Genomic DNA, 227,349 nt, shown 5'->3' with positions numbered 1-227,349 from the left:
TCGGTCACGACCGCGTCAGAGCGGTAGCGGAACCCGAGCGTGAGCTCGGCCGCGCGCTGCTGCTCGGTGGTGGTGTCGTCGGTGTCGGCCCCGGGTCCGCGGCTGGCCGCCAGCCGCAACGCCTCGGCCACCACCCGCTCGGCGATCGGCCGCCGCTCGGCGTCGTAGGTGTCCAGCAGTCCCGGCCCGGCCGTGTCGTCGAGCACCGCAGCCAGTTTCCACGCCAGGTCGTAGGCGTCGCCGATCGCCGTGTTGCCGCCGAAGCCGCCGCTGGGCGGCGTGACCTTGGCCGCGTCGCCGGCCAGCAGCACGCGCCCCTCCCGGAACCGGTCCGCCACCAGAGCCGCCATCTCCCACGGCCGCACGGCCCGGATGTCGGGCTGGAGGTCCGGCCGCTCGGTGACCAGCCGGATCAGCTCCGTGCAGCGCTCCGGCGTGAAGTCATCCACCGACTGCCCGGCCGCCGGGTCGTAGCCGACGCTGAGCAGGTGCCGGTGGTAGGCGCCGTCGACAGTGATGAACACGCCGTTCACGTGCTCGTTGTGCAGCACGTGCAGCGTCGGCTGCTGGTCGGCCAGGTCCCCGAGGTCGGCGTCGAAGATGATGCTGGCGTTGTGCCCGAGGCTGCCCGGGCCGTGCCGGCCAATGCCCAGCGCCGCACGCACCGCGCTGCGATTGCCGTCCGCGGCGACGAGATAGTCGGCCCGCACCTGGCTGGTCCAGCCGTCGTGGTCGCGGACCTCGGCCGTCACCCCGTCCTCGTCCTGGGTGAACGACACCAGCTCCGTGTCGAAGCGGAGCTGCGCGCCCAGCTTCTCGGCGTGCTGGCGCAGCAGCGGCTCCAGCTTGTCCTGGCCGGCCGTGCCCATGCTGGCCGGCGACAACGTGCCCGCGTCCGTGGTGTCGGTCTCGGAGATCTCCTCGTGGAAGGTCGGCCCTGGCAGCGTGCCCGCGATCCTGACCCGGAACACACTCGTGCCCGGCTCCGGCGTCGGCACGTCGCGGGCCACCCCGCCGAAGCCCAGCAGCTCCATGGTGCGCTGGTTCTGGCCCACCGCCCTCGGGAAGATCGACGTCTCCGAACGCCGCTCCACCAGCAGCACGTCCACGCCCCGCCGGGCCAGGAACACCGCGCTGGACAGCCCGGCCAGCCCCGCGCCGACCACCAGCACCGACACCCGCTCACCCATGACCGCTCCCCCCGAAAAGCAACTCAACGGGGAGACAACTTAGATGCCGAGATATTCAGCGGTCAAGGGATTTAGGCGGAGGCGGTTGGGCGACGGCCAGTTCCCTACTTGAGTGGCTCACTTGACTTGAGGACCAAGCGAGCCACTCATGTGGTCCCCCAGAGTCATATGAGCCACTCAGGTGGGACAGCAGGTGATCAGCGCCGGGGCAGCACCCGGGCGGCCAGGGCGCCGACGGGATCGGGCAGATCACGGGCCGCCGAGGCCTTGGTGGGATCGGGCAGGGCGTGGCCGGGGCAGGTCACGTCGGCCGCGGGCACCGCGCCGGTGAGCAGGTAGGCGGTGACGTTGGTGTCCACGCAGGCGTTGTGCACCCACGGCTCGTTGTAGACGCCGTGCGAGCCGCCGCCCTGCTCAATGATCATCCGGGAGCTGGGCAGCAGCTGGTGGGTGCGCAGCGCGCCCTGGTACGGGGTGGCGGCGTCGAGGGTGCCCTGGACCATCATGATCGGCGGCAGGCCGGCGCCGGTGATGCGCGGCGCGGACGGCTGGGGCAGCGGCCAGAACGCGCACGGCAGGTTCATCCAGGCGTTGGCCCAGGTCTCGATGGGCGCCTGCTTGGCGACGGCGATGTTGTCGTTGTTCCAGACCGACCAGCTCCGCGGCCACCGGGCGTCGTTGCACTCGACGGCGGTGTAGACGGCGTTGCTGTTCTCGCCGTCGGCGGTGGCCGGGTTGTTGTCCTTTGTGTACGTGACGAGCGCGGTGGCGTCGCCCTTGACCACGTAGTCGCTCAGCGCCCGGGCGTTGCTGACCCAGTTGATGTCGTAGTACCCGGAGTTGACGACCACGGAGTCGAGCTCGGCCGGCCCGACCGGACCGGCCGGTTTCGCGGCCAGCGACGAACGGGCCTTGAGGTAGTTGGCGTACACGGCGTCGTGACCGGCGCCGAGGTGGAACACGCTGTCGTAGCGGCCGATCCAGTCGAACCAGATGTCGGACCGCTTCTGGAAGGCGATGTCCTGGTCGAGGTTGGCCTGGTACCACACGCTGGACGGGTCGGCGTTGATGTTGCTGTCCAGCACCATCCGCCGCACCCGCTGCGGGAACAGCTGCCCGTACACGGCGCCGAGGTAGGTCCCGTACGACACACCGAAGTAGTTGATCTGGGACTCGCCCAGCGCCACACGGATGGAGTCCATGTCCCGCGCGGTGTTCAGGGTGTTGACGTACGGCAGCTCGGCCCCGGACCGGGTGGCGCAACCGTTCGCATAGGACCTGGCCCGCTTGATGAACGGGACCTTGTCGGCCTCCGTGGCGGGATTGGGGTCGGCCGCCGGGGTGGCGAAGAAGGACGGGTCGACGCAGCTGATCGGGCTGCTCTTGCCGACGCCACGGGGATCGAAGCCGATGAAGTCGTAGGCGGCGCGCACGCTGGCCGGCACGGCGCCGGCGGCGAACAGGCCGCTGCCGCCGGGACCGCCGGGGTTGAACAGGATCACGCCCTGTCGCGTGCCGGTGGCCTTGAACCGGGAGACAGCGATGGTGATCTTGGCGCCGGCCGGCCGCGAATAGTCCAGGGGCACGCTGATGGTGCCGCACTCGTACCGCGGCTGCCCCTCGCAGACGTGGGTGAACACCTTGTCGGACGCGGCGGGCCGCGGCTCGGAGGTCGGTGTCCCGGCTGCCGCCGGCGCCGCGCCGGCCACCAGGGCAACAACAGCACAGACGCCCGCCAGGGTCGATTTCACGGTGAGGTCCCCTCGCTTTCCCACGACCGACGGAGCAGTTCACCGCGAACCGGGTCCACCACCCCAGCCCGACCGGCCATGCGTTACGAAAGCGTTATCCCCGATCGGGTCATTTTCGTGTTGGGGTGCACCCATGCTGGTGCTCCGCTGCTCGCCGACCAATCCGCGAGTGCTGTCCGTGATCGTCCTGATGGGACTGTTGTCCCTCGCCACCCTGGTCGCCGGATTCACGTCGATCGGCTCGCTCGGCCCCCTGCAGATCGTGGTGTGGCTGCTGATCGTGGCCGTGTTCGCCCTGATCCCGCCGGCCTACCTCCGGCGCACCCGGCTTGAGCTGGACGACCGCCAGCTGCGGGTGCACGTGCTGATCGGCCCGTCCAGCAAGGTGGACCGGGACCGGATCAGGGCGGTCACCATGGCCCGCCGGGGCACGCACTTCGTGCTCGACGCCGACGGCCGCCGGCTCACCGCGTTCCGGGACCTGTGGTCCTACCAGCAGTTGGAAGGGTTGCGTGAAAAGCTTCACGCCGATCTGGTGGAGTAGTTGAGATAATCGACCGGTGACCGACGACGGACTCGGCTGGTACGGGGTGCGCTGCGTGTTCCGGTGGACCAACCACGCGAACCAGCCGTATGAAGAGCGGATCACCTTGTGGCGCGCGGCCTCCGCCGCGCAGGCGGTCGAGCTCGCCGGCCGGGAGGCCCGCGACTACGCCCGCGACAACGGCGTCGAGCACCTCCGCTTCGCCCAGGCCTACGCGCTGTCGGAGGACCGGATCACCCAGGGCACCGAGGTCTTCTCCCTGTTACGGGACAGCGACCTCAAGCCGGAGCCCTACCTGGACACCCACTTCGACACCGGCAAGGAACACTGAGTTTTTGGCGCCGCCTTCGGCGTCGCGGCCCGGCCCCCGGGTAGCCGACGCCTCGCACTCTCCTGCGTTGACGGCGCCAAAGACTTAATTCACGCAGGTGATGCCGTCGGCGGTGATCGTGTCACTGCTGGCGGGGGCCGAGGTGGTGGCCGCACCGGTGGGGGCGAGGGCGTAGGCGGCGGGGCCGGTGAAGCCTTCGGAGCCGGGGCCGTTGTAGCGGGTGGACAGGAAGACCCGCACGTGGCCGGCGGGGACGGTGTTGTCCTCCTCGGTGTCGTAGCCGCCGCCGAGCGCGGTGGACACCTTCTGCGCGTTGGCAGCGCCGCCGCTGGGGTAGCGGATGACCGACTGGGAGCGCGGGGTCGCGACGTCGGTGTCACCCTCGGTGAAGCCCTTGGCCACCAGCGCGTTCATCACGCTGCTGGCCAGGCCGGACTTGCCGTTGGCGTTGCGCACCTCGACGGTGATGCCGTTGCCGGTGGCGGAGCTGCCGCTGGTCGGCGCGGTGCTGCTGGGGGTGATCCCGGTCAGCTGCTGCACGAACGCCTTGACCTGCGAGGGAATCACCTCGACGGCCTGGCCGTCGCTGGGCGTCGGCAGGTCGGGGCGGCCGGTGGGAATGGTCTGGAAGTGCAGCCCGCCGCCGGTCATGCCCTTGAGCTGGCTGGCGAAGCCGAGCAGATCCCAGCCCTGGTCGAGCACGACGGCGTTCTTGATGGCGCCGATCAGGCTGCTCAGCTTGGCCGGGTTGGTCATGGTGCCGCCGGACAGCACGGTGCTGGCCAAGCCGGCCATGAACACCTGCTGCCGCTTGATCCGGTCCAGGTCGCCGTTGGGCAGTTCGTGCCGCTGCCGCACGAACTTCAGCGCGTCCACGCCCGAGATGGTCTGTTCGCCGGCCTGGAAGTTGGCCCCGGAGAAGCTGTCCTTGGTCGCCTGCTTCAGACACACCTTGACGCCGCCGATGGCCTGGGTGATCTCGCTGAAGCCGAACAGGTTGATCTCGGCGTAGTGGTCGATACTGGCCCCGGTGAGCTGCTCGATGGTGGCGATCAGCTCCTTGCGCCCGGCCGACTGGGACTGCTGGGTGATCTGCTTCTGGTCGGTGACGCCCTTGTTGCGCAGGTCCGAGGCGGTGTCGTTCATGGCCCGGGCGTACGCCGAATTGATCTTGTGGGTGCCGTAGCCGCCGGGGATGTCGACGTAGGAGTCGCGCGGGATGGACAGCAGCGCGGCCGGCTTGCTGGTGTCGTTGGGGATGTGCACCAGGATCAGCGTGTCGGTGTTCAGCTCGCCGTCGTCGCCGCCGGCGTTGAGCTGGGCCAGCAGCTTCGGGTCAAGCGGATTGCCGTGCGCGTCGGTCCGGCTGTCCAGGCCGACCAGCAGCACGTCGATCGCGCCGTCGGCCGGCTTCTCGGCCTGGATCACGTTGTCGGTGGCCAGGCCGGTGTTCAGGCTGTCCAGCGTCGTCCAGGCGTAGCCGGTGAGCACCAGCACGATGGTGGACGTCAGCGCGAGCGCGGTCATGCCGGCCCGCTTGGCGACGGTGTTGCGGTTGAACATGCCGCCGGCGGACGGGCGGGCAGGCGGCTTCTCGGCCGCGGACTTGGCCGGCGCCGACTTCGCCTGTCCCGGCTTGGCCTGTCCCGGCTTCGACTGGACCGATTTCGACTGGGCCGATGTGGACGGTGCTGTCTTCGACTGAGCAGGCTTCGGCTGAGCCGAACCAGGCTGGGCTGAACCAGGCTGGGCCGAACCGGATTGGCCCACACCAGGCTGAGCCGGCCGCTGCTGAGCAGGCCTCGGCCCCGGCTGCTGACCGCCCGGCCTCGGGGCCGGACGCGGCGGGGGCTGCTGCCCGGACGGACGCGGCGGTGGCTGCAGGCGGGGCGGACCGGGCTGGCGGGGCGGCTGCGGACGCCCGCCCGAGGGTCCGGGGCGTCGGGGCGGCTCGTTCTCGAAACTACCGTCCACGGGCGTCCACCTCCCGGCGATCGTCAGGGCTCACCCCTGGCCGCACAACTTAAGGATTTTTTCGATGCCGGCGCTCCATCGCCCAGCGATGTCCGGCCGTACGGTAGCCCAGTTCGCCCACGTGCCCGGACACCAGGGGGCACGAACGGCGGTTGATGACCTAGCGTGTCGGTTCTAGCATCCTGCGTGACAACGGCTGGTCCCACCCGGGAACGCGCACCCAGCACCCGCGTCTAAGGAGTGCCGATGCGCAGATTCGCAAGTGTGTTCGTGGTCGCGCTGGCCGCTTTGTCGGTCTTCACCCTGCCGGCCGCCGCCGCGCCGGACACCGGTTGGCACCGCAAGGCCCCGCCGCTGGCCACGCCGTGGACCGACCAGGTCGGCCCGGACAACGCGCTGCCCGAGTACCCGCGTCCGCAGCTGGTCCGGCGGGACTGGCTCAGCCTCAACGGGGTCTGGCAGTTCGGCACCACGGCGCCGGACGGACATTCGCTGCCGGAACGGATTCTCGTGCCGTATCCGGTGGAATCCGCCCTGTCCGGGATCATGCGACACGAAAGCTCCATGTGGTACCGACGCACCTTCACCGTGCCGCAGTCCTGGCACGGGCAGCGTGTGGTGCTCAACTTCGGCGCGGTCGACTACCAGGCCACGGTCTGGGTCAACGGCCGCCAGCTGGCCACCCACCAGGGCGGCTACGACGCGTTCAGCGTGGACGTGACCGACGCGCTGACCCGGCAGGGTGATCAGGAGCTGGTGGTCGGCGTGCAGGACCCGACCGAGGACGGCGGCCAGCCGATCGGCAAGCAGCGCGCCCACCCGGTCAACAACATCGTGTACACGCCGTCGTCGGGCATCTGGCAGTCGGTGTGGCTGGAGCCGGTCCCCACGACCCACGTGACCGCGCTGGACTCGGTTCCCGATCTGACCACGAACTCGCTCAAGCTGACCGTGCACACCACCGGCGTGCAGGGCCAGCAGGTCGAGATCGTGACCAGTGATCACGGCCGGACCGTCGCGCGCACCACCGGCAAGGCCGACACGCAGCTGACCGTGCCGATCCCGCATCCGCACCTGTGGAGCCCGGACGACCCGTTCCTCTACGACCTGTCCGTGCGGGTGGCCGGCGGCGACAAGGTCACCAGCTACTTCGGCATGCGCTCGGTCTCGATCGGCAAGGGGCCGGACGGCAAGCTGCGCACACTGCTCAACGGCCAGTTCGTGTTCAGCCTGGGCACCCTGGACCAGGGCTTCTGGCCGGACGGGATCTACACCGCCCCAACGGATTCCGCACTGCGCTTCGACCTGGCCCAGCAGAAGTCGTTGGGGTTCAACACGGTTCGCAAGCACATCAAGGTGGAGCCGGACCGCTGGTACTACTGGGCCGACCGGCTGGGCCTGATGGTGTGGCAGGACATGCCGTCGATGAACGCGGACTTCAGCTCGAACGTGCCGAGCACGCCGCGCCCGACCCCGGCGGCCGAGCAGGAGTTCACGACCGAGCTGCACAGCATGGTCACCCAGCACGTCAGCCACCCGTCGATCGTGGAGTGGGTGCCGTTCAACGAGGGCTGGGGCGAGTTCGACCCGGCCGGGATCACCGACCAGGTCAAGGCCTGGGATCCCAGCCGGCTGGTGAACAACAACAGCGGTCTGAACTGCTGCTACTCCTTCGACGGCGGCAACGGCGACGTCTACGACAACCACGCCTACGTCGGCCCCGGCAACCCGGTGCCGACCGACACCCGGGCCGCGGTGGACGGCGAGTTCGGCGGGCTCGGGCTGAAGGTCACGGGCCACGAGTGGCAGCCGGGCAAGGGCACCAGCTACGAGATGGAGCCGGACGCCGCCACCCTGACCAGCCGCTACGTGCAGATCCTCAACCAGGTCAAGGACTGCGAGGTGAAGTGCGGGCTGTCGGCGGCGATCTACACCCAGGCCACCGACGTGGAGAACGAGGTCAACGGCCTGTTCACCTACGACCGCAAGGTGCTCAAGCCGGACGCGGCCCAGATCCGGGCGGTGAACGAGGCGGTGATCGCCGCCTCCGGCCAGGCCACGCACCCGACTCCCCCGCCGCCGGGCACACCCGGGCTGACCGGCGTCGGCGCCTGGCAGCTGGACGGCGTCTCCGACGACTCCTCGGGCCACGGCCACTCGGTGGCGCTGCAGAACGGTCCTATTTGGATTCCCGGTCACTCCGGGCAGGCGCTGGAGTTCAACGGCACCAACCAGTGGGCCGACACCGGAGCGTCCATTCTGGACACCAGCACCAACTACTCGGTGGCCGCCTGGGTGCGACTGGACAAGACCGGGCGATTCGCCACGGCGGTCAGCCAGGACCGGTCCGACGGCGTGAGCGAGTTCTTCCTCCAGTACTCGGCCCAGGACAACAAGTTCGCGTTCAGCACGCCGACGATCCGCGCGCTGGGGCCGACCCCGCAGGCGGGCGTCTGGTACCACCTGGTCGGCGTCTACGACTCGGTGTCCTCGCAGATCAGCCTGTACGTGAACGGGCAGCTCGCCGGCTCCGCGCCGTACTGCCCGGGGCACCCGGCGACCGGCCATACGGTCATCGGACGGGCCCTCTACAACAACGCGCAGGTGGATTTCTGGGCTGGTGCGCTGGACCAGGTGCATGTCTATGATCGCGCTCTCACGGCAGCCGAGATCGATCAGCTGTACCGGTCGGACACCTGATCGGACAAACCTTGCGTGACCGCTTGACAGCGAAACGAAGCTTTCCGTTAGTTTGATCCGAAGCGGGGTAGGAGGGTGATGACGATGAAGTCTTCCCTTGGGGCGGCCGCAGCGGTGGTCGCGCTGCTGGTGGTCACCGGGTGCGCGAACCCGGAGAGCAGTGGCGGCGGCGGGTCCACACCGACCAGCGGCGGCGGCCAGCAGACCGCGTCCAACGCGGCCGGCCCCACCTGCACGATCGACGCCTACGGCGCCAACAAGGTGGACTTCAGCAAGGCGGTCATCGGCTTCTCCCAGTCCGAGGCCGAGGCCAACCCGTTCCGGATCACCGAGACCCAGTCGATCACCGACGAGGCCCAGAAGCAGGGCGTGCAGCTGCTCAAGCGCAACGCCAACTCCAACCTGAGCCAGCAGATCTCCGACATCCAGGGTCTGCTGGCCCAGGGCGCGAACCTGCTCATCGTGGCCCCGCTCAACTCCGAGGGCCTGGAGCCGGCGCTGCAGGCGGCCAGAGACAAGAAGGTCCCGGTGGTGACCATCGACCGCAAGCTGTCCTCGGCCACCGCCTGCAAGGACTACCTCACGTTCATCGGCTCGGACTTCGTGACCCAGGGCAAGCGGGCCGCGACCCAGCTGGTGAAGGCCACCAACGGCAGCGCCAAGGTGGCCATCCTGCTCGGCGCCACCGGCAACAACGTGACCACCGACCGCACCAGCGGCTTCACCGACTATCTCAAGGCCAACGCCCCGAACGTGCAGGTCGTCGCCCAGCAGACCGGCGACTTCACCCGGGAGAAGGGCCAGTCGGTCACCGAGCAGCTGCTGCAGGCCCACCCGGAGATCACCGCGATCTACGCCGAGAACGACGAGATGGCCCTGGGCGCGGTCACCGCGATCAGCGGCGCCGGCAAGAAGCCCGGCACCGACATCAAGGTGTTCTCCGTGGACGGCACCCGCAACGTGGTCCAGGGCATCGTCGCCGGCCAGGTCAACGGGGACGTCGAGTCCAACCCGCGGTTCGGCCCGCTGGCCCTGTCCACGCTGAAGGACTTCCTGGCCGGCAAGCCGATCCCGCAGACGATCACCATCCAGGACAAGGAGTACGACAGCTCCAACGCCGCCGCTCAGGTCGGCAACGCCTACTGAGCTTGTGCCGCGCGTTCCGCGCGGGGCGAGGCCGCTCGTGACCGGTGCCTTCCCTGGCCGGATTTAACCCGCCGCGTCGGCTTGAGTGGGTGGTTGAGTTGGGTGGCGGCGGGTGAAATCCGGCGACGGTCCAGGCACCGGCGCGGCCTCGCGAAGGTTGGCGACGGACCAGGCCCCCGGCGCGGCCTCGCGGGCGTGCTGGTGATGACGCAGTTGAATAGTGCCCGGCCGCCCGATCGGCAGTGCGCGCCGATCGGGCGGTCGCCTTCTCAAAGGAGGTCGCCAGTTGCTGCAAGCGGTCGGCGTGAACAAGCACTTCGCCGGCGTGCAGGCGCTGCGGGAGGTGGACTTCGAGCTGCGCCCCGGCCAGGTGCACACGCTGGTCGGCGAGAACGGCGCGGGCAAGTCCACCCTGATCAAGGTGCTCACCGGCGTGTACCAGCCGGACGGCGGCCAGCTGCTGCTGGACGGCGAGCCGGTGTCCTTCGGCCGGCCGCTGGACGCGCAGGCGGCCGGCATCAGCACGGTGTACCAGGAGGTCAACCTGGTGCCCTCGATGTCGGTGGCGCAGAACCTGTTCCTGGGTCACGAGCCCCGCAACCGACTGCGGCTCATCGACTTCGCGGCGATGCAGGCCCAGGCCCGGGAGCTGCTCTCGGAACTGGGCATCAACGTGGACCCGCGGCGGCAGCTGCGCACGCTCGGCCTGGGCGTGCAGCAGATGATCGCGGTGGCCCGGTCGGTGCGGGCCCGGGCCAAGGTCGTGATCATGGACGAGCCAAGCTCGTCGCTGGAACCCCGTGAGGTGGAAACGCTTTTCGAGGTAATCCGCCGGCTGCACGAGCGCGACGTGGCCATTCTCTACGTCAGCCATCGGCTGGAGGAGCTGTACCAGATCTGCGACACGGTCACGGTGCTGCGTGACGGCCAGGTCGTCCATAGTGGACCGCTGGCCGAGATCGGCCGGCTGGAGCTGGTGGCGACCATGTTGGGCCGCACCCTGTCCAGCGAGAGCGACCGCACGGCGTTCGTCGGCGAGCACGACAGCGCCGAACGGACCGTGTTGCGCGGCAAGGGTTTGCGTCGCCGGACGGTGCTGGAGGGTGTCGACCTGACGGTGCATCCGGGCGAGGTCGTCGGGCTCGGCGGGCTGTTGGGCTCGGGCCGCACCGAGACGATGAAGGCCCTGGTCGGCCTGCAACCGCTGGACGAGGGCGAGATCGAAGTGGCCGGCAAGCGGATCCGCGCCGGCTCCACGCCGGCGGCCATCCGGGCCGGCCTGGTGCTGGTGCCGGAGGACCGCAAGGCCGAGGGCATCATCCCCAACCTCTCCGTGCGGGAGAACATCGTGCTGGCCGCGCTGCCCCGGCTGTCGGTCGCCGGCATTGTCTCCAAACGAAAACAGCGCGAGATCGTGGACACGTTCATGCGCCGCCTGCGGATCAAGGCGGCCAGCCCCGAGCAGCGGGTGAGCGAGCTGTCCGGCGGCAACCAGCAGAAGGTGATGCTGGCCCGGTGGCTGGCCATGAGCCCGAAGGTGCTGCTGCTGGACGAGCCCACCCGTGGCATCGACGTCGGCGCCAAGGCCGAGGTGCAGGCGCTGGTGGACGAGTTGGCCTCGCAGGGGCTGGGCATCGTGATGGTGTCCAGCGACCTGGAGGAGTTGGTCGAGGGCGCGGACCGGGTGGTCGTGCTGCGGGAGGGGGCGTCGGTGGCCGAGCTGACCGGCGACCAGGTGAGCGTGGACGGCGTGATGGCGGTGATCGCCGATGAGCACTAGCACCCTGTTGCGGCGCACCGCGATCCGCGACTACGGCGTGTACCTGGCGCTGCTGGTGCTGATCGTGGTCAACGTCGTGATCACGCCGAACTTCCTGACCGGCGACAACCTGCGCACCCAACTGGTGCAGGTGGTGCCGACGCTGGTGGTAGCCCTGGGCATGGCCCTGGTGATCGGCACCGAGGGCATCGACCTGTCGGTCGGCTCGGTGATGGCGATCGCCGCCGCGCTGCTGCCGCTCTATCTCGGCTACGGCGTGGTGGCGTCGATCCTGGTCTGCCTGTTGGCCGGCGCGCTGGCCGGCCTGTTGAGCGGATCACTGGTCACATTCGCCGGCGTGCAGCCGATTGTCGCGACACTGGCGCTGTTGGTGGGTGGTCGAGGACTGGCGCTGGTGATCGCCGACGGGCAGCTGAAGCAGCTGTACAACCCGGATCTGCTGGCGCTGGGATCGTCCTCGGTGATTGGCATTCCGCTGACCGTGCTGGTCGCGCTGGCGTTGGTGATCGTGGTGGCGCTGCTGGTGGAGCGCACGACCTTCGGCCGGCAACTGGTGGCGGTCGGCGGCAACCGCCGGGCCGCGGAGTTCGCCGGCCTGCCGGTGAAGCGCACGCTGCTCACGGTCTACGTGCTGTCCGGGGTGTTCGCGGCGATCGCCGGCGTGCTGGCCAGCGCCCGGCTCACCGCCAGCGACCCGTCCAGCCTGGGCCTGCTGATCGAGCTGTCGGCGATCACCGCGGTGGTGGTCGGCGGCACGCCGCTGACCGGCGGCCGGGTCCGGGTGGTCGGCACCGTGGCCGGCGCGCTGCTGATGCAGCTGATCGCGGCCACGCTGATCAAGCACGACGTGCCCGCCTCGGTGACCCAGATGTTGGAGGCCGCGTTGATCGCCGCCGCCGTTCTCCTGCAACGCGAGAGGAGGAACGGGAAGTGATCGCGAGGATCCAACGGCAGGGCGCGCTGGTCGTCCTGGTCATCCTGCTGGCCGCCGGCGGCCTGATGTTCCGCACCTTCCTCACCGCGTACACGCTGGGCAATCTGGCCGTGCAGGCCAGCTTCCTGGCGATGATCGCCCTCGGCATGACGCTGGTGATCATCAGCGGTGGCATCGACCTGTCGGTCGGCTCGGTGTACGCGCTGGCCGGTGTGCTGGCGGCGTACGGGTCGACGAAGTGGGGCGTGGCCGGCGCGCTGATCCTGCCGCTGGTGGCCAGCGGCCTGATCGGACTGGTGCAGGGCACGCTGATCGCCCGCTGGCGGATGGCGCCGTTCATCGTGACGCTGTGCGGGCAGCTGTTCGCCCGCGGCCTGTTGCAGCTGATCACCAGCGAGGGCTCGACCACCTACCTGGTGCCGGCCGGCTCGGCATTCCGCTGGCTCGGCGACGGCACCGTGCTGGTGGTCATCGCGGTGCTGGCCTACCTGGTCGGAGGCGTTGTGCTGCAACGCTCACCGTTCGGCATGCGGCTGTTCGCGGTGGGCGGCAACGAGGACGCGGCCTCGCTGATGGGGTTGCCGGTGGCCCGCACCAAGATCAGTGTCTACGTGCTGTCCGGGCTGCTGGCCGGTTTCGCCGGGGTGATGTCGGCCGCCCAGCTGGGATCCGGGGTCACGGTGATCGGCATCGGGCTGGAGCTGAACGCGATCGCCGCGGTGGTGATCGGCGGCACCATGCTCACCGGCGGCAGCGGCGCGGTCAGCGGCACGCTGGCCGGCGTGGCGCTGCTGTTCGTGATCCAGGAGCTGATCAACCAGCTCGGCCGGTTCAACTCGAACATGCAGGCCGTGGTCAGCGGCGCGGTGCTGGTGGTGGTCGTGGTGATCCAGACCCTGCTCTCCCGGGCCCGGAAGTAACCGAAATTGTTTCGAGATCGGCCGGAATCAGCCGCGCAGCAGCATCAGTTCGATCGGGTCCACCCGATCGAAATTGGCGCTCGCGGAACGGCCGAGCTCGTCGGCCAGCGTCTGCTCGCCACGGCCGGCGGCCCGCAGCGCCTCGGCCGCCAGGGCCAGGCCGTTGAGCAGCTCGATGCGGCTCTCGGCGGTGCCCTGGTCTTCGGGCACGACTTCGTCGAGCAGCAGGTCAACCACGAGATCGGCGGCGTCGGCAGCCTCGTGGAAGGTGGTCGCCATCACAGGACTCCCTCAGAAATGACCGGAGCCCCGCACGGGGGTGAGCGGGGCTCCGGCACGAGGCCCGCCGTTCAGGGGGGAGGGAACGGCGGGGGTCTTGGTACGCATTCCACGATACGACCGTTCGGCTGTCCTGAGGCCAAACCATGGAGTAAATCACTGTGACCCCGCTCGCGCCTCAGTTGGCCGTCCACATTGAGAGATCGGCTGACGGGGTCCAGGCTTGCGTGATGGGGTAGTCACGCACAGTGCGCCAAAGGAAAGGGGTAGGCGTGAACCACGCGTACAACCGGCGGGGATTCCTGGGAATGGCGGGCGGCGTCACCGCGGCCGGGCTGCTCGCGGCCTGCGGCACCAACACCGGTCGCGGCAGCAGCGGCGGCGACACAATTGAGCAGTGGTACCACGCCTACGGCGAGGCCGGCGTGCAGCAGGCGGTCGAGCGCTACGCCAAGGCGTACGACAAGGCGACCGTGCACGTCCAGTGGAACCCGGGCGACTACGACTCCAAGATCGCCAGCGCGCTGGCCGCCAGCAACGGTCCCGACGTGTTCGAGTCCACGCTGCGGGTGGACATGGTGCGCAGCAAGCAAATCGTGTCGGTGGACGATCTGCTCGGCGACGCCCGCAGCGACTTCACCGAGTCGGTGCTGGCCAGCCACACCGTGGACGGGCAGGTCTACGGCATTCCGCAGGCGGTGGACATGCAGATGCTGTTCTACCGCAAGAGTTTGCTGGCCAGGGCCGGCGTGCAGCCGCCGAGCAGCGTGGACGAGCTGATCGACGCCGCCCACAAGCTCACCACCAACAAGGTGAAGGGCCTGTTCCTGGGCAACGACGGCGGTGTCGGCGTGCTCGCCGGGCCGCTGCTGTGGTCGGCCGGCCTGGACTACCTCACGCCCGACCACAAGGTCGGCTTCGACGACCCGCTGGCCGTCGAGTCGGTGGGCAAGCTGCGGCAACTGTTCACCAGCAACAGCCTGCTGCTCGGCGCGCCGGCCGACTGGTCCGACCCGTCGGCGTTCGTGCAGGGCCTGACCGCCATGCAGTGGACGGGACTGTGGACGGTGCCGGCCGTGCAGAAGGCCCTGGGCGACGACTTCGGCGTGCTGCCGTGGCCGGCGCTGAACGGGGCCGGCAAGGCCTCCGTGCCGTTCGGCGCGTACGGATCGATGGTCAACGCCAAGAGCAAGAAGATCGACGCGGCCAAGGCCTACGTGCAGTGGCTGTGGATCCAGCGCGGCGACTACCAGCAGGACTTCGACCTCAGCTACGGCTTCCACATCCCGGCCCGCAAGAGCATCGCGGCCAAGGCCGACAAGCTGAAGTCCGGCCCGGCCGCCGACGCCGTGCGCTTCGTGCAGGACCTCGGCAAGCCGCAGAACCCGCCGCCGTGGACGGCCAAGATGCAGCTGGCGATGAGCGACGCCCTGAACAAGATCGTGCGCAGCGGCGGCGACGCGACATCCGAGCTCAAGACCGCGTCGGCTTCCGTGCAGACCGAGCTGAAGCGGCTCTACGGATGAGGAAGCAGCGCCTTCTCCGCGCGTTCCGCGCGGGTGCGGATCGCTCCAAGCCGATGCCTTCGCCTGGTCTGGAAAAATCGCTGAACAGACGCGATTTTTCCAGCCTGCGGCTCCAGGCATCGGCGCGATCCGCGGCGTTCTGGCTGTTCGTGGGCCCGTTTCTCATCGGGTTGCTGATCTTCAGCTACATCCCGATCGGCTGGAGCGCCTACCTCAGCTTCTTCGACGCGCAGGGCACGGTCACCCCGGACACCTTCGTCGGCTTCCAGAACTACGCCGACATGCTGTCCGGGCCGTTCGCCCAGAGCCTGCTGACCTTCAGCGTGTTCGCGGTGTTCATCGTGCCGCTGACCTTCGCGCTGGCGCTGGGCCTGGCGGTCGCGGTGAACCGGATCCGGTTCGCCCGCGCCTTCTTCCGCTCGGTGTTCTTCCTGCCCACCGCCTGCTCGTACGTGGTGGCGGCGATGGTGTGGAAGCTGTCGCTGTTCAGCGGCGTCCGGTTCGGGCTGGCCAACACCGTGCTGGACTGGTTCGGCCAGGACCCGGTGGCCTGGCTGTCCAATCCGGACCCGCCCTGGTACTGGGTGGTGCTGGTGACCGCCCGGCTGTGGCTGCAGGTCGGCTTCTACATGATCCTGTTCATCGCCGGCCTGCAGCGCATCCCGGACTCGCTGTACGAGGCGGCCTACGTGGACGGGGCCAAGCCGGGCTGGCAGGTGTTCCGGCACATCACCTTCCCGCAGCTGCGGCCCACCTCCATCGCGGTGCTGCTGCTCAGCCTGATCGCGGCGTACCAGGCGTTCGACGAGTTCTACAACCTGCTCGGCACCGCCCGCGGCTATCCCGACTTCGGCCGGCCGCCGCTGGTCTACCTGTACTACCTGGCCCTCGGGCAGACCCAGGACTACGGGCACGGCAGCGCCGGCGCGCTGATCCTGGCCCTGCTGATCGCCCTGGTGACGCTGTTGCAGGGCCGGCTGCTCGGCCTCGGACGACAGGAGGCGTGAGGATGGACAACCGACCGGTCGGCCTGCGCCCCGGCGTCGTCGGCACGACCCTGCGCTACGCCGCGTTGACCGTGGCGGCGCTGGTGTTCCTGCTGCCGTTCTACCTGATCGTCCGCAATGGACTGTCCACAGAGGCCGACATCACCTCGCCGGAGTGGTCTCTGTTCCCCAGTTCCCTGCACTGGGAGAACATCACCGAGCTGTTCACCGACCCGAGCGTGCCGATGGCCCACGCGCTGTGGAACTCGCTGGTGATCGCCGTGCTGCAAACCGCCGGCCAGCTGCTGCTGGGCTCGCTGTGCGGCTACGGTCTGGCCCGCATCCCGTACCGGCACGCGAACAAGGTCTTCTACCTGATCGTGGCCACGCTGATGGTGCCCGCCGCCGTCACCTTCGTGCCCAGCTTCGTGCTGGTGTCCTCGCTGGGCTGGGTCAGCTCGCTGCGGGGCCTGGTCATCCCGGGCCTGTTCGCCGGCTTCACCGCGTTCATGTTCCGGCAGTACTTCCTGTCGTTCCCGCGTGAGCTGGAGGAGGCGGCGCGGATCGACGGCCTCGGCTACTGGGGCACGTTCTGGCGGATCGTCGTGCCCAACTCCGGCGGCTTCTTCGCCGCCGTCGCGGTGATTCAGTTCATCGGCAGCTGGAACTCCTTCCTTTGGCCGCTGGTGATCGGCCAGGACGAGGACGCGTGGACCGTCCAGGTGGCCATGTCCACGTTCCTCACCGCACAGAACGTGAACATCCATGAACTTTTTGTGGCCGCCGCCATCGCGATCCTGCCGCTGGTGCTGGTTTTCGTGATCTTGCAGCGGTTCCTGGTCCGTGGCGTGGCCGAGACCGGCATCAAGGGCTGACCGTGGCAGAGTAGGAACCAGCGCGCATCAACCAGCAGCGGGCCACGAGGGCCGGTGGACACGATGACGATGGGGATCGACTCTCCTGAGACGGTGGCGGCCGCCTTCGACCGGGTCCGCCGTGAGCGGCCGGACCAGCCGATCGTCACCTACGTCAAGGACGACGGCACGGACGACGCGACGTTGACGGCCGGGCAGCTCGGCGACCAGGCCGACCGCGTGCTGGCCGAGTTGGCCGCCCGGGGTCTGCAAGCCGGCGACCGCGCCCTGCTGGTCTACCTGCCGTCACCGGACTTCGCCATCGCCCTGCTCGGCTGCCTGGCCGCCGGCGTGGTGCCGGTGCCGGTGGCGCCGCCCAACCCGTTCACCATGCGGCACGATCTGGAGGCTTTCGGCGCGGTCGCGGCCAGCTCCGGGGCGCGGGCGGTGCTCACCCACGGCGCGTACGACCGGATCCGCACCACGGTCGGCGCCGGGCAGGCTTGGCCGTCGGTGCCGTGGTACCGCACCGACCGGGACCGGCCGGAGGCCGAGCGCGAGACCTCGTGGCACCAACCGTCCACACTGGACGAACCGGCGCTGCTCACCTACACCTCGGGCTCCACCGGCTCCCCGCGCGGAGTCCTGCTCTCGCACCGGAACCTGCACGCCGAGCTGGCTCAGAACCGGGTCGACACCGACCTGCGCGGGCCGGACACCCGCGCGGTGTCGTGGCTGCCACACTTCCACGACCAGGGCCTGATCTCCATGACGCTGGGCGCGCTGGTCGGCAGCGGGCACGTGTACATGATGTCCCCCTTGGCTTTCCTGCACCGGCCGACGGTGTGGTTCGACGTGCTGTCCCGGGTCGGCGCCACCCACACCGCCGCGCCGAACTTCGCCTACGACCTGATCGTGCGCAAGACCACCGAACAGCAGCGCGCAGCCTGGGACCTGTCCGCGCTGCGGGTGGCCATGTGCGCGGCCGAGCCGATCCGAGCCTCCACAGTGGACGCTTTCGTGAAGGCGTTCGCGGTGTCCGGGTTGGCGCCGCACGCGTTCTACCCCGCGTACGGACTGGCCGAGCACACCGGCAGCATCAGCATGGGCGGGCGGCAGGTGCTCCGCGTCGACCGGGACGCCCTCGACGGCAACTGGGTGGTGCCGGTCGCCGAGGGGTCAGTGGCCCGCAGCGCCCGGTACGTCGGCTGCGGCGCGGTGACCAAGCCCGGCGCCACCGTGCTGATCGTCAACCCGGAAACCCGGCTGCCATGCGCGCCCAGCCGGGTCGGCGAGATCTGGGTGGACGGGCCGAGCAAGGCGCTGGGCTACTACGGGCTGCAGGCGGAGACGCAGGCCACGTTCCGGGCCGCGCTGGCCGACGACGAGTCGGCCGAGTACCTGCGTACCGGCGACCTGGGATTTCTGCGCGAAGGGGAACTCTTCGTCACCGGGCGGCTCAAGGACCTGATCATCGTGCACGGCCTGAACCACTATCCCCAGGACATCGAGGACAGCGTGCGCGGCTGTCACGCGGCGGTCCGGGCCGGCGGCGTCGCCGCGTTCGCGGTCACCACCGGGGAGGACGAGCCCACCGGCGAACGCCTGGTGCTGTTCGTTGAGCTGCGACAACGCCGTCCCAGCGAGGCCCTGGCCGACGAGGTGGTGCGGGCCGTACGGCGGGCCGTCTACGGCGATCACCGGCTGGCGGTGCCCACGGTGGTGCTGGGGCTCAGCGGTCTGGTACGCAAGACCACCAGTGGCAAGGTGCGCCGGCAGGCGTGCCGCGAGGCGTACGAATCGGGGCTCGTGCACGGCGAGCTGACCACCATCGGCGTCTCCATGCTGCACTAGTGTCACTCGGTCAGGTAAGCATCGGGAGGCGGGCAGATGGAGCGGCCGACGTGGGCGCCCGGCGAGGTCGATCTGGAACGGCCCAGCGCCGCCCGGGTCTACGACTACTACCTCGGCGGTTACCACAACCTCGCCGTCGACCGCGAGTTCGCCGAGCAGGCCATGCTGGCCATGCCCGAGCTGCCGCTGATCATGCGCACCAACCGGGCCTTCCTGCGGCGCTCCGTGCGCCACCTGGTGGCCCGGGGCATCCGGCAGTTCCTCGACCTCGGCTCCGGCATTCCCACCGTCGGCAACGTGCACGAGATCGCCCAGGCCGCCGCCCCCGGGTGCCGGGTCGTGTACGTGGACAAGGACCCCGTCGCCGTCGCCCACAGCCAGGTCATGCTGGAGGGCAACCAGAACGCCGCCGTGCTGCTGGCCGACATGCGTGACTACGAGTCCGTGCTGGCCTCCGACGCCGTCGCCGGGCTGCTTGACTTCACCGAGCCCGTCGCCGTGCTGATGTTCGCCGTGCTGCACTTCGTCGACAGCGACGAGCACGCCCGTCAGAGCGTGCGCGGCTACCTCGACGCCGCGGCGTCCGGCAGCTACCTCGTCGTGTCCCACGGCACCCACGAGTACGTCGGGGAGCGGGGCAAGCAGGTGGAGCGGCTCTACACCCGCACCGACAACCCGTTCTACCCGCGCAACCAGGCCCAGGTCAGCTCCCTGGCCGACGGCCTGGAGCTGGTCGAGCCCGGGGTGGTGTACCTGCCGTCCTGGCACCCGGACTCGCCCGAAGAGGTGGAGGACCACCCGGAGCGGTCCAGCACATACGCCATGGTCGCCCGCAAGCCCTGACCCCACCGCCCGCCCCACCCCCCGCTTTTCTGCCACATGTGGTCCACATGTGGCGCTGGGAGTCGAATGTGCGCCACATGTGGCGAGAGCGGGCGGCTGGAAACCGACATTCGGTGTGTCGCTGGGCGGGACTCGCGGGGATGTCCGAAACCTGCATTTGGTGTGTCTGAGAGCGGGACTCGCGAGGGTCAGGCTGACTGGCGGTAGTGGGCCGGGCGGTACTCGGCCATCAGGCGCTCCAGCTTGTCCAGGGCTCGGCTGGCCGTGGACTTCACCGCGCCCTGCGAGATGCTGGTGGCGCGGGCGATCTCGGCCTCGGTCATGCCGCCGTAGTAGCGGAGCACCAGCACCTCGCGCTGCCGCGGCGCCAACTGGGCCAACGCGTCCATCACGGCCTGCTGGTCGGTGGTCAGCATGGCCAGCGACTCGGCCGAGCGGGCCGGCACCTCGTGCGGCGGCACGTAGTCGCGGGCGCGCTTGCGGCGGCGGAGCATCGACCGGCTGCCGTTGACCACGGCCGCCGACAGGTAGGCCGCGGCCGCGGACTCGTCACGCAGGCCGCCCCAGTTGCGGTGCAGGGCCGCGAACGCGTCCTGGACGACGTCCTCGGCGCTGGCCATGTCATCGACCAGCTTGCGAGCCAGCCCGAGCAGTCGCACGCGGTGCTGCCGGTAGAGGTCTTCCAGCGTCAGCGGCTTGGAGGCGGTGGGCACGGACCTGAGCTGCGTTTGCTGCATGGCCCAAACGATGTCCGACGGTTGTCCGCGTCCCATGGTGGCTGTGTCACAGGACTGTCACAGAGACCGACGACAAGATCACAGCCCGGCGGCTGAACCAGCGGGCTCGATCGGCGTTACCGCAGGTGAGCCGAACTCAGTGACCTGGGGTGGGACGCCGCGGCGGTTGACGGCCGGTGCCACGGAAGTCCGGCCAGTACTCGAAGTGCCACCATTCGTTGTCATATGTGCGGTAGAGGCCGAAGCGGTCGCCGTGGTGCTCCAGCCAGCGGGCGCCCTCGGTGGGCCGGATGTCCAGGGCCCGACCGCTCACATGTGAGGACTCCTCGGGAGGCAGCACCCAGTGCCGGGCGGCCGACACCGAGCCGTGTCTGCGCAGCGCCTCATCGAACATTTCCCGCTGCTCGGCGTACATTCGGTGGCCGGAGGTGAGGCCGATGAGCTGCGCGTCGTGCCACAGCGCGGAGTAGCGCGCGGCGATGAACGCCGCCCGGGTGCCGGGGGTGAGCCCGCTGAGGTCCTCGAACGGGTACCGCACCCGGAACGCCCACTCGCAGGCCCGTTCACGCACCCGCCCGCCTCTGGTGACCAGCGCGGCCAGCGGCAGGAGCAGGGTCGCGACCACGACCGTCAGGTGGCGGTAGGCGTGGTCCCGGCGACGGTCCGGCACCTGCTCGGCCAACAACTGCTTGCCCACGCGTGGCACGAACGTCACTCCTTGGTCCTGGACACGTCATGGTTTCGCTACAAGAGCCCGTCGCGGGGGCTGACGACCAGCGTCCCCGCGACCATAACCGAATAATCTTCGATCGTGTCCAGGGTGCTGTTGATAGAGGATGACCGCGCGGTGCGCGAGGGCTTGCAACTGGCCCTGCGCCGGCAGGGTCACACGATCCACGCCGCCGAGTCCGGTGAGGAAGGTCTCACCCGGCTGCGGGCCGACGCGCCCGACATCGTGGTGCTCGACCTGATGCTGCCGGGCATCGACGGCTTCGAGGTGTGCCGGCGGATCCGGGCCACCGGCGACATCCCGATCATCATGCTGACCGCGCGCAGCGACGACTTCGACATCGTCGGCGGCCTGGAGGCCGGCGCCGACGACTACGTGGTCAAGCCGGTGCAGCCGCGGGTGCTGGACGCCCGCATCCGCGCGGTGCTGCGGCGCACTGGCGCCGAACGCTCCGAGCAGGAGAAGCACGGAAAACTGGTCATCGACCGAGCGGCGCTGGTGATCAGCAAGGACGGCGGGCCGATCAGCCTCACGCCGACCGAGCTGCGGCTGCTGCTGGAGCTGTCCGGCACGCCGGGCCGGGTGCTGACCCGCCAGCAGCTGCTGGAGGCGGTCTGGGAGCACGACTACCTGGGCGACTCCCGCCTGGTCGACGCGTGCGTGCAGCGGCTGCGGTCCAAGATCGAGGACAACCCGGCCGACCCGATCTACGTGCAGACCGTGCGCGGCTTCGGCTACCGGTTCGGACCGGTATGAGTCGCCTGCGCCGGTTCATGGGAGTGGCGTGGGGCCTGAGGCCACGCCTGGTCGTGGCTTTCGTGCTGATCGCGGCGATCAGCGCGGCCGCGGCCGCCGGCGCCAGCTATGTCACGGCCCGTCGCACGATCGAGAGCGACGCCACCAACGCGATCGTGCTGCCGATGATCGACCGGGTGAACTCCTACGCCCACTACCGGATGCCGCCCAGCCAGGAGGTGCTGGACTCCGTCGCGGCCGCCGCCGGCGGCGCCTCGCTGGCCGTCTACCAGGACATGCACTCCCGCAACAGCAGCCTGACCCTGGCCGACATCACGCCCGACATCCGCGACGCGATGCGCACCGGCAATTCGGTTGTCTGGCAGCGTGTCGACCACAACGGCACCCCCGAGATGATCATCGGCATCCCGATGCTGGCCTGGCAGACCGACGCCACCTGGAAGGCCTCCGGCCTCGAGGTCTACGCCATGGTCAACCTGACCGATCAGCAGAACGCGGTGCGGGACCTGGCCAACAGCGCCTGGCTCTACGGCTCGCTGGCGGCGCTGTTCGCGCTGATCGTCGCCCTGCTGGCGGCTCGGGGCGTGCTGCGCCCGGTGCGCCAGCTCGGGCTGACCGCCCGCCGGCTGGGCGAGGGCGACCTGTCGGCCCGGCTCACCGTCCGCGGCAACGACGAGATGGCCGAACTGTCCCGTACGTTCAACAACACCGCCGCCGCGCTGGAGCACTACGTGGGCGAGCTGCGTCGGATGGAGGCCGACGCGCGGCGCTTCGTCGCCGACGTCTCGCACGAGCTACGCACGCCGCTGGCCGCGATGACCGCCGTCACCGACGTGCTCGACGAGGAGGCCCCGCAGCTCGGCGACGACGCCGGCCAGGCGGCCCGGCTGGTCAGCCAGGAGACCCGCAAGCTGACCCGGCTGGTCGAGGACCTGATGGAGGTGTCCCGGTTCGACGCCGGCGCGGCCAAGCTGGCGCTGGACGACATCGACGTGGCCGCCGCGATCGCGGCGACGCTGCGGGCCCGGGGCTGGCTGGGCAAGGTCGAGGCCGAGCTGCCGGCCGGTGTGATCGCCCGGCTGGATCCGCGCCGGCTGGACGTGATCGTGGCCAACCTGGTCGGCAACGCCCTCAAGCACGGCGCGCCGCCGGTGGGTCTGCGGCTGTGGGCCGACCACAACTGGGTCGAGGTGCGGGTCGCGGACAACGGCCCCGGTCTCGCCCCCGAGGTGCTGCCGCACGTGTTCGACCGGTTCTACAAGGCCGAGTTCGCCCGGACCCGGTCCGAGGGCAGCGGCCTCGGCCTGGCCATCGCCTGGGAGAACGCGCGCCTGCACAGCGCCGGCCAGCTGCATGGCAGTCTGGAGGCGGCCAACCGTCCGGAAGGAGGCGCGGTGTTCACCCTCCGCCTGCCCCGAGTCGCCGGCGAGGAGCCGGCATGACCAGGCGCAACGGGCTGGTCAGCACGCTGGCGCTGCTGGTGGCCGGCGCGATCGTGGGGACCATGGTGGTGTCCTGCGGCATCCGGCCGAGCACGGTGATCCGCGGCCAGGAGGCGCCGCACGGCACCGTGACCAGCCTGATCGTGTACCTGTTGCAGCACGGCTCGCTGCGTGCGGTGAGCCGCCCGCTGCCGCCGACGCCGTCGAAGGACTCGACGTACTACAACATCCCGTACCCGGGCGTGCAGGATGCGCTGAACGCGCTGATGGCCGGCCCCACCGCGGCCGAGACCGCCGGCGGTCTGACCAGCGAACTGCCGTCCACCGGCGCTGGCGCCTACATGCTGTCGGGCGAGTCCAACGTCTACCAGGTCTACATCAAGACGCCCGACGGCGGGCCCATCAGCCAGCACGCCGTGGACCAGGTGGTCTGCACGGTGGCCGCCGCGTTCACGAGCACCGGCTACCGGTCGGAGGAAAACACCGTCCAGGTGCAGGTGCTCGACTCGAAGGGCGCGAGGCGGTCGCCGCAGACCTGCCCGATGACCCCGTAACCTGGAGGTCGTGCCGAAGATCACCGGCAGGTCGTTGGGCGAACACCGGGAGAGAACCCGGGAGCGGATCTTCACGGCGCTGTCGACACTGATGTACCAACGCGGCTTCGACGCCATCTCGCTGGCCGACATCGCCGCGGCCGCCGAGGTGGGCCGCACCGCGATGTACAACTACTTCCCCGACAAGGAAACCCTGCTGCTGGCCTACGCCGAGCACGTCACCGAGCAGTACATGGCCGAGCTGGTGGCGGCGCTGGCCGGGGTGCGGGATCCGGTGGACGGGCTGGCCACCTACGTGCGCAGCCAGCTGCGCCACGTGGCCCGCAACCACCTGCCGCCCGGCACCGCGCTGCGGTCGCTGATGTCCGAGCAGAGCTACCGGCACATGGTCGAGCACGTCAGCGCGCTGGAGCTGATCCTGCGCGGCATCCTGGTGTCCGGGATGCGGGAGGGGCTGCTGCCCGAGGACGACGTGGAGACCCTGGTCGGGCTGGTCACCGCCTGCATCAGCGGCCGGACCGTGGCCGAGCTGTCCGGGGCCGAGCTGGACCACGCCGTGGAGTCGACCGTCCGGTTCGTGCTGCGCGGCGTAGGGGCCGTTTATGACGACTTGTCGTCACAATCTTGACGACACGGCGTCGGCATCACCAGACTCGAGGACGTGACCTTCTCCGCGGCTCTCCGTGCCGGCACGATGGCCGACCACCAGGTCGCCAACGGCGCCGAATTCGTGCGTGTCCTGTTCGACCAGCGGCTCAGCCTCGCCGGCTTCGCCGCGCTCGTGGCTCAGCACTACTTCATCTACCAGGTGCTCGAAGAGGCCGCCGACGCCATGGCCGGTGACCCGGTCGCCGGCCCGTTCGCGAGCCCCGAGCTGCGCCGGCTGCCGGCGCTGGAACAGGACCTGGCTCACCTGTACGGCCCCGAGTGGGCCTCGATCGTGGAGCCGGGCCCGGCCACCGTGGCCTACACCGACCGCCTGCGCGAGGTCGCGTTCGACTGGCCCGGCGGCTTCGTCGCGCACCACTACACCCGCTACCTCGGCGACATCTCCGGCGGCCAGGCCGTGGGCGCGGTGACCGAGCGCCAGCACGGCATCGTGGACCACGCCGGCACCCGGTTCTACGTCTTCGACCAGATCCCCGACCGCAAGGCCTTCAAGGCCCGCTACCACGAACTGCTCAACACCGCGCCGTGGGACGAGGCGGAGCGGGAGCGGGTCATCGAGGAGTCGCGGATCGCCTACCGGCACAACTCCGCCGTCTTCACCGACCTGGAGCGCCACCTCCCCCAGTACCTGCTCGCCTCCTGACCGTCAACCCCCAGACGTCAGGAAAGGACCATTCCTCTCATCCAACGAGAGGAATGGTCCTTTCCCAGCATCTAGGTAATGCGGGTGATTACCTCAGGCTGCTTTTGGGTGCGGGCGGTAGCTGTCCACGTATTCCTGGCCGGTCAGCTCCAGGATGGCGTACATGATCTCGTCGGTGACCGCGCGGTGGATCATGGTCGACTCGCCCATGCCCTCGTAGCGGGAGAAGTCCAGCGGCTTGCCGAAGCGCACGGTCATCGGGCGGATGCGCGGCATGCCCTTGCCGTTCTTCTGCACCTTGTCGGTGCCGATCAGGCCGACCGGCACCACCGGGGCGCCGGTGGCCAGCGCGATCCGGGCCACGCCGGCGTGCCCGCGGTAGAGGCGGCCGTCCAGGGAGCGGGTGCCCTCCGGGTAGATGGCGAACGCGCCCCCGTTGTTGAGCACCTCCTCCGCGGTGTCCAGGGCCGCCCGCGCGGCGCGGCCGCTGCCGCGCTGCACCGGGATGTGCCCCAGGCCGCCGAAGAAGCCGCGCATCAGCGCGCCCTTCACGCCCTTGCCCTCGAAGTACTCGGCCTTGGCCAGGAAGTTCACCCGACGGGGCACGACCATGGGGATGACGATGCTGTCCACGAACGCCAGGTGGTTGCTCGCAAGCATCACCGGACCGGTGGCCGGGATGTTCTCCAGGCCCTCGACGTTGGGGCGGTAGACCGCCTGTCCTAGCCGTCCCGCCACCCGTTTCATGAACCAGTACAGCAAAACCCGACCTCCGCGCCGCCCAAGATGCCTCGTGGATTTTGTCACGTACAACGCTTGAGTCGGCATCCCCGTGCCAGTGCTGTCCGTCACGGGGTACCCCAGTACCGGTGCCCGAACCCCCAGAGACCGAGCAAACCGGCAACCGGTCCGCCCCGTTCGGCGTAGCCTCCGGTCACAACCACTTGGCGAAGGGTGGTCGGGCGACATGGGCCACTGGGATCCCGGGCACGAGCGGCTGCTCTACTTCTTCCTCGGCCTGGTCATCGCGTTCGTGCTGATCAGGATCAGCGTGCGGCTGATCAGGGCCAAGGTGCGCTGGTGGCCGGGCAACGTGACCCCCGGCGGCATGCACATCCACCACGTGGTGTTCGGCGTCGTGGCCATGATGCTCGGCGGCGTGATCGGCCTGGCCCTGCCCGACGACGCCGGCGACTGGCGGCTGTGGTCGGCGGCCCTGTTCGGCGTCGGCACGGCGCTGGTGCTCGACGAGTTCGCGCTCATCCTGCACCTGCGGGACGTGTACTGGACACACGCCGGCCGGCTGTCGGTGGACGCGGTGTTCCTGGCCGTCGGGGTGACCGGGCTGTTGCTGCTCGGGGCCAAGCCACTGGACTACGGCCTGCTGCCCGACTTCGGCCTGCCGCCGCACGTGGCCGGCGTGCTGATCGCGCTGATCGACCTGGGGTTCGCGGTGGTCGCCCTGCTCAAGGGCAAGATCTGGACCGGGCTGCTTGGCCTGCTGCTGCCGCCGCTGGCCGAGATCGGCGCGATGCGGCTGGCCCGCCCGAACTCGCCGTGGGCCCGCTGGCGCTACCGGCCCGGCTCGTGGGAGCAGACAACCGCGATCCGGCGGGAGGCCCGCTACCGGCAGCCGCTGATCCTGGCCAAGATCCGGTTCCAGGAGTTCATCTCGGGCCGGCACGACCTGCCCGAGGCCGAGACCACCGCCGGCAACAATCATGAAAATGCTTCAGAAAAGGCCGTGACCGGGCAATAACGGCCGCGGATTGGCCAGCTGGCTACTCGCGGAATGTCCGATGGACGGATGCGGCTGGCCGGCTGAACAGTGGCGTGACCGGCCCGGAAAAGGCCGACGCCCCCGCACGGGGGTGAGCGGGGGCGTCGGGGTAACCCGCCATGTCGAGGGGGGAGGAACACGGCGGGAGTTCGGTTGTGACCTCACTGTAGTACCCGGCTTCGGTCGCCCGAAACCCTTAGGGTGTTGCCAATTGTAGTCGATCGACTACAGGCCCAGTTCGCGGGCGATCAGCATGCGCTGGACCTCGCTGGTGCCCTCGCCGATCTCCAGGATCTTGGCGTCCCGGTAGAACCGCCCGACCGGGTACTCGTTCATGAAGCCGTAGCCGCCGAAGATCTGGGTCGCGTCCCGGGAGTTGTCCATGGCCGCGTTGGACGAGGCCAGCTTGGCGATGGAGGCCTCGCGCTTGAAGGGCTCGCCGCGCAGCATCTTGTCGGCGGCGTGGTAGTAGGCCAGCCGGGCGGTGTGCACCCGGGCCTCCATGTCGGCGATCTTGAACTGGATGGCCTGGTAGGTGCCGATCTTGTGGCCGAAGGCCTCGCGCTCGCGCACGTAGCGCAGGCACTCGTCGACGCAGCCCTGGGCCAGGCCGACGCCGAGGGCGGCGATGGCGATCCGGCCCTCGTCGAGGATGCGCAGGAACTGGGCGTAACCGCGGCCGCGCTCGCCGAGCAGGTTCTCGGCCGGCACCCGGACGTCGCTGAAGGACAGCTCCCGGGTGTCGGAGCAGTTCCAGCCGACCTTGGAGTACTTCTTGGACACCGTGAAGCCGGGCGTCCCGGACGGCACGATGATCGAGGAGATCTCCTTGCCGCCGTCGGCCTTCTGCCCGGTCACGGCGGTGACCGTGACGGCGGCGGTGATGTCGGTGCCCGAGTTGGTGATGAAGCACTTGGACCCGTTGATCACCCAGCTGTCGCCGTCCAGCTTGGCGGTGGTGCGGGTGGCGCCGGCGTCGGAGCCGCCGCCGGCCTCGGTCAGGCCGAAACCGGCCAGCGCCTCGCCGGAGGTCAGCTTCGGCAGCCACTGCCGCTTCTGCTCCTCGGTGCCGAACCGGTAGATCGGCATCGCGCCGAGCGAGATGCCGGCCTCCAGCGTGACCGCGACCGAGGAGTCGACCCGGGCCAGCTCCTCCAGGGTCAGGCAGAGGGCGAAGTAGTCGCCGCCCATGCCGCCGTGCTCCTCGGGGAACGGCAGGCCGAACAGGCCCATGCGGCCCATCTTGGCCACGATCTCGTACGGGAACTCCTCGCGCTCGTAGAGGTCGCCGATGACCGGCGCGACCTCCTGGCGGGCGAAATCCTCGACGGTCTTGCGCAACGCCTCGTGCTCGGGGCTGATCCTGGTGTCCATGTCCGTCACTCCTGTAGGGGTGCAACCACCGCGAGTTGCTGGCCCAGCCGAACCTGTTGGCCCGCGTGCACGGCAAGCTCCGCGACCGCGCCGTCGATGGGCGCGACGACCGTGTGTTCCATCTTCATGGCCTCGACGACCAGCAGCGGCTGGCCGGCGGTGACCCGTTCGCCGGCGGCGACCTTGAGCAGCAGCACCGTGCCGGGCATCGGGCTGCTGACCGCACCGCCGGCCGCGCCGGCCCCACCCTTGCGGGACAGCTGTTCCGGCTCCCGCAACGGCCAGTTGCCGATCCAGGTGATCTCGCCGTCCCGGGCGTGCCGGTACGACCTGGTCACGCCCCCGCTGCGCACGTAGAGGCGGTTGCCCTCGTGCCAGGCGCTGGCCGCGATCGGCTCGCCGTCGCCGACGACAACTTCCGCGCTGGCGGCCCGGCCGCGCAGCCGGACTCGCACCGGCTCGTCGCCGGGCGCGCCGACCAGCCAGGACGTCCACGCCGGCTGGCCGACCCGCCACCCGCCGGGAATGTCCCACGGGTCAACGGTCTCGCCGCGCGGCTCCAGCGCCAGGGCCCGCTCCAGGGCCGCCGCGACGAGCACGTCCTCGGGCATCGGGTTGGCCACCAGGGCGTCGAGCTTGCGCTCCACCAGGCCGGTGTCGAGCCGGCCGGCGACCACGTCCTCGTCGGCCAGCAGCGCCCGCAGGAACGGGATGTTCGTGGTGACACCGAGAACCGTCACGTCGCCGAGGGCCGACCGGAGCTTGCGCAGCGCATCGTCGCGGGTGGACGCATACGCGATGTGCTTGGCCAGCATGGGGTCGTAGTCGCTACCGACGACCGAGCCCTCGAAAACGCCGGAGTCGATACGAATCCGGTCCGACGGTTCCTCCAACGCCAGCAAAGTGCCGCCGGTGGGCAGGAAGCCGTGGGCCGGGTCCTCGGCGTAGATGCGCGCCTCGACGGCGTGCCCGGTCAACCGGATGTCTTCCTGGGTAAGGGAAAGCTTCTCCCCCGCCGCGACCCGCAGCTGCTGCTCGACCAGGTCTACGCCGGTCACCAGCTCGGTCACCGGGTGCTCGACCTGCAGCCGCGTGTTCATCTCCATGAAGAAGAACTCGTCGGGCCGGTCGGCGGAGACAATGAACTCGACGGTGCCGGCGCCGGTGTAGCCGACCGAGGCGGCGGCGTCGGCGGCGGACTTCCCCATGCGCGCACGGGTTTCGTCATCCAGCAGTGGAGACGGGGCCTCTTCGATGATCTTCTGGTGCCGGCGTTGCAGGCTGCATTCCCGCTCGCCCAGGTGCAGCACCGTGCCGTGGGCGTCGGCCAGCACCTGGATCTCGATGTGCCGGGGGTTCAGCACGAAGCGCTCGGCCAGCAGCGTGTCGTCGCCGAAGGAGTTGCGCGCCTCGCGCTGGGCCGACTCGATGGCCGCCGGGAGTTCGTCGAGCGAGTGCACCAGCCGCATGCCCTTGCCGCCACCGCCGGCGGACGGCTTGAGCAGCACCGGAAAGCCGATCTCGGCCACCGCGTGCTCGATGTCCGCGCCGAACGCGCCCGGCACCACCGGAACGCCGGCCGCGGTCACGGTCTGCTTGGCCCGGATCTTGTCGCCCATGGCGTCGATCGCCGCCGGCGGCGGGCCTACGAACACCAGCCCGGCCTCGGCGCAGGCCCGCGCGAACGCGGCGTTCTCAGCCAGGAAGCCATATCCGGGGTGCACGGCCTGCGCCCCGGTCTTCAGCGCCGCGTCGATGATCCGCTCGATCGACAGGTAGCTCTCCCGGGCAGCGGCCGGCCCGATGCGCACGGCCACATCGGCCTCGTGCACGTGCCGGGCGCCCTCGTCGGCGTCGCTGTGCACGGCGACGCTGCGAATTCCCATGCGCCGCAACGTCTGCGTGACGCGGACGGCGATCTCGCCGCGGTTGGCCACCAGGACTGTGTCGAACATCGAAGACCTGCTTGCAGGGTCGAGCATCATCACAGTCACATCCTGAAGACGCCGTAGCGGACGGGAGGCAGCGGCTCGTTGGCCGCGGCGGACAGGGCCAGACCGAGCACGGTCCGGGTGTCCTTGGGGTCGATCACGCCGTCGTCCCACAGCCGGGCGGTCGAGTAGTACGGGTTGCCCTGGCTCTCGTACTGGTCCCGGATCGGCTGCTTGAACGCCTCTTCGTCCTGCACGGACCAGTCATCGCCCAGCTGGTCGCGGCGCACGGTGGCCAGCACCGACGCGGCCTGCTCGCCGCCCATCACCGAGATCCGCGCGTTGGGCCACATCCACAGGAACCGCGGCGAGTAGGCCCGGCCGCACATCGAGTAGTTGCCGGCCCCGAACGAGCCGCCGATGACCACGGTGAACTTGGGCACCCGGGCGCAGGCCACCGCGGTGACCATCTTGGCCCCGTGCTTGGCGATGCCGGCCGCCTCGTACTCGCGGCCGACCATGAAGCCGGAGATGTTCTGCAGGAACACCAGCGGGACGCCGCGCTGGTCGCACAGCTCGATGAAGTGCGCGCCCTTGACCGCGGACTCGCCGAACAGGATGCCGTTGTTGGCCACGATGCCGACCGGGTGGCCGTGGATCCGGGCGAAGCCGGTGACCAGGGTCGTGCCGTACTCGGCCTTGAACTCGGCGAACCGGCTGCCGTCGACGATCCGGGCGATGACCTCGCGCACGTCGTACGGGGTGCGGGTGTCGATCGGGACCACGCCGTAGAGCTGGTCGGGGTCGACCGCCGGCGCCTCGGTCGGCTCGACCTCCCATGGCCGCTGGACCCGGGGCCCGAAGGTGCTGACGATCTGGCGCATGATGCGCAGCGCGTGCGCGTCGTCATCGGCCAGGTGGTCGGTGACGCCCGAGGTGCGCGAGTGCAGCTCACCGCCGCCCAGCTCCTCGGCCGTGACGATCTCGCCGGTGGCCGCCTTCACCAGCGGCGGGCCGCCCAGGAAGATCGTGCCCTGGCCGCGCACGATGATCGCCTCGTCGCTCATCGCCGGCACGTAGGCGCCGCCCGCGGTGCACGAGCCCAGCACGGCGGCGATCTGCGGGATGCCGCGAGCCGACATGGTGGCCTGGTTGTAGAAGATCCGGCCGAAGTGCTCGCGGTCCGGGAACACGTCGTCCTGCCGGGGCAGGAACGCGCCGCCCGAGTCCACCAGGTACAGGCACGGAAGATTGTTGTGCAGCGCCACTTCCTGGGCGCGCAGGTGCTTCTTGACGGTGACCGGGTAGTAGGTGCCGCCCTTGACCGTCGCGTCGTTGGCCACGATCACGCACTCGCGGCCCTCGACCCGGCCGACGCCGGTGATGATGCCGGCGGCCGGGGCCTGGTCGTCGTACATGCCGCCGGCGGCCAGCGGGGACAGCTCCAGGAACGGCGAGCCCGGGTCGAGCAGGTGGTCCACCCGGTCCCGGGGCAGCAGCTTGCCGCGTTCCACATGCCGGATCCGCGACTTCTCGGGGCCGCCCAGCGCGGTCTCAGCCAGCGTGGCCCGCAGCTGCGCGACCAGCTCGGCATGCTCCTTGGCGTTACGCTGATAGCCCGGATCGGTCGGATCCGCGGCGCTGGCCAGTGCCGGCGCGACCATGACGCTCCTCAGCTGTTAGCGACCGTTAACCCCGACCTCCAGGTTAACGGTCGCTAACAGCTTCGTCCAGTCAGGTCACTCAGCCGGTCGCGGCGGTCAGCGCCGGCAGGTAGCCGCCGCTGTAGCCGCTCGCGTTCGGGTGGTAGGAGTTGACCACCGGCCAGGTCACGCTGTTCAGCCACCAGGTGGACGAGCAGATGCCGTGGCCGTCGAAGCGCGAGCGGACGTCGACGAACTGGAAGCCGTGCCGGCCGGCCGCGGCCGAGATGGCCGAGTCCAGGGTGTCCGCGCCGCTGTTGATGTAGCCGCGGGCGGTGTCGCTCAGGCCCACGCTGCACGAGCCGCCGAGCTGGTAGAAGTGCGGGTAGCCGACCACATAGACCGTCGCGTTCGGAGCATGGCTGCTGATGGCGTTGTAGGCGTTGTCCAGCAGGCCGGGCAGGGTCGTGTTGACGTAGTTCTTGGCGTTGTTGACCGCGGTGTTGCAGCCCGAGTCGCCGCCGACGATGCAGGACTCCATGACGCTGCTGAAGCCGGCGTCGTTGCCGCCGATGGTCACCGTGACCATGGTGTTGGCCGAGCTCAGCGAGCCGACCTGACTGTTGATCACATCCCCGGTCTTCGCCCCGGAGCAGGCGACGTTGGTGAATGCGGACACCGAGTGCGCGGCCGCCCACAGGCTCGGATAGCCCTTGCTGCTGCGGTCGCAGCTGTTGTCGTACGAGCTCTGCGTGCCGACACCGGACGCGTAGGAGTCGCCGACGGCGGCATAGTTGACTGCGGCCGGCGCCGCGTGGGCGACGGCCGTTGTGGACAGTGCGGCCGCGACGGCGACCGCGAGGCAGGGGAGGGCACGAGACAGGCGCATGGCAGGGGAGCCTCTCCGTTGAGGTGTGCCGAGACCGGATAATCGTTGCAGCAACAAGGTTTCGGCCGGAAGAGTTTCGTCAATAGTTGATGACATATTCGCCTTTTGAGCACGAAATCCGCCCGGTCACTCGCCCGTTCGATACCGCGGTTAGCGTTCGTTAACTCGCTCGACTACCATCGGTCGGGTGCCGTTCGCCGAGCCGACCGCGCCGCCGACCCGGCGCCAGCAGATCCTCGCCGCCGCCGCGGAGCTGTTCGCCCGGCACGGCTTCCACGGCGTCGGCATCAACGACATCGGCGCCGCCGTCGGCATCTCCGGCCCGGCCCTGTACCGGCACTTCCGCAGCAAGGACTCCGTGCTCGGCGAGATGCTGACCTCGATCAGCGAGGTGCTGCTGGCCGGGGCCCAGAGCCGGGTCCGCGAGGCCGCCGACCCGGCCGAATCGATCCGGGTGCTGATCCGCTGGCAGGTCGACTTCGCCCTGGACAATCCGGCGCTGATCACCGTGCAGGAGCGGGACCTCGGCAACCTCGCCGACGCCGACCGCCAGCGCGTGCGCACCCTGCAGCGCCGCTACGTCGAGGTCTGGGTCAGCACCATCCGCCGGGCCCGTCCCGAGGTCGGCGAGCCGGCGGCCCGGGCCGGCGCGCACGCCCTCTTCGGGTTGATCAACTCCACCCCGCACTCCGCCCACCTGGACCGGGACCAGATGGCCGACCTGCTGGCCGCCATGGCCTACGCCGCGGTGCACGCCATCAGCTAGCCGGCGGGCCATCGCCTGAGCGGTCATCACTTGGTCGGGTTCAGCATGCGGTCGTTGAACAGCTGCCGCATGTCGTTGAGGTTGTGCGACTCCGCGTCCTCCATGAGCACGGCGATCTCGGCGTCGGCCTCGCCGGCCGCCTTCGCGCGCGGCAGCATGACGCTCTCGTAGGCGCGGACACCCTCGTCGAGGTTGTCGTGGGCGGCGATGGCGGCGGCCAGGTCGCTGCCGTCGACCAGGGCCAGGTTGGCGCCGATGCCGTGCGGCGGCAGCAGATGCGCGGCGTCGCCGAGCAACGTGACCCCGGGGACGTGGTCCCAGGAGTGGCCGACCGGCAGCACGTAGAGCGGGCGGTTGACGAAGCCGCCGTCGTTGTGGCGGATGAGGTTGAGCACGCTGTCGTGCCAGCCCTCGAAGCGAGCCAGCAGGTACTGGCGCACCGCCTCGGTGTCGGCCATGTCGATGCCGGCCTCGCCGGCCCAGTCGAGGGCGATGTCCTCCAGCTCGGCGTACACGCGGACGTGACCGCCGCTGTTGCGCTGGGCGGCCAGCATCCCGGAACTGCCGGCTCCGACGACCAGGTTGCCGGGACCGATCAGCGCGGCCAGCTCGGGGTGGCGGTTGTCGACGTCGTCCAGGTACGTCTCGACCAGGGCGACGCCGGTGTAGATCGGGGTGGCGTCCGAGACGGCCGGGCGGGTCCGCGACCACGCGCCGTCCGCGCCGACCACGAGGTCGAACTGCTCGGACGTGCCATCTGTGAACCTCACCGTGGCGATGCCGTCCTCGGCGGTGACGCCCTCGATCGGACTGCCCCAGCGGACGGTGTCGGGCTTGAGGGAGTTCAGCAGCAGCTCGCGGAGCTGGCCGCGGTCGATCTCCGGGGCGTAGTACTCGTCGTCGCCGGGCTGCTCGTGGTTGACCAGCTCGGCGGTGCGCGCGTTGACCATGCGCACTTCCTGCGCGTCGGCGCGGGCCACCGCGCGGAACTGCTCGTAGAGGCCGATGGCGCGCATCGCCTCCTGGCCGGTGGGGGCGTGCAGGTCGAGCATGCCGCCCTGCCAGCGGGCGAACGCGGACGCCTCGCGCTCGAAGACGGTGACCTCGAAACCGTTGTTCTGGAGGCCGCGGGCGGCGGCCAGGCCGCCGGGGCCGGCGCCGATGACGGCGATACGGGGAGAGCTCATGGTTGCTGTCCTTCCTGGTTGGGGCTTGCTCCACCAGAAAAACACAGCCACTCAAAAAGTGCAACGACTCAATCTTTTGAGTCGTTGCACCCTTGGCGTACGATGGGCGCATGGAACAGCTCGGGCGCCGCGAGCGCAAGAAGGCCCAGACCCGCCAGGCCCTGGCCGACGCCGCCCTGGAGCTGTTCGCCGCGCGCGGCTACGACCAGGTCAGCGTCAAGGAGGTGGCCGACGCGGCCGACGTGTCGGTGACCACCCTGTTCAAGTACTTCCCCACCAAGGAGGCCCTGGTCTTCGACCTGGACGAGGACGTCGAGGCGGCGCTGGTGGCCTCGGTTCGCGACCGCGCCGGCAAGTCCGTCCCGCAGGCCCTGCGGGAGCACCTGTGGCAGCGGATGTGCGAGCGCCCGACCGACCCGGAGATCAGCGCGTTCGCGCAAGTGGTCGCGCAGACCCCGGTGCTGGGCGAGTACGCCGACCGCATGTGGCGGCGGCACGAGACCGCCCTGGCCCACGCCATCGCCGCCGAGGTGGGCGCGCCCGAGGACGACATCCGCTGCGCCGCCCTGGCCCGGTTCGCCCTGGAAGCCGGCCAGCTGGCGCACCGGCACGGTGACAATCCGGATCTGCTCGTGCCGATCTTCGACCTGCTCGAGAACGGCTGGCCCTACTAGAGTCCACGTGCGTTCTTCCACCGGGAACTGGAGGAACAGCGTCGCCGACATCGTGTCCGTGACCGGCTCGACCCTGCGGATCTGGCTCACCGTCATTCTCGCCACGAGAGGGTCAAGGCCCGCCTAGACTCGGCCGGGTGGCGGATTTCGAGCGGCACCGGCCGCGCCTGTTCGCGGTGGCCTACCGCCTGCTCGGCTCGGCCGCCGAGGCCGAAGACGCCGTGCAGGACACCTATCTGCGCTGGCACGCGGCCGATCACGACGAGATCCACGAGCCGGCGGCCTGGCTGACCAAGGTCCTCACCAACCTGTGCCTGAACCGGCTGACCTCGGCGCGGGCCCGCCGCGAGAGCTACATCGGCCCCTGGCTGCCGGAACCGGTGCTGACCGCGCACACCCCGCTGGACACGGCCGAGTTGCGTGAGTCCGTGACGATGGCCTTCCTGCTGCTGCTCGAACGCCTCACCCCGGCCGAGCGGGCGGTTTTCGTGCTGCGCGAGGCCTTCGAGTACAGCCACCACGAGATCGCCGACGTGCTCGACCTGACCGAGGCCAACTGCCAGCAGCTCTACCACCGGGCCAAGCAGCGGGTGGCCCAGGACCGGCAGCGGTTCGACGCCGACGGCGCGGAGAAGCTGCGCATCACCAACAACTTCCTGGTCGCCGCGCGCAGCGGCAACATGGCGGCGCTGGAGGGCATGCTGGCCGAGGACGTGGTGGCCTGGTCGGACGGCGGCGGCAAGGTGACCGCGGCCCGCAAGCCGATCCGCGGCCGCGACCGGGTGGCGCCCTTCCTGCGCTGGCTGTCCGACAGTGTGGACGGCCTGGACGTGCGGGTGCTCGAAGTCAACGGCGAACCCGGCATCGTGGCGCTGGTCCACGGCGAGCCGGTGGCGGCCATCGGCCTCCAGATCACGAACGGCCTGGTCACGGAGTTCCGCGCGGTCGCCAACCCGGACAAGCTGGCCCACCTCGGGCGGCAGGTGACGCAGCACACATAGCCGACCTGTCAGGGATCGCGCGGCTGTCCGGTTCAAGTCCCGTCACCACAAGTGAAGGGACTACGGACATGACGAACATCGTGGTCATCGGCGCCGGCTACGCGGGCCTCACCACGGCGACCAGGCTGGCCAAGCGGACCGCCGCGAAGGTCACGCTGGTCAACGCCGCGCCGGACTTCGTCGAGCGGGTCCGGCTGCACCAGCTGTCGGCCGGCGAGCAGCTGCGGCCCACCCCGTTGGCGGAGTCGGTGCGGGGCAAGGGAATCGACCTGGTCATCGGCCGGGTGCGGGCGATCGACCCGGCCGGCAAACAGATCGACGTGGACGGCCGCACCATCGGCTACGACACGCTGGTCTACGCGCTCGGCAGCGTCGCCGACGACCACGGCGTGCCGGGCGTGGCCGAGAACGCGGTCCCGGTCGGCGGCCTCGCCGACGCCGTCAAGCTGCTGAAACTGCTGCCGGCCAAGGGAACCGTGACGATCGTCGGCGCCGGCCTGACCGCGATCGAGACGGCGACCGAGCTGGCCGAGACGCATCCGGGCCTGCACATCAGGATGGTCGCCGGGCACGCGCCGGGCAGCCGGCTGTCGGACAACGCCCGCACGCATCTGGGCAGGGTGTTCCGCCGGCTGGGCATCGAGGTTCGGGCCGGGGCCCGGGTGGCCAAGGTGTTGGCCGACAGCGTGGTGCTGACCGACGGCGACGAGCTGCCGACCGATCTCACCGTGTGGGCGACGGGATTCGGCGTGCCGCGGCTGGCGGCCGAGGCCGGCATCCGGACCGACCACAGTGGACGGATCGTGGTCGACGAGACGCAGCGCTCGGTCTCGCACCCCGACATCTACGCGGTCGGCGACAGCGCGCTCGTCCGGGTCAACGGCGAGGAGCTGCGGATGGCCTGCGCCACCGGAATCCCGATGGGGACTTATGCCGTCAAGGCGATCGCCGCCCGGCTGGGCGGTCACGAGCCCCGGCCGTTCACCTACCGCTACTACACGCAGTGCATCAGCCTCGGCCGCAAGGACGGCCTGATCCAGGTGGTCGACGCCATGGACCGTCCACAGCGGACGGTCGTGACCGGGCGGCTGGCCGCGCTGGTGAAGGAGGGCATCGTGCGCGGCGCCCGCTGGTACGCCAACCGCTGACACAGATACCCTGCCGGGACTTCCTCGCCGTCAAGAAGCGCACGTTCCCGGGAGAGGTGTCGATCGGTGCCAGCCCTAAACCAGCCGGAGGAGCGCCATCTGGGCTCGCTCGTCGACCTGCGCGACGCCGAGTCCATCGCGCTGCTCGATTCGCGACACGGCGACATCGGCCCGGCCTTCGTGGACATCGAACCGCTCGCCTTGTTCGACGCGGAGTGGGACGACCTGCGCCTCGACGCGGACATGCTCGGTGACTCGCTCAGGTTCGAGGTGGCTGCCCACTGGGAGTCCGGTCCGGCGGATCCCCCGTTCGCCGGCGAGTACCGGGTGCCTTCTCCCATGGAGATCCTGAGCCAGGGGCGGATGCCGTCGTCCGACATGCTCGAAACGGAGTTCCAGCGGTCGTTCGCCGCCCAGCTGCGTCACATCGACAACGCCTACGAATCGAGCAGAGGCTTCATGACGTTCCTGCGGATGGTTCCCGGGGCATCGCCGCTGGAGGTCTGGTTCTCGGACCTCGCCGGGACGGGCGCGGCCCCTTACCCGCCGGGTTACGTGAAACTCGACCTGACGTTCACGAAGTACGTCGAGACGCTGCTGCTGACCAAGGGCCTACACGGCTGGCAGTACCTCTTCGCGGACGTGTCCCTCACCGACCCTGCCCTGCAACACGTCACCGAAGGGCTGCGCAACGGGTTGAACGCCTTGCCGGACATCTTCCCCGGCCTGGACTACGCGCCTCTGGCGCGTCGCCTGGCGGCGCGCCTGTGAGCGCCCGCGCAGTCCTGGCCATCGCACAAGATCGGCCCCTCACCGGCGGAAGCTGGTGAGGGGCCGACTGTTTGCGGTCATGCGGTGGCGACGGCCGCCTTGCGGGCCCGCACCGCGGCGTTGCTGCCCGGCAGCCACACGACGACCAGGGCGGCGAGCAGACTGATGGCGGTGATGGCGTCGAACACCTTGAGCAGGGTGGGATCCAGGTCAGCCAGGTCGCGCGCGGCCAGCAGGGCGCCGATCACGGCGAACACGGTCAGCAGGATCCGGGCCCAGTTGCGGGCGGCGAGCACCAGGCCGGCGGACACCAGCGCGATGACGCCGATGCCCAGCCAGAGAACCGCCCGGCTGTTGAACGAGTCAACGGCGAGCGGCACCAGGTCGTCGGCGGTGACGAGGCCGCCCGCGGCCGCGTCGCCGCCGTCCGACTGCAGGTAGTCCTGCGCCGCGGACCGAATCAGGTCCTGGCCGTTGACCAGGACCAGAACGCCCCACAGCAGCGCGCTGAGCGCACCGACCAGTCCGAGCACACCGGCGACCGTCAGCATGCGGGAGCGGGGCGCGCCGGTGGAACCGTACGAACTCACTTCTGTCGAACTCCTCAGATCAGCAATAGATTCGAGCGCAACGCAGCCTTCCGCCAGTCACCTGGCCTCGTCCACCGGTTTGGCGTGACCATCTGGAGATTTCTTCAACTGGATCCGAGATCACTTTCAACCGCGCTAGGCTGCCCGGCATCCGTCACGAACCCAGAAAGCGAGTACCGCGAGATGCCCGCGCCCGGTCCGCTCCGACCACCGTCGGTCAACGTGCTCAGCCGGCTCCAGTACAGTTCGCCCGCCTTCCTGGACACCACGTTCGACCAGCTCCGCACGCTGATCACGGTGGCCGAGACCGGCACCGCACTGGCCGCGGCCCGGGCGCTGGGCCGCGACCAGTCGAGCGTGCAGAAACAACTCGACACCCTGAACCGCAATTTCGGCGATTTATGCGGCGAACCCCTCGTACTCAAACAGGGACGGGGCCGCGACATGCTGTTCACCGATACCGGAAAAGCCCTGGTCGAACGGGCCCGAACGACATTGGGCGATTGGCTGGACGCAATTCACGAATGCCGCCGCCAACTGGGCGGCACGCTCACCGTCGGCGCGACCAGGTACACCCTGGGCTATCTGGCGCGGGCCGGCGAGGTCGTGGCCGAGGAGTTCGGCGCCCGCGGCATCGAGCTGAACGTGGTCCACGTGCGCACCAAGGACCTGCTCGGCCGGCTGCTGGCCAAGGACGTCGACCTGGTCTGCGGCAGCGTCGTCACCAACAACTCCCTCGACGCCTTCGACATCATGGAGTGGCGCCGCAGCGGGCTCGCGCTGCTGACCAATCTGGACTTCTGCCAGATCGGCGACACCGCCACCACGAGCGAACTGCCCACCCTGCCGCTCGTCGTGCCGGTCAGCGGCGCGATCACCGACTTCGTACGCGGCTGGTTCGGCGCCGACTACCGCAGCCGGCTGGACATCGTCGCCGAGATCGACTCCGCTCAGTACGGGTTCGAGCTGCTGCGCTCCGGCCTGGTGCGGGCGTGCATGCTGGTGACCCGGGGTCTGGGCGAGGCCGTCGACGAGGGGCGGCTCGAAGGCACGTCCGGGCTGCGCCGCGTCGAGCTGGTCGACGACCTCGAGCCCCGGCTGGAGCTGCTGGTCGGCGTGTTCGCCCGCCGCGACGAGCGATCATCCTATTCGGACAGTCATCCGCTCAACCTGTTGTGGGAGGCCCTGAAGCCCGCTGACTAGGACACCTCGACCGACCAGCGTTCCTCGATGCGGCCGAACCGCCACACCGCCAGCGCCACCAGCCAGGTGACCACGAACAGGCCGACGATCACGTAGCCGACCACGTTCAGGTCGAGGGTGCTGATCCAGCCCAGGATCCCGGTGCTGACGTCGAGCTTCTCGGCCAGCAGCTGGAGCAGCTCGATCAGGCCGATCACCAGGGCGACCACGACGGACAGGCCGGTGACGGTGATGTTGTAGAAGACCTTGCGCACCGGCTTGGCGAAGGCCCAGCCGTAGGCGAAGTTCATGAAGCAGCCGTCGATCGAGTCGAACAGGCTCATGCCGGCGGCGAACAGCACCGGCAGCGTCAGAATCGCGTACCAGGGCAAGGAGAACGCGGCGGCGCCGCCGGCCAGGACGAGCAGCGACACCTCGGTCGCGGTGTCGAAGCCGAGGCCGAACAGCAGGCCGGTCGGGTACATCTGCCACGGCCGGCTGATCGCCTTGGTCAGGCCACGCAGGATGCGGTTCATGAAACCGCGCTCGTCCAGCCGGCGCTCCAGCTCGGCCTCGTCGAACTCGCCGCCGCGCATCTTGCGGAACACCTTGATGATGTGGGCCATCACCACCAGGTTGATGATCCCGATGAGCACCAGGAAGGTCCCGGAGACGAGCGTGCCGACCAGGCCAGTCCAGTTGTGCAGACCCGAGCGGTCGTCGGAGACCTCGCCGGCCAGCGCCCGCACGCCCAGCGCCAGCAACACGCACAGGCCGAACACGACGCTGGAATGGCCCAGGGAGAACCAGAATCCGACCGACAGCGGTCGCCGGCCCTCGGACATCAGCTTCCGCGTGGTGTTGTCGATGGCCGCGATGTGGTCGGCGTCGAAGGCGTGCCGCAGGCCGAGCGTGTAGGCGGTCAGGCCGAGCCCGACGCCGAAGACCTGGCCGTTGCCGATCTGGTAGTTGGCCGGGGAGATGAGGAAGATCAGGGAACCCCAGCCGATCACGTGCAGGGCCAGCACGAAGGCGGACATGCCGCCGATGCTGGCCCACTCCGCGCGGCTGAGCGCGCGGGTGCGATCGGGACGCAGGGTGTCCACCATGTCGCCGCCTCTTCCGGGCTAGGGGATGCAACAGGCAGATTGTGGTACTTGCAACCCACTGGCGACAGCGCTGATCAGCGGAGAATTCTCACATCGGGTGGCCCGGCGCGGCGTTACCGGACCACAGCGTCACCGCGACATCACGGCGAGTAGCACTTATGGGTGCTGGTGTTGAAGATCGGCGTCGTGTCCACGGTCAGGTTGGACGCCGGGTTGACGATCACCGAGCCGCTGCGCGTCAGCTTGTCCTCACACGACAGGATGGCCGAGTTGGTCGAGTTGCCGGCCCACAGGTCGATGTGCCGCTTTCCGCTGTTCCAGTCGGAAATGCAGGCGGCGCAGCTGTCCTCCATGATGAAGTACTTCTTCAGGTAGGAGTAGTAGACCCGGGTGCCGGGAGCCAGCTCCGACGAGCTGGTCGCGAACGTGACCGGGTTGCTGTACGTGCCGACGCCACCGGCCTGCGAGTGGATCTGCGGGTAGGCGATGTCGGCGCTGCCGGGCGGGTCGTTGTCCAGCGCCCCGTAGAGCGTCACGTACATGGTGTACGTGGTGCTGTGTGGTGTCGCAGCGGCCTGAGCAGGGGCGGCTCCCGCGACGATGAGCAAGCCGATGCCGAGCAGGGCGACCAGCAGCTTGCTTTTCATGCACACCTCCTCGATTCACATATATGTTAGGAAAGTTCCCTAACCCTTCCGAGGGTAGGAGCGCTCTCCCACAGCGAGAAGACCCGGATCGTTCACAGTTATCCGGCCCGTCACGCCCTCGATCGCGAAAATTCTTCAGATTCAGGCCCGGGACTGGTACGTCTGTGCGCGGCCGTCCACCGACGAAGGGTTGCGCACATGGGTAGGAAGACGCTGGCCGCCGCGCTGGCCGTGGCGCTCGCCGTGATCGTGCCGGGGATCGCGCACGCCGACACCGGGGCCTGGGTGATCCAGGGCTCCGACCACGCCCGGGCGCTGGACGAGAGCCAGGGCCTGGCCACGGTCGTGCGGCCGAACACCAGCTTCATCCAGTACACCGGCCTGTCCACGATCCCGATCGCCGACTCGGTCAAGGGCTGGAACCATGTCGGCGACCCGGGTTCGCGGCTGGGCTACTACATCGAGCCGTACCAGAGCGACAACAACGGGGCCAAGATGTTCCGCGTGCAGGCCCCCGACGGCAGCTGGTCGGAGTACACGCACAAGCTGGAGTCCTGGGAGGCGTTGAACAACTCGTTCGCCGCCGTCTCGCCGGACGGGCAATGGCTGGTGTCCGGCGAGTGGGGCACGATGGACCGCCTGCTGGTGTACCCGATGCCCGGCGTCCGGTTCACCACGCCGAGCCAGAACCTGCCGTACGGCTTCGCGATCCGCCCGGACCACCCGATCAACAACATCCAGGGTTGCGACTTCACCTCGCCGACGCAGCTGCTGTGCTCCTCGGACGACTCGGACGGCACGCTCTACGGCATGACGAAGCCGTTGCTGCAACTGGATCTGAGCGGTCCCCTCGGCGGTTCCGACGTGACGGCCCACGTGAGCGCTCTCGGCCAGCTGCCGCTGCAGAGCTCGTGCACCGGCAACTTCGAGGTCGAGGGCATGGACTACGACATGCGCGACGGCACCCTGCGCGTGGTCGTGATGTCGCCCGGATTCTGCGTGCTCACCGACTCGAAGACCTGGCGTTTCAAGCACTCCTGAACCCGGACGGCCGATTGGATCACCGCCGGTCCCGGTTGTGTTGCAAGATGGGCCGGTGGACCCACAGGATCCGGAACGACGACAGCGCATGGTCAGCACGGCCGGCGAGGCGCTCGCCGCCGCCCAGGCGGGCGACGACGGCGCCGCGATCAGCCTGCTGACCACCTTCGTCGACACATCGCCGGCCGGCGACGTGGACGGCAAGGAACTCGTGCTGATGCTGTTCCGCGAGTGCAGCGAGATGGTCGCCGCGCTCGGCTCCGGCGGCGCCACCCCGGTCAAGATGCAGGTCTACGACGCCGACGGCCAAGAGGTCTCCATCGACGACGCCGACCCGCCGGTGCGCACCGCGGTCCGCACCCTGCTCGCCGAGGTGCACGGCGACCAGGACGCGGCCCGCGCCCAGATCGACATCGCGCTGAGCACCGCCGCCCCCAGCGAGGTGGCGGCGGTGGTCATGCAGGCCCTGCGCTGGACCATCCGGCTGGCCACCGAGTGCGCCAACCGGGACCTCCCGGTGGCCGGCTGGATCGCCGAATCCCTCGACTGAGTTTTTGGCGCCGCCTCCAGCAGCGCGGCTCGGCCGCTCGTGACCGCTGCCTTCCCTAGCCGGATTTAACCCGCCGCATCGGCTTGGGTGGTGGGTTGCGTCGGGTGGCGGCGGGTGAAATCCGGCGACGGTCCAGGCAGCGGCGCGGCCGAGCACTCTCCTGCGTCGATGGCATTCAGACCATGTCGCGGGTCATCATGTGTTCCCGATCAAGGGTTGGATCTGCATGGCGTCGTGCAGGTCGGCGGCCAGGTCCAGCAGCACCTTGCGGGTCTCGGCGACCTCGGACCGTAGGTCCTCGATCTGGGACCAGGCGCGCTCGTGCACGACGACGCTGGCGCCGGGCTGGCGGGTGGCCTCCCACTCAGCCAGCGCGGGGTGCCACTTGGTGAGCAGCGGCCGCAGCACGGTGTTGACCATCTCGACCGCGATGCCGGCGAAGGTGACGCCGCCGGCGCGGCCGCGCGGGGCCAGCTCGGGACCGTACTTGCGCAGGATGTCGCGAGTGCACGCGAACAGCGAATAAATGCTGTTCAGCTCCTCGCGCACGATTCCGGCCCCCGGTTTTTGTTCCACGGTCGTAATCCTGGTCGCGAGCTCGACATACAGCTCCCAGGCGGCCTCGCGTTCTATCGGTGACGGTGTCCACACACCGCTCACCCGGGTTCGGTGACTCACGGAGAAGCTCCTCCACTCAATGGCCCCGGTGCGGCCGATCGATAACCGTCCGATTCCCGTTGCTCGGGAATGGGCGTGACCGGGCCGATGCGGGGTGGAGAGGACGGACTGGGCAGATTGTTGATCTCGTCATTGCGGGCGCGCTCCCGGATCCGCTCGATCTCCGCGAGGTAGCGGCGACGGCGCTCGGCGTCGGTGGCGCCGAGCTGTTCGGGGTCGTCGACGAGCTTGCGGACCAGGGTGTAGACGCTGGACTCGTGCAGGCGGTACTTGCCGTAGTTCTCCTCGGCCTTGAACGTCCTGTGCAGGCCGAACACCACCGCGCCGAACACCGACAGGGCCTGCACCAGCAGCCGCGAGCCGTCCCCGTCGGTGACGTAGGGGATCAGGAACGGCAGCGACAGCGAGATCAGCACGGTCCAGCCGACCGCGTAGTAGTGGGCCGCCCCGTACAGCCAGGCCCGGTGCTGCCAGACCCGCAGCACCGGCACCGTGCGCCGGTAGTGCGCCGCGGCCCAGTCGCGCAGTTCGGGCCCGATCAGGTCGGCGTCCGCGAACGGTCCGTCCACGCCGCCGCCGGCGTTGGGGACCGAGAATTTCGGTTTCATGTAGGCCGCAATCGCGACCGCGCTGGATATAGCCAGAACGGTCACGCCACAAAGCCCGACAACCCACGGGTCGACCACCACGCACCCATCCCATAACGGTGTCAAGTGCGGGAGCGTAGCCCAGCACAACTGTCGTGCCCAGCGGCACGGAACGCAGCCGAATCCCGTTTTCACGCCGACGTGGACAATCAGTGATCCGGCCCCGGCGAACGGTGGAGGACTGCCGACAGCAGGTCGACGACCGAACGTGACAACGCTTCATGATCCATCACTGGCGGTAGCGCCACCCCGTGAATTATGGCAACCAGGTGGCTTGCGATTCACCCGTCCGTCAGGCTCGACACTGTCCCCCATCGGAGTTAACCGGAGGAGGTCGGGACGAGATGGCCTGGGATGTGTTCCTCAGCTACTGCCGGTCGGACACCACGCCGGCCGAGGCGCTGGCGGCCGAGCTGCGGGCGCGGGGGCTGCGGGTGTTCCAGGACGAGGTCGGCGTGCACCGCTTCGACTCGGTGTCCCGGACGATCATGGCCGAGCTGGGCCGGTCCCGGCTGCTGCTGGCCTACTACTCGCACGCCTACCCCACCCGCCGCGCCTGCCAGCAGGAGCTCATCACGGCTTTCCTTGCCGGGCAACGGGAAGGCGACCCGCTGCGGCGAGTGCTGGTGGTCAACCCGGAGCGCGGCACCGGACACATCGAGCCGATCGAGCTGCGGGACGCCCGGTTCTGGAGCCCGTCGGCCGAGCTGCGACACCTCACCGAGGCCGTCACCCGCAAGATCGACGAGCTGCCGACGCCGATCGGCCGCGTGGACCACGGCCGCGCCCCGCTGTGGCTGCCGGCCCCGGGCCACCGGCCGCCGCCCCGGTTCGTCGGCCGCACCGCCGAACTGTGGCGGCTGCACTCGGCGCTGCATCCCCAGTCGGCGACGCTGACTGAGGGCGGCGGCGAGCCGGTCGCCGTCGTGCACGGCGTCGGCGGCATCGGCACGTCTTCGTTGGTCGCCGAGTACGCACGGCAGTTCGGCGCGACCTTCCCCGGCGGCGTCTTCTGGCTGTCGGCCGCCGATCCGTGGCCGGAGCAGCTGGCCGCGATCGCCGATGCCCTCGGCCCCGACGGCGTCGGTCACGCGGCCGATCGGGTGGCGTTGGCGCTGGACGCCCGCCGGCAACCCAGCCTCTGGGTGGTCGACGGCGTGCCGGCCGGGCTCGACCTGGACGAGGTCCGCCGGCTGCTGTCCCCGCACCCCTCGGCGGCCAGCGTCCTCACCACCACCGACGGCAGCTACGCCGAGCTCGGCACCGGGGTATCGATCCAGGAACTCCCGGCGGCACAAGCGGTTCGGCTCATCCTCAACCAGGTCGACGCGCTGGCCCCGGGCGACCGCGAGTCGGCCCACAAGCTGGTGGACGTGGTCGGCGGGCATCCCGGCGCGCTGCTGGACCTGGCCGGCTCGGCCCGCTCGGCCGGTCTGGACTCGGTGCGGCGGCGGCTGTTCTCCCGGGACTGGCCGGTGCTGGACAGCACCGCGAAGCGGCTGCTGGCCGAGGTCGACGCGGCCGGCGACGCCGGGTTGGACGTGCTGCGCGCGGTGGCGGCGTTCGCGCCGGAGCCGATGCCGTTACCCGTTCTGGATGGACTTGGCCCGGTCGGGCTGGCGGTGGACCGGCTGGCCCGGCAGTCTGTGGTGCGGCTGGTCGATGGAGGCGCGCTGGAGGTGCCGGCGGTGGTCGCACACGTGATCCGGCACAACGATCCCGATCCGGCGCGGCACAACGAGATCAGCGCCGCCGCGCTGACGGCTCGCCGCGTGCGCGACGACTTCGCCGTGGACGACCGCGAGCGGGCGGCGGCCTTCCGGGTCCAGGTCGAGCTGGCGCACCGGGTTCCGGTGCGGCCGCTGGGCGGCGGCGGTCTGCGGGAGGCGATCTCCTCGCTGCACAGCATCTTCTCGTTCACCCGGGAGCAGCTGCGGGAGTGCGGCCCGGATTCCTCGCAGCGGTTCGGCGAGGTGGCGGAGCGGCTGATGGAGGAGGTGCTGCGGCCCTTCCTGTCCGAGTGGCACCCGGCGCTGCGGCGCTTCGAGGACCGGACGCAGTTCGACGACACGGCCTGGGATCCGACCGCCGAACTGCGCAACGCCCTCGACGGGCTGCGGGAACCGCTGCTGGCCGTGATCCGTGATCTCAGCCGGATCAGCGGCAACCCCCACGGCACCCGCTACCTGTGAGGTTTGAGTGTCTCCAAGACATCCAAACCCTCACCGGTGGCACCGCTAACCGCCCCAAACCTCGCCAGTGTTTGAGGCGGTTACAGACCACGTCCGGGCGGGTTTGTAGGTCTTGGAGACACCCAAATCTTGGGGGAGGAGGTCCTGGACCATGGCGGCGATCTGCTCGGTCTCGATCAGGAACGCGTCGTGCCCGTACGGGGAGTCGATCACCCGCACGGCGTCCGCGCCGGGGATGCCGTCGGCCAGTTCTCGCTGCTGTGCCAACGGATAGAGCCGGTCAGTGGTCACGCCGCCGACGACCGTCCGGGCTGTCACCCGGCGCAGCGCCGCCTGGACGCCACCCCGGTCGCGGCCGACGTCGTGCGAGTTCATCGCCTCGGCCAGCACCACGTAGCTGCCGGCGTCGAAGCGCCGCACCAGCTTCTCGGCGTGATGGTCCAAATAGGACTCGACCGTGAACCGGCCGTCGCCCTGCGGATCACGGCCGAACCGGGACGACAGCTCCTCCTCGCTCCGGTACGTGATGTGCGCGATCCGGCGGGCGATGCCGAGCCCCCGATGCGGCCCGTCCCCCGGCTTCGCGTCGTGGTAGTCCCCGCCGCGCCAGCCCGGATCGGACCGGATCGCATGCAGCTGCGGATACGTCCACGCGATCTGATCCGCTGACGACTGCGCCGGGGAAGCCAGCAGCAGCAACGACTCCACCCGATCCGGCGCGGTCACGGCCCATTCCACCGCGCGCATCCCGCCCATCGAGCCGCCGACCACGGCGGCCCAGCGGTCGATGCCCAGCGCGTCGGCCAGCGCCACCTCAGCTGCGACCTGGTCCCGTACGGTCAACGCGGGAAACCGGCTGCCCCAGGGCTTTCCGTCGGGGGCGGGCGACGATGGCCCGGTGCTCCCCTGGCAGCCGCCCAACACGTTGGGGGCCACCACGAAGTACCGGGCCGGGTCGATGACTCCGGGCTGCACCAGGGAATCCCACCAGCCCGCGGTCGGATGACCCGGCCCGGCCGGACCGGCGACATGGCTGTCGCCGGTCAGCGCGTGCAACACGAGGACGGCGTTGGACCGGTCCGGGGCAGGAGTTCCCCACGTCTCGTAGGCGAGTTGGACGGCGGGCAGCTCGCCACCGCGCTCCAGCGGCAGCGGGCGGTCCAGCCGCACCCACTGCCGCCGGCCGGGCGGATCGGCCTCCCGCCACGCACCGGTGGCGGGAGGCGTGGCATCCATCAGAGCGCTGCCTTCGCGGCCCGGAACCCGGCTTCGAGATCCGCCTTCAGGTCCTCGATGCCCTCCAGGCCGACCGACAGCCGCACCAGGCCCGGCGTCACGCCGGTGACCGCCTGCTCCTCGGGCGTCAGCTGCGAGTGGGTGGTGCTGGCTGGGTGCACGATCAGGCTTCGCACGTCACCGATGTTAGCCAGCTGGCTGAACAGTTCGGTGCCGTCCACGAAGGCCCGCCCCGCCTCCGCTCCGCCGCGCAGCTCAAGGGACACGATCGCGCCCGCGCCACCGGGGAGGTACTTCTGCGCCGCGTTGTACCAAGGGCTGGAGGGCAGGCCCGCGTAGTGCACGGTCTCCACCTCGTCGCGCTGTTCCAGCCACTCGGCCAGCGCCTTGGCGTTGGCCACGTGCCGCTCGATGCGCAACGACAGCGTCTCGATGCCCTGCAGGATGAGGAAGCTGTTCTGCGGCGCGATCGCCGCACCGGTGTCCCGCAGCAGCTGCACCCGCAGCTTCGCCGCGTACGCCCCGTGCCCGAGGACCGGCCAGTACTGAAGGCCGTGATAACTCGGGTCCGGCTCGTTGTAGTCCGCGAACCGGTCCGCGTGCGCGCCGAAGTCGAACTTGCCGCCGTCGACCACCACACCGGCGATGGCGGTGCCGTGGCCGCCGAGGAACTTGGTCGCCGAGTGCACCACGATGTCCGCGCCGTGCTCCAGCGGCCGCACCAGGTACGGCGTGGGCACCGTGTTGTCCACGACCAGCGGCACGCCGACCTCGTGCGCGACCCCGGCCACCGCCTCGATGTCCAGCACGTTGCTGCGTGGGTTGCCCAGCGTCTCGGCGAAGAACAGCTTGGTGTTGGGCCGGACCGCGGCCCGCCACTCGTCGAGGTTGTCCGGGTCGGCCACGAAGCTGACCTCGATGCCCAGCTTCGGCAGCGTGTAGTGGAACAGGTTGTAGGTGCCGCCGTAGAGCGAGGCGCTGGACACGAAGTGGTCGCCGGCGCTGGCCAGGTTGAGGATCGCCGCCGTCTCGGCCGCCTGGCCGGAGGCGAAGGCCACCGCCGCGACGCCGCCCTCCAGCGCGGCGATCCGCTGCTCCAGCACGTCCTGGGTGGGGTTGTTGATGCGGGTGTAGATGTTGCCGGCCTCGGCCAGGCTGAACAGGGCGGCCGCGTGGGCCGTATCCCTGAAGACGTAGGAGGTGGTCTGGTAGATGGGTGTCGCGCGGGCGCCGGTGGCCGGGTCGGGGGCCGCGCCGGCGTGGATCTGTCGGGTCTCGAAGGACCAGGCGGAGGCGTCAGAGGGCATGGCTGTGCTCCAAACAGAGGTGTGAAGGGTGCGTGAGAAACCGAATTCAGACCGACACGCGACACGCCATGCTGGTGACGCGCACGTAGTCCACGTGCCGGCGGGACACCAGGAGGGCCATGCGCCCGACCGTAGACCGGCCATGTTCACCCGAGAAGGCCCGTTCACTCAGTGGGACGAAAGGGGAGTAGGTTTACGTCATGGCGCCGGCCGAGAACCGAGACATCACCCAGTCGATTCCCAGCTTCACGGTCGCCATGCGTGGCTATGACCGTATGGAGGTCGAGACACACCTCAAGCGGATCACCTCGGAGGTGCGGCTGTTCGCCGCCGACCGGGACGCCGCGCTGCGGCAGGCCGACGAGCTGGCCAAGCAGCTCGACCAGGCCCGGGCCCGGATCGAGGAGCTCAAGGGCCACTTGGACCAGGCCCGGCAGGCCCCGCAGCCGGCCGCCCCCGAGCCCGTCGCGCAGGACACGCCCGACCAGGCCAAGCGCAAGCTCCAGCTGGCCGAGGCCGCCGCCGCCGAGACGCACGCGCGGGCCGAGGCCGCCGCCGAGACCACGTGGGCGCACGCCGAGTCGGCCGCCACCAAGCTGCGTGAGCGGTACCAGACCCTGCTGTCCGACCTGGACAAGCAGCAGGCCGAGATCATCGGCGAGCACCAGAACCTGATGGAGAAGGCCCGCAACGAGGCCGCCGAGCTGACCACCGTCGCCGTGCAGCGGCGCAAGGAGCTCGACGAGCAGGCCGAGAACCGGCGCCGCCAGATCGAGGCCGACTTCACCCAGGAGATGGCCGACAAGCGCAAGGCCGCGCTGGACGCCCTGGCTCAGGAAGAGGCCGCCCGCAAGGCCGAAGTCGACCAGCGGCTCACCGCCGCGGTCGCCGACGCCGACGCCCGGATCAACCGCAGCAACCAGGAAGCGGCCCGGATGCGGGACTACCGCGAGCGCATCGCCGACCAGCTCCGCTCGGCCACCGGCCTGCTCAACGACGCCGGCTCCCTCCTGGAGCCGCTCCCCGAGGAGCGCCCCCAGTCCTGACTTCTGTCATGAAGGGCCCCATCCTCACGTTCAACGTCAGGATGGGGCCCTTCATGACGTTGAAGGTCAGGGTCTGGCGGGGTCAGGAACGTTGCAGGCGTAGTGGCGCGGAGCCTTCGTCCAGCACCAGCAGGAAGTCGTCGAGGTCCTCGTGCGCGCCGGCCGGCACGCTCGGCTGGGCCAGCGCGAGCAGCTGCACGGCCAGCCCGGTCAGTCCGGCGGCGTCGCCGACGACCCTGACCTGTCCGTCCGCGCTGACCGAGACTGTCAGCCGGTAGTTCTCCGGCCAGGATGCGACCAGGCCGATGCCGTGGTCGTAGGACGGGATCTCCAGCTGCACCTTAGCCACATCGACCTCCGGTCGGTGAACCTGGCACACCCGCCGCCCGCTGTCCATAAACAAGGCCGCCCCTAGATCGTCTCGTGACACCCTTGTCACCAAAGTCTCTCTTGAACTAAGATACTTATAGTTCGAGATTGGAGGGGGGATCATGAACACGACACGCGTGCGGGTGTTGGTGGTGGGGGCCGGACTTGCCGGTGGGTCAACCGCGATGTTCCTGGCCGACCGGGGGATCGATGTGCTCGTGGTCGAGCGGCACCCGGGAACCGCCCTGCATCCCAAGGCCGCCGGCCAGCATCCCCGCACCATGGAACTGCTGCGCACCACCGGCGTCGCCGAGCGGGTGCTGGCTGCCGACAACAAACCGTTGCAGATCAAGGTCGCCACCACCGCCCGCGGCGAGGTGCTCAAGACCATCCTCGGCGACGCCCCGCGCCCCCGGGGCGAGGTCTCGCCGATGAAGCCGGGCATGGCCACGCAGATCCAGCTGGAGCCGATGCTGCTGGACGTGGCTCGCGAGAACGGCGCACGGATCCAGTTCGACACCGAGCTCGTGTCCTTCGAACAGGACATGCTCGGCGTCACCGCGCAACTGGTGCACCGGCCGACCGGCACGCTCAGCCAGGTCCGCGCCGACTACCTGGTCGCCGCCGATGGTCACCGCAGTCCGATCCGCGAACGGCTCGGCATCGGCCGGCACGGCTGGGGCAGCCTCAGCCACCAGGCCGGCATCGTCTTCGACGCGGACCCGCGGCGGCTCGCCGACATCGCCGACTCGCTGTACTTCCTGTGGCATCCGGAGTTCACCGGCTTCTTCGGCACCGCGCACGTCCCGGGCCGGTTCATCTTCGGCGTCGAGTACGACCCGGCGCGCGGCCAGTCGTTCGAGGACTTCACGCCGCAGCGCTGCGTCGAGCTGATCCGGCTGGGGCTCGACGACCCGGAGCTGGAACCGCGGATCCGCACCGTGCAGGCCTGGGAGATGGCTGCCCGGGTCGCCGACACGTTCCGCCGCGGACGGGTTTTCCTGGCCGGCGACGCGGCCAAGGTGACGCCACCGACCGGCGGCCTCGGCGGCAACACGGCTATCGGCGACGGTTTCGACCTGGCCTGGAAGCTGGCCGCGGTGCTCACCGGGCAGGCCGGCCCGGGACTGCTGGACAGCTACGACCCCGAGCGGCGCACGGTGGCCGAACTTGTGGTCGCCGACTCACTGGCCAACTACCTGGAACGCACGCCGGCCCGAACGGACGAGCGCTCGTGGCCGAAACCGTTGGGCCATCTGGAGGTCGTGTTCGGTGTTCGGCAGCGGTCCGACGCCGTGCTGATCGACGACGAGGACCCGGCGGCGGTCGAGGACCCGCGCAAGCCCAGTGGCCGCCCCGGCTTCCGGGCCCCGCACGTGCCACTGGTCCGCAACGGCACGACAGTGTCCACAGTGGACTTCTTCGGTCGGGACTGGGTGCTGCTCACCGGAACCGAGGGCGGCGTCTGGCACCAGGCGGCCAAGCACGTCGCTGACCGGCTCGGCATCGTGGTTCGCACGGTCGGTCTCGGGCCCGACCTCACCGACCCGGACGACCGCCTGGTCGACGTGTACGGCATCGGACACGGCGGGGCGAGCCTGGTGCGGCCGGACGGCGTCGTGGCCTGGCGTACGGACTTCGAGGTGGCCGACGCCGCCGGCACGCTTCAGACCGTGCTCACGAGGCTGCTGGCCCGGGTGCCGAGCGACGCAATCCCAGCAGGCACAGGGCGCTGATCAGCCCGCCCAGCATGAGATAGAGCGCGATCGGCCACGACTTCGCGTGGTCGACGGTGAGCAGGGCGGTGGCCACCAGCGGGGACAGGCCACCGCCCAGCGTCGCGCCGAGCTGGTAGCTGAACGCCGCGCCGGAGTAGCGCAGCCGCGGCTCGAACAGCACCGCGTAGTAGGCGGCCATCGGGCCGAACAGGATGCCGGATCCCGCGTAGGCCAGGGCCAGCGCCAGGATCAGCAGCCCGGCCGAGCCGGTGTCGATCAGCCAGAACAGCGGCAACGCGAACAGCACGATGAACACCGCGCCGGTCAGCATCACCGGCGTGCGGCCGACCCGGTCGGCGATCCGGCAGGCCACCAGGATCGACACCACCTGCGCCGCGCCGCCGACCAGGCTCGCGGTCAGCACCTGCTGCTGCGGCAGGTGGTGCACGGCGGTCCAGTAGTTCAGCACGAACGTGACCAGCACGAAGATGAAGGCGTTGAAACCCAAGTTCACGCCGACGCCCAGCAACACCTTGCGCCACGAGGTGTGCAGCACCTCGGCCAGCGGCACCCGGGTGATCTGCTGCGCCGCGCGCAACTCCTTGAACGCCGGGCTCTCCTCGATGCCGACCCGCATGTAGACGCCCACCGCCACCAGCAGCAGGCTGGCCAGGAACGGGATCCGCCAGCCCCAGTTCAGGAACGCGTCCCCGGACACCGCCGTGGACAGCGAGAACATGGCCGTGCCGATGAAAAGTCCCAGCGGTGAGCCGAGGAACGTCCAACCGCCGTACCAGGTCCGGTGCCGCTCGGGCGCGTGCTCGACGACCATCAGCGCCGCCCCGCTCTGCTCGCCACCAAGGAAGAACCCTTGCAGCAGACGGAGAACCAGCAGCAGCACCGGCGCGGCCAGACCGGCTGTGGCGTAGCTGGGAAGCAGGCCGATCAGCGCCGTGCACAGGCCGGTCATGGTCAGCGTGAGCACCAGCATCGGGCGCCGGCCCAGCCGGTCGCCGAAGTGCCCGATGACCGCCGCGCCCAGGGGTCTGACCAGGAAGCCGACCCCGAAGGTGGCGAAGGCCAGCAGCGTGCTGACCGTCTGGTTGCCGGCTGGGAAGAACAGCTTCGGCAGCACCACCGCGGACGCGGTGCCGTAGATGAGAAAGTCGTAGAGTTCGATGGTGGTGCCGGTCGCGCTGGCCAGCGCGACCTTGCGGACCGACGAGCCCTGCACCTGGTCAATCGATCGAGTCACGGCAGCCTCCCTGAGTCACGACATAGGACCACAAATGGGTGAAGCCGGCCACACGTTCTGGTGGAGCACTCGGTTTTACCTCGTTCGTCTGCACGAACAGCGCAAAAGTAGGCAACCATGCCCCTTCCCCGAGTCCTCGCCGGTGCGGCCGCCCTCTGTGCGGCGGCCGTCTGCGTGACCGCCGTCCCCGCCGCGGCCGCCCTGCCCTCCGCATTGACCCTGACCGCCACCACCAACGGCTTCGCGCCGCACGTCGTCGAACTGACCTGCGACCCCGACGGCGGCACCCACCCCGACGCCCAGACCGCGTGCATGCAGCTCAGCCAGGTCGACGGCGACCTGGCCAACATGCCCGCCACCCAGACCCACATCTTCTGCCCGATGATCTTCCAGCCGATCACGGTGACCGCGACCGGCCTGTGGCGCGGGCGGACAGTGCGGTTCCAGGACCAGTACACCAACGGCTGCGAACGGGACAACCGAACCGGGATGCTGTTCCGGTTCTGACAGTGGTCGGGGCTCCCGATTTCCATCGGGAGCCCCGCGACACAGATCACATCAGCCGTTCCTGAGGAACGGTTACGACCTTCCTTACAGAATGCTGTGAAACTCAGTCAGTCAGGCCCCACGGCGCGGACGGCCCGTTCGACTTGACCGGCGCGACCGTGAAGTCCGGTCGGTCGCCAGCCCGGCAGAGCACCGCCTCGCCGCCCGCCGGCAGGTCGATCTGGATCGTGGTGGCGTCGAGTTCCCTGAACCGCAGCGGCCGGCCGTGCTGGTCGCGAACCGCCACCTGGCCCGGGATCCCATGTCGGACCACACACGGAGCGCCAACTTCGCTGCGCAGCCGCACCCATCGCGTCACGCCCTGCTGACGCGAGGCGCTGAGCAGGAACGCGCCCTGGGTGCGGAAGTTGTCGATCGTGACGTCGGCCCAGGAGTCCGGGATCGCCGGGAACACCCGGATGATCCCGTGCCAGCTCTGGCAGATCATGTCGTGCATCGACTGGGACGCCGACAGCGGCGTCTCGATCACCGGACCGGACTCCTTGTACATGGTGTTGGCCTGCACGTAGAGGCGCAGCAGGTCGGCCAGGTACTGGGCGGAGTCGTTGCCGCGCCCCATCTGCGCCGCGAACGAGGCCGCGCCGGTGTAGCTGTAGCCCTGCAACGCGCCCTTGAAGCTGATCCAGTGGTTGACCGAGGTCTGGATCAGGTTCCGGCTCTCCGGCTGCTCCCAGTTCACCAGGTACAGCGGATAGACCGACAGCATGTGCGAGTAGTGCCGGTGGGACATGGCGAACGGCTGGCCCGCCCCGATCATGAAGCCGTTGTCGTCCACCGGATACGGCGTCAGGTTGGCCAGGACGTCCCGCCACTTGGCGGCCAGCGGATCGTTGACGTGCAGGATCTGCGCGCTGTCCAGCAGGGTCTGGCAGCCCCAGCGCAGCAGGGCCAGGTCGTAGTTGGTGTCCGGGGTGTCGACGCCGTACTCCGGGGAGAACGTCTTCGGCAGGTGCAGCTTGCCGTCGCTGCCCGGCGTGAGGAAGTGCAGGTAGTAGTTGACCGCCTTGCGCAGCAACGGGAACACCGTGTTCCGCAACAGGCCGGTGTCCATGGTGTGCCGGTAGGTCAGCCACACGTTGTGCAGCGCCCAGGTCAGGTTGCCGATCTCCGGCGTGGGCGGGTCCTGGCCGGGGATGCCGGCGGTGGCCCCGTTGACCAGGGTGATGTCCGTGGTGCGGCAGATGGCCGCCGAATCCTGGTCGTACGGCGCGGCGACCTGCTTGGTCAGGTTGTCGCGGAACTGGCCCAGGGCCCGGGTCAGGGAGTCCAGTTCGAGGTGGTTGGAGCCGTGGATCAGCCAGTACTCCAACTGCACGTTGAGGTTCCACCAGGTCGCCGGCCACGGCGTCGACTCCAGCCAGGGGCCGGTCGTGGCCATCACCGGGGCCGCTCTCCTGGTGGCCGAGGCGACCTTGTAGAGCTGGATCCAGTAGAAGCTCTGCAGCCGGCCGTCCGGCACGGACAGGAAACTCTGCCGGTAGAAGGCATTCCACCAGGCTCGGTGGTCCCAGGCCAGCGTGTCGAGGGAGTTGCCCGCCGCTGAGCGCACGGCGTGCAGCGCTCGGCCGCCGGCCGTCTTGTCGGGGTTCGACCAGGCCACCGTGGCGTACAGGGTTCTGGTCGTGCCCCTGGCCGTCTCCTGGTACGCCGTGACATGCTCGCCGCCGGACAGCAGCGGCTGGGTCACCAGGGTGGCCGGGCCGCTGGTCTGCGTGGTGGGCTGGGGGTTGGGCAGGTAGCCGTCCGGGGCCGGCTTGTTGAACTTCGGGTCGGTGCGGGGGCTGACCGCGTCGGCCGGGTGGAACACCCAGCGGAACTTGGCCTCGCCGTCGCTCGGCTTGGCCTGGACCACAAGCGTCGATCGTCCATTGTGGATGATCGCGCGGATGGCGATGCTGCCGGCCGTGGTGGTGATGGTGCCGGCCAGCTCGGCGTCGTAGAGGCTCAGCCGCCAGTCGACCGCGGTGATCGTGCCCTGCGGCTCCAGGGTGAACCAGCCGATCGGGAGGCGGGCCAGGCCGTAGAGGGAGCCGAACTCGGGGCGATGGTCCTGGACCTCGCTGTGCTGCACGTTGAACCGGATGGCGTTGGCGCCCGGCTCCGCGTAAATGCCCGAGCCGAGGAAGCCGTTGCCCAGAAAGGGGCCGTCGTACCAGTTCTTCGGCAGGCGCTGCCAGACCAGGTCGCTGCCGGCGAGGAAGGACCGCCAGTTCAGGCCGGTGCTCGCGTCGACATCGGCCGCGTTCGCGTCGGCCGCGTTCGCCACCCCCGCCAACGTCGGCGCCGCCAGCAGCGCGCCGCCCGCAGCCAGCAGGGTTCTCCGGGACAGCTCGCTCATGTCGGCCCCTTCACTTCCTCGTGAAAACCTATACATCGGAGCTCTGCCGCCGACCGTAGGCAGCCGTTGGCGGGCCGTCAAGACTTCTGTCCAGGTCACGGGCCACTGTCATCGGAGGAGTCGATCGTGGCAACAATGATCTTCATGCGCATCATCGGCCTGGTCACCGGCCTGCTTGTCCTGCTTGTCCTGCTGGCAGCCCCCGCTTCCGCCTCGGATATCAAGCCCGGCGTCGGCGACTCGTTCAACGGATCCAGCGGCGTGCTCACGGGCAACAACACCATGCTGCTCACCGACCTGCCGGTGCAGCTGCCCGGCAACGGCATCAGCCTGCTCGGCTCCGGCCGCGGCGGCGACGCCGACTGACGACACCCCGTTGACGCCACCCCTACTATGTAAACGTTTCCAGCCCCCGCCGCCGCGCCGACACCCCTGGAGGTTGTGGTGGCATCACGTTCCCGGTGGTCGCTCGCGATCGCCTGTTCCCTCGTCGCCGGGGCCCTGCTCCCGACGGCGGCCTCGGCGGCGCCCGCCGCCTGCGCGGAGGAAGCCCCCATCCGGGCCGCCGCCGACCACTGGATCGCCGGCAACGCCAAGCCCGCGGACTCCACCTGGTTCAACTCGCTGTACATCAAGGGCGACATCGAGGCGTACAAGCTGACCGGCGACGCCAAGTACCTCAACTACGCCACCGCGTGGGCCGCCCACAACAAGTGGAAGCTGCCCACCGGCACGCCCAACCTGGACGGTCCCGAGGCCTCCCAGGAGTACATCGACCTCTACCAGCTCGACCCCAAGCACCCGGCTTCCGACATCGCCGACGCCAAGGCCTATGTCGACAAGGAGGCCAAGAAGGTCGAGGGCGGCCAGTCCTCCGACATGTCCTATGTGGACGCCGTGCGGCTCGGCGCCCTGTCCGCGTTCGCCTACTTCGGCGGCAACACGAACATCGACGCCATGGCCAAGCTGTTCGCCTATCCCGAGAGCCACATCTACGACAGCAAGAACGCCCTGTGGTGGCGGGACTCCCGCTGGGTCGGCACCACCCAGCACTGGTCCCGCGGCAACGGTTGGATCGTCGCCGCCCTCACCGACACCATCGCCTACCTGCCCGCCGGCGACGCCCACCGAGCCCACTACATCTCCTTGCTGCAGGCCATGTTCGCCAAGCTCAAGGCCACCCAGCAGGCCGGCGGCTACTGGACCGCCGACGTCGACCACCCGGCCGCCTACCCCGCGCCGGAGTCCAGCGGCACCTCGCTGTTCACCTACGGTCTGGCCAAGGCCATCCAGGCCGGCTACCTCGACGCGGCCACGTACACCCCGGTCGTGCAGAAGGCCTGGGGCTGGCTGAAGGGCACCGCCCTGCGGTCCAACGGTGTTGTCGGCTACGTGCAGGGTCCGTCCTCGCACCCGTCCCAGTACCAGCCCATCAGCCCCACCGCCACCAGCAACTACGGCGTCGGCGTGTTTCTCATGGCCGGCGTCGAGGCGGCCAAGCTGACCCCCGGCTGCTCGGCCAAGTTCTGACCCTCGTCCGCCCGTTCGGCCTCGGCCGAACGGGCGGATTCCCTTCTACTGAGCCAGTTCCTCGCAGAGCCGGGGCACCGCCGTCCCGATCGGCTCCGTGATCTTCTCCGCCGCCATGTCGTCGTACGGCGTCGGATCGCGGTTCACGATCACCAGCCGGGCCCCCGCCCGCACCGCCACCGCGCACAACGCCGCCGCCGGCTCCACCTGCAACGAACTCCCAACCGCCAGGAACACCTCACTCGCCGCCGCGATGTTCCTGGCGTGGCCGATGACCTCCGGGTCCAGGTGCTCGCCTAACAGCGTCACCCCCAGCTTGAGAATCCCCTTGCAGCTGGGGCACTTCTTGTCGCCGTCGAGGATTTCCTCGGTGCTGTGTCGGCTCTCGCACTGGACACACACCGTCCGGTGCATGCTTCCGTGCAGCTCCAACACCTTCCGCTCCGGCGTCCCGGCTTTCTGGTGTAGGCCGTCCACGTTCTGCGTCAACACCCGCACGTTCGCCAGCTTCGCGATCGCCCGGTGCGCCTCGTTCGGCTCCGCCCGCCAGGCCGGGTGTCCCTCATACCGCCGCCAGAACTCCCCGCGCGTCCGCTCGTCCCCCATGAAGTTCTGGTACGTGAAGAGCTCCTGCGCCCTCGGGTCCTTCGTCCACTCCCCCTGCGGGCCGCGGTAGTCCGGAATCCCCGAGTCCGTCGAGATCCCCGCCCCCGTCAACACCGCGATCCTGGTCATGCCCCCAGCCTAGGTTCCGCTCGCAAGCGTATTTGCCCACTTCCTCAACGGTGTGTCCGCCGCGCGCTCGCAGTACCTCCGGAACTGCTCCCGCACTTCCTCCGCCCTGATCCCCCCGTGCATCTCCGGCGCCCGGTACCACCCCATGCCCGCCCCCGGCTCCCAGCTCGCGGCAATCCTCGCCGCCCCATCCCCCGGCGAGCTCAGGCCGTAACAGATCTCCCTGACCCCCAACGACATCGCCGCCCCCAGACACATCAGGCACGGCTCCAGATTCACCGCCAGCCTCAGCGACCCCTTCACCTGCTGGCCGTCCGCCTCGATCATCGCCAACAGATCCGCGTGCTTCAGCCGGCCGACGCTGTCCCTGGTGAACGCCCTGCCCACCACCTCATCGCCCGCGAACACCACCGCCCCGATCGGCAGTTCCCCCTGCCTAATCCCCTCTTCCGCCACTTCCATCGCCGCCCACACCATCTCGTCCGATGTCATGCGCCGACCGCCGTCAGCACTCGATGACGTTGACGGCGAGGCCGCCGCGAGCCGTCTCCTTGTACTTGTCCTTCATGTCACGGCCGGTTTCGCGCATGGTTTTGATGACCTTGTCGAGGGAGACGAAGTGGGCTCCGTCGCCGCGCAGGGCCATCCGGGCGGCGGTGATGGCCTTGATGGAGGCGAGGGCGTTGCGTTCGATGCAGGGGATCTGGACGAGGCCGCCGATGGGGTCGCAGGTGAGGCCGAGGTTGTGCTCCATGGCGATCTCCGCCGCGTTCTCGACCTGCTCGGGGGTGCCGCCGAGGACTTCGGCGAGGCCGGCGGCGGCCATGGAGCAGGCGGAGCCGACCTCGCCCTGGCAGCCGACCTCGGCGCCGGAGATGGAGGCGTTCTCCTTGAACAGGACGCCGATGGCGCCGGCGGTGAGCAGGAAGCGGACGACGCCGTCGTCGGAGGCGCCGGGGACGAAGCGGGAGTAGTAGTGCAGGACGGCGGGCACGATGCCGGCGGCGCCGTTGGTGGGGGCGGTGACGACGCGGCCGCCGGCGGCGTTCTCCTCGTTGACGGCCAGGGCGAAGAGCGTCACCCAGTCCATGACCCGCAGCGGATCGGTGGCGAAGTGCTCGGCGGCCAGGGTTCGGCGGAGGTCGGCGGCCCGGCGGCGGACCTTGAGACCGCCGGGGAGGGTGCCCTCGACGGTGCAGCCCCGCTCCACGCACTCCTGCATGACGTGCCAGATGTGCAGCAGACCCGAGCGAACCTCGGACTCGGGACGCCACGACAACTCGTTGGCCAGCATGACGTCGCTGATGGACACGCCGGATTCCCGAGTCCGGGCAAGGAGTTCGTCACCCGAGAGGAACGGATGGGCCAGCGGGGTGGAGTCCTGCTTGATGCGGTCGGTGCCGCTGGCGGTCTCGTCGACGATGAAGCCGCCGCCGACCGAGTAGTAGACGGCGGAGTCCAGCTCGGCGCCGTCGGCGGTGTACGCGGCGAAGCTCATGCCGTTGGGGTGCAAGGGAAGCGCCTTGCGGCGGTGCATGATCAGGTCGGTGTCCTCGACGAAGTCGATCTCACGGGAGCCGCCGAGCAGCAGCCGGGAGACGGCTCGGATCCGGGCGACGCGGTCGTCGGCGTCGGTGGGATCGCACAGCTCGGGCTGCGAACCCTCCAGGCCGAGCATCACGGCCTTGGGGCTGCCGTGCCCGTGCCCGGTGGCGCCGAGGGAGCCGAAGAGCTCGACGTGCACGCGGGCGACGGCGTCGAACCGGCCGCCGGCGCGCAGGCGCGAGACGAACATGCAGGCGGCCCGCATCGGGCCCACGGTGTGCGAGCTGGACGGGCCGATCCCCACCGAGAACAGATCGAAAACGCTGATGGCCATGGCGGACTCCACGGTTGTGCCGAAGTTGAGGCTCCCCCTCTGTCATGGGACCTGAGAGCTTCGCCGTCACGACCGCGACAGCTTGCACCGTGGGTGGCATGCACGACCGCGCACGCTGCTTTCCAGAGTCGCCTCGCCCGGCCGGTCTGGTTGCCTGAGAGTGTGCGGGGAGGCTTGCTCCTTCGGCGCCCCGGTGAAATCCGAGGGCTCTCCCGACCGGGCTGTGTGCCGTCGGCACGCGGCCTGTGTGGAATTGTTGCCCTCACTGTAAACGACGCAGGGAGCGGCTGATGCGGTTCGGCGCCAACTACACGCCCAGCAAGCACTGGTGGCACACCTGGCTGGACTTCGAGCCGGACTCGATCCGCCGGGACCTGGACCAGCTGGCCGGTCTCGGCCTGGACCACGTGCGGGTGTTCCCGATCTGGTCGGTGTTCCAGCCCAACCGCGGCGTGGTCCGGGAGAAGGCGGTGCAGCAGCTGCTGGAGCTGGTCCGCATGGGCGCGCGGGCCGGCCTCGACGTGACGGTGGACGGCATCCAGGGCCACCTGTCCAGCTTCGACTTCTACCCCTCCTGGACGCAGACCTGGCACCACCGCAACGTGTTCACCGATCCGGACGTGTTGGAGGGCCAGATCCTGTTGCTACGCACGCTGGCCACGGCGCTGCGCGGGGAGCCGAACTTCCTGGGAATGACGCTCGGCAACGAGATGAACAATCTGGTGGCGCACAACCCGTGCACGCCGGCCGAGGTGGACGTGTGGCTGGACCGGCTGCTGGAAGCGGTCTACGCGGCCGACCCGGACCACCCGCACTGTCATTCGGCCTTCGACGACGCCTGGTACGTCGACGACCACCCGTTCACGCCGCTGGCCAGCGCGACCAAGGGCGCCATGACCACGGTCCACCCCTGGGTCTTCAGCCTGAACGCGGCCCGTCGTTACGGTCCGCAGTCGACGGAGATCCACCACCTGGCCGAGTACGGCACCGAGCTGGCCCGCTCCTACGGCACGCCGGACCGGGTGATCTGGGTGCAGGAGGTGGGCGCGCCGGCCCCGCACATCCCGGTGGAGCACGCCGTGGAGTACGCGGAGCAAACGATTGGCAACGTCGCGACCTGCAAGAACATCTGGGGTCTCACCTGGTGGTGCTCGCACGACGTGAACCGGAAGTTCGTCGACTACCCGGAGCTGGAGTACGGACTGGGCCTGTTCGACTCCGACGGCAACGCGAAGCCGCTGGCCAAGGCCATCCAGCGGGCCATTCACTCAGAGTTGCCGAAGCCGGTGGACCGCACGACGGCGCTGCTCTTCGACGGCAAGCGCAGCGACTCCGGCCCGGGCGGCGCGTTCTTCGAGGCCTGGATGCGACTGGCGAAAACCGGCCAGCGTCCGGCGATCGTCCAGGAGACGAGCCCCGAGTACCTGGCGGCCCGGGGCGTGACCGAGGTCTTGACAGTGTGAGCCCGACCACCCCAGGATCACAGTCATCCGATGACTAACCGCGTCAGGCCCCGGTCCGCCGCATAAACCACCCGACACATCGGATCTGTTCCGTCGCCGGGCGGCCCGACGCAGGAGGGCTCGATGACGACCTTCCCCCGACGGACCGCCCTGGGCCTGGCCCTGGGCGCGACCGTGCTCGCGACGATCAACGGCACGGGGACCGCCTTCGCGGCGTCCGACGCACCGAATCCGGTCCCCGTCCCGCTGGACGGCCTGTTCGACAACGACGGCATCGACACCGCCACCACCCACGACGGCAACTTCGACGGCTCCGGCTACACCTTCCCGGCCGAGGGCTTACCCAGCGGCCAGGTCACCGTGGACGGCGTCCCGTTCACGTTCCCGTCCGCCACCGGCAAGAACAACATCGTCGCGATGGGCCAGCAGATCCCGCTGCCCCAGGGCCGCTACGTCACGGCGCTGTTCCTCACCGCCTGCTCGTACGGCGCGACCGGCGGCACCGCGACCATCCACTACGCCGACGGCAGCACCAGCGAGGCCCAGCTCGGCGGCGCCGACTGGTACTCCGGCAGCGGCCAGCTCGTCGCCCCGTTCCGCTACACGCCGGGCGGCCGCACCGACCAGAGCCCGGTGTCGATCAGCACCTCCCAGGTCTGGATCGACCCGAACCGGGACGCGGTGGCGATCACCCTGCCGACCACCAGCCCGGCCGTCGAGGGCAAGTCCAGCCTGCACATCTTCGCCCTCAGCCTCCAACCGGTCGTCACCGGCAAGGCGGTCACGCTGCGCGGCACGAAGTCGACCACCAGCCTGCTCACCGACGCCGGTCCGCAGGTCGTCGAGGCGACGCTGGTCAACCTCGGCACCGAGTGGATCACCCCGCAGGACCGGCTCACGATCTCCGTCGACGTCCAGGGCGGCCGGACGGTCATGCCGGCCACCGTGGACTGGCTCGCGCCGGGCGACGAGGCCAAGGTCCGCATCGGCATCCGCAAGAACCAGAACACCGACGACGGCACCACCGTCACCGGCAGCGTCACCGCGAAGTCCACAAAGGACATACTGGCCAGCGCCAGCGCACCGATCCTGTTGGGCGTGCCCGACTATCAGCCGGCCGACACGTCGCTGAACACGCACCAGGCCCCGTACTGGTTCCAGGACGCCAAGTTCGGCATCTTCATCCACTGGGGCGTCTACTCCGTGCCGGCCTGGTCGCCGCCGGGCAAGCAGTACGCGGAGTGGTACTGGAACTGGATGCAGGACCCGAGCAACGCCGTCTACGACTACCACCGCCAGACCTACGGCCAGAACGTCAACTACGACGACTTCATCCCGCAGTTCAAGGCCGAGAAGTGGAATCCGCTGGACTGGCTGAACCTGTTCGTCGAGGCCGGAGCCCGCTACTACGTGCTGACCTCCAAGCACCACGAGGGTTTCGCGCTCTGGGACTCCAAGGTCTCCGGCCGCACGGCGGCCAAGCTGGGCCCCAAGCGGGATCTGATCAAGGCCCTGTTCGACGCGTCGCGGAAGCACACTCCCCAGCTGCGCAACGGTTTGTACTTCTCGATGCCCGAGTGGTTCAACCCGGACAACCCGTGGATGGGCCACCCGCCACGCAATCCGTACACGGGCGCGGCGGTGCCCTACACCGGCTACGCCAGTGGCCGTGACTTCGTGCAGGACTACCAGCTGCCGCAGATGTTGGAGCTGGTGCACGGCTACGACCCGGACGTGATCTGGTGCGACATCGGCGGCGTGAACGACAGCCGGCGGCTGATGGCCGAGTACTTCAACAACGCCAAGGACCGGCCACGGCCCAAGGACGTGACGATCAACGACCGGTCGGGCATCGCGGTGCACGACTTCACCACGCCGGAGTACACCACCTATCCGAACACCGTGGTGGCCAAGTGGGAGGCCAGCCGGGGCCTGGACCCGCGCAGTTACGGCTACAACCGCGCCACCCCGGACGACATGTACATGACGGCCGAGGAGGTGGTGCACACGCTGGTCGACATCGTCAGCAAGAACGGCAACTTCCTGCTGGACATCGGCCCGCGGGCGGACGGCACCATCCCGGAGATCATGCAGACCCGGCTGCGGCAGACCGGCGCGTGGCTGAAGGTCAACGGCGAGTCGATCTACGACACGTCCTACTGGTCGCGGCAGGCGCAGCTGGGCGACCTGCGGTTCACGACCAAGCGTGACGCCTTCTACATCACCTCGCTGACCGCGCCGGGCAGCAAGCTGACGGTCAGTGCCCCGGTGCCGATCCGGCCGGGCGACAAGGTGACGATGCTGGGCTACCCGCAACCGTTGACCTGGACCACAACCGGCGGCTCGCTGGTGGTCGACGTGCCGCCGGCGGCGAAGGCCGCGGGTCAGTACGCCTGGGTGTTCAAGATCAGTAGGCGCTGACCCGGTTTCGTCCCCCTGGCGCTCGCGTCAGGGGGACGAACCACAGGCGGGAGTCCAAGTCAGAGGAGGTTCACCGAGAAGTTGAGGGTGGTGCCCGTCACCCGGTAGGCGGCCGTGGCCCCACCCTCACAGAACTGCACGCGCGGGCCGCTGTTCGTGGTGCCGAGGATGGCGTGCACCTCGGGCCAGATCTCGACACCGTCCCTGATTCCGTAGATATTGAAGTCGATGGTCCGCTCCTGACCGACAGGATAGTTGTCGGTGGACGGCGTGGACAGACCGGTGGAAATCTTCCCGGTCCAGTTCATGACGAACGCGGCGCTGTTGACGACCGAAATCTTCTCATAACAGGGAGTCTTGGCGGCTCCCGTACCCGGATTGTCGAGCACGCCGGCCATCGCCGCGCCCTGTGGGGCGACGAACAGGATTCCCAGCAGAACGATGAACAGGGCGGACAGGGCGCGCGTACCCCGGAGGAAGGCCTTCACAATCTTTCTCCTTTCACAATGGTCAAGCGATATACCCGTGCAAGGCCGGCCCGTGTCGACACCCCGTGATCCACAGGAAGCCTCGTCCAAGGATTGCCGCCCCGTCGGCCCTGATAAAAGAGGCCACATGATTGGCCGCCCAGCAAATGTGAATGATCTTCTGCCGTTTCCGCTCGTCGGACATGAACAGTGGCGGCGGGGGTGGCACGATGGCGCGGTGGTGACCGTGCAGGGTGTTGTCGACCGGGTGGGGCCGACGATGTTGCGCGCCGTGCACGCGGCGTCGGCCCCGCAGAGCGTCACCGACGTGGTGATCGCCGAGCCGGGCCGGCGCAGCGTGATCGCGGCCGGCGACCTGGTGCTGGGCGTGGCGGTCGGCGGCCGGAAGGACGCGGTCGACCTGGTCAGGCACTCCCGGGGAGCGGCGGGTGTGCTGCTGAAGCAGCCGCAGGCCGGCGACGGGGAGGTGCTCAGCGCCGCCCGGGAAGCGGAGATCGCCGTCGTCGAGGTGCGACAGGAGGCGGCCTGGGCCCAGCTGGTGTGGCTGCTGCGCGCGGTGCTCGACGCGGCCGCCGACGACGAGTCGGACGGCGACGTGGAGCAGTTCGGCGACCTGTTCCGGCTGGCCGACGCGGTGGCGGCGGTGATCGACGCGCCGGTGACGATCGAGGACGCCAACTCCCGGGTGCTGGCCTACTCCTCCCGCCAGGACCGCACCGACCCGGCCCGGGTGTCCACGATCATGGGCCGCCGGGTGCCGGACGACGTGCTGGCCCGGTTCCGCAGCCGGGGCGTGTTCCGGCAGCTCAGCAAGGGCCGGTCGGTGATCTTCGTGCCGGCCCAGCGGGACGGCACGCTGCCGCGGCTGATCGTGCCGATCCGGATGGGCGGCGAGCTGCTGGGCTCGATGTGGGCGGTGGTCGACGGCGAGGTCAGCGACGAGCGCTCGGCGGCCTTCGCCGACACCGGACCGGTGGTGGCGCTGCACCTGCTCCGCCGCCGGGCCCGGGTGGACGCCGAGCGAATGCGCTCGGCCGAGCTGGTACAGGCTGTGCTGGCCGGCGCCGCCGACAGCCGGGCCGCGGCGGCCGAGCTGGGCCTGGACGAGCAGCCGCACCGGGTGATCGCGATCGACGCGGCCAGCGAGGACGCCGCCGACGCCGAGGGCGTTCGCCTCGCGCTGTGGGAGCGGATGACCCGCGGCGTCGGCCGCCGGCCAGCGGTCGCGGACCTGCACGGCGTGCTCTACGCCGTCGTCCCGGACAAGGGCTGGGGTCCGCTGCGGGAAGTGCTGGCCGCCGGCGAACCCCTGGTCGCCGCCGGTGGGCCGGTCGACATCTCGGAACTGCCGCTGTCCCGGTCCCAGGCCGACGAGACGTTGCGGCTGCTGCGCACCGGCCTGGCGGCACGCAAGCTGGCCAACTACGAGGAGGTGTGGCCGGCGCTGGCGCTGCACCGGGTCGCCGCCGCCTCGAACGCCTCCGGGGTGGCCGAGCTGGGGCCGCTCGCCGAGCTCAAGGACCTGGACCTGGACACGCTGTACCAGTGGCTGCGCCATCCCGGCGATCCCCGCGAGGCGAGCCGGGCGCTGCGGATCCACCCCAACACGTTCCGGTACCGGATGAAGAAGATCGGCGAGCTGGTGGACCTGGACGACCCGGATGTGCGGCTCGCTCTACTGGCCCAGCTGATCACGCTGAAGTGGGTGTGAAGGCAGCTCGGTAGGCCTGCGGGCTGGTGCCGACGATCCGCTTGAAGTGCTCACGGAACGCTGTCGGGGAACCGAATCCGGTGCGAATGGCGATCCGCTCCACCGGTTCGTCGGTCGCCTCCAACAGGTGTTGCGCACGACGGACCCGGGCGCGGTGCAGCCAGCGCAGCGGCGAGGTGCCGGTCTGCTCACGGAATCGGCGGTTCAGCGTGCGGCTACTCATCCCCGCCTGCGCGGCGATCTCGTCCAACGTGAGGTCACGCCCCGAGTTCTCCTCCATCCACGCCAACAACTTCTCCAACTCGTTGCCCCGCGGCACGGGTGGTAGGTCGTGCACGATGAACTGCGCCTGGCCGCCCTCGCGTTCCAGCGGCATCACCGACAGCCGAGCGGCGTCGGCGGCAGCGGCGGAACCGTGGTCCCGGCGGATCATGTGCAGGCAGAGGTCGAGCCCGGCGGCCGCGCCGGCGGAAGTCAGGAGTTGTCCGTTGTCGACGTACAAAACGTCCGGGTCGACGTCGATCAGCGGATAGCGCGCGGCCAACTCCGCGGCCCCGACCCAGTGCGTGGTGGCCCGCAGGCCGTCGAGCAGGCCGGTGGTGGCGAGGATGAACGCGCCGGAACAGATCGACGCCAGCCGGGCGCCCCGCGCGGCCGCGTCCCGAAGCGCCTCGACGACATCGAGCGGCACGTCGAACGACTCGGTCCCGGGCAGCATGATCGTGTCCGCGTCCCGAAGCCCCTCCAGCCCCCACCGCACACGCAGCGTGAACAGCCCGGCGTCGATCTCCGGCTCGGTGCCGCAGATCCGGACCTGGTAGCCGGGGGTGCGCCGGAACACCTCGATCGGCGTGGCCAGATCGAACGGGATGACGCCCGGCAGGGCCAGCACGGCGACGGTGTGCATGCCACCCACGGTAGCTGGCCAGAATCCGTCGACACCTGGCGATCCAGCCACTGTCTCAGTGAGCGAATGATGAGGCTGAATAAGCGGACCCACCGACAAGGGAGGACCCGGCCGCCGTGACCAAGATCCTGCTCACCATCCACATCATCGCCGTGATCATCGCCATCGGCCCGGTCGCGGTGGCCGCCAGCATGTTCCCCCCGGCCGCCCGCAAGGCCCTGGCCAGCGGAGACGAGGCCGACAAGGCGACGCTGCGGCTGCTCAACCGGATCTGCAAGGTGTACGCGCTGGTCTCCATCGCGGTGCCGGTGTTCGGCTTCGCCACCGCCGGCATCATGGGCGTCACCGGCAATCTGTGGATCATCGTCTCGATCGTGCTGACCGGGATCGCCGCGCTGGTGCTGGGTCTGCTGGTGCTGCCCTACCAGCAGCGGGTGCTGGACGGCACGCCGACGCCGCCGGCCCAGCTGGCCATGTACACCGGCGTGTTCAACCTGCTGTGGGCCGCCGTCACGGTCGTGATGATCTTCCGTCCGGGCTCCAGCCTGCACGACTGAGAGGTCTAGACCTAGAGACTGATTGTGCCTCCAGCACAACTAGTCAGTCTCCCAGTACGTCCGGGCGCACGATGACAGCCCCGGTTGGCGTAGCCCACCGTGGGAAGCAACACACCAGCCGTGCGCCCGGAAAGGATCCAACATCGTGCGGATCGCCGTTCCCAGCGAGATCAAGAACCACGAGTACCGCGTCGCGTTGACGCCGGCCGGCGCCCACGAGCTGGTCAGCCGCGGCCACGACGTGTTCGTGCAGGCCGGGGCCGGTGTCGGCTCCTCCATTCCGGATGAGGACTACCTCGCCGCCGGCGCCAAGGTGCTGGCCACGGCCGACGACGTGTGGGCCGAGGGCGAGCTGGTGCTCAAGGTCAAGGAGCCGATCGCCCCCGAGTACGCGAAGCTCCGCGCCGGCCAGACCCTGTTCACCTACCTGCACCTGGCCGCCGACCGGCCGCTCACCGACGCCCTGATCGCGTCGGGCACCACGGCGATCGCGTACGAGACAGTGCAGACCGCGAACGGCGCGCTGCCGCTGCTGGCCCCGATGTCCGAGGTCGCCGGCCGGCTGTCCGCGCAGGTCGGGGCCTACTCCCTGATGCGGCCCTCCGGCGGCCGCGGCGTGCTGCCCGGCGGCGTGCCCGGCGTGCGACCGGCCCGCGTCGTGGTCATCGGCGGCGGCGTGGCCGGCGTGAACGCGGCCACCATCGCCGCCGGCATGGGCTCCGACGTGGAGATCCTGGACACCAACGTGGACCGGCTGCGCCAGATCGACCGCGAGTTCCACGGCCGGATCCGCACCGTCACCTCCAACCGCTACGCGCTGGAGCAGGCCGTGCTGGAGGCCGACCTGGTGATCGGCGCGGTGCTGGTGGCCGGCGCGAAGGCGCCGAAGCTGGTCAGCAACGAGCTAGTGTCGCGGATGAAGCCGGGCTCGGTGCTGGTCGACATCTCCATCGACCAGGGCGGCTGCTTCGAGGACTCGCGGCCGACCACGCACGACGACCCGACCTACAAGGTGCACAACTCGGTGTTCTACTGCGTGGCCAACATGCCGGGCGCGGTGCCGAACACCTCGACCTACGCGCTGACCAACGTGACCCTGCCCTACGCGGTCGCGCTGGCCGACAAGGGCTGGGAGCAGGCGCTGCGGGCCGACAGGGCGCTGGCGCTGGGCCTGAACGTGCACGACAACAAGCTGGTCAACGAGCCCGTCGCGGTCGCGCACGGGCTCCCGCACACCCCGCTGAGCGAAGTGGTCACCAACTGAGCGTAGCTCGGCATTTCCCGAACAGGCCGGTCGTGCGAACAGCACGGCCGGCCTGTCGTCTGTGGATAAACAGTTGAAGAACCCCTCATATCGTCGGTTCCCTCGAAAGTGTTACACGTCTACCGTCGGTGACGACTTGGCACGAACCCTGTCTCGCACCAAGGAGTCACCACATGTCACGACGTTTCCGCGCACTCGCGCTGGCCGCGGCGCCGCTTCCGCTGCTCGCGGCGGCCGCGCTGGCCGGACCGGCGGTCGCGCAGACCCAGCCGCTGGTTTCCGTCCCCGGTAACACATCTCCGGCACTTTCGCACAGCGAGCGACACGGCGCGGTCGACGCCGACACCAAGATGTCCGTCTCCGTCTCACTGAAACTGCGCAACAGCAGCGAACTGGACAAACTGATCGCGGACACGAGCAACCCTCACTCGCCGCAGCACGGCAAGTTCATCACTCCGGCCCAGTTCAACGACCGGTTCGCGCCGACCCAGTCCAGTGTGGACAGTGTGTCGAACTTCCTGCGCGGCCAGGGCCTGACCGTGGCCAAGGTGAGCGCGAACCGCCAGGTCGTCACCGTGGACGGCACCGCCGCCCAGCTCCAGCACGCCTTCGGCACCTCGCTGGGCCGCTACACCGACACCGCCGAGCACCGCGACTTCTACGCCAACGACAGCGCCCCCAAGCTGCCGGCCGACGTCGCGTCGGTGGTGCAGGGTGTCGTCGGCCTGGACAACCACGCTGTGATGCACAAGAACTCCGTGTCCCACAAGGCGGCCGCGCCCTCCGGCTTCACCCCGGACCAGCTGCACGGCGTCTACGACACCGGCTCGCTGGGCAGCGGCTCCGGCCAGACCGTGGCGCTGTGGGAGTTCGACGGCTACCAGACGGCCAACATCTCGGCCTACGACAAGCAGTTCAACCTGAGCTCGTCGGCGCCGAAGACCGTGTCGGTGGACAACGCCAACTACGACTCGCAGCCGGGCCAGGGCCAGGGCGAGGTCGAGCTGGACATCGAGATCGTGCAGGCGATGGCCCAGGGCGCGTCGACGCTGGTCTACGAGGCGCCCAACAGCGACCAGGGCGAGATCGACATGGCCAACCAGATCGCCACCGACAACAAGGTCTCGGTGGTCTCGATCTCCTGGGGCTCGTGCGAGCCGGACACCACCGACTCGGCGATCACCGGCACCAGCAACGCCATCAAGCAGGCCACCGCCGAGGGCATCAGCTTCTTCTCCGCCTCCGGTGACGACGGCTCGAAGGACTGCACCCGCAGCTCCACCGGCGGCAGCGTGGACGCCGTCGACTACCCCGCCTCCGACCCGAACGTGACCGGTGTCGGCGGCACGCACCTCACCGCCAGCGGCAACAGCTACGGCTCCGAGTCGGCGTGGGACGGCTCCGGCGGCGGCACCTCCGCCAAGTTCGACGCCCCCAGCTACCAGCAGGGCGTCAACGGCAAGCGCACCGTGCCGGACGTGTCCTCCGACGCCGACCCGAACACCGGCTACGCCATCTACTCGGCCGGCAGCTGGCAGGTCTACGGCGGCACCAGCTGCGCCGCCCCTATGTGGGCCGGCTTCGCCGCGCTGGTCGGCAAGAAGCTCGGTGCGGCCAACCAGGCGCTGTACGGCGCCAAGGGCACCGGCTTCCACGACGTGACCTCGGGCAGCAACGGCAGCTTCCAGGCCGGCCAGGGCTACGACCAGGTCACCGGCTGGGGCTCCTACGACGGCGCCAAGCTCGCCGCCGCCCTGAAGGGCTGACCCCGCCTTTACCGTTTGGAAAGGACCATTCCTGACGTTGGACGTCAGGAATGGTCCTTTCACAACGTCAAGGGGTTGACGGAATCGGGTCGTGACGGTAGAGGGTTGGGGCGAGCGGGCGGCGGGTCAGCCGACGAAGCCGGCCAGGCGCTCCACCACCTCCACCGGCGACGGCATGGCGTGCAGTTCATCGCGTACGCGGACGGCGTTGGCCCGCCACGTGTCGTCGGTGAGCAGTCGCTCGATCAACGCGACGTCCACGTCGGCGACGGTGGCCCGCTGGCCAAGACCGTTGGCCTGCACGGTGTCCGCGTTGATGAACTGGTCCGCGGCTTGTGGCACAACGATCTGCGGGATGCCGGCCTCCACAGTGGTCATCGTGGTGCCGGCGCCGCCGTGGTGGATGGCGGCGTCGCACGAGGACAGCATCACGCCGAGCGGCAGGTAGCCCACCACGCGGACGTTGCCCGGAAGCTCGCCCAGCGAGGACGTGTCCACGTTGCCGAGCGCCAGCACGAACTCCGCGTCCACCTTGCTGGCCGCGGCGACGATCGGCTCCACGATGCCCAGGCCGAACGCCGGCACCACGGTGCCGAGCGTGATCAGCACGCGGCGGCGTTCCGGCTTGTCCAGCAACCACTCCGGCACCACCGAGCCGCCGTTGTACGGCACGTACCGCATCGGCCACACCTGGTCCGGCACCGCCGCCGATCCCCGCACGCTCGGCGGCGTGACGTCGAGCCGCACCGCCGGGGCCGGGGCCTCGGCGACGCCGTGCCGCTCGAAGTGCTCGTGCAGTTCCCCGTAGGTGACGTTCCGCAGGTCCAGCCGGCCGCGGTCCTGGCCCATGCCCAGATTGAGCATCACCAGCGGCACGCCCAGCTTGCCGGCGGCCAGTTGCCCGGCGGCCTGCATCGGCGTGTGCACGATGACGTCCGGCTGCCACTTCTCGGCCACCCGGACTACGGTCTCCAACGTCGGCTCGGAGACCTTGGCGAACATCCGCAGGGCCATCTCCATGGACCGGCCCAGGTCGTCGCGCGCGGCGGCCATCTGCTCGCGCAGCCTGCCGCCGACGGTGCTGAAGATCTGCATGTAGTCCGTGCCCGGCGACGCGTCCACGACCTGTAGGCCGGCCTGGGCGATCGCGTCCACGAAACCGCCGGACGCGTACAGCACCTCGTGTCCGGCGGCGCGGGCCGCGTGTGCGAACGAGATGGTCGGCAGGATGTGTCCCATCCCGGGGGACGTGGTGATCAGAATGCGCATGACTGGCTCCTCCCTGTGCCAGCCATTTAACTCTTCAACTAAGAGTTCTGTCCACCGAAATTCTTAGTCAGTCGATCGGCCACCTCGGCCGGAGACGGCATGGCATGCATCTCGGCCCGGATCCGCGCCGCGTTCAACCCCAGCGACCCGTCGGCGAGCAGCCGCTCGACCAGCTCGGCGTCCAACTGCTCGTCAGTCACGTTGAGGCCGCAGCCGGCGGCGGCGACCGCGGCGGCGTTGGCCGGCCCATCGGCGCCCTGCGGCACCACGATCTGCGGCACGCCGGCGTCCAGCGCGGTCAGCGTGGTGCCGGCCCCGCCGTGGTGGACGACGGCAGTGCTGCTGGCCAGCAACGGACCGAGCGGCACGTAGCCGACCAGGCGCACGTTGTCCGGCCGGTCCCGCAACGACGAGGTGTCGACGCCGGACCCCATCGCCACCACGAACTCGGCGTCGACCTTCTCCGCCGCCGCGACGATCCGCTCCACCGGCCCGATGCCAGTCATCATCGGCGCGACCGTACCCAGGGTGACGGTGATCCGCGGCCGCCCCGGCCGTCCGGTCAGCCAGCCCGGCAGCTGCCCGCCGCCGTTGTACGGCACGTACCGCATGGACCAGCCGTCCGGCGCCGGCTTCATGCTCGGCGGCGTGACGTCCAGGAACACGTCCGGCTCGGGCAGCTGGTCGACGCCGAAGCGCCGGAAGATGTCGAGCTGCATGACGCCGAAGTGGGCCATGACCTGACTGTTGTGGGAGACGCCGATCGAGTGCGACACCGACGCGGCCCCGGCGGCCCGGGCCGCCAGCAGGCCGATGACGTTCATCGCCTCGTAGACGACCACGTCCGGCCGCCAGTCCCGGGCCAGCTCCACCAGGCCGTCGACCATGCCCTCGGCCAGGCCGTGGAACAGCCGGAACGCCGGGTGGTCGCGCAGGTCGCCGGGGTTGTCGTCGAACCGACGCCCGCGGGTCGTGCTGCGGAACGCCTCGCCGACGTTGTCGCTGACCAGCTTGCGCATGTCCAAGCCGGGAGCGACGTCGTAGGAGTGCAGGCCGGTGGTCTGGACTGCGGCCATGTCCCCCGCGGTGGCGAACAGCACGTCGTGGCCAGCCGCGCGCAGCGCCCACGCGGTCGTGACCAGCGGGAAGAGGTGGCCGTGCCCGGAGATGGCGGTGACGAGGACGCGCATGGCCTCAGCCCGCCAACTCGACGAGTCGGGACACGAGGTCGGCCGGCGCCGGCCGGGCGGCGATCTCGGCCTTGACCTCGGCGGCCGCGGTGGCCAGCGAGGCGTCGGTCAGCAGCCGGACCAGGTCGTCCGCGCCGACCGGAGACACCTCCGTGTCGACCTCGAAGCCGGCGCCGCGCTTGGCCACTTCGTGGGCGTTGTTGAACTGGTCCGCGCCCTGCGGCACGACCAGCTGCGGCACGCCCATGGCCAGCGACGTCATGGTGGAGCCGGAGCCGCCGTGGTGAATGATCGCGGCGCTGGTGGCCAGCAACGCGTTCAGCGGCGTGTAGGGCACCGGGCGCACGTTGTCCGGCAGCGCGCCGAGCTGCTCGGCCTCGGTGTCGTCCAGCGTGACCACAAACTCTGCGTCGAGGCCGCCGGCCACGTCGGCGAGCCACTGCAACGGGCCGAGCCCGACGAAGCCGGGAATCACCGTGCCCAGCGTGACGATCACCCGTGGCCGGTCCGGCCGGTGCAGCAGCCAGTCCGGCAGCTGGCCACCGCCGTTGAACGGCACGTACCGCATCGCCCAACCCGGGTTGGGCGTGCCCATGCTCGGCGGCGCCACGTTGAGCAGGGCATGCCGAGCGGGCGGACCGTCCACGCCGTGTCGGCCGTAAGTGTCGGCAATGGCTTCGGCGAGCTGCACGAACCGGGTCTCGGAGCTGTGCAGTCCGTACGCCTGCTCGACCGCGGGCACGCCCAACTTGGCCGCGGCCAGCGGGCCGGCGGCTTCCATCGGCGAGTGCACCACCAGGTCGGGCCGCCACTCGTCGGCGATCGCCACCACGGTGTCGGCGACGACGTCGGACTGCGGGGCGAACAGCCGCACGCCGAGGTTCATCAGCTGCTCGGCGTCGCCGCTACGGGACGCGTCGCGGATCATCTTCTGGATCGCCTTGATGTCCACGCCGTCGCGGACCTGATCAATCAGCCGGGCAAACGTCTCGGGCGGCTGGGTCTCCACCACGTGCAGTCCGGACGCGGCCAGCATCGGCACGTGCTGCGCGTTGCGGCCGGCCATGGCCAGCAGCACCTCGTGGCCCGCGGCGCGCAGCGCCCAGGAGATCGACACCATCGGCAGCATGTGGCCGAGACCCGGCGAAGCCGTGACCAACACCCTCATCAGAACCCCCTGCAACAAAAGAGATGGGATATACCCACAATTTAGCGGGCAAGGGAAGGTCACGTCGAGGAGATCGGGGCAGCGAGAGGAGATCGGGCTAGTGAGCCGGGTCACGGCCTGAGAACATGGAAGAGCGGCCCGCTCAACCAGCCTGGGGGTCACTGGGAGCGGGCCGCCAAGAACAGCTTAGGGTCTCGGACCCCGATTTGCCTCATGTTTGGACCAGATCCGTCGAAAAAATCTTGTTTGCCGCCACTCGAACGGGTGAACGAGCGTGCGAACGGGTGAAACCCTGCCTCGCAGACTGTGTGAGCTGCCCCGATCGGCCGATGTGTGACGGGTGTGTGCCGCCAGCCCTGCTCACCTGCACGTGGCACCCCGTGGAGCCTGACGGAGATGTCTGATGAGTGAACCCCGTTGGTGGGTGGACTGCCGGGACCCGTTCGGCCGGGACCGGGCCATGACCGTGCTCGTCGAGCCCGACCGCGTGGTGCTGGTCGCGCCGCCCGGCGAGACCGCCGTGCTGTCCCCGCAGCAAACCCGGCGGCTGCACCTCGCCCTGGACCGGGCCGCCGGCAGCCTGAGACAGACCGACGTCGGCCCGACCGAGCTGGATCCGGGCCGGGCCGACACCGGCCTGGCCCAGGCGAGCCGGACCGACGTGGGCCTGGCCGAATGAGCGCCGTCGACGACGGAATGCGGCGGGCCGTGCTGCGCCGACTCGCCGCCCTCGACCAGGCCGCCGAGCAGACCAGCGCCGGCACACTGGCCCCGCTGGCGCGGGCCGAGCTGCAGCGGCTGGCCGACGGCTGGCGGCTGCTGTTGGAGGTGCACACCGCCGACGAGGACGGCCGCTGCCGGGCCTGCCCGGGCCGGCTGCGCAAGCGGCGCTGGCCGTGCAAGGTGTGGCTGCTGGCCCACCAGCACCTGATCGGCGAGGGCACCCCGCCGCCCCGGCCCAGCGGTGGCGGGATGCGATCCCTGTTCCGCCGCGGCGGGCGGCACAGCAAGCAGGCCGACGGCACCGCCGTGCAGGGCGTGCGCACCCGGCCGCTGCCCACGGCCGCCCGGCCGACCATGGCACTGCCGCCCGAGGTGCCGTCGGAGATGACCGTGGAGTTCCCGGTGCTGCCGGCGCTGCCGCCGGCTCCGGTGTACGCGGCGGTCGAGCCGCCGCCGACCATGCCGCCGGCGATCGCCAGCTCCGGGCCGTTCGCCACCGTGCACATCGTCGACGACCCGACCTGGCCGGCCCCCGGCGAGTACGCGGACCAGCCGGACGCCCCGGCGCTGGCCCGACTGGACCCGATCGTCGCGTTCGGTGGCGTGCTGCCGGCCCTGCCGGCGGCCCCCGAGCCGGATCCGACCGCGCCGCTGGTGGACGAGACGCTGGTGGACGAGACGCTGGTGGACAAGACGGTGGTGGACGGGCCGGTGGTGGACGAGACACTGGTGGACGCGGTGGTGCCGCCCCGGTTCGAGCTGCTCGGCGAGCCGGACGCGGAGACCGAGGAGATGCGCCGGGTGCTGGAGGACTACTGGCAGGAGTCGCCGGCCACGAAGTGATCCCGATGCGGGGAAGGGGGCTTTCCCTGCGAAGATGGGGCCGGTGAGCTGGCTGACGGCACCGGGACACCTGCTGGTCTCCGACCTGGACGGCACGCTGCTGCGGTCCGACACGTCGCTGTCCGACGCCGCCCGCGACGGGCTCAACGCCCTGGTCGCGGCCGGCGTCGTGGTGACCGTGGCCAGCGCCCGCAGCACCGCCGCGATGCGGCCCATGCTGCCGGGCGTCGACCTGCGGCTGCCGGTGATCGAGCACAACGGGGCGTACATCTCCGACCTGCGCACCGGCGAGCACCTGGTCACCAACGCGCTGGACGCGGCGATCGCCGGCAAGGCCGTCGAGCTGCTCGGCGATCCCATCGTGACCAGCTGGGACGGCACGCGGGACCGGGTGCACCACGGCACGGACCTCAACACCGGCGCCGGCTGGTTCATCGCCGAGAAGCGCCGCTACGCCGACCCCCGGCTGACCGAGACCGCCGACCTGCGCGCGGTCGCCGGCCAGGAACAGGTCGTCATGCTCTGTTCTTACGTGCCGGACGAGGACGCGTCGTCGGTCGCCGCGGCCGTGCAGGACGCCGTCGGCGAGGGCGCGCGGGTGTGGGCGGCGCTGAACTACTACAGCCCGGGCTGGTCCGAGGTCGTGGTGCAGAGCCCACTGGCCACCAAGGGCGCTGCCATCCTGGAGCTGCGGCAGCGGCTGGGCCTGGCCGGCGAGATCACCGTGTGCGGCGACCACCTCAACGACCTGCCCATGTTCGCCGTCGCCGACCGCCGCGTCGCACCGGCCAACGCCCAGCCCGAGGTCCGGGCGGCGGCCTCGGTGGTGACCGGGGCCAACGACGATGACGGCGTCGTCACATATCTGTTGGAACAGCTGGCGATCCGGCGGCGCGAAGCCGACGAATAGGGTATGACCGGGACACCCGAACGCTCCGCTACCGGGAGGAACACGTGCACGACGGCAGTGGCCGCATCGTGGTGCAGGGCCTGAGCAAGCAGTTCGGGCCGATCATCGCGGTCAACAACCTCAGCTTCACCGTGGAACCGGGCTCGGTCACCGGCTTCCTCGGGCCGAACGGGGCCGGCAAGACCACCACCCTGCGCATGCTGCTGGGTCTGGTGCGGCCGACCGCCGGCGCCTCGACGATCAACGGCCTGCCGTTCGAGCAGCTCGGCAACCCCGGCCGGGTGGTCGGCGCCGTGCTGGAGGCCCAGGGCTTCCACCCGAGCCGGACCGCCCGCAACCACCTGCGCGTGTACGCGGCCGCCATGGGCGTGCCCGACCAGCGGGCCGACCAGGTGCTGGAGCTGGTTGGGCTGGCCGAGGCCGGCCGGCGGGCCGCGGGCGGCTTCTCGCTGGGCATGAAGCAGCGGCTGGCGCTGGCCACCGCGCTGCTCGGCGACCCCCAGGTGCTGGTGCTCGACGAGCCGGCCAACGGCCTCGACCCAGAGGGCATCGCCTGGCTGCGGGCCTTCCTGCAGTCCTTCGCCCGCACCGGCCGGACCGTGCTGATCTCCAGCCACCTGCTGGCCGAGATCGAGCAGACCGTGGACCAGGTCGTGATCATCAGCCGCGGCCAGACCGTCTACTACGGGTCGCTGGACTACCTGCGCCAGTCCCAGCAGAGCCGGGTCCTCGTGCAGGCCGCCGACCCCCAGACGCTGGTCGCCAAGCTGCAGGAGGCCGGCGTCAACGCCATCGAGCCGACCCCGGACGGCCGGCTGGCGATCACCGGCGTGGACCGCAAGACCGTGGCCGACGTGGCCATGGCCGCCGGCATCGCGCTGTACGACATCCAGCAGGAGAACGTCGACCTGGAGCAGCTGTTCTTCCGGCTGACCCAGGGCCAGTACACCGGCCAGCAGGCCGCCTACGGCGCCCCGCCCGGCTACGGTCCGCCGCCCGGCGCCGGTGGCTACGGCCCGCCGTCCCAGGGGTACGCCCTTCCCCAGGGCACGCCGGGTTACGCCGGCACTCCCCCACAGGGCTACGCCCAGCCGGGCACGCCGCCCCAGGGCTACGCGCCCGCGGCCGATCCCCAGCAGTACCAACAGCCTCCGGGTTACGCGCCTGCCGCCGACCCGCAGCAGTACCAGCAGCCGCCGGGCTATGCGCCCCAGCAGCCCGGCCAGCAGTACGGCGGCCAGCCCTACGCCCCGCCGCAGGACCAGCCGCAGGCGGCCACGCCGCCGGAGCAGCCGCCGGGTGGCGGTTGGGGAGGTAACGCCTGATGGGCCGGCTCATCTCCGCCGAGTTCCGCAAGATCCTGACCACCAAGATGTGGTGGGCGCTGCTGATCCCGACCGTCGCGCTGGCGGCGCTGTGGAGCATCGCCGGCAACCTGCTGATCGGGTTGGTGCTCGACTCGATCAACCGCTCGGTGGTGACCAGCGAGCTGCGGCTGAACTTCAACAACCTGCCGTGGTCCACGCTGATCTTCGCGCGCACCGTGAACATCACCGCGCTGTTCCCGATCGTGTTCGGCGCGCTGGCGCTGTCCAGCGAGATCAACCGGCGGACCATCACCACCAGCTACCTGACCGCGCCCAACCGGGGCAGCCTGCTCGGCGCCAAGCTGATCACCTACGCGGTCTGGGGCCTCGGCTTCGGCGTCGTGATCACCGGCGTGGCCAGCATCGGCACGCTCATCGCGTCCCGGCCCGAGCAGCTGCCCGACGCCATCAGCTGGCTGGAGATCGCCGGGTCCGGGATCCTGTCCTGCATGCTCTGGACGCTGCTGGCCATGGGCGTCGGGGCGCTGTTCGGCAGCCCGATCGCGTCGATCATCTCGCTGCTGCTCTACACGCTGCTGGTGGAGAACCTGATCGGCACGCTGCTGCCGTACAACTGGCCCGGCATCCTGATCAACGGCTCCGCCGACGGCCTCACCGGCTCGGTGGCCTCCCAGCTGGTGGTGGACAAGGTCGCCAGCATCAGCCCGTTCATCAGCGGCGACGCCCAGCAGCTGTTCTCCGACCTCATCCGCGCCGGCGCCGGCGCCCGGGGCGCCTTCGACTGGTGGATCAGCGGCCTCATCTTCGCCGGCTGGACCGCCGTGTTCGCCGTCGGCGGCTGGTTCATGAGCCGCCAACGCGACATCACCTGACACGCCCTCCCCCTCCCCTTTTTTCGCCACATGTGCGCCACAGTCGACTCCCGTGGCCACATGTGGTCCACATGTGGCGAAAGGCGAGGGGGCAACGAGCCCTCATGATCTTGTGCGGGCACCGTAAGTTACTTCTGTGTCCGAACAAACGGGTTGGGTGCGGCGGCTGGCGGCCGCCTGCTGGCGGCATCCGGTCATAGTGGTGCTGTCGCTGGGCGCGGCGGTGTTGGGGGTGGGCCAGCAGGCGGTGGCGCCGCTGGTGGTCCGGCTGGCCGTGGACGACGCAGTGTCCGGCACAACGAACCGCCTGGGCTGGCTGATCACCGCGCTGGTCGGCATCGAGCTGCTGACCTTCGTGACCGCCTTCTTACGTCGCTACCTTGGCGGCCGCCTGGCCCTGGACGTGCAGCACGACCTGCGGGGCCAGGTGTTCGCGGCGGTGCAGCGGCTGGACGGCGGCAAGCAGGACGAGCTGCGCACGGGACAGGTGGTGTCCCGCTCGATCAGCGACCTGAACCAGGTGCAGGGCCTGATCTCGATGGTGCCGTACGCGCTGGGCAACATCGCCTTCGTCGTGGTGGCGGTCGGGGCAATGCTGTGGCTGTCGCCGTCGCTCACGGTGATCGCGCTGATCGTGGTGCCGGCGGTGGTGTACGTCGCGCTGCGCAGCCGCCGCACGCTGTTCTCGGCCACCTGGCACGCGCAGCAGCAGGCCGCCGACGTCGCGCAGCACGTCGAGGAGACGGTCACCGGCGTGCGCGTGGTGAAGGGCTTCGGCCAGGAGACCCGGGAGATCGCCGGCCTGGAGCGCCGGGCCCGCAAGCTGTTCTCGCTGCGGATGCGGGCCGCGGGCCTGACCTCCCGGCCGACGGCGACGCTGGGCGCGATGCCGCTGTTCGGTCAGATCGCGGTGCTGGGTCTGGGCGGCTGGCTGGCCATGAACGGCCAGGTCACGCTGGGCACTTTCCTCGCGTTCGCCAGCTACGTGACCGGGCTGATGGGCCCGGCCCGCTTCCTCGCCGCGGCGATGGTGACGGCGCAGGTGACCAAGGCCAGCGTGAACCGGGTCGACGAGCTGATCGACTCGCAGCCGGACGTCCGCGACGGCGCCAAGGAGGTGCCCGACGGCCCGCTGGCGGTCGAGTTGGACGACATCACCTTCGGGTACGCGCGCAGTGAACCGGTACTGGCTCACGTGAGCCTGACGGTCGAGCCGGGCGAGACGCTGGCGCTGGTGGGCACTGCCGGGTCCGGCAAGTCGACCGTGTCACTGCTCCTACCCCGGTTCTACGACGTGCACGCGGGCGCGATTCGGGTTGGCGGCGTCGACGTCCGAAACCTGCGCCTGCACTCGTTGCGCAACTCCGTCGGGGTGGTGTTCGAGGAGGCGTTCCTGTTCTCGGACACGATTCGCGGCAACATCGCCTACGGCCGTCCCGACGCCACTGACGTTGAGGTGGAAGAGGCTGCGCGAGCGGCCGAGGCGCACGAGTTCATCACCGCGCTGCCGGACGGCTACGAAACCAAGGTCGGCGAGCGCGGCCTGACGCTGTCCGGTGGTCAGCGCCAACGCATCGCCTTGGCCCGAGCCCTGCTGTCGGCTCCACGCGTGCTCGTGCTGGACGACGCCACGTCGGCGGTCGACGCCGTCACCGAGGCGGCCATCCACGACACGCTCAAGGCCGTCACCGCGCAGCGCACCACGTTGTTGGTCGCACACCGGCGTTCCACGCTCGCGCTGGCCGACCGCATCGCGGTGCTCGACGGCGGTCGGGTCGTGGACGTCGGCACCGAGGAAGAACTGAACGAGCGCTGCACGCTGTTCCGTGAACTGCTCGCCGGGCCCGGTGAGGCGATCGAGGACGTGACCGCGCCGAGCGACGTCGCGTCGGCGCAACTGTGGCCGGAGGTGGCACCGGAAGAGCCGGACCAGCCGGACCTGGTGCCGCTGCCCGAGGCCACCGAACAACCTCGCCTGAGCCCCGACTCCGGTGCCACGGATCGCAAGTTCGGTCTCGTGTCGCTGTTGCGGCCCGTGCGCTGGGCCCTGTTGTTGGTGGGTCTGTTGGTGACAGTCGACGCGCTGAGTTCGATGGCGCTGCCGGCGCTGGTGCAGTACGGCGTCGACAACGGCGTGACCCGTGGCGTAGTGGGCGTGCTGTGGGTGGCAACGGGACTGGGCGTGGGCATCGTCCTGGTCGGCTGGCTGAACATGCGTATGGAGACAGTGCTGACCGCCCGGGTCGGTGAGCGTCTCCTGTACGTGCTGCGGGTGCGCAGTTTCGCCCACCTGCAGCGGCTCGGCCTCGACTACTACGAGCGCGAGCTCGCCGGCCGGATCATGACCCGGATGACCACCGACGTCGACGCGCTGTCGACGTTCCTCCAGACCGGGCTGGTGACGGCGGCAGTGAGCGGGCTGACCATCGTGGGCATCGCGGTGGCGCTGCTGGTCACCGACGTCGGGCTGGCCCTGGTGTCGATGGCGGCGATCCCGATCCTGGCTGTGGCGACGTACTTCTTCCGCAAGGCCTCCTCGGAGGCGTACGCCCAGGCGCGTGAGCGGGTCAGCGTGGTGAACGCCGACTTGCAGGAGAACGTGTCCGGGCTTCGCGTCACGCAGGCGTTCACGCGTGAGCAGTACTCGGCGCGTGAGTTCGGGGAGCGCAGCCTGGCCTACCGGACCTCACGTCTGCGGGCCCAGCGCTACATCGCGGTGTACTTCCCTTTCGTGGCACTGCTTTCCGGCGTGGCCCAGGCGGCGGTGCTGGCGGTCGGCGCGTACCGCGTGGCCGGCGGCGATCTGAGCGCCGGCGCGCTGTTGGCGTTCCAGCTGTACCTGGGGCTGTTCTTCGCGCCGGTGCAGCAGCTGTCCGGTGTGTTCGACGGCTACCAGCAGGCGATGGTCGGCCTGAAGCGCATCGGCGAGCTGCTCAACACACCGTCGTCGATCGTGCTGCCGCCCCGGCCCGTGCCGGTTCCGTCGACACTGCGGGGCGAGATCGAGCTGCGTGACGTCACCTTCCGCTATGCCGGCGCGTCGGCCCCGGCGCTGGATCGCGTGAGCCTGCACGTCCGTGCCGGTGAGACCGTCGCGCTCGTCGGCCGCACCGGCGCTGGCAAGTCCACACTCGTGAAACTGGTGGCGCGGTTCTACGACGTGACCGACGGCGTCGTGCTCGTGGACGGCGTCGACGTCCGTGACTACGACCTGGACAGCTACCGAGGCCGGCTCGGAGTCGTGCCGCAGGAGGCACACCTGTTCGTCGGCGACGTCGCTGACAACGTTCGCTACGGCCGTCCCACCGCGAGTCGCGACGACGTCACCGCTGCCGTGCGCGCAGTCGGCGCTCTGCGTCAGGTCGCCGGTCTGCAACATGCGATGCACCAGCAGGTCGGTGAACGCGGCCAGGCCCTCTCCGCCGGCCAGCGGCAGCTGGTGGCGTTGGCCCGTGCCGAACTGGTGGACCCGGCCGTCCTGTTGCTCGACGAGGCCACCGCCGCCCTCGATCCCGCCACCGAGGCCACCGTGCTGGCCGCCAGCGAACGCCTCGCCGGCCGCCGCACCACGTTTGTCGTCGCGCACCGGCTCGCCACCGCGGCTCGCGCCGACCGGATCGTGGTCCTGGAACAGGGCCGCATCGTCGAACAGGGCACCCACACCGAGCTGTTGGAGGCCAACGGCCGCTACGCCGAGATGTGGCACACCGGTACCCACCTCGACGACGCGGCCTGAAACTCGTGGTTCAGCTGCCTGAAAGCGGGACTCGCGGAAGATCCCGGGGAACCCCGGCGAGTCCCGCTCTCGGGCAGCCATGTGTCGAGTTCAGATCACTCGAAAGTGCACGTGCGGGAGGGCGAGGCAGGTCGAAACGTGCTTCCGGACACAATCATTCCCCGTGCAAGTGCACGACTGAAACGATCCAGTTCCCTAAGCCATGCTCAACACCGCCGGTCACAGCCTTGCAACGATGCGACAATCTGTATTGATCATGTGATCCACCTGACGTTGTGCCCGCTCGGCTGTGTGTGAAGCGACCCACGCGGAGTACTAGCCTTGCTGGCGGAGTGAGTCAGTACCACTAGCGAGATAGATAGAGGCGAGCGCCAGCCGTGTCCAGCTCTAGCTCTGCGTCGCAGTTCGGCCCGAACGAGTGGCTGGTCGAGGAGATGTACGACCAGTTCCTCGCCGACCCGTCATCCGTCGACCCGGCATGGCATGACTTCTTCGCCGACTACAAGGCGACGCAGCGCACGGCCGCCGGCAGCACCGCGGTCAACGGCACCACCGCCGCCACGGCGACCGCGACGGCGACCACCACCGCACCCCCGGCCGCGCCGCCGGCGCCGGCCGCCCCGGCCAACGGCCACGTCGCCACCCCGCCGGCTCCGGCCGCCGCCTCCACCCCGGCGCAGACCACGCTGCCGAGCACCAAGCCGACTCCGGCCGCCTCCGCCACCGCCGCCCCCGTGAAGCCGGCCGCCGGCTCCGAGGTGAAGGTGCTGCGCGGCGCCGCCGCGGCGATCGCCCGCAACATGGACGCCTCGCTCACCGTGCCCACCGCGACCAGCGTGCGCGCGGTCCCGGCCAAGCTGCTCGCCGACAACCGCATCGTCATCAACAACCATCTGAAGCGGACCCGCGGCGGCAAGGTCTCCTTCACCCACGTCATCGGGTACGCGCTGGTCAAGGCGATCGAGTCGTACCCGAACATGAACAACTCCTACGGCGTGGTCGACGGCAAGCCCTCGGTCATCACCCCGGAGCACGTGAACCTGGGCCTGGCCATCGACCTGCCCGGCAAGAACGGCCAGCGCTCGCTGGTGGTGGCGGCCATCAAGAACTGCGAGACGATGACGTTCACGCAGTTCTGGCAGGCCTACGAGGACCTGATCCGCAAGGCCCGCAGCGGCGGCCTGACCGCGGACGACTTCGCCGGCAGCACCGTCCAGCTGACCAACCCGGGCACCATCGGCACCAACCACTCGGTGCCGCGGCTGACCGCCGGCCAGGGCGCGATCGTCGGCGTCGGCGCGATGGAGTACCCGGCGCACTTCCAGGGCACCAGCGAGAAGGCCCTGGTGGAGATGGGCGTCAGCAAGATCATGACGCTCACCTCGACCTACGACCACCGCATCATCCAGGGCGCCGAGTCGGGCGAGTTCCTGCGCCGCATCCACCAGCTGCTGCTGGGCGAGGACGGCTTCTACGACGACATCTTCACCTCGCTGCGGCTGCCCTACGAGCCGATCCGCTGGGTGGAGGACCTGCCCGAGGGCTCGGTCGACAAGACCGCCCGGGTGATCGAGCTGATCGACGCGTTCCGCTCGCGCGGCCACCTGATGGCCGACACCGACCCGCTGAACTACCGGCAGCGCCGGCACGAGGACCTGGACGTGCTCTCGCACGGCCTGACCCTGTGGGACCTGGACCGCGAGTTCGCCGTGGGCGGCTTCGCCGGCCAGGAGAAGATGAAGCTGCGCGACATCCTGGGCGTGCTGCGCAACTCCTACTGCCGCACCGTCGGCGTCGAGTACACCCACATCCTGGAGCCGGCCGAGCGCCGCTGGCTGCAGGAGCGGGTCGAGGTCGTGCACGACAAGCCGCCGGCAACCGTGCAGAAGTACATCCTGTCCAAGCTGAACGCGGCCGAAGCCTTCGAGACGTTCCTGCAGACCAAGTACGTCGGTCAGCGGCGGTTCTCGCTGGAGGGCGGCGAGACGCTGATCCCGCTGCTGGACGCGGTGCTGGACAAGGCGGCCGAGCACGAGCTGGACGAGGTCGTCATCGGCATGCCGCACCGCGGCCGGCTCAACGTGCTGGCCAACATCGTGGGCAAGCCGATCTCCCAGATCTTCCGCGAGTTCGAGGGCAACCTGGACCCGGGCCAGGCCCACGGCTCCGGCGACGTGAAGTACCACCTGGGCGCCGAGGGCAAGTACTTCCGGATGTTCGGCGACGGCGAGACCAAGGTGTCGCTGGCCTCCAACCCGTCCCATCTGGAGGCTGTGGACCCGGTGCTGGAGGGCATCGTCCGGGCCAAGCAGGACCTGCTGGACAAGGGCGGCGAGGGCTACACCGTGCTGCCGGTGGCGATGCACGGCGACGCCGCGTTCGCCGGCCAGGGCGTGGTGGCCGAGACGCTGAACCTGGCCCTGCTGCGCGGCTACCGCACCGGCGGCACCGTGCACGTGGTGGTGAACAACCAGGTCGGCTTCACCACCAACCCGGAGCACTCGCGCTCCTCCAAGTACTGCACCGACGTGGCCAAGATGATCGGCGCGCCGGTCTTCCACGTGAACGGCGACGACCCGGAGGCCTGCTACTGGGTGGCCAAGCTGGCCGTCGAGTACCGCGAGGCGTTCCACAAGGACGTCGTCATCGACATGATCTGCTACCGCCGCCGCGGCCACAACGAGGGCGACGACCCGTCGATGACCCAGCCGGCGATGTACGACATCATCGACACCAAGCGCTCGGTCCGGAAGACCTACACCGAGTCCCTGATCGGCCGCGGCGACATCTCCGTCGAGGAGGCCGAGAAGGCGCTGCGCGACTACGCCAGCCAGCTCGAGCACGTCTTCAACGAGGTGCGGGAGCTGGAGAAGCACCCGATCAAGCCGACCAACTCGGTCGAGTCCGAGCAGCAGGTGCCGGCCAAGGTGCCGACCGCGGTCAGCGCCGAGACGGTGGCCCGCATCGGCCAGGCCCAGGTCGACCTGCCCGAGGGCTTCAACGCCCACCCGCGGGTCAAGCCGGTGCTGGAGCGCCGGGCCCAGATGGCCCACGAGGGCGGCATCGACTGGGGCTTCGGCGAGCTGCTGGCGTTCGGCTCGCTGGTGATGGAGGGCAAGACGGTCCGGCTGTCCGGCCAGGACTCCCAGCGCGGCACCTTCGGCCAGCGGCACTCGGTGGTCATCGACCGCAAGACCAGCGCCGAGTACACGCCGATCCAGCACCTGGCCGACAACCAGGGCAAGTTCATGGTCTACGACTCGGCGCTGTCGGAGTTCGCGGCCGTCGGCTTCGAGTACGGCTACTCGGTGGCCAACCCGGACGCGCTGGTGCTGTGGGAGGCGCAGTTCGGCGACTTCGTCAACGGCGCCCAGTCGATCATCGACGAGTTCATCTCCTCCGGCGAGGCCAAGTGGGGCCAGCGCGGCAACGTTGTGCTGCTGCTGCCGCACGGCCTGGAGGGCCAGGGTCCCGACCACAGCTCCGGCCGCATCGAGCGGTTCCTGCAGCTGTGCGCCGAGGGCTCGATGACCGTCGCCGTGCCGTCCACCCCGGCCAACTACTTCCACCTGTTGCGCCGGCACGCGCTGGACGGGGTGAAGCGGCCGATGATCGTCTTCACGCCGAAGTCCATGCTGCGCCTCAAGGCCGCCGCCAGCGCCGTCGAGGACTTCACGACCGGCCGCTTCATGTCGGTCATCGACGACCCGACGCAGCCCAGCCCGGAGCAGGTCGACCGGCTGCTGCTGTGCAGCGGCAAGATCTACTACGAGCTGGCCGCCGAGAAGGAGAAGCGCGGCGCGAACAACGTGGCCATCGCCCGTATCGAGCAGCTCTACCCGCTGCCCGAGCGCAAGCTGAAGGCCGTGCTGGACCGGTACTCGAACGTCAAGGACATCCGCTGGGTGCAGGAGGAGCCGGCCAACCAGGGCGCGTGGCCGCACCTGGGTCTGGTGATCCCCGAGGCGCTGCCGCAGGTGCAGGGCAAGCTGACCCGCGTGTCCCGCCGGCCGATGGCCGCCCCGGCCTCCGGCTTCAGCAAGGTGCACGAGGTCGAGCAGCGGGCCGTGGTCACCAAGGCCTTCGAGTGACGCTGTAGTTTTCTTCACGCCGTAGTTCTCAACGGCCGGGCTCCCCGTGGGGCCCGGCCGTTGTCGTAGGAGGAAAGACCATGTACTTCACCGACCGTGGCATCGAGGAGCTGGAGGAGCGGCGCGGCGAGGAGGAGGTCACCCTGGCCTGGCTCGCCGACCGGCTGCGCGCCTTCGTCGACCTCAACCCCGAGTTCGAGAACGCCGTCGAGCGCCTGGCCACCTTCCTGGCCCGCGACGACTCCGACGACATCGACGACTGAGGACCCCCGCGAGTCCCGCTCTCCGGCACACCGAATGCACGTTTCGCGCACTCTGGACGAACCACCAGCAAAGTGACCATGCCCGGCCAAGTCAAGGTCGAAATACCCGTATATCTGCCCGCGTGGGTGGCAACGCTCCGGACAGGGCATCGCCACCCACGCAGAACAGCAACTAGGAGCGAGGCCTAGTATCGAGCTGCCACCACCAGCCGCCACAACTGCGTGCGGATGTCTTGTGCAACCCGCTCGCAACACCAGGGGATACGGCGATCTCACTATCCCGACTGTTGAGCTATCTGCGCAAACTGTCGATCAACACGCGCAGCAACAGTTGGCTGTCACCTAGAGTGATCGCGCGACCGTAGAGCCCGGCTACCCCGAACCGCCCATTACCGCTAACCGCCTGGCGAGTCGATCGTGCTCGGCTCATGCTAATGAACACCACCTTCTCGCCACGGCATTGCGCAGTATTGCAAGTGTCGCCCCCAGGCCGACGCTGGCACCGGCACCCGCCGGCCTAGCAGACGGGCCTAGCTGGCCGGCCGGCCGTCACCACCAGCCGTGACCGTGACCGTCACCGTCGCAGCAGCCCCAGCCGTGCCAACTGGTCCACCAGCCGCCCCAACTGCCCCAACCGTGTCCCCACATTGAACATCACTCCATTCTCTCTCAAGTTTCACAGGATTCGAACAACGTTCGACACGAACAGTCATCGGGTAGCTGCACGCGAACGAACGCCCGCCTTTTTCACACCAAACGGACCTGTTGCAGATTGAAAGGTTGCTCTACGTCGCACCAACCAGTTTCAACCTGTTTTGAACCACGCCTCGCATTGACCTGGAATGCAGGCAGCCGCCCCGGCGACAAGGACGGACAGATCGGGGGCGTGTGACGGTTCTGGTCAGCCGTGTCGCGCCTTTCGTTGAGTGATAGAGCAGGCGTCCCAACTGTATGGAGAAAGTTGGCGACCGCGCAGAGGCCACCTGGCCGGCCCCCCGTCGCACGGGTCGCGATCCGCCGAGAATGAATACCCGAGGTTCAGGCTGGAGGTCGGCTTTGGTTATGCCTAGAGGCCGACCAGGTGGCCCCTCCGTGTCCGCCCGCCTTCCCATTACTGTTAACTTGCGCGCCCCATCGGGTCAACGAAAGGAACGGTCGCACTTTCGTGTGCGGAGGTCGCCGATCTTGGTGCGAGCATGCGGTGAGGTTGCGACGCGAGGGTGGGGTTGGGGCACGTTCGACTGGTTCTGCACAAGATTCTCGAAAGGAATGCTGCTCGTATGGGTATTCGTGCTTCTGTCCCTGCCGCCGTGCTGGCTGTCTGCGGAACGTGCCTGCTCGGTGTCACCGGGCCTGCCACCGCCGCCACCGCCGCGGGCCCGGTCGATACGCGAGCGGTCATCGTCGGGCTCGGCGATCAACCGCGGGCCACGCCACCGGGCCAGTTCGCTCCCCAGGTCACGCCGGACCTGCTCCAGGCCCTGACCGAGCGTCAACGAGTCTCTCCCGCCTCCCCTGCCGACACCAAGAAGGACGCGCAGAAATTCGACGCCGACCTCGCGCGTCTCCGTCAGGCCGTGCAAGGTACCGACAAGGCAGCCGCCACCGCAGCGCTGAAAGACATCATCGAGGACGCGAAGGCCCTCATGGCCGACATCGGGCAGGGCCCCTGATGTCCAAGCCGTCCTGAGCGATGCCTCGTAACTGATCTTCAGATCCCCCGGAAGCTCATGTGGCATCAGGGCGGCGGGAGGTAGCTCTCGGGCAGGGCGAGCCGGTACGACTGAGGGGTGAACTCTCTGCGCGTCCTGGTCACCAACGACGACGGCATCGACTCCCCCGGCCTGATCGCGCTGGCACGCTGCGCGGTGGAACTGGGGCACGAAACGATCATCGCGGCGCCTCGGTTCGAGGCCAGCGGCACCGGGGCCGGGCTGACGGCTTCGGACGGGAATCGGCGGGCGGCGATCCAGCGGCGGATGCTGCCGGAGCTGCCGGAGGTCGAGGCCTACGCGGTGGAGGCGCACCCGGGGCTGATCGCGATGATCGGCTGCCGCGGCACCTTCGGCGGGCAGCCGGACCTGGTGCTGTCGGGCATCAACTTCGGCGCGAACATCGGCCGGGCGCTGATCCACTCGGGCACGGTCGGGGCGGCGCTGACGGCGCACGTCAACGGGGTGACGGCGCTGGCGGTGTCGCTGGACGTGCCCTGGAACCCGCCGGGCACGGCGCTCTGGGACGTCGTCGCCCCGTACGTGAAGGACGTGCTGGGCTTCATCGAGCCCGGCACGGTGCTCAACCTGAACGTGCCCAACCGCCCGGACCCGGGCCCGCTGCGCTGGGCGACGCTGACCGGGTACGGCCGGGTGCAGAGCCGGGTCACCCACCAGGACGACGACGTGATCGAGCTGACCACCATCGTGCTGGACCACGAGGTGGAGCCGGGGTCGGACGCGGCGCTGCTGGAGGCGGGCTACGCCACCGTCACCGAGCTGCGGTCGGTCAGCGCTGTCGAACGCCCGCGCGCCACACCGCCCAGGTGAGCGGAACACCGGGCCGGTAGGCGAGGTGCGTGGTGGACGGCGCGTCGAGCACGTGCACGTCCGCCCGCGCACCGGGCCGCAGCACACCGATGTCGTCCCGGCGCAGGGCCAGCGCGCCGCCGAGCGTGGCGGCGCGCACGGCCTGCTCGACGGTCATCCGCATCTGCAGCACAGCGGTCGCCACGCAGAACGCCATCGAGGACGTGTACGAGGAGCCGGGGTTGCAGTTGGACGCCAGCGCGACGGTGACGCCGGCGTCGAGCAGGGCTCGCACCTCGGGCAGCGGCTGCCTGGTGGACAGGTCGCACGCGGGCAGCAGCGTGGCGACGGTGTCGGAGTCGGCGAGCGCGGCGACGTCGGCCGGCGTCAGGTAGGTGCAGTGGTCGACACTCGCGGCATCCATCTCCACAGCCAGCCGCACGCCGGGGCCGGGGCCGAGCTGGTTGCCGTGCACCCGCAGCCCGAGCCCCTTCTTGCCGGCGGCGGTGAGCACCGCCCGCGACTGGTCCTCGTCGAACGCGCCGGTCTCGCAGAAGACATCCGCCCAGGTCACGTGGGGTGCGACGGCGTCGAGCATAGGCCCGCACACAAGGTCGACATACTCGTCGGCGCTCGTGCCCGGCGGCACCAGGTGCGCGCCGAGGAAGGTGACCTCGTCGGCGTGCTGGCCGGCCAGCACGGCCGAACGGAGCTCGTCGGCGACGGTCAGGCCGTAGCCGGTCTTGGTCTCGATGTACGTGGTGCCCTGGGAAACAGCCTCGGCGACGTGCTTGCGGAGGCCGGCGGCAAGCTGCTCGTCGCTGGCGGCCCGGGTGGCGTCCACAGTGACGGCGATGCCGCCGGCGGCATAGGGCTGGCCGGACATCCGGGCCCCGAACTCGGCGGTCCGGTCGCCGGCGAAGACCAGGTGGGTGTGGCTGTCCACCCAGCCCGGCAGCACCGCCCGGCCCTCGACGTCCACACGCGAGTCGGCGGCCGGGGCGTCGGCGGCGGCTCCGACCCAGGCGACGCGGTCGTCCTCCAGCACCAGGGCGGCGTCGGTCAGCTTGCCCAGCGCGCCGTCGTTGGTGGTCAACTCGGCGATGCCGGTGATAACTACTGCCGCCACAGTTCCCCCATCACGTCCGCCAGTGCAGGCCCTACCTCGCCTAGCGTCGCATGACGGCCCTGGGTGCCGACAACCCTCCCATCGACTATTACCGTGTCCACATCGGACGAATCGGCCGCAAGCAGAACTTGTTCCGGTCGGCTACCCGCCGTTCGTACTGAATCCAGCCGAATCGCCACCAGGTCGGCCCGCGCGCCGACGGCGATGCGGCCGGCGTCGGGCCAGCCGAGGCAGGCGTGACCGGCGGAGGTCGCGGCGACGAGCAGCTCCTCGGGGCTGAACCGGCCGCGCTGCCCGGTCCGCAGCCGCTCGCCGTGTTCCAGGGCCCGGGTCTCGACCAGCGGATCGATCACGACATGTTGGTCGCTGCCAAGGGAAAGCGGGCTGCCGGCGTCGACGAGCTCCCGGGCCGGGCCGATGCCGTCGGCCAGGTCGGCCTCGGTGGTCGGGCAGAAGCAGGCCGTGGTGGTGGACCCACCGAGCAGCGCACGGTCGTGCTCGGTGAGATGGGTGGCGTGCACGGCGGTGGTCCGCGGCGCCAGGACGCCGGCCTCGGCCAGCAGCTCGGTCGGCGTTTTGCCGTACGCGGCAAGGCAAGCCTCATTCTCCGCCGGCTGTTCGGAGAGGTGGACGTGCAGCGGCCCGTCGAACGCGCCGACGTCGGCCAGCTGCTCGCGGGGCACGCCACGCACGGAGTGGATGGCCGCGCCGACCCGCATCACGTTGTCCGACTTCAGCGCGGAAACCCGGGTCGCCCAACGGGTCGCGTCGCCGTCACTGAAGCGCAGCTGGGTGCCGGTCAGCTCGGCGCCGATTCCGCCGGCCACGTAACAGGTGTCGAGCAGCGTGATGCGGATGCCGGCGGTGGCGGCGGCTTCCCGCAGCACGTGACCCATCTCGTTCGGGTCGGCGTACGGGGTGCCACCGGGGCCGTGGTGCAGGTAGTGGAACTCGCCGACGCACGAGATGCCGGCGACGGCCATCTCCGCGTAGACGGCGGTGGCCAGCTTCAGGTAGCTCTCCGGCGTCAGCCGCTCGGCCAGCTGGTACATCGCCTGCCGCCAGGTCCAGAACGTGCCGCCATCGGCGTGGGTGCGGCCGCGCAGCGCGCGGTGGAACGCGTGCGAGTGCGCGTTGGCGAATCCGGGCAGCACGATTCCGTTGAGGCGCTGAGCATCTGCCGGCGGTTCGTCCGAAGTGGACACGTCAGTGATGTGACCGTCGTCGCCGACGTGCACGAGCACGCCGGCGACCACTCCGTCGGGCAGCCAGGCCCGCTCACACCAGTAGATCACGACGCCAGATGCTCCAACGTCGTTGCCAGCGCGACCACCCCGGCCTCACAGTCCGCCGGCTCCGCGTACTCCTCGGGCGCGTGACTGACACCGGTCGGGTTGCGCACGAACAACATCGCGGTCGGCACCCGGCCGGCCAGGATGCCGGCGTCGTGCCCGGCACCGGTCGGCAGCGCCGGCACTCCACCGAGCACAGTGGACAGATCGTCGCGAAGAACCTCGTCGAACACCACGGTGTCGCCGTAGGACTCCTGCGTGATCTGAACCTCACAGCCTTCCTCGGCGGCCGCGATCCGTGCCATGGCCTGGATGTCCGCGACGACCGACCTCGTGGTGGCGTCGTCCGCGGCCCGGGCGTCCAGCCAGACGCTGACCTCGGACGGGATCACGTTGGTACCGCCGGGAATCGGCACGAGCCGCCCCACGGTCGCCCGCGCGCCGTCGACCGCCGACTTGCGGGCGGCCAGCACCAGCGACGCCGCCGGCACCATCGGGTCCCGCCGGTCGGTCATCAGCGTTGCCCCGGCGTGGTTTCCCTCGCCGGTGAAGGTGAACCGCCACCGGCCGTGGGCCAGGATCGACGACGCGACGCCGACCGGAACGGTGAGCCCACGGCCCTGTTCCACGTGCAGCTCGACGAAGCAGCCGATGCGCGCCAACGCTTCCTCGTCCGGCCCGAGCGTTGACGGGTCGGAGCCGGCCGCGCGAATCGCATCAGCCAGCGATATGCCGTCCGGGTCGGTCAAGGCCCGCGCCTTGTCGGGGTCGATGGCGCCGGTCATCAGCCGGGAGCCGAGGCAGGGCACGCCGAACCGGCCGCCCTCCTCCTCCACGAAGACCACCACGGCGATCGGCTTGCGGGGCACGAAGCCCTTGGCCCGCAACACATCGACCGCGGCCAGCGACGACACCACGCCCAGCGGGCCGTCGAACGCGCCGCCACCGGGCACGGAGTCCAGGTGGCTGCCGGTGATCACGGCGTCCGGGCCGGGGTTTCCCCACCACGCCCAGATGTTGCCGTTGCGGTCGGTCTCCACGTCCAGATCCCGACGAACGGCCTCGGCGACGAACCACTCGCGCAGCTCCAGCTCGACCCGGTCGAACCCGTGGCGGGAGTACCCGCCGCGGGTCCGGTCCGCGCCGACGTCGGCGATCGCGGCCAGCAGGCCGGTAGCCGTCATCAGTTGGCCCTCATCGGGATCTTGACGCCCTTCTCCTGCGCCACCTCGTCGGCCAGCGCGTAGCCGGCGTCCACGTGCCGCAGCACGCCCATGCCCGGGTCGTTGGTCAGCACCCGCTCGATCTTCTGGCCGGCCAGCACGGTGCCGTCGGCCACGGTGACCTGGCCGGCGTGGATGGACCGGCCGATGCCGACACCGCCGCCGTGGTGGATGGACACCCAGGTCGCGCCGGAGGCGGTGTTGACCAGAGCGTTGAGCAGCGGCCAGTCGGCGATGGCGTCCGAGCCGTCGGCCATGCCCTCGGTCTCCCGGTACGGGGACGCGACCGAGCCGCAGTCGAGGTGGTCGCGGCCGATGACCACGGGTGCGGACAGCTCGCCGCTGGCCACCATCTCGTTGAAGCGCAGGCCGGCCAGGTGCCGCTCGCCGTAGCCCAGCCAGCAGATGCGGGCCGGAAGCCCTTGGAAGGCAACGCGTTCGCCGGCCATCCGGATCCACCGCTTGAGCGGCTCGTTGTCCGGGAACAGCTCCAGGATCGCCTTGTCGGTGGCCGCGATGTCGGCCGGGTCGCCGGACAGCGCCGCCCAGCGGAAGGGGCCCTTGCCCTCGCAGAACAGCGGCCGGATGTAGGCCGGCACGAAGCCGGGGAACTCGAAGGCCCGCTCGAAGCCGCCGAGCTTGGCCTCGCCGCGCAGCGAGTTGCCGTAGTCGAAGACCTCGGCGCCGCCGTCCTGGAAACCGACCATGGCCGCCACGTGCTGGGCCATCGAGGCCCGCGCCCGGTCGGTGAACTCCTCCGGCTTCTTGGCCGCGTAGTCGTGCCAGTCGTCCAGGTCGACGCCGATCGGCAGGTACGACAGCGGGTCGTGGGCCGAGGTCTGGTCGGTGACGATGTCGATCTCGACGCCCCGGCGCAGCAGCTCCGGCAGCACCTCGGCGGCGTTGCCGACCAGGCCGACCGACAGCGCCTTGCGCTCCTTCTTCGCGGTCTCCACGCGGCGGATCGCGTCGTCCAGGTCGGTGGCGACCTCGTCCAGGTACCGGTGCTCGACCCGGCGCTGGGCGCGCACGGGGTCGACGTCGATGCACAGCGCCACACCGTCGTTCATGGTGACGGCCAGCGGCTGTGCGCCGCCCATGCCACCGAGGCCGGCGGTGACGGTCAGCGTGCCGGCAAGGGTGCCGCCGAAGCGCTTGTTGGCCACGGCCGCGAAGGTCTCGTAGGTGCCCTGGAGGATGCCCTGGGTGCCGATGTAGATCCACGAGCCGGCGGTCATCTGGCCGTACATGGTCAGGCCGGCGGCCTCCAGGCGGCGGAACTCGGGCCAGTTGGCCCAGTCCGGCACCAGGTTGGAGTTGGCGATCAGCACCCGCGGCGCCCACTCGTGGGTGCGCAGCACACCGACCGGGCGGCCGGACTGCACCAGTAGCGTCTCGTCCTCGCCCAGCGTGGTCAGCTCGCGGGAGATGGCGTGGAAGCTCGGCCAGTCGCGGGCGGCCTTGCCGGTGCCGCCGTAGACCACCAGGTCCTCGGGCCGCTCGGCTACCTCCGGGTCCAGGTTGTTGTGCAGCATCCGCAGCGGGGCCTCGGTCTGCCAGCTGCGCGCGGTCAGCTGGGTGCCCCGCGCGGCCCGAATCGGCTCGGTCATCAGGAGTTCTCCTCGACGGTGCGCGCGATCAGTCCACTTCGGACGAGCGCTTCGGTGGCCGCGATCTCCGGGGCCAGGTGGCGGTCGGGTCCGGGGCCCTGGACGTGCTCCCGGAGCAGCGCGACGACGGCCGCGGTGGCCGGTGCCGGCTTGAGCGGGGCGCGCATGTCCAGCGCGCGGGCCGCGGTGAGCAGTTCGATGGACAGCACGGTGGTCAGGCCGTCGACGGCCTTGCGCAGCTTGCGGGCCGCGGACCAGCCCATCGAGACGTGGTCCTCCTGCATGGCGCTGGACGGGATGGAGTCCACGCTGGCCGGCACGGCCAGCCGCTTGAGCTCGGACACCACCGCGGCCTGGGTGTAGTGGGCGATCATGTGGCCGGAGTCCACGCCCGGGTCGTCGGCCAGGAACGGCGGCAGGCCGTGCGAGCGGGCCACGTCCAGCATCCGGTCGGTGCGGCGCTCGGCCATGCTGGCCACGTCCGCGACCGGAATGGCCAGGAAGTCCAGCACGTACGCCACCGGCGCGCCGTGGAAGTTTCCGTTGGACTCGACCCGGCCGTCAGCCAGCACGGCCGGGTTGTCGATCGCGGAGTCCAGCTCGCGGTCGGCCACCAGCTCGGCGTGGGCCAGGGTGTCGCGGGCCGCGCCGTGCACCTGCGGCGAGCAGCGCAGCGAGTACGCGTCCTGCACGCGGGTGCAGTCCGGGCCGCGGTGGCTCGCCATGATCTCCGAGCCGGCCAGGATCTTGGTCATGCGAGCCGCCGACCGGGCCTGGCCGGGGTGCGGGCGCAGCGCCTGCAGGTCGGGGGCGAACACGCGGTCGGTGCCCAGCAGGGCCTCCACGCTCATCGCCGCGGTCAGGTCGGCGATGTCCAGCAGCCTGGCCAGGTCGGTGATCGCCAGCACCAGCATGCCGAGCATGCCGTCGGTGCCGTTGATCATGGCCAGGCCCTCCTTCTCGGCCAGCGCCACCGGCTCGATGCCGGCCTCGGCCAGGGCCTCGGCCGCGTCCTTCAGCGTGCCGTCGGCATCGCGGACCTGCCCCTCGCCGATCAGGGCCAAGGCGACCGAGGACAGCGGCGCCAGGTCGCCGGAACAGCCGAGCGAGCCGTACTCGTGCACGATCGGCGTGATGCCGGCGTTGAGCATCCGGACCATCGCGTCCACAGTGGACGGCCGGACGCCGGTGTGGCCGGTGGCCAGCGTGCGCAGCCGCAGCAGGGCCAGCGCGCGGATCACCTCACGCTCCACCTCGGGGCCCGCGCCGGCGGCGTGCGAGCGGATCAGCGAGCGTTGCAGCTGGGCGCGCCGGTCCGGCGGGATGTGCCGGACGGCGAGCGCCCCGAAGCCGGTCGACACGCCGTAGGTGGGCGTGGTCGCGTTGGCCAGCTCCTCGATGTGCGCCCGGGCCGTGGTGACGGCCTCGACCGCGGCCGGTTCCAGCTCGACCGCCACGCCGTCGCGGGCGACCGCGACGACCTCGTCACGCGACAGCGGCTTCGCGCCGAGCTGCACTGACTCCGGGTGTGCCATGTGCACCATCACAGCTCCTACCAGCGGGTTGCACGAGTCCAGGACGCGTGACACCGTCTGGGATACCAGACGTGCCCCGGTGGGGTCGATGAGGTGATCCATGGTGAGCAGCAGTGACGTGCCGGCCCTGCGCCGCGGCCTGGCGGTGCTGCGCCTGCTGTCCACCCGGCCCGGCCCGATGTCCGCCGCCGTGATCGCCCGCGAGCTGGATCTGCCCAGGTCGACGACCTATCACCTGCTGGCCGAGCTGTCCGACGCCGGCTTCGTGACCCACCTGCCGGAGGAACGCCGCTACGGGCTCGGAGTCGCGGCTTTCGAACTCGGCTCGGCGTACCTGCGCCACGATCCACTCGAGCGACTCGCTCGCCCGCTGCTCCGGCGGCTCGTCGACCGGACCGAGACCACGGCCCATCTCGGGGTTCTGCACGGCGCCGAGGCCCTGTACCTGCTGCGGGAACAGCCCCGCCAGCCCAACACCCTGGTCTCCGACGTCGGCGTACGGCTGCCGGCCCACCTGCCGGCTTCCGGGCGCGCGATGCTGGCGTTCCTGCTGCCGGCCCAGGTCCGGGCGCTGTTTCCGGGAACGGGGAGCTTTGTCGACCGCACCGGCCGCGGGCCTCGGGACCTGCCGTCCCTGCGCCGGCTCCTGTCGTCGGAACGGCAGCGCGGCTGGTTCGTCGAGGACGGTTTCGTGACCGCGGACTTCGCCTCGGTGGCGGCCCCGGTCTTCGACCACGGTGGCCGCCCCATCGCCGCCATCAGCACCACCTTCCGGCACGTCTGCACAGCACCCGATTCACCTGGGGCAAACGCTTGCGGCCTGGACTGGCCGGAGGTGGCCGCCGAAGTACGCCGGTCAGCCGAGGAACTCACCCTGAGAATCGGCGGCCACAAATAGCGCGAGTCCCGCTCTCAGGCAGCCATGAAACCGGTTCATGGCGTCCCGAGAGCGGGACTCGCGAGGAATGGGTCAGAGGCCGGCGGAGGCCAGCCAGTCGGCGGCGACCTTGGCGGGGTCCGGCTTGTCCGGGGCGCCGAGCTTGCCGTTCAGGTCGACCAGGGTCTTGGTGTCGAGCTTGGCCGAGATGGCGTTGAGGGTCTTCTTCACCGTGTCGCTGGCCTTGCTGGTGTTGATCAGCGGCAGCACGTTCTGGGCGGCGAAGTTGAACTTCGGGTCGGCCAGCACCACCCAGCCGTTGTTGGTGATGGTCGGGTCGGTGGTGAACATGTCCGCGGCCTGGATGCTGCCCTGCTTCAGGGCGGCGACGGTCAGGGTGCTGCCGGCGTCCAGGGACTTGAAGTCCTTGAACGTGCAGTTGTAGTTCTTCAGCAGGCCCGGCACGCCGTCCGGCCGCTTCTGGAACTCCGGCGCGGCGCCGAGCACCAGGTCGCCGCAGTGCGGGGCCAGGTCGGCGATGGACTTGGCGTTGTACTTGTCGGCCGTCTCCTTGGTGACGACGACGGCGTCCTTGTCCTCGGCGGCCGACTTGTCCAGCACGGACAGGCCGCTGGGCAGCGCCTTGGGCAGGGCCGCGTAGACGTCGTCGGCGCTGGTGGCGGTCGCGCTCTTGTCGAAGTACTGGAGCAGCGTGCCGGAGTACTCGGGGATCAGGTCGATGGAGCCGTCCTTCAGCGCCGGGATGTAGGTCTCCCGGCTGCCGATGTTCAGCTTCTTGCTGACCTTCACGCCGGCCTTGGTCAGCGCGGCCGCGTAGATCTCGGCCAGCAGCTGGCTCTCGGCGAAGTTGGCCGACCCGATGGTGATCGTGTCGGACGGGGACTGGGATCCGCTGTTGCCACCGGCGAGGGGGTCGCTACCGGAGCCCCCACCACCACACGCGGTCAGGCCGAGCGCCGCCACCAGGACGGTGACCAGGCCGGCTACGGTTCGCTTCATTTCTGGATTCCTCCACTCGTCCTCACCGGGCGCAGCCCGGGTGAGACAACCAGCCGTTGCACGCCGGTGAGCACCAGCTCGACCAGCACCGCGAGCACGGCGACCAGGATCGCGCCGCCGGCCATCTGCGGATAGTCGTGCTGTGCGAGGCCGTCGAACACGTAGCGGCCGAGGCCGCCGAGGCCGACGTAGGCGGCGACGGTCGCGGTGGCCACCACCTGCAGCGCGGCGCTGCGCACGCCGCCGAAGATCAGCGGCAGGGCGTTGGGGATCTCGACCTGGAACAGGACCTCGCGCTCGGTCATGCCCACGCCCCGGGCCGCGTCCACCACAACCGGCTCGACGGCCTGGATGCCGGCGTAGGCGCCGGCCATGATCGGCGGGATGGCCAGCAGGGTGAGCGCGGCGATCGGCGGCACCAGCCCGATGCCGGCCAGCAGCACCACCAGCGTCAGCACGCCGACGGTGGGCAGCGCCCGCAGCACGTTGGCCGCGCCGACCAGCACGAAGCCGCCGCGGTTGGTGTGTCCGACCAGCGCCCCCAGCGGGAAGCCGATCACGATGGCGATCAGCAGGGCCAGCGCGGTGTAGCCGAGGTGCTCGACCAGCCGGGCCGGCACGCCGGTGGAGCCGGTCCAGTTGGTCGGATCGAACAGCCAGCTCGTCAGCAGGTTCACGGCCTACCTCCCCACCCTGGTCCACGGCGTCACGAGCCGCCCGATCAGCTGCAGGAGCACGTCCGCGACCAGGGCCAGCACCAGCGTCGCGATGATGCCGGCGACGATCTCGGTGACGATCTGGCGCTGGAAGCCCTCGGTGAACAGCTGCCCGTAGCCGGCGATGCCGATCAGCGCGCCCACGCTGACCAGGCTGATGTTGGACACCATGGCGACCCGCAGGCCGGCCACGACGACCGGGATGGCCAGCGGGAACTCCACCCCGACGAAGCGCCGGACCGGCCGGTAGCCGATCGCGGTGGCGGCGGCGACGATCGTCGGCGGCACCGCGGACAGCGCGTCGGCGATGGAGCGGACCAGCAGCGCCACCGTGTACACGCTGAGCGTGATGATCACGTTGATCGGGTCCAGCGTCTTGGTGCTGATCAGCGCGGGCAGGATGACGATCAGCGCCAGCGACGGGATGGTGTAGAGCAGGCCGCTCACGGTGAGCAGCACGGCCCGCGCCGGCCGCCACCGGCTGGCCGCCCAGCCCAGCGGAATGGCGATGATCAGGCCGATCACCACCGGCAGCACCGACAGGTAGACGTGCGTCACCGTGAGGTCGCCGAGCAACCCCAGGTGGTCGAACACCCACGTCATTGCGGGACCTCGCCGGCGGTGCGCGCCGCCGCCAGCGCCCGCAGCACCTCGTCGGCGGTGACCGAGCCGACCAGCGCGCCGTCGGCGTCGACCGCGACGCCCAGCGCCGACGGCGAGCTGAGCGCCGCGTCCAGGGCGCTGCGCAGCGAGCCGTGCTCGGTGTCGTAGAGGGAACCGCCGGCCAGCACCAGATCCGCGGCCACCGCCGCCGAATCGTCCACACTGGACAGATGATCGGCGGAAAGCCAGCCGCACGGGTGGTTTCGCTCGTCCACGACGACGACCCAGCCGTCCCGCAGCGCCGCCCGCGCCTGCGCGACGGTGGCGCCGAGGCGAACGCCGGACAGCTCGCCGATGCCCAGCCCGGACGCGGCCAGGAAGCCCAGCGCCCGGTAGCCGCGGTCGCGGCCGACGAAGTTGGCCACGAACTCGTCGGCCGGCCGGGCCAGCAGCTCGGCGGGCGTGTCGTACTGGGCCAGGATGCCGCCGGTGCGGAACACCGCGACCTTGTCACCCAGCTTGATCGCCTCGTCGATGTCGTGAGTGACGAAGACGATCGTCTTGTCCAGTTCGCCCTGCAGTCGCAGCAGCTCGTCCTGCAGGCCCTCGCGGACCACCGGGTCGACCGCGCTGAACGGCTCGTCCATCAGCAGGATCGGCGGGTCCACGGCGAGCGCGCGGGCCACGCCCACGCGCTGCTGCTGGCCGCCGGACAGCTGCGCCGGATAGCGGCGGCCCATGGCGGCCGGCAGGCCCACCGTCTCCAGCAGCTCCTCGGCCCGCTTGCGGGCCTTGGCCCGGTTCCAGCCGGCCAGCAGCGGCACGGTGGCGATGTTGTCCAGCACGGTCCGGTGCGGGAACAGGCCGGCCTGTTGGATCACGTAGCCGATGCCCTGCCGCAGCAGCGGCGGGTCCGACTGGCGCACGTCCTTGCCGTCGACCAGGATCGAGCCCGAGGTGGCCTCGATCATGCGGTTGATCATGCGCAGGGAGGTCGTCTTGCCGCAGCCCGATGGTCCGACGAACACCGTGATCCGGCCAGGATCCACGGTCAGGTCCAGTTCGTCGACGGCGACGGTGCCGTCATCGAACCGCTTGGTCACGGCCTGGAACTCGATCACCCGAGATCCCTCCGGTCGTCGCGGTAGTGCGCACGACAGTAGACGCTGCCACTGACAACGGCACTCCGTTCCAATATGTGCGAACCAGTAGGCTTACCCGATTGTGACCCCACTGGACCAGGCCCGCGCGCTGATTTCCGGCCACGGAGCGCGCACCGAACCGGCACGCCGCGTGATCAGCCTGCTGTGCGGCGGCCCGCACACGCTGGCCGAACTGGTTCGCGAGTCGGCCGTGCCACGGCGCGGGGTCGAGGAGTTGCTGTCCGCGCTGGACGGTGACCTGGTGCGAAACCGTGACACATATGAGATCCGCGCCGACGCCGTCGCCTCGTACACCGAGGCTTTCGCCGTTCCCCAGCACAGGCAGCCGGATCTGGCGCTGATCCGTTCCGATGTGGACACCGTGCCGCCGCCGCTGGCCGCCCTCGACCACGTGCAGGCCACCCCGGAGACGGTGGCGCGGCGGGCGAGTTGGCTGAACGAGCAGTATGAACTGTCCGGACGTACCGTGCTGTGCCTCGGCGACCACGACCTGACCTCGTTGGCGGTGGCCGCGGTCAACCCGGACGTGACGGTGATCGTGGTCGACCTGGACGACCGCGTGCTGGCCCACATCGACAACCGCGCCCGCGAGCGCGGGCTGAACATCCGCTGCCTGCACGCGGATCTGCGCTTCGGGCTGCCGCCGGCCGTCACCGAATCGTCAGACCTGGTGTTCAGCGATCCGCCCTACACGCCCGAAGGCATGGCGTTGTTCGCCGGCCGCGGCGTGGAGGCGCTGCGCGACACCGGATCGGGCCGCCTGCTGCTGGCCTACGGCTTCAGCGACCGGACGCCCGCGCTGGGCCAGAAGGTGCAGCAGGAACTGCTCGGCATCGGGCTTGCCTTCGAGGCGATCCTGCCGGGTTTCCACCGGTTCGACGGGGCACAGGCCATCGGCAGCGCCGCCGACCTCTACGTGTGTCAGGCGACCAGCCGCGGCCGCAAGGCGGCCCAGCGCACCGGCATCTACACCCACGGTCCACAGTCGATCGAATCAACGTCCACTGTGGACAAGTCCGCACTGCTGGCCTTCACCGGCGATTCCGCTGTGCGGCAACCGGATTGGAGCGAGCCGAGCTCCGGGCGTTCGCTCACGGTCGACGCCTCGACCGACCCGGGCCCGTGGCTGCTGCGGATTCTGTTGGCGTGCAACGCCGAGAAGCTGTCGGTGTTGGTGCCCAACAACCATGCGGACGTCCGCGACGAGCGCGGCCAGAAGTCACTGTCCACTGTGGTCGCTTCCAAGTACCGGCTGCGTTTCCACCGCAGCACCCCGGACGGCAAGCACGCGGTCGTGGTCGCCACCCGCGTCGGCGCCGGTCTGCTGGACCGCGTGCACGGCAAGCTCGGCAATGCGTTGCGGGAGGCCATGATCGCCGAGTCCGGCGGCACGTTGACCAAGCGGGAGGCCAGGGAACTGGTCGCGGCGAGGATCCCCGGCGAGACCGACCTGCGGCTGATCGACCTGCCGCGGCACCGGATCGAGGCGGTCCTGAACGTGTAACTCGGTTGCCCGAGAGCGGGACTCGCGGGGGTTCAGCCGGCGCGGGGGACGTGGAGCGGGCCCAGGGCCAGGACCGCCCGGAATTCGCGGGGCGGCACCGGGCGGGAGAACAGCCAGCCCTGGTAGGCGTCGACGCCGACGCCGTGCAGCACGTGGAACTGGGTCGCGGTCTCCACGCCCTCGGCGACGCAGCTGCGGCCCATCGCCCGGGCCATGTCCACCACCGCGCGGGCCACCGCGAAGTCGGACGGGTCGCTGCCGACGCCGGACACGAACCGCCGGTCGACCTTGATGATCTGCGCCGGCAGGTCCTTGAGCCGGGCCAGCGAGGAGTAGCCGGTGCCGAAGTCGTCCACGGCGAACCGGACGCCCTTCTCCACCAGGATGTCCATCTGCTGCATGGTCTTGCACGGCAGGTCGACCAGGGCCGTCTCGACCAGCTCCAGCACCACCCGGTCCCAGGCGATGCCGGACTCGGCCACGGCATTGGACACCGCGTCCACGAAGTCGGGGTCGCCTGGAACAAGCCCGGAAAGGTTTACAGCGACCGCGACCGGCTTGCCGTTCGGAACCGGCCAGGAAGCCGCTTCCCGCAACGCCGTGCGCAGCACCCACCGGTCCAGCTCACGCATCATGTCGCCCTGCTCGGCCACCGGCAGGAACGCGTCCGGGGCCAGCAGCCCGCGGTCCGGATGCGGCCAGCGGACCAGCGCCTCCGCTGTCTGCACGGTGCCGTCCACGCCCACCACCGGCTGGAAGTGCAGCGTCAGCCCGTCCTTGGCCAGCGCCTCACGCAGCTGGCCCTCCAGGTGCACCTGCCGGTCGGCCGAGGCGATCAGCGCCGCCGAGGCCAGCGACACCCGCCCGGCACCCCGTCGTTTGGCCTCGAACATCGCGGCGTCGGCGAAGCGCAGCAGGTCGACGCCGGTGGACCGAGAGCCGTTGGGCACCGCCGCGCCGATCGAGGCCGACACCCGCACCAGCTGCCCGTGCACCGGCACCGCCGCCCGCAGCAGGCTGGCCACCCGGGTGCCGAGCGCGTCCACACCGCCGGCCGCGTCGATGTCGTCGCAGATGATCACGTACTCGTCGCCGGACATCCGGGCCGCCGTGCAGCCGGCCGGGAGCCCGCCCTCCAGCCGCCGGGCCAGCGCCACCAGCAGCTCGTCGCCCGCGTCGTGGCCGAGCGAGTCGTTGACCCGCTTGAAGTTGTCGATGTCGCAGAACAGCACGGCGATCTTGTCGGCGTGCTCGCCGGCCAGCAGCCGGGACAGCGTCTCCTTGACCGCGGCCCGGTTGGGCAGCCCGGTCAGCTCGTCGTGGTTGGCCTGGTGCCGCAGAGCTTCCGCGACCCGGCGGCGCTCGGTGATGTCCTGGAACACCACCAGCCAGAACCGCCGGCCGTCGTCCTGCACGGAGATCGCGATGTGCAGCTCGCAGTACACCAGCTCGCCGTCCGGACGGAGCAGGATGCGTTGCGGCACCTTGAATCCGCCCTCGCGCTCGGCCGTCAGGCGAGCCGCCGAGGACAGCCAGCCGACCGGCTCGTCGGGGTGGGTGATGCTGGTCGCGGTCATGCCGCGCAGCTGTTCCAGGTCGATGCCCAGCAGGTCGCACAGCGCGTCGTTGGCGTCGACCAGCCGTTCGGCCTCGTCGAACAGGCCGATGCCGACCGGCGTCACCGCGACCAGGTCGGTGAAGCGCTGGCTGGACAGCTTCATCCGGGCCTCGGCGGTGCGCTGCGCGGTGACGTCCTGCGCGGTGCCGACCAGCACCGGGCCAGTGCCCTGCACCGACGCGCCGTGGCAGCGCAGCACCCGCACCGCGCCGTCCGGACGGATGATCCGGTGCTCGCACTCCACCGGTTCGCGATTGACGGCCAGCTGCTGCCACAGCTCGTCCACCCAGCCGCGGTCCTCGGGGTGCACGAGGCTCATGTAGCGCTGGTAGGTGGCGCGCTCCTGGTCGTCCACGCCCAGCAGCTCGCACATCATGCCGGACCAGACGCAGTCGTCGGTGGCGGTGTTCCACTCCCAGGTGCCCAGGCTGGCCACCCGCTGCGCGTCGGACAGCCGGCGGCGCTCGTCGCGCAGGTCCCGCTCCAGCGCCCGCTGCTCGGTCACGTCCTGGATGGTGCCCAGCAGCTGCTCCACCTTGCCGTTGGCCGACAGCTGGGCCCGGGCGCGACAGATGTACACCCGGTCGGCGGAGTCGCGCAGCTCCACCTCCAGCGGCTCGTCGGTCTGGGCGGTGCGCAGCTTCTCGATCATCTCGGCGACCAGCTGCTGGTCGTCCGGGTGCACGCCCGGCATGAAGCTCTCGTCCGAGCCGGAGCCGCCGAGCTGCTCGTACATCTCCCGCAGCACCTCGCTGCGGTAGGTGGAGCCGGTCTGCACGTCCAGCGTCCAGCTGCCGATGCGGGCGATCCGCTGGGCCTCGACCAGCCGGGCCCGCTCGTGGGCCAGCTCGGTGTTGCTGGTCTTCAGCTCGGTGATGTCCCGGATGTAGCCGGTGACCAGGCCCAGCCGCCCGTCCGCGCCGACCGTCGACCGGGCCTCGCCGCGCAGCCAGCGCACGTCGCCGTCGGGCCGCTTGATGCGGTACTCGATGTCTATGGGCTCGCCGGAGAACTGGTGGTTGGCCCAGTAGTCGCGGACCATCTCCAGGTCGTCGGAGTGCACCAGGTCCAGCACGGCCTGCGCGCCCGGCTCCACCGAGCCGCGCTCGATGCCCAGGATCTCGTAGTGGCTGTCCGACCACACCGTCTTGTCGGTCGCCGGGTCGAACTCCCAGGACGCGATGCCGGCGACGTGCTGCACGTCGGTCAGCCGGCGCTGCTCCTCGCGCAGCTCCGCGGCCGCCGAGGCCAGATCGGAGACGTCGACCAGGACCACGGTGTGCAACCCGGTGCCGGGCACCGGCGTCTGCACCACACGGACCGGCAGCTCGCTGCCGTCCACCCGGCGCAGCCGCAGGTCGGGCTCGTTGCCGAGCAGCAGGGTGCGCAGGGCCACACCGCCGAGGCGGTCCGGGTCGGGTTCGCCGATCATCGCCGCCGCGGACGCGTTGGCCTGCATGACCACGCCCTTGGGGTCCACACGCAGTGTCGGCGGCTCGGGCAAGGTCAGGCCGCCCAGCTCGACCGGGCCGCGACGGGCGTTGCGGGCACCACCGAGGGAGACAGGTGGTCCCCCCTGCCCGCTGCGCTCAGCCACGGCTCCGCCCTTCCGCGTCGGCCACCGGGGCGGCGTTGGTGGGCCAAGCCGGCGACTGCATCACAGTGCGCCGGGGGTGCGTCGGTCGCGACGCACCCCCGGGGAGCACCTGACGCCAGCGACGGTATCGCGTCCACCGCAGAACTCACAGCCGTCCCCGCCAATATCCTGGCGACGTATGAAAAAAGCGGATCGGCCGACCGAGCGGGTCCGCGTCCGCGGCTTACGCTACTCCATCTGCCGCAGCGGCGGCCGCGACCGCCCGCGCGACCTCGACGGACACCCTCGGGTCCAGCGCACTGGGCACGATCCGGTCCGCCGCCAGCTCGTCCGTGGCGACCTGGAAGATCGCCTCGGCCGCGGCCAGCTTCATGTTCTCGGTGATCCGGCGGGCCCCCGAGTCCAGCGCGCCCCGGAACACACCCGGGAAGGCCAGCACGTTGTTGATCTGGTTGGGGAAGTCGCTGCGGCCGGTGGCCACCACCGCGGCGTGCCGGGCGGCGACGGCCGGGTGGATCTCCGGGTCCGGGTTGGACAGCGCGAACACGATGCCCTTCGGCGCCATGGTCGCGATCAGCTCCTCCGGCACCGTCGAGCCGGACAGGCCCAGGAACACGTCCGCGTCGCGCAGCGCCTCGGCGACGCCGCCGCGCAGGCCGGAGCCGTTGGTGCGGCCGGCCAGCTCGCGCTTGACCGGGTTCAGGTCGTCCCGGTCGGCGTGCACGATGCCGCGCGAGTCGAGCACCGTCACCTCGCCCACACCGCCGGCCAGCAGGATGTTCGCGCAGGCCACGCCGGACGCGCCGGCGCCGGCCACGACCACGCGCAGGTCCGCGGGGTTGCGGTCGAGCACGGTGGTGGCGCCGCGCAGCGCGGCCAGCACCACGATCGCGGTGCCGTGCTGGTCGTCGTGCATGACCGGGCAGTCCAGCGCCTCGATCAGCTTGGCCTCGAGCTCGAAGCAGCGCGGGGCGGAGATGTCCTCCAGGTTCACCGCGCCGAACGACGGGCGCAGGCGGACCAGCGTCTCCACGATCTCGTCGACGTTCGTGGTGCTCAGCACCAGCGGGATGGAGTCCAGTCCGCCGAACTTCTTGAACAGGGCGGACTTGCCCTCCATGACGGGCAGCGACGCGCTCGGACCGATGTCGCCGAGGCCCAGTACCGCGGTCCCGTCGCTGACCACCGCGACCAGGCGGTGGGCCCAGGTGTACCGGGCGGCGAGCGCGGGGTCCTCGGCGATGGCGCGGCTCACGCGCGCCACCCCGGGTGTGTAGGCGATCGAGAGCGCCTTCGGGTCGGCCAGCGGGGCCGTCACGTCGGTGCCCAGCTTGCCGCCCTCATGGGCGGCGAATATCTCGGTGTCGGTCAGTTCGGCGGCGGATTCGTTCACAGCGGTCACGGCGTCCCTCATCTGTGACACGGCATTGTGGCGGGCGCGTGTGTCGCGACCGGCGCTGTCGCGTCGGTCACTGCACGCCTTGCAGTCGGTCGACCACTCGCGTTCCGGGTATCGAAACCATGGTCGAAGCGACGCTGGGGTTGGCACAGTGTGACAGCCGATCACCGGTCTGTCTGCGGCGGGGATCACATTCTTTGCGCAGCTCAGAGGCGGTTTACCAAGACGTCCGTACGAATTGTTGCACTGACCGGTCAGTTTTCGCAGGCAGTTCGGTTCACGATCGGTCAAGCGACTAACCTGGCCCACCATGCAGGTTCGCGAGCTCGACATCGCAGGTTCTTGGGAGTTCACCCCGCCGGCCTTTCCCGATCACCGGGGTATGTTCGCCGCGCCGTTCCAGGGGGAGGCGTTCGTCGAGGCCGTCGGCTACCCGCTGCGGCTGGCCCAGACCAACCACAGCGTGTCCCGCCGGGGCACCATCCGCGGCGTGCACTTCGCCGACGTCCCGCCCAGCCAGGCCAAGTACGTCTACTGCCCGGCCGGCGCGCTGCTCGACGTGGTCGTCGACATCCGGGTCGGCTCGCCCACCTTCGGCCGGTGGGAGGCCGTCGAGCTCAACGCGGAGAAGTTCAACGCCATCTACATCTCCGAGGGCCTCGGGCACTCGTTCATGGCGCTGACCGACGACACCGCGATGGCCTACATCTGCTCCGAGCCGTTCAACCCGAGCGGCGAGCACGGCATCACGCCGATGGACCCCGCGCTCGGGCTGCCGTGGGCGGCCGACATCGAGCCGATCTTGTCCGAGAAGGACCTGGCCGCCCCCACCCTGGCCGAGGCGGAGGCGTCCGGCCTGCTGCCCAGCTACGCCGACTGCATGGCCTACCAGGACAAGCTGCGCGCTGTCGTCAGGTGAGCCGTCCCGGGCGTGGCCACAGCCGGAACGTGGCCACGCCCAGCACCTGCGCCGGGCCCAGCTCCCTGGAGTCCGTCGAGGCGAACTGGTTGTCGCCGAGCACGTGCCACTGCTGGCCGACCCCCTGCTGGCCGACCCGCTCCACCGCGCGCTTGACCGACAGCTGATCCGGTCGCGCCGCCCAGCGGACCAGCACGATCGCCCCCGGCGCCGGCTCGCGCCGGAAGCTGACCAGCAGCACGTCCCCGTCCCGCAGCGTCGGCGCCATCGACGGGCCGCGCACCCGCAGCCTGCGCAGCGGCCAACGATCTATTCCCACCGGTGCCAACGATCACCTCCGCCTGCCCGCTCCGGCCGTCCGGAGTAGGGTTCCGCACGTCGGAGCATTCACTGTCAGGGAGGACCCATGCGACTGCTGTCGCGCATCCTCGGCCCGCGCCTCGAGGCGACGGCGCACTGCGACCTTCCGTGCGGCGTCTACGACCCGGCCCAGGCCCGGATCGAGGCCGAGTCGGTCAAGGCGATCCAGGAGAAGTACCAGGGCAACGAGGACCCCGAGTTCCGCGCCCGCGCGATCGCGATCAAGGAACAGCGCGCCGAGCTGGTCAAGCACCACCTCTGGGTGCTGTGGACCGACTACTTCAAGGCCCCGCACTTCGAGAAGTACCCGGAGCTGCACACCCTGTTCAACAAGGCCACCAAGGCCGCCGGCGCCGCCGGCGCCAAGGGCTCCATGGACCCGGCCAAGGGCCAGGAGCTGCTCGACCTGATCGCCGAGATCGACAAGATCTTCTGGGAGACCAAGCAGGCCTGAGGTCGACGGCCTGAAAACGACGCTGACCAGCGAAGACGCGTTTCGTTGGTCAGCGTCGTTTTTCGTCTGCGTCCCGGTGGACGGCGTGGCGGCGAGAACTACGACTTCTGGTCGGGCAGCCCATGGCCGGAGGCCCGGTGAAGGTCACCCCGCTCAAGGGCGTTCTGGGCGGAGCGCGCCGCGAGGATGGGCAGGAAGTTGTGCACCTGGGCGTGGCCGGCAAGCCTCTGGTAGGCGGCCGCTACGGCTTGATGCGCCACTTCGTAGCTGACCCCGTCAGCCATCCGCCGTACCACTTCCTTCGCGGCCTGATCGAGCTGCGCGCCAAGCTCGGCGTGCAACGTCCCAGGGTCGCGTCCCTCGTGGTCATCAAGCCGGTCAGTCATGGTGGCCTCCGTTGGTGAACGAGTCCCGGCGTGTCGATAGCTCTTCGTCGCTCGGACTCGTTACTGACGAAGCAAGCGAACGATCCACCCGCCCTGGCCACCGTGACCGCGCAGCTCACGCCCACCAGGCCCGGCCCCGGCAACTCGGCGGTTCCTCGTCCGGTCGGCGCTGACGATCTAGGCTGGCGGGGTGACGACGGTCTGGATGCGCTACCTGTCCGGGGCGGACATCGACTCGCTCGGCATCACCGACGCGGACATCGTGGCTGCCGTGGAGGACGTGCTCGCCGATCACGGGAACGGGCGCGTGGTGTTCGAGCCGCGGACCCACCTGGTGCCGGACAACGGCGGGCGGGGGCACTTCAACGTGCTGCGCGGGAGCCTGACCGACAAGGGCGTCAGCGGCGTGAAGGTGGTCGGGGACTTCGTCTCGAACTACGAGCGCGGCCTGCCCAGCGAGATGGCGCTGATCAGCCTGTTCGACCCGGAGACGGGCATGCCGAAGGCCATCGTGGACGGCACGATGATCACGGAGGCGAGAACCGGGGCGATGACGGCGGTGGGGGCGAAGCACCTGGCCCGCCGGGACGCCAAGGTGCTGGGGCACGTGGGGGCACGCGGCACGGCCTGGTGGAACGTGGTGCTGCTGGACTCGGTGTTCGACTTCGCGGAGATCCGGGTGACCAGCCGCCGGCCGGAGTCGCGGGAGCCGTTCGCGGAGCGGCTGACGGAGCGGCTGGGCAAGCCGGTGACGGTGTGCACGACGTGGGAGGAGACGCTCGACGGCGCGGACGTGCTGGTCGAGGCGTCCCGGCTGACGGAACCGGAGCCGTTGCTGCGCAAGGAGTTTCTGCGGCCGGGGAGTTTCCTCGTGCCGTACGGGACGATCAGCGCGCTGGCCCTGGACCTGCTCGACGACGTGGACAAGATCGTCGTGGACAACTGGCGCGAATCCCGGTCGGGCAATCCGAGGTTCGGGGCGTTGCGCCCGCACCTGAACGCCGGCCTGCTCACCGAGGACCGGATCCACGCGGAGATCGGGGACATCGTCGCGGGCCACAAGCCGGGGCGGGAGAGCGAAACGGAGCGCACGCTGTTCTGGCACCGCGGACTGTCCACAACGGACTTGGCCGTGGCTCGGATGATCCTGCACCGAGCCGAGGCGAAGGACGTCGGCACGATGTTGCCGTACCGGTGAGGGACATGGACATCCTGGCCGTCGCCAGGGGCCAGCGGGTCGAGCTCGGCCCGCTGGACGACGTCGCCGCGAACCGCCGGGCGATGCTGGCCGCCCTGGAGGCTGCCGACAAGCCGGTCTACGGCGTCAACACCGGCATGGGCCGGCTGGCCGGCGTCGCCCTGGACGCGGAGCAACAGGCGGCGCACCAACGGAATCTGCTGATCGGACGGGCGGTCGGCGGCCCGCCGTGGCTGCCGGAGCCGGACGTCCGGGCGCTGCTGGCGGTGAAGCTCCAGGGCCTGCTCGCGCCGACCACGGCCGCCAGCCCCGAACTCGTGAAGTTCCTGGCCGACCGGCTCGACGACGGGTTCGTGCCGGCCGTGCCCCGGTCGGCGCTGGGCAGCGCCGGTGAGATCATCCCGCTGTCTCATGCCTTCCAGACGTTCGTCGGTGTCGGCACGGTGCTGGACGACGGCGTCGAGAAGCCGGCGGCCGACGCCCTCAAGCGCCGCAAGGTGAAGCCGTTTCCGTTGGGGCCCAAGGAGGGTGCGAGCCTGATCCAGGGCTCGCCGCTGGCCCTTATGCACGCATTCATGCGTGGCTCCGATGCCATGCAGGCCGTGGAGCTCCAGACGCTGGCCGCCGCCATGGCTGTCGACGTGCTGGGCGCTCCCCGCTCGATCTACCACCCGGCGCTGGCCGGCCCCGATACCGTGCTCGCCGCCGTGCTCGACGACATCCGTTCCCGCACAACGGATTCCGCCACCCGCTCCGATCTCGTGCAGGCCCCGGTGTCGTTCCGGGTCGCTCCGCAGGCCATCGCCCACGCCCAGCGCACCCTCGACGATCTCGCCGTCGCACGGGACCTTCTCCTGGCCGCGCCAACGGATTCCCCGTCGTTCCTGGACGGCCGCTTCACCTCGACCGCCGGCTACCACGCCGTCACCGTGGGCCTGCGCCTGGACGCCGTCACCGCCGCGCTCACCCACCTGGCCGAGATCAGCGTGCAACGCCTGCACCGGTTGCTGGACAGCCAGTTCACCGGGCTCAACGCCCAGCTGGCGGTCGATCCCGGGCCGCAGGCCGGCCTGTCGCCGATCCACAAGCGGGCCGCTGGCGAGCTGCACGAGATCCGCCGGCTGGCCGCGCCGGCCACGCTCGGCTCCCTCGACACCTCCGCCGGTCAGGAGGACGTGCAGGCCCATGCCTGGGCCGCCGGTGAGCAGTTGCGGGCGGTCATCGACCATCTGCTGTCCATCACCGCCTGCGAGCTCATCGGCATCGCCCAGGCCCACCACCTGCGCGGCCTGCCCGGCGCGCCCCGGCTGCGCAGCGCCTACGCCTGGATCGCCGAGTCGGTGCCGCCCGTCCTCGTCGACCGGCCCCTCGGCGTCGACGTCCAACGCCTCCGGGACAAATTCGCCGCCGACCGGTGAACCGCGCCGCCCCGCGTGCGTCCAATGGGCATCGAGTTCACTCAGACGGAGGAACCATGGGGCGATGGCTGCCCGCCGTGCTCGGTGTCCTGCTGCTGTCCGCCTGCGGCGCCGGGCCCACGCACGCCCTACCGCCGACGATGGCCCCCTATGTCCCGCCGGTGGACTGCGGCACCTTCGCCATCCCCGGCGGCCAGCGGGACCTGGTCTCCCCGGCCATGCCGGCCGGCACCGCCGCCTGCGACGAAGCCTTCAAGGTCCTGACCTCGTACTACCGCGACGCGCCGCGCCTGGCCCAGGGCACCGCCCGCCGCCTGGTCGTCAGCGGCTGGACCTGTGAGGCCGACATCGACGACCACAACATGAACCAGGTCGGCTGCGACAAGAACGGTTTGGCGTTCGTCACCCAGCGCGTCCGGGCCTGAGCCGTGCGGGCCCGCCGAAGGAGTTGCCGGTCCGGCGGGCTCGCACGGTTCGCCGATCAGGCGATGGCGCGCCAGATGGCGGACCAGTGGGCGACCACGCCGGCCACGTCGGCGTCGAGCCGCTTGTCGCTGCGGCGGCGGGAGGGCAACAACAGCTTTCCGCGCCGTACATCGAGAATCGCCGGCACGCCGTCGGGCAGCACCTGGTCCATCACGGATCGCATCATGTGCAACGGCACGGCGGCGGCTTCGGGCAGCAGTTCCGGTTCCTTCATGTACAGCTGCACGGCCAGCTTCGGGCCCTTGGCCGGCCGCAGACCGAGCTGCGGGACGACGTCGAAGACCGCGTCGGACCCGACCCAGGTGCCGGCGCCGACGGACACCAGGCTGCCGGCAAAACCCTCATGCCAGTGCAGGAAACCCTTTTGCAGCTCGACGAAGTGCGCGTGCTTGGCGGGATCCTCGACCTTGGCCACGGCCAGTTCCAACACGGCCTCCGGGGCCGGATCGGCCAGCGCGCGGCGGATCGCCGCGACCATCGGACCGTAGTAGGCCCACGGCTGGCGTCCCTCGTCCAGGTACATCCGCCGCTGTCCGGCCACGATCCTGGTCTGCGAACCGGGCGCGCAGTTGGCGAAGTCCACCACAACCCCGAGTTTTGGATGACGCACCGACGACACCGTCCTCTCCCCTGGACTACCTCCAAATTTTACCTCATCCAGGCCAATTGTTCGATCGCCTGTTCGACGCAGTGCGATGGGTCACACGACCTGCCGGGAGGGCGGCACGCGGCTACGATCCGCAAGGTGGCAGACGTTTACGTCATCAGGCACGGGGAAACCGAGTGGTCGATCACCGGCCAGCACACCGGTCGCACCGACGTTCCGCTCACCGCGCGCGGCGAGCAGCAGGCCAGAAAGGCCGGGGCGGTGCTCGCTGAACTGCGCGGCACCACGGTCCCGCCCAGACTGGTGCTCGCCAGCCCGCGCACCCGCGCCAAACGCACCGCCGAGTTGGCCGGCCTCAACGTGGACGAGGTGACCCAGGACCTCGCCGAGTGGGACTACGGCGACTACGAAGGCCTTACCACGGAACAGATCCGTGAGAAGGAGCCAGACTGGACGGTGTGGACGCACGAGATCCCGAACGGGGAGACGGCCAAGGAGGTCGGCGACCGCGCGGACGCCGTGCTGGCCCGGGCCCGTGAGGAGCTGCACCGCGGCGACGTGGTGCTGATCGGCCACGGCCACTTCAGCCGCGTGCTGGTGGTCCGCTGGCTCGGCCTGGACCCGGCCGCCGGCGTGCGAATCGGGTTGGACCCGGCCGGCATCTCGGTGTTGGGTGACGAGCGAGGTCAGGCGCAGATCCGTCGCCTGAACGTGCCACCCCTGGGGGAGATGCGATGATCCGCCGCGTCCGCGAGTCCGATGTCGACGCCGTCGTGCAGCTGGTGCACGACCTCGCCGCATACGAGCGGGCGCCGCAGGAGTGCCACCTGACGGCCGAGCAGCTGCGCGCCGCGCTGTTCGGCCCGTCACCGGCCCTGTTCGGCCACGTGGCCGAGGCGGACGGCGAAGTGGTGGGAATGTCCTTGTGGTTCCTCAGCTTCTCCACCTGGACCGGGGTGCACGGCCTGTACCTGGAGGACCTGTTCGTCCGGCCCGAGCACCGCGGCGGCGGCCACGGCCGGGGGCTGTTCCTGGCCCTGGCCAAGGAATGCGCCGACCGCGGGCTCGGCCGGTTCGAGTGGTCGGTGCTGGACTGGAACCAGCCGGCGATCGACTTCTACGAGGCTATGGGCGCCACCCGGGTCACCGATTGGTACCGCTATCGGCTCGCCGACGAGGCGCTGGCCAAGGCGGCAGCGCGGGCCTAGGGCACCTGCGAGCCGTCCTTGGCGATGCCCATCGCCCACAGCCGCGAGGGCTCCAGGAACAGCAGCAGCACGAGCACGGCCGCGCAGTAGGCGGTGAACAGGATGTCCACCGGCAGCGAGTCGACCGGGTTGAAGCCCCACCAGATGCCGCCGACCACCAGCAGCTGCAGGAACACGGCGGCGTTGCGGGCGCCGCGCCGGCCCTGCCACAGCAGCACGCCGGGCAGCCCGCAGGCGATGGCGATCACCACGAAGATGCCGGCCTCGCCGTAGGCCAGGTTGGCCGGCACACCGCCGATTCCGTGCACGAGGGCGACCACGGCGACCGCGAGCGCGGCCAGCCCCTGGACCGCGACCATCACACCGGCGGCGCGCACGGCTCCGGGAGCGTCGTTTTCGCGTGACAACGGGCACCTTCCTCGACCGGCGACCTGCGCACATCACGATCCGTGCGCACCGTCGATCGTAGGCCACCCGGACGGCCGGTCCCGCGGCGCCGACGCACGGGGGAGGATTCTCGTGTTGTCGTCGAGCAGACGGGTCGTCTGGGTGCACTCGCTGACAACGCGGACGGCGAGTTGGAAGGAGACCTGCCTCACTTTCGATGAGCGTTGACCACCGCTACGGGGCTCGACGGCCGGTCGAGGGTCACGGTCTGTCTTACCCTGCTGGTGTGCGTGCCCTTCTCGTGGTCAACCCGCAGGCGACGGCCACCTCCGCCGCCGGACGGGACGTGCTGGCCCACGCGTTGGCCAGCGACGTGCGGCTGGAGATCGTCGAGACCAGCTACCGGGGGCACGCGGCCGACGCCGCGGCGCGCGCCGTGGCGGACGGTTTCGACCTGGTGGTGGCTCACGGCGGTGACGGCACCGTCAACGAGGTGGTCAACGGCCTGCTCTCACAGTGCCCGGACCCGGTGGACGGCCCCTCGCTGGGCGTCGTGCCCGGCGGCTCGGCCAACGTGTTCGCCCGCGCGCTCGGACTGCCGCGTGACCCGGTGGAAGCCACCCACCGACTGCTGCTGGCCATCGAGTCCGGCAGCCGGCGGCAGGTGGGGCTGGGCCTGGCCGAACCGGCCGGCGCCGACAGCCGCTGGTTCACGTTCAACGCCGGTCTGGGCTGGGACGCCGACGTGGTCGCCGAGGTGGAGCGCCGGCGGGACAAGACCGCCAGCCCGCTGCTGTACGCCTCGATCGCGCTGGCCAACTACCTCCAGCAGATGCTCACCGCCACCGACCTGCGGATCGAACTGCCCGACGGCACCCGGGAGACGACCCGGCTGGCCTTCGTCTCGAACACCGACCCGTGGACCTATCTGGGCGGCAAGCCGATCCACATGAACCCGGACTGCTCGTTCGACGGCGGCCTGGGCCTGTTCGCGCTGCGCAGCCTGGCCCCGCCGACCATCGCGCGCACCCTGTCGCAGATCCTGCTGCCGCTGGGACCACCCTCCGGGGGGAATTTGCTGCGGCTGGACGATGTTGCCGAGATCAGGGTGACCGCCGAACGGCCGGTGCGGCTCCAGGTGGACGGCGACGACCTGGGTGAACACCGTGAGGTAAAGTTCTCGTCAGTGCCGAAGGCGCTGCGAGTGGCGGTTTGACCTGCGGACTCGTGCTGCGTTCGTGACCGGAGCGTAATAAGCTGGTCGCCGGACCACGACCTTCGGCATCATGGCTGGTCACGGACCGGCACCAGAGGTGACGCGCGCCGATCTTTCGGGTGAGTTCTCTCACCGAGACGGATCCGACCTCTTGACATCCCCGAAGTTCGTGAAAGCATTCACAAGCACCCCGACGACCGCTGACGACAACAGCGCGCTCGTAGCGCGCTTAGCGAGGAGCTAGAGAAATGGACTGGCGCCACCGCGCGGCCTGCCGTGACGAGGACCCCGAGCTGTTCTTCCCCGTTGGGAACAGCGGTCCGGCGTTGCTGCAGATCGCCGAGGCGAAGACCGTCTGCCGCCGCTGCCCGGTGGTGTCCGGTTGCCTGTCGTGGGCACTGGAGAGCGGGCAGGATGCCGGCGTGTGGGGCGGGATGAGCGAGGACGAGAGGCGTGCGCTCAAGCGTCGCAACGCCCGTACCCGTGCTCGCAGCAACGCCTGACGAAGCATTTCTTTTTCGATTTCTCTCATCGTGCCAGGGGCCTGGAACCTTCCCCCGAGGTTCTAGGCCCCTAGTACGTTCAATCCGATTTCACGCATCGACCCGGACGCCGCTGTGATCGTCTAGCGGCTCCGCCGCGGTGTTGGATCTAGCGGCTCCGCCGCAGGGGCACCCGCAGCACAGCCTCGGTGCCCTTCACGTCACGCCGGCGCAGCGACAGCGAGCCCCGCAGCTCGGACTCCACCAGCGTGCGCACGATCTGCAGGCCCAGCCGCTCGGTCCGCTCCAGCGAGAAGCCGGGCGGCAGGCCTCGACCCTCGTCCGACACCACCACGTCCAGGTACTTGGCCGAGCGCTCCGCACGCACCACGACCTCGCCCTTCTCGCCGGCCGGGTAGGCGTGCTCCAGCGCGTTCTGCACCAGCTCGGTGAGCACCATGACCAGCGGCGTGGCCAGCTCCGCCGACACCACGCCCAGCTTGCCCTCCTTGCGGACCGCGATCCCGCTCTCCGCCGTCGCCACGTCCGACAGCATCGGGAACACCTGGTCCAGCACGTCGTCCAGGTTGGCCCGCTCGTCCACCGACATGGACAGCGTCTCGTGCACCAGCGCGATCGAGGTCACCCGGCGCACCGACTCCTGGAGCACGTCCCGGGCCTCGGCGTTGTTCGTGCGCCGAGCCTGCAGCCGCAGCAGCGCCGCGACCGTCTGCAGGTTGTTCTTCACGCGATGGTGGATCTCGCGGATGGTGGCGTCCTTGGACAGCAGCGCGCGGTCCCGGCGCTTCACCTCGGTGACGTCGCGCACCAGCACCAGCGCGCCGGCCGCCTTGCCCAGCGGGCGCAGCGGCAGCGCCCGGAACAGCACCGCCGCACCGCGCCGCGACTCCGCCTCGATGCGCATGCTCGGATTGCCGTCCAGCGCCGTCCGGATCCGCTGCGCCACCTCGGTCGCGTCGAACGGGTCGGCCACCAGCGACCGGGTCAGCGGGGCCAGGTGCGCGCCGACCAGGTCGGCGGCGTGGCCCATGCGGTGGTAGGCGGACAGCGCGTTGGGACTGGCGAACACCACCGCGCCCGCGCTGTCGATGCGGATCAGCCCGTCGCCCACCCGCGGGCTGGTGTGCACGTCGGCCGACGGCTCGATGGCCGGGAAGGTGCCGTCCGAGATCATCTGGCACAGGTCGGCCGCGCTGCCCAGGTAGGCGATCTCCAGCGGGCTCGGCACCCGGGGCACCGCCAGGTTGGTGTCGCGGGACAGCACCGCGATCGTCTCGCCGCCGAAGCGCACCGGGATGGTCTCCCGGCGCACCGGCACGCCCGAGTGCCAGCGCGGGTCCTCCTCGCGGCAGATCCGGCCCTCGACCAGGGCTCGGCGCAGCTGCGGGTGATCGGCCGGGGTGACCGTGCTGCCCACCATGTCGTCGGGGTGGGACGTCGGCCCCGTGGTCGGCCGGGCCTGGGCCACGCACAGGTACTCGCAGTCCGGGCTCTGGTGCTCGCCCAGCGGCACCCAGAGCACGAAGTCGGCGAAGGCCAGGTCCGACAGCAGCTGCCACTCGGCCGCCACCATCTGCAGGTGGTCGACGGCGGCGCCGGGCAGGCCGGTGTGCTCGGCGAGCAGGTCGGTGAGTGTGGACACGACGCCGACGCTAGTCGGTCCGGTTACTCCACGGCGGTCTCTACTCCATGATGGCCGCTACTCCACTACGGCGATGAGGTCGCCTTCCTGCACAACATCACCTTCGGCGACCGCGACCCTGGTCACCCGGCCGGCGTGGTGGGCGACCGCCGGGATCTCCATCTTCATCGACTCCAGGATGACGATCTCCGCGCCGTCCTGCACGGAGTCGCCCTCGTGGGCCACGACCTTGCTCACGTTGGCCACCATCTCTGCCCGGATCTCCTCGGTCATGCGGTCATGCAACCACGGATTCGGCGGCCCGCCACCGGCGTGCGACAATCGGGGGACAGCTGTACTCGCCCAAAGTCGGGCACTGCCTCAAGGAGACACTCATGTCGAAGCGTGCTCGCAAGCGCCGCGACCGCAAGAAGGGCGGCGCCAACCACGGGAAGCGGCCCAACGCCTGAGACCCGTGCGTTGAACGCACGAAGGCCCCGGTGACCTGGTCACCGGGGCCTTCAACGTCTTCGGGCCTACTGCTGCTGCTCGGCTTCGGCCTTGGCCGTGGCCCGCTCCAGCACCTTCTCCTTGATGCACGCGCGCAGCCGGTCCTTGAACTCGGCCGAGGCGTGGTCGCCGCCGCACTTGCGGGCCAGCAGGATCTTCAGGTGCTCCTCGATGCCGTACTGCTCCAGGCACGGGCTGCACTCGTCCAGGTGCTGGCGCAGGATCTCGCGCTGGCGCTGGTCGCACTCGTTGTCCAGGAACGCCCAGACCTCGGCGATCACCTCGGAGCAGCCGGCCTTCTTGGTCACGTCGATGTTGATCTCGACGTTGAGTTCGTCGGAGCTCACGACCCCGTCACCTCCCGCTCGCGGGAGGAGCGCAGGAAGCCCCGGTCCCGGGCGACGTCGGTGAGCAGGTCCTTGAGCTGGCGGCGGCCGCGATGCAGGCGGGACATGACGGTCCCGATCGGGGTGCCCATGATCTCGGCGATCTCCTTGTAGGCGAAGCCCTCGACGTCAGCGAGGTAGACCGCGATGCGGAACTCCTCGGGCAGCTGTTGCAACGCCTGCTTGACGTCGTCGTCGGGGAGCCGGTCCATGGCCTCCACCTCGGCCGAGCGCAGGCCCTGCGAGGTGTGGCTCTCGGCGGCCGCGATCTGCCAGTCGGTGATCTCGTCCGCGGAGGTCTGGATCGGCTGCCGCTGCTTGCGCCGATAGCCGTTGATGTAGGTGTTCGTCAGGATGCGGTACAGCCAGGCCTTGAGGTTCGTCCCGCTGGTGAAGGACTCGAAGGCGCTGTAGGCCTTCAGATAGGTCTCCTGGACCAGGTCCTCGGCGTCCGCGGGGTTGCGCGTCATGCGCAGGGCGGCCGAGTACAGCTGGTCGAGCAACGGCATCGCGTCGCGCTCGAAGCGCGCCGCCCGCTGCTCGGCAGTCTCGTTGACCTGGGTGTCGTTCTCGTTGACCTGGGCGGAGCTACCCGGCACCTGGCTCCCTCCCCGCCGGCGGAGCCGGGCGGACGCTGTCGACGCTCCCCGTGCGGGAAGCGTGTCGTTCGCCCCTGAGGATACGCGTCGGGCCGTGGAGCGGCCGAGCACAGCGCTTGAAGTTGCCACGTCCCCTTCAACACACCTGCCCCCATGGTCATTCCGGGGTGAGAGCCGCGTCATAAGGTCTGCGGTCATGGCGGGACAGGGAACCCCGGCGACCGCGCTGCTGGCCAAGCGCAAGGTGCCGTACACGCTGCACAGCTACGACCACGACTCCCGGCACGAGTCCTACGGCCTGGAGGCCGCCGAGGCTCTGGGCCTCGACCCCGCCCGGGTGTTCAAGACACTCGTCGCCGAGGTCGACGGCGCCCTCGCCGTCGGTGTCGTCCCCGTCACCGGCCAGCTGGACCTCAAGGCCCTCGCCGCCGCCCTCAAGGGCAAGAAGGCCCGCATGGCCGAGGTCGCCGCCGCCGAGCGGGCCACCGGCTACGTCGCCGGCGGCATCTCCCCGCTGGGCCAGAAGAAGCGCCTCCCAGTGGTCATCGACGCCTCCGCAACCGCCTTCGAGACCGTCTTCTGCTCCGCCGGCCGCCGAGGGCTGGAGGTCGAGCTCGCGCCGTCAGCCCTGGCCGAGCTCACCGGCGCTGTAGTGGCCCCGATCGCGGGGTGAGTCCGCTCGACGATGTCGCGCTACGGAAGAGAGCAGGCCAGATGCGGACACTCAGATTCATCCAGCACATCTCGCTCGACGGCGTGATCCAGCAGACCGCCGACGAGAACGACTTTCCGCACAGCGAATGGACCGTGCCCTATCGGACTCCCGCCGGCCGGGACGCCGTCGCGGCCCTGTACGGCGAGAACTTCGACCTGGTGCTCGGCCGTCGCACCTACGACATGTGGTCGGACACGTGGCCGACGGCGCCGAGCAGCCCGATGGCGGACCGTCTCAACGCGGCGAGGAAATACGTCGTCACCCACCGTCCGGACAGTCTCGAATGGGGCCCGGTCGAGAGCCTCGGCACGGACGTCGTCGAGGGCGTTTGCCGGATCAAGGCGCAGGACGGCCCGGGCCTCGTCCTCTCGGGCAGCTCCACCCTGACCTCGACGCTGCTCGAACACGGGCTCGCGGACGAGGTCGTGCTGATCGTCTATCCGGTGCTGCTGGGCACGGGCAAGCGCCTGTTCGCGGACGGAACCCCGGCCCGGTCACTCGAGTTCGTCAGCACGACGACAACCTCGACCGGCGTCATGCTCACCACGTACCGCTCGACCCGCTAGGCCTCACCAAGGCCGTCGAGGGTGTGGAGGACTCGGTTCAGCCACTCCTCAACGGCCTTGGTCACGCCGTTGACGTCGGCCTTCAGGGAGTGGTCGCCGGCCAGCACGACGACCTCGCGGTGGTGGGCGGCAGCAGGCATGCCGAACGGATCCCGGGAGCCCTGGACGACGAGGGTGGGCACTTCGACGCCGTCGAGCTCGGGGAGGCGGGTCTTGTCGGGCTTGCCGGGCGGGTGGACGGGGAACGCCAGGCAGAGGACGGCGACGGCCTGGCCGTCGGCGCTGGTGCGGCAGGCGACCCGAGCGCCGCTGGAGCGGCCGCCGAACAGCAGCGGCAGGCCCTCGAACCAGCGCTGGCCGAGCTCCTCGGCGACGGCCAGCCAGGCGGTGTCGAGCTGGCGAGCGGGGGCGGGGGCCCGCCGGCCGGCGACGCGGTAGGGCTGCTCGACCAGGGCCACATGGACGCCTGCGGCGGTGGCGGCGCGGGTGGCGGCGACGAGGTCGGGGGCCTGCACACCGCCGCCGGCACCATGCCCGAGCAACAGGGCGGCCCGGCTCTCGGCGGCGCAATGCAGCTCGGCCCGGGCCGGGCCGAACGGCGTCTCCACGACGGTGCTGGTCATGACTGCTCGAACAGGGACAGCTCGGTGACCTCGGGCTGCGGCTCGGCCCGCACCAGCAGCTCGGGCCCGTTGTTGCGGATGCTGTTCACGGCGGTCGACACGGGCCGCAGCTCGAACCGCGACACGATCTCCTGGGACGGCTTGAGCAGCTCGGCGACGTCGTCACTGCCCTTGTCGGGGGCGAGCCACTGCTCGAACGACTCGCGGGGCAGCACCAGCGGCATCCGCTCGTGGATCTCGGCCAGCGGCCCGAAGGCGTCGGTGGTGAGCACGGCGCAGGTGACCAGCCACGGCGAGTCCGGCTCGTTGGGGTCCCGCCAGGCGGTCCACAGCCCGGCCATGGCCAGGCTGGAGTCGTCGGGGTTGGTGATGTAGAACGGCTCCTTCGCGCCGCCGTCGCGCTTCCACTCGAACCAGCCGTCGGCCGGCAGGATGCAGCGCCGCCGGGCCATCGAGTCCCGGTAGGCCGGCTTGGTCGCCGCGGTCTCGGACCGGGCGTTGATCATCTTCACGCCCACGTTGCGGTCCTTGGACCAGGTCGGGACCAGCCCCCAGCGCATCACCCGGATGCTGCGCACCACGGCGTCCGGATCGGGCTTGCCCTCCTCGTCACGAGGATGCCGCGCCACGATCGCGAGCACCGGCTTCGTCGGCGCGACGTTGTAGTCCGCGCCCGGCGCCTCCGCCTCGGTCGCGTCCAGCGCGTCGAACTCGACGGCCAGCGTCGCCGGGTCCTTCGTGGAGGCATACCTGCCGCACACCCCTGACCACCTCCGAATCCATCGTCGCACGTCACGGCCCCCGAGGGGGAACACGAGCCGCCGAGTAGGGAATCATCACCCCCATGACGCAGCCGTGGCCCACCCCGTCCGTCACCGAGCCCGTGCGCGCGACCGTGCCCGTGCCCGGTTCCAAGTCGATCACCAATCGTGCCCTGTTGCTCGCGGCGCTCGCCGACGGCCCCTCGACTGTGCACCTGCCGCTGCGCAGCCGCGACACGCAGCTGATGGCGGCGGCACTGCGCTCGCTGGGCGTGCGCGTGGCCGACGGCAACCAGGGATCCTGGGAGGTCACGCCCGGTCGGCTGCGCGGCGACGCGGACCTGGACTGCGGCCTGGCCGGCACGGTGATGCGCTTCGTGCCGCCGGCCGCGGCGCTGGCCGACGGCGATGTCCGCTTCGACGGTGACGAGCAGGCCCGGGTGCGGCCGATGAACACCGTCCTGGACGCGCTGCGCACGCTCGGCGTGGCCGTCGACGGCGACCGGCTGCCGTTCACACTGCACGGCAACGGTGAGGTGCGCGGCGGCAGCGTCACCATCGACGCCTCGGGGTCCTCGCAGTTCGTCTCCGCGCTGCTGCTGTCCGGCGCCCGCTACGAGCAGGGCGTCACCGTGCTGCACGACGGCAAGCCGGTGCCGTCGCTGCCGCACATCGAGATGACCATCGAGATGCTGCGGGCCGTGGGCGTCGAGGTGGACGACAGCGAGCCGAACCGGTGGGCGGTCGCACCGGGGCCCATCCAGGCCCGGGACTGGCGCATCGAGCCGGACCTGTCCAACGCGGCCGCCTTCCTGGCCGCCGCAGCCGTCACCGGCGGCAGCCTCACCGTGCCGGACTGGCCGCTGGTCACCACCCAGCCCGGTGACGCCATGCGCGACATCCTGGAGCAGATGGGCTGCGGGGTGTCGCTGTCGGACAACGGCCTCACCGTCACCGGTCCGCAGCGCCTCAAGGGCATCGACATCGACCTGCACGACTTCTCCGAGCTGACGCCGACCGTGGCGGCGATGGCCGTGCTGGCCGACAGCCCCACCCAGATCCGCGGCGTCGCGCACATCCGCGGCCACGAGACCGATCGGCTGGCCGCGCTGACGGCGGAGATCCGCGGCATCGGCGGCGACGCCGACGAGACCGAGGACGGCCTGGTCATCCGGCCCTCGGCGCCGACGGGCGGCCTCTGGCACGCCTACGCCGACCACCGGATGGCCACCGCCGGCGCCATCATCGGCCTCAAGGTGCCGGGCGTGTCGGTCGACGACATCAAGACCACCACCAAGACCATCCCGGACTTCCCAGGAATGTGGGCGGCCATGCTCCAGCTGGCGGAGCGGGTGTGACCCGCGGCGACTGGCGTCGGCTCGACGAGTCCGACGTCAGAGTCCGGCCCGGCAAGGGGTCGCGGCCGCGCAGCAAGAAGCGGCCCGACCACGCCGACGCCGAGTCGGGCATGGTGGTCGGCGTCGACCGCGGCCGCTGGACGATCGCGCTGGACGGCGACCCGGACAGCAAGGTGACCGCCATGCGGGCCCGCGAGATGGGCCGCACCTCGGTGGTCATCGGCGACGAGGTCGACCTGGTCGGCGACACCTCGGGCCAGCCGGACACGCTGGCCCGCATCGTGCGCCGCCAGCCCCGCAGCAGCGTGCTGAGACGCACCGCCGACGACACCGACCCGTACGAGCGGGTCGTGGTGGCCAACGCCGAGCAGCTGGTCATCGTCTCGGCACTGGCCGACCCGCCGCCGCGCACCGGCTTCATCGACCGCTGCCTGGTCGCCGCGTACGCCGGCGGCCTGACCCCGGTGCTGTGCCTGACCAAGTCCGACCTGGCCCCGCCGGACGAGATCCTCGGCGTCTACGCCGAGCTCGACCTGCCGGTGGTCGTCACCCGATCGGATCGGGAACCCAACACCCTCGCCGAGCGTCTTGACGGTCGGGTGTCCGCGCTGATCGGCCACTCCGGCGTCGGAAAGTCGACGCTGGTGAACAAGCTGGTGCCGGCGGCCGAGCGGGCCACCGGCGTGGTCAGCGGCGTCGGCAAGGGCCGGCACACCTCGACGTCGGCGGTGGCGTTCCCGCTGCCGGCCGGCGGCTGGGTGGTGGACACCCCGGGCATCCGGTCGTTCGGGCTGGCGCACATCACGCCCGACGACATCGTGGCGGCGTTCCCCGGCATGGCCGAGGCCGCCGAGGAGTGCCCGTCCGGCTGCGGGCACCTGGGCCCGCCGGAGGACCCGGACTGCATGTTGGACACGGTCGTCGCCGAGGGGCTGGCGACCGAGGGACGCCTGCGCTCGCTGCGTAGGCTGCTGGCCTCGCGGGCGGGGCTGGCCGAGGAGTAGTAGGTAGTGGTGGAAGAGGAGAAGCTGGCGAAGGTGCTGGTGGCGGTGCGGGACAGCGCCCGCTACGCCAGCGTCGCCGACGACACGGTGCGCCGCATCGCGACCGCGTCGCTGGCCGCGGCGCGCGGCGATGTCCCCGACGCGGTGAAGCGCACCAAGCGCGGGCTGCACGAGATCTTCGGCGCGTACCTGCCGAGCACGCCCCGGTACGAGAAGATGCTCGGCCTGCTGCGCGAGGCCGAGGGCCGCGACCAGATCCGGGACGTGCTGTCCCGGACGATGTCCTCGCACGCCTCCACCAAGGAGCGGCTGCCCATCCTGGACGAGTTCTACGGCGCCATCTTCGAGCGGCTGCCGCAGCCGCCGAAGGTGATCGCCGACCTGGCCTGCGGCATGAACCCGCTGACCGTCGAGTGGATGCCGGTCGGCGAGGACGTGCTGTACCGGGCCTCGGACATCGACAGCCGGCTGATGGCGTTCCTGGACGAGGCGCTGACCGTGCTGGGCGTGCCGCACGAGGTCGCCGTGCACGACCTGCTGACCGGCCCGGATCCCGCGCCGGCTGACGTGACCATGCTGCTCAAGGCCGTGCCGTGCATCGAGACGCAGCAGAAGCAGCTGGGCTGGGGCCTGATCGACGCCATCAACTCGCCGGTGGTCGTGGTCAGCTTCCCGACCAAGTCGCTCGGGCAGCGCTCCAAGGGCATGTACCGGACCTACTCCAGCGGCTTCGCCGCGCACGCCGAGGGCCGGCCGTGGCAGGTCGACGAGCTGGAGTTCGGCAACGAACTGGTTTACGTGGTTCAGAAGTGATCGCCAGGATCGCCGTCGCCGCCGTCGCCCTGGTCGGTCTGTCGGCGTGCTCGTCGAGCCTCGACGGAGCCGCCGCGTCCGATCCGGCGGTCGCGCCGCCCGCGCAGGCCGCGCTGCCCGACCTGTCCAAGGCGGTGACCGCGAAGCTGGCCGGCAAGGGCTCCGCGAGGTTCACCGTGGACTCCACCACCGAACTGCTCGCCGCCAAGTCCGTGACCTCGGTGACTGGCGCGTTCCGCCGTGACGACCAGGGCCTGTGGCTGACGGCCACGCTCACGGTGAAGTCCCCGGACGCCAGCACGATGTCGTTCGTGCTCACGCCCAGCGCCGTCTACGTGCGGCTGCCGGCCGACCAGAAGCTACCGCCGGACAAGCCCTGGGTGCGGGCCACCGACGGCGGCTCCGACGCGTTCTCGCAGGAGTTCGCCCCGCTGTTCGCTTCGCTGAAGCAGTCCACCCTGTCGCCTTTGGCGGTGCCGCTCGACGCCTCGTCGACCACCGTCACCGGCACGGATGTGCAGCCCGTGGGCGTGGTGCCGGCGCGGCACTACACCCTGCGCACCGACCTGGCCGCCATGGCCAAGACGCTGCCCGACGGGCCGTTGAAGGACACGACACTGCTGGAGGCCAAGCTCGGCCCCATGGTCGACGAGCTCTGGGTCGGCAACGGCAACGTGCCGCTGAAGTCGGAGTCCAAGCTGGACGTGTCCGCCACCACCGGCACACTCACCGTCAGCCGCACCTATTCCGGCTGGGGCCAACCCGTCGACGTTCCCGTCCCACCCGACACCCAACTCTCCCCGCCACCCGCCGGCAGCTGATGTCAGGAATGCTCCTTTCCTCACGTTCAACGTCAGGAATGCTCCTTTCCTGACGTTGAACGTGCGAAAGCGTCCTTTCACTCAGGCCATGTGCGGGTAGCCGTGGGTGGTCGGCGGGACCAGGGTCTCCTTGACCGAGCGCGGGCTCGTCCAGCGGGTCAGGTTCAGGATCGAGCCCGCCTTGTCGTTCGTGCCCGAGGACCGGCTGCCGCCGAACGGCTGCTGCCCCACGACCGCCCCGGTGGGCTTGTCGTTGACGTAGAAGTTGCCGGCCGAGAAGCGCAGCGCCCGGTGTGCCTGCTCGATCACCGCGCGGTCGGTGGCGAACACGGCGCCGGTCAGCGCGTACGGCGTCGAGGTGTCGACCAGTTCCAGCACCGAGGCGAAGTCGGCGTCCTCGTAGACGTGCACGGACAGAATCGGCCCGAAGTACTCGGTGGTGAACACGTCGTGCCGCGGATCCTCGCCGACCAGCACCGTCGGCTGCACGAAGTAGCCGACGCGGTCGTCGGCGACGCCGCCGACCAGGATGTCGACCAGCCGCTCGTTGCGAACCCGTTCGAACAGCTCGCTGTGCTTGCCGAACGCCCGCGAGTCGATGACGGCGCCGCCGAAGTGGGAGAAGTCAGTGACGTCGCCGAAGCTGAGGCCGCGCGTCACGTCCGCGAGCTGTTCGCGGACCCCGCCGTCCCACAGCGACCGGGCGATGTAGGCGCGTGAGGCCGCCGAGCACTTCTGGCCCTGGTACTCGAACGCGCCCCGGACCAGGGCCGTGACCAGCGCGTCGGGGTCGGCCGACGGATGCGCGACGACGAAGTCCTTGCCGCCGGTCTCGCCGACGATGCGCGGATAGGACCAGTAGTGGTCGAGGTTGTCGGCCATGGTCCGCCACAGCCGCTTGAACGTGGCGGTCGAGCCGGTGAAGTGCAGGCCGGCGAAGTCCCGGTCGGCCAGCGCCACCTCGCTGACCGCGGCGCCGTCGCCGGTGACCATGTTGACCACACCCGGCGGCAGCCCGGCCGCCTCCAGCAGCTGCATGGTGAAGTGCGCGGCCAGCTGCTGCGTCGGCGACGGCTTCCACACCACGGTGTTGCCCATCAGCGCCGGTGACATCGGCAGGTTGCCGGCGATGGCGGTGAAGTTGAACGGCGTGATCGCCACGACGAAGCCGTCCAGCGGGCGGTGGTCGAACCGGTTCCACACGCCGGGGCTGGACTTCGGCTGCTCGGCGATCAGCTGCCGAGCGAAGGCCGCGTTGAACCGGAAGAAGTCGATCAGCTCGCAGGCCGAGTCGATCTCCGCCTGCTGCACCGACTTGGACTGGCCGAGGATCGTCGCGGCGTTGAGCGTGTCCCGCCACGGGCCGGCGAGCAGGTCGGCGGCGCGCAGCAGAATCGCGGCGCGCTCGTCGAACGGCAGTTCACGCCAAGCGGGCGCGGCGTCCTTGGCCGCCTGCACGGCATCGGCGACGTCGTCCTTGCTGGCCTGCGCGGTCACCCCCAGCACGTGGGCGTGATCGTGCGGCTGGACCACGTCGACCGGCTCGCCGGCGGCCATCCGCCGGCGACCGCCGATCGTCATGGTCAGTTCGTGCCGGCTGCCTTCGAGCTCGGCGACGCGGCGCTGGAGCGACTCGCGTTCGGCGCTGCCGGGGGCGTAGGAGCGAACCGGCTCGTTGTACGGCTGGGGTACCGAGGTGACCGCGTCCATGGACCCATCACATCAGCTCCAGCAGGAATGGCAACTCCTGCGGCGCGTACCAGGCCAGGGCGTGGTCCTCGGCGCTGCCCACGGTGAACTCGGCGTCCGGGTCGCCCAGGTCGGCCGCGTCGACCACGGCCGAGGCCGCCCGCACCGCCGGCTCGGCTTCGGCGGTGTCCACGTGCACGGAGGCGATCATCTTCATGGTCACCGTGCCCGGCACCTTGACCACCGAGTAGTCCAGGTCCGGCCGCAGCTTCACGTCGTCGACGTCGGCGGCGATCACCGCCCGGCGCGGCAGTGCCTCCGGGTTCTCCGACAGCTCGGCGGCCAGCAGCCGTAGCGAGGCGCGGGCCGCGTCCAGCATCGCGATGTACTCCATGTCCTCGGTGTCGCCCGAGGCGTAGGACTCACGCAGCGCCGGGGTGAGCGCGAACGCGGTTCCGCCAACCGGCCGGAACTCCTCGTCGGACACCAACTGGCGCAGCAAACCGAGTGTGGCGGGCAGGAACACCCTCATGACGTGGCCACCGTTCCGACGAGTTCTTCCAACGACTCCTCGACCATGCCGGCCACGACGTCCACATCGGACATCGCGTCCCGGTCCGCGTTCAGTCCGAAGTAGACACCTCCGTCGTAGGAGGTGACCCCGATGGACAGCGCCTGGTTCTTGGCCAGCGGCACGATCGGGAACATCTCGATCATCTTCGCACCGGCCGCGTACAGCGGGACCTGCGGGCCCGGCACGTTGGTCACCACCACGTTGAAGATGCGGCGGGAGAACGAGCTGGCCGCGCGCGCCCCTAACGCGTGCAGCGTGGGCGGCGTGATGCCGCCGACCCGGACCAGGGTGTCGGCGGCGACCGACTGGCCGGACTCCTTGTGCGCGCGCATCGCGTGGCTGATGTGGTGCAGCCGCACCACCGGGTTCGGCTCGCCCACCGGCAGGTCCACCAGGTACGCCTGCACCTTGCTGCCGACGCCGTTCTCCGAGTCGGTGTCACGGACCGACAGCGGCACCAGCGCGCGGATCGTCGCGTACGAGTTGACCGCCTCACCACGGGACAGCAGCCAGTTCCGCAGCGCGCCCGACACCGTGGCCAGCACCGCGTCGTTGACCGTGCCGCCGTGGGCCTTGCGGACCGCGCGGAAGTCGTCCAGCTTGGTCTGGGCCGTCGCGAACCGCCGCTGGTGCGAGATGCGGACGTTCAGCGGACTGCCCGGCGCCGGGCGCGCCGCCGCCTTCACCGCCGACACCACGCCGGTGACCGCCTCTGCCACCTTCTGCACCGTCGCCGCCGCGTCCAACGCCGCCGACCGGGCGTTCTCCACCAGCTCGCCGGGCCGCTGCACCATCTCGGCCACCGCGTCGAAGATCAGCTGCGGCGCGCCCGGCTCCGGCTGCGGCATCCACAGGTTCTCCGCCGGCGGCCGCGGCGTGGCCGACACGTCCAGGATCACCTGGCCCAGCTCGACCGCGCCGATGCCGTCCACCATGGCGTGGTGGGTCTTGGTGATCACCGCGATCCGGTTCCGCTCCAGGCCCTCCACCAGGTAGGTCTCCCAAAGCGGGCGGGTGTGGTCCAGGGGCCGGGACATCAGGCGGGCCGCCAGGTCGTTGAGCTGCTCGTCGCTGCCCGGCTTGGGCAGCGCGGAGCGGCGCACGTGATAGGTGACGTCGAAGTCGGGGTCGTCCGCCCAGACCGGGCGGGCCAGCCGGCCCGGCACCTGGACCACTTTCTGCCGGTAGCGGGGCACCAGCGACAGCCGCTGCTCGATCAGCGCGACCAGGCCGTCGTAGTCGAAGCCGGTCCGGGGCTTGCGAAAGACCGCGATCCCGCCGACGTGCATCGGGGTCGTCTGGTCTTCCAGGTACAGGAACGACGCGTCCAGCGCCGAGAGGCGGTCCGGCATGGTGCCGATCCTGGCACATCCCCACCGCTGTGCCATCCTGCTTGGCGTGCGTGAGGTCCCCGATGTCGACAATGTCTCCCCCAAGGATCGGTTCGTCACCGTCTACGGGCGCAAGCCGGTCCTGGAGGCATTGGCCGACGACGGTCTGTCCGTCGACAAGGTCGTGCTCGCCGACAGCGCCCGCGGGCCGGCCGCCCGGGAGATCCTCGACGCCGCCCGGGCCCGGGGCGTCCAGGTCCAGCGGGCGTCCGCGCAGCGGGTGAAGGTGCTCGCCGGCAACGGCAAGCAGGACCAGGGCGTGCTGGCCGACGTCGTCGCTCCCCGGATGCGGACGTTGGCTGCCGCGCTGGGTGATCGCCGTCCGCCGACGTCCGTGCTGCTGCTCGACGGGATCACCACCCCCGCCAACGTCGGCATGATCCTGCGCACCGCCACCGCCGCCGGTCTCGACGGCATCGTCGTGCCGCGCAAGGGCGTGGCCACCATCGATCCCCTCGTCGTGAAGGCTTCCGCCGGCGTCGCCTTCACCGCCCCCGTGCTCCGCTGCTACACCGCCGAGGAAGCCGCCGGCCTGCTGCGCTCCGCCGGCTACACCCTCGTCGCCATGGACGCCGGCGCCCGGCACACCGTGTTCACCGCCGACTTCCCCGCCAAGGTCGCCTTCGTGCTCGGCAGCGAGACCTCCGGCGTCACCGACGGCGTGCGCCCCCTGATCAACCGCTGGGTCTCCATCCCCATGTCCGGCGGCGTCGAGTCGTTGAACGTCGCCAGCGCCGCCGCCGTCCTCTGCTTCGAACTCGTCAGGCGGTCTCGACCCGATAGTCGATGATCCGGCTCCCCCGGCAGGTGGCCGTGGATCCGTTCGCCCCGGCCAGCGGTCCCCGCACCGTCCAGCCTCCCTGCGGCTTGCCCGGATCCCCGCACTGCGCGATGACCCGGTAGACCGGCATCGGGCACACTGCCGTCACCGACTGCCCGTGCGCCGTCGTCGCGAAGGTGAACGTGCAGGCCAGCACCAGTGCGTCCATGCCTGCGGACGCTAGCGGCGACGGCCGCCCGCTCCCGATTCGTTCCCCCGACCGAGGGACCGAGTTATCCACAGCCACCCCGCTACCAAGATCGTCCACCGTGGTGCGCGGGTAGACTGAGCCTGGGCACGCCCCCCGGGAGTGGTGGGTGGTGGGTCTTTATCGCCGGGCATAGTGAGCGATAATCACGCCCTTGCTCGTTGACACGCAGCCCGTCAGCTCCAGCTCCGCCATCGGCGCGGGGCCGTCGAACAGCCGCGTGCCGCTGCCCAGGGTCAGCGGGTGGATGAGCAGCGTGTACGTGTCGATCAGCCCGGCGGCGTGCAGACTCCGCACCAGCGACGCGCTGCCGTTGATGGCCAGGTCGTTGCCGGGCTGGGCCTTCAGCTCGGCCACGGTCTGCACGGCGTCGCCGCGCAGCAGGACGGAGTTCTGCCACGCGTCGGCGTCCGGCAGGCTCCGCGACACGACGTACTTGGTGGCGGCGTTCATGAGCGTGGTGTACGGGTTGCCGTCGGTGGCACGCCCCCAGGCGGCGGTGAAGTCCTGCCAGGTCCGCCGCCCGAACAGCAGGTCGCCGGCCTTGGCCATGCCCTGGCCGAGTTCGCGCAGCATGACCTCATCGTTGTACCGAGGTCCCCAGCCGCCGTGCCTGAAGCCGCCGCGAGTGTCCTCGTCGGCACGCCCTAGGCCCTGCACGACGCCGTCGAGGGTGACGAACATGGTGGCCGTGATGGAACGCATGGTCGGTCCTTCCGGTGTGGACCGCGGGTGTGCGGCCCGGTCACCAGCTACACGAACGACCTCAGGCGAAATCGACACCGAGCAGGGTGCTGAGCTCGGCCAGGGTGGACGGCACGGAGGTGTGGTGCACGCCGACCAAGCCGGCGGTGACGGCGCCGCGGATGTTGACGGCGAGGTCGTCGACGAAGACGCACTCCCCCGGCGCCAGGCCGAGTCGGGAGACGGTGAGCCGGTAGATCTCGGTGTCGGGCTTGGCCACGCCGACGTCGCCGGAGAAGACGAGCACGTCGAAAAGCCGCTCCAGCCAAGGGATCGGCTCGCCGGGACCGTCCGCGTTGGACAGCAGCGCGGTGCGGATGCCGGCCCGGCGGGCGGCGAGCACGGCGCCGATCAGCGGGGGCTCGGCGGCGGCGTCGGGGCCGCGGTCGGTGAGCACACCGCCGAAGTCGACGACTAGTCCCTTCATCACCCCATCAGGCTACGGCGGTCCGCCGGTGTCCGATATGCGGCTCTGTCGGGCCATGGGGGAGCGAGAAAACGGGGGCTTCATTGGCTCAGCCATGGCGTATGACCACGATCGCGGAACCGATCGTGCTGCGGGCACTGCCCGACTATGAACCGAAACCCGGCCCGCCGCCGCGACCGACCCACCTCGCCCGGCGCCGGCTGCGGGTGGTGGCCGACCCGCCGCCGGCGTCGCCGCCGGTCGGCGAGGTGCCGCCGGCGGTGGCCAGCCGCATCCGCAACCTGATCAACCAGGTGCTGGAGGCGATCGACGGCCGACGCCCGGTGGTCCAGCTCCGCCAGCAGTTCACGCCGACGGCCTACGGATCGATCGAGACCAGGGCCCGCGGTCGGACCACGACGCACCGGAGCCGGCTGCGCAGCCTGCACGCCCAACAGCCGGTAGAGGGCATCGTGGAGGCGTGCGGGATCGCGGAGATCGACACCCGGCTGCGGGCGCTGGCCGCCCAGTTCGAGGTGCGGGAACCGTTGCGCTGCAACGTGTTCCGGGTGCTGTAAAGAAGAACGGGGCGGACCTTCGAAAGGTCCGCCCCGTTCTCGCGTTCAGACGTCAGCGACGCGGGCGCTTGCGGTCCTGCTTGGACTGCGACCGAGCCGCGGCGCGGCGTTCACGACGGGTGCCGGCGCCATCGCCGTCGGCCTTGTCCTGACGGGAGTCCGCGTCGCCGTCCTCGTTCGGACCGCTGTAGGACAGCCGCTGCTGCTCGTGCTGCCCCAGGCCCTTGCCCCGCAGCGCCGGCGGCACCTGGCTGCCGGGCGCGGGCTGCGGCGGGGCCGGCGGCGCGGCCACCGCACCCTGCTGCTGGGCCTGCGCGACGGCGATCTGCGGCACATCGGCCGCGGCGACCTGCACGGGCTCCGGCTCGGCCGCCTCGACCTGGAGGTTGAACAGGAAGCCGATGGTCTCCTCCTTGAGGCCCTCCAACATGCCGTTGAACATGTCGAAGCCCTCGCGCTGGTACTCGACCAGCGGGTCGCGCTGGGCCATGGCCCGCAGGCCGATGCCCTCCTTGAGGTAGTCCATCTCGTAGAGGTGCTCGCGCCACTTGCGGTCCAGCACCGACAGCACGACGCGGCGCTCCAGCTCGCGCATGGCGCCCTCGCCGACCTTGCCGTCGATGTCGGTCTCGCGGCCGGAGTAGGCGGACCGGGCGTCGTCGAGCACGGCTTCCAGCAGCCGCTCACCGGTCAGGTCCTCGGACTCGTCCTCGGTCAGCTCATCCCAGCTCAGCGACACCGGGTACAGCGTCTTGAGCGCGGTCCACAGCTTCTCGTGGTCCCAGTCCTCCGAGTAGCCGCCCTCGGTGGCCCCGTTGACGTACGCGGTGACCACGTCGGTGATCATCTGCTCCACGTTGTCGTGCAGGTCCTCGCCCTCGAGCACGAGGCGGCGCTCGGCGTAGATCACCTTGCGCTGCTGGTTCATCACCTCGTCGTACTTGAGCACGTTCTTGCGGATCTCGAAGTTCTGCTGCTCGACCTGGGTCTGCGCGCTGCGGATGGCCCGCGTGACCATCTTGTGCTCGATCGGCACGTCGTCCGGCACCCGCAGCCGGTTCATCACGACCTCGACCATGGAGGCGTTGAACCGCCGCATCAGCTCGTCACCCAGCGACAGGTAGAACCGGGACTCGCCCGGGTCGCCCTGACGGCCAGAACGGCCGCGCAGCTGGTTGTCGATGCGCCGCGACTCGTGCCGCTCGGTGCCCAGCACGTACAGGCCGCCGGCCTCGCGCACCTCGTCGGCCTCGGCCTTGACCTGCGCCTTGGCGTCCTCGAGCGTGGCCGCGAAGGCGGCGCGCCACTCGTCCGGGGTCTCGTCCGGGTCCAGGCCGCGGGCCCGCAGGTCCTCCTCGGCGATGGACTCCGGGTTGCCGCCGAGCATGATGTCGGTGCCTCGACCGGCCATGTTGGTGGCCACGGTGACCGCGCCCTTGTGGCCGGCCTGGGCGACGAACAACGCCTCCTTGGCGTGGTTCTTCGCGTTCAGCACGTTGTGCGGGATGCCCCGCTTGACCAGCAGCTTCGACAGGTACTCGGACCGCTCGACGCTGGTGGTGCCGATCAGGACCGGCTGGCCCTTCTCGTGCCGCTCGGCGATGTCGTCGGCGACCGCCTCGAACTTGGCCTCCTCGGTCTTGTAGACCAGGTCCGGCATGTCGCGGCGGATCATCGGCTTGTTGGTCGGGATCGGCACCACGCCGATCTTGTACGTCTGGTGGAACTCGGCCGCCTCGGTCTCGGCGGTGCCGGTCATGCCGCCGAGCTTGTCGTAGAGCCGGAAGAAGTTCTGCAGCGTGATCGTGGCCAGCGTCTGGTTCTCGGCCTTGATCTCGACGCCTTCCTTGGCCTCGATCGCCTGGTGCATGCCCTCGTTGTAGCGGCGGCCGGCCAGCACGCGGCCGGTGAACTCGTCGACGATGAGCACCTCGCCGTCGCGCACCAGGTAGTCCTTGTCGCGCTTGTACAGCTCCTTGGCCTTGAGCGCGTTGTTCAGGTAGCCGACCAGCGGGCTGTTCGCGGCCTCGTACAGGTTGTCGATGCCGAGCTGGTCCTCGATGAAGGTCACGCCGGCCTCGGTGACGCCGACCGTGCGCTTGCGCTCGTCCACCTCGTAGTGGGTCTCGTTGCGCATCATCGGCGCGAGCCGGGCGAACTCCTGGTACCAGCGCGAGGACTGGTCGGCCGGGCCGGAGATGATCAGCGGCGTGCGGGCCTCGTCGATCAGGATCGAGTCCACCTCGTCGACGATGGCGTAGTTGTGGCCGCGCTGGACGCACTCGTCCAGGGTCCACGCCATGTTGTCGCGCAGGTAGTCGAAGCCGAACTCGTTGTTGGTGCCGTAGGTGATGTCCGCGTTGTACGCCTCGCGCCGCTGCTCGGGCGTCATGTCGGCGATGATCACGCCGACCTTCAGGCCCAGGAAGCGGTGGATGCGGCCCATCCACTCGGCGTCGCGCTTGGCCAGGTAGTCGTTGGTGGTGATGACGTGCACGCCGTCACCCGCCAGGGCGTTGAGGTAGGCCGGCAGCACACAGGTCAGGGTCTTGCCCTCACCGGTGCGCATCTCGGAGATGTGCCCGAGGTGCAGCGCCGCGCCGCCCATCAGCTGCACGTCGTAGTGGCGCTGGCCGATCACCCGCTTGGCCGCCTCGCGGGTCACCGCGAAGGCCTCCGGCAGCAGCTCGTCCAGGCTCTCGCCGTCGGCATAGCGTTGGCGGAACTCGTCGGTCCTGGCCCGCAGCTCATCGTCGGAAAGGTCGACGACGTCCTCTTCGAGAGAGTTGATGAGCTTCGCGATGTTGCGCAGGCGCTTGAGGATCTTGCCTTCGCCGGCGCGAAGCAATCGGGACAGGACCATCCGGGGGACCTCGCTCGTCGGGTTCTCGTCACGCGCCCTGGGTGCGGACGCCCTTTTCCGTCATCGTAGGCGGACCGACCGTCAGCAGGTAACGGCCGGCCCCCAGTACAACGTGGGAGCCGGCCGTCGAGGTTCCCGGGTGCGTGTCAGCCCAGCCTGATCACGCCGTAGTCGAATCCCTTCCTGCGGTAGACGACGCTCGCACACTGCTTGTCGGCGTCGTGGAAGAGGTAGAAGTCGTGTCCGACCAGCTCCATCTCGTAGAGGGCCTGGTCGACGGTCATCGGCTTGGCTGGATGCTCCTTCTCGCGGACGATCTGCCCCGGAAGCGACTCGTCGACGGCGGCCTCGTCCCACCGCTGGGCCGGCACTTCGGCCAGGCCCGGGTCGTAGGCGGGCGCCATCTCCAACACGGCTGTCGCGGCGGTCTGCGCGACACCGTCGTCGATGGGGGAAGCCAGGGCGCCGATAGCGCCAGTGGCCTCGGCGACCGACGCGGGACTGCGACGGCCGTAGTGCACGCGGCGACGATCATGCATCTTGCGCAGCCGGTTCTCCAGCTTGTTCACCGCGCAGTCGAGCGCTCCGTAGAAGTCGCCGGCGCATGCCTCGGCACGCACCACGGGGCCCCGCCCCTTGGCTGTGATCTCGACCCGCTGGCAGTTCTTGGACTGCCGGCGGTTGGGCTCGTGGAACAGTTCCACGTCGAATCGGATGACCTTCTTGTCGTAGCGCTCAAGACGGGCCAGCTTGTCGGCCACGTGCACCCGGTAGTGATCGGGCACCTCGACGTTGCGGCCCTTCACGACGATGTCCATACACGACCTCCCTCGCTGCTGCGAGAACATCAATGCTGGGGATGGTGTTCGGCGCCGGGTGGTGACCGAGGCGGCTCAGATGCCGCTGCTCGCCGGCGCCAGGGTCATGGGCTGTTCGCCTCCTCCCCGCGGGCCGGAATGCTTGATAGCGGAGCACGTTAGCCCCGGATTCGCCGTTGCGACAGACCCCGTTGCTGGAGAGTTCAGGTCACCACGTTCCGTGACCGATCGAGTCGCGGGCACGGGCCGGGAACGCGCCCAGGGCACGGAGCGCACCGAACGGGTGGGCCACGCTTCACTCCGACGGCGCAGGACCCATGCCGGCCGAGGTCGCCAACCTACTGCGGCGAACGGGCTGAGCAAGGGCCTCATATCGGGGCAACGTGCCAGTCCAGCTCGGGGTTCCCGGTCACGTGTGCGAGCCGCCGCCACCGCATCGGGTCGCCCCGATGGTGGTAGTCGCGGTACGCGACCGGCCAGCGACGGCGATCTTCGCGTGACCGGCCGGAACCGGGGACAGTGATCGAGTCCCCCGGACCAAGTTCACCCATGTGGGTGGTATCGGGTGATCACCCGTACCGAAGGTCGTGGCCAGAAACCCAACATTCGCTTCACGCGCACCCCCAGGTCGCGGTGTGAGGTTCTCTCACTCATGCGAAGACTCTTCAGGTTTGAGGCGATACCCGAACTCACGGGTAATAAACACGGGCCGCCGGGACTGCCAGGTTCGGGGTGCATGGTGGGGCCCATGACGACGAAACTGCTCGATCTTGTCCTGCCGGTCCGCTGCGTCGGCTGCCGAACGAATGGTCGGTTGTGGTGCGAGTCCTGCGCGACCGAATTCGGCGGCCCGTCGCCGGTCCGCCGGCCCACCATCTCGGCCGGCCCGCCGGCCTACGCCCTGGCCGGTTATCGCGGCCCCGCCCGAGACGCGGTGCTGGCGTACAAGGAGCGCGGCCGGCGCGAGCTGGCCCAGCCGCTGGGGGTCGCCGTGGCCAAGGCCCTGCCATGGGTGCCCGAAGCGCGGCCCGGCCCGGACGGCGTCTGGTGGCTGGTGCCGGCCCCGTCGCGGCGGCGGACCTCCCGGCTGCGGGGCGGCGAGCACATGACCAACCTGGCCCGCTGGTGCGCCACCGAGCTGGCCAGGTCCGGTCATGGCGTCGCGGTGGCCCCGGTGCTGGAGCTGGCCCCCTCGGCCACCGACTCCGTCGGGCTGGACCCGACCGCCCGCGCCGCCAACCTGGCCGGCCGGGTACGCCTGCGACCTCGGGCCGCGCCGCCCCGCGGCAGCCCCGTCGTCCTACTCGACGACGTCATCACCACCGGCGCCACCGCCGCCGCGTGCCACCAGGTGCTCACCGCCGCCGGCTTGGAGGTCACGGCAATAGTCGCGCTGACCAGCACGGACTAACCAACCCACCGCCAACCAACCTACCGATCCTGGCGCCAACTCGGGAGAGTGCGAGGCCCCGCCGGTGCTTCGCCCGGTTGGCGGATTTCGCCCGCCGCCACCCACGCGCCCCACCACCCAGGCCGGATGCGGCGGGCGAAATCCGGCAAGGGCGAGGCATCGGCTACCCGGGGGCCGAGCCGCGACGCCGAAGGCGGCGCCAAAAGCACAGCTCAGCCTGGGTAGAAGGGCACGGCGGTGGAGCCGTGGCGGACGTTGATGCCTTGCACCCGCCACACCGAGTTCGAGTCCGAGGAGGTCCACATGCCGCCGGCGTCCACCACGATCACCGGGCGGCTGGGGGCGGCGGTGACGGCGGTGACCGGGGCGGTCAGGTTGGCCGCGTTGTAGCGGTTGAACACCGGGTCGCCGTCGGCGGCGACCTGGATGATCGGCGATTCCTGGGAGGAGGTGGCCACCACGAGCTGATCCTGGAGCAGCCAGTCGACGCCGACCACGCTGGTCAGCGTGTCGGGCAGCAGGACGCGGGGCGAGCGCAGGGCCACGGTGTCCGAGTTGGGGGTGCGGACGACCGCGCAGACGATGAGCTGCGAGTTCGCGATGACGGCGGCCCGGGTGCCGTCCCGGGACAGCCGCAGGTCGGTGATGGGGCCGAACGCGCTCAGGTCGTTGGCGTTGACCGGGTGGGGCACCCAGGTGCCTTCGGCCGACTTGACGACGCGGGCGACCCGGCTGCCGTCGGCGACGGTCCACACTTCGTTGCTGGCGTCGGTCGCGGAGTCGGCGGAGACCCAGGTGGGTCTGGTCAGGGTGCCGGCGGTCAGGTCGACCACCGGCGCGAGCTGGGTGAGGCCGCCGACCCGCAGCTGTGCGCTGCCGCTGTCCTTGCTGACGGTGGCCAGCTCGCTGCCGTCGATGGACTGGGCGGCGGTCAGCACGGTGTAGGAGCCGTTGCCGGCCGGCCCGTTCAGCGGCTTGCCGTCGAGCTGCTTGATCAGACCGTCCTGCACGAGCAGGCCGGGCAGGTCGGGGCTGGGGCTGGTGCCGATGTCGTAGGCCGGCAGGTCGCCGATCCGCCAGTCCAGGCGGTCCGGGGACAGCGCGGTGCCGTCCTGCTCGATGCGGATGCGGCTGTTGGTGACGACGGCCAGTGACTGCACGACCTGGGCGATGACCAGCTTCACGTTGGCCGCGGAGAGGTCGCCGACCCGGCTGAGGTTGACCAGCACCGCCCCGTCGCCGGCCTCGACGCCGCCGGACTGCAGCACGGCGTCGGAGCTCAGCGCGCTGGTGAGCGCGCCCTGCATGGCGTCGGACGGTCCGGCCAGCAGCAGGTCGATCACCCGCGCCGGCAGGCCGTTGCTGGGCTGGGCCAGGATGTAGCGCAGGTCGGGCACCAGCACCCGCTTCTGCGGGTCCAGGAAGTACACCTTGACCTGCCGGTACAGCTCGTTGAACCGGTCCAGCGTCATGTACACGCCCGGCGGCGGCGTGCTGATCCGCCACTGGCCGTCCTGCTTGTCGACGGGCAGGGTCAGCGCGGCCGGCGTGGACTGCGGCACGAACGCCGCGTCGGCGCCCAACCGGCCGATGATCTGCATGCTGACCTGCACCGTGGCGTGGTCGGGCTTGGTCTGCTCGGGCAGCGTGTTGAAGGTGTCCTGGATGATCGTGATCGACGAGCCGGGCTGCCACTTCGGCTGCGCGGCCTTGGTCAGGTAGGTCCGGCCGGCGGCGTAGCTGGAGCTCGAGTCGGCGTTGGCGTTCAGGAACGCCCGCACCAGGTCGGCCGGCTGCAGGTCCAGCGGTGGCTCCGGGGCGGGCGCTGTCTTGCCGCCCCCGTCGCCGGCGGCGACGCCCTGCGCCGGGGTCTCGTCCGGGATGGCGGCGCAGCCCGCGACCGTGGCCAGCGCCGTGAGCAGCACGATCAGCAGCAGCGCCGGTCGGGACCGCCGGATCACCGGACCTCCCCAGCGGACTTCGAGTTCGCGAACGTGGACTCGGACGCGGTGGGTGTGGCCGACTCGGCGGCGCCCGGCCCGACCGGCCCGCCGTCGGGCTCGGCGGGCAGCGGGTAGAGGCGGGACTCCGAGGCGCGTGACGGGAACGGCATCGGCGGCGGGGTGGGAGGCACCCCGTCCAGCTCGGGGTCGTGGCCGATCTCGCCGGGTTCGACGGCCGGGGAGGCGTCGGCGGACTGCCAGGTGACGGCCGGCTCCTCGGCCGCCGGCTCGTCGAGGACCGCCGGCTCGTCCAGGGCCACGGACTCGGCGGGCTGCCAGGCGATCTCCTCGACCTCGGCGTCGGCCTCGATCTCGGCGATGACGAGGGGGGTTTCCTCAGCCTCGGCCGGTTCACGGACGGGCGGTTCCTCGTCGGGCGGCAGGGTAAGCGGGCTGTCGGTGAGTTCCTGCCCCTGGTGGCGCGGCAGGGTGAGCCGGAAGCAGGCGCCCTGGCCGCGCTCGCCCCAGGCCTCCAGCCAGCCGCCGTGCAGCCGGGCGTCCTCGACGCTGATGGCCAGGCCGAGACCGGTGCCTCCGGTGCGGCGGTTGCGGGACGGGTCGGCCCGCCAGAAGCGGTTGAACACCAGCTCGGCCTCGCCCTCACGCAGACCGACGCCGAAGTCCCGGACGACGATGGCCACGGCGTGCTCGTCGGCGGCGACGCGGACCCGCACGGGCAGGCCTTCGCCGTGGTCGACGGCGTTGTTGAGCAGGTTGCGCAGCACACGCTCGACCCGCCGGGCGTCGATCTCAGCCGGCACCTCGGCGTCGGGCATGTAGGTCTCGACGGCACTGCCGGAGCTGGCGGCGACCGGCCCGACGGCGGCGACGGCACGTTCCACGACACCGCGCACGTCGACCAGGTCGGCGGTGAGCTCGTCGACGCCGGCGTCCAGGCGGCTGATCTCCAGCAGGTCGCCGAGCAGCGCCTCGAACCGGTCCAGCTCGTCGACCAGCAGTTCGGTGGAGCGGGCCAGGCCGGACGGGAACTGCTCCCGGGAGGCGTGCAGCACGTCGGCGGCCATCCGCACGGTGGTCAGCGGCGTGCGCAGCTCGTGCGACACGTCGGAGGTGAACCGCCGCTGCAGCAGGCCGAACTCCTCCAGCTGCCGGATCTGGGCCTGGATGCTCTCGGCCATCTCGTTGTACGACTCGGCCAGCCGGGCCACGTCGTCCTCGCCGACCACCGGCATCCGGTCGTCCAGCTTGCCGTCGGCGAAGCGCTCGGCCACCTCGGCGGCCTGCCGCACCGGGCGGACCACCTGCCGGGTGACCAGGTTGGTGATGCCGGCCAGCAACAGCAGCAGCACGACGCCGGCGACGATCAGGGTGTTCTGCACGACCTCGGTGGTGTGCTGCTCGGCGGTCAGCGGGAACAGCAGGTACAGCTGCACCGGGTGGTTGGCGCTGGGCACCTGGGCGCCGACCATGAGCATCGTGGTCGACACGCCGTCCCGGGACACGGTGTGGATCCGGGTGGCGATCTCATCGTTCTGCACGAACCGCTTGAGGTCGTCCGGGACGTCCCCGTAGTGCGCGGTGGCGGTGACGTTGCCGGCGGAGTCCTTGGTGCGGGCGTCGGCCAGGATCGGCTCGAACGCGCCGGCCGACGAGCCGTCGATGTTCGGGGAGCCGCTGCTGGTCAGCGAGTTGAGGGCGGCGTTGAAACGGGTGATCAGGCTGTCCGGCCCCGGGCTGACCCCGACCAGCTGGTGCTGCACGGCCGTGACGCTGGCCTTGATCTGCGCGGTCGCGGCGCTCGTCTTGCTGCTCAGCATCTGGTCGGTGATCTGCGACTGGAGCACCATGCCCAGCACGAAGACGACGGCCGAGGACAGCGCGAGGGTGCTGACCACCACCCGCAGCTGCAACGACCGCCGCCACAGCTCGCTGGCCTGCTGCCAGCGCTCCCGCACCACGGCCGGTGCCTCCTGCACCCACCGGGTCACCGGCCTGGTGTCCACCCGCATCGGTCAGGCCCCGATCACGGAGGACCCGCCTTGTACCCCACGCCACGCACGGTGAGCACCACCTCGGGGTGCTCCGGGTCTTTCTCGACCTTGGAGCGCAGCCGCTGGACGTGCACGTTCACCAGCCGGGTGTCGGCCGCGTGCCGGTAGCCCCACACCTGCTCCAGCAGCACCTCGCGGGTGAACACCTGGCGCGGCTTGCGGGCCAGCGCGACCAGCAGGTCGAACTCCAGCGGGGTGAGCTGGATGGCCTGCCCCTCCCGGGTGACCTCGTGGCCGGGCACGTCGATGGCCAGGTCGCCGATGGCCAGCACCTCGGCCGGCTCCGACTCGGTGCGCCGCAGCCGGGTGCGGATGCGGGCCACCAGCTCCTTGGGCTTGAACGGCTTGACCACGTAGTCGTCGGCGCCGGACTCCAGGCCCAGCACGATGTCGACGGTGTCGCTCTTGGCCGTGAGCATCACGATCGGCACGCCGGACTCGGCCCGGATCGCCTTGCACACGTCGATGCCGTTCATCCCGGGCAGCATCAGGTCGAGCAGCACCAGGTCCGGTTTGAGCTCACGAAGCGCCGGCAGCGCCCGCGCGCCGTCGGCGACGACTGCGGTGTCGAACCCCTCACCGCGCAGCACGATGGTGAGCATCTCCGCCAGGGCCGGGTCGTCATCGACCACCAGGACGCGTGCCTTCATGCCTACCATCGTCGCACTGCTGGCCTGGCGGCCGCGCGCACCCCAGCGATCAACACTCCGGTCACCACCGGCAGCGATCGGTCCGTTGCGCTCCGCCGCACTGCTCCAGCGCTCGGTCATGCGCCATCACCCACCCTCGTCCCCGTCGGGTTCACGAGCTACAGCGTGTAACGCTCACGGTTTGTTACCGACGTTATAGTTGAATATTGAACAAGGGAGGCAGCGATGGCGATCCGCCGGCTCAACCACGCGGTGCTGTACGTGCGTGACACCTCGCGCAGCGTCGCCTTCTACACCGAGGTGCTCGGCTTCCGAGTGGTGCACCAGTTCCCGGGCGCCGCGTTCCTGCAGGCTCCGGACTCCGACAACGACCACGACCTGGGCCTGTTCCAGGTCGGCCCGGACGCCAAGCCGTCCGGCGCGGGCCGCGACACCGTCGGCCTGTACCACCTGGCCTGGTCCGTGACCACGCTCAAGGACCTGGCCGAGCACGCCGACCGGCTCCGTGAGGCGGGTGCGCTGGTCGGCGCGTCCGATCATGTGACGACCAAGGCGCTGTACGCCAAGGACCCCGACGGCATCGAGTTCGAGGTGTCCTGGCTGGTGCCGCTGGACCGGGTCACCGACGCGATGAAGCAGGCCTCGGGCACCGGGCCGCTCGACCTGGACGCGGAGATCGAACGCTGGGGCGGCGACCTGGTCGGGGCGCTCTAGAGAAGCCCTCGCTACGCCAGCAGCTGCTCGGCCAGCGCGCTGAAGTCCGCGCCGCCGACGCCGTCCACGACGGTCCACGGGGCGAGCCAGCCGGTGTCGACGAACTGGTCGTACACCACGGCGCAGCGGGCCTGGAGGCCGTCGTCGGTCTCGTAGCTGTCCCGCTGCCGCTCCGTCTGCTCACGGCCGGCGGCGCGCTGGGCCGCGACCTCGACCGGAACCCGCAGCAGCAGCTGGCGGTCGGGCAGCGGCAGCTCGAAGCGCCCGACCTCAAGGTCATGAACCCAGCGCACGAAATCGCCGTTTACATCCTCGTGCAGCCGAGCCGCCCCGTACGCCGCGTTGGACGCGATGTAGCGGTCCAGCAGCACGACGTCGTGCTCGGCCAGCGCCTCGGCGATCACCGGCTTGGCCGCCTGGCGGTCCAGCGCGAACAGCACGGCCATGCCGTGCACGGACTTCACCAGGTCGCCGAGCCGCAGGTACATGGCGTCGCGCACCAGGTCGGCGTGCACGTCCTCGCCGTAGCGCGGGAAGGCGATCCGAGTCGCGGTCGCACCCCGCTTGTCCAGTTCGGCGGTCAGCGCGTCGGACAGCGTCCGCTTGCCCGCGCCGTCAAGTCCTTCGATCACGACCAGCCTCGCCACGGGTGCCCACCCTACGGACTTAACCGATCGGGTGATGAAACGGCCCAGGTTGGACGGGACTCTGACGCCGAGGCAACCTATCGTGTTCGTACCCGCGCCAGACGTAGCCGCAGATGGGAAGGGCCGTGGGCGGAGTCGACTACTACGAGTTGCTGGAAGTCAAGCCTGGCGCCTCTCAGGCGGAGATCAAGTCTGCCCACCGTTCGCTGGTGAAGGTGCTGCACCCGGACGCCGGCGGCAGCCAGATCATGTTCCGGCTGGTGCAGGAGGCGTACGAGACGCTGTCCGACCCGGCCAAGCGCGCCGCCTACGACCAGCGGCGTTCCCTCGGCGTGCCCGAGCAGCGGCGGCCGCGGCCGCCGACGCCGCCGGAATGGGAGGCCTGGGAGGAGTTCCAGGAGGAGGCCGCCTACGCCGAGCGGGAGGAGCGGCCGCCGGAACCGCCGCCCCAGCCGGCCGGCTTCCCGTCCGGCCTGCGGGCCATCCCGACCGACACGATCCCCTGGTGGCAGCGGGTCAACCCGGACTCGAAGGTGCACTGGCGGCCCGGTTTCGGCTGGGCCCAGCGCTGGTTCTTCACCGTGGCCGCGGTGTGGACCGCGCTGCTGGCCGCCACCGTGGTGCCGATGCTGGCCGGCGGCTTCTCCGTCGTCGCGGTGGTGATGATCGTGCCCATCGTGTACGTCGCGGTGACCATCGCCGGCAAGGCGACGCCGAAGTTCCTGGCCGTGATCACCTACATCTGGGCCGCCGGCATGGCGGCGCTGGGCATCTACGCCCTGTCCGCCGGCGCGCTGTCCGGGATCGCCGTGGTGCTGCTGGCCGCGGGCGTGTTCGCGCTGCCGCCGCTGGGCCGCTGGTACCTGTCCTCCCGGGTGACCGAGCGGATCTTCACCCTCGACTTCCGCACGTTCAACCTGTTCGGCGCGCCGGGCACCCGGCTGCTGCCGTCCGAGGACGAGCCGGTCAAGGACTGCACCCGCGGCGAGTGGATGACGCTGGACCTGCTGTCCGGCTACCTGGGCCAGATCCCGGCCGCGCGCATCTTCCACGGCCTGGCCTGGCCCGGTTCCTCGAAGGCCGAGGTCGACCATGCCGTGCTGTGCGGGCGCAAGCTGCTGCTGATCGAGTCGAAGATCTGGCCGGCCGGGCACTACACCAGCGACGGCGACGGCGACCTGCTGCGCGACGGCGAGAGCTTCGACGGCGGCTCGCTGCGGCTCGCGCGAACCGTCGCCGCGTACCAGATGCTGCTGCCCAAGGTGCAGGTCGAGGGCATCGTGCTGGTGCACACCCCCGAGCCCGGCCTGGTGACGTGCCGGATGCCGGACACCATGCCGATCGAGGTGGTCAGCCCCGAGACGTTCGTGTGCCACATCGGCGGCCGGCTCGCGGACGAGCCGGCCGTGATCGAACGCGATGTGTTCCTGACGCTGTTGGACCAGGTCAAGGCGTAACATGGCGCCGCCTCCGGCGTCGCGGCTCGGCCCCTCGGACCCGCTGCCTCGCCCTTGCTGGATTTTTCGAGCGCCGCGTCGGCTGGGTGGTGGGGCGCGTCGAGTGGCGGCCCTCAAAAAATCCAGCAACCGTGCGAAGCAGCGGCGGGGCCGAGCGACTCCGTGGCGACGGCGGCCGTTATGGCGTAGTGGCGGGGCATTGACGGACCGCGAGGATGTCCGGCCCGACGACCGTGAGGTGCGCCGACGCGATGGTTTCGGCGCTGGCGTCGCCGGAGCCGTCGGAGGAGATCCGGAAGTCGGACTGGCCGTTCTCGCGGTGGGCGAACTTGGCGTCCTTGACGGTGACGGTGACGTCCTGCCACGTGCCGGTGCCGGTCTTGGTGACGCGCTGGGCGTCGACATAGGACTGGTTCACCGAGTCGTACTGGAGAACGAACGTGTCGGTGCCGGTGTCCAGGTACCGCACGGTGATCGTGGCGTTGTACGGGCCGGTGCCGGGGATGGCGCGTTGGTCGGCCTGGAAGTACATGTACCGGTAGTCGCCCCAGTCGTGGGCACGCACCATGCGCCGGGCCGAGACTCCGTTGACGGTCACTGGAGCGGTCGCGCCGTCGTTGGCGTACTCGATCTGGGTGAGCCCACAGTCGGTGTTGGTCGCGCCGAGCGTGCTGCACGCGGTGGTGGTGTGGTCGGTGCCCGCGACGGCGAAGTAGGCGGTGGCGCGCTGCTTGTGACCGAAGTCGACGGACACCGGGTAGAGGCCGTTCGCGGTGGCCTGAATCGTCACGGGCACGCTTGCCGTCCCGTTGGCCGGCACCACAAGCTGCCCCCGCGTCAACGACGCGGACGCGCCCGGGGGCACGGTCAGCGTCCACGGCACGGTCACCGGTTCGCCGGTCTGGTTCCGTGCGCCAACTTGGAACGTGTTGCCGGTCGAGGCGCCGAGCGGGGTCACGTAGCCGATCGCCGGCGCCTCACCGTCCCGATAGGACTTCGGCGGCGCGGCGGTCCACCCGGTGCCGTCGCCGAGCCGGTACTGCACGTGCCCGCCCCAGGCCAGCAGGTCGGACGGCAGCCCGGTCCGGTTCCACGGCACGCCGTTGACCGACAGGCCCTGGATGTGCGGACCGGCGCCCTGAGTGTCGATCACAATCCGCCGCCCGGCGCCGGTGCGGATCTCGACGTGCGGGAACAGCGGCGTGTTCACGGCCAGGTCGGTGGCGCCGGGCGTGACCGGGTACAGGCCGAGCGCCGACCACACGTACCAGGCGGACTGCGCGCCGAGATCGTCGTTGCCGGGCTCGCCGTCGGGCGTCGCCGCGAACAGCTCCGACTGCACCCGCCGCACCACGTCCTGGGTCTTCCAGGGCTGGCCGAGGTAGTCGTACGTCCACGGCACGCTGAACATGGGCTCGTTGCCGGCCCAGTAGTACGGCTCGACCGGGCCGACGTTGAGCTTGGTGAACAGGTCGTCCAGGCGCTTGATCGCGGCGTCCCGGCCGCCGACCGCGCCGATCAGGCCGGCCAGGTTCTGCGGCACCATCCACGTGTACTGGGCGGCGTTGCCCTCGGCGAAGCCGGTGGGCGCGAACTGGCCGGGCGGCGGTGGCACGAGCACCGGCCCGGCCGGGTAGGCGCCGTCGGAACCGTGCGGCCGGACGTAGCCGGTGGTCGGATCGAAGACGTGCTGCCAGTTCTGGCCGCGGGTCGCGAAAGTCGCCGCTGTGTCGTCGTCGCCGAGGGCCGCGGCGAACTGACCGATGGCGAAGTCGTCGATGGCGTACTCCTCGGTCATCGACACGTTCTCGTTGTCGGCCGAGGGCACGTAGCCGAGTTGCTGGTAGGCCACGACGTTGGGCCGCTCCTCGTAGCCCCAGCCCACGGTGCCGTCCTTGGTCGCGCCCTTGACCAGCTGGGCCAGCGCCTTGCCGGCGTCGAAGTCCCGGGCCCCGAAGGCGTACGCGCCGGCGATGATCGGGGCGACCGAGTCGCCGTTCATCACCCCGGACTCGTCGTTGTAGACCGGCCACTTGGGCAGCCAGCCGTACTGGTCGGCGTCGTTGACCAGGGACTGCATCATGTCGGAGGTCTCGTCCGGGGCGAGCGTGGCCAGCAGCGGGATCTCGCAGCGGTAGATGTCCCAGCCGGAGAAGTTGGCGTACTGGGTGCGGCCGCCGGTGTTGTGCACCTTGCCGTCGAAGCCGGTGTAGCCGCCGTCCACGTCGTTGAACGTCACCGGGTACTGGAGCGAGTGGTACAGCGCCGCATAGAACGTTTTCATCAGGTCGGTCCGCCCGCCGCCGATGGCGATCCGACCGAGGTAGGACGCCCAGCGGGCCTTCGTGGCGGCCTGCATGCCGGCGAAGTCCCACGCGGGCGCGTCGGCGGCCAGGTTCTTTGCCGCGCCGTCAACCGAGACGAAGGAGATGGCCACCTTGGCCCGCAGCGTCGCGTCCTTGCTGGTGTCGAAGTCGAGGGTCGCTCCGACCTGTGGACCGGCGATCTGTGGACCGGCCAGTCCACGGGCCTTCTCGTCCGGCGCGACGACGTTGGGCACCGCTGCCGAGCTGCCGCTCCACGAGGCCTTGGCGGTGAACGGCCGGTCAAAGGTGATCATGTAGTGGACGGTGTACTTGTTGCCCTGGCCGCAGAATCCGCCCGAGGTGGCCGAGCCGGTGACGGTGTGGTCGTCCGGGAAGGCGACGCTGGCGTCGGTGTCGCCGTTGAGGCTGCCGCCGGCCTTGACCAGCACGTGCGCGGGGGCGTTGGCCGGGAACGTGAACCGCCCCTGCCCGGCCCGCTGCGCGGTGGTCAGCTCGGTGCGCACGCCGCCCGCGGTCACCGTGTAGTAGCCGGGTGAGGCCTGCTCACCTGCGTGCGTGAACGGCTCCTGCAGCGACCACGGCGTCGCGCCGACGTCGCCGCTGACCGGCAGGATCGGCACGTCGCCGAACTGGCGGCAGCCGACCGAGGCGTGGGTGAGGCTGAAGCCCTTGATGGTCTTGTCCTCATAGGAGTACCCGGCGTAGTGGTCGGCGGTGTCCGGGCTCCACTGGAGCATGCCGAACGGCGTGCTCGGGCCGGGGAAGTTGTTGATCTCACCGACGGCCGCGCCGGCGGAACCGGTCCCGATCATCGGATCGGTCAGGGCGACCGGGTCGGCGAGCGGCGGTTGGCCAGCGAGCGCGGGCGGCGCGAGCAGCACCAGCGCGAGCAGGGTGACGACCAGTGGGCGCATCAGACCCCCAAGACGGTGACAACGTTGACAGCGTCCTCAGCAGTGTCGGGCAGCTGTCGTGAACCCGACAAGTGATCGTCAAAAACTGGTCCGGGCACCCGCAAGAGACGCACCGCAGAGGTCGCTCGGAGGGGTCGCTATCAATCACCAAAACGAGTGACTACTCTAACGTCCACTTCAGACACGGCAGGCCGGGAGATGGGTGGTGCCGCGTTGGCCGGGGAAAGCCTGGACGCACCGAGTGAAAAAGTGCACCCGACTGGCGGACTGCCGCCCACGCTAGCGACTGCGCTGCGTGACGGGCCGTTTCATCAGGCCCTACACCAGGCGATCACCTACCGCGGCCTGCCGCTGGCCCGGCTGCGGGCGGCACTGGACGAGGCCGGCACCCACATCGGACAGTCCACGCTCAGCTACTGGCAGCGCGGCCTGCGCCGGCCCGAGATGCCCCGCGCCACCGAGGCCGTGCTGGCGCTGGAGCAGGTGCTGGACCTGCCGTCCAACTCGCTGCTGGGGCTGATCGAGCCGATGGGCGAGCACTCCGGGCGGTCCACCAGCCTGGCCGCCGAGGAGTTCGAGGCCGATCTGCGCAACGGGCTGCTCGACGTGCTCGCGCTGCACGAGGTCGTGACCGTCAACGCCGCGCGGACCCGGCGCTCGGTGCTGAGCCGGCTCGTCGTGCGGGGCAGCGCCGACGGCGCGGACCGCTACCTGGCACTGCACCCCGCCGACGAGCAGGGCCAGGTCGAGCACTCCGCCGTGCACACCGGCGAGGGCTGCCGCGCCGGCCGCATGCGCAAGCGCGGGCCGGACGGCTCGGTGGCCTTCGAGCTGCTGTTCGACCGCCGGTTACGGCCCGGCGAGATGCACGTGTTCAGCTACACGGTGATCGACACCGCCGTCGGCCAGACCGGCGGCCACCTGCGCCGCTTCCCCGCCCCCGCCGGCAACTACCTGCTCCAACTGCGCTTCCATCGGGGCGTGCTGCCGGTGCGCTGCTTCCGTGAGCAGCACGGCGACGCCATCGTGCACGAGGAGCTCAGCTATGGCCTGGACGGCGTGGTGAGCGCCTACTTCGAACCCGTCAGCTGCGACCGCGCCGGCATCACCGTGCACTGGGGCGCGCCCTGAACGTGCTGAAGGGGCCCTTCCTGACGTCGAACGCCAGGAAGGGCCCCTTCACAACACAGGGCCCGCCGTCACAGGAGACCGCGAGGCCCCGCCGATGCTTCGCCCGGGGCGAGGCATCGGCCCCCGAAGGGGCCGAGCCCCGCGCGGAACGCGCGGCGAGAACTCAATAGCGGTAGGCGTTGGGCTTGAACGGGCCCTCGACGTCCACGCCGATGTACTCGGCCTGCTCCTTGGTGAGCTTGGTCAGCTCGCCGCCCAGGGCCTCCAGGTGGATCTTGGCCACCTTCTCGTCGAGGTTCTTGGGCAGGACGTAGACCTCGTTGTCGTACTCCTTGTACTTCGTGAACAGCTCGACCTGGGCGATCGTCTGGTTGGAGAAGGAGTTCGACATCACGAAGCTGGGGTGGCCGGTGGCGTTGCCCAGGTTGAGCAGCCGGCCCTCGGACAGCACGATGATCGACTTGCCGTTGGGGAAGACCCACTCGTCGACCTGCGGCTTGATGTTGATCTTGCGGATGCCCGGGACCTTGGCCAGGCCGGCCATGTCCAGCTCGTTGTCGAAGTGGCCGATGTTGCCCAGGATGGCCAGGTGCTTCATGTCGGCCATGTGGTGGGCCATCACCACGTCCTTGTTGCCGGTGGTGGTGATGACGATGTCGGCGATCGGCAGCACCGTCTCCAGCTTGGCCACCTGGTAGCCGTCCATCGCGGCCTGCAGCGCGCAGATCGGGTCGATCTCGGTGACGATCACCCGGGCGCCCTGGCCGGCCAGCGACTCGGCCGCGCCCTTGCCCACGTCGCCGTAGCCGCAGACGACCGCGACCTTGCCGCCGATGAGCACGTCGGTGCCGCGGTTGATGCCGTCGATCAGCGAGTGCCGGATGCCGTACTTGTTGTCGAACTTCGACTTCGTCACCGAGTCGTTGACGTTGATCGCCGGGAACAGCAGCTCACCGGCGGCGGCCATCTGGGTCAGCCGCAGCACGCCGGTGGTGGTCTCCTCGGTCACGCCGCGGATGCTCTTGCCGATCTTCGTCCACTTCTGGGCGTCGGCGTCGAGGCTGTTGCGCAGGACCTCGAGGATGACCTTCCACTCCTCGGCGTCGTCCTCCTCGGGCTGCGGCACCACGCCGGCCGCCTCGTACTGGGTGCCCTTGTGCACCAGCAGCGTGGCGTCGCCGCCGTCGTCGAGCAGCATGTTCGGGCCCTGGCCGTCCGGCCAGGTCAGCATCTGCTCGGTGCACCACCAGTACTCGGGCAGGGTCTCGCCCTTCCAGGCGAACACCGGCACGCCCTTGGGCTCCTCCTCGGTCCCGTGCGGGCCGACCACGATCGCCGACGCCGCGTGGTCCTGGGTGGAGAAGATGTTGCACGAGGCCCAGCGCACCTCGGCGCCCAGCGCGACCAGTGTCTCGATCAACACGGCGGTCTGCACGGTCATGTGCAGCGAGCCGGAGATCCGCGCGCCCTTGAGCGGGTAGACCTCCGAGTACTCGCGGCGCAGCGCCATCAGGCCGGGCATCTCGTGCTCGGCCAGCCGGATCTCCTTGCGGCCGAACTCGGCCAGCGACAGGTCCGCGACGGCGAAGTCGACGCCATTGCGGGTTTGCAGCTTCGGCGGGGCGATCGCCGTCATCGTGGAGTCCTCCAGAACCAGTGGGTCGTCGGCCATGCACACTAGTCGGTCCGCCACGCCGGAGCGCTGGGTCACGGGTCAATGACTACTGAATGGCCCAGTATGGCCCGGTGCTTATCGCAGGACCCGACACCCGTGTCATCGAATTGCGGGTGCACGGTGTTATGGGGACCACACCGGAGTCACTGGTCGACGCGGTTGTCGCCGTGGACGTCGCGGGCGACGGCGTGGGCCGTCTCGTGCGCCCGGCCGACCGGTTGCGCAGACCCGCGCCGGGGCCGGTGCTGCAGGCCGGCGGCCGGCCGGTGCCGCGCACCGTCGAGGGCTACCTGTGGAGCGCCATGACGTCGGGCGGCTTCGCCAAGGCGGCCTGGGCGCTGCTGCTGCCGTTCTCGCTGGCCAACATGGCGCACTGGATGCTGCCGCCGACGGGCCGGGTGCTCGGCGGCACGCTGCGGTCCCTGGTGCGGCTGGCGGCGCTGGTGCTCACCATGCTGTTGGTGACGCAGTTGACGGTGGTGAGCCTCGACCTGGTCGCCGGGCAGTGGCTGGACCAGTTCGAGCATCTGCGGCCGTGGCGCGGGCCGATCGGGCTGGCACCGGTGCTGCTCGTGGTGGCGGTGCTGCACAAGCTGTCGGCCATCGACTGGAAGGTGTACGGGGTGCAGCCGGCGCCGCGCGGTGGCCTGCTTCCCGGGGCGCAGATCGCCGCCGATCCGGACGCGCCCGCGCTGCATGTGTTGCACGCCACAGCGGGGCTCGCCTGCGCGGCGCTGCTCGCGGTCGGCGGGCCGTTCGCGCCGTCGTCGGACGGCGTGACCGTGGTGTGGGTGGCCGCCTGGGTGCTGATCGCGGCCAGTGTGCTGATCACGCTGTTGTTGGACGCGCCGACCGAGGGCCGCTGGTTCAAGCCGTGGCCGCGGCGGATTCTGGTCGTGTTGACCATTCTGGAGGTCGTCGCCGCGGCGGCGCTCACACCGATGCCCAGCGGCGGGCGGCATTTGCCCGGCACCAATCCGACCGTCGAATCAATCGCCGCGGTGCTCGCGGTGACGTGCGTTCTGTTCGGGCTGGTGCTGATTCCGGCGGCCTTGCTGGCCCGCGGTTGTTGGTCGGCGCTGCCGGGCTCGCAGCGGCCGTGGGCCGGCGGCTGGATGGCCGCCCCGGTGCTGGTGATCGCTTCGCTGCTGGGCGGCGGATTCGGCGCGGGCGTCGGGATCACGGTGCAGCAGGCGCTGCGGGACAACACGTTGCAGCTGCCACCCGGATATCGTTACGTGACAACACTGTGGGGCGTGGCCGCGGTGCTGGCGGTGGTGGTCGGGTTGATCGGCGCGGCCGTGCTGGTGCTGCCGCGAGGGGCGAAGCCGGTGGAGATCGACCTGCTGCATCCGGGAAAGCCGGAGGCCGCGAAGCGAGCCGCCCAGGCGTGGCGGATCGCCCGGTTGAAGCGCAACCACGCGCACCACATCGTCCTGGTCGCCGCGGGCGTACTGGCGGCCGGCACTGTGGTGTCGTTCCTGATGCAGGTGCGCGGCGTCGTCCTGCCGTGGTGGGCACAGCCGTTGCCGGGCATCGGAATCACCGCGCTTGGCGCGTTCGCCATCGGCGCGCTGCGGCAGGTCTACGTGGCCTCGAAGTCGCCGCAAGCCGCGCGACAGCTGGGTTTACTGAACGACATCGCCGGATTCTGGCCGCGTGAGGCGCATCCGCTGGTGCCGCCGTGCTACGCGCTGAAGGCGATCCCGGAACTCGTTGCGCGGGCTCGGGAACACCTGGCCGAGCCGGGGGCCCGGGTGGTACTCGCCGGCTACAGCCAGGGCAGCCTGCTCGCCGCCGTCGCGGCGGCCCGGCTGCTGGATTCACTGCCGGCGCACGAACGTGAACGCGTCGGGCTGGTGACGGCGGGATCGCCGCTGCAATGGGCGTACCAGCGGGCCTTTCCCGCTGTCGTGTCGCACGATTCGCTGGTGGAGCTGTCGAGGGCGATGGGTGGCCGGTGGCGCGCGGTGTGCCGGGGCACCGACGCGATCGGCGGCGGCGTGACGACCTGGGAACGGCAGGCGTTCGACGGGCAGTTGCTCGGTGTCGGCTACGAGGGTGCCCTACCAGCCGCCGAGCCCAGCGAGCATGGCGCGCTGGTGCTCGGCGGCGACCACTGGCTGCCCGATCCGCAGCACGGCCCGATCGCCGGACGTCGTTGGCGCCCAGGCATTCTGGGTCACAACGACTACACGTCCGATCCGGAGTGGGACCGCGCGATCGCCGCCGCTGCCGGCCTGGACACCGCCGAGGAACCGCTGACGCTGTGGAACTTCAAGCGCTGAAGTGGTTTTCCAGCAAGGCATCCGCTGTCGCCACGTGGCCGGCGTCGGCCAGCAGACCGGCCGGCGCCAGCACATAGCGGCCGTCCACGATGATCTCTGCGTTGCGCAACACCGGCCGTAGCACGGGATCCGCGCGCAGTCGGTCCTCGATGGCTTGCAAGCGCTCTGGTGTCGCGTGCCGGAACACGCCGCCGGACAGGACAAGCAGGCCCGCCCCCTTCGGACCGAGCTGACCGTCGACCAGCCTCAGGTGGCGTCGGGTCGCGAGGATCGCCGCGAGCGCGGCCAGCGCCGCGTCCACGTCGCGGCCGTGGTCGTCGCCGGGAATCCAGTCCACGGCGGCTGCTCGGCGGCGCGCTTCCTCCTGGAGATCTCCTTGCGGCTCAAGGCGTTCCACCTCGGCCTCGGCCACGATTCCTGGGGCCGACCAGCGCATGCCGAGATCACCCTCGACCGTGCGACGGTCGGCCGGCAGCGCCACCGTGCGCTCCATGACGTTCTCGTCCACAGTGGACACGGCCGAGTAGACGTCCGTCGTCGCGCCGCCCACGTCGACCACCATCACCGCGCCCGCCTCACGCTTGGCCAGGATCGCCGCCAGGCGGGAGACGCCGATGAGGACCGCGTCCGGCGTCACCGCCCGCACGAGACTGCGGAAGGTGTTGCCTTTGGACAGTCCCTTGCCGCCGATCACGTGCCGCAGGAACAGTTCCCGGATCGCCGCCCGCGCCGGGCCGGGGGCCAGCTCGCCGACGTCCGGCAGCACGTTGTCGGTGGCCACCACGGTGCGGCCGGTCGCGTGCAGCAGCGCCTCCGCTTCGGCCCGGGCGTCGGCGTTGCCGGCCAACACGATCGGCGGCCGCAGCCGGTTGGCCGCGATGCGCCTGGCGTTGTGCAGCAGCACACTGCGGTCCCCGCCGTCGGTGCCGCCGGCCAGCAGCACCAGATCCGGCTCAGTGGCGCGAAGTTCACGAATCGCCGCGCCATCCAGTTGCCCCGCAACAACATGCACGATCTTGGCGCCGGCCGACAGCGCCACCCGGTAGCCGGCTTCCGCGCTCACCAACCGTTCCTGACCCACCACGGCCAGCCGCAGGCCCCCGCCCGCGCTGGAACAGGCCAGCACCGGCGCACCTTGAGCCTCCAAACGGGTGGTGACGGAGGCGATTCCAGTCAACACTTCCGGCGGAGTGGTGGGATGTTGCGCCGTCCCCAGCAAAGTGCCGTCGGCGGCGACCAGGGCGCCCTTCGTCCAGGTCGAACCGATGTCCAGGCACAGCAGCGTGCTCATAACAGACAAGCTACGTTGTGCCCGCGCACTGGCGTGAAAGCGGGCGCTGCCTCATTCTGTGTGTGGAAGATCACCTTCCCCACCGAGGGAGGTCAGCCATGCTCGCCGAACGCCAACCCACCTGGACATTGCAGATCGGGGTCCGACCGGACGTCCGAACCGCCCTATTCCTGCGGGACGCGCTCGCGCTGAGCGTGCCCGACGACCCCTATCCGCCGACCGACCCGTGGGTGCCGGTGCTGCCCGCGCCCGGGGTGGACCGCGCGGCCGTCGAGTCCGAATGGCTGCACTGGTTCGACGGCATCCTCGAGGGCATGCCCATCAGCGACGACCGCTGGATGGCCCGCTGGCCGGCGGTGTGCCGGGCGCTGGGCGCGCTCATCGAGCCCATCCGGCAGTGGGACGCCCAGCTGACCCGGCACGAGCTGCGGCACGGCCGGCACCGGGACAGCTCCCGGATGTGGATCACCGACCTGGTCGCCGACGTCGGCACGGAGCTGGAGCGCGCCGTCCGGCCGTTCCACCTGATGATCACCGAGCTGCCGGTGCGCGGGCAGTTCTGGATGCGGCGCGGGTTCAACCAGGTGCTGGCCTCCCCCGCGCTCATCGACAACACCGCCGCGTTCAGCTGGGCGCTGCGGCCGGTGCTGCGGGAGATCGCCTGACCAAGGCCGTGCGGCCGGCCGAGCGCGTCGGCCGGCCGCTCGGTCACACCCTCGTCCTGGCCTCGGCGGCCAGGGCCGACTTGCGGTAGCCGTACGCGAAGTAGACGACAACGCCGAGGGCCATCCAGATCACGAACCGGACCCAGGTGAAGACGGCCAGGTTCAGCATCAGCCACAGGCAGGCCACGACCGCCAGCACCGGGACCACCGGCACCAGCGGCGTGCGGAAGCCGCGCGGCAGGTCCGGGCGGGTGCGGCGCAGGACGACCACGCCGATGGAGACGAGCACGAAGGCGAACAGCGTGCCGACGTTGACCATCTCCTCCAACTCGCCGGAGGGGAAGAAGCCACCGGCGATGACCACCGCGATGACAACCAGGATGGTGGACCGCACCGGCGTGCCGTGCTTGCCGGTCCTGGCCAGGCCCCGGGGAATCAGGCCGTCGCGGCCCATGGCGAACAGGACCCGGGTCTGACCGAGCAGCAGGACCATGACAACGGTGGTCAGGCCGGCCAGCGCGCCGACGGCGATGACGGCGGCGGCCCAGTGCACGCCGTTGTCGGCGAAGGCGGTGGCCAGGGTCTTCTTCACGCCGTCAGCACCGGTGGCGAGCTTGGTGTACGGCTCCATGCCGGTCACCACCAGGGACACGGCGACGTACAGCACGGTGACGATGCCCAGCGAGCCGAGGATGCCCCGCGGCACGTTGCGCTGGGGGTTGCGCGTCTCCTCGGCGGTGGTGGCCACGATGTCGAAGCCGATGAACGCGAAGAACAGCACCGACGCGGCGGCCAGCAGGCCGAAGACGCCGAAGGAGCTGGACTGGCCGCCGGCGATCAGCGAGAACAGGGACTGGTTCAGCGAACCCGACGAGGCCGGCTGCGCGGGCGGGATGAACGGCGTGTAGTTGGCCGCCTTGATGTAGCCGATGCCCACGACGATCACCAGCAGCACCACGGCCACCTTGATGGCGGTGATGACCTGGCTGAACCGGGACGACAGCTTGGTGCCGACGGCCAGCAGCGTGCCCAGCACGAGCACGATCAGCACGGTGCCCCAGTCGAAGTCGACCGGCCCGATCGGCACGATGGTCGGCACGTCCAGGCCGAACAGGCCCAGCACCTGCGACAGGTAGGCCGACCAGCCCTTGGCCACCACGGCGGCGGCCAGCGCGAACTCCAGCACCAGGTCCCAGCCGATGATCCAGGCCACGAACTCGCCGAAGGTGGCGTACGAGAACGTGTACGCGGACCCGGCCACCGGCACGGTCGAGGCGAACTCGGCGTAGCACAGGGCGGCCAGCCCGCAGGCGATGGCGGCGATGACGAACGCGATCACCACCGACGGCCCGGCGACGTTGCCAGCGGTGCTGGCGGTCACCGTGAAGATGCCGGCCCCGATCACCACGGCCACGCCGAACACGGTCAGATCCCAGGCGGTGAGATCCTTGCGGAGCTTGGTGTCCGGCTCGTCGGTGTCGGCGATCGACTGCTCGATCGACTTGGTCCGCCACAGGCCGCTGCCCGCCATACGCCCTCCCAGTGCGTCGACGTCTTTGTCGGATTCAGACCCTACCGAGCGGTCCTATCAAGATCGGGCTCCAGGTAGATCAGACGGGCCGCCGGCACCGCGGATCGCACCCGAATCTCCGCCTCGTCGATGGACCGGGCCACCTCGGCGACCGTGGCGGCGCCGGCGAACGCGATCTTGGCGGCGACCAGGATCTCCTCCGGCCCCAGGTACTGGGTGCGGATGTGGATCACCCGCTCCACGTTGCCGCCCTCCAACTCCCGCACGATGGCGGCCAGCACCTCGGGCCCGGCCCCCTCGCCGATGAGCAGGCTCTTCATCTCGATGATCAGCACGACGGCGATCACGCCCAGCAGCGCGCCGATGGCGATGGTGGCGACGCCGTCCCACACCGGGTTGCCGGTCACCAGCGACAGCACCACGCCGAGCAGCGCGAACACCAGGCCGAACAGGGCTCCGGTGTCCTCCAGCAGCACGACCGGCAGCTCGGGCACCTTGGCCTGGCGGATGAACTGCCACCAGCTGGCGTCGCCGCGCAGCTCCCGCGACTCGGCCATGGCGGTGCGGAAGCTGTAGCCCTCCAGCGCCACGGCGACCAGCAGGATGATCACGGCGACGAGCGGGTACGACAGCGGCTCGGGCTCCTCCACCTTGTGGATGCCCTCGTACATGGCGAACAGCGCGCCGAGGGTGAACAGCAGCAGGGCCACCACGAACGAGTAGAAGTACCGGTCACGGCCGTAGCCGAACGGATGCTCGGCGTCGGCCTTGCGCTGCGAGGTCCGCCTGCCGAGCAGCAGCAGCCCCTGGTTGGCGGTGTCGGCGATCGAGTGCACGCCCTCGGCGAGCATCGACGACGACCCCGTCACGGCGAATCCGACGAACTTCGCGACCGCGATGCCGGCGTTGGCGCTCAGCGCGGCGACAATGGCTTTGGTACCGCCCCCTGCTGACATGGGACGAAACCCTAATTGGTGGACGAATCGACTCCGGCGGTGGCCCGGAACACCGAGGCCGGACGGCTTGTCGGCACGACGTCCACGGCCGGGTCGGCGGCGGCCAGCCAGGCCGACTCGCCTTTGCCCAGCGGCAGCTCGACGCCGTCGGGACGACGCAGCGTGACCGCCCCGTCGATGCAGATCAGGATCTGCGGTCCCGAGTGGTCGATCCGGACCGGTTCGTCCGAGCCGGCGTTCCACTCCAGCCGCGACAGCTCGAACTCGGGCGCCGGCGTCCGGTAGACGAAGTCGTGCGGGGCGAGGACGTCACCGGTCTGCACCGGCATCTGCCCGTAGGAGAAGTCCAGCACCCGCAGCAACTCGGGCACGTCCACGTGCTTGGGGGTGAGCCCGCAGCGCAGCACGTTGTCGGAGTTGGCCAGGATCTCGATGCCGGTGCCGCGCAGGTAGGCGTGCGGGTTGCCGGCCGGCAGGAAGATCGCCTCCCCCGGCTTGAGCACGATCCGGTTGAGCAGCACCGCGGCCAGCACGCCGGCGTCGCCCGGATAGGCCTCGCCCAGCTCCAGCACGGTCCGGCACTCCAGGTCGAACTCGCCGTGCTCCTTGACCTGCCGCACGCACGCGTCCAGCACCTGCGGCAGCAGCTGGTCCAGGGCCTGCTGCGGCAGCGTGATCCACGTCGTGAACAGCGCCCGCAGGCCGTCGGAATCCGGCTGCCCGGCCAGCAGCTCGGTGTAGTGGTCCAGGCCCTGCGCGTCCAGCCCGCGCAGCAGGCGGACGGTGCGCGCGGGGTCGGCGAACCCGGCCAGGGCGTGGAACTCGGTCAGCGCGCAGATCAGCTCGGGCTTGGCCGTCGGGTCCGGATAGTTGCGGTTCTTGGCGTCGCGCGGGATGCCGGCGGCCTCCTCGCGGGCGAAGCCCTCGGCGGCCTGCGCGGCCGACGGATGGGCCTGCAGGCTCAGCGGCTCGTCGGCGGCCAGCACCTTGAGCAGGAACGGCAGCCGGCCGCCCCAGCGCGCGGCCAGCGGCTGCCCGAGCTGCCCGTCCGGGTCGGCGGCCAGCACGTCGAGCAGGGACCGCTCGTCACCGTCGGCGTCGACCAGGTGCGAGGGCCCGCCGGGATGCGCCCCCATCCACAGCTCGGCCTCGGGGTGCGGCGCCGGCACGGGCTTGCCGAGCAGCTCGGCGATCGCGGTGCGCGAGCCCCAGGCATAGGGGCGCACCGCGTTGTGCAGCAACTCCACTCGTCGTCACTCCCTCATACGGCGGCCGGGGCGTAGTACCCGGGGCCGCCGATGGTGCCGGCCGCGAGCCCCAGGTAGAGGGCGGCCAGCTCGAAACGCAGGGCAAGCACCGCGGCGCAGGTGGCGTCGCCGCCGGAGACCTCGTCCAGCCGGATCACGTCCGCGCCGGCCAGCGTCGCCTCGGCCGCGCGCCGGGTGGCCTCGGCGGCGTCGCCGCGGCCGACGGCCAGCAGCAGCACCCGGGGCTGGGTGGGCTGCTCGTCGTCCGGGTCGGCGAACAGGTCGCCGCCGGAGCTGGACTGCACGGCGGCGCGGTGCAGGGCCGCGCGGCCGATCGCCTGCTGGTAGCCGGCCACGTCGCTGACCAGGCCGGCGTGGCTGGCCAGCACGAAGGCGGCGTGCCAGGCCACGGCGGTGGCCGCCGGGTCCAGGCCCCACAGCAGCGGCGTGCGGTCGGCGACGCGCAGCGCCAGGCTCTTGGCCGGGTTGACGAAGGACTCGTGCATCGGGTGGTCGCGCTCGGCCTCGCGGTCCAGCTCGTCGGCCAGTTCGACGAGATCGGCGCGCAGCAGCCCGAGCGCCCCGACCACGACCAGGCCGGCGGCCAGGGCGCGGGCGAAGCCGAAACCGGTCGGCACCGGCACCCGGGGCGGCAGCAGCAGGCCACGGCCGGCGGCCGCGGCGGCCACCGGGCCGTCCGGCGGAGCCGTCACGATCACACGGGCCCCCCGCCGGGTGGCCCGGTCCAGGGACTCGGCCAGCACCACGTCGCCGGGGTCGTCGGTGTGGGCGATGACCATGTCCAGCGCGCCGATCCAGCTCGGCACGGCCTCGGCCAGCACCACCGGCACCGGGCAGGCCGTGGTCAGCAGCGCGGCCAGCAGCTGGGAGGCGGCCACGCCGATGCCGGGCCGGGTGACCAGCACCAGGGCCCGGGGACGGTCCTCGGCCAGCCGCGCGACGCCGGCCTCCTCGGTGGCCTCGGCGATGGCCCGCACCTGTGCGCCGGCCATCGCCGCCGCACGCAGCAGCCCGCCGCTGTCGATGTCGGCCAGCCGAGACGGATCGTCGAGCAGGGTGTCGTCGAGCACGTCAGCTCACCCGGCCAGGCCGCCCGGCGGCGGCACCGCCTCGTCCAGCAACAGCACCGGGATGCCGTCCTGGACCGGGTAGCCGCGGCCGCACTCGGTGCAGGTGAGCATGTCCGCGTCGGCGTCGTCCACGGTGCCGGGGCGCAGCGGCGCGTGGTCGGGCGACGGGCAGCGCAGGATCTCCAGCAGCTGTGGGTCGAGCTGAACGGCCATCGGGTTCCTCCCTGGGGAAAGTCTCAGCGCCGGACGATGGCCAGCACCTCGTCGCGCAGCGCGGCGACCGCGTCGGCGTCGGGTGCCTCCACGTTCAGCCGCAGCAGCGGCTCCGTGTTGGACGCGCGCAGGTTGAACCAGCGGCCGTCGCCCAGGTCGACGGTAAGCCCGTCCATCTCGTCGAAGCTCACGCCTTCGCGGCCGGCGAACGCGGCCCGCACCGCCTCGGTCGAGGCGGCCTGGTCGGCCACCGTGGAGTTGATCTCGCCGGACGCCTCGTAGCGGCAGAACTCGGCGGTCAGCTCGGCCAGGGACCCGTCCTGCTCGCCCAGCGCGGCCAGCACGTGCATGGCGGCCAGCATGCCGGTGTCGGCCCGCCAGAAGTCCCGGAAGTAGTAGTGGGCCGAGTGCTCGCCGCCGAAGATGGCGTCGGTCTCGGCCATGCGCTGCTTGATGAACGAGTGCCCGACGCGGGTGCGCACCGGCTTGCCGCCGCGCTCCAGCACGATCTCCGGCACGCAGCGGGAGGTGATCAGGTTGTGGATGACCGTGGCCCCGGGCTCCTTGGCCAGCTCACGGCTGGCGACCAGGGCGGTCACCGCGCTCGGCGAGACCGGGTTGCCGTCGGCGTCGACCACGAAGCAGCGGTCGGCGTCGCCGTCGAAGGCCAGGCCGGCGTCCGCGCCCACCTCCACGACCTTGCGCTGCAGGTCGACCAGGTTGGCCGGGTCCAGCGGGTTGGCCTCGTGGTTGGGAAAGTTGCCGTCCAGCTCGAAGTACATCGGCACGACCTCGATCGGCAGCCCGGCGAACACCTCGGGCACCGTGTGGCCGCCCATGCCGTTGCCGGCGTCGACGGCGATCTTCAGCGGCCGGATGCCGCTCAGGTCGACCAGTTCCCGCAGGTAGGCGGCGTAGTCGGCGAGCATGTCGCGCTGGGTGACAGTGCCCTGGCGACCCTGCGCCGCCGGCACGCCCTGCTGCGCCCAGTCCCGGATCTCGGCCAGGCCGCTGTCCTGGCCCACCGGCGCCGCGCCGGCCCGGCACAGCTTGATGCCGTTGTACTTGGCCGGGTTGTGGCTGGCGGTGAACATCGCGCCGGGCAGCTGGAGCTTGCCGGAGGCGAAGTACAGCATGTCGGTGCTGGCCAGCCCGATGGACACGACGTCGACACCCTGGCTGGTCACGCCCTCGGCGAACGCGCCGGACAGCTCCGGCGAGGAGTCGCGCATGTCGTGCCCGATCACCACCGACGGCCCGCCGACGAGCTTGGCGAACGCCGCGCCCAGCGCACGGGCGACGGCGGCGTCCAACTGCTCGCCGACCACCCCACGGATGTCGTAGGCCTTGACGATCGCAGACAGGTCCGGCACGCCTTCTCCCGGGTAGCTCGGATGGGACGCTGCCAGCCTACCGGCGTGTTCAGTCCTCGATCGGGTCGGGCAACACCCGCAGGTGCCCGCGTCGATGCGCCCCCATGGAGGGGTCGATCGGGTCGACCCGATCCACCGGCCGGTCGACCCGGCCGGCCTCCCGCACCGCCTCCGCCAGGGCCGTCAGGTCGTCGACCGACGGCTCGGGAGCGGCGAACTCACCCCCATGCCTGACGACCTCCCAGCCGCGGGGCACCGTGAGCCGCATGGCGTGCTCCTCGCACAGGTCGTAACTGTGCGGTTCGGAGTAGGTGGCCAGGGGTCCGACGACCGCGGTGGAGTCCGCATAGGCGTAGGTGAGCGTGGCGACTGCCGGGTTCGTACACCCGGTTCGCGAGCACCGCCTCACGCTCCGCACGATCGCTGACGATAGCGCTTCCCACTCTTGGCGGCGTGCAGGCACGCGGGTGACACGCGCCCGCGTACGCTGACTGGCCGTGGTGATGGCCAGAGGATCCAGGCGTCGGGGACGCCGCAGTCGCGACCGGCACGGCCGTGGCCTGCGCGGACCGCTCTATCCGGCGACCCTGCCGGCGGCGCGCAGCCGGGCCGAGCGGTTCGACGCGCTCGTGATCGAGGCGCTCGAGCCGATCGAGGCCCGCTGGCGGACCGAGCTGACCCAGCTCGACGTGGCCGTGGACGACGTGCCCGAGGTGCACGTCGGCCCGGACGACGAGCTGAGCTGGGAGGACGGCGTCGTCGACGACGGCAACGTGCCGCTGGCCAGACTGGTGCCGGCCGGGGTCGACCGACGCGGTGTGCCGACGCGAGCACGCATCGTGTTGTACCGCCGGCCGCTGGAGGCCCGGGCCAAGGACGGGGCCGATCTCGCCGATCTCGTCCACGATGTCCTGGTCGAGCAGATCGCCAGCTATCTCGGGCTCGATCCGGACGTCATCGACGGGGATTAAGAACCTCCTGAAATTGTCATGAAAGGCCCCTTCACCGCGTTCAACGTCAGGAAATGGCCCTTCATGACGACGGCCGGCGACTGGGAATGGCTGTCAGCACCGTGAACAGGAGGAAGGCGGCCTGGACCAGCAGGAGGAGGCTGCGCAGGGTGCCGGGCTGGTCCACGGTCACGTCGGCGGCGGTGGTGGGCACCGGGACGGCGATCAGGTGGCCCCAGGCCCGGACGGTGGCCGCCGGGCGGCCGTTGACGGTGGCCCGCCAGCCGGGCTCGTCCTCGGCGGCCAGCACGAGCAGCCGGCCGCTGGGTCCGTCGGAGACCCGTACGGCGATGTCCGGCGGCGCGGCGTCCACCGGCGCGATGCCGGGCGCGCCCAGCTCCGTGGGCGGCACGCCCCCGGTGACGGCCTTCTGAGCCTGCTGCGGAGCCAGCAGCACGACGTGGCCGTTGGCCAGCTGCACGCGGACCACGGGCCGGCCGTCGGACATCGGCGGCGAGGCGGTCGCGAGGTCGCCGACGGAGTCGTGCAGCCGCCCGGCGGCCGCGGCGTCAGGCAGCACCAGGTAGCTCACGCCGTCGACAGCTAGCTGCGCGACGGCGGCCTTGGCGGCGTCATGGTCGGTCCCGATCAGGTCCGCACCGAGCTTGGCCAGCCGCTCGGCCGCTCCTGGCACCGGCTCCAGGTCGTCATCGCCGTAGCCGGCGAGGCCCCCGGCGGTCAGCCGAGTCGGCCGGCCGTCGTGGGCCAGTTCCAGCACCGTCTCGTTGGTCGTCGCCAGCTCGCTGGCGATCGCCGGCACGAACCGGGGGTCGCCGCCGGCGTGCAGCGGCCCCTGCCGGCCGGCGATCAGCGCGCTGGCGGCCAGCAGCCCGACCACCACCACGGCGGCGCTGACCGAGGAGAAGCGCAGGTGCGGGATCTCCCACACGACCGGGGCCGGCACGCACGCGCCGAGCACCACCAGCAGCAGCCCGGCGCCGACCACGAGCATCGGCGCGCCGGTCCACACCTGCTGGCTCCACAGGTACCCCACCACCACCGCGCCGCCGACCGCGATCACCAGGCCGGGCAGCACGTTCCGGTTGGCCCGCAGCACCGCCGCGCTGACCGCGGCCACGACCACGAACGCCCCGATCACCGGCAGGGCCCCTGGGCCGCCCGGGTCAAGGGTGACCAGCCGGGTCAGCCCCTCCGGTTCGTCGGGCAGTCGCGCGCCGACGCCGTGCAGCAGCACATCGGGGTGCTGCAACACGACCGCCGGCCACGGCAGCAGCAAAGCCAGCGGCAGCAACACGATCCCGAACAACGCGAGCACCCGTCGGTGCCCGGGCACGGCGACGAAGCCGATCAGGATGCCGACCAGCACCAGCAGGTGGATCAGCGGCGAGAACGCGCCGATCGCCGCGAGGCCCAGCGACGTGCTGGCCACCGTGGCCACCCAGGTGCCGGGAGCGTTGCCCCGCAACAAAGTTGCCGCCCCGGCAAGCACGAGCGGCAGCAGCAGGTGCACGACGACCACATCCAGCCGGCCTTGCGACACGGCCGTCGCAGCCGCCGGCAGCAGGGCGTACACGGCGGCGATCAGCGCGCGAATCGGCCGGGCGACCCGCATTCGCCGCGTCGCCAGGTACGCCGCGACACCGGCCAACGGCAGGTCGCCGAACAACAACACGGCCACCGCCGACTGCGATCCGCCCAGCACCGCGCCGAGACTTCCCAGCACTGCCAACGCTGCCGGCGCCGGTGCGGCGGTGCCGCCGGCCACCGGATGCCAGGTGGCCAGATACGCCGACCAGGTCGCGGCCAGATCCCGCACGGGTAGCAGCCGACCGCCGACCAGATCGACGCCGAGACGATCGAAATTGACGATCACGCCGAGCAGCGACAGCGCGACGAACATCCACAGCGCCGGCGACAGCAGCAGCTGCCGGATCACCTCGCCCCGGTCGACCTCGACGAGCATCAGGTCGGCCAGCGGGTTGGGCTCCTCCTCGCCGCGTCGCCGCGGGGACGGCCGCGGTCGCGGGCTCGGCCGCATCCCCGGCGGCGCCTGCGCGGCCACCGGCACCATCACCGTCGGCGGTCGCCGCAGTCCGGCCGGGCCACGCCGCTTGCCCCGCAGCGCGCCGGCCGGCAACGCCTGCGGCCCGACCGGAAGCTTGGTGTTGCGGCTGTCGTCGGGATCGAGCCATTCCGTGCGCGGGGTTTCCGGCGTGGGCAGCCGTCCGAGCACCGCGTCGGCCTGGACCCGCCGGCGGACCAGCACGGCCAGGCCGCTGCGGAAGGCGTTGCGCAACCGGGTCAGGCGGCTGGTGAACAGTCCGCGCACGCTTCTTTGCCCAGCGACAGAAATCGGCCGCCGCTCGGCCCGGGCGGCCAGCAGCCGTCCCCGTCCGCTGAGCAGATAGCGGATCGCGCCGAGTTCCGCCCGTGCGTCCGATCCCCGGCGCAGCACCAGGAACCCCAAGGCGCGCAACAGGCACAGCAGTATTAGACGCGGGAGTCCAATCAGGAAGGACGGCAGCGCGCAGTTGACCAGAAAGGTCCGCACGCCGTGCGCCCGCTCCACGCCACGCAGGAACGGGCCGGGCGGCGCGGCCAGTGCGTCCAGCCTACGCTCGCCGGCACTGGCCGCGCGGGCGTGCCGCAGCCGGGCCGTCGGCACGGACAGCACCAGACTGCCGGCTTTGTTTGCCCGCCAACCGAAATCCAGGTCGTCGCCGAACATCGGCAGCACCGGGTCGTAGCCGCCGAGCCGGTCCCACAGCTCGCGGGAAATCAGTGAGCCGGCCGAGCTCACGGCCAGGGATTCGGTGCTCTGCTCGAAAAACCGGCCCTGGGCGCTCTCCAGCGCGGCCAGTCCGGTCTGCCGATGACCGGATGAGTCGGTGGACAATCCGGCCGCCACCACGATGTTCGGGTCGTTCCAGTCCAGGCCGAGCGGGCCGAGCACGCCCGCGGCCGGCGACATCTCGGCCGCCGCCAGCAGCGCGGCCAGGCAGTCCGGCTCCGGCGCGCTGTCGTCGTGCAGCAGCCACAGCCACCGCCCGGGGTCGCCCCACCGCTGCACCGCGTGCTCGACGGCCGCCCGCACCGCGTCCCCGTAACCGGTTCCACGGGACAGGGTCAGCACACCGTCCAGCACCGGCTTGTCACCGGATGCGGCCTCCGCCAACAACTTCGGCGTCCGGTCGTGCGAGCCGGTGTCCACCGCGATCACGTGTCGCGGCCGCGGCATCGAGCGCCGCAGCGCCGACAGCGCCAGCCGCAGCCACGGCTCGCCGTTGTGGCACACGAGCACCGCGAGCACCGGCGCTGTGCGCAACACCGGCTGGGCCTTACCGGGCAACTGGCCACTCCCATCGTCGGCGCGTCGAGCACACCGTACGACCGATCATCGGGCCAGTTGCCCGGAGGGTTGCGCCGCTTACGCGGGCCTCTTCTTCAGCTTCCGGCGTTCCCGTTCGGACAGCCCGCCCCAGATGCCGAAGCGCTCGTCATGGGCCAGCGCGTACTCGAGACACTCCGAGCGCACCTCGCAGCCCTGACAGATCCGCTTGGCCTCCCGGGTGGATCCGCCCTTCTCCGGGAAGAACGCCTCGGGATCGGTCTGCGCGCACAGGGCGCGCTCCTGCCACTCCTGCTCTTCGTCGTCGCCGTCGAACACCCCGTCCAGCACCGTGAAATCCCTCTCACCGGATTCCAGCAGGCCGAACTCGCGCACGGGCGCGCCGATGTTGACGATCTCGGCCGCTTCCACGACGCGGCCTCCTTCGATTTCCATGTCCGTCCGCCTCCTCGCCTTCCGCACTCCCCGGTTGGCGGACACCACCCACCGCCCCCTCGACGGTGAATGACACCAATGTGATTACACCCGTGTCGTTGCAAGGGGTCAAGCGAAGTACTTACGTCGGGGGACACCGTCACGCAGGGCGAACAGCCGTTGTCACCTGGTCATACCGCAAGTCGTCACCCTCGGCCACCGGGCACACTGGTCGCTGTGAACCGATCATCGGTCCGACCGAGCCCCCTGTTCCTCGGCCTGCTGGGCGTCACAGTCATCGGTGCGGTGCTGTGCGCGCTGCCGGCGGCCGACCCGTACACCGGCAGCATCCCCCTGCTCACCGCCGGCGTGGTGCTGTTCGTCATCGGCGGCTGGGTCGTTTCCCTGTGCCTGCACGAGTTCGGCCACGCACTGGTGGCCTACCGCGGTGGCGACCACGAGGTCCGGCAGCGCGGCTACCTGACCCTCGACCCGCGCCACTACACCGATCCAGTGCTGAGCATCGTGCTCCCGCTGGTGTTCCTGATCATCGGAGGTCTGCCGCTGCCCGGCGGCGCCGTGCTCATCAACCACTGGGCGCTGCGGTCGAAACCTGTCGAATCCCTGGTTTCCCTGGCCGGCCCGCTGTTCAATCTGGTGATCGGCCTGGTGCTCAGCACGGTCGTCGCGGTCGCGCCGCTGCCGCTCGGCCTCCAGTTCGCCTTCTCGTACCTGGCGTTCCTCCAGGTGCTGACCTTCTTCTTCAACATCCTGCCGGTGCCGGGCTTCGACGGTTTCGGCGTGATCACGCCGTGGCTGTCGCGCGAGGCCCAGGCCGTCGCGCTGAAGGTTCGGCCGTGGGCGCCGCTGGTGCTGTTCCTGCTGCTGTTCGGCGTTCCCCAGGTCAGCGCGGTGTTCCTGAACATCGGCTACTGGCTGTTCGGCCTGATCGGCGGCAACGACACGCTCTCCGACATCGGCGGCGGCCTGTTCCGGTTCTGGACCCGCTGAGGTTTCACCCGCACGCGTGAAAGGATTGCGCCCTGTGAAGGTCGTGGTATTGGTCGGCGGCGTCGGCGGGGCCCGGTTCCTGCTGGGAGTGAAGGCCGCGCTGCCCGAAGGGGCAGAGATCACCGCATTGGTGAACACCGGGGACGACGTGTGGCTGCACGGGCTGCGCATCTGTCCGGATCTGGACACCTGCATGTACACCCTGGGCGGCGGCATCGACCGCGAGCGGGGCTGGGGGCTGTCCGGGGAGACCTGGCGGGTCAAGGAGGAACTGGCCGCCTACGGTGCGGAGGCGCCGTGGTTCGGGCTGGGCGACCGGGACATCGCCACCCACCTGGTGCGGACCCGCATGCTGCGCGCGGGCTATCCGCTCTCGGCGGTCACCGAGGCGCTGTGCACGCGCTGGCAGCCCGGCGTGCGGCTGCTGCCGATGACCGACGACCAGGTGGAGACCCACGTCGTGGTGGACGTGCCCGGCTCCGAGGACGAGCGGCGGGCGATCCACTTCCAGGAGTGGTGGATCCGGTACCACGCCGAGCTGCCGGCGCACTCGATCGTGCCGGTCGGGGCGGACGAGGCCAAGCCAGCCCCGGGCGTGCTGGACGCCATCGCCGCCGCCGACGCGGTGCTGCTGGCGCCGTCCAACCCGGTGGTCAGCGTGGGCACCGTGTTGTCGATTCCCGGTGTGCGCGAAGCGGTTCGACAGACTTCGGCCGGCGTGGTCGGCATCTCGCCGATCATCGGCGACAAACCGGTGCGCGGCATGGCCGACGCGTGCCTGACCGCCATCGGCGTGGAGACCAGCGCCGAGGCCGTCGGCCGGCACTACGGCTCCCGCAAGGCCGACGGCGTGCTGGACGGTTGGCTGATCGCCCCGGAGGACAAGGCCGTCGTGGACGGCGTGGCCGTGCGCAACGTGCCGCTGCTGATGTCCGATGTGGACGCCACCGCGGACATGGTGCGCGCGGCGCTGGAGCTGGCCGGGGTGTCCCTCGGCTGAGACGGAACGCGCGGCGGCCCGGCGGGCCGCCGCGCACCCGGCTACTGCTTGACCAACGTGGCCACCTGGATGTGCGGCCAGTTGATCCCCAGGAAGTCCAGCATCACCTGCTGGGTGTACTGCAGCTGCATGAACGTCCCGGTGCCGTCCTCGGTCTGCACCTTCTCGATCCAGAAGATCGCGCTCATGCTGACCGCGTTGGCGTTCTTGACCACGAACGGGATGTTCTGGATGCCACCGGCGCTGCCGCCGATCTCGGTGGTGGTGCTGATGATCAGCACGGTGGTCTCGAGGATCTTCTGCTTGCTGATCGCCTCGGTCAGCACCACGTTCGGGTTGGCGATCGCACCGTGCGGAATGCCGTGCGGCAGCCGGGTCTTGGTGAACGGGTCGAGATAGGGCCCGGTCACCTTCTGGCCGGTGTTGGGCCCGGTGGAGAACGTCGGCGTCGAGTCGACCGGCGCGATCTGCGGCGGCCCCGGCACCAGCAGTGACGAGCCCTGCGCGAGCAGCGCGTCGCCGTGCGGGATGGTGGCCATGCGGACCACGCTGGCCGGCGCGACCGGATCGGTGGTCGCCGGAATGTTCAGCCACATCCCCGGCTCCAGGTGCAGCGCCCCGTTGGTCGCCGCGTCACTGACCTGCTGGAGATAGTGCACGCCCTGGAAGAAGATGTCGTCCTGGCCGCTGCCCCGGTTCGGGATCGGCGCGCCGATCGGCGTGAAGGACAATGTCTCCCGGGTCGCGTTGAGCTCCAGGAAAAACGGCTTGTTGTCGTGCTGGTCCGGACGCGAGATCAGGTTGAAGCCGTCGCCGACCCAGGTGCCCGGCAGTTCCAGCAGCGGGCCGAGATCCGGACCGGCGTCGGCCACGGGCGCGCTCGCCCGAAAAACAGTTTCCACTTTCACTTCCCCCTTGAATTGGTGCGATGGTGCTTTGTGTGACGACGGCGCGGTCACTCCCCGGCGACGCGCGCGTCTTGCCGAACCCTCGTCATCACGACGAGGCAGGCGGCGAGCAGGATGATGTCCTTCAGCACGTACTGGCCGGCCAGCGTCGGCGCGTGGTCCGGTCCGCTGAACAGCTCGCCCGGGAACAGCAGCACCGGGGACAGGATCGCGATCGCCCACGCGGTGAGCGGATACACGAGGTAGCGCAGTCCCCGGCCGGTGATCAGCGACAGGCCGAGCAGGCTCTCGACCGTCGCGAAGGCCGGCAGTGCCACCTGGTCCGGCACCAGTCCGAGGGACAGGATCCGGTTGACGTGCAACACCAGGTCCTGCGCCGGACTGAGGCCGGAGAAGTATTTGAGAAACCCGAATCCGAAGATCACCAAACCCAGCGTGACGCGGAGCAGCGGAAAGCTGTACCGCACCAGCCAGTCGTCCACCCTTTTCCGGCGCGGCGCCGGTGGTTCCGGTTTCGTCGCGCTACGCAGTGCCCCCATGGACTTTCCCCCTCGTCCCCCGACATCTAACAAGACGTCCGAGAAGCCCGATGGATGCACATCGCGGCGCTATTCACACTTTCGGTGCGTTTGTTGGCAGCCACTACACCCGACAGGTACAATCCCATCGACACACGCCGTAATATTCCCTCTCCCGATGTGGGCAGCGCCGCAGCGGAGGGATGCGCGTCGGCGTGGCAGGATACGGCGCGTGACCATCGCTGGCGTTTCGCACGATCACCGAGCCGGGAGCCGACGTTGACCGATCACGCCAAGGGCTCCGTCGAGCTGCTGCCGGTGCCGGGGCTGCCCGAGTTCCGGCCCGGCGACGACCTGGCCGCCGCCGTCGCCGGGGCCGCGCCGTGGCTGCGCGACGGCGACGTCGTGGTGGTCACCAGCAAGGTCGTGTCCAAAGTGGAGGGTCAGCTGGTGCCGGCCCCGGACGACCCGGAGCAGCGCGACGCCCGCCGCCGGGAGCTGGTGGTCTCCGAGTCGGTGCGGGTGCTGGCTCGGGTCAAGAACACGCTGATCACGCAGAACCGGCTCGGCATCGTGCAGGCCGCGTCCGGGGTGGACAACTCCAACGTGTCCCAGGCCGAGATCGCGCTGCTGCCGCTGGACCCGGACGCCTCGGCCCGGAAGCTGCGGGCGGAACTGCGTGCGCGGCTCGGTGTCGAGGTGGCCGTGGTGATCACCGACACGATGGGCCGGGCCTGGCGGGTCGGGCAGACCGACGCCGCCATCGGCGCGTCCGGGCTGACCGTGGTCCGCAGTTACGCCGGCGAGGTGGACGCCCAGGGCAACGAGCTCGTGGTGACCGAGGTCGCGGTGGCCGACGAGATCGCCGCCGCCGCGGACCTGGTCAAGGGCAAGCTGGGCGCGGTGCCGGTGGCCGTGGTGCGGGGATTGTCCCTGGTGGACAACGGCTCAGGAGCGAGTGACCTGAACCGGCCGGTCGAGCAGGACCTGTTCCGCTTGGGCACCAACGAATCCATCGCCCAGGGCCGGCGGGAGGCCGTGCTGCTGCGGCGTTCCGTGCGCAGCTTCTCCGGCGAGCCGGTGGGCGAAGACGTGTTGCGCCAGGTGATCGGCGTTGCGCTGACGGCCCCCGCGCCGCACCACACGCATCCCGTGCGGTTCGTGTGGGTGCGGGACCGGGCCCGGCGGACCAAGCTGCTGGAGGCCATGCGCGACCAGTGGCGCGCCGATCTCCGGGCCGACGGCTGGGACGAGCCCCGCATCGAACGGCGCATCGCCCGCGGCGACCTGCTGTGGGGCGCCACCGAACTGGTGCTGCCGTTCATGGTCATGGACGGCGCGCACGACTACCCGGACCCGTTGCGGCAGGCCGCCGAGCGCACCATGTTCACCGTGGCCGGCGGGGCCGCCGTGCAGGGTCTGCTGGTCGCTCTGGCCGCCGAGGACCTGGCCTCGTGCTGGGTTTCGTCGACCATCTTCTGCCCCGACATCGTGCGGGCCGTGCTGGACCTGCCAGCCGACTGGTCGCCGCTCGGCGCCGTCGCCGTCGGGCATCCCGCCGACGGTGTCGTCGGGCCTCGGCCGCCCGCGCCGACCGAACTGGGATTGGTGGAGCTGTGAGCCTGCATGCCGACGCCGTGTCGACGCTGACCGGCTGGAGGCCCGGCACCGAGCCACAGGAGGCGCTGCGGCAGGCGTTCCTGGGCTTCCTGGCCGCGCGTGAGGACGCCTGCCAGCGATCGTGCGAGCCCGGGCACATCACCGCCTCCGCGCTCGTGCTCGACGCCACCGCCGAGAACGTGCTGCTGACCCTGCACCCCAGGGTCGGACGGTGGCTCCAGCTCGGCGGCCACTGCGAGCCGTCCGATGCCACCTTGGTCGACGCCGCCCTCCGAGAGGCCACCGAGGAGTCCGGCATCCGTGGGCTGCGCATCGAGTCCACGCCGCTGCACGTCGACGTGCACGCCATCACCTGCTCGCTCGGCAAGCCCACGCGCCACTTCGACGTGCGATTCCTGGTCCGTGCCCCGGTCGGCGCGAAGCCCGTGCGCAGCGCCGAGTCCGTGGACCTCCAATGGTGGCCCGTCGAGGCGCTGCCGTCCAACGTCGACACCGTGCCCGAACTAGTGGACCTGGCGCTGTCCCGCTACCGCTAGATCGCCCGGTAGTCCCTCGCCGCATAGCGCGGCGCGAACCGGGGCTTCCTGAACCCAGACGCCTCGATGTAGCGGACCGCGCGCTGGCGCTGCGGCCGGTACGGCTCAAGCACCTCGAGCATGCCGTCGTCGTCCAGCGCGTGGCCCACCAGCGCCCAGCCCACCACGCTCGGGATGTGGAAGTCGCCCACGCTCACCTCGTCCGGGTCGCCCCAGGCCCGCTGCGCCACTTCCGCCGTCGTCCACACTCCGATGCCCGGGATCAGCCGCAGCTTCTCCTTGCTCGTCAACGCATGCGCGGCCGCCGCCGCGTTCAGCAGCGTCCTGCGCCGCTGGCCGTCCACGCCCGCCTTGTGCCACTCCCAGTCCTTGACCGACAGGATCGCCCTCGGCGTCGGCGGCACCCTCATCCCCAGCGGCACCGGCCCCGGGGCCGGTTCTCCGTGCCTACGACACAGATCCCGCCACGACCTCCGGGCTTCGTACCCCGTCACCTTCTGCTCCAGGATCGCCGGCACCAGGCTGTCCCACACCCGGTCCGTCGCCCCCAGCCGCAATCCCGGCAGCCTTCGCCGCGTCTCCTCGATCAGCGGGTGGTGCGCCTGGAACGCCTCCGGCTCGTCCTCCGCCCCCAGCAGCCTCGGCACGCCCTCCAGCAGCTCCTCGGCCCCTTCACCCCAGGCCTGCGCCACCACCTCGCCGCCCTGCCGGGCCAGCCGTAGCGATCCCGCCCCCGACGCCGCATTGCCCGTCAGCCACAACGCCCCGTCCGGCCCCGTCTGCATCGCCGGATCCCCTGCCCCACGCCGCAGAGGCCCCACCACCACACCGATGTCCAGCGGGTAGTCGGGCCTCCAGCGGCGGGTCAGAGCTTCCACTCCGATCGTCACCCGACACCTTCCGGCACGAGCTGGTCAGCCCTCAACATCTGGCCTGCGGTGAGGACCTTCTTCCGCAGGAAGTCCCTGTGCACCGGGCCTGGTGAACCCAGAACTGTCTTCCCACCCACGCTTCGGACCGCGAGAATCTCCCGGCTGTCGACACCGGGCACGTCGAGCAAGTCTGAGCTGTGCGTGGCGAGGAGAACCTGGTGTCGGTCGACTCCGTCACGAAACGCGTCCATAAGCGCTCCGGCAGCGGCCGGGTGCAAGCCCTTCTCCGGGTTCTCGATGGCGACTGGCGCGGTTCCGTCGAACAACGCGACAAGCACACCGACAGCGTGCAAGGTCCCGGTGGACATCGCCGACGGAGTGAACCCGGCGACGGAAACACCCGCGGCGACCAGTCGCAGGTAGTCGTCGACACGCCGGCTGGCCTCCGGATCCGTCCGCTCGATCCTGGCGACCGCGCCAGCGATGTTGGAGCCGTCCGGCAACAGCCGGTCACCATCGTTCGACCAGTGCGGGGCGGCCATACGCGATGGGACCAGCGTGAAGACCTGGATCCGGGCCAGCATCTCGGCGAGATCCGGCGGGGCGTTGCCGCACCCGGAGACATCCGGCGGGGCGTTGCCGCACCCGGAGACATCCGGTGTGCGCCAGCTCTCCTCGCGCAGCTCGAACCCGTCCTCGCCGGACGGCGCGACGACGATCCCATACGAGTACGGCCGATCGCCGAGCCGAGCCTCGACGGTGATCTCCACCTCGCCCTGTCCGAACCGGCTGACCTTGCCAAACCCGCCGCGCTCCCGGAAGGCGTTCTCCAGGTTGGTGTTCAGGGCATCCGCGACGAACTGCAAGGCGTCGAGGAAGTTGCTCTTGCCGGAGCCGTTGGGGCCTACGAGCAAGGTGAGCGGGCCGAGTTCGACATCACACGACTCGATGCTCTTGTAGTTGCGCAGGCGGACCCGCGTGATGTCGAACCGAGGGGCCATGGCTTTACGCGTCCGTGGAGAAGCGGACGGAAGTGTCGGGGAGGTGGATGCCGGGCCAGACGCGGGCGCCGTTGAGGAGCTCGCAGTGGGCGCCGACGACGGCGTCGTCACCGATGACGACGTCACGCAGGACGGTGCCGGTGCCGACGACGGCGCGGGCACCGACCAGGGAGGAGGAGACGGTGGCGCCGGAGCGGATGACGGAGCCGTCGAAGAGCACCGAGCCGTCGACGACGGCGCCGGCCTCGACGACGCAGCCGGCGCCGATGGTGGAGCCGCCACGGACCACAGCCGAGGGGTCGACGGTGGCGCCGTCGATGATGACGGCCTCGCCGGGGGCGCCGGGGAGGGCGGCGGAGGGGGCGATGCCGCGGACGAGGTCGGCGGAGCCCTGCACGAACGCCCCGGGGGTGCCGAGGTCGAGCCAGTACGAGGTGTCGACGTGCCCCTGGAGCCGGTGGCCGGAGGCCAGCAGGCCGGGGAAGGTCTCCCGTTCGACGGACACCCGGCGGCCGGTGGGAATGGTCATCAGGGTCTCGCGCCGGAAGACGTAGCAGCCGGCGTTGATCTGGTCGGTCGGCGGGTTGTCGGTCTTCTCCAGGAACGCGGTGACCCGGCCCTCGGCGTCGGTGGGCACGCAGCCGAAGGCCCGCGGGTCGGGCACCTTGACCAGGTGCAGGGTGACGTCGGCGTTGTTGTCCCGGTGGGTGCCGACCACGCCGGCCAGGTCCACCCCGGAGAGGATGTCGCCGTTGAAGACCATGACGTCGTCCTCGCGCAGCCGGTCGCCGACGTTGCGGATGCCGCCGCCGGTGTCGAGCGGCTCCTCCTCGACGACGTACTCCAACTCCAGCCCGAGCCGGGACCCGTCGCCGAAGTACTCGCTGAACACCTCGGCCTTGTACGAGGTGCCGAGCACGACGTGCGTGATGCCCACGGCCCGGATCCGGGACAGCAGGTGCGTGAGGAACGGCACCCCCGCGGTGGGCAGCATGGGCTTGGGTGCCGACAGGGTCAGCGGGCGCAGTCTGGTGCCCTTCCCGCCGACGAGAACGACGGCGTCGACCCTGCTGACCTGCGGTCCTTGGCTGGACGACATGCCGGGTTTCCTCCTCCACTGACGCGGGCGCGACCGAGGGAATACTCTTGCACGTGGCGGATCGATCGGGCATGGGACCCGGTGGCCGGCACGCCGAAGGTAGGAGATGTCGGGAGATGGACCCCCGCGACCGGGCCGAGGCGGCCCTCGCCCGAGCCAGCGCCCGCAATCGGTGGGCGGTGACGCCGAACAACGCGACGTCGCCGATGGACGCCAAGCCCACGGTGCAGATCCCCCGGGTGGTGGTGAACGCGGCCGACCCGCGTGAGCAGGACCCGGACACCACGGTCGTGCTGCCGGGCTCGGTGGCGGCCGGACAGGTGCCGGTGCCGCCGCAGCAGGGGCAGACCCAGCAACTCCCACAGGCCCAGCAGATCCAGCCGACCCAACCGGTGCCGGCGGGGCAACAGTCGCAGCCACTGCCGCACGTGCAGCCCACGCAGCAGATCCCGGCAGCGCAACAGTCGCAACCGCTCCCGCACGTGCAGCCGACCCAGCAGATCCCAGCGGCCCAACAGTCCCAGCCGCTCCCGCACGTGCAGCCCACGCAGCAGATCCCAGCGGCCCAACAGTCCCAGCCACTGCCGCACGTCCAGCGGCCCCCGCAGCAGCCCCAGCAGGCTCCTCAGCAGCAGGCTCCGCAGGGACAGAACTCGGAGCAGCCGACCAAGCAGCTGCCGGGCATCATCCCGACGACCCAGCAGACCCCGGGCCGCCGCATCTCGCTGAGCGACCGCCTCAGTGGGGCGCTGCCGGAGAACGACCAGCCCTGAGCTCCAGCTTGAGCCGCAGCGCCAGCCCGGCCTTGATGGCCAGCCGCAGCGGCGCGGCCCACGGCCCCCGGTTGCGCTCGGACATGTACTTGTACGCGCTGGTGTGGTGCGCGGCCAGCATGCGCTCGGAGGCCCGCGCCGTGGCGTGCCCGCCGAGGTGCACGACCTCGGCCGAGGGCACGTACACGTTCAGCCAGCCGGCTCGCCCGAGCCGGTCGCCGAGGTCGACGTCCTCGAAGTACATGAAGTAGCTGGAGTCGAAGCCGTCGACGGAGTCGAAGGCGTCGCGGCGCAGCAGCAGGCACGAGCCGGACAGCCACCCTGCCGGGCGCTCGGTCACGGAGGTGTCCTGCTGCCGGTACTCGCGGCTCCACGGGTTGCTGGGCCACAGCCGCGCGAACACGGCGTGCCCGAGCCCACGCCCCAGCGACGGCAGCAGCCGCGCGGACGGGTACACGCGGCCGTCGGGCTCGCGAATGAGCGGCCCGAACGAGCCACCGCGCGGCCAGCGGGACGCGGCCTCGATGAGCAGGTCCAGCGAGCCGGCGCCCCACTCGATGTCCGGGTTGACGATGACGATCCAGCCGACGTCGTCGGGCAGCTCGGCGACACCGCGGTTGGCGGCGCCGCCGTAGCCGAGGTTGCCGCCGGTGCGCACCAGGCGCACCTCGTCCCGCTCGGCGGCGGCCTTCTCCGGCGAGCCGTCGGTGGAGCCGTTGTCCGCGAGGATCACGGTGACGGCGCGCGTGGTGGCCTTGGCCAGCGTGTCGAGGAACCGGTCGAGCACCTCACCCGGGGAGTAGGTGATGGTCACGACCGCGAGTTCGTCGCCATAGGTCTTCGGTCCGGGCTGCGTCACGCCGGATGAGACTAGTGGCGGGCGCGGTGGGCCAGGACAGCCGCCCGCCCGTAGGCCTCCCGATGCCGGCTGGCGGACGCCGCCCACGAGAACTCCTTGGCCCGCAACTGCGCGGCCGCGGCCAGCGACGAGCGGCGCGCGGGGTCGTCGAGCAGCTCGGTGAGCCCGGCGGCGATGTCGCCGGCGCCGACGCCGCAGTACGCCACGGTGTCGCCACCGACCTCGGGCAGGCTGAGCCGCCGCGTGGTGAGCACGCACGCGCCGCTGGCCATGGCCTCCAGCACGGGCAGCCCGAAACCCTCGCCGAGGCTGGGATAGGCCACGACGACGGCGCCGCCGAGGAAGCCGGACAGCTGCTCGAACGGCAGGTAGCCGGCGCGGATGACCCGGATGCGGTGCGGCACGGCGTCCAGGGCGCTCTCCACCTGCGTGTCCCACCCGGGCTGACCGGCGAGCACGAGTGCCGGCGGGTTGGCGCGCCCCTGACAGGCGCGGGCGAAACCACGGATGAGCGCGGGCACGTTCTTGCGCGGCTCCAGCGCGCCGAGGAACGCCACGTACGGGGTGTCCTGGAGGTCGAGGGCCGTGCGCACGGCCTGCACCTCCTCCGGCGACGGCGGGTGGAAGCGATCGCCTTCGACGCCGTGGTGCGCGACCTGGAGCACGCGGCGGTCGGCGTTGGCCACGCGCGTGAGCTCGTTGGCGGTGGCGCGGCTGGGCACCACGCACACGGTCGCGCGGGACAGCGACATCCGCGTCCACGTGCGGAAGAACCGGGCCTTGACCGACGAGTGCAGCACGGGGTCGGTGAAGAAGGTGGCGTCGTGCAGCGTGACGACGGAGCCGACCGGGCCGGCCAGCGGCATCGTGTAGTGCGGCGAGTGCACGACGTCGACGTCGAGGGCTCGCGCGAGCCGCGGCAGCGCGCCCTGTTCCCACATCAGGCGCGCGGTGCGCGCGGCGACCGACTCCGGGGCGGGCACGATCCGCGCGCTCGGCGCGAACTGCGCGTACAGGGCCGCGTCACGCGGCTGGCAGACCACGCTGAGCCGGGTCCCGTCGGCGTCCAACGCGGCCGTCAGCGAGTCGACATACCTTCCGACGCCGCCGCGGTCGGCCGGCACGGCCGTGGCGTCGATCAACACGCTGGGGTCGAGACGGTGCACCGGAGCAGACTACGGCGACCGTGATGATCATTACCGACGAATGGACTAACTGTGCGTGCCCAGGCCTAGGTGCACTGCCCACACCGACTCGGCCGCCGTGCGCCAGGTGAATTCCGCGGCCCGGGCTCGTCCGCGGACCACCGCGGCGCGGGCCGCGGCCGGGTCGTCGATTACCGTGCGCAATGCCGCGACCAGCGATTTCGGGTCGCCCCGGCGGCTGCTGAAACCGGCGCCGCCGGCCACCTCGACCAGGGCCGGCGCATCCGAGTGGACCACCGGCACGCCCGCCGCCATGGCCTCCAGCAGGGGCAGACCGAAGCCCTCGGCCCGGCTCGGGAGCGCCAGCAGGGTCGCCCGATGGAGGACGACAGCCAGCTCGGCGTCGGTCAGCGACCCCAGAGATCTCACCCGTTCGGAGGACACGTCGACCTGGCCCCAACCGGTCGCACCGACCAGCAGGACAGGCAGGTGGGGCGCTTCGGGCCGGTCCATGGCAGCGATCAGCACGTCGATGCCCTTGCGTGGCTCAAGCGTGCCAACCGCGAGCACGTACCGCGGCGGCAGCTCCAGGCGCCGGGCCACGGAGTCGGCATCGGACGGCTCCACGGTCAGCGCCGCCGGCACACCGTGACCGACCACACGCACCGGGGCGGAGCCGGCGACATGCTCGGCGAGCTCCTTCGCGACGGTCTCGGTCGGCACCACGATCCCGCCAGCCCTGCGCATGAGCCTGGACACCATCGTGCGATGCCATTGCGCGCCGTGCGGCGTGAGCGTCTCCGGGTGCGTCCACGGCACCGCGTCATGGACCGTGGCGACGAGTGTGCGTCCGCGCTTGACCACGGTCGGCGAAAGCGGCGTTGGCGCGTGCACGGCGTCGCCGCCGGGCCACAGCGGCACACCTCGCTGCCACAGTCGGGCCAGAACCGGTCGTGGCACCGGCAGCATGCGCGGTCCCTCCACGCCGTCGATCTGCGCCGGGCTCGGGTCCGCACACCGCGCCACGACGCCCGTGACAGTCCAGCCGGCCGGTGCGGTCGCGGCCAGCGCGGCGGTGAGTTCCCTGGTGTAGCGGCCGGTGCCACCGGGCACGGGGGCGAGCAGCTGATCGGTCAGCACCACGAGTTCGGGCACGCCCAAGGGTGACATGTACCGTCTGCGGCCGTGGCTGAAGCCCGTTCGACCGTCGTGGTGGTGACCTGGCGCGGCCGGGCGCACATCCGCGAGTGCCTGGACGCCCTGGCCGCGCAGGACCGCGCGTCGCGGGTGCTGGTTGTGGACAACGCCTCCGACGACGGCACCGCCGAACTGCTCGCCGGCCACGATGTGCTCCGGCTGCCGCGCAATCGCGGCTACGCGGGCGCGTTGGCGGCGGCGCTGCCACGCGTCGACACGGAGTTCGTGGCCTGGCTCAACGACGACGCCGCGCCGAACCCGTCGTGGATCGCCACGCTGGAGGACGCGTTGGACAGCCACGGTGACGTGGCGGCGGTGACGTCGTCGTTGGAGCTGCCGGATGGCTCCGTGCAGTCGGTCGGCGTGCGGTTGACGGCCGACGGGCACGGCGCGGACACGGCGTTGGCTGGGCGCGAGGTGTTCGGCTTCTGCGGCGGCGCGGTGTTGATGCGCACGGCGGCGCTGCGGTCGGTCGGCGGCGTGCCGGCCGGGTTCTTCTGCTACTACGAGGACACCGACACGTCGTGGCGGCTGCGGCTGCGCGGTTGGCGGGTGATCTCCGTGCCGGCGCGGGTGGTGCACCGGCACGGGGCGAGCAGCCGGCTCGGGTCGTCGAAGTTCCACCACTGGAACGAGCGCAACCGGCTGCTGATGCTCGTGCGCTGCGCGCCGCTGCTGGTGGTGCTCGAACAGCTGGCCCGGTTCGTCGCGATCACAGCCGTGCTGCCGTTCCGGAAGCCCGCGCCGGGGGCGAACTTCCGGATGCCGCTGCGGTTGGCGGTGCTGGCCGATGTGGCGTGGCGACTGCCCGCCTCGCTCGTCGCCCGGGCCCGGATCTCGGCCACGGCCCGAGTTCGTCGGCGCGAGTTGTGGCGCACCTGGGCCGGTCGCTAGCGCAGCGAGTCCAGGATCGCCGCCACTTCCGCGGCCTTGGTCATCACGCCGAAGTGGGACGCCACCACGTCGTGCACGTCGAACCGGCCGGCGTCGCTGATCATCCTGTTCTGCAACGCCAACGGGATCGCACGGTCCTGCGTGAACCGCACGTAGGTGCGCGGCACCCGGCCGCCGGTCGCCGGCTGCAGCGAGCAGTCGGACAGGCTCACCCCGTACGGCTCGTCCGGCTGCAACCCGCCGATCGCCGCCCGCAGCTGCGCGTCCGTGCCGTCGGCCAGGTACGCCTCACGCAGCAGCGCCAACACATCCGGGTCGTTGGTACGCCAGTTGAACCGGTTGGCCAGCACCACCGCGCCGTCCGCGGTGGGCGGGAACTTCAGCATCAGGCTGTCGGCGTTTTCCTTGCTCTCGAAGGCATCCTTCACCGTCTTGAGCACCGTGCAGCAGTAGCCGGACACATACACCGCGCGCCGCACCAGTTGTGGGGCCGCGTTGCAGACCGCGCTGACGGTCGCGCCGCCGAGGCTGTGCCCGACGAGGATCGCCGGCCCGATCCGCCGCAGCACCGACACCACGCGGTTCACGTTGTCCTGCAACGAGATGCCGGCAATGGGCGACACCTCGGCAGTCATCGCGGACAGGTCCTGCGGGGCCTGGAACCAGGTCGGGAAGAAGCCCTCCGCGCCGTGACCGGGTAAGTCCACCGCCATCGCGGTGCGGCCACGCTGTATCAGCTCGTTCACCAGCTGGAGGTAGGCGCCGCCGCTGCCGTGCGAGCCGTGCACGATCAGCAGCGGCGGCTCCCGGTGACTCGTCGCGGCCGAAGCCGATGGCGAGGCCACGATGCCGGCGCCGGCCGCGGCGGTCACGCCCGCGGCCAGGCCGAGCAGCTGCCGGCGGTTCACGCCGCCGCCTTCTTGCCGATCTGAGCCCGCACCGACGGCTGCATGGCCGAGATGAACAGGCCGACCAGCACCAGCGCCTGCGCGCCCATCAGGATCTCCATCCAGACCGGGAACTGGCCGAGGCTGATGGCCCAGGCCAGGCCGAGCGAACCGATCACCGAGATGACCACCACGCGAATGTAGGTGGCGCGGCTGCCGGAGCGCAGCTTCCGGGCGATGCCCACGTAGATGAGCGAGACCAGCGACACGGCCACCGGCCGGATCCAGGTTGTGTTCTCGAACACGCTGTAGGCCGCCGCGCTGCCGTGCGCCTGGTAGGCGACCAACGATCCGTAGAAGACGAAGGTCAGGGCCGCCTGCAGCAGCGCGAGTCCCAGATTGACGTACAGCAGGTTGATCACCCTGGTCATGACCTCTCCTTTGCTTGATCGAGCCGCTTTTTGCTCGACTGAGCAAAATGTAGCTTGGGCAAGCATGAGGGGCAATCGGGGTTTACCCTGATCTCGGCGCGCACAGGTCCGTAAGGCAGGCTTGTGGCCTTCACGTACGGAGGGAGACCAGCGTGTCGGAGGGGGTAACCCAGCCCTCGGTGTCGGTTGTCGTCGTCAACTACCGCGGCCTCGAGGACACCCTGACCTGCCTGCACGCGCTGCGCACAGAGCTGGACTACCCACCGGAACGGCTGCAGCTGGTCTGCGTCGACAACAACTCCGGCGACGGCAGCGCCGAGCGGCTGCGGGCCGAGCCGGGCGTGACCTTCGTCGAGGCCCCCGACAACCTGGGTTTCGCCGGCGGCTGCAACCTGGGCGTGCGGCACGCGACCGGCGAGGTGCTGGCCTTCCTCAACAACGACGCCCGGCCGCACGCCGACTGGGTCGCCGCCGCTGTCGAGACGCTGCGGGCGCAGCCGACCGTGGGCGCGGTGGCCAGCAAGGTGCTGGACTGGGACGGCAAGCTGATCGACTTCGTGGACGGCGGCCTGACCTGGTTCGGCATGGGCTACAAGCGGCACGCCGGCCAGCCCGACGACGGCAGCCACGAGGTGGCCCGGGACGTGCTGTTCGGCACCGGCTCGGCGCTGTTCGTGCGGGCCGACCTGTTCCGCGCGCTCGGCGGCTTCGACGAGCGCTTCTTCATGTTCTACGAGGACGTGGACCTGGGCTGGCGGCTGAACCTGCGCGGCTGGCGGGTGCGCTACGAGCCGCGGTCGCTGGCCTACCACCGCCACCACGCGTCGATGTCCGACGTGGACTCCTCGCGCGAGCACTTCCTGTTGGAGCGCAACGCGCTCGCCGCGATGTACAAGAATCTCTCCGACGAGACGCTGGCCAAGGCGATGCCGGCCGCGATGGCGCTGGCGGTCCGCCGGGCCACCGCCCGCGGCGAGATCGACGCCACCCAGCTGGAGATCACCAAGCGGCCGGCCGACCGGGCCGAGGACGCGAAACCCGTTGCCGTGCCTCGGGAAACGCTGGCCGGCCTGCTGGCCATCGACCAGTTCGTCGAGCTGCTGCCGTCGCTGGCCGAGTCCCGTAAAACCGAGCAGGCGGCCCGGGTGCGCACCGACGCCGACCTGGTTCCGTTGATGCGCAAGGCAATGGAGCCGGCTTACCCGCTGCCCCGCTACCTGGCCGCGCACGAGGCGCTGGTCGACGCGTTCGGCCTGACGGAGCCGTTCGGCCGGCCGCGGCGGGTCCTGGTGATCACCGGCGACGCGCTGTCCGAGCAGATGGCCGGCCCGGCCATCCGGGCCTGGCACATGGCCGAGACCCTGGCCGGCGAGCACGACGTGCGGCTGGTCTCCGTGAACAAGCGCTGCGATCCGCCGGCGGCGGCCTTCCCGGTCGCCCAGTCGACGGTCCGCGGCCTGCTCGACCACGTCGACTGGGCCGACGTGATCGTGCTGCAGGGGCACGTGCTGGAGATGGTGCAGAGCCTGAAGAACCCGCGGTCGACCAAGATCGTGGTCTGCGACGTCTACGACCCGATGCACCTGGAGCTGTTGGAGCAGGCCAAGGGCGGCAACGACGAGAAGCGGCTCAAGGACGTCGCCGGCGTCACCACCGTGCTCAACAACCAGCTGGAGCGGGGCGACTTCTTCCTGTGCGCCTCCGACCGGCAGCGGCACTTCTGGCTGGGCCACCTGGCCGCGCTGGGCCGGCTCACCCCGCAGGTCTACGACGCCGACCCGACCACGCGCTCACTGATCGCCGAGGTCCCGTTCGGCCTGCCGGCCAAGCCCGCGCAACGCACCGCCCCGGCGATCAAGGGCGTGGTGGACGGCATCTCCGCGCAGGACAAGGTGATCGTCTGGGGCGGCGGCGTCTACAACTGGTTCGACCCGCTGACCCTGGTGCACGCCGTGGACAAGCTGCGGGCCCGGCACGACAACGTGCGGCTGTTCTTCATGGGCATGCGCCACCCCAACCCGGAGGTGCCCGACATGGGCATCGCCGGCCGCACCCGCAGCCTCGCCGCCCGGCTCGGCCTGGCCGGCACGCACGTGTTCTTCAACGAGCAGTGGGTGCCCTACGCCGACCGGCAGAACTGGCTGCTGGACGGCGACTGCGGCGTGACCACGCACTTCGAGCACGTGGAGACCACGTTCGCGTTCCGCACCCGCGTGCTGGACTACCTGTGGGCCGGGCTGCCGATCGTGACCACCGACGGCGACTCGTTCGCCGACCTGATCCGGCGGGAGCGGCTGGGCGTCGTGGTGTCGCCGGAGGACCCCGGTGAACTGTCCGAGGCGTTGGAACGTGTGCTCTTCGACCAGGATTTCGCGGACGGGTGTCGGGAGCGGATTGCGGTGGTGCGGGAGCGGTTCACGTGGGACGTCGTGCTGGCGCCGCTGGTGGAGTTCTGCCGCTCGCCGCGCCCGGCGGCCGATCGGCTGGTCTCGGCCGGCCCGCTGGTGCGGCAGGAGCCGCTGGGCACGGTCGGCACGCTGCGCCGGGACCTGGGGCTGGTGCGGGAGTACCTCGACGCCGGTGGACCCACCGAGCTGGTCAGACGGGCGGCCGGCCGGGTGAAGCGGCTGACCATGGGGCCGCCGCGTGGCTGACCGGCTCAAGGTGCTGCTGGACGGCACGCCGCTGCTCGGGCAGCGCACGGGTATCGGCCGCTACACCGCGGCGCTGGCCGAGGAGCTGGCCTCCATGCCGGACGAGGTGGACGTGCGCGCCGTGGCGTACACGTTCCGCGGCTGGCGCGGGCTGCGTTCCGCGCTGCCGCATGGGGTTCGGGCCCGGGGCATGCCCGTGCCGGCCCGGCTGCTGCGCAAGTCCTGGCTCAAGTCCTCGTTCCCGCCGGTGGAGATCTACGCCGGGCTCGCGGACGTGGTGCACGGCACCAACTTCGTACTGCCGCCGGCCCTGTTCGCCGGCGGCGTGATGACCGTGCACGATCTGGACTTCCTCGACGCCGTCGGCGAGTTGCCGCCCAGCGACCGGGAACTTCCCGAGCTGGTGCGGAAGTGCGCCCGGCGGGCGGCCGTCGTGTGCACGCCGACGCAGGCCGTGGCGAACGTCGTCACCGAGCGCCTCGGCGTGCCGGCCAACCGGATCGTGGTCACGCCACTCGGCGTCGACCCGGCTTGGTTCGCCGCCCGGCCGCCCGGCGATTCCCTTGCCGCACGGTTGAATCTGCCGTCCGAGTACCTGCTCTTCGTCGGCGCCGACGGTCCCCGCAAGGGCCTGCCGACCCTGCTGGCGGCGCACGCCGCCACACCGTCGCTGCCGCCGCTGCTGCTGGTCGGGCCGGGGCATCGGGCCGACGGCGACCGGGTGCGCACCGCCGGCTATCTGTCCGATGTGGACCTTCGCAGCGTCGTGGCCGGCGCGGCGGCGCTGGTGCTGCCGTCCCGGGACGAGGGATTCGGGCTGCCGGTGCTGGAAGCCTTGGCCTGCAACGTGCCCGTGGTCTGCTCCGACGTGCCGGCGCTGCGCGAGGTCGCCGGCGACCTGGCCCACCTGGTGCCGGTGGGCGACGCGGAAGCCCTTGGCGCGGCGCTGGTCTCCGCCCTGGAGGACCCGCCGACCCCCGACGTCTTCGCCGCCCGCCGCGCCCACGCCTCAGCCTTCACCTGGCGCAACTGCGCCGAACGCACCCTCGACGCCTACCACAAGGCCCGCGCCTGAGCAACTCCAGAACGTTGTGAAAGGACCATTCCTAACGTTCAATGTCAGGAATGGTCCTTTCCAAACATCAAATCAGGGGCGGAGCTGGGGGCCTACGGTGGCGAAAGCCGCTGACAGGGCCTCTCGCCACGGGCGGAGCGGGGTCAGGCCGGCCTCGGCCCAGGCCGCACCGGACAGCACGGAGTACGCCGGCCGCGGTGCGGGCCGCGGGAAGTCGGCCGTGGTGCACGGCTGCAGCCGGTCCGGGTCCGCACCGAGCTCCTCGAAGATGGCCCGGGTGAAGCCGTACCAAGTGGTCTCCCCGGCGTTGGTGCCGTGCAGCACCCGCTGCGCCGGCGGGGTGTCGCCGACGACGGCCCCGGCCAGCTCCAGCAGCCCGGCGGCGAGGTCGGCCGACCAGGTCGGCGAGCCGCGCTGGTCGTCGACCACGGACAGGGTCTCCCGCTGTCCTTCCAGCTTGGCCATGGTCTTGACGAAGTTGCCGCCGGTCGCGCCGTACACCCACGCCGTACGGATCACCCACGTCTGCTCGCCGGCGCCCAGCACTTCCTGCTCGCCGGCCAGCTTGCTCTTGCCGTACACCGACTTCGGCCCGGTCGGGTCACTCGGCTCGTAGGGCCGCGTGCCGTCGCCGGGGAAGACGTAGTCGGTGGACACGTGCAGCATCGGCACGCCGTTGGCCACCGCAGCCTTGGCCAGCTGCCCGGCCCCGGTGGCGTTGATCGCGAACGCCCGGTCGGGCTCGCTCTCGGCGGCGTCCACGGCGGTGTGCGCGGAGGCGTTGACCAGCACCGGCCGCAGGCCGGCGTCCAGCGCCGCGAGGGCGAAGGACGACACGGCGTCGTCGACCGCGCCGACGTCGGTCACGTCGAGCTCGGCCGAGCCGGGGGCGTGCAGCAGCCCGACCTGGTCGGCCAGCGCGGCGAGGTCACTGCCCAGCTGACCGCGGCCGCCGGGCACCAGCAGTGCGAGACGGGTCACCGGATCAGCCGGCCGACAGGGCGGCGCGGGCCTTGAGCGGCTCCCACCAGTCGCGGTTCTCCTTGTACCAGGCCACGGTGTCGGCCAGGCCCTGCTCGAACGGCACCTGCGGGGCGTAGCCCAGCTCGGTGGAGATCTTGGTGATGTCCACCGAGTAGCGGCGGTCGTGGCCCTTGCGGTCGGCGACCTTCTCCACGTAGCTCCAGTCGCGGCCGGTGGCCTCGAGCAGCTTCTCGGTGAGCTCCTTGTTGGTGAGCTCGGTGCCGCCGCCGATGTTGTAGATCTCGCCCGCCCGCCCCTTCTCGGCGACCAGCTGGATGCCGCGGCAGTGGTCGTCGACGTGCAGCCAGTCACGCACGTTGAGGCCGTCCCCGTACAGCGGCACCTTCTTGCCGTCGATCAGGTTGGTGACGAACAGCGGGATGACCTTCTCGGGGAAGTGGTAGGTCCCGTAGTTGTTGGAGCAGCGCGTGATGCACACCGGCAGGCCGTGCGTGCGGAAGTAGGAACGGGCGATCAGGTCCGAGCCGGCCTTGGCCGCCGAGTACGGCGAGTTCGGCTCCAGCGGGAAGGTCTCGGGCCAGGAGCCCTCGTCGATGGTGCCGTAGACCTCGTCGGTGGAGATGTGCACGAACTTGCCGACGCCGGCCTCCAGCGCGCCCTGCAGCAGCGTCTGTGTCCCCAGCACGTTGGTCAGCACGAAGTCGGCCGAACCCAGGATCGAGCGGTCGACGTGGGACTCGGCGGCGAAGTGCACGACCAGGTCGGTGCCGGCCATGAGCTTGCCGACCAGCTCGGCGTCGCAGATGTCGCCGCGGACGAAGCGCAGTCGCGGGCTGTCGGCGACCGGGGCGAGGTTCGCCTCGTTGCCGGCGTAGGTCAGCTTGTCCAGCACGACGACCTCGGCGTCGGCGTAGGCCGGGTAGTGACCGCCGAGCACCTTGCGCACGTAGTTGGACCCGATGAAGCCGGCCCCGCCTGTGACCAGGATTCGCATGCCGACCACAGTACAAGGGGCCGTTCGAGGGCCATTACTAGGTACATCTCAGCGACTGAGATTCTTTGCATCTGTGACACATCCACCCGACCGTGGGCGGTTCACGGCGAGCCGACGCAGGTCGGGCTAATGTCGATCTACGGCGTTGGGGAGGGTCGCGATGCGTGAGCCGGCGGGCAGATCACGGGCGGCAGTGGCCGGCACGGTCACCGGTCGGACGCTCGCCGCGCTGCTGTCCGCGGCGGTCCTCGCGGCCAGTGGCTACGGCTGGGTCGAGCTGAACAAGGTCCGCAACGGGATCACCACCACCGACGTGATCGAGACCCACCAGCCCGCCGCCGGCGCCACCACGACCACCGCACCGGTGCCCGGCCTGGACGGTCCCCAGGACATCCTCGTCGTCGGCCTGGACAGCCGTACCGACGCCCAGGGCAACCAGCTGCCACAGGCCGTGCTCGACCAGCTGCACGCCGGTTCCAACGACGGCGAGCTGAACACCGACACCATGATCCTGCTGCACATCCCGGCCGACGGCCGCAGCGCGGTGGCGATCTCCTTCCCCCGCGACTCGTACGTGCAGATCGCCGGCGGCTACGGCAAGCACAAGCTCAACTCCGCGTACGCCTACGCCCGCAACGACGCGTACTCCACGCTGTCGGCGCAGGGTGTGAAGGGCACGGACCTGGAGCAGCAGGCCGCCGTCGCCGGCCGGAAGAACCTGATCAAGACCATCGAGAACCTGACCGGCGGGGCGATCACGATCAACCGCTACGCCGAGGTCAACCTGGCCAGTTTCTACGAGATCAGCCAGGCCGTCGGCGGCGTGACCGTGTGCCTGAACCAGCCGGCCAAGGAGTCCAAATCGGGCATCAACCTGCCGGCCGGGCAGCAGGTGATCAGCGGCGCGCAGGCGCTGGCCTTCGTCCGGCAGCGCTACGACCTGCCGCGCGGCGACCTGGACCGGATCGTGCGGCAGCAGGCGTTCCTGGCCGGCATGGCGCAGCAGGTGCTGTCGGCCGACACGCTGGCCAGCCCGACCAAGCTGAACGCGCTGATCGACGCGGTCAAGAAGTCGGTGGTGATCAGCTCCGGCTGGGACCTGTTGACGTTCATGCAGCAGATGCAGGGCATCGCCGCCGGCAGCGTGCACTTCGAGACCATTCCCACCGGCCAGAACGTGATGTCGTCCGAAGGGCAGTCGGTCACCCTGGTCGACCCGGACTCGGTGCATGCCTTCGTGACCGGCCTGATCGGCCCGGCGAAGTCCACCACCGGCCCGACCACCACCACCGGCGCGACAACTCCCGGCAATGACCGGATCACCGTGGACATGCGGGACGGTTCGGGTGCGCCCAATCTCGGCGCCTCCGTCCTGGACGAGCTCGTCAACGACGGGTTCGTGCGCGGCGAGAGCCTGACCATCGCCACCCAGCCCACGACGGCCGTGCACTACGGCTCGGGGGCGTCGGCCCAGGCCGACAAGGTCGCGGGCGCGCTCGGCGGCAAGGTCGTCACCGAGCCCGACGCGGCGGTGCCGGCCGGACACGTCCGGGTGTATCTGGGCCAGGACTACAGCGGGCCGGGCGCGCAGGGTTTCCGCATGGCTCCGCGGTACGTGATCCCCACGACGACGCCGACGAGTGCGTCCATAACGGCCGGAGGCGTGCCCTGCGTCAATTAGGCTGACCAGATGGGCAGCCGTGGACGCAGAATCGCACTCGTGTGCGGTCGCACGGTTGTCGCGTTGGCTTCATCCGTGGTGATCGCCGCGACCGCCGTCGCCCACAACGCGCACGACCAGGTGCAGCAGGGCATGACCACCACACCGGTGCTGTCCCAGGTGGCCACCGCGACCGACGCGCCGCCCAAGGACGACGGGGCCACCGACATCCTGCTCGTCGGCGACGACCGGCGGACCGATCTGAACGGCAATCCGCTGCCGGCCTCGATCCTGCGCCAGCTGCGCACCGAGGCCAACGACGGCTTCAGCACCGACACCCTGATCCTGTTGCGGATTCCCAGGAACGGGGGCAAGAGCTACGCGGTGTCGATCCCCCGGGACACCGAGGTGCCGATCCCCGGCTTTCGCACCGACAAGATCAACGCCGCCTACGGCGCGGTGAAGTACCTTACGGCGCAACGGTTGCGGGCCGCCGGCGAGCATGACAGCGCCCAGGTCGAACGGGATTCCGACGCCGCCGGCCGGCAGGCCCTGGTGTCGAGCGTGCAATCCCTGACCGGGCTGACCGTCGACCACTACGCCGAGGTCAGCCTGTACGGGTTCTACCTGCTCAGCAAGGCCATCGGCGGCGTGCCCGTGTGCCTGCTGCACGCGACCAGCGATGCCAACTCCGGGGCAAACTTCCCGGCCGGCCCGCAGACCGTCTCCGGCGGCAACGCGCTGTCGTTCGTGCGGCAGCGGGACAACCTGCCGCACGGCGACCTGGACCGGATCGTCCGGCAGCAGACGTTCCTGGCCTCCGCGGCCAAGAAGGTGCTGTCCGCCGGCACGCTGCTCGACCCCGACCGGCTGTCCGCGCTGACCGTCGCCGTGCAGAAGTCCGTGGTGATCGACCAGGGCTGGGACGTGCTGGGCTTCGTGCAGCAGGCGCAGAGCCTGACCGGCGGCAACGTCGAGTTCGTCACCATTCCCGTGGTCAACCCCAACGGCCGCAACGACCGCGGGCAGAGCATCGTGGTGGTCGATCCGGCGGCCGTGAAGAGGTTCGTCGCCGGGTTGGCCTCGCCGTCCGGCTTCACCTCGGGCGGCCCGCTGCGGCTGAACGCCGCCGCCCCTGCCTCAGACCCGATCACCATCAACGGGACCCGCTGCGTCAACTAGGCATACTGTGTCAATTAAGCTCGGCCCTATGAGCGTCACCGCCCGCCTGTTCGCCCCGCTGCTCTCCGCCCCGGCCACGCCGCTGATCACGCATTACGACGACGTGCTGGGCAGCCGGATCGAACTGTCCCGGGCCACCGTGGCCAACTGGGCCGCCAAGACGGCCAACTGGCTGCGGGACGAGCTCGACGTCGAGGTCGGCAGCCCCGTTTCCGTTGCCCTGCCGTCACATTGGCAGACCGTCGGCGTGTTGCTCGGGGCCTGGTGGTGTGGGGCCCACGTCGTCGCCGATCCCGCCGGCGCCACGGTCGCCTTCATCGGCCCCGACGGCTCCGCCCCCGGCGCTGAGTCCGTCGCCGTCGTGGCGCTGGACCCGTTGGGGCGTGGGCTTTCCGGCGAGGCCCCTGACGGTGGGCTCGACTACCTCGTCGAGTCCCGCATCTTCGGCGACGACTTCATCGCCTACGACCAGGTTCCCGGCGACGCCCCGGCCTTCCACGGCTTCACTGTGGACGACCTGATCTCCCTGGCCGCCACCCGGGCTTCAGCTCTGAACATCGGCGCAGGAGACCGTGTTCTGTCCACTCTGGACTGGTCTACTTCGGACGGTCTCACCGACGGTCTGCTGTCGGTGTTGTCGGCCGGTGCTTCCCTGGTGCAGTGCAGCAACGTCGATGTCGCCGCCCTGCCCAAGCGCCGTGAGTCCGAGCGCACCACGGTGGAGCTGCTCAGGCCGTGACCGCCTGCGGTGCCGCACTCTTCTCCTTGGCACGGAACAGAATCCGGTCCAGGCTGTAGGCGCCGCCGGCGAACCCGGCCAGCAGGCCACCCGCCAGCAGGGCCAGCTCCAACTGCCCACCGGTCGGGGCGATCAGCGGCTCGCCCAGCTTGGCGAACACGAACGCGCCGGCCATGTCGATCGCCATCAGCACGCCCACGATCGGCAGGCCGATGCCCAGGATCAGGGCCGCGCCGCCGAACAGCTCCACCGCCGCCGCGAACACCGCCGACACGCCCGGCAGCGGCACGCCCATCTGCGCGAAGCTCGCCGTCGCGCCGCCGATGCCGTACTCGAAGAACTTCTGCCAGCCGTGCATGACCATGATCACGCCGACGACAACGCGGGCCAGCAAGCCGGCGATGTTGCGCCCGTGTTCCACAGTGGACTCCCTACGAGTTGGTGACGATCCCTCGCAGCCATGGCACCAGCGCCGTCAGTCCCCTTGCAACGTTCAGCGGATGACTCTGATGAACCTTGGAGGACACCCTGAGTCAACGCCCAACATCTCGCAGGGCCGTTCACCAAGCGGCGAGGAGGTCGTCCGGGGTCATGACCGTCACCGGGCCGCCCCCGCCACCGCTTCGGGCGACCGCGAGCAAGGGCGTGCCGTCGTCCGCGCCGGGCAACTGGGAGCGGTGCACGACCAGCTTGGCCAGGTCGTGGTCGTCGAAAGGCCGGTTCTCCAACCACTTGACGGAGCCGACGAAGGTGATTCGCTTCGCGACCGGCCCCCGGTCCGCGCCCACGATGTCGATCTCCGGGTCATTGGTGCGCGTCCAGTATCCGCCGATCACGGCGGTGTCCTCCGGCAACGGGCCGCCCACGGTTCGCCGTAGGCTCTCCCGCACGACAGGCTCGATCGCCCGACCCCGCCACGACGTCCACGACTTCTGGACACGCGCCAGGACGAGGTCACCCCGGCCGCGCTCGATCTCCGGCAGGTGCGGGCCGAGAAACGCCAGCCAGAAACGCAGATAGGGATCGACGACGGTGTATCGAGTCTCCTTCGACGCATGCGTCGACAGTGGCGTGGCGGCGTCGACCATCCGTTTCGAGGCCAGCAGCTGCAACGCACGCGCCAGCGTGGCCCTTGGCATGTCGCCGGACGCACGTGCGATCAGCGTGAAGGTCCGTTCGCCCGAACCAATCGCGGCGAGCACGCGACGCGCATTGGCCTCGGACGGGAACTCCGCGGCCAGCGACCGCTCACCGCTGACGAGCAAAGCGGACGTCGGATCGCCCACCGTCTCGGTGAGGTAGTCCCACACCGACCCGCCACGCGGCCACTCGTCGAGCACCAGCGGGAGGCCGCCCGACACAAGGTAGGCGTCGAACGCCTCCGCGGCGGGAAGCTCCAGCATCGTCGCGACGTCGGCCGGACTGAGCGGCGGCACCACCATCTCGGTGGCGCGCTGGTGGAACGGACGCCCATAATCGTTGAGCGCCTCCATCATCGCCAGATCCGAGCCGATGCACAGCAACAGAACCGGGTACCGGGACAGCTCCCGGTCGAACAACTTCTGCAGCGTTCCCTCAAAGCCCGGGTCGGTCGCGATGAGGTACGGCATCTCGTCAAGCACGACCACGCTCGGTCGATCATCGGGCAGAGCACTGGCAAGCAACCGCAGCGCCGCTTCCCACGTCCGTGGCGCCTGGGCGTCGAAGACCGCCGCACCCGGCAGATCCGACGCCGCACCGGCGGCCGCGAACAACTCCAGATCGATGTCGACCGATGGCTGCGCCGAGGCGGTGAAGAACAGGGACGGCACGTGGGCCCGGTCGATGAATTCCTCGGCGAGCCGCGACTTGCCGACCCGTCGCCGGCCACGCATCAGCACCGCTCGCCCGGGACGCCCCGCGCGACCTCCATCGGCCGTCCGACGCAACATGCGGTCGAGCTGCTTCAGCTCTCGATCCCGGCCGACGAACCCGTCCACTGCGCCACCAAGGCTCTCATGGATGATAGTTTCACCAGTGAGAGTATCATTTGCGAGACTCTGCTGCGAGGTGCCGTGAAGCGACGCCCGCCTCGGTCGTCCGGGACCGGGGCGGGCGCCACGTCTGATGGGTCGGGGTCAGCCGCGCAGCAGGGCGCGGGACATAACGACGCGCTGGATCTGGTTGGTGCCCTCGTAGATCTGGGTGATCTTGGCGTCGCGCATCATGCGCTCGACCGGGAAGTCACGGGTGTAGCCGGCGCCACCGAACAGCTGCACGGCGTCGGTGGTGACCTCCATCGCGACGTCGGAGGCGTAGCACTTGGCGGCGGCGGTGATGAAGCCGATGTTGGGCTCACCCCGCTCGGCCTTGGCCGCGGCGACGTAGACCATGTGCCGGGCGGCCTCGATCTTCATGGCCATGTCGGCCAGCATGAACTGCACGCCCTGGAAGTCGGCGATGGCCTTGCCGAACTGCTTGCGCTCCTTGACGTACCCGATGGCGGCCTCAAGCGCGCCCTGCGCGATGCCCACGGCCTGGGCGCCGATGGTGGGCCGGGTGTGGTCGAGGGTCCGCAGCGCGGTCTTGAGACCGGTGCCGGGCTCGCCGATGATCCGGTCCGCCGGAATCGAGCAGTCCTCGAAGTAGATCTCCCGGGTGGGCGAGCCCTTGATGCCGAGCTTGCGCTCCTTGGTCCCCACCGAGAAGCCCGGGTCGTCCTTGTGCACCACGAAGGCCGAGATGCCGTTGGACGGCTTGGCGGCGTCGGGGTCGGTCACGGCCATCACGGTGTACCAGCTGGACTCGCCGGCGTTGGTGATCCAGCACTTGGTGCCGTTGAGCACCCAGTGGTCGCCGTCCAGCCGCGCCCGGGTCTTCATGGACGCGGTGTCGCTGCCGGCCTCGCGCTCGCTCAGCGCGTACGAGGCCATGGCCTCGCCGCTGGCGATCGAGGGCAGCACCTGACGCTTCAGCTCGTCGGAGGCGGCCAGGATGATCGGCATGGTGCCGAGCTTGTTCACGGCCGGGATCAGCGAGGACGAGGCGCAGACCCGCGCGACCTCCTCGATGACGATGCAGGTGGCGACCGAGTCGGCCCCCTGCCCGTCGTACTCCTCGGGCACGTGCACGGCCGCGAAGCCGGACTTGACCAGCGCGTCCAACGCCTCGCGGGGGAACCGCTCCTGGTCGTCGACCTCGGCCGCGAACGGCGCGATCTCCTTGTCCGCCAGGGCCCGAATCGCCTGTCGCAGCTCCTCGTGCTCCTCGGCCAACTGATAGGTGCCGAAGTCCGGGTTCACCGCACGCCTCCTGTTACCAACGAGTAGCAACGTTGCTGACGTGCATGTTAGCGGTCATTCACCTAGCTGCGCCTGTGCCTTGCGTCGCAGCGCGTCGTCCTTCTCCAGCACGAGCTGCTCCAGGGCGGCCTGGAAGGTGGCCATCCGGGCCTGCAGGGCGGGGTCGGCGGCGGCCAGGATGCGCACCGCGAGCAGCCCGGCGTTGCGCGCCCCGCCCACGGACACGGTGGCCACCGGCACCCCGGCCGGCATCTGCACGATGGACAGCAGCGAATCCATCCCATCGAGGTACTTCAGCGGCACCGGCACGCCGATCACCGGCAGCACGGTCGCCGAGGCCACCATGCCCGGCAGGTGGGCGGCCCCGCCGGCGCCGGCGATGATCACCTGGAGGCCGCGGCCGGCGGCGTCGCGGGCGTAGTCGAGCATGCGCTGCGGCGTCCGGTGCGCGGACACGACGCTGACCTCGTAAGGCACGTCGAACTCGGCCAGCGCCTGCGTGGCCGCCTCCATGACGGGCCAGTCCGAGTCGCTGCCCATGATCACGCCAACCAGCGCCACCGCTACTTACCTCCGTGGATGTCGTACCCGTCGGCCCACTCGGCCTCGGCCAGCCAGCCGGCGGCCAGCGTCGCCCGCCGCCGGCACTCGGTCATGTCGTCGCCGAGCACGGTCACGTGCCCGACCTTGCGGCCCGGCCGCTCGGCCTTGCCGTACAGGTGCACGTGCACGTCGCGGAACCGCGCGAACAGGTGGTGCAGCCGCTCGTCCACGCCCATCTTCGGGGCGGCGGCCGCACCGAGCACGTTGGCCATCACCGCGGCCGGGGCGACGTTGTCGGTAGCGCCCAGCGGGTAGTCGAGCACGGCCCGCAGGTGCTGCTCGAACTGCGAGGTCCGGGCGCCCTCGATGGTCCAGTGCCCGGAGTTGTGCGGGCGCATCGCCAGCTCGTTGACGATCACGCCGTCCCGGGTGTCGAACAGCTCGACGGCCAGCACGCCGACCACGCCGAGCGCGTCGGCGACCTTGAGCGCCAGCTCCTGGGCGGCCTCGGACTCCTCGACCGGCACGTCCGGCGCGGGCGCGAGCACCTCGACGCAGATGCCGTCGGCCTGCACGGTCTGTACCAGCGGCCAGCTCGCGCCCTGCCCGAACGGAGACCGGGCGACCAGCGCGGCGAACTCACGGCGCATCGGCACGCACTGCTCCACCAGCAGCGGCGTGCCGGCCTCCAGCAACTCCGGCACCACGTTGTGGGCGCTCTGCGGCTGGTTCAGCATCCACACGCCCCGGCCGTCGTAGCCGCCGCGGGCCGCCTTGAGCACACACGGCCAGCCGTGCGCACCGCCGAAGGCCAGCACGTCGCCGACCGACCGGACCTCGGCGAACGGCGGGATCGGCAGCTCCAGCTCGGCCAACTTGCGGCGCATCACCAGCTTGTCCTGGGCGTGCACCAGCGCCTCGGGCCCCGGGAACACCTTCACACCCTCGGCGACCAGGGTGCGCAGGTGCTCGGTGGGCACGTGCTCGTGGTCGAAGGTGAGCACGTCGCAGCCGGCGGCGAAATCGCGCAGCGCCCGCAGGTCGGTGTGGTGGCCGAGCATGACGTCCGGGGTGACCAGCGGCGCCGGCTCATCGGCTGTGACCGAGAGCACACGCAGCGCCTGGCCGAGCGGTATCGCGGCTTGGTGCGTCATCCTGGCGAGCTGGCCGCCGCCCACCATGCCGACGACGGGGAGACCGGTGCGAGAGTCCACGGTTGGGTCAGCTTACCGGGTCGCACGCCGCACCAACGCCCAGGCCACTCCGGCGCACACCGCGGTCAGCACCGCGTAGCTGATCACCTCCGTCCACTGGAACGTCGCCGTCTGCTCGACCGTCTCGAAGACCGCCGACACGGAGGTCACCCCGTGCCGCGTCAGACACGGCCCGTCGTAGCAGCCGGCCGGCACCTGGACCGGCTGACTGGCGCTGTCCAGATAGGAGAGACCGCCGTAGTACGCCTGGTCGGGGTCCGGCGAGTTCGCGGTGACCGGCACGGTCGTCCGCACCGGCGCCAGCCAGTGCACGACCGTGCTGGCGATCGCGACCCGGACGGCGGCGAACGCCACCAGCGTGATCCCCATCGCCGGGAGGATCCGCCGCGTGGCCATCCCGACGGCCAGGCCCAGCGCGAATCCGAACAGCGTGTACATGACCTGGGTCGGCGGCCAGAACTCCAGGGCGCGGGAGTCGTTCATGGCGAACGTACCGCCGGGGCTGGCCTTCATCGCCTGGACCAGCTGCCAACTGGCAACGGCGAGCACGGCCGACAGCACCACGGCCGCCGCGCCGAGCACCGCCACCTTGCCGACCAGCCAGCGCATCGGCGTCACGTCCTGCGACCACGCCAGCAGGTAGGTGCGCTGCTCGTACTCCCGGGCCAGCAGCGGCGCCGCCCAGAACACCGCGATCAGTCCGCCCAGTGCCGGCTGGGCGAAGTAGAGCGAGGTGTACGAGAAGGCCAACCGGTCGCCCATGGCCCCGGCCGCACCGAGCCAGCAGTCGAGCACGGAACAGGCGGCGTTCACCTCGACCACGCCCTGCCACAGCCACAGCAGCAGGGCGCTGAGGACAACGGTCAGCACCAGCGCGCCCACCAGCGCGGCCCGGTGCTGCCGCCACGTGATCCAGACCATCAGGACGCCGTCCTTCCGCGCAGCAGCAGCCATGCAGCGGCGAACACCGCCGCCGCGAGCGCGACGTAGATGCCGAGCTCCAACAACCGCACGTCCGGGATCCGGTTCACCGGTTCAATGTCGAGGTACCGGTGCGCGACACCGAGGGCCGGACATTGTCCCCTGCTGTTCACGCAGTCGCTCGGCAGTTCCTGCATGGGCAACACGTTGCCCGCCTGATCCAGGTAGCCGGAGCCGGCCGCGATCGATCCCGTCGGTGACGGTGAATCGTCGAGCAGCCGCACCGGCGGAACCAGGTGCGGCCGAACGAGAACGGCGAGCACGAAACGCAGCACCACATAGCCGACGAGCGTGATTCCCGTGGCCAGCAAGGAGTTCCGCACCAGCACGCCGACGAGCACGCCCAGACCGAACCCGAAGATCACGGTCATCAGCTGAAGCGGCAGCCACAGGTCGTAGTCGAACGGGCCGACCGCGGGCACCGGGTACAGAGCGCTCACCAGCTTGGCCTGCAACAGATTCGCGACCAGGTTCACGCCGATGGTCAGGACCACCAGCGGCACCAGCAGCTGCCCGACCCGGACCGCGAGCCAGCGCGTGGCCGGGCGTTCCCGCGACCACACCAGCAGATATGTGCGTTGCTCGTATTCACGGGCCACCATCGGCGCACCCAAGAACACCGCCACCACCGTGGCGAAAGCAGGCGGGCCCAGCTCCAGCAGCGTCCTCGCGGCGTTCATGTCGGACGAGTCGTGTGCGTTGAGCAGCAGTGCCACCAACGCGAACACGACGACCAGTGCCGCCGCGCTGAGCAGCGAGGCCCGCTCGATGCGCCAGGTCAGCCAGGTCACGCCGCCACCGTCCGCGTGTTCTCCAGTGTGGCCAGCACCAGGTCTTCCAGTGTGGCCGGACGGGTGGTCCACGGCTCGGTCACCGGTTCCGCCGCGCGCACCAGGAACGTGGACTGGCTCCCGACGTGGCTCGCGTGAACCACTTCGCCCGGCACCGGCGGCTGCTCCGAGCGTGGGCCGGCGTAGTTGCGGTGCTCGGCCAGCAGTTCGTCCACGTCGCCGGACAACACCAGCCGGCCGTCGGCGAGCAGCAGCAGGTGGTCCGCGACCCCGCCGAGCTCAGCCACCACGTGGGTGGACAGCAGCACGGTCATGTCGGTGTCCACGACCGCGGCCAGCAGTTCCTTGACGACCTCACGGCGGGCCAGCGGATCCAGGTTGGCCAGCGGCTCGTCCAGCAGCAGCGCCGACGGCCGGGAGCCGATCGCCACCGCGAACGCCACCTGCGCCTGCTGGCCGCTGGACAGCTTGCCGCAGACCCGGTCCAGCGGGACGTCGAAGCGGGCCAGCCAGTCCAGGGCGCGCCGCTGGTCCCAGACCCGGTTCAGCTTCGAACCCAGCGTCAGCATGTCCCGCACGCTGAAGTGCCGGTACAGCGGCTTGTCCTGGGCCACGAACGCGATCCGGCTGTCGGCGCCGGGCAGCCGCACACTCCCCTCGGTCGGCGGCAACAGGCCGGCGAGCACGCTGAGCAGCGTGGTCTTGCCGGCGCCGTTCACACCGACGAGTGCGGACACCCGACCGGCCGGCAACTCGAACGAGCAGTCGCGCAGCGCCGCTTTCCGGCCGTAGCGCTTGCCGAGCCCCTGCACGGCGAGCGCGATCCCCTCAGTCATTGACCTTCTCCCCTTCCAGGGCCGTGCGCAGCAGGGCGTAGACGTCCTCGTTCTCCAGCCCCGCCGCCCGGGCGCTGGCCAGCCACTCGACCAGCTCGCCGTAGAGCCGGCCGAGAGCTTCGCGGTCGCCGGTGCCCAGGCCCGCCTTCACGAACGTGCCCGCCCCCTGCCGGGCCTCCACCAAGCCGGCGAACTCCAGCTCGCGGTAGGCCTTCAGCACGGTGTTCGGGTTGACCCCGCTGGTGGCGACCACCTCGCGCACCGTCGGCAGCCGGTCGCCCGGCGTCAGCCAGCCCAGCCGCAGGGCCTCGCGCACCTGCTGGGCCAGCTGGAGATAGGCCGGCACGCCGCTGCCCCGGTCCACCCGGAACTCGACCACGTGGCATTCCCCTCGCCCCAAATTGTGTCACTCATGTAAGACACTAGCACAGTGACACAATCCTTCGGGCACGGAAAAGCGCGAGGGATCCCGGACAGGGATCCCTCGCGCTGGGGAAACAGGGCCACGCAGCCGGACGTGACAGGGATCAGCCAGGGATCAGACGCCCGGCCGCGCGGGGGTCTCAGCCGCCCAGGTGGGCGAGCAGCTCACAGGCCTCGAGATGGCACTCCGGCAACATCTCGGGCCACACGGTCGGCGTGCCGACCTCGTGCAGATGGGGGTCGACGGTCAGGCGGCGGGCGAGTAACCAGCGGACTCTGGCCAGCCGAGTGTTCATCCGGCCGTCACGGCGAGCCAACACGCCGGCCACGGACGGGCCGATCAGCGAGACGGTCTCGCCGCCGGGGAACACCTCGCGCAGCACCTGCGCCACCAGCACCATCGCCACCGAGCGGGTCCAGCCCTCGACCGCGGACAGGTCGAGGCCGACCAGGAACAGCACGTGGTCGTCGGCGGCCTCGTCGCGGTACACCTCGCCAAGCCGGGTGCGCAGATAGCAACTGGTGGTCATGCCGGTCATGGCGTCGACGGCCTCGCGCGTGCCGAGCTGGTCGGCGGCGGCGTCGGCCCAGCCGAGCGCGGTGGCCCGCATCAGCTTGGACGGGGTCGCGTCGGGGTCGGCGGAGACCAGCGCCTCCTCGGATGTGAGCACGGCGTGCAACGCGGCGAGGTCGAGCAGCGTCTCGTCCAGCCCGGCGCCGGCAGCCGCGCGGGCCCGGCCCAGCGTCGGCGCCATCTGCAGCAGGTCGGCCCCGGTCACCACCGCCGCGCACACCTCGTCGACCTCGGCCAACGCCCAGTCGCTGGGGAACGGCCACCCGGACGCCAGGCTCGCGGAGCGCCACCGGGACCGCAGTGTGCACAGCGCGTCACGGTGATCGCCTCGGCCGATCAGTGACGAGGCAGCATCGCGCGCAACCACTCGCCGCGCTCCTCTCTACTCCAGTCGGGTCGCCTCTCGACCCGATGATGTGACGGCGCGCGAACACGGGTATGACGCCGTTCTGCTCACCCGAACTGGTTGCCGGCGTGACGTCGGGCACGGTGTTCCGTCAGACTGTGTGCCCTCAGCAGGGATGGAAGGGGGGACCTGTGGCGACAGCTCCTCTGGATGCGCCTGGTCCCAGCGACGCGGAGCTGATCGACTCGGTCCGTGGCGGGAACACGGCCGCGTACGGCTCGCTGTACGAGCGGCACGTCGGCGCCGCGTACAACCTGGCCCGCCAGCTGACCAGGTCCACCGCCGAGGCGGACGACCTGGTCGCGGAGGCGTTCGCCAAGGTGCTGGACACGCTGCGCGACGGCCGCGGCCCGGACTCGGCGTTCCGCGCCTACCTGCTGACCGCGCTGCGGCACACCGCGTACGACAAGACGCGCCGGGACCGCAAGCTGGAGCTGGCCGAGGACGTCACCGAAGTGGCCAGCCCCGAGGCCATCAGCGTGCAGTTCAGCGACACCGCCGTGTCCGGGCTGGAGCGCTCGCTTGCCGCGAAGGCGTTCGCCCGGCTGCCCGAGCGCTGGCAGGCGGTGCTGTGGCACACCGAGATCGAGGGCCTGTCCCCCGCGGACGTCGCACCGATCCTGGGTCTGACCGCGAACGGCGTGTCGGCGCTGGCGTACCGGGCCCGCGAGGGCCTGCGGCAGGCGTACCTCCAGGTGCACCTCGCGGAGAGCACCGCCGACCGGTGCCGGGCCACGGTCGACCGGCTGGGCGCGTGGACGCGTGGCGGCCTGTCGAAGCGTGAGACGGCTCAGGTCGAGACCCACCTGGACGAGTGCGAGCGGTGCCGGGCGCTGGCCGCCGAGCTCGCCGACGTGAACGGCGCGCTGCGTGCCGTCGTCGCCCCGCTGGTGCTCGGCATCGGCGCTGCGGGCTACCTCGCCACCATCGGCGCCTCCACGGCCAAGGCCGCGACTGTCGTCGCTGCCGGCACGGCCGCCGGCGCAGCAGGTGGCGCGGCCGGCGCGGCGAGCTCCGTGCCGCGGCAGATGATCGGCGTCGGCGCCTCCGCGGCCGCTCTGGCCGTGGTCGTCGCGCTCGCGTTGACCGCCGGGCAGACCAAGCCCGTCACCGCTACCGCCGCGCCGCCACCGCCGCCCCCGGCCACGACGGCGCCCGCTTCGCCGACGTCCCCTCCGTCTCAGACTCAGACCACCCCGACGCCGACGCCCAGCACCACTACTCCCTCGTCGCCGCCCCCAGCCACGCCGCCGCCGAGCACGACAACCACGACGACTCCCGCGCCGAAGGCGGACCTGATCCCCTCGGTGCCGGGCCAGCCGATCAGCCTCGTGCCCGGCGGGCCGGCCGTTGAGCTGCCGGTGACCGTGACCAACAACGGCAATGGCACGTCCGAGCCAGTGACCGCCGCGTTGAACCTGCCCAACGGCGTCACCGCCGCGCCCGGCGGCTCGCAGTCGTTCGCCCAACGGGACCTGCTCGCCGCCGACGGCAAGCAGACCGTCAGCTGCACCGGCGGCACCGGCACGATCAGCTGCACCACCGGCGTCGGACTGGCCCCGGGCGAGTCCGTGACCTTCCGGTTCGAGCTGAGCGCCGGCCCGGACGCCACCGGCGGCCAGATCACCGGCTCGATCATGGCCGGCGGCGGCATGGCCATCCAGCTGACCAGCGTCGACGTGCAGGTGCAGCAGGTCGACGACCTCGACCTGAGCGCGCGGGTGTGGCGGCACGACTACTGGACGCCGAGGGTCGACGTCTCGGTGACTAACCGCAGCTCGCACGCCGGCGCCGCCACCGTGACCGTGAACGCGCCGCGCGACGGCTGGCTGTTCACGCTCGCGCCGTCGTGCCACCAGGACGGCGAGCAGATCAACTGCAAGTTCGATCTGGACCGGGGACAGACCGTCCGGTTCGGCGTGTGGGTGTTCCGCTGGCACCACCGCGACGACGCCCTGACGATCGCCGCCTCGCTGGGCAGCGCCCACAAGGTGATCGAGGTGCCGCTGGACTGCGACCCGAGCGGCGGCGACCTGCCGCCGCTGCCGCTGCCGGGCGTGCCGGTGACCACACCGACCACCACCCCGCTGCCGACGATCCCGTCGACCACCACATCGAAGACGCCGGCTCCGCCGACGACGACCACGCCGCCGCCCGCGCGGACGACCACCCCCAAGCCGCCCGAGACCACCACTACCCCGCCACCGGTCGAGACCACGACCACGCCGCCGCCATCGACAACGAGCCCGTCGCCGAGCACGCCGCCGCCTGGGCCCCGCGATCCCGGCGGGCTGTGCCTGCCGCTGCTCGACCCGCGGTGGCCATTCTGTTAAATGGCCCCGCCTCCGGCGGGGCGGCTCGGCCCCCGGGTAGCCGCTGCCTCGCCCTGCTGGATTTTTCGAGCGCCGCATGGCTGAGTGGGGAGTGCGTCGGGTGGCGGCCCTTGCCCTTCTCATTCCGACAGCTCAGCGACAGCCAGCCCAAACGACGTCAATTCGGGCACTGAGGGTGACCGGATGAACCCTCTCAGGCGGCTGTCCGTAGACTGCCGGAGTGTCGAGCGTTGTGCGGTTCGTGTTCAAGCTCTTCCCGGCGCCTCTGCGCGCGTTCATCGTCAAGCACCGCGAACTGGTGCGTTTCGCGGTCGTTGGCGGCACCACCTTCGTGATCACGAACGTGGTCTGGTTCGGTCTCAAGCTGACCGTGCTCGACACCAAGCCGATCACCGCCCAGGCGATCGGCATCGTCGTCGCCACCATCGTGTCCTACGTGCTCAGCCGTGAGTGGTCGTTCCAGACCCGCGGCGGCCGTGAGGGACACCACGAGGCGGCCCTGTTCTTCCTGGTCAGCGCCATCTGCGTGGGCATCAACCTGCTGCCGACGCTGGTGTCGCGCTACCTGTTCGGGCTCCAGGTGCCCGCGGTCAGCATGCCCGTGCAGGAGCTGTCCGACTTCTTCTTCGGCTCCATCATCGGCACCCTGATCGCGATGGTGTTCCGCTGGTGGGCGCTGAAGAAGTTCGTGTTCCCGGCCGCCGACGTGCGGCCCGAGCGGTCCGGCAGCGTCGCCCGGCTGCGGGCCGTCAAGGACGACGAGAACGGGCAGTCGTCGCAGGTCGCGTAGCCCGGTCGGGCGGACACCCGCGGTTTTCGTCCCTACACTCGGCGGAGTGTCCGTAGGCGAGAACCTCATCAGGCGGGTGCCGGAGCCGTTCCGGTCGTACGCGCTCAAGCACCGCGAGCTGGTGAAGTTCGCCGTTGTCGGCGGGACGTGCTTCGTCATCGACACGGTGATCTTCCTGGCGCTCAAGACCACCGTGCTGGCGACGCACCCGGTGACCGCCAAGATCATCGCGACCCTGATCGCGACCATCGTGTCGTACATCCTGAACCGGGAGTGGTCCTTCCGGACCCGCGGCGGCCGCGAGCGCCCCCACGAGGCCGCCCTGTTCTTCCTGGTCAGCGGCATCGGCGTGGCCCTCAACTCGGTGCCGCTGTGGGTCTCCCGCTACGTCCTGCTGCTGGACCACAACCACCTCAGCCCGCTCGGCGTCCAGGTCGCCGACTTCATCAGCGCCCAGATCGTCGGCACCCTGCTCGCCATGATCTTCCGCTGGTGGGCCTTCAAGAAGTTCGTGTTCCCCGACGCCAACGCCCGCCCCCGCCTCGTCAAGGACTGACGGCGTCAAGGGTGGTAATCTCCTTCGTGGGAGTCCGGTGCCGCGGGTGCCGGGCGAGACGCAGAGCCAGGTGACCTGGGGCAGACCGGGAGCCTGGCTCTACGCATTTCCACAGCCGGTGTCGATGGCGATCTCGTAGAGGCAGTCCTCCAGCAGTGTCCGCGGTGCCTGCACGCCAAGGCGGTGGCTCCGCACGGCACCGGCTACCACGTCCGCCGCCCACAGCAACGGTTCCCTCGCGGCGAACTCGTGCTCGATCCGGAAGTCGGCGGACGCCGGCAGGGCGTACCGGGCGCCGGTGACCGTCCGGACATCACGGCGATTGAGTTCCCGTTCCCGGGCCTCCATCAGCAGTCGGCTGACGCCCAGACCGTGCAGCTCGACAACCAGCCGGATCAGGCACGCCGCGCGAGCCCGTTCCTGACGCCGCTGCGGAACCGGCGTGCCGACCGTGACCACGTGGAAGCCCTCCACCGAGGCCAGGCGCTTGGCCGAATCCTCTTGCTGCCTCGGATCCATCTCGTTCCAGTGCAGCTTGTGCGTCCTGCGGGCGCCGCGAAGTTCCAGCATGAGCTCGCGCACCTCGTCGTGGATGGCGGGTGGGAACACGGCGGCGGCGAGCACGTAGAAGCCACGGACGGGGTCCTCCTGGAAGGACTCGTCCACGAACGCGGTGAGCGCGACAGCCACCAGATGAGGCTAAACGGACTATCCGACAACATCTTTCGGGCCAATCCGCTCAAGTCGCCGGATCTGCCTGAAACCGCATTTCGGTGTGACGGAGAGCGGGACTCGCCGGGGTCAGCGGGGGCCGGGGTCGGCGCGCCAGCCTACGCCGGCGAGGACGTCGTCGGATTTGGGGACGGGCAGGAAGATCACGAAGGTGGCGGGGCGGGCGGTGGCGAGCTGCATGCGGCCGCCGTCGGCGTCGACGAGGGCCCGAGCGAGGGCGAGGCCGACGCCGGTAGAGCCGTGGCCGGAGACGCCGCGTTCGAAGATGTGGCTGGCGAGCTCGTCGGGGACGCCGGAGCCGTTGTCGGTGACCTCGATGACGGCAGTGCCCTCGCTGTTGCGGGCGCTCACCGTGACGGTGCCGCCGCCGTGCTGGAGGGCGTTGTCGAGCAGCACCCCGATGGCCTCCCGGAGGCGGGCGGGGGTGGCGCGGACGATGAGGGTGTCGGGCACCTTCATGCGAAGCGCCCGACCGTCGGCCCGCAGCCGTTGCCGCCACTCCTCGACGATGCCGGGCAGCTCGATGGCGAGGTCGAGAGGCTCGGCGCCGAGGGCGCGGGCGGCCCGGGCGGCCGCGAGCAGTTCATCGAGCACCTCGGCGAGCCGGTCGGCCTGTTCGAGTGCGGCGCCGGCCTCGGCGGCGGTCTCCTGCTCGGGGTGCATGGCCAGCGCTTCGAGCCGCAGCTGGAGGGCGGTCAGGCGGCTGCGCAGCTGATGGGAGACGTCGCCGACGAGTTCACGTTCCCTGGTGACGAGCTGGGCCAGCGCGGCGGCGGAGGTGTCGAGCGCCTCGGCGAGGGCGTCGAGCTCCTGCACGCCGTGCCGACGAGTGTCGGGGCGGAAGTCGCCGTCACCGAGGCGGGTGGCTCGCTCGGCGACACGCTGGAGTGGCTCGGCGAGCCGGCGCGCGGTGAGCGTGGCGACGACGGTGCCGATGCTGACCGACAGCACGAGCAGGAGCATCACCAGCCCGCCCTCGCTGAGCTGGCTGCTGCGCATGTTGGCGTCCGGGATGGCCAGCTCGACGGAGCCGCGCGGCACGGTGCTGGCCGACGCGGAGACGGTGCCGCCGCTGATGGCCGAGCCCAGCGAGCTGACCTTGCCGAACTGGTCGACCACCTTGAGGTAGCCCTGGCGCGGCACGGCGGGCCGGACCAGTTCGAGATTGAGCGCCTGTCCCCGGGCGTACTGGTCGTCGATCTGGTCGGCGATGCGGCTGGCGGTCTCCTGCTGTTGGGTCCGCACGGTGTTCTCGACCAGCAGCACGGTGGTGTACACCAGCGGCCCGCCGAGGGCCAGGCCCGTGACGGCGACCGCGAGCAGGATCGCCTGCAGGATCTTCTTGCGCATCGGCTACTCGGAGTTGAAGCGGAACCCGACCCCGCGCACGGTCGCGATCCGGCGTTCGGCCGCCTTGGGCGAGCCGTCGCCGAGCTTGCGGCGCAGCCACGACATGTGCATGTCGAGGGTCTTGCTGCTCTTCAGCTCGGGCCCGCTCCACACGTCGGACAGGATGTCCTCGCGGGTCACGACCTGGCCGGCGTGCTGCATGAGCACGCGCAGCAGCTCGAACTCCTTGTTGGCCAGCTGGAGCTCCCGCCCGTCCACGGTGACCCGGCGCGCGGCCAGGTCCATGCGCACGCCGTTGACCTCGACGGTGCCCGGCGCCCGGCGGCGCAGCAGCGCGCGGATCCGGGCCAGCAGCTCGGCCAGCCGGAACGGCTTGGCCACGTAGTCGTCGGCGCCGGCGTCCAGGCCGACGACGAAGTCCACCTCGTCGGCGCGGGCGGTCAGCATCAGCACCGGCACGCTGCGCCCACCCGAGCGCAGCCGGCGGCAGACCTCCAGGCCGTCCATGCCGGGCAGCCCGAGGTCCAGCACGAGCAGGTCGACGCCGCCCACGGTGGCCGCGTCCAGGGCGGCCGGACCGTCGCCGACTACGTGCACGGCGTAGCCCTCACGGTGCAGGGCACGCGACAGCGGATCGGCGATCGCCGGGTCGTCCTCGGCCAGCAGTACCACGCTCACGCCCCTCAGCCTAGGCGTGACAACATCCAACCCGTGTCAACCATTGGTGCCGACTTGGCCTTGGCGTTGCGGCTGGCGGACGCGGCCGACGCGATAACACTGTCCCGGTTCCGGGCCCGCGACCTGCGGGTGGAGCGCAAACCGGACCGAACGCCGGTCACCGACGCCGACGTCGCGGTCGAGGACGCGGTGCGCGAGATCCTCGCCGCCGAGCGCCCCGACGACGCGATCATGGGCGAGGAGCGCGGCGGCACGGCCGGACCTGGGCGAACGTGGGTGCTGGATCCGATCGACGGCACCAAGAACTTCCTACGCGGGGTGCCGGTGTGGGGCACCCTGGTCGCGCTCGTCGTGGACGGCCAGCCCCAGGTCGGCCTGTGCAGCGCGCCCGCGCTGACCCGCCGCTGGTGGGCCGCCGCGGGCGAGGGGGCCTGGACCTCCGACCCGCTCACCGAGCCGCGACGGATCTCCGTCTCGGGCGTGTCGGCCATGGCGGACGCCTACCTGACCACGACCGATCTCGGCGCGTGGACCACCTACCACTCGCGCGAGGCGTACCTGCGGCTGGCCGACGCCTGCTGGGAGAGCCGGGCGTTCGGCGACTTCTGGTCGCACTGCCTGGTCGCCGAGGGCGTCATGGACATCGCCGCCGAGGCCATCGTCAACCCGTGGGACGTCGCGTTCGCCCAGATCCTCGTCACCGAGGCCGGCGGCCGGTTCACCGACCTGACCGGCAAGCCCGACTACACCGCCGGCTCGGCGCTGAGCACCAACAGCCACCTGCACGACGAGGCGCTGCGGCTGGTGGCCCGCTAGGTCACGCCTGCGGAGCCGGCGCCTGTTCGGGCGCCGGCTGCGCGGGAGCGGCGGCTTGATCAGCGGCCGCCGGAGCCGGCGCAGCCGACGGCTCAGCCGGTGTCGGGAGCACGCCGACGGCGCCGCGGGCGACCTGGGCCCAGGTGAGGCGGCCGAACAGGTAGTGGCAGGCGACCTGCTCGTTGGTGAAGCGGGCCCAGTCGTAGCGGTTGCCCTGCTCGCGCCAGAACACCTCCCAGGTGACGGCGTTGTCCTCGGCGGCGGGCTCCTCGCGCAGCAGACACCAGGCGTTGTCGGACTCGGTGCCGACGGAGACGACCTCGGCGGGCACCCCCACGGTCTCCAGCCAGGTGGTGATGGACTCGGCGTTCATGCGACAACCTCCAGGTAGCCGAGCGCGACGAGGTCGGCGGCGGGGTAGACGGAGCGGTAGCGGACACCGCCGCCGGACTGGCCGAACCAGGCGGCGCTGATGGTCTGCCACATCGGGAGCGGGGCGAGCACCTTGTAACGCCGGTAGCCGGCGTCGAGGTGCTCGGGCGGCAGGGAGCGCTGCGCATAGGGGGTGCCGTCGACCCCGAAGACACGGCCTTCGGGTGTGCCGAAACGGTCGATCACGGCCCCAGGTTTGAGGACGACGGCCTCGCCGGCGTCGCAGCCTCCCTCGGGGAACAGCTCCCCGGGCGGCCACGCGTACTCGGCCCGGCGCTCCTCGGTGCCGGGGCGGACCAGGAACCGGCGGTCCCAGTCACGCTCGTTCTCGCCGCCGAGGGGGTCGTAGCCCTCGGCGAGCCCGCTCTCCTCGCCGGTACGGGATGCGGGCGCCTCGGTGTCGGCGGCCCCGAGCCGCTGAATCAGGCCGGACTCGGGATGGTCGTGCGGCTGGAACCGCAGGCCGGCGGCGTAGTCGACCTCGGCGGGCGGCGGCGGCAGCTGGCGCGCGGGCCGCGAGCTGGGGGTCGGCATGTGGCCGATGGGGAACATGTAGACCATGAACAGGCCGGGCGCGATGGTCGGCCGCTTCACCACGGGCTTGACCACGGACCGCGGGTCGTCGATGAAGACGCCGGCGACGTCACCGGGCGCCGGACGACGCGTGGCGTTCACGATCGCGGCGGCGCCGGCCCCCGGCGCGCCGCTGCCAGGCTGCTGCGCGAACGGCTGTCCGGCACCAGGCTGTCCGGCACCAGGCTGGCCAACACCGGGCTGACCCGCGCCGAACTGACCGGCACCAGGTTGACCGGCACCGGGCTGGCCGACCGGACCGACGCCCCCGGCGACAGCCCCACCGGCCACACCTCCACCGGGACCGACACCGCCGGCACCGGGCCCGCCAGCACCAGCTCCACCGGCGAACGGACCGACAGCCGAAGCCCCGGGCTGCCCTGGCGCACCCGGCACCCCGGGTTGACCGAAGGCCGGGGGCATCGACCCGCGCGGCCCCGGCATACCCGGCACCGAGCCGACCGGCCCGGACCCGATGGGCGCGGGGTTGTCCACGGCCGGCGGCGTCCAGTAGGTGCCGCCACCGCTGGGCGGCGGCTGATAGACGGGGGCCTCCGGCGCGGGCGGCGGCGTGTACACCGGGGCTGCCGACTGCACGGTGGTCGACTGCGGCACATGCGGCGCGACGTGCACGGGCCCGGTCGGCGTGGGATCGGAGTAGACGGGAGGCGGCGAGTAGCCACCACCGCCGCCACCGCTGTAACCACCATGAGAGCCGTAGTCCGGCGACGCGGCGGCGTTGATGACGTGCTGCGGCACCGGACCGGTCGGCGCGTCGGCCCCCGGCGCTGCGCCGGCGGGCTGGGCGCCGCCGACCGGGAACTGGCCGGTCGGACCGTCGTGGCCGAGGAAGTTGTCCTGGGAACCCGGCAGCACCGGCAGGCCGGTCTTCGGATCGATCACCTGACCGGTCGTTTTGTCGACATATTGACCGGTTGTCGGGTCCACCGCGACCTGCGACGACGACCCGCCCAGCAGGTTGTCGACGTCCGGCAGCCCCGTGGACAGCCCGAGCAGCCCACCGTTCGGCCCGACGACCTGGTGGGTGCCGTCGAAGGCGGCCGGCGCGTCGGCGGTGACGGTCGGCGTGGTCAACGTCGACGGGTTCACCGCGTCGGTGAGGCCGCCGAGGATGCCGTTGATGTCGGAGCCGGCCCCGGACAACAGGGTGTTCAGACCGGCCTTGGACAGGGAGCCGGGCGTGGCGTTGGCCGCCCCGCTCTGCTGCGACACGGCCGTCAGCTTGCGGACGATCTCCACCTTGGCCGCGCCGATCTTCTGCGCGGCCTGCTCCAGCCGGTCGGCGGCGGCCAGACAGCCCTGCACGGCCTGCGTGAACCTGGCGTTCTCGCCGTTCACGAACTTGCCCCAGTACCGGTCGGCGGCGTCGGCGGCTTTTCCGTCCATCGCGCCGAGCGCGTCGCTGGCGGTCTTGTCGGCGTCCTTGGCCAGCGTCGTCAGCTTGGCGGCGGCGGTGCGCCACGCCTGCGCGGCGTTGTGCATCGCGGTCTCGTCGGCCTGCGGCCACTGCACGCCGACCTGCCCGGCGATCTCGGCCAGGTCGGTCGGCAGGGTGATCCCCATCGGTGGTGCTTCCCCTCAGTCCGCGAAGTCAGTCCGAGCGTCCGGTGGCGATGGCCTGGTCGGCCGACCGGTGGATGTGGGCGTGGTCGGCCAGCCGGCCACCGACGTCGGTCAGCTGCCCGGGCAGGGCCTTGACCAGCTCGAACGTCGCCTCGGCGGCGTCGGTGTAGCCGCTGGCGAAGCTCTGGCCCACTTGGTCGGTCCCCCAGCACTGGCCGGCGGCGTCCAGCGCGTCGGACAGCTCCTTGAAGATGGCCTGCGCGGTGTCGGACAGCCCGTCGAGCTGGCTGGCCCGATCCAGCACGAGGTCGACATCGGTGCTGAAGCCCCCGGTGTTCACGCGTGCCTCCCATCGGTCAGCCAGCTGCGGTTCTCGAAACTGTCGTCTTCCCGGGGCCGGCGCGCATGCCGACCCGGCTGTGGCTCGGGCTCGATCTCCGTGTCACTCAGGTCGGCCCGGCCGTTGAGCACGGCGTCCGGATCCGAGCCGGCCGGCAGCACCGGCGCCAGCTGGTCGTGCATGCGTCTGGTCGCCCCCGCGACCGCGACATCGGTGGTGCGGACGATCAGGTCGGCCAGCTCGGACGGCCGCAGCCGCTGGTAGGCGCGGTCGTCGATGACGAGGTCGATGAGCGTGCCTCTGGGACCCACGGTCACCGTGACCAGCTCGTCGTGGCTCGTCGCGGTCTCCCGGATCGAGGCCATGCCGCGCTGCACGGCGACCAGCTGCTCGCGGCTGCGCCGGTAGTCGGCCATGAGCTGGTCTACCTCGGCCTGGTGGTCAACTGGCACCCCGGTACCTCCAGCATGGTGGGCACGTCAGAGGGTCGGACGCGCGTTCCCCACGTTCGGTTCCACTCGATCGGGTAGGAATGAGCTGTGATCGCTTTCGAGGACCTGCCCGCCGGCCGCGTGGTCGAGCTGGGCAGCACCACCGTGGACCGGGACGAGATGCTCGCCTTCGCGGCCCGGTTCGACCCGCAGCCGTTCCACCTCGACGAGGAGGCCGGCAAGAACTCGGTGCTCGGCGGCCTGTGCGCGTCCGGCTGGTTCACCATGGGCCTGTGGATGCGCGCGTACGTGGACACCGTGCTGGCCGACTCCACCTCGCAGGGCTCGCCCGGCGGCAAGGACCTGCTCTGGCCGGCCCCGGTGTTCCCCGGCGACAAGCTGGACTTCTCGCTGGAGGTGCTGTCGGCGCGGCTGTCCAGGAGCCGCCCGAACCTGGGCCTGGTGGAGATCCGCGCGCAGGCCGACCGGGACGGGCAGCCGGTGCTGCGGTCCACGTTCACCGGCATGTTCGGCACGAGGGGCTAGCACCCCATGCGGTGGCTGCACCTGGTGACAGCCGTGGCGGTGACAGCGGGCACGGTCCTGTGCCCGCCCGACCCCACGGCGCCGCTTCGACAGCTGGCCCGGGACCTGGTCGCCGCCGGCGCCCCCGGGGTGATCGTGCGGGTGGACGACGGGCACGGGCGTCCGGCGGAGATCGCCGAGCAGGCCGACTGGACCAAAGAGGATCACCGGCTCGCGGCCGGGGACGAGTTCCGCATGGGGTCCAACACCAAGACCATGATGGCCACACTGGTGTTGCAACTGGTCGCCGACGGCCGGCTCGCGCTGACCGATCCGGTGCGGAAGTGGTTGCCGGACAAGGTTCCCAACGGTCAGGCGATCACCTTACGCATGCTGCTGAACCACACCAGCGGCCTGTACGACTACACCAACGACCCCGCGCTGCTGCCGTCGATCCTCGGCCGCGACCCGCACCCGTGGACGAATCAGGAGCTGCTCGCCGTCGGGGTGCAGCACCCGCCGCTCTTTCCGCCAGGGACACAGTGGTCCTACAGCAACACGAACTACGTCGCGATCGGCGCGGTCCTGGAACGGGCCACCGGGAAGAGCGTGGCCGACCTGGTGCGGGATCGAATCACGCGGCCGCTCGGCCTCCAGCACACGTACTTCGCCACCGACGGCTCATGGTCCGGCCCGCATGTGCGCGGCTACGAGCCGGATGCCGCCCACCTGCCGCCGGAGATGCCGGCCGACATCGGAACCATCGTCGGGCCGCGGCACGACGGTCACGTGGACGTCTCCGACAACAACGTGCGCTGGGGCGGGGCTGCGGGCGCGGTGGTGTCGACCGCCTCGGACTGGGCCCGGTTCTACGCGGCATTGATGTCCGGGAAGCTGCTGCCCGCCGCCCAGCTCGCGCAGATGCGTGACACCGTACCGGTTTTCCCCGATCAGCCCGACGGTCCCGGCTACGGGCTGGGCATCGAGACCGGAACCACCCCGTGCGGCACGGTCTGGGAACACGATGGCGGCGTGCCCGGCTACTTGAGTGCCAACTTCACCGACAGCGCCGGCGATCGCACGGGGTCGGTGTTGATTTCCACGGAACTGTTCAGTGAGTTCGACGCCGAGCCAAAGCTCGCCGCCGCAAGCAAAGCGCTGTCGAACGCCGCGATCTGCGCCATGTTCGACAAGCCAGTCAAGGCAAACCAGAACTGACGGCCTCGTGCACTGCACGGGCCAGTGCGGCACCGACGCGGGAACGGGGCCCGCCGTACGGCTCGACCGGCCCGAAAGTGGGGCACAGTAAGACAACCGCGTCGGTGGCGGTGCCGGTGCCTTCGACGCCGGCCTCGAACAGGGCCTGGGACTTGGCCTCGGTCACGGTGGCGACGGCGTTGACCAGAGCGGCCGGGCTTAACCGCACGGGTAACCGGCAGACCGCGTTGATGGTGCCGATGCGCTCCCCGGCGGCGTCCGGCGCGGCGGCCCACGTCGGCACGCTGATCCCGGTGGTGACCTCGGCGGTGACTCCGCGCTCGGTCACCGAGACGACCTTGCGCACGTCGACCGCGGTGAGCAGGCCGGTGCCGGGACCGGTGAGCTTCAGCTCGGCGGCGATCTCCGCGACGTGCCGGTCGGGGTCAAGCCGGTCGTAGCCGTGCGGCACGGTCGCGTTGAGCACCCAGCCGCGTTCGCCGACGCCGCCGCCGTAGGGCGCGGAGGAGATGGCCAGCCGGGGCCGGTCGAACCGCCACACCAACACGGGTGACGACTCGACGTAGGTGATGATCACCGGAGGTCTCGGCGCACCAGGGCGCGCTTGATGCCGCGCCGGCCGATCAGCTCGAACCCGGCGTCCAGGAACATCGTCAGCGTGCCGTGGTACAGGGTGCTGACCTGCTTGTGCTCGCCTTCGAGCCCGGGTGCGGGTGTCCCGCGAGACACTGTGGTGGGATAGCCCTCGATGCAGCGGGCCCCGTGCTCGGCCGCGTAGGTCACGGCGGCGTCGAGCAGCGAGCGCGTGATGCCCGTGCCGCGGGCCGTGCGGTGCACGAAGAAACACGTCACGGACCAGACGTCGGACAGGTCTTCACGGGGATCGGGCGGGGCGGCGACCGCGGACCGGTCCAGGCGGATGTGCGCGAGCCGGGGCGCGACGGCGGCCCAGCCGACGGCCTTGCCGCCGGCGTCCAGAGCCAGCAGCCCGACCGGCTCACCCGAGCCGACCAGCTCGCCGAGCGCCTGCCGGTTCGGCTCCCCCTTGTTGCGCTTGAAGTCGTTGGCCGTGCGCCGGAACCACATGCACCAGCAGCCGCTGGCCCCGCCCTGCGGACCGAGCAGCTCCTGCAGGGCGGGCCAGGTCTGCTCGGTCAGGGCGACGACCGTGGCGTCGACTCCGGTGCCGGCACTCATCCGGCCAGGGCCCGCACGACCCCGGACGGGCTCGGCCGTCCCAGCCGCTCCGCCATCCACGCGCTGGTGGCTACCAGCTTGTCCAGGTCGACTCCGTGCTCGATGCCTAGGCCGTCCAGCATCCACACCAGGTCCTCGGTGGCGAGGTTGCCGGTCGCCGACTCGGCGTACGGGCAGCCGCCGAGGCCGCCGGCCGAGGAGTCCACTGTGGTCACGCCGAGACGCAGTGCCGCCAACGTGTTGGACAGCGCCTGCCCGTACGTGTCGTGGAAGTGCACGGCCAGGTTGTCGACGGTCGGGAAACCGCCGACGACCGCCTCCACCTGCCCGGGGGTCGCGACGCCGATGGTGTCGCCGAGGGACAGCTGCGAGCAGCCCATGTCCAGCAGCCGGGTCCCCACCGACACCACCTGCGCCGGCTCGACGTGCCCCTCCCAGGGGTCGCCGAAGCACATCGACACGTACGCCCGGACGTCCAGTCCTTCCTTGCGGGCCCGCGTGACGACCGGCTCGAACATGGCGAACTGCTCGTCGAGGGTCCGGTTCAGGTTCTTGTTGGCGAACGTCTCGGTGGCGCTGCCGAAGATGGCGATGTGCCGCACACCCGCGGCCAGCGCCCGGTCCAGCCCGCGCTCGTTGGGCACGAGCACCGGATACGACACGCCGTCACGCTGCTTGAGCCCGGCCAGCAACTGCTCGGCGTCGGCCAGCTGGGGCACCCACTTCGGGTGCACGAAGCTGGTCGCCTCCAGCACCGACAGGCCGGACTCGGCCAGCCGGTCCAGGAACTCCAGCTTCACCTCGACGTCCACGACCGACGACTCGTTCTGCAGGCCGTCGCGCGCGCCGACCTCCCAGATCGTGACCCGCGCCGGCAGCCCGGATCCGGGCACGGTGCTGGGCAGGCCGACCGATCGGGCGCTCACCGCTCGCTCCGCGAGTGGCCGGGGTGGAAGTCGTCGTCGGGGTCGTCGTTGATCTCCCGGTAGAGCAGCGAGTGCACCCGCTCCACGTTGGGGATGTCGTCGAACTCCAGCGGCTCGTCCGAGGCCGACTCGACGATTAGGGTGCCCGCGCCGACCAGCCGGTCGAACAGGCCGTGCCGGAACTGCACGCTGTTGATCCGCGACATCGGGATGTCGATGCCGGTCCGGGTGAGCACGCCCTCGCGCACCATCACCCGGTGGGTGGTGAGCACGAAGTGGGTGGTCCGCCACCGGATCAGCGGGCCGAGCACGACCCAGATGATCACGATCAGGGCGACGACGCCGATCGCGATCCAGGCGTAGAGATGCCAGTCCTGGCTGCTGACCAGCGCCGCGAGATAGGCGCCGGCGCCGATGGTGACCAGGAAGGTCACGATCGGCCAGAACAGCATCTTCCAGTGCGGGTGCTTGTGGATCACGACGTGCTCGTCCTGGCCGAGCAGGTCGTCTGGGTAGGCCACGGCGATTCCTCCCGAAGCTGGTGACCTCGCCACGGTACCGGTGGTCAGCCGGCGGCTGATCGCAGGTGCACCACGTCACCAGCGTGGACGCTGCGCCGGGCGCCGTCGTCGGTGCGGACCACGAGCTGCCCGTCGACGTCGACCTCCACCGCCGTGCCGACCAGCTCGCGGTCGCCGGGCAGCTCGATCCGCACCCGCAGGCCCAAAGTCGAGCAGTGCTTGCGGTACTCGGCGTGCAGCCCGGAGGCGATCGGGTCGCCGTGCTCCTGCCGCCACGCGTCGTCCAGTTCGGCCAGGTTGGTCAGCAGCTGGATAGCGATTTCCGTACGGTCCGTGGTGGACGCGTCCTGCTGTTCGAGGGACGTCGCCGGCAGGCCGCCCGCCCCCGGCGGCACGTCACCCGGCAGCGCCGCGACGTTCAGGCCCATGCCCAGCACCACGCCGTCGTCGGCCTCGGCCAGCACGCCCGCGCACTTGGACCCGTTCGCGAGCAGGTCGTTCGGCCACTTCAGCGCGGCGTCCACGCCGAGGCCGGTGACCGTGCGGGCCAGGGCGACGCCGGCCAGCAGCGTGATCCACGGGATCCGCTGCGGTGGGACGTCGGGGCGCAGCAGCACGCTCACGTACAGGCCGGTGTGCGGCGGCGACACCCAGGTGCGGGCCCGGCGACCCTGGCCAGCGGTCTGCTCCTCGGCGAACAACACGGTCCGGTCCGCGGCGCCGGCTCGGGCGGCCACTCGGAGGTCCGCGTTGGTGGAACCGGTGCTCGCGACGACGTCGACCTGCGCGTACGGGCCGGTCAAGGCGGCCCGGAGCCGGTTCACGTCCAGGGGTTCACGCACAGTTGCCCAGCGTAATCTGTTCGGATCTCGACATCCGTTTGCCGGAGAGCGGGACTCGCGCGAGGCCGCCGCCGATGCCTGGACCGCGGGCTTAGCTCGATCGAGTCTTTCCATCGATCGAGCTAAGCCAAGGGAAGGCATCGGCCTGGTGGGCGGCCTCGCCGCGCGCGGAACGCGCGCCATCGGCGCAGTGATGTGGGCTACGTGTCAGTAACCTGCGTCGACAGCGTGGTTAGAGTGCGTTCGCATGAGCAGTGCGACCGAGCCCGTGGGTGTCGCTCCAACGACGGAGCCGGACATTCACACCACCGCCGGCAAGCTGGCCGACCTCTACCGCCGCAACGACGAGGCGGTGCACGCCGGCTCCGCGCGTGCCATCGAGAAGCAGCACGCCAAGGGCAAGCTCACCGCCCGGGAGCGGATCGACCTGCTGCTCGACCCCGGCTCGTTCATCGAGCTGGACGAACACGCCCGCCACCGGTCCACCAACTTCGGCCAGGAGCGCAACCGGCCCTACGGCGACGGCGTGGTCACCGGCTACGGCACCGTCGACGGCCGCCGGGTCTGCGTGTTCAGCCAGGACGTGACCATCTTCGGCGGCTCGCTGGGCGAGGTCTACGGCGAGAAGATCGTCAAGATCATGGACCTGGCCATGAAGACCGGCAGCCCGGTGGTCGGCATCAACGAGGGCGGCGGCGCACGGATCCAGGAGGGCGTGGTCTCGCTCGGCCTGTACGGCGAGATCTTCCGGCGCAACACCCACGCCTCCGGGGTGATCCCGCAGATCTCGCTGATCATGGGCTCGGCCGCCGGCGGCCACGTGTACTCGCCGGCGCTGACCGACTTCACCGTGATGGTGGACAAGACCTCGCACATGTTCATCACCGGCCCGGACGTGATCAAGACGGTCACCGGCGAGGACGTGGGCTTCGAGGAGCTGGGCGGCGGCCGCACGCACAACACCAAGTCCGGCAACGCGCACTACCTCGGCTCCGACGAGCAGGACGCGATCGCCTACGTCAAGGAACTGCTGTCCTACCTGCCGTCCAACAACCTGGCCGAGCCGCCGGTGTTCCCGGGCCTGGTCGAGGACGGCTCGGTGGCCGACACGCTCACCGACACCGACCGCGAGCTGGACACGCTGATCCCGGACTCGGCCAACCAGCCCTACGACATCCACGAGGTGATCTCCCGGGTCGTCGACGACGGCGAGTTCCTGGAGGTGCACCAGCTGTTCGCGCCGAACATCGTGGTCGGCTTCGGCCGGGTCGAGGGGCACGCGGTCGGCGTGGTGGCCAACCAGCCCACCCAGTTCGCCGGCTGCCTGGACATCGACGCCAGCGAGAAGGCGGCCCGGTTCGTGCGGACCTGCGACGCCTTCAACATCCCGGTGCTGACCTTCGTGGACGTGCCGGGCTTCCTGCCGGGCACCGACCAGGAGTGGAACGGCATCATCCGGCGCGGCGCGAAGCTGATCTACGCCTACGCCGAGGCCACGGTCCCGCTGGTCACCGTGATCACCCGCAAGGCCTATGGCGGCGCCTACGACGTGATGGGCTCCAAGCACCTGGGCGCGGACCTCAACCTGGCCTGGCCGACCGCGCAGATCGCGGTGATGGGCGCGCAGGGCGCGGCCAACATCGTGCACCGGCGCACGCTGGCCGAGGCCAAGGAGCGCGGCGAGGACGTGGAGGCGTTGCGGGCCAAGCTGATCCAGGAGTACGAGGACACGCTCTGCAATCCGTACCAGGCGGCCGAGCGCGGCTACGTGGACTCGGTGATCCCACCCTCCCACACCCGCGGCTACGTGGCCCGCGCGCTGCGCACGCTGCGGGAGAAGCGGGAAGCCCTGCCGCCCAAGAAGCATGGGAACATCCCGCTGTGAGCGACGAATCCCGCCCGCTGCTGCGTGTCGTCCGGGGCAATCCGGACGACACCGAACTCGCCGTGCTGACCGCGGTGGTCAGCGCGCTGGCCGCCGCTCCGGTCAGCACGGACGAACCCGTGGCCCGGTCCCGTTGGGGCGCACCGCAACTGCGGCAGCAGCTGCGTCCGGGCCCCGGCGCGTGGCAGTTCTCCGGACGGTAACCAGAGACCCGCCTATCGGCTCTACTCCCCGGGTTCGACGGGTTTCTAACGTCATTCCGGTGAAGGTGACACGGTTATCCTCCCTGCTGACCGTCCTCGTCGCCGGGCTTGCTTTGGTGCTCGTCCCGGCGAACGCCGGCGCCGCCCCGCACGACGGCGGCAGCCAGCCGACCTACTCCTACGCCAACGCCATCCGCGAGACGGCGTGGGTCGACACCGGACTGAAGGACCCAAGCGGCAAGGCGGTCCGGGTCGCCGCGGACATCATCCGGCCCTCGGAGCTGAGCTCCGGCGTGCCGGTGATCATGGACGCCAGCCCGTACTACTCCTGCTGCGGGCGCGGCAACGAGTCGCAGGTCAAGGAGTACGACTCGGCCGGCAACACGACGCTGTTCCCGCTGTACTACGACAACTACTTCGTGCCCCGCGGCTACGCGGTGGTGCTGGTCGACCTGGCCGGCACCAACCGGTCCAACGGCTGCGTGGACATCGGCGGCCCGTCGGACGTCACCTCGGCCAAGGCGGTGATCGACTGGCTGAACGGCCGGGCCACCGCCTACACCACCTCGACCGGGTCGACCACCAAGAAGGCCAGCTGGACCAGCGGCAATGTCGGCATGATCGGCAAGTCCTACGACGGCACGATCGCCAACGGGGTGGCCGCGACCGGCGTCGCCGGGCTGAAGACGATCGTGCCGATCTCGGCGATCTCCTCCTGGTACGACTACTACCGGGCCAACGGCGCCGACCTGACCGCCGGCCAGCCGTCCGGTCTGGCCAGCACGGTGGAGAACTCGGCGGCGCAGAGCGGCTGCGGCAGCGTGCAGTCGGCCACCGACGCCGGGTCGCCGACCAACGGCAACTACACGGCCTGGTGGAACCAGCGCAACTACTACGCGCAGGCCGCCAACGTGCACGCCAGCGTGTTCATCGCGCACGGCGTGGAGGACACCAACGTCAAGCCGATCAACTTCGGCCAGTGGTGGGACGCCCTTGCCGCGCACGGTGTCGAGCGCAAGATCTGGCTCTCGCAGACCAGCCACGTGGACCCGTTCGACTACCGGCGCGCCGCGTGGGTCGACACCCTGCACCAGTGGTTCGACCACTACCTGATGGGCGTCGACAACGGCGTTCAGAACGGCCCGCAGCTCTCGGTCGAGCGCACGCCCGACAACTGGGTGGACGCGGCCAGCTACCCGGAGACGTCCACGGCGACGTCGCTGAACCTGAGCGCCACCACCACGAACGGCCTCGGCAAGCTCGGCAGCACCGCGCCCACGGCCGGCGCCGTCGAGTCGTTCACCGACACTCCGAGCCAGAGCGAGACCAACTGGGAGACCAACCCCGACTCCGCCAGCAGCGCCCGGGTGGTGTTCAGCAGCGGCACGCTCGCCTCGCCGGTGACGGTGTCCGGCACCAGCACGATCACCGTGACTGCGTCGTCCTCCGCGAGCAGCGGCCAGGTCTCGGCGGTGCTGGTGGACCTCGGGCCGGAGACCGTGCGCAACTTCGACGGGCAGGAGGAGGGCATCACCACGCTCACCACCCGCACCTGCTTCGGCTCCGGCAACTCGATCGACACCGGCTGCTTCCTCGACACCAAGGCCGACACGACCAACGTGAACGCCGAGGTGATCGCCCGCGGCTGGGCCGACCTCGGCCACTACGCGTCGCTGAACAGCAAGGCCACGCTGACGCCGGGCAAGTCGTACACGATGACGTTCAAGCTGGCCCCGACCGACCACCAGTTGGCGGCCGGGCACCGGCTGGCGCTGATCGTCGGCGGCACCGACAACGGGTACATCACCGCCGGCAGCGCCAAGCCGAAGATCACGCTGGACCTGACCAAGACCTCCATCCAGGTCCCCTTGGTCGGATCCCTCCCCTAACCACCAAGGTTTGAGCGTCTCCAAGACACCCAAACCCACTCCAGGAACATCGCTGACCGCTACAGACCCTCGCCGGGTTTGTAGCGGTCAGCGACCACTCCCAGGCCCGTTTGTAGGTCTTGGAGACACCCAAATAGGGTTCGCAGCCGTGCGACTCGTGCTCGGCTCCCAGTCCCCCGCCCGCCTCAACGTGCTGCGCGCCGCCGGCATCGACCCGGTGGTCCGGGTGTCCGGCGTCGACGAGGACGCGGTGGCGGCGGCGCTCACCGATCCCCGTCCCGACGAACTCGTCACCGCGCTGGCCGAGGCCAAGGCGCACGCCGTCGTCGCGGCGCTGGCCGGGGAGCTGCCCGACGCCGTGGTCATCGGCTGCGACTCGATGCTGTCCATCAACGGCCGGATGGTCGGCAAGCCGGGCACCCCCGAGGTGGCGCGGGCGCGCTGGCAGGAGATGGCCGGCAAGACCGGCGAACTGCTCACCGGCCACGTCCTGCTGCGGCTCGCCGACGGCGCCGTGGACCGGGTCGCCCGCGGCGCGGAGACCACCACCGTCCGCTTCGGCACGCCTTCGGATGCCGAACTGGAGGCGTACATCAAGACCGGCGAGCCGCTGGCGGTGGCCGGCGGGTTCACTCTGGACGGCATGGGCGGCTGGTTCGTCGACGGCATCGACGGCGACCACTCCAGCGTGATCGGCATCAGCCTGCCGCTGACCCGCCGGCTGCTGGCCGAGGTCGGCGTCAGCGTGGTCGACCTGTGGACGGCCTCATGACGGGCAGCCTCATGACGGGCAGGCGGACAGCTTCGAGGCGTCCGGCGCGACCTCCGGCCAGCCGGGCAGCTGCGGCGGCGTCGCGTACGTGACGGTGCACCCGATCGGGTCACCCATCAGCTGGAACACGGCCACCGCGATCTTGGTGCACGAGGCGGGCGGATCGTCGCTGCAGCGGCGCTGCGTTGTCACCACATCGGGTGTTCCGTCGCCGTCGACGTCCCGCAGCGCGAGGTAGCCGGCGTCCGAGCTGAACGGGATCGGCGTCTGCCGCCACGCGCCGGCGTCGTCGGTGTAGACCTCGCCGATCAGGTCGGTGTTGTCGCCGTCCGGGCCCTGCAGCAGGCAGGCGGAGGTCTTGCCCTCCTCGCACGTGATCGAGTGCTGGGTGACCGTGCCGATCTGGGAGCTGAACATCACCGCGCCCCGGTCGGAGGTGATGCGCAGCCGCGCGAAGTGCCCCTTGCCGTCGGCCAGCAGCTCGACCGTCTCCTTGAACTGGGGCATCGCGACGCTGGTCAGCTTCACGCACTCGACCTGGCCGCACAGCTGCGCCGGACCGGTCGACGGGTTCGGCCCCGGCGCGCTGGGCGCCGGCTGTCTCGCCGCGGTCTCCCGCAGCTGGCGCAGCACCAGGGTCGCGCCGAGCGTAGCGGCCAGCACCAGCACCGCGACCACAACAGCGACGAACACCGGTTTCGCCGTCTTCGTCATGTGCTGGCACCTCCTCCGCTCCCAGGACGAGTCTGCACGTCAAACCGGGTTACCCGCTCGTCACGTGGTGAGGATGGTCTCCCCCCGTGCGCGGCCGGTCATCCGTAGACTCCAGCGAAACCCGCGCGTTCCGCTGGAGTCGTACGAGGAGGTATGGCGTGCCAGAGTCGGCCGCAGACCTGGGCCCCATCACGCTGCACAAGGTCCTGGTCGCCAACCGTGGCGAGATCGCGGTCCGAGTGATCCGCGCCTGTCGGGACGCCGGCCTGGCCAGCGTCGCCGTCTACGCGGACCCGGACCGGGACGCGCCGTTCGCGCGGATGGCCGACGAGGCCTTCGCCCTCGGCGGCAGCACCCCCGGCGAGAGCTACCTCGTCATCGACAAGCTGCTGGACGTGGCCAAGCGGGCCGGCGCGGACGCCGTGCACCCCGGCTACGGCTTCCTGTCCGAGAACGCCGACTTCGCCCAGGCCGTGCTCGACGCCGGGCTGACCTGGATCGGCCCGTCGCCGCAGTCCATCCGCGACCTCGGCGACAAGGTCACCGCCCGGCACATCGCCATGCGGGCCGGCGCGCCGCTGGTGCCCGGCACCAAGGACCCGGTCAACGGGCCGGACGAGGTAGTCGCCTTCGCCCAGGAGCACGGGTTGCCGGTGGCGATCAAGGCGGCGTTCGGCGGCGGTGGCCGCGGCCTGAAGGTGGCCCGCACGCTGGAGGAGATCCCCGAGCTGTTCGACTCCGCCGTCCGCGAGGCTGTCACGGCGTTCGGGCGCGGGGAGTGCTTCGTGGAGCGCTACCTGGACAAGCCCCGGCACGTCGAGGCCCAGGTGGTGGCCGACAAGCACGGCAACGTCATCGTGGTCGGCACCCGCGACTGCTCACTGCAGCGCCGGCACCAGAAGCTGGTGGAGGAGGCCCCCGCGCCGTTCCTCACCGACGAGCAGCGGGCCCGGATCCACAGCAGCGCCAAGGCGATCTGCGCCGAGGCCGGCTACTACGGCGCCGGCACCGTGGAGTACCTCGTCGGCCTGGACGGGTCGATCTCCTTCCTGGAGGTCAACACCCGGCTCCAGGTGGAGCACCCGGTCAGCGAGGAGACCTCCGGCATCGACCTGGTGCTGGAGCAGTTCCGTATCGCCGCCAACGAGAAGCTGCGCTTCACCGAGGACCCGACCCCACGCGGCCACTCCATCGAGTTCCGGATCAACGGCGAGGACGCCGGCCGCAACTTCCTGCCCGCGCCCGGTGTCGTGACCACGTTCGTCGAGCCGGCCGGCCCCGGTGTGCGGGTCGACGCCGGCGTGCGGTCCGGGGACGTGATCGGCGGCCAGTTCGACTCGCTGCTGGCCAAGCTCATCGTCACCGGTGAGACCCGGCAGCAGGCGCTGGCCCGCGCGCGTCGTGCCCTGGACGAGATGGTGGTCGAGGGCATGGCCACCGTGCTGCCGTTCCACCGGGCGGTCGTGCGCGACCCGGCGTTCACCGCCGAGGACGGCTTCACCGTGCACACCCGGTGGATCGAGACCGAGTTCGACAACACCATCCCGCCCTTCACCGACCCGGCCGTCGCCGAGGAGGAGGACGGCGAGCGCCAGACCGTGGTGGTCGAGGTCGGCGGTCGCCGGCTGGAGGTGTCGCTGCCCGGCAACTTGGCCGCCGCCGGCGCGGCCGCGCCGGCGGCGGCCAAGGCCAAGCCCCGCAAGCGGGCCGGCAAGAGCGCCGCCGCGGTGTCCGGCGACGCCGTCGCCGCGCCGATGCAGGGCACCATCGTCAAGGTCGCCGTGGCCGACGGGCAGTCGGTCGAGGCCGGCGAGCTGCTGGTGGTGCTGGAGGCCATGAAGATGGAGAACCCGGTGACCGCGCACAAGGCCGGCACCGTCACCGGGCTCGCGGCCACTCCGGGCGAAACGGTCACGCAGGGCACCGTGCTGCTGGAGATCAAGGACTGAACCTGACGGATGTCATGACAGGGGACCGTGGGTGCGCCGTACGATTGGTGGCGTGAACGAGTCCCCTGACATGCGGATCGGTGACACCGAGCGCGAGCAGGCGCTGGCCGCGCTCGGGGAGCACATGAGCGCCGGTCGGCTGAACATCGACGAATACGGCGAGCGCTCGGCCAAGGTGACGGCCGCGCGCACCCACAGCGAGCTCATGGAGCTGTTCACCGACCTGCCGGCCCCGAAGCCCGGGGCCGCACCGAAGCCGCAGCCGGCGGCTGCCCCGCAGCCGCCGGCCACCGTGCCCGGCGCCCCGGTGGAGAAGCGGAGCAACGCCCCGCGCATCTCCATGGCGGCCGTCGCCGCGGCCAGCTGGCCGGTGGCCATCGGCATCGGCCTGATCACCAGGCAGTGGGAGGTCATCGCGGTCCCAGTGCTGCTCAGCTGGTTCATGGGCGCGCTGTTCGGCGGCCGCCGGCGCGATGAAGAACGGGAGCAGGACCAGCGCCACCGTGACCAGTGGCGGCAGGCCCGGCACCAGATGCGTGACGAGATGCACCGCCAGCGCCGGGAACTGCGTGGCCGCGACTGAGTCCACAGTGGACGGAATGTTGCTCGTGCTGCCCGAGCGGGACGAGGCCGAGGCGTTGGCCGCCGAGCTGGCGCGGCTGGGCTGGCAGCCGTGCGCCGTGCACAAGGAGCTCCTGGCCGGCGAGGACGACGCCGAGGACGCCGACTGGCTCGTCGAGTTGGCCACCGCGCCGGACGGCACGCCGGCCGCGGCGCACGCGGATTTCCTGACCGAGCTGGCCGACCGCGCCGACGGGTTCGTGACCAGCATCAACTAGCGTGGCCGCCGTGGAACCGGTGGAGATCAACGCGGGCAGGTACTACCTGCGGCAGCTGCGGGCTGACGACCGGATCGACGACCGGCCGTCGATCCTGGACGCGTTCACCGACCCGGTCAGCCGTCGCTGGATCAGCCATCGGATCGTGGACCTGGCCGGGGCCGGCGACTACGTCGCGCTGCGGGCCAAGCAGTGGACCGACGACGAGCGCTGCTCGTGGGCGGTCGCCGACCAGAACACCGGCGAGCTGCTCGGCGAGGTCGGGCTCAAGGATCTGGATCTCGCCATCGGCTCGGCCGCGGCGGCCTGTTGGGCCGCACCCCGGCACCGCAACCGCGGCGTGGTCAGCGAGGGCCTGGCCGCCGCGATCCGGTTCGGGGCCGGCGCGCTCGGTCTGCTCCGGGTCGACTATCTGTTCCAGGACGGCAACGAGCCGTCCCGACGCGTGGCCGAGAAGTGCGGCTTCGGCTACCACCGCACCATCGACGAGTGCGGGTCCAAGGTGCACGTCTGGACCCGGTCGCTAGTCTGACCGGCCATGCGACTCGCGCTGCTCCTGCTGTCCGCGGCGGCGGCCCTCGCGGGCTGTTCCGTGTTCCCGGTCTCCGAGGCCAGCCAGACGCACTCCGACTCCAGCTCACCGGCCGCCCCCGCGACCACCACGACCACAAAGCTCACGCTGCCGCCCCGGCCGCGGGAGATCCGGTTGGACAAGGTCAACCCGTGCACCATCCTGACCAAGGACCAGCGGGCGGCGCTGAGCCTGGACACCACGCCGTCGCCGTATACCGACACCCAGCTGAAGGCCCGCGCGTGCACCATCCGGGGGACCTACAGCGGCCAGGTCGCGCGGCTCGCGCTCGTCACCGACGAGGGCGCGGAGCTGTGGATCTCCGACGAGGCCCAGAACACGGCCAAGGTGATCGCGGTCGCCGGCTTCCCGGCGCTGGAGGTCCGCACCCCCGGTTTGGACACGCTCTGTAACGTCGAGGTGGACGTGGCCCAGGGTGAATTCCTGGACGTGCTGTTCCGCGACGGCGGCGGAGCGGCCCCCATCCCCCAAGATGATCTTTGCCTTGGCGCGCAAAGAGTCGCTGAAGCAGCCATGTCCAGCCTGTCCGGCGGACACTGATGGCGGCTTGACAGACCCTGCGGGGTGGATGTCACCCTAGCTACTCCCCATCGTCACGCACGGTCGCTAGAGTGTGGGCACCCAACCCCCGGAGGTCACTCGTGCCGCAGCGGACCACGACCCCCGACCCCGCCGCGATCGCCTCCGGCGGCTTCCGGGTGGACCCGGCCGCCATCCCCGGCTTGCGCAAGGTGTTCACCACCGCGCTGGTGAAGCTGGACAAGCAGATCGAGATGGCCGTCTCGGACGTGCGGATCCGGCCCTGGGCCGGCGACCCCGTCAGCCAGCAGGCCGCGACCGACTTCAACGACCACACCCTGGGCGTGGACTCCGCGCTGGACGCGCTGCAGGCCTACCAGCGGCAGCTCAAGGGCGCGCTGGACGCGTTGACGCAGGTCGAGCTGGGGTACCACGCCGTCGAGCAGGACAACACGACGCTGATCCAGCAGGGTGGCTGCTGATGTCCGGCGACGTGCGCTGGCGGGGATACACCCACCAGGAGCTGTACGACGCGATCAACTCCGGCCCCGGCGCGGCCGCGTCCGCCGACCCGGCCGCGCGCTGGGACGCCATCTCCGGCGCGCTGTCCGAGATCAGCGGCGACCTGACCAACGGCATCGGGGCCGCGCACGAGCACTGGACCGGGGCCGCCGCCGAGTCCGCGCTGGGCGGCATCGCCCAGCTGGCGCGGTGGGCCCACGACGCGCACGCCAACGCCGATTCGGTGCGGGCCGGCGCCGAGGCCCAGGCCGACTACGTCACGCAGGCCCGGGCCGACATGCCGGTGCCGGTCAAGGCGCCCGAGCCCGGGCCGGCCGGCTGGCTCGGCGGGCTGGTGTCGCTGTTCACCGGGCAGCTCGACGCCGAGGTCATCGAGGCCGCCCAGGACGCCGCCGCGACGCGGGCGTTCGAGGTGATGAGCACCTACGAGCACAACACCGCCGCCAACACCGGCTCGCTGCGGGCCTTCGACGCCGTGCCCGTCGTCACCGCCTCCCGGCCCGTGGTGCCGAGCCAGCGCGGGTACTGACTTTGCCTATCACCCTGTCCGAGCTGGAGTTCGACGTGCTCTGGGAGCACCTCCGGCTGGCCGAGATGCCACTGGCCGTCAAGGTCGCGTCCCCCGGCAAGACCCATGTCGAGCGGGATGCCGTCGCCAAGACCGTGTGGGACTCGCTCGCCGAACGGGGGCTCGTCGGCGGCGCCCGCGGCATCGACCAGGACCTGGTCGACCTGCTGGGTCTGCTCGACCGCTCCGACTACGAGCTCGACGCCCGGCTCTGGCTCGACGGCGGCGTGCGGGCCCTGGTCGCCGCCAAGGGCCACGACGCCGTGCTCGCCCGGCTCGCCGACGGCGAGCTGACCCTGAACCCGGTCGAGATCTCGTCGCTGCCTCGCGCGGCGATGTCCCTGCTGCCCGAGCTGGCCGCCGGTCCCGGCTACTCCATCACCGTTCCCAGCGCCGAGCTCGACTCCGCCGCCGCCGAGGCCGAGACCGCCGACGAGCTCGGCTGGATCCTCCGCGACCACGGCGTCTCCCCCGACGAGGCCGACGAGCTCGCCGCCATGGTCGGCAACGTCCGCCGCCGCGGCCAGTTCGGCGCCGCCGCCCGCGACCAGTACGGCCGCCGCCACCGCCCCGACCGCGTCATCGGCTTCTTCGACACCCCGCGCGGCCGCTACGTCCAGCTCCGCCGGGCCAAATCCAACGCCGTCGCCTGGAGCACCATCGCCCCCGCCGACGACCGCCGCCTCAGCCAGCACATCGCCGACCTGCTCAGCGACGCCGCGAGCATGACTCTCTGACCCCGCTCACCCACCCCCTCTTTCCGCCACATGTGCGCCACATTCGACTCCAGTCCCCACATGTGGCCCACATGTGGGGAAAACGTGGGGGGTGGCGGTTGGGCGAGGGGGTGGCGGTCAGCTGACCGGGTCGCGGAGGTCGCGGGCCTCGGGGGCGCTGATGCGGCGGGCGTCGGCGGCCTCGTCG

At 70.6% G+C, this 227,349-nt stretch carries 214 protein-coding genes, 4 pseudogenes and 1 riboswitch (2 of these 219 cut by a window edge); of the genes and pseudogenes, 106 read left to right on the top strand and 112 right to left on the bottom strand.

All coding sequences use genetic code 11. The features are described 5' to 3' along the window. Positions 1 to 1,190, bottom strand: the 5' portion of a protein-coding gene (rdmE, locus tag JJ691_RS44320) for an aklavinone 12-hydroxylase RdmE (RefSeq protein WP_211765391.1). Its footprint begins 376 nt before the window's first position; 1,190 of the gene's 1,566 nt are visible here — the first part of the coding sequence; its start codon is at positions 1,188 to 1,190; the stop codon falls past the left edge of the window. 197 nt (positions 1,191 to 1,387) lie between these two features. Continuing rightward, on the bottom strand, positions 1,388 to 2,941 hold the full coding sequence (locus tag JJ691_RS44315) for an alpha/beta hydrolase (RefSeq protein WP_211765390.1): 1,554 nt from the start codon (positions 2,939 to 2,941) through the stop codon (positions 1,388 to 1,390). Positions 2,942 to 3,074: 133 nt separating this feature from the next. On the opposite strand from JJ691_RS44315, the gene JJ691_RS44310 reads away from it, so the two are divergent. Both JJ691_RS44310 and JJ691_RS44305 read left to right on the top strand, forming a co-directional pair. Further along, positions 3,075 to 3,485 carry a hypothetical protein gene (locus JJ691_RS44310; protein WP_211765389.1) on the top strand — a complete coding sequence of 137 codons (411 nt, stop codon included), beginning with the start codon at positions 3,075 to 3,077 and terminating at the stop codon, positions 3,483 to 3,485. Between the two features lie 16 nt (positions 3,486 to 3,501). Further along, a complete protein-coding gene (locus tag JJ691_RS44305; protein WP_211765388.1) occupies positions 3,502 to 3,816 on the top strand; it encodes a hypothetical protein in 315 nt (104 codons plus the stop codon). A gap of 84 nt (positions 3,817 to 3,900) precedes the next feature. On the opposite strand, the gene JJ691_RS44300 is transcribed toward JJ691_RS44305, so the two are convergent. Further along, entirely contained in the window at positions 3,901 to 5,379 is a 1,479-nt protein-coding gene (locus JJ691_RS44300; RefSeq protein WP_211765387.1) for an LCP family protein, read from the bottom strand. On the opposite strand from JJ691_RS44300, the gene JJ691_RS44295 reads away from it, so the two are divergent. From JJ691_RS44295 to JJ691_RS44270, 6 genes are all read left to right on the top strand, one after another. Next, positions 5,372 to 5,521, top strand: coding sequence for a hypothetical protein (locus JJ691_RS44295; protein ID WP_211765386.1), 150 nt, complete (start codon positions 5,372 to 5,374; stop codon positions 5,519 to 5,521). The two genes, JJ691_RS44300 and JJ691_RS44295, sit on opposite strands and share 8 nt — an antisense overlap. 515 nt (positions 5,522 to 6,036) lie before the next feature. After that, positions 6,037 to 8,490 (top strand): LamG-like jellyroll fold domain-containing protein, encoded by a 2,454-nt coding sequence (locus tag JJ691_RS44290; protein WP_211765385.1) that lies wholly within the window; start codon positions 6,037 to 6,039, stop codon positions 8,488 to 8,490. An 84-nt stretch (positions 8,491 to 8,574) separates the two neighbouring features. Further along, positions 8,575 to 9,636 (top strand): ABC transporter substrate-binding protein, encoded by a 1,062-nt coding sequence (locus tag JJ691_RS44285; protein WP_211765384.1) that lies wholly within the window; start codon positions 8,575 to 8,577, stop codon positions 9,634 to 9,636. A gap of 286 nt (positions 9,637 to 9,922) precedes the next feature. Then, positions 9,923 to 11,416, top strand: coding sequence for a sugar ABC transporter ATP-binding protein (locus tag JJ691_RS44280; RefSeq protein WP_211765383.1), 1,494 nt, complete (start codon positions 9,923 to 9,925; stop codon positions 11,414 to 11,416). After that, complete coding sequence (locus JJ691_RS44275) at positions 11,406 to 12,350, top strand: ABC transporter permease (RefSeq protein ID WP_211765382.1); 945 nt, start codon at positions 11,406 to 11,408, stop codon at positions 12,348 to 12,350. The genes JJ691_RS44280 and JJ691_RS44275 overlap by 11 nt, the downstream gene beginning before the upstream one ends. Further along, complete coding sequence (locus JJ691_RS44270) at positions 12,347 to 13,270, top strand: ABC transporter permease (protein WP_249227420.1); 924 nt, start codon at positions 12,347 to 12,349, stop codon at positions 13,268 to 13,270. Before JJ691_RS44275 ends, JJ691_RS44270 begins: the two co-directional genes overlap by 4 nt. 27 nt (positions 13,271 to 13,297) lie before the next feature. Here JJ691_RS44270 and JJ691_RS44265 read toward each other — a convergent pair whose 3' ends face one another. After that, positions 13,298 to 13,549 carry a hypothetical protein gene (locus JJ691_RS44265; protein ID WP_211765381.1) on the bottom strand — a complete coding sequence of 84 codons (252 nt, stop codon included), beginning with the start codon at positions 13,547 to 13,549 and terminating at the stop codon, positions 13,298 to 13,300. 308 nt (positions 13,550 to 13,857) lie between these two features. On the opposite strand from JJ691_RS44265, the gene JJ691_RS44260 reads away from it, so the two are divergent. The 5 genes from JJ691_RS44260 to JJ691_RS44240 all read left to right on the top strand — a co-directional run bounded on the left by JJ691_RS44260 (position 13,858) and on the right by JJ691_RS44240 (position 19,612). Continuing rightward, entirely contained in the window at positions 13,858 to 15,075 is a 1,218-nt protein-coding gene (locus tag JJ691_RS44260; RefSeq protein ID WP_211772113.1) for an ABC transporter substrate-binding protein, read from the top strand. 149 nt (positions 15,076 to 15,224) lie between these two features. Continuing rightward, the gene (locus JJ691_RS44255) at positions 15,225 to 16,082 is read left to right on the top strand and encodes a carbohydrate ABC transporter permease (protein WP_249227419.1); all 858 of its coding nucleotides are present in this window, start codon (positions 15,225 to 15,227) and stop codon (positions 16,080 to 16,082) included. Positions 16,083 to 16,084: 2 nt separating this feature from the next. Further along, the gene (locus JJ691_RS44250; protein WP_211765379.1) at positions 16,085 to 16,936 is read left to right on the top strand and encodes a carbohydrate ABC transporter permease; all 852 of its coding nucleotides are present in this window, start codon (positions 16,085 to 16,087) and stop codon (positions 16,934 to 16,936) included. Positions 16,937 to 16,999: 63 nt separating this feature from the next. Beyond that, entirely contained in the window at positions 17,000 to 18,769 is a 1,770-nt protein-coding gene (locus JJ691_RS44245; protein ID WP_211765378.1) for a fatty acyl-AMP ligase, read from the top strand. Positions 18,770 to 18,805: 36 nt separating this feature from the next. Beyond that, positions 18,806 to 19,612 carry an SAM-dependent methyltransferase gene (locus tag JJ691_RS44240; RefSeq protein ID WP_211765377.1) on the top strand — a complete coding sequence of 269 codons (807 nt, stop codon included), beginning with the start codon at positions 18,806 to 18,808 and terminating at the stop codon, positions 19,610 to 19,612. 188 nt (positions 19,613 to 19,800) lie between these two features. Here the strand turns inward: JJ691_RS44240 and JJ691_RS44235 are convergent, their stop codons facing one another. Then, positions 19,801 to 20,349 carry an RNA polymerase sigma factor gene (locus JJ691_RS44235; protein ID WP_249227418.1) on the bottom strand — a complete coding sequence of 183 codons (549 nt, stop codon included), beginning with the start codon at positions 20,347 to 20,349 and terminating at the stop codon, positions 19,801 to 19,803. A 136-nt stretch (positions 20,350 to 20,485) separates the two neighbouring features. Then, on the bottom strand, positions 20,486 to 21,055 hold the full coding sequence (locus JJ691_RS44230) for a M15 family metallopeptidase (RefSeq protein WP_249227417.1): 570 nt from the start codon (positions 21,053 to 21,055) through the stop codon (positions 20,486 to 20,488). A gap of 105 nt (positions 21,056 to 21,160) precedes the next feature. Here JJ691_RS44230 and JJ691_RS44225 point away from each other — a divergent pair, with 105 nt between their 5' ends. From JJ691_RS44225 to JJ691_RS44205, 5 genes are read left to right on the top strand one after another with little or no spacing between them, the layout of a single operon-like run. Further along, positions 21,161 to 21,835 (top strand): response regulator transcription factor, encoded by a 675-nt coding sequence (locus tag JJ691_RS44225; protein ID WP_211765375.1) that lies wholly within the window; start codon positions 21,161 to 21,163, stop codon positions 21,833 to 21,835. Next, positions 21,832 to 23,277 carry a sensor histidine kinase gene (locus JJ691_RS44220; protein ID WP_249227416.1) on the top strand — a complete coding sequence of 482 codons (1,446 nt, stop codon included), beginning with the start codon at positions 21,832 to 21,834 and terminating at the stop codon, positions 23,275 to 23,277. The genes JJ691_RS44225 and JJ691_RS44220 overlap by 4 nt, the downstream gene beginning before the upstream one ends. After that, positions 23,274 to 23,831, top strand: coding sequence for a hypothetical protein (locus JJ691_RS44215; protein WP_211765374.1), 558 nt, complete (start codon positions 23,274 to 23,276; stop codon positions 23,829 to 23,831). Before JJ691_RS44220 ends, JJ691_RS44215 begins: the two co-directional genes overlap by 4 nt. Positions 23,832 to 23,841: 10 nt before the next feature. Next, a complete protein-coding gene (locus JJ691_RS44210; protein WP_211765373.1) occupies positions 23,842 to 24,459 on the top strand; it encodes a TetR/AcrR family transcriptional regulator in 618 nt (205 codons plus the stop codon). Between the two features lie 33 nt (positions 24,460 to 24,492). Next, positions 24,493 to 25,143 (top strand): biliverdin-producing heme oxygenase, encoded by a 651-nt coding sequence (locus tag JJ691_RS44205; protein WP_249227415.1) that lies wholly within the window; start codon positions 24,493 to 24,495, stop codon positions 25,141 to 25,143. Positions 25,144 to 25,236: 93 nt separating this feature from the next. On the opposite strand, the gene JJ691_RS44200 is transcribed toward JJ691_RS44205, so the two are convergent. Next, positions 25,237 to 25,905 (bottom strand): lysophospholipid acyltransferase family protein, encoded by a 669-nt coding sequence (locus tag JJ691_RS44200; RefSeq protein WP_211765372.1) that lies wholly within the window; start codon positions 25,903 to 25,905, stop codon positions 25,237 to 25,239. Positions 25,906 to 26,110: 205 nt separating this feature from the next. Here JJ691_RS44200 and JJ691_RS44195 point away from each other — a divergent pair, with 205 nt between their 5' ends. After that, positions 26,111 to 26,902 carry a hypothetical protein gene (locus JJ691_RS44195; protein WP_211765371.1) on the top strand — a complete coding sequence of 264 codons (792 nt, stop codon included), beginning with the start codon at positions 26,111 to 26,113 and terminating at the stop codon, positions 26,900 to 26,902. A gap of 246 nt (positions 26,903 to 27,148) precedes the next feature. Here JJ691_RS44195 and JJ691_RS44190 read toward each other — a convergent pair whose 3' ends face one another. From JJ691_RS44190 to JJ691_RS44175, 4 genes are all read right to left on the bottom strand, one after another. Continuing rightward, positions 27,149 to 28,297 (bottom strand): acyl-CoA dehydrogenase family protein, encoded by a 1,149-nt coding sequence (locus JJ691_RS44190; protein ID WP_211765370.1) that lies wholly within the window; start codon positions 28,295 to 28,297, stop codon positions 27,149 to 27,151. A gap of 5 nt (positions 28,298 to 28,302) precedes the next feature. Further along, positions 28,303 to 30,252 (bottom strand): ATP-binding protein, encoded by a 1,950-nt coding sequence (locus JJ691_RS44185; RefSeq protein ID WP_211765369.1) that lies wholly within the window; start codon positions 30,250 to 30,252, stop codon positions 28,303 to 28,305. 35 nt (positions 30,253 to 30,287) lie between these two features. Continuing rightward, the gene (locus JJ691_RS44180) at positions 30,288 to 31,892 is read right to left on the bottom strand and encodes a carboxyl transferase domain-containing protein (protein ID WP_211765368.1); all 1,605 of its coding nucleotides are present in this window, start codon (positions 31,890 to 31,892) and stop codon (positions 30,288 to 30,290) included. 79 nt (positions 31,893 to 31,971) lie between these two features. After that, on the bottom strand, positions 31,972 to 32,760 hold the full coding sequence (locus JJ691_RS44175; protein WP_211765367.1) for an SGNH/GDSL hydrolase family protein: 789 nt from the start codon (positions 32,758 to 32,760) through the stop codon (positions 31,972 to 31,974). Between the two features lie 187 nt (positions 32,761 to 32,947). On the opposite strand from JJ691_RS44175, the gene JJ691_RS44170 reads away from it, so the two are divergent. Further along, the gene (locus JJ691_RS44170) at positions 32,948 to 33,526 is read left to right on the top strand and encodes an SACE_7040 family transcriptional regulator (protein ID WP_211765366.1); all 579 of its coding nucleotides are present in this window, start codon (positions 32,948 to 32,950) and stop codon (positions 33,524 to 33,526) included. A 26-nt stretch (positions 33,527 to 33,552) separates the two neighbouring features. Here the strand turns inward: JJ691_RS44170 and JJ691_RS44165 are convergent, their stop codons facing one another. After that, complete coding sequence (locus JJ691_RS44165) at positions 33,553 to 34,713, bottom strand: FAD-dependent oxidoreductase (RefSeq protein WP_211765365.1); 1,161 nt, start codon at positions 34,711 to 34,713, stop codon at positions 33,553 to 33,555. A 110-nt stretch (positions 34,714 to 34,823) separates the two neighbouring features. On the opposite strand from JJ691_RS44165, the gene JJ691_RS44160 reads away from it, so the two are divergent. The 4 genes from JJ691_RS44160 (at position 34,824) to JJ691_RS44145 (ending at position 38,307) form a co-directional block, all read left to right on the top strand. Next, the gene (locus JJ691_RS44160) at positions 34,824 to 35,387 is read left to right on the top strand and encodes a TetR/AcrR family transcriptional regulator (RefSeq protein WP_211765364.1); all 564 of its coding nucleotides are present in this window, start codon (positions 34,824 to 34,826) and stop codon (positions 35,385 to 35,387) included. 137 nt (positions 35,388 to 35,524) lie between these two features. Continuing rightward, on the top strand, positions 35,525 to 36,388 hold the full coding sequence (locus JJ691_RS44155) for an RNA polymerase sigma-70 factor (RefSeq protein ID WP_211765363.1): 864 nt from the start codon (positions 35,525 to 35,527) through the stop codon (positions 36,386 to 36,388). A 68-nt stretch (positions 36,389 to 36,456) separates the two neighbouring features. Further along, positions 36,457 to 37,536 (top strand): NAD(P)/FAD-dependent oxidoreductase, encoded by a 1,080-nt coding sequence (locus tag JJ691_RS44150; RefSeq protein WP_211765362.1) that lies wholly within the window; start codon positions 36,457 to 36,459, stop codon positions 37,534 to 37,536. A 66-nt stretch (positions 37,537 to 37,602) separates the two neighbouring features. Beyond that, positions 37,603 to 38,307, top strand: a complete 705-nt coding sequence (locus tag JJ691_RS44145; RefSeq protein WP_211765361.1) for a hypothetical protein — start codon at positions 37,603 to 37,605, stop codon at positions 38,305 to 38,307. Between the two features lie 77 nt (positions 38,308 to 38,384). Here JJ691_RS44145 and JJ691_RS44140 read toward each other — a convergent pair whose 3' ends face one another. Then, the gene (locus JJ691_RS44140; protein ID WP_211765360.1) at positions 38,385 to 38,897 is read right to left on the bottom strand and encodes a hypothetical protein; all 513 of its coding nucleotides are present in this window, start codon (positions 38,895 to 38,897) and stop codon (positions 38,385 to 38,387) included. A 222-nt stretch (positions 38,898 to 39,119) separates the two neighbouring features. Between JJ691_RS44140 and JJ691_RS44135 the strand changes: the two genes are divergently transcribed. Then, on the top strand, positions 39,120 to 40,100 hold the full coding sequence (locus JJ691_RS44135) for a LysR family transcriptional regulator (RefSeq protein ID WP_442912560.1): 981 nt from the start codon (positions 39,120 to 39,122) through the stop codon (positions 40,098 to 40,100). Here JJ691_RS44135 and JJ691_RS44130 read toward each other — a convergent pair. Then, positions 40,097 to 41,188 (bottom strand): HoxN/HupN/NixA family nickel/cobalt transporter, encoded by a 1,092-nt coding sequence (locus JJ691_RS44130; RefSeq protein ID WP_211765358.1) that lies wholly within the window; start codon positions 41,186 to 41,188, stop codon positions 40,097 to 40,099. The genes JJ691_RS44135 and JJ691_RS44130 overlap by 4 nt on opposite strands. 140 nt (positions 41,189 to 41,328) lie before the next feature. Next, positions 41,329 to 41,835, bottom strand: a complete 507-nt coding sequence (locus tag JJ691_RS44125; RefSeq protein ID WP_211765357.1) for a hypothetical protein — start codon at positions 41,833 to 41,835, stop codon at positions 41,329 to 41,331. A 198-nt stretch (positions 41,836 to 42,033) separates the two neighbouring features. Between JJ691_RS44125 and JJ691_RS44120 the strand changes: the two genes are divergently transcribed. After that, positions 42,034 to 42,876, top strand: a complete 843-nt coding sequence (locus JJ691_RS44120) for a hypothetical protein (protein ID WP_211765356.1) — start codon at positions 42,034 to 42,036, stop codon at positions 42,874 to 42,876. A 55-nt stretch (positions 42,877 to 42,931) separates the two neighbouring features. Beyond that, positions 42,932 to 43,426 (top strand): hypothetical protein, encoded by a 495-nt coding sequence (locus JJ691_RS44115; RefSeq protein ID WP_249227414.1) that lies wholly within the window; start codon positions 42,932 to 42,934, stop codon positions 43,424 to 43,426. Positions 43,427 to 43,621: 195 nt separating this feature from the next. Here JJ691_RS44115 and JJ691_RS44110 read toward each other — a convergent pair whose 3' ends face one another. Together JJ691_RS44110 and JJ691_RS44105 are read right to left on the bottom strand one after the other, a co-directional pair. Next, positions 43,622 to 44,002, bottom strand: coding sequence for a hypothetical protein (locus tag JJ691_RS44110; protein ID WP_211765355.1), 381 nt, complete (start codon positions 44,000 to 44,002; stop codon positions 43,622 to 43,624). Between the two features lie 98 nt (positions 44,003 to 44,100). Next, positions 44,101 to 44,712, bottom strand: coding sequence for a hypothetical protein (locus tag JJ691_RS44105; protein WP_211765354.1), 612 nt, complete (start codon positions 44,710 to 44,712; stop codon positions 44,101 to 44,103). A 383-nt stretch (positions 44,713 to 45,095) separates the two neighbouring features. On the opposite strand from JJ691_RS44105, the gene JJ691_RS44100 reads away from it, so the two are divergent. Beyond that, complete coding sequence (locus JJ691_RS44100) at positions 45,096 to 46,943, top strand: TIR domain-containing protein (protein ID WP_211765353.1); 1,848 nt, start codon at positions 45,096 to 45,098, stop codon at positions 46,941 to 46,943. Between the two features lie 45 nt (positions 46,944 to 46,988). On the opposite strand, the gene metX is transcribed toward JJ691_RS44100, so the two are convergent. Continuing rightward, entirely contained in the window at positions 46,989 to 48,179 is a 1,191-nt protein-coding gene (gene metX, locus JJ691_RS44095; RefSeq protein ID WP_211765352.1) for a homoserine O-acetyltransferase MetX, read from the bottom strand. After that, a complete protein-coding gene (locus JJ691_RS44090) occupies positions 48,179 to 49,486 on the bottom strand; it encodes a bifunctional o-acetylhomoserine/o-acetylserine sulfhydrylase (protein WP_211765351.1) in 1,308 nt (435 codons plus the stop codon). The genes metX and JJ691_RS44090 overlap by 1 nt, the downstream gene beginning before the upstream one ends. 200 nt (positions 49,487 to 49,686) lie before the next feature. Here JJ691_RS44090 and JJ691_RS44085 point away from each other — a divergent pair, with 200 nt between their 5' ends. Further along, a complete protein-coding gene (locus tag JJ691_RS44085) occupies positions 49,687 to 50,532 on the top strand; it encodes a hypothetical protein (protein WP_211765350.1) in 846 nt (281 codons plus the stop codon). A gap of 82 nt (positions 50,533 to 50,614) precedes the next feature. Here the strand turns inward: JJ691_RS44085 and JJ691_RS44080 are convergent, their stop codons facing one another. Continuing rightward, positions 50,615 to 50,881 (bottom strand): Imm32 family immunity protein, encoded by a 267-nt coding sequence (locus tag JJ691_RS44080; protein ID WP_211765349.1) that lies wholly within the window; start codon positions 50,879 to 50,881, stop codon positions 50,615 to 50,617. Positions 50,882 to 51,023: 142 nt separating this feature from the next. On the opposite strand from JJ691_RS44080, the gene rdmE (JJ691_RS44075) reads away from it, so the two are divergent. Continuing rightward, positions 51,024 to 52,637: an aklavinone 12-hydroxylase RdmE gene (gene rdmE, locus JJ691_RS44075; RefSeq protein WP_211765348.1), complete on the top strand. Its 1,614-nt coding sequence runs from the start codon at positions 51,024 to 51,026 to the stop codon at positions 52,635 to 52,637. On the opposite strand, the gene JJ691_RS44070 is transcribed toward rdmE (JJ691_RS44075), so the two are convergent. Then, complete coding sequence (locus JJ691_RS44070; RefSeq protein ID WP_249227413.1) at positions 52,579 to 53,874, bottom strand: MFS transporter; 1,296 nt, start codon at positions 53,872 to 53,874, stop codon at positions 52,579 to 52,581. The two genes, rdmE (JJ691_RS44075) and JJ691_RS44070, sit on opposite strands and share 59 nt — an antisense overlap. A gap of 117 nt (positions 53,875 to 53,991) precedes the next feature. Between JJ691_RS44070 and JJ691_RS44065 the strand changes: the two genes are divergently transcribed. Further along, on the top strand, positions 53,992 to 54,381 hold the full coding sequence (locus JJ691_RS44065) for an SSI family serine proteinase inhibitor (RefSeq protein ID WP_211765347.1): 390 nt from the start codon (positions 53,992 to 53,994) through the stop codon (positions 54,379 to 54,381). Positions 54,382 to 54,484: 103 nt separating this feature from the next. On the opposite strand, the gene JJ691_RS44060 is transcribed toward JJ691_RS44065, so the two are convergent. Further along, positions 54,485 to 56,779 carry a glycosyl hydrolase family 95 catalytic domain-containing protein gene (locus JJ691_RS44060; RefSeq protein WP_211765346.1) on the bottom strand — a complete coding sequence of 765 codons (2,295 nt, stop codon included), beginning with the start codon at positions 56,777 to 56,779 and terminating at the stop codon, positions 54,485 to 54,487. Between the two features lie 126 nt (positions 56,780 to 56,905). Here JJ691_RS44060 and JJ691_RS44055 point away from each other — a divergent pair, with 126 nt between their 5' ends. Both JJ691_RS44055 and JJ691_RS44050 read left to right on the top strand, forming a co-directional pair. Next, on the top strand, positions 56,906 to 57,145 hold the full coding sequence (locus JJ691_RS44055) for a hypothetical protein (protein WP_211765345.1): 240 nt from the start codon (positions 56,906 to 56,908) through the stop codon (positions 57,143 to 57,145). A 78-nt stretch (positions 57,146 to 57,223) separates the two neighbouring features. Then, positions 57,224 to 58,309: a glycoside hydrolase family 88 protein gene (locus JJ691_RS44050; protein ID WP_211765344.1), complete on the top strand. Its 1,086-nt coding sequence runs from the start codon at positions 57,224 to 57,226 to the stop codon at positions 58,307 to 58,309. A 45-nt stretch (positions 58,310 to 58,354) separates the two neighbouring features. Here JJ691_RS44050 and JJ691_RS44045 read toward each other — a convergent pair whose 3' ends face one another. Genes JJ691_RS44045 through JJ691_RS44035 form a run of 3 tightly spaced genes read right to left on the bottom strand, consistent with a single transcriptional unit; the run spans position 58,355 to position 60,923 of the window. Further along, the gene (locus tag JJ691_RS44045; protein WP_211765343.1) at positions 58,355 to 59,044 is read right to left on the bottom strand and encodes an SIR2 family NAD-dependent protein deacylase; all 690 of its coding nucleotides are present in this window, start codon (positions 59,042 to 59,044) and stop codon (positions 58,355 to 58,357) included. A gap of 9 nt (positions 59,045 to 59,053) precedes the next feature. Then, entirely contained in the window at positions 59,054 to 59,536 is a 483-nt protein-coding gene (locus tag JJ691_RS44040) for a deaminase (RefSeq protein WP_211765342.1), read from the bottom strand. A gap of 13 nt (positions 59,537 to 59,549) precedes the next feature. Beyond that, positions 59,550 to 60,923, bottom strand: coding sequence for an L-serine ammonia-lyase (locus tag JJ691_RS44035; RefSeq protein ID WP_211765341.1), 1,374 nt, complete (start codon positions 60,921 to 60,923; stop codon positions 59,550 to 59,552). 132 nt (positions 60,924 to 61,055) lie between these two features. Next, positions 61,056 to 61,148, bottom strand: a riboswitch (glycine riboswitch). 65 nt (positions 61,149 to 61,213) lie between these two features. Here JJ691_RS44035 and JJ691_RS44030 point away from each other — a divergent pair. Together JJ691_RS44030 and JJ691_RS44025 are read left to right on the top strand one after the other, a co-directional pair. After that, entirely contained in the window at positions 61,214 to 62,386 is a 1,173-nt protein-coding gene (locus JJ691_RS44030) for a glycoside hydrolase 5 family protein (protein WP_211765340.1), read from the top strand. A gap of 123 nt (positions 62,387 to 62,509) precedes the next feature. Beyond that, positions 62,510 to 64,807 (top strand): alpha-L-fucosidase, encoded by a 2,298-nt coding sequence (locus JJ691_RS44025; protein WP_211765339.1) that lies wholly within the window; start codon positions 62,510 to 62,512, stop codon positions 64,805 to 64,807. Between the two features lie 59 nt (positions 64,808 to 64,866). Here JJ691_RS44025 and JJ691_RS44020 read toward each other — a convergent pair whose 3' ends face one another. Next, the gene (locus JJ691_RS44020) at positions 64,867 to 65,295 is read right to left on the bottom strand and encodes a hypothetical protein (protein ID WP_211765338.1); all 429 of its coding nucleotides are present in this window, start codon (positions 65,293 to 65,295) and stop codon (positions 64,867 to 64,869) included. Between the two features lie 217 nt (positions 65,296 to 65,512). Between JJ691_RS44020 and JJ691_RS44015 the strand changes: the two genes are divergently transcribed. Continuing rightward, on the top strand, positions 65,513 to 67,006 hold the full coding sequence (locus JJ691_RS44015) for a PucR family transcriptional regulator (RefSeq protein WP_211765337.1): 1,494 nt from the start codon (positions 65,513 to 65,515) through the stop codon (positions 67,004 to 67,006). Here the strand turns inward: JJ691_RS44015 and JJ691_RS44010 are convergent. Next, positions 66,987 to 67,913, bottom strand: coding sequence for a GlxA family transcriptional regulator (locus JJ691_RS44010; RefSeq protein ID WP_211765336.1), 927 nt, complete (start codon positions 67,911 to 67,913; stop codon positions 66,987 to 66,989). The genes JJ691_RS44015 and JJ691_RS44010 overlap by 20 nt on opposite strands. Positions 67,914 to 68,029: 116 nt before the next feature. On the opposite strand from JJ691_RS44010, the gene JJ691_RS44005 reads away from it, so the two are divergent. The 3 genes from JJ691_RS44005 to JJ691_RS43995 all read left to right on the top strand — a co-directional run bounded on the left by JJ691_RS44005 (position 68,030) and on the right by JJ691_RS43995 (position 71,500). Next, a complete protein-coding gene (locus tag JJ691_RS44005; RefSeq protein ID WP_211765335.1) occupies positions 68,030 to 68,470 on the top strand; it encodes a hypothetical protein in 441 nt (146 codons plus the stop codon). Positions 68,471 to 68,615: 145 nt separating this feature from the next. After that, the gene (ald, locus tag JJ691_RS44000) at positions 68,616 to 69,734 is read left to right on the top strand and encodes an alanine dehydrogenase (protein WP_211765334.1); all 1,119 of its coding nucleotides are present in this window, start codon (positions 68,616 to 68,618) and stop codon (positions 69,732 to 69,734) included. A gap of 173 nt (positions 69,735 to 69,907) precedes the next feature. Then, positions 69,908 to 71,500, top strand: a complete 1,593-nt coding sequence (locus JJ691_RS43995) for a S53 family peptidase (RefSeq protein WP_211765333.1) — start codon at positions 69,908 to 69,910, stop codon at positions 71,498 to 71,500. A 126-nt stretch (positions 71,501 to 71,626) separates the two neighbouring features. On the opposite strand, the gene JJ691_RS43990 is transcribed toward JJ691_RS43995, so the two are convergent. Genes JJ691_RS43990 through JJ691_RS43980 form a run of 3 tightly spaced genes read right to left on the bottom strand, consistent with a single transcriptional unit; the run spans position 71,627 to position 75,127 of the window. Further along, entirely contained in the window at positions 71,627 to 72,769 is a 1,143-nt protein-coding gene (locus JJ691_RS43990) for a nucleotide disphospho-sugar-binding domain-containing protein (RefSeq protein WP_211765332.1), read from the bottom strand. Positions 72,770 to 72,807: 38 nt separating this feature from the next. Beyond that, entirely contained in the window at positions 72,808 to 73,959 is a 1,152-nt protein-coding gene (locus JJ691_RS43985; protein WP_211765331.1) for a nucleotide disphospho-sugar-binding domain-containing protein, read from the bottom strand. Positions 73,960 to 73,963: 4 nt separating this feature from the next. Continuing rightward, positions 73,964 to 75,127: a nucleotide disphospho-sugar-binding domain-containing protein gene (locus tag JJ691_RS43980; protein WP_211765330.1), complete on the bottom strand. Its 1,164-nt coding sequence runs from the start codon at positions 75,125 to 75,127 to the stop codon at positions 73,964 to 73,966. 403 nt (positions 75,128 to 75,530) lie between these two features. Here JJ691_RS43980 and JJ691_RS43975 point away from each other — a divergent pair, with 403 nt between their 5' ends. The 10 genes from JJ691_RS43975 to surE all read left to right on the top strand — a co-directional run bounded on the left by JJ691_RS43975 (position 75,531) and on the right by surE (position 90,436). Beyond that, positions 75,531 to 75,806, top strand: a complete 276-nt coding sequence (locus tag JJ691_RS43975; protein WP_211765329.1) for a hypothetical protein — start codon at positions 75,531 to 75,533, stop codon at positions 75,804 to 75,806. Next, positions 75,803 to 76,693 (top strand): hypothetical protein, encoded by an 891-nt coding sequence (locus tag JJ691_RS43970; protein WP_211765328.1) that lies wholly within the window; start codon positions 75,803 to 75,805, stop codon positions 76,691 to 76,693. Before JJ691_RS43975 ends, JJ691_RS43970 begins: the two co-directional genes overlap by 4 nt. A gap of 43 nt (positions 76,694 to 76,736) precedes the next feature. Continuing rightward, positions 76,737 to 77,603 carry an HAD hydrolase family protein gene (locus tag JJ691_RS43965; protein ID WP_211765327.1) on the top strand — a complete coding sequence of 289 codons (867 nt, stop codon included), beginning with the start codon at positions 76,737 to 76,739 and terminating at the stop codon, positions 77,601 to 77,603. Between the two features lie 44 nt (positions 77,604 to 77,647). Next, the gene (locus JJ691_RS43960) at positions 77,648 to 78,928 is read left to right on the top strand and encodes an ABC transporter ATP-binding protein (RefSeq protein WP_211765326.1); all 1,281 of its coding nucleotides are present in this window, start codon (positions 77,648 to 77,650) and stop codon (positions 78,926 to 78,928) included. Further along, the gene (locus tag JJ691_RS43955; protein ID WP_211765325.1) at positions 78,928 to 79,803 is read left to right on the top strand and encodes a hypothetical protein; all 876 of its coding nucleotides are present in this window, start codon (positions 78,928 to 78,930) and stop codon (positions 79,801 to 79,803) included. Before JJ691_RS43960 ends, JJ691_RS43955 begins: the two co-directional genes overlap by 1 nt. A 136-nt stretch (positions 79,804 to 79,939) precedes the next feature. Then, positions 79,940 to 83,539, top strand: a complete 3,600-nt coding sequence (locus tag JJ691_RS43950) for an ABC transporter ATP-binding protein (protein WP_211765324.1) — start codon at positions 79,940 to 79,942, stop codon at positions 83,537 to 83,539. Positions 83,540 to 83,916: 377 nt separating this feature from the next. Then, on the top strand, positions 83,917 to 87,630 hold the full coding sequence (locus tag JJ691_RS43945; RefSeq protein WP_211765323.1) for a multifunctional oxoglutarate decarboxylase/oxoglutarate dehydrogenase thiamine pyrophosphate-binding subunit/dihydrolipoyllysine-residue succinyltransferase subunit: 3,714 nt from the start codon (positions 83,917 to 83,919) through the stop codon (positions 87,628 to 87,630). An 80-nt stretch (positions 87,631 to 87,710) separates the two neighbouring features. Continuing rightward, positions 87,711 to 87,893, top strand: a complete 183-nt coding sequence (locus JJ691_RS43940; RefSeq protein WP_211765322.1) for a DUF6104 family protein — start codon at positions 87,711 to 87,713, stop codon at positions 87,891 to 87,893. 1,280 nt (positions 87,894 to 89,173) lie between these two features. Continuing rightward, a complete protein-coding gene (locus JJ691_RS43935) occupies positions 89,174 to 89,566 on the top strand; it encodes a hypothetical protein (RefSeq protein WP_211765321.1) in 393 nt (130 codons plus the stop codon). A 117-nt stretch (positions 89,567 to 89,683) separates the two neighbouring features. Continuing rightward, positions 89,684 to 90,436, top strand: coding sequence for a 5'/3'-nucleotidase SurE (gene surE / locus JJ691_RS43930; protein WP_249227412.1), 753 nt, complete (start codon positions 89,684 to 89,686; stop codon positions 90,434 to 90,436). Here surE and hutI read toward each other — a convergent pair. From hutI to hutH, 5 genes are read right to left on the bottom strand one after another with little or no spacing between them, the layout of a single operon-like run. Then, complete coding sequence (gene hutI, locus JJ691_RS43925; RefSeq protein WP_211765320.1) at positions 90,396 to 91,544, bottom strand: imidazolonepropionase; 1,149 nt, start codon at positions 91,542 to 91,544, stop codon at positions 90,396 to 90,398. The genes surE and hutI overlap by 41 nt on opposite strands. Next, a complete protein-coding gene (locus tag JJ691_RS43920) occupies positions 91,532 to 92,839 on the bottom strand; it encodes a formimidoylglutamate deiminase (protein WP_211765319.1) in 1,308 nt (435 codons plus the stop codon). The genes hutI and JJ691_RS43920 overlap by 13 nt, the downstream gene beginning before the upstream one ends. Then, positions 92,836 to 94,020 carry an allantoate amidohydrolase gene (locus JJ691_RS43915; RefSeq protein WP_211765318.1) on the bottom strand — a complete coding sequence of 395 codons (1,185 nt, stop codon included), beginning with the start codon at positions 94,018 to 94,020 and terminating at the stop codon, positions 92,836 to 92,838. The genes JJ691_RS43920 and JJ691_RS43915 overlap by 4 nt, the downstream gene beginning before the upstream one ends. Then, positions 94,020 to 95,669 (bottom strand): urocanate hydratase, encoded by a 1,650-nt coding sequence (gene hutU, locus JJ691_RS43910; protein WP_211765317.1) that lies wholly within the window; start codon positions 95,667 to 95,669, stop codon positions 94,020 to 94,022. The genes JJ691_RS43915 and hutU overlap by 1 nt, the downstream gene beginning before the upstream one ends. Next, positions 95,669 to 97,213, bottom strand: coding sequence for a histidine ammonia-lyase (gene hutH, locus JJ691_RS43905; protein WP_249227411.1), 1,545 nt, complete (start codon positions 97,211 to 97,213; stop codon positions 95,669 to 95,671). The genes hutU and hutH overlap by 1 nt, the downstream gene beginning before the upstream one ends. 91 nt (positions 97,214 to 97,304) lie before the next feature. Here hutH and JJ691_RS43900 point away from each other — a divergent pair, with 91 nt between their 5' ends. After that, complete coding sequence (locus tag JJ691_RS43900; protein ID WP_211765316.1) at positions 97,305 to 98,102, top strand: IclR family transcriptional regulator; 798 nt, start codon at positions 97,305 to 97,307, stop codon at positions 98,100 to 98,102. Positions 98,103 to 98,174: 72 nt separating this feature from the next. On the opposite strand, the gene JJ691_RS43895 is transcribed toward JJ691_RS43900, so the two are convergent. Genes JJ691_RS43895 through JJ691_RS43880 form a run of 4 tightly spaced genes read right to left on the bottom strand, consistent with a single transcriptional unit; the run spans position 98,175 to position 101,541 of the window. Next, positions 98,175 to 99,101 (bottom strand): ABC transporter substrate-binding protein, encoded by a 927-nt coding sequence (locus tag JJ691_RS43895; RefSeq protein ID WP_211765315.1) that lies wholly within the window; start codon positions 99,099 to 99,101, stop codon positions 98,175 to 98,177. Next, complete coding sequence (locus tag JJ691_RS43890; protein ID WP_211765314.1) at positions 99,098 to 99,778, bottom strand: ABC transporter permease; 681 nt, start codon at positions 99,776 to 99,778, stop codon at positions 99,098 to 99,100. The genes JJ691_RS43895 and JJ691_RS43890 overlap by 4 nt, the downstream gene beginning before the upstream one ends. 3 nt (positions 99,779 to 99,781) lie before the next feature. Then, complete coding sequence (locus tag JJ691_RS43885; RefSeq protein ID WP_211765313.1) at positions 99,782 to 100,420, bottom strand: ABC transporter permease; 639 nt, start codon at positions 100,418 to 100,420, stop codon at positions 99,782 to 99,784. After that, positions 100,417 to 101,541, bottom strand: a complete 1,125-nt coding sequence (locus JJ691_RS43880) for an ABC transporter ATP-binding protein (RefSeq protein ID WP_211765312.1) — start codon at positions 101,539 to 101,541, stop codon at positions 100,417 to 100,419. Before JJ691_RS43880 ends, JJ691_RS43885 begins: the two co-directional genes overlap by 4 nt. Before the next feature lie 103 nt (positions 101,542 to 101,644). Between JJ691_RS43880 and JJ691_RS43875 the strand changes: the two genes are divergently transcribed. Then, complete coding sequence (locus JJ691_RS43875) at positions 101,645 to 103,087, top strand: bis-aminopropyl spermidine synthase family protein (RefSeq protein WP_306291339.1); 1,443 nt, start codon at positions 101,645 to 101,647, stop codon at positions 103,085 to 103,087. A gap of 32 nt (positions 103,088 to 103,119) precedes the next feature. Here JJ691_RS43875 and JJ691_RS43870 read toward each other — a convergent pair whose 3' ends face one another. Both JJ691_RS43870 and JJ691_RS43865 read right to left on the bottom strand, forming a co-directional pair. Then, positions 103,120 to 106,302: a bifunctional diguanylate cyclase/phosphodiesterase gene (locus JJ691_RS43870; protein WP_249227410.1), complete on the bottom strand. Its 3,183-nt coding sequence runs from the start codon at positions 106,300 to 106,302 to the stop codon at positions 103,120 to 103,122. A gap of 223 nt (positions 106,303 to 106,525) precedes the next feature. Then, positions 106,526 to 107,716: an NAD(P)-dependent malic enzyme gene (locus tag JJ691_RS43865; RefSeq protein ID WP_211765311.1), complete on the bottom strand. Its 1,191-nt coding sequence runs from the start codon at positions 107,714 to 107,716 to the stop codon at positions 106,526 to 106,528. A gap of 295 nt (positions 107,717 to 108,011) precedes the next feature. Here JJ691_RS43865 and JJ691_RS43860 point away from each other — a divergent pair, with 295 nt between their 5' ends. Continuing rightward, positions 108,012 to 108,620, top strand: a complete 609-nt coding sequence (locus JJ691_RS43860) for a dTDP-4-dehydrorhamnose 3,5-epimerase family protein (protein ID WP_211765310.1) — start codon at positions 108,012 to 108,014, stop codon at positions 108,618 to 108,620. Here the strand turns inward: JJ691_RS43860 and JJ691_RS43855 are convergent. Beyond that, a complete protein-coding gene (locus tag JJ691_RS43855; RefSeq protein WP_256449319.1) occupies positions 108,613 to 108,939 on the bottom strand; it encodes a S26 family signal peptidase in 327 nt (108 codons plus the stop codon). The two genes, JJ691_RS43860 and JJ691_RS43855, sit on opposite strands and share 8 nt — an antisense overlap. An 87-nt stretch (positions 108,940 to 109,026) precedes the next feature. On the opposite strand from JJ691_RS43855, the gene sodN reads away from it, so the two are divergent. Then, a complete protein-coding gene (gene sodN / locus JJ691_RS43850) occupies positions 109,027 to 109,434 on the top strand; it encodes a superoxide dismutase, Ni (protein WP_249227409.1) in 408 nt (135 codons plus the stop codon). Positions 109,435 to 109,532: 98 nt separating this feature from the next. Here the strand turns inward: sodN and JJ691_RS43845 are convergent, their stop codons facing one another. Further along, positions 109,533 to 109,820 carry a three-helix bundle dimerization domain-containing protein gene (locus tag JJ691_RS43845; protein ID WP_211765309.1) on the bottom strand — a complete coding sequence of 96 codons (288 nt, stop codon included), beginning with the start codon at positions 109,818 to 109,820 and terminating at the stop codon, positions 109,533 to 109,535. Between the two features lie 190 nt (positions 109,821 to 110,010). On the opposite strand from JJ691_RS43845, the gene JJ691_RS43840 reads away from it, so the two are divergent. From JJ691_RS43840 to JJ691_RS43830, 3 genes are read left to right on the top strand one after another with little or no spacing between them, the layout of a single operon-like run. Next, entirely contained in the window at positions 110,011 to 111,018 is a 1,008-nt protein-coding gene (locus JJ691_RS43840; RefSeq protein WP_211765308.1) for an ornithine cyclodeaminase family protein, read from the top strand. 5 nt (positions 111,019 to 111,023) lie between these two features. Next, positions 111,024 to 112,436, top strand: a complete 1,413-nt coding sequence (locus JJ691_RS43835) for an aromatic amino acid lyase (RefSeq protein ID WP_211765307.1) — start codon at positions 111,024 to 111,026, stop codon at positions 112,434 to 112,436. A 56-nt stretch (positions 112,437 to 112,492) separates the two neighbouring features. Further along, entirely contained in the window at positions 112,493 to 112,861 is a 369-nt protein-coding gene (locus JJ691_RS43830) for a hypothetical protein (RefSeq protein WP_211765306.1), read from the top strand. Positions 112,862 to 112,917: 56 nt separating this feature from the next. Here JJ691_RS43830 and JJ691_RS43825 read toward each other — a convergent pair whose 3' ends face one another. Next, positions 112,918 to 113,541, bottom strand: coding sequence for a hypothetical protein (locus JJ691_RS43825; RefSeq protein WP_211772281.1), 624 nt, complete (start codon positions 113,539 to 113,541; stop codon positions 112,918 to 112,920). 126 nt (positions 113,542 to 113,667) lie between these two features. Here JJ691_RS43825 and JJ691_RS43820 point away from each other — a divergent pair, with 126 nt between their 5' ends. Beyond that, positions 113,668 to 114,267 (top strand): acid phosphatase, encoded by a 600-nt coding sequence (locus JJ691_RS43820; protein WP_442912559.1) that lies wholly within the window; start codon positions 113,668 to 113,670, stop codon positions 114,265 to 114,267. After that, entirely contained in the window at positions 114,264 to 114,737 is a 474-nt protein-coding gene (locus JJ691_RS43815; protein ID WP_211765304.1) for a GNAT family N-acetyltransferase, read from the top strand. Before JJ691_RS43820 ends, JJ691_RS43815 begins: the two co-directional genes overlap by 4 nt. Here JJ691_RS43815 and JJ691_RS43810 read toward each other — a convergent pair. Then, on the bottom strand, positions 114,734 to 115,144 hold the full coding sequence (locus JJ691_RS43810) for a hypothetical protein (protein ID WP_211765303.1): 411 nt from the start codon (positions 115,142 to 115,144) through the stop codon (positions 114,734 to 114,736). The genes JJ691_RS43815 and JJ691_RS43810 overlap by 4 nt on opposite strands. Before the next feature lie 266 nt (positions 115,145 to 115,410). Here JJ691_RS43810 and JJ691_RS43805 point away from each other — a divergent pair, with 266 nt between their 5' ends. Beyond that, positions 115,411 to 116,340, top strand: coding sequence for a diacylglycerol/lipid kinase family protein (locus JJ691_RS43805; protein ID WP_211765302.1), 930 nt, complete (start codon positions 115,411 to 115,413; stop codon positions 116,338 to 116,340). 248 nt (positions 116,341 to 116,588) lie between these two features. Continuing rightward, positions 116,589 to 116,843, top strand: coding sequence for a WhiB family transcriptional regulator (locus tag JJ691_RS43800; protein WP_043722052.1), 255 nt, complete (start codon positions 116,589 to 116,591; stop codon positions 116,841 to 116,843). A gap of 148 nt (positions 116,844 to 116,991) precedes the next feature. Here the strand turns inward: JJ691_RS43800 and JJ691_RS43795 are convergent, their stop codons facing one another. Then, on the bottom strand, positions 116,992 to 118,485 hold the full coding sequence (locus JJ691_RS43795; protein WP_211765301.1) for a sensor histidine kinase: 1,494 nt from the start codon (positions 118,483 to 118,485) through the stop codon (positions 116,992 to 116,994). A gap of 57 nt (positions 118,486 to 118,542) precedes the next feature. After that, positions 118,543 to 118,758, bottom strand: coding sequence for a biotin/lipoyl-binding carrier protein (locus tag JJ691_RS43790; protein WP_211765300.1), 216 nt, complete (start codon positions 118,756 to 118,758; stop codon positions 118,543 to 118,545). Positions 118,759 to 118,859: 101 nt separating this feature from the next. On the opposite strand from JJ691_RS43790, the gene JJ691_RS53525 reads away from it, so the two are divergent. Beyond that, positions 118,860 to 118,934 carry a 50S ribosomal protein bL37 gene (locus JJ691_RS53525; RefSeq protein ID WP_096498094.1) on the top strand — a complete coding sequence of 25 codons (75 nt, stop codon included), beginning with the start codon at positions 118,860 to 118,862 and terminating at the stop codon, positions 118,932 to 118,934. Positions 118,935 to 119,000: 66 nt separating this feature from the next. On the opposite strand, the gene rsrA is transcribed toward JJ691_RS53525, so the two are convergent. Then, positions 119,001 to 119,321, bottom strand: a complete 321-nt coding sequence (gene rsrA / locus JJ691_RS43785; RefSeq protein WP_249227408.1) for a mycothiol system anti-sigma-R factor — start codon at positions 119,319 to 119,321, stop codon at positions 119,001 to 119,003. Continuing rightward, complete coding sequence (locus JJ691_RS43780; protein WP_211765299.1) at positions 119,318 to 119,959, bottom strand: sigma-70 family RNA polymerase sigma factor; 642 nt, start codon at positions 119,957 to 119,959, stop codon at positions 119,318 to 119,320. Before JJ691_RS43780 ends, rsrA begins: the two co-directional genes overlap by 4 nt. A gap of 196 nt (positions 119,960 to 120,155) precedes the next feature. Between JJ691_RS43780 and ybaK the strand changes: the two genes are divergently transcribed. Further along, complete coding sequence (ybaK, locus tag JJ691_RS43775; protein ID WP_211765298.1) at positions 120,156 to 120,632, top strand: Cys-tRNA(Pro) deacylase; 477 nt, start codon at positions 120,156 to 120,158, stop codon at positions 120,630 to 120,632. A gap of 41 nt (positions 120,633 to 120,673) precedes the next feature. Beyond that, complete coding sequence (locus JJ691_RS43770; protein WP_211765297.1) at positions 120,674 to 121,240, top strand: dihydrofolate reductase family protein; 567 nt, start codon at positions 120,674 to 120,676, stop codon at positions 121,238 to 121,240. On the opposite strand, the gene JJ691_RS43765 is transcribed toward JJ691_RS43770, so the two are convergent. After that, positions 121,237 to 121,863 (bottom strand): alpha/beta hydrolase family protein, encoded by a 627-nt coding sequence (locus JJ691_RS43765; protein WP_211765296.1) that lies wholly within the window; start codon positions 121,861 to 121,863, stop codon positions 121,237 to 121,239. The two genes, JJ691_RS43770 and JJ691_RS43765, sit on opposite strands and share 4 nt — an antisense overlap. After that, a complete protein-coding gene (locus JJ691_RS43760; RefSeq protein ID WP_211765295.1) occupies positions 121,860 to 122,624 on the bottom strand; it encodes an SOS response-associated peptidase in 765 nt (254 codons plus the stop codon). The genes JJ691_RS43765 and JJ691_RS43760 overlap by 4 nt, the downstream gene beginning before the upstream one ends. An 83-nt stretch (positions 122,625 to 122,707) precedes the next feature. On the opposite strand from JJ691_RS43760, the gene aroA reads away from it, so the two are divergent. From aroA to JJ691_RS43740, 4 genes are read left to right on the top strand one after another with little or no spacing between them, the layout of a single operon-like run. Beyond that, positions 122,708 to 123,982 (top strand): 3-phosphoshikimate 1-carboxyvinyltransferase, encoded by a 1,275-nt coding sequence (aroA, locus tag JJ691_RS43755; protein WP_211765294.1) that lies wholly within the window; start codon positions 122,708 to 122,710, stop codon positions 123,980 to 123,982. Then, the gene (gene rsgA, locus JJ691_RS43750; protein WP_211765293.1) at positions 123,979 to 124,986 is read left to right on the top strand and encodes a ribosome small subunit-dependent GTPase A; all 1,008 of its coding nucleotides are present in this window, start codon (positions 123,979 to 123,981) and stop codon (positions 124,984 to 124,986) included. Before aroA ends, rsgA begins: the two co-directional genes overlap by 4 nt. A gap of 9 nt (positions 124,987 to 124,995) precedes the next feature. Beyond that, positions 124,996 to 125,799, top strand: coding sequence for a 16S rRNA methyltransferase (locus tag JJ691_RS43745; protein WP_249227407.1), 804 nt, complete (start codon positions 124,996 to 124,998; stop codon positions 125,797 to 125,799). Then, the gene (locus JJ691_RS43740) at positions 125,796 to 126,620 is read left to right on the top strand and encodes a hypothetical protein (protein WP_211765291.1); all 825 of its coding nucleotides are present in this window, start codon (positions 125,796 to 125,798) and stop codon (positions 126,618 to 126,620) included. Before JJ691_RS43745 ends, JJ691_RS43740 begins: the two co-directional genes overlap by 4 nt. An 81-nt stretch (positions 126,621 to 126,701) precedes the next feature. On the opposite strand, the gene pruA is transcribed toward JJ691_RS43740, so the two are convergent. Genes pruA through JJ691_RS43725 form a run of 3 tightly spaced genes read right to left on the bottom strand, consistent with a single transcriptional unit; the run spans position 126,702 to position 130,235 of the window. Beyond that, entirely contained in the window at positions 126,702 to 128,330 is a 1,629-nt protein-coding gene (gene pruA / locus JJ691_RS43735; RefSeq protein ID WP_211765290.1) for an L-glutamate gamma-semialdehyde dehydrogenase, read from the bottom strand. Positions 128,331 to 128,337: 7 nt separating this feature from the next. After that, the gene (locus JJ691_RS43730; protein ID WP_211765289.1) at positions 128,338 to 128,841 is read right to left on the bottom strand and encodes a DUF6912 family protein; all 504 of its coding nucleotides are present in this window, start codon (positions 128,839 to 128,841) and stop codon (positions 128,338 to 128,340) included. After that, positions 128,838 to 130,235: a WS/DGAT/MGAT family O-acyltransferase gene (locus JJ691_RS43725; RefSeq protein ID WP_211765288.1), complete on the bottom strand. Its 1,398-nt coding sequence runs from the start codon at positions 130,233 to 130,235 to the stop codon at positions 128,838 to 128,840. The genes JJ691_RS43730 and JJ691_RS43725 overlap by 4 nt, the downstream gene beginning before the upstream one ends. 46 nt (positions 130,236 to 130,281) lie before the next feature. On the opposite strand from JJ691_RS43725, the gene JJ691_RS43720 reads away from it, so the two are divergent. Beyond that, positions 130,282 to 131,064, top strand: coding sequence for a TrmH family RNA methyltransferase (locus JJ691_RS43720; RefSeq protein WP_249227406.1), 783 nt, complete (start codon positions 130,282 to 130,284; stop codon positions 131,062 to 131,064). Here the strand turns inward: JJ691_RS43720 and JJ691_RS43715 are convergent. From JJ691_RS43715 to JJ691_RS43705, 3 genes are all read right to left on the bottom strand, one after another. Then, on the bottom strand, positions 131,036 to 131,263 hold the full coding sequence (locus JJ691_RS43715; protein ID WP_211765286.1) for a hypothetical protein: 228 nt from the start codon (positions 131,261 to 131,263) through the stop codon (positions 131,036 to 131,038). The two genes, JJ691_RS43720 and JJ691_RS43715, sit on opposite strands and share 29 nt — an antisense overlap. A 159-nt stretch (positions 131,264 to 131,422) precedes the next feature. Further along, complete coding sequence (locus JJ691_RS43710) at positions 131,423 to 132,007, bottom strand: dihydrofolate reductase family protein (RefSeq protein WP_211765285.1); 585 nt, start codon at positions 132,005 to 132,007, stop codon at positions 131,423 to 131,425. Between the two features lie 61 nt (positions 132,008 to 132,068). Further along, on the bottom strand, positions 132,069 to 132,473 hold the full coding sequence (locus tag JJ691_RS43705) for an HAD-IA family hydrolase (protein WP_211772100.1): 405 nt from the start codon (positions 132,471 to 132,473) through the stop codon (positions 132,069 to 132,071). Positions 132,474 to 132,574: 101 nt separating this feature from the next. On the opposite strand from JJ691_RS43705, the gene JJ691_RS43700 reads away from it, so the two are divergent. Further along, complete coding sequence (locus JJ691_RS43700) at positions 132,575 to 133,030, top strand: Rv3235 family protein (RefSeq protein WP_211765284.1); 456 nt, start codon at positions 132,575 to 132,577, stop codon at positions 133,028 to 133,030. Positions 133,031 to 133,082: 52 nt separating this feature from the next. Here JJ691_RS43700 and secA read toward each other — a convergent pair whose 3' ends face one another. Both secA and hpf read right to left on the bottom strand, forming a co-directional pair. Further along, on the bottom strand, positions 133,083 to 135,893 hold the full coding sequence (secA, locus tag JJ691_RS43695; protein WP_211765283.1) for a preprotein translocase subunit SecA: 2,811 nt from the start codon (positions 135,891 to 135,893) through the stop codon (positions 133,083 to 133,085). 146 nt (positions 135,894 to 136,039) lie between these two features. Then, positions 136,040 to 136,711, bottom strand: a complete 672-nt coding sequence (gene hpf / locus JJ691_RS43690; protein ID WP_211765282.1) for a ribosome hibernation-promoting factor, HPF/YfiA family — start codon at positions 136,709 to 136,711, stop codon at positions 136,040 to 136,042. Between the two features lie 748 nt (positions 136,712 to 137,459). On the opposite strand from hpf, the gene JJ691_RS43685 reads away from it, so the two are divergent. Further along, on the top strand, positions 137,460 to 138,122 hold the full coding sequence (locus tag JJ691_RS43685; protein WP_211765281.1) for a ComF family protein: 663 nt from the start codon (positions 137,460 to 137,462) through the stop codon (positions 138,120 to 138,122). A gap of 212 nt (positions 138,123 to 138,334) precedes the next feature. Here the strand turns inward: JJ691_RS43685 and JJ691_RS43680 are convergent, their stop codons facing one another. The 3 genes and pseudogenes from JJ691_RS43680 to mtrA all read right to left on the bottom strand — a co-directional run bounded on the left by JJ691_RS43680 (position 138,335) and on the right by mtrA (position 142,787). Beyond that, entirely contained in the window at positions 138,335 to 140,083 is a 1,749-nt protein-coding gene (locus JJ691_RS43680) for an LpqB family beta-propeller domain-containing protein (RefSeq protein WP_211765280.1), read from the bottom strand. A gap of 404 nt (positions 140,084 to 140,487) precedes the next feature. After that, positions 140,488 to 142,095, bottom strand: a pseudogene (mtrB, locus tag JJ691_RS43675) (MtrAB system histidine kinase MtrB); the annotation flags it as partial. A gap of 14 nt (positions 142,096 to 142,109) precedes the next feature. Next, positions 142,110 to 142,787: an MtrAB system response regulator MtrA gene (mtrA, locus tag JJ691_RS43670; protein WP_211765278.1), complete on the bottom strand. Its 678-nt coding sequence runs from the start codon at positions 142,785 to 142,787 to the stop codon at positions 142,110 to 142,112. A 225-nt stretch (positions 142,788 to 143,012) separates the two neighbouring features. Here mtrA and JJ691_RS43665 point away from each other — a divergent pair, with 225 nt between their 5' ends. Next, positions 143,013 to 143,501 (top strand): VOC family protein, encoded by a 489-nt coding sequence (locus JJ691_RS43665; RefSeq protein ID WP_211765277.1) that lies wholly within the window; start codon positions 143,013 to 143,015, stop codon positions 143,499 to 143,501. An 11-nt stretch (positions 143,502 to 143,512) separates the two neighbouring features. Here JJ691_RS43665 and JJ691_RS43660 read toward each other — a convergent pair whose 3' ends face one another. Continuing rightward, positions 143,513 to 144,148 (bottom strand): dTMP kinase, encoded by a 636-nt coding sequence (locus JJ691_RS43660; protein ID WP_211765276.1) that lies wholly within the window; start codon positions 144,146 to 144,148, stop codon positions 143,513 to 143,515. A gap of 125 nt (positions 144,149 to 144,273) precedes the next feature. Here JJ691_RS43660 and JJ691_RS43655 point away from each other — a divergent pair, with 125 nt between their 5' ends. Continuing rightward, positions 144,274 to 145,605, top strand: coding sequence for a J domain-containing protein (locus JJ691_RS43655; RefSeq protein WP_211765275.1), 1,332 nt, complete (start codon positions 144,274 to 144,276; stop codon positions 145,603 to 145,605). Positions 145,606 to 145,783: 178 nt separating this feature from the next. Here JJ691_RS43655 and JJ691_RS43650 read toward each other — a convergent pair whose 3' ends face one another. Beyond that, positions 145,784 to 148,846: a GH92 family glycosyl hydrolase gene (locus JJ691_RS43650; protein ID WP_211765274.1), complete on the bottom strand. Its 3,063-nt coding sequence runs from the start codon at positions 148,844 to 148,846 to the stop codon at positions 145,784 to 145,786. A 249-nt stretch (positions 148,847 to 149,095) separates the two neighbouring features. Here JJ691_RS43650 and JJ691_RS43645 point away from each other — a divergent pair, with 249 nt between their 5' ends. Beyond that, the gene (locus JJ691_RS43645; protein ID WP_249227404.1) at positions 149,096 to 149,977 is read left to right on the top strand and encodes a hypothetical protein; all 882 of its coding nucleotides are present in this window, start codon (positions 149,096 to 149,098) and stop codon (positions 149,975 to 149,977) included. 163 nt (positions 149,978 to 150,140) lie between these two features. Here JJ691_RS43645 and ahcY read toward each other — a convergent pair whose 3' ends face one another. Further along, entirely contained in the window at positions 150,141 to 151,613 is a 1,473-nt protein-coding gene (gene ahcY / locus JJ691_RS43640) for an adenosylhomocysteinase (protein WP_211772098.1), read from the bottom strand. Positions 151,614 to 151,777: 164 nt separating this feature from the next. Here ahcY and JJ691_RS43635 point away from each other — a divergent pair, with 164 nt between their 5' ends. After that, the gene (locus JJ691_RS43635; RefSeq protein ID WP_249227403.1) at positions 151,778 to 153,940 is read left to right on the top strand and encodes a hypothetical protein; all 2,163 of its coding nucleotides are present in this window, start codon (positions 151,778 to 151,780) and stop codon (positions 153,938 to 153,940) included. Here the strand turns inward: JJ691_RS43635 and JJ691_RS43630 are convergent. After that, complete coding sequence (locus tag JJ691_RS43630; RefSeq protein ID WP_211765273.1) at positions 153,930 to 155,231, bottom strand: glutamate mutase L; 1,302 nt, start codon at positions 155,229 to 155,231, stop codon at positions 153,930 to 153,932. The genes JJ691_RS43635 and JJ691_RS43630 overlap by 11 nt on opposite strands. A 98-nt stretch (positions 155,232 to 155,329) precedes the next feature. On the opposite strand from JJ691_RS43630, the gene JJ691_RS43625 reads away from it, so the two are divergent. Further along, complete coding sequence (locus JJ691_RS43625) at positions 155,330 to 155,896, top strand: hypothetical protein (protein ID WP_211765272.1); 567 nt, start codon at positions 155,330 to 155,332, stop codon at positions 155,894 to 155,896. A 43-nt stretch (positions 155,897 to 155,939) separates the two neighbouring features. Here the strand turns inward: JJ691_RS43625 and JJ691_RS43620 are convergent, their stop codons facing one another. Genes JJ691_RS43620 through JJ691_RS43590 form a run of 7 tightly spaced genes read right to left on the bottom strand, consistent with a single transcriptional unit; the run spans position 155,940 to position 162,725 of the window. After that, the gene (locus JJ691_RS43620) at positions 155,940 to 157,427 is read right to left on the bottom strand and encodes an amino acid permease (RefSeq protein ID WP_211765271.1); all 1,488 of its coding nucleotides are present in this window, start codon (positions 157,425 to 157,427) and stop codon (positions 155,940 to 155,942) included. A gap of 41 nt (positions 157,428 to 157,468) precedes the next feature. Further along, positions 157,469 to 158,383 carry a cation diffusion facilitator family transporter gene (locus JJ691_RS43615; RefSeq protein WP_211765270.1) on the bottom strand — a complete coding sequence of 305 codons (915 nt, stop codon included), beginning with the start codon at positions 158,381 to 158,383 and terminating at the stop codon, positions 157,469 to 157,471. An 11-nt stretch (positions 158,384 to 158,394) separates the two neighbouring features. Then, on the bottom strand, positions 158,395 to 159,630 hold the full coding sequence (manA, locus tag JJ691_RS43610; RefSeq protein ID WP_211765269.1) for a mannose-6-phosphate isomerase, class I: 1,236 nt from the start codon (positions 159,628 to 159,630) through the stop codon (positions 158,395 to 158,397). 14 nt (positions 159,631 to 159,644) lie between these two features. Continuing rightward, a complete protein-coding gene (locus JJ691_RS43605; protein ID WP_211765268.1) occupies positions 159,645 to 160,721 on the bottom strand; it encodes an SIS domain-containing protein in 1,077 nt (358 codons plus the stop codon). 6 nt (positions 160,722 to 160,727) lie between these two features. Continuing rightward, positions 160,728 to 160,934, bottom strand: coding sequence for a Trm112 family protein (locus JJ691_RS43600; protein WP_211765267.1), 207 nt, complete (start codon positions 160,932 to 160,934; stop codon positions 160,728 to 160,730). Between the two features lie 23 nt (positions 160,935 to 160,957). Then, on the bottom strand, positions 160,958 to 162,307 hold the full coding sequence (locus JJ691_RS43595) for a phosphomannomutase/phosphoglucomutase (protein ID WP_211765266.1): 1,350 nt from the start codon (positions 162,305 to 162,307) through the stop codon (positions 160,958 to 160,960). 49 nt (positions 162,308 to 162,356) lie between these two features. Then, positions 162,357 to 162,725 carry a DUF3499 domain-containing protein gene (locus tag JJ691_RS43590; protein WP_211765265.1) on the bottom strand — a complete coding sequence of 123 codons (369 nt, stop codon included), beginning with the start codon at positions 162,723 to 162,725 and terminating at the stop codon, positions 162,357 to 162,359. 85 nt (positions 162,726 to 162,810) lie between these two features. Between JJ691_RS43590 and JJ691_RS43585 the strand changes: the two genes are divergently transcribed. After that, positions 162,811 to 163,278, top strand: a complete 468-nt coding sequence (locus JJ691_RS43585) for a metallopeptidase family protein (RefSeq protein ID WP_184868889.1) — start codon at positions 162,811 to 162,813, stop codon at positions 163,276 to 163,278. Between the two features lie 61 nt (positions 163,279 to 163,339). Here the strand turns inward: JJ691_RS43585 and JJ691_RS43580 are convergent, their stop codons facing one another. Beyond that, a complete protein-coding gene (locus JJ691_RS43580) occupies positions 163,340 to 166,627 on the bottom strand; it encodes a glycosyltransferase family 2 protein (RefSeq protein ID WP_211765264.1) in 3,288 nt (1,095 codons plus the stop codon). A 78-nt stretch (positions 166,628 to 166,705) separates the two neighbouring features. Further along, entirely contained in the window at positions 166,706 to 166,957 is a 252-nt protein-coding gene (locus tag JJ691_RS43575; RefSeq protein WP_184868888.1) for a WhiB family transcriptional regulator, read from the bottom strand. Positions 166,958 to 167,278: 321 nt separating this feature from the next. Between JJ691_RS43575 and JJ691_RS43570 the strand changes: the two genes are divergently transcribed. After that, the gene (locus JJ691_RS43570; RefSeq protein ID WP_211765263.1) at positions 167,279 to 168,052 is read left to right on the top strand and encodes a site-2 protease family protein; all 774 of its coding nucleotides are present in this window, start codon (positions 167,279 to 167,281) and stop codon (positions 168,050 to 168,052) included. Between the two features lie 34 nt (positions 168,053 to 168,086). Then, on the top strand, positions 168,087 to 169,052 hold the full coding sequence (cofD, locus tag JJ691_RS43565) for a 2-phospho-L-lactate transferase (protein ID WP_211765262.1): 966 nt from the start codon (positions 168,087 to 168,089) through the stop codon (positions 169,050 to 169,052). Positions 169,053 to 169,093: 41 nt separating this feature from the next. Here the strand turns inward: cofD and JJ691_RS43560 are convergent, their stop codons facing one another. After that, on the bottom strand, positions 169,094 to 169,954 hold the full coding sequence (locus tag JJ691_RS43560) for a heme-binding protein (protein ID WP_211765261.1): 861 nt from the start codon (positions 169,952 to 169,954) through the stop codon (positions 169,094 to 169,096). A 53-nt stretch (positions 169,955 to 170,007) separates the two neighbouring features. Then, positions 170,008 to 170,499 carry a hypothetical protein gene (locus tag JJ691_RS43555; RefSeq protein WP_211765260.1) on the bottom strand — a complete coding sequence of 164 codons (492 nt, stop codon included), beginning with the start codon at positions 170,497 to 170,499 and terminating at the stop codon, positions 170,008 to 170,010. 258 nt (positions 170,500 to 170,757) lie between these two features. Between JJ691_RS43555 and JJ691_RS43550 the strand changes: the two genes are divergently transcribed. Beyond that, positions 170,758 to 172,098 carry a coenzyme F420-0:L-glutamate ligase gene (locus tag JJ691_RS43550; RefSeq protein WP_211765259.1) on the top strand — a complete coding sequence of 447 codons (1,341 nt, stop codon included), beginning with the start codon at positions 170,758 to 170,760 and terminating at the stop codon, positions 172,096 to 172,098. Continuing rightward, positions 172,095 to 172,634, top strand: coding sequence for an NUDIX hydrolase (locus tag JJ691_RS43545; protein ID WP_211765258.1), 540 nt, complete (start codon positions 172,095 to 172,097; stop codon positions 172,632 to 172,634). Before JJ691_RS43550 ends, JJ691_RS43545 begins: the two co-directional genes overlap by 4 nt. On the opposite strand, the gene JJ691_RS43540 is transcribed toward JJ691_RS43545, so the two are convergent. The 3 genes from JJ691_RS43540 to JJ691_RS43530 are packed head-to-tail and all read right to left on the bottom strand — an operon-like array spanning position 172,631 to position 175,606. Continuing rightward, positions 172,631 to 173,524: a DNA-3-methyladenine glycosylase family protein gene (locus JJ691_RS43540; RefSeq protein WP_249227402.1), complete on the bottom strand. Its 894-nt coding sequence runs from the start codon at positions 173,522 to 173,524 to the stop codon at positions 172,631 to 172,633. The genes JJ691_RS43545 and JJ691_RS43540 overlap by 4 nt on opposite strands. Next, positions 173,521 to 174,507, bottom strand: a complete 987-nt coding sequence (locus tag JJ691_RS43535) for an AAA family ATPase (RefSeq protein WP_211765257.1) — start codon at positions 174,505 to 174,507, stop codon at positions 173,521 to 173,523. Before JJ691_RS43535 ends, JJ691_RS43540 begins: the two co-directional genes overlap by 4 nt. 4 nt (positions 174,508 to 174,511) lie before the next feature. Next, positions 174,512 to 175,606 carry a nucleotidyltransferase family protein gene (locus JJ691_RS43530; protein WP_211765256.1) on the bottom strand — a complete coding sequence of 365 codons (1,095 nt, stop codon included), beginning with the start codon at positions 175,604 to 175,606 and terminating at the stop codon, positions 174,512 to 174,514. A gap of 116 nt (positions 175,607 to 175,722) precedes the next feature. On the opposite strand from JJ691_RS43530, the gene JJ691_RS43525 reads away from it, so the two are divergent. Continuing rightward, positions 175,723 to 176,379 (top strand): hypothetical protein, encoded by a 657-nt coding sequence (locus JJ691_RS43525; RefSeq protein WP_211765255.1) that lies wholly within the window; start codon positions 175,723 to 175,725, stop codon positions 176,377 to 176,379. On the opposite strand, the gene JJ691_RS43520 is transcribed toward JJ691_RS43525, so the two are convergent. The 3 genes from JJ691_RS43520 to JJ691_RS43510 all read right to left on the bottom strand — a co-directional run bounded on the left by JJ691_RS43520 (position 176,345) and on the right by JJ691_RS43510 (position 179,538). Then, the gene (locus JJ691_RS43520; protein ID WP_211765254.1) at positions 176,345 to 177,238 is read right to left on the bottom strand and encodes a glycosyltransferase family 2 protein; all 894 of its coding nucleotides are present in this window, start codon (positions 177,236 to 177,238) and stop codon (positions 176,345 to 176,347) included. The genes JJ691_RS43525 and JJ691_RS43520 overlap by 35 nt on opposite strands. An 11-nt stretch (positions 177,239 to 177,249) precedes the next feature. Further along, entirely contained in the window at positions 177,250 to 178,383 is a 1,134-nt protein-coding gene (locus JJ691_RS43515; protein ID WP_211772095.1) for a glycosyltransferase family 4 protein, read from the bottom strand. A gap of 66 nt (positions 178,384 to 178,449) precedes the next feature. Next, positions 178,450 to 179,538: a glycosyltransferase family 4 protein gene (locus JJ691_RS43510; protein ID WP_211765253.1), complete on the bottom strand. Its 1,089-nt coding sequence runs from the start codon at positions 179,536 to 179,538 to the stop codon at positions 178,450 to 178,452. Between the two features lie 30 nt (positions 179,539 to 179,568). On the opposite strand from JJ691_RS43510, the gene JJ691_RS43505 reads away from it, so the two are divergent. Next, positions 179,569 to 180,474 (top strand): glycosyltransferase, encoded by a 906-nt coding sequence (locus tag JJ691_RS43505; protein ID WP_249227401.1) that lies wholly within the window; start codon positions 179,569 to 179,571, stop codon positions 180,472 to 180,474. Here the strand turns inward: JJ691_RS43505 and JJ691_RS43500 are convergent. Then, positions 180,471 to 181,382: an alpha/beta fold hydrolase gene (locus JJ691_RS43500; RefSeq protein ID WP_211765252.1), complete on the bottom strand. Its 912-nt coding sequence runs from the start codon at positions 181,380 to 181,382 to the stop codon at positions 180,471 to 180,473. The two genes, JJ691_RS43505 and JJ691_RS43500, sit on opposite strands and share 4 nt — an antisense overlap. Next, entirely contained in the window at positions 181,379 to 181,792 is a 414-nt protein-coding gene (locus JJ691_RS43495; RefSeq protein WP_211765251.1) for a hypothetical protein, read from the bottom strand. The genes JJ691_RS43500 and JJ691_RS43495 overlap by 4 nt, the downstream gene beginning before the upstream one ends. 152 nt (positions 181,793 to 181,944) lie before the next feature. On the opposite strand from JJ691_RS43495, the gene JJ691_RS43490 reads away from it, so the two are divergent. Together JJ691_RS43490 and JJ691_RS43485 are read left to right on the top strand one after the other, a co-directional pair. After that, positions 181,945 to 184,446 (top strand): glycosyltransferase, encoded by a 2,502-nt coding sequence (locus JJ691_RS43490; RefSeq protein WP_211765250.1) that lies wholly within the window; start codon positions 181,945 to 181,947, stop codon positions 184,444 to 184,446. Beyond that, positions 184,439 to 185,521, top strand: a complete 1,083-nt coding sequence (locus JJ691_RS43485; RefSeq protein ID WP_211765249.1) for a glycosyltransferase family 4 protein — start codon at positions 184,439 to 184,441, stop codon at positions 185,519 to 185,521. The genes JJ691_RS43490 and JJ691_RS43485 overlap by 8 nt, the downstream gene beginning before the upstream one ends. A 72-nt stretch (positions 185,522 to 185,593) precedes the next feature. On the opposite strand, the gene rfbD is transcribed toward JJ691_RS43485, so the two are convergent. Then, positions 185,594 to 186,502 (bottom strand): dTDP-4-dehydrorhamnose reductase, encoded by a 909-nt coding sequence (gene rfbD / locus JJ691_RS43480; protein WP_211765248.1) that lies wholly within the window; start codon positions 186,500 to 186,502, stop codon positions 185,594 to 185,596. A gap of 4 nt (positions 186,503 to 186,506) precedes the next feature. After that, positions 186,507 to 187,499 carry a dTDP-glucose 4,6-dehydratase gene (gene rfbB, locus JJ691_RS43475; RefSeq protein ID WP_211765247.1) on the bottom strand — a complete coding sequence of 331 codons (993 nt, stop codon included), beginning with the start codon at positions 187,497 to 187,499 and terminating at the stop codon, positions 186,507 to 186,509. 160 nt (positions 187,500 to 187,659) lie between these two features. Here rfbB and JJ691_RS43470 point away from each other — a divergent pair, with 160 nt between their 5' ends. The 3 genes from JJ691_RS43470 to JJ691_RS43460 all read left to right on the top strand — a co-directional run bounded on the left by JJ691_RS43470 (position 187,660) and on the right by JJ691_RS43460 (position 191,080). Next, the gene (locus JJ691_RS43470) at positions 187,660 to 189,180 is read left to right on the top strand and encodes an LCP family protein (RefSeq protein WP_211765246.1); all 1,521 of its coding nucleotides are present in this window, start codon (positions 187,660 to 187,662) and stop codon (positions 189,178 to 189,180) included. A gap of 63 nt (positions 189,181 to 189,243) precedes the next feature. Continuing rightward, entirely contained in the window at positions 189,244 to 190,341 is a 1,098-nt protein-coding gene (locus JJ691_RS43465; protein WP_249227400.1) for an LCP family protein, read from the top strand. A gap of 28 nt (positions 190,342 to 190,369) precedes the next feature. After that, positions 190,370 to 191,080 (top strand): TIGR03089 family protein, encoded by a 711-nt coding sequence (locus JJ691_RS43460; protein ID WP_211765244.1) that lies wholly within the window; start codon positions 190,370 to 190,372, stop codon positions 191,078 to 191,080. Here JJ691_RS43460 and JJ691_RS43455 read toward each other — a convergent pair. The 10 genes from JJ691_RS43455 to JJ691_RS43410 form a co-directional block, all read right to left on the bottom strand. Then, entirely contained in the window at positions 191,070 to 191,501 is a 432-nt protein-coding gene (locus JJ691_RS43455) for a DoxX family protein (RefSeq protein ID WP_249227399.1), read from the bottom strand. The genes JJ691_RS43460 and JJ691_RS43455 overlap by 11 nt on opposite strands. 139 nt (positions 191,502 to 191,640) lie before the next feature. After that, entirely contained in the window at positions 191,641 to 193,059 is a 1,419-nt protein-coding gene (locus JJ691_RS43450; protein WP_211765243.1) for an ATP-binding protein, read from the bottom strand. A 138-nt stretch (positions 193,060 to 193,197) separates the two neighbouring features. Next, the gene (locus JJ691_RS43445) at positions 193,198 to 194,361 is read right to left on the bottom strand and encodes an acyl-CoA dehydrogenase (protein ID WP_211765242.1); all 1,164 of its coding nucleotides are present in this window, start codon (positions 194,359 to 194,361) and stop codon (positions 193,198 to 193,200) included. Between the two features lie 54 nt (positions 194,362 to 194,415). Beyond that, positions 194,416 to 194,901: a 5-(carboxyamino)imidazole ribonucleotide mutase gene (gene purE, locus JJ691_RS43440; RefSeq protein WP_211772092.1), complete on the bottom strand. Its 486-nt coding sequence runs from the start codon at positions 194,899 to 194,901 to the stop codon at positions 194,416 to 194,418. A gap of 23 nt (positions 194,902 to 194,924) precedes the next feature. After that, complete coding sequence (locus JJ691_RS43435) at positions 194,925 to 196,118, bottom strand: 5-(carboxyamino)imidazole ribonucleotide synthase (RefSeq protein WP_211765241.1); 1,194 nt, start codon at positions 196,116 to 196,118, stop codon at positions 194,925 to 194,927. A gap of 12 nt (positions 196,119 to 196,130) precedes the next feature. After that, positions 196,131 to 197,039, bottom strand: a complete 909-nt coding sequence (locus JJ691_RS43430) for a hypothetical protein (protein ID WP_211765240.1) — start codon at positions 197,037 to 197,039, stop codon at positions 196,131 to 196,133. Then, entirely contained in the window at positions 197,039 to 197,890 is an 852-nt protein-coding gene (locus JJ691_RS43425; protein WP_211765239.1) for a hypothetical protein, read from the bottom strand. The genes JJ691_RS43430 and JJ691_RS43425 overlap by 1 nt, the downstream gene beginning before the upstream one ends. Continuing rightward, the gene (locus JJ691_RS43420) at positions 197,887 to 198,726 is read right to left on the bottom strand and encodes an ABC transporter ATP-binding protein (protein WP_211765238.1); all 840 of its coding nucleotides are present in this window, start codon (positions 198,724 to 198,726) and stop codon (positions 197,887 to 197,889) included. Before JJ691_RS43420 ends, JJ691_RS43425 begins: the two co-directional genes overlap by 4 nt. Further along, positions 198,719 to 199,105 (bottom strand): GntR family transcriptional regulator, encoded by a 387-nt coding sequence (locus JJ691_RS43415; RefSeq protein WP_211765237.1) that lies wholly within the window; start codon positions 199,103 to 199,105, stop codon positions 198,719 to 198,721. Before JJ691_RS43415 ends, JJ691_RS43420 begins: the two co-directional genes overlap by 8 nt. A gap of 184 nt (positions 199,106 to 199,289) precedes the next feature. Continuing rightward, positions 199,290 to 200,090, bottom strand: coding sequence for a GGDEF domain-containing protein (locus tag JJ691_RS43410; protein WP_249227398.1), 801 nt, complete (start codon positions 200,088 to 200,090; stop codon positions 199,290 to 199,292). Between the two features lie 170 nt (positions 200,091 to 200,260). On the opposite strand from JJ691_RS43410, the gene JJ691_RS43405 reads away from it, so the two are divergent. The 3 genes from JJ691_RS43405 to JJ691_RS43395 all read left to right on the top strand — a co-directional run bounded on the left by JJ691_RS43405 (position 200,261) and on the right by JJ691_RS43395 (position 203,808). After that, on the top strand, positions 200,261 to 202,462 hold the full coding sequence (locus JJ691_RS43405) for a sigma-70 family RNA polymerase sigma factor (RefSeq protein ID WP_211765236.1): 2,202 nt from the start codon (positions 200,261 to 200,263) through the stop codon (positions 202,460 to 202,462). A gap of 220 nt (positions 202,463 to 202,682) precedes the next feature. Beyond that, complete coding sequence (locus tag JJ691_RS43400) at positions 202,683 to 203,252, top strand: GtrA family protein (RefSeq protein WP_249227397.1); 570 nt, start codon at positions 202,683 to 202,685, stop codon at positions 203,250 to 203,252. 46 nt (positions 203,253 to 203,298) lie between these two features. Beyond that, the gene (locus JJ691_RS43395; protein ID WP_211765235.1) at positions 203,299 to 203,808 is read left to right on the top strand and encodes a GtrA family protein; all 510 of its coding nucleotides are present in this window, start codon (positions 203,299 to 203,301) and stop codon (positions 203,806 to 203,808) included. Between the two features lie 99 nt (positions 203,809 to 203,907). On the opposite strand, the gene JJ691_RS43390 is transcribed toward JJ691_RS43395, so the two are convergent. The 3 genes from JJ691_RS43390 to JJ691_RS43380 all read right to left on the bottom strand — a co-directional run bounded on the left by JJ691_RS43390 (position 203,908) and on the right by JJ691_RS43380 (position 206,568). Next, positions 203,908 to 204,498: a DUF3800 domain-containing protein gene (locus JJ691_RS43390; protein ID WP_249227396.1), complete on the bottom strand. Its 591-nt coding sequence runs from the start codon at positions 204,496 to 204,498 to the stop codon at positions 203,908 to 203,910. Positions 204,499 to 204,609: 111 nt separating this feature from the next. Next, a complete protein-coding gene (locus JJ691_RS43385) occupies positions 204,610 to 205,890 on the bottom strand; it encodes an ATP-binding protein (protein ID WP_211765234.1) in 1,281 nt (426 codons plus the stop codon). 3 nt (positions 205,891 to 205,893) lie between these two features. Continuing rightward, positions 205,894 to 206,568, bottom strand: coding sequence for a response regulator transcription factor (locus JJ691_RS43380; protein ID WP_211765233.1), 675 nt, complete (start codon positions 206,566 to 206,568; stop codon positions 205,894 to 205,896). A 42-nt stretch (positions 206,569 to 206,610) separates the two neighbouring features. Here JJ691_RS43380 and hisN point away from each other — a divergent pair, with 42 nt between their 5' ends. Then, complete coding sequence (gene hisN / locus JJ691_RS43375) at positions 206,611 to 207,384, top strand: histidinol-phosphatase (RefSeq protein WP_442912807.1); 774 nt, start codon at positions 206,611 to 206,613, stop codon at positions 207,382 to 207,384. A gap of 103 nt (positions 207,385 to 207,487) precedes the next feature. Here hisN and JJ691_RS43370 read toward each other — a convergent pair. Together JJ691_RS43370 and JJ691_RS53520 are read right to left on the bottom strand one after the other, a co-directional pair. Further along, positions 207,488 to 207,757: pseudogene (locus JJ691_RS43370) on the bottom strand (hypothetical protein); the annotation flags it as partial. Continuing rightward, on the bottom strand, positions 207,754 to 208,350 hold the full coding sequence (locus JJ691_RS53520) for a TNT domain-containing protein (protein ID WP_442912806.1): 597 nt from the start codon (positions 208,348 to 208,350) through the stop codon (positions 207,754 to 207,756). The gene JJ691_RS53520 and the pseudogene JJ691_RS43370, both read right to left, overlap by 4 nt. Here JJ691_RS53520 and JJ691_RS53515 point away from each other — a divergent pair. Then, positions 208,255 to 208,593 (top strand): annotated as a pseudogene (locus JJ691_RS53515) (hypothetical protein); the annotation flags it as partial. The gene JJ691_RS53520 and the pseudogene JJ691_RS53515 overlap by 96 nt on opposite strands. A 996-nt stretch (positions 208,594 to 209,589) precedes the next feature. Here JJ691_RS53515 and JJ691_RS53510 read toward each other — a convergent pair. From JJ691_RS53510 to JJ691_RS43355, 3 genes and pseudogenes are all read right to left on the bottom strand, one after another. Next, positions 209,590 to 209,973: pseudogene (locus JJ691_RS53510) on the bottom strand (WXG100-like domain-containing protein); the annotation flags it as partial. Positions 209,974 to 210,001: 28 nt separating this feature from the next. Further along, entirely contained in the window at positions 210,002 to 210,313 is a 312-nt protein-coding gene (locus JJ691_RS43360) for a hypothetical protein (RefSeq protein WP_211765229.1), read from the bottom strand. After that, on the bottom strand, positions 210,310 to 210,765 hold the full coding sequence (locus tag JJ691_RS43355; RefSeq protein WP_249227395.1) for a YbaB/EbfC family nucleoid-associated protein: 456 nt from the start codon (positions 210,763 to 210,765) through the stop codon (positions 210,310 to 210,312). The genes JJ691_RS43360 and JJ691_RS43355 overlap by 4 nt, the downstream gene beginning before the upstream one ends. Before the next feature lie 87 nt (positions 210,766 to 210,852). Between JJ691_RS43355 and JJ691_RS43350 the strand changes: the two genes are divergently transcribed. Next, positions 210,853 to 211,290 carry a MaoC family dehydratase gene (locus JJ691_RS43350; RefSeq protein ID WP_249227394.1) on the top strand — a complete coding sequence of 146 codons (438 nt, stop codon included), beginning with the start codon at positions 210,853 to 210,855 and terminating at the stop codon, positions 211,288 to 211,290. A gap of 135 nt (positions 211,291 to 211,425) precedes the next feature. Beyond that, positions 211,426 to 212,487, top strand: a complete 1,062-nt coding sequence (locus tag JJ691_RS43345) for a serine hydrolase domain-containing protein (protein ID WP_211765228.1) — start codon at positions 211,426 to 211,428, stop codon at positions 212,485 to 212,487. Here JJ691_RS43345 and JJ691_RS43340 read toward each other — a convergent pair. The 5 genes from JJ691_RS43340 to JJ691_RS43320 are packed head-to-tail and all read right to left on the bottom strand — an operon-like array spanning position 212,468 to position 215,973. Next, positions 212,468 to 213,064 carry an adenosylcobinamide amidohydrolase gene (locus tag JJ691_RS43340; RefSeq protein ID WP_211765227.1) on the bottom strand — a complete coding sequence of 199 codons (597 nt, stop codon included), beginning with the start codon at positions 213,062 to 213,064 and terminating at the stop codon, positions 212,468 to 212,470. The genes JJ691_RS43345 and JJ691_RS43340 overlap by 20 nt on opposite strands. After that, the gene (locus JJ691_RS43335; protein ID WP_211765226.1) at positions 213,061 to 213,684 is read right to left on the bottom strand and encodes a GNAT family N-acetyltransferase; all 624 of its coding nucleotides are present in this window, start codon (positions 213,682 to 213,684) and stop codon (positions 213,061 to 213,063) included. The genes JJ691_RS43340 and JJ691_RS43335 overlap by 4 nt, the downstream gene beginning before the upstream one ends. Continuing rightward, positions 213,681 to 214,610, bottom strand: coding sequence for a hydroxymethylglutaryl-CoA lyase (locus JJ691_RS43330; protein ID WP_211765225.1), 930 nt, complete (start codon positions 214,608 to 214,610; stop codon positions 213,681 to 213,683). Before JJ691_RS43330 ends, JJ691_RS43335 begins: the two co-directional genes overlap by 4 nt. After that, positions 214,607 to 215,131 carry a PH domain-containing protein gene (locus JJ691_RS43325; RefSeq protein WP_211765224.1) on the bottom strand — a complete coding sequence of 175 codons (525 nt, stop codon included), beginning with the start codon at positions 215,129 to 215,131 and terminating at the stop codon, positions 214,607 to 214,609. The genes JJ691_RS43330 and JJ691_RS43325 overlap by 4 nt, the downstream gene beginning before the upstream one ends. 44 nt (positions 215,132 to 215,175) lie before the next feature. Beyond that, the gene (locus tag JJ691_RS43320; RefSeq protein ID WP_249227393.1) at positions 215,176 to 215,973 is read right to left on the bottom strand and encodes a biotin--[acetyl-CoA-carboxylase] ligase; all 798 of its coding nucleotides are present in this window, start codon (positions 215,971 to 215,973) and stop codon (positions 215,176 to 215,178) included. Between the two features lie 247 nt (positions 215,974 to 216,220). Here JJ691_RS43320 and JJ691_RS43315 point away from each other — a divergent pair, with 247 nt between their 5' ends. The 4 genes from JJ691_RS43315 (at position 216,221) to JJ691_RS43300 (ending at position 220,722) form a co-directional block, all read left to right on the top strand. Beyond that, positions 216,221 to 217,858, top strand: coding sequence for an acyl-CoA carboxylase subunit beta (locus JJ691_RS43315; RefSeq protein WP_211765222.1), 1,638 nt, complete (start codon positions 216,221 to 216,223; stop codon positions 217,856 to 217,858). Continuing rightward, entirely contained in the window at positions 217,855 to 218,061 is a 207-nt protein-coding gene (locus JJ691_RS43310; RefSeq protein WP_211765221.1) for an acyl-CoA carboxylase subunit epsilon, read from the top strand. Before JJ691_RS43315 ends, JJ691_RS43310 begins: the two co-directional genes overlap by 4 nt. 59 nt (positions 218,062 to 218,120) lie before the next feature. After that, positions 218,121 to 219,950: a Xaa-Pro dipeptidyl-peptidase gene (locus tag JJ691_RS43305; RefSeq protein WP_249227392.1), complete on the top strand. Its 1,830-nt coding sequence runs from the start codon at positions 218,121 to 218,123 to the stop codon at positions 219,948 to 219,950. 148 nt (positions 219,951 to 220,098) lie between these two features. Further along, positions 220,099 to 220,722 (top strand): Maf family protein, encoded by a 624-nt coding sequence (locus JJ691_RS43300; protein ID WP_211765220.1) that lies wholly within the window; start codon positions 220,099 to 220,101, stop codon positions 220,720 to 220,722. Between the two features lie 9 nt (positions 220,723 to 220,731). On the opposite strand, the gene JJ691_RS43295 is transcribed toward JJ691_RS43300, so the two are convergent. After that, positions 220,732 to 221,436, bottom strand: coding sequence for a hypothetical protein (locus JJ691_RS43295; RefSeq protein ID WP_211765219.1), 705 nt, complete (start codon positions 221,434 to 221,436; stop codon positions 220,732 to 220,734). A gap of 158 nt (positions 221,437 to 221,594) precedes the next feature. On the opposite strand from JJ691_RS43295, the gene JJ691_RS43290 reads away from it, so the two are divergent. The 8 genes from JJ691_RS43290 to JJ691_RS43255 all read left to right on the top strand — a co-directional run bounded on the left by JJ691_RS43290 (position 221,595) and on the right by JJ691_RS43255 (position 227,162). Then, positions 221,595 to 223,385: an acetyl/propionyl/methylcrotonyl-CoA carboxylase subunit alpha gene (locus tag JJ691_RS43290; RefSeq protein WP_211765218.1), complete on the top strand. Its 1,791-nt coding sequence runs from the start codon at positions 221,595 to 221,597 to the stop codon at positions 223,383 to 223,385. Positions 223,386 to 223,437: 52 nt separating this feature from the next. After that, positions 223,438 to 223,968 carry a DUF1707 SHOCT-like domain-containing protein gene (locus tag JJ691_RS43285; RefSeq protein WP_211765217.1) on the top strand — a complete coding sequence of 177 codons (531 nt, stop codon included), beginning with the start codon at positions 223,438 to 223,440 and terminating at the stop codon, positions 223,966 to 223,968. A 16-nt stretch (positions 223,969 to 223,984) separates the two neighbouring features. Next, positions 223,985 to 224,224, top strand: a complete 240-nt coding sequence (locus tag JJ691_RS43280; RefSeq protein WP_211765216.1) for a hypothetical protein — start codon at positions 223,985 to 223,987, stop codon at positions 224,222 to 224,224. Between the two features lies 1 nt (position 224,225). Next, the gene (locus tag JJ691_RS43275; protein ID WP_249227391.1) at positions 224,226 to 224,756 is read left to right on the top strand and encodes a GNAT family N-acetyltransferase; all 531 of its coding nucleotides are present in this window, start codon (positions 224,226 to 224,228) and stop codon (positions 224,754 to 224,756) included. Between the two features lie 6 nt (positions 224,757 to 224,762). Continuing rightward, on the top strand, positions 224,763 to 225,356 hold the full coding sequence (locus JJ691_RS43270) for a DUF3558 domain-containing protein (RefSeq protein WP_211765215.1): 594 nt from the start codon (positions 224,763 to 224,765) through the stop codon (positions 225,354 to 225,356). Between the two features lie 101 nt (positions 225,357 to 225,457). Next, complete coding sequence (locus tag JJ691_RS43265; RefSeq protein ID WP_211765214.1) at positions 225,458 to 225,817, top strand: transcriptional regulator; 360 nt, start codon at positions 225,458 to 225,460, stop codon at positions 225,815 to 225,817. Further along, positions 225,817 to 226,386, top strand: coding sequence for a PPE domain-containing protein (locus JJ691_RS43260; protein ID WP_211765213.1), 570 nt, complete (start codon positions 225,817 to 225,819; stop codon positions 226,384 to 226,386). Before JJ691_RS43265 ends, JJ691_RS43260 begins: the two co-directional genes overlap by 1 nt. Before the next feature lie 2 nt (positions 226,387 to 226,388). Then, on the top strand, positions 226,389 to 227,162 hold the full coding sequence (locus tag JJ691_RS43255) for an ESX secretion-associated protein EspG (RefSeq protein ID WP_249227390.1): 774 nt from the start codon (positions 226,389 to 226,391) through the stop codon (positions 227,160 to 227,162). Positions 227,163 to 227,279: 117 nt separating this feature from the next. Here JJ691_RS43255 and JJ691_RS43250 read toward each other — a convergent pair whose 3' ends face one another. Continuing rightward, positions 227,280 to 227,349: the 3' end of a glycerol-3-phosphate dehydrogenase/oxidase gene (locus JJ691_RS43250; protein WP_442912558.1), read on the bottom strand. It continues 1,691 nt past the right edge of the window; only the last 70 of its 1,761 coding nucleotides appear in the window; the start codon falls outside the window, past its right edge; its stop codon occupies positions 227,280 to 227,282.

This window comes from Kutzneria sp. CA-103260 (genome assembly GCF_018263855.1).
GTDB lineage: Bacteria > Actinomycetota > Actinomycetes > Mycobacteriales > Pseudonocardiaceae > Kutzneria.
Note: the sequence above shows the minus strand (reverse complement) of the source record. Positions and strands in the feature narration are given on the sequence as shown.

What these genes read in the sequence shown, in the direction of transcription:
- JJ691_RS44185 (WP_211765369.1), bottom strand. Translation starts at nt 30,252, where the DNA reads ATGTTCGACACAGTCCTGGTGGCCAACCGCGGCGAGATCGCCGTCCGC.
- JJ691_RS43260 (WP_211765213.1), top strand. Translation starts at nt 225,817, where the DNA reads ATGTCCGGCGACGTGCGCTGGCGGGGATACACCCACCAGGAGCTGTAC.
- JJ691_RS44150 (WP_211765362.1), top strand. Translation starts at nt 36,457, where the DNA reads ATGACGAACATCGTGGTCATCGGCGCCGGCTACGCGGGCCTCACCACG.
- JJ691_RS43615 (WP_211765270.1), bottom strand. Translation starts at nt 158,383, where the DNA reads ATGTCAGCAGGGGGCGGTACCAAAGCCATTGTCGCCGCGCTGAGCGCC.
- JJ691_RS44290 (WP_211765385.1), top strand. Translation starts at nt 6,037, where the DNA reads ATGCGCAGATTCGCAAGTGTGTTCGTGGTCGCGCTGGCCGCTTTGTCG.
- JJ691_RS44045 (WP_211765343.1), bottom strand. Translation starts at nt 59,044, where the DNA reads ATGACCAGGATCGCGGTGTTGACGGGGGCGGGGATCTCGACGGACTCG.
- JJ691_RS43650 (WP_211765274.1), bottom strand. Translation starts at nt 148,846, where the DNA reads ATGCGCCCACTGGTCGTCACCCTGCTCGCGCTGGTGCTGCTCGCGCCG.
- JJ691_RS43980 (WP_211765330.1), bottom strand. Translation starts at nt 75,127, where the DNA reads ATGAGGGTGTTGGTCACGGCTTCGCCGGGTCTCGGCCACATGCTGCCG.
- JJ691_RS44215 (WP_211765374.1), top strand. Translation starts at nt 23,274, where the DNA reads ATGACCAGGCGCAACGGGCTGGTCAGCACGCTGGCGCTGCTGGTGGCC.
- JJ691_RS43955 (WP_211765325.1), top strand. Translation starts at nt 78,928, where the DNA reads ATGGGCCGGCTCATCTCCGCCGAGTTCCGCAAGATCCTGACCACCAAG.
- JJ691_RS43995 (WP_211765333.1), top strand. Translation starts at nt 69,908, where the DNA reads ATGTCACGACGTTTCCGCGCACTCGCGCTGGCCGCGGCGCCGCTTCCG.
- JJ691_RS44240 (WP_211765377.1), top strand. Translation starts at nt 18,806, where the DNA reads ATGGAGCGGCCGACGTGGGCGCCCGGCGAGGTCGATCTGGAACGGCCC.
- JJ691_RS44180 (WP_211765368.1), bottom strand. Translation starts at nt 31,892, where the DNA reads ATGGTCGCGCCGGCACTGGCCAGCGCCGCGGATCCGACCGATCCGGGC.
- JJ691_RS43975 (WP_211765329.1), top strand. Translation starts at nt 75,531, where the DNA reads ATGAGTGAACCCCGTTGGTGGGTGGACTGCCGGGACCCGTTCGGCCGG.
- JJ691_RS44165 (WP_211765365.1), bottom strand. Translation starts at nt 34,713, where the DNA reads ATGAGCTCTCCCCGTATCGCCGTCATCGGCGCCGGCCCCGGCGGCCTG.
- JJ691_RS43315 (WP_211765222.1), top strand. Translation starts at nt 216,221, where the DNA reads ATGAGCAGTGCGACCGAGCCCGTGGGTGTCGCTCCAACGACGGAGCCG.
- JJ691_RS43860 (WP_211765310.1), top strand. Translation starts at nt 108,012, where the DNA reads ATGCAGGTTCGCGAGCTCGACATCGCAGGTTCTTGGGAGTTCACCCCG.
- JJ691_RS44220 (WP_249227416.1), top strand. Translation starts at nt 21,832, where the DNA reads ATGAGTCGCCTGCGCCGGTTCATGGGAGTGGCGTGGGGCCTGAGGCCA.
- ybaK (WP_211765298.1), top strand. Translation starts at nt 120,156, where the DNA reads ATGGCGGGACAGGGAACCCCGGCGACCGCGCTGCTGGCCAAGCGCAAG.
- JJ691_RS44175 (WP_211765367.1), bottom strand. Translation starts at nt 32,760, where the DNA reads ATGCGCCTGTCTCGTGCCCTCCCCTGCCTCGCGGTCGCCGTCGCGGCC.
- JJ691_RS43790 (WP_211765300.1), bottom strand. Translation starts at nt 118,758, where the DNA reads ATGACCGAGGAGATCCGGGCAGAGATGGTGGCCAACGTGAGCAAGGTC.
- JJ691_RS44030 (WP_211765340.1), top strand. Translation starts at nt 61,214, where the DNA reads ATGCGGTTCGGCGCCAACTACACGCCCAGCAAGCACTGGTGGCACACC.
- ahcY (WP_211772098.1), bottom strand. Translation starts at nt 151,613, where the DNA reads ATGACGGCGATCGCCCCGCCGAAGCTGCAAACCCGCAATGGCGTCGAC.
- pruA (WP_211765290.1), bottom strand. Translation starts at nt 128,330, where the DNA reads ATGGACGCGGTCACCTCGGTACCCCAGCCGTACAACGAGCCGGTTCGC.
- JJ691_RS43385 (WP_211765234.1), bottom strand. Translation starts at nt 205,890, where the DNA reads ATGCGCAAGAAGATCCTGCAGGCGATCCTGCTCGCGGTCGCCGTCACG.
- aroA (WP_211765294.1), top strand. Translation starts at nt 122,708, where the DNA reads ATGACGCAGCCGTGGCCCACCCCGTCCGTCACCGAGCCCGTGCGCGCG.
- JJ691_RS43710 (WP_211765285.1), bottom strand. Translation starts at nt 132,007, where the DNA reads ATGCGTTCCATCACGGCCACCATGTTCGTCACCCTCGACGGCGTCGTG.
- JJ691_RS43525 (WP_211765255.1), top strand. Translation starts at nt 175,723, where the DNA reads ATGGACCCCCGCGACCGGGCCGAGGCGGCCCTCGCCCGAGCCAGCGCC.
- metX (WP_211765352.1), bottom strand. Translation starts at nt 48,179, where the DNA reads ATGGATGCCACGCCTCCCGCCACCGGTGCGTGGCGGGAGGCCGATCCG.
- JJ691_RS43630 (WP_211765273.1), bottom strand. Translation starts at nt 155,231, where the DNA reads ATGAGCACGCTGCTGTGCCTGGACATCGGTTCGACCTGGACGAAGGGC.
- JJ691_RS44160 (WP_211765364.1), top strand. Translation starts at nt 34,824, where the DNA reads ATGGAACAGCTCGGGCGCCGCGAGCGCAAGAAGGCCCAGACCCGCCAG.
- purE (WP_211772092.1), bottom strand. Translation starts at nt 194,901, where the DNA reads ATGGGCAGCGACTCGGACTGGCCCGTCATGGAGGCGGCCACGCAGGCG.
- JJ691_RS44025 (WP_211765339.1), top strand. Translation starts at nt 62,510, where the DNA reads ATGACGACCTTCCCCCGACGGACCGCCCTGGGCCTGGCCCTGGGCGCG.
- sodN (WP_249227409.1), top strand. Translation starts at nt 109,027, where the DNA reads ATGCGACTGCTGTCGCGCATCCTCGGCCCGCGCCTCGAGGCGACGGCG.
- hutU (WP_211765317.1), bottom strand. Translation starts at nt 95,669, where the DNA reads ATGACCGAGCCGATTCGGGCCGCGCGGGGCACCCAGCTGACCGCGCGC.
- JJ691_RS44260 (WP_211772113.1), top strand. Translation starts at nt 13,858, where the DNA reads ATGGCGGGCGGCGTCACCGCGGCCGGGCTGCTCGCGGCCTGCGGCACC.
- JJ691_RS44190 (WP_211765370.1), bottom strand. Translation starts at nt 28,297, where the DNA reads ATGGACACCAGGATCAGCCCCGAGCACGAGGCGTTGCGCAAGACCGTC.
- JJ691_RS43970 (WP_211765328.1), top strand. Translation starts at nt 75,803, where the DNA reads ATGAGCGCCGTCGACGACGGAATGCGGCGGGCCGTGCTGCGCCGACTC.
- JJ691_RS43685 (WP_211765281.1), top strand. Translation starts at nt 137,460, where the DNA reads ATGACGACGAAACTGCTCGATCTTGTCCTGCCGGTCCGCTGCGTCGGC.
- JJ691_RS43895 (WP_211765315.1), bottom strand. Translation starts at nt 99,101, where the DNA reads ATGAAGCGAACCGTAGCCGGCCTGGTCACCGTCCTGGTGGCGGCGCTC.
- JJ691_RS43815 (WP_211765304.1), top strand. Translation starts at nt 114,264, where the DNA reads ATGATCCGCCGCGTCCGCGAGTCCGATGTCGACGCCGTCGTGCAGCTG.
- JJ691_RS44250 (WP_211765379.1), top strand. Translation starts at nt 16,085, where the DNA reads ATGGACAACCGACCGGTCGGCCTGCGCCCCGGCGTCGTCGGCACGACC.
- JJ691_RS43530 (WP_211765256.1), bottom strand. Translation starts at nt 175,606, where the DNA reads ATGTCGTCCAGCCAAGGACCGCAGGTCAGCAGGGTCGACGCCGTCGTT.
- JJ691_RS44085 (WP_211765350.1), top strand. Translation starts at nt 49,687, where the DNA reads ATGGCGCCGGCCGAGAACCGAGACATCACCCAGTCGATTCCCAGCTTC.
- JJ691_RS44310 (WP_211765389.1), top strand. Translation starts at nt 3,075, where the DNA reads ATGCTGGTGCTCCGCTGCTCGCCGACCAATCCGCGAGTGCTGTCCGTG.
- hpf (WP_211765282.1), bottom strand. Translation starts at nt 136,711, where the DNA reads ATGGACATCGTCGTGAAGGGCCGCAACGTCGAGGTGCCCGATCACTAC.
- JJ691_RS43900 (WP_211765316.1), top strand. Translation starts at nt 97,305, where the DNA reads ATGGTGAGCAGCAGTGACGTGCCGGCCCTGCGCCGCGGCCTGGCGGTG.
- JJ691_RS44060 (WP_211765346.1), bottom strand. Translation starts at nt 56,779, where the DNA reads ATGAGCGAGCTGTCCCGGAGAACCCTGCTGGCTGCGGGCGGCGCGCTG.
- JJ691_RS43665 (WP_211765277.1), top strand. Translation starts at nt 143,013, where the DNA reads ATGGCGATCCGCCGGCTCAACCACGCGGTGCTGTACGTGCGTGACACC.
- JJ691_RS43985 (WP_211765331.1), bottom strand. Translation starts at nt 73,959, where the DNA reads ATGCGCGTCCTCGTCACCGCCATCTCCGGGCACGGCCACCTCTTCCCG.
- JJ691_RS43535 (WP_211765257.1), bottom strand. Translation starts at nt 174,507, where the DNA reads ATGGCCCCTCGGTTCGACATCACGCGGGTCCGCCTGCGCAACTACAAG.
- JJ691_RS43280 (WP_211765216.1), top strand. Translation starts at nt 223,985, where the DNA reads ATGTTGCTCGTGCTGCCCGAGCGGGACGAGGCCGAGGCGTTGGCCGCC.
- hutH (WP_249227411.1), bottom strand. Translation starts at nt 97,213, where the DNA reads ATGGTGCACATGGCACACCCGGAGTCAGTGCAGCTCGGCGCGAAGCCG.
- JJ691_RS43420 (WP_211765238.1), bottom strand. Translation starts at nt 198,726, where the DNA reads ATGACTGAGGGGATCGCGCTCGCCGTGCAGGGGCTCGGCAAGCGCTAC.
- JJ691_RS44125 (WP_211765357.1), bottom strand. Translation starts at nt 41,835, where the DNA reads ATGAAAAGCAAGCTGCTGGTCGCCCTGCTCGGCATCGGCTTGCTCATC.
- JJ691_RS43990 (WP_211765332.1), bottom strand. Translation starts at nt 72,769, where the DNA reads ATGCGCATTCTGATCACCACGTCCCCCGGGATGGGACACATCCTGCCG.
- JJ691_RS43800 (WP_043722052.1), top strand. Translation starts at nt 116,589, where the DNA reads ATGGACTGGCGCCACCGCGCGGCCTGCCGTGACGAGGACCCCGAGCTG.
- JJ691_RS44120 (WP_211765356.1), top strand. Translation starts at nt 42,034, where the DNA reads ATGGGTAGGAAGACGCTGGCCGCCGCGCTGGCCGTGGCGCTCGCCGTG.
- JJ691_RS43635 (WP_249227403.1), top strand. Translation starts at nt 151,778, where the DNA reads ATGGGGACCACACCGGAGTCACTGGTCGACGCGGTTGTCGCCGTGGAC.
- JJ691_RS43600 (WP_211765267.1), bottom strand. Translation starts at nt 160,934, where the DNA reads ATGGCCGTTCAGCTCGACCCACAGCTGCTGGAGATCCTGCGCTGCCCG.
- secA (WP_211765283.1), bottom strand. Translation starts at nt 135,893, where the DNA reads ATGGTCCTGTCCCGATTGCTTCGCGCCGGCGAAGGCAAGATCCTCAAG.
- JJ691_RS43705 (WP_211772100.1), bottom strand. Translation starts at nt 132,473, where the DNA reads ATGAAGGGACTAGTCGTCGACTTCGGCGGTGTGCTCACCGACCGCGGC.
- JJ691_RS43470 (WP_211765246.1), top strand. Translation starts at nt 187,660, where the DNA reads ATGCGTGAGCCGGCGGGCAGATCACGGGCGGCAGTGGCCGGCACGGTC.
- JJ691_RS43725 (WP_211765288.1), bottom strand. Translation starts at nt 130,235, where the DNA reads ATGCCGGACCGCCTCTCGGCGCTGGACGCGTCGTTCCTGTACCTGGAA.
- JJ691_RS43770 (WP_211765297.1), top strand. Translation starts at nt 120,674, where the DNA reads ATGCGGACACTCAGATTCATCCAGCACATCTCGCTCGACGGCGTGATC.
- JJ691_RS43885 (WP_211765313.1), bottom strand. Translation starts at nt 100,420, where the DNA reads ATGACGTGGGTGTTCGACCACCTGGGGTTGCTCGGCGACCTCACGGTG.
- JJ691_RS43835 (WP_211765307.1), top strand. Translation starts at nt 111,024, where the DNA reads ATGGACATCCTGGCCGTCGCCAGGGGCCAGCGGGTCGAGCTCGGCCCG.
- JJ691_RS44090 (WP_211765351.1), bottom strand. Translation starts at nt 49,486, where the DNA reads ATGCCCTCTGACGCCTCCGCCTGGTCCTTCGAGACCCGACAGATCCAC.
- JJ691_RS44105 (WP_211765354.1), bottom strand. Translation starts at nt 44,712, where the DNA reads ATGAAACCGAAATTCTCGGTCCCCAACGCCGGCGGCGGCGTGGACGGA.
- JJ691_RS43460 (WP_211765244.1), top strand. Translation starts at nt 190,370, where the DNA reads ATGAGCGTCACCGCCCGCCTGTTCGCCCCGCTGCTCTCCGCCCCGGCC.
- JJ691_RS43700 (WP_211765284.1), top strand. Translation starts at nt 132,575, where the DNA reads ATGACCACGATCGCGGAACCGATCGTGCTGCGGGCACTGCCCGACTAT.
- JJ691_RS44300 (WP_211765387.1), bottom strand. Translation starts at nt 5,379, where the DNA reads ATGTTCAACCGCAACACCGTCGCCAAGCGGGCCGGCATGACCGCGCTC.
- JJ691_RS43935 (WP_211765321.1), top strand. Translation starts at nt 89,174, where the DNA reads ATGGGTATTCGTGCTTCTGTCCCTGCCGCCGTGCTGGCTGTCTGCGGA.
- JJ691_RS43940 (WP_211765322.1), top strand. Translation starts at nt 87,711, where the DNA reads ATGTACTTCACCGACCGTGGCATCGAGGAGCTGGAGGAGCGGCGCGGC.
- rfbB (WP_211765247.1), bottom strand. Translation starts at nt 187,499, where the DNA reads ATGCGAATCCTGGTCACAGGCGGGGCCGGCTTCATCGGGTCCAACTAC.
- JJ691_RS44010 (WP_211765336.1), bottom strand. Translation starts at nt 67,913, where the DNA reads ATGCACACCGTCGCCGTGCTGGCCCTGCCGGGCGTCATCCCGTTCGAT.
- rdmE (WP_211765348.1), top strand. Translation starts at nt 51,024, where the DNA reads ATGAACACGACACGCGTGCGGGTGTTGGTGGTGGGGGCCGGACTTGCC.
- JJ691_RS44245 (WP_211765378.1), top strand. Translation starts at nt 17,000, where the DNA reads ATGACGATGGGGATCGACTCTCCTGAGACGGTGGCGGCCGCCTTCGAC.
- JJ691_RS44040 (WP_211765342.1), bottom strand. Translation starts at nt 59,536, where the DNA reads ATGACATCGGACGAGATGGTGTGGGCGGCGATGGAAGTGGCGGAAGAG.
- JJ691_RS43295 (WP_211765219.1), bottom strand. Translation starts at nt 221,436, where the DNA reads ATGACGAAGACGGCGAAACCGGTGTTCGTCGCTGTTGTGGTCGCGGTG.
- JJ691_RS43765 (WP_211765296.1), bottom strand. Translation starts at nt 121,863, where the DNA reads ATGACCAGCACCGTCGTGGAGACGCCGTTCGGCCCGGCCCGGGCCGAG.
- JJ691_RS44195 (WP_211765371.1), top strand. Translation starts at nt 26,111, where the DNA reads ATGGGCCACTGGGATCCCGGGCACGAGCGGCTGCTCTACTTCTTCCTC.
- JJ691_RS43915 (WP_211765318.1), bottom strand. Translation starts at nt 94,020, where the DNA reads ATGACGGCTACCGGCCTGCTGGCCGCGATCGCCGACGTCGGCGCGGAC.
- JJ691_RS43585 (WP_184868889.1), top strand. Translation starts at nt 162,811, where the DNA reads ATGGCCAGAGGATCCAGGCGTCGGGGACGCCGCAGTCGCGACCGGCAC.
- JJ691_RS44285 (WP_211765384.1), top strand. Translation starts at nt 8,575, where the DNA reads ATGAAGTCTTCCCTTGGGGCGGCCGCAGCGGTGGTCGCGCTGCTGGTG.
- JJ691_RS43270 (WP_211765215.1), top strand. Translation starts at nt 224,763, where the DNA reads ATGCGACTCGCGCTGCTCCTGCTGTCCGCGGCGGCGGCCCTCGCGGGC.
- JJ691_RS43495 (WP_211765251.1), bottom strand. Translation starts at nt 181,792, where the DNA reads ATGACCAGGGTGATCAACCTGCTGTACGTCAATCTGGGACTCGCGCTG.
- JJ691_RS43715 (WP_211765286.1), bottom strand. Translation starts at nt 131,263, where the DNA reads ATGGACGCACTGGTGCTGGCCTGCACGTTCACCTTCGCGACGACGGCG.
- JJ691_RS44265 (WP_211765381.1), bottom strand. Translation starts at nt 13,549, where the DNA reads ATGGCGACCACCTTCCACGAGGCTGCCGACGCCGCCGATCTCGTGGTT.
- JJ691_RS43625 (WP_211765272.1), top strand. Translation starts at nt 155,330, where the DNA reads ATGCTCGCCGAACGCCAACCCACCTGGACATTGCAGATCGGGGTCCGA.
- JJ691_RS43555 (WP_211765260.1), bottom strand. Translation starts at nt 170,499, where the DNA reads ATGGGGGCACTGCGTAGCGCGACGAAACCGGAACCACCGGCGCCGCGC.
- JJ691_RS43430 (WP_211765240.1), bottom strand. Translation starts at nt 197,039, where the DNA reads ATGGTCTGGATCACGTGGCGGCAGCACCGGGCCGCGCTGGTGGGCGCG.
- JJ691_RS44065 (WP_211765347.1), top strand. Translation starts at nt 53,992, where the DNA reads ATGCCCCTTCCCCGAGTCCTCGCCGGTGCGGCCGCCCTCTGTGCGGCG.
- mtrA (WP_211765278.1), bottom strand. Translation starts at nt 142,787, where the DNA reads ATGAAGGCACGCGTCCTGGTGGTCGATGACGACCCGGCCCTGGCGGAG.
- JJ691_RS43335 (WP_211765226.1), bottom strand. Translation starts at nt 213,684, where the DNA reads ATGAGTGCCGGCACCGGAGTCGACGCCACGGTCGTCGCCCTGACCGAG.
- JJ691_RS43830 (WP_211765306.1), top strand. Translation starts at nt 112,493, where the DNA reads ATGGGGCGATGGCTGCCCGCCGTGCTCGGTGTCCTGCTGCTGTCCGCC.
- JJ691_RS44130 (WP_211765358.1), bottom strand. Translation starts at nt 41,188, where the DNA reads ATGGTGGACACCCTGCGTCCCGATCGCACCCGCGCGCTCAGCCGCGCG.
- JJ691_RS44100 (WP_211765353.1), top strand. Translation starts at nt 45,096, where the DNA reads ATGGCCTGGGATGTGTTCCTCAGCTACTGCCGGTCGGACACCACGCCG.
- JJ691_RS43620 (WP_211765271.1), bottom strand. Translation starts at nt 157,427, where the DNA reads ATGGCGGGCAGCGGCCTGTGGCGGACCAAGTCGATCGAGCAGTCGATC.
- JJ691_RS43730 (WP_211765289.1), bottom strand. Translation starts at nt 128,841, where the DNA reads ATGAGGGTGTTCCTGCCCGCCACACTCGGTTTGCTGCGCCAGTTGGTG.
- JJ691_RS43845 (WP_211765309.1), bottom strand. Translation starts at nt 109,820, where the DNA reads ATGACTGACCGGCTTGATGACCACGAGGGACGCGACCCTGGGACGTTG.
- JJ691_RS44235 (WP_249227418.1), bottom strand. Translation starts at nt 20,349, where the DNA reads ATGCAGCAAACGCAGCTCAGGTCCGTGCCCACCGCCTCCAAGCCGCTG.
- JJ691_RS53520 (WP_442912806.1), bottom strand. Translation starts at nt 208,350, where the DNA reads ATGCCGACCCCCAGCTCGCGGCCCGCGCGCCAGCTGCCGCCGCCGCCC.
- JJ691_RS43865 (WP_211765311.1), bottom strand. Translation starts at nt 107,716, where the DNA reads ATGAGGGACGCCGTGACCGCTGTGAACGAATCCGCCGCCGAACTGACC.
- JJ691_RS44275 (WP_211765382.1), top strand. Translation starts at nt 11,406, where the DNA reads ATGAGCACTAGCACCCTGTTGCGGCGCACCGCGATCCGCGACTACGGC.
- JJ691_RS44035 (WP_211765341.1), bottom strand. Translation starts at nt 60,923, where the DNA reads ATGGCCATCAGCGTTTTCGATCTGTTCTCGGTGGGGATCGGCCCGTCC.